Below are 226,041 nucleotides of genomic sequence, written 5' to 3'. Positions count from 1 at the left end.
TCAGGAGCAGGAGGCCTTGGAGGAAGCCCTCGACGAGGGGCGCCGGCCTTGCCGCCTCTGGAGCTAATCGGTCCGCCTTGGTAGCTTCAACGCATGGCCATCAAACTTGAGAACGTCGGTATCGCCGTTCGCGACCTCGAAGCAACGATTTCCTTTTTCACCGACCTCGGGCTCACGGTCGTTGGCCGTGACACGGTCAGTGGCGAGTGGACCGACACTGCTGTCGGCCTTGACGGCAACCACGCCAACATAGCGATGCTCCAAACGCCGGACGGGCACGGTCGGCTTGAACTCTTCGAGTACATCCACCCCGAAGCGATCGAATCGGAACCCACCCGTCCCAACGAGATTGGTATGCACCGCGTGGCTTTCTCGGTCGACGACATAGACAAAGCCCTTGAGATAGCTGCGAAGCACGGCTGCTATCCTCTACGCGGCGTGGCGAACTATAAGGACGTCTACAAGCTCACCTACGTCCGCGGTCCCAGCGGCATCATCGTGATGCTCGCCGAGGAACTGAAGAAGGACTGACACCAGCAGGATAGATGGCCCCGCCGTTTCAAGCAGGGTCGGATGGCTAATCTGCCCTGGCTCACCAGTCTTGAGTTCTACTTTGGTGTACATGGGAACCATCAGGAGGACCAGGGAAGCGATTATCGCGAATGAGGCAGCAAGGGCCTGGCGGGCATTCCTGGAATCCGGACCGCGTTTCATGTGGCTCCCCAGATAAAGCTGTTCAGGTCAAGGAAAGCACTGTCCGCGGGGTTCCGACTTTTCAGGCGAACGACGCCGTCACCAACCGCCGCGCGTCGGCGTATGTCCCTTTCGGGCGTCGTCGGGCATTGTCATCTCGGCCCGCAGGCCCAAAAGCCGGATGGGACGGCCCGCTTCGATTCCGGCTGCGAGGTCCAGGGCCTGCGTGAGGATTTCGTTCCGGTCGAATGTCTCGGGAATCTTCCGCGCGTGGGTTTTCGTGATGAACGGCGCGTACCGGACCTTGAGGGTCAGCCCAAGAACAGGCCGCCCTTCGGCTACAACATCCTCAAGGACACGCGCAGTCAGCTCCCGCACGGCGTCGTCCACCTGGGCGGGCTCGGTCAGGTCCCTCTGGAAGGTGGTCTCCCGGCTGTGTCCGCGGGCAACCCACGGGGTGTCGTCCACGACGCTGGTGCCGTCCCCGCGTCCGAGCTCCGCGTACCACGGACCCATCCTGGGCCCGAACTCCGGGACCAGGTCCTGGGGGTCGGAGGCGGCCAACTCGGCGACTGTGTTGATGCCGAGTTTGGCCAGCCGGCCCGACACTTTGGTTCCGACGCCCCACAGGTCCTTGGTGGGCCGGCCGCCCATAACGTCGAGCCAGTTCCCCGCAGTGAGACGGAATACGCCGGCCGGCTTGCCGAAACCGGTGGCGACCTTGGCCCGAACCAGGGTGTCGCCGATGCCCACGCTGCAATGCAGCTGCGTTTGCTCCAAGACCGCGGCCTGCACCTGCCGGGCGTAGGCTTCCGGATTCTCTGTCTCAATGCCTACAAAGGCTTCATCCCATCCCAGCACCTGCACCGTGGCTCCAGTCTGCGCGCGCAGGGTAGCCATCACCGTTTCCGACGCCGCGAGGTAGGCCTCGTGATCGACGGGCAGGATCACCGCGTCGGGCACCTTCCGGGCCGCAATGCGCAACGGCATGCCGGAACCAACGCCGAACGCCCTGGCTTCGTAGGATGCAGTCGACACCACAGCCCGCTCCGTGGGGTCGCCCCGCCCGCCGACTATGATCGGCTTGCCCGCGAGCTCCGGGCGCCGGAGCACTTCGACCGCCGCGATGAACTGGTCGAGATCGACGTGCAGCACCCACCGGATTCCGCTCACGCCACCAGTGTGCCCTAAAACAACCCCGGCAAGCATCGGCTCACCACCGGAAAAAGCGCTAACAGGAGGGGTTCCCAGCCTGGTTGCGGCTGCTAGACCCTTCCGACGACGGCCAGCGCGGCGACAAAGCCGGCCGGCAGGTCCAGGTCAACGGTGTCGACGTCCACGACGACGGCGCCGTCAGGGAGTTCCGCGAAGGCCTCCACCGTGGCCGGATCGACCCGCAGCCCGGTGCCGCGTGCCTTCAGCAGGGCCTCCTTGCGCGCCCAGGCGGCTGCCCGCCAGGGCATCGCCTCCTCCGGCGCCAGCGCCGCGAGCCGCTGCTGTTCCGCAGGGGTGAGGGCGACGTCGTCGAACCCCGGGAACCCGACGCCGGAGCTGTGCTCCAGATCGACGCCGATCGCACCGGCCGCACTGGCAGGACCCGCGGCCAGCAGCGCCCAGCCACGGCTGCGGGAAAGGCTCAAAAGCAGGCCGGCGGGGGCACCACTAAGCAGGAAGCCAGGCCGGCCGTGGTCAAGCTCCGGTCCCGTCCCGCACTCCGGGCAGGAATACGCGGCAGTCAGTTCCGCGGGGCGCACTCCCAGGATTCCGGCGGCGAATTCCCGCAACGCGATCCGGCCGGCCAAGAAGTCCCGCTGGGTCCCCGGATCCTTGAAGCCTGCGGCGCGTGCGCGTTCGGCGGCACCAAGAAAGACCTCACCGTCCGGTCCGACGTCGGCAAGACGAATGGACCGGACGGTGATTCCGGCGACGGCGAGGGTTCCTCTGAGGCCCGTCTGCTTTAGCGTTGGACTGCTCCGAAGCGCTCGTGGGCCACAGCAACAGCGCCTTCGCGGGCCGCGGATGCCTCGTCCGCGGTCAGCGTGCGGTCCATGGCCCGGAAGCGCAGGCTGAAGGCCAGCGACTTCTTGCCGTCCTCGATGCCCTTGCCTTCGTACACGTCGAAGAGTGCGACGTCTTCGAGCAGTTCGCCGGCGCCTTCGCGCAGGGCCGCGAGTACCTCTTCCGCCGGGACCTCCTGCGGCACCACGAGGGCGACGTCCTGGGTGGCTACCGGGTACGTGGAGATGTGCCGGGCGACGATCACGTCGGCGGCCGCCTCAAAGAGCGCGTCCGCGTTGAATTCGATCGCCACCGACCGCTCGGGCATGTCGTGCGCGGCCAGCAGCTTCGGGTGCAGCTCGCCGGCGAAGCCCAGGACCTCGCCGGTGCGGAGCGCCAGCTGGGCGGTCCGTCCCGGGTGGAAGGCCTGGTGCTGCCCCTGGCTGATCACGATCTCGACGCCGAGCACGTCGCCGGCGGTCCTGGCGATGTCCAGCGCGTCGGCCCAGTCCCACGCCCGGGGCGTGTGCGCTGCGGCGGCCGGCGAGTCGTGTCCGGTGAGCACAGCGGCGACGTACAGCGGCTGGTCCGGGACGCCGTCGTACAGGCCGTCCAGGACCTCATCGCCGGGCTTGACGCCAAGCGGCGGGATCGACGCCGTGCCGAGCGTGTCGCCCGGCAGGAACACGAGGCCGGCCTCAAAAAGCGCCAGGTCGCGGAAGCCGCGCGAGTGGTTGCGCTTGGCGGCGTCGATCAGACCCGGCAGGATAGAGGTGCGCAGGTAGCCCTGCTCCTCGCTGATCGGGTTGGCCAGCTTGAGCGCCTTGCGGGGCGTTCCTTCCGTGGACACGCCGAACGTGTCGTTGGCGGCCTTGGAGACGAAGGGGTACGCCAGGACTTCGGTGAGTCCGGAAGCGGCCAGGGCCTGGACCAGGCGCCGGCGCTGCTGCTGGACGCGGGTCAGGCCGCGGCCGGGAGGCGCCACGGGAAGGCTTGCCGGGATCTGGTCGTAGCCGACCAGCCGGGCGATCTCCTCGGAGAGGTCCTCCTTGGTTTCCAGGTCATTGCGCCAGCTCGGGGCCGTCACGGTGTAGCCGCCGTCGTTCTTCACCACGACGGCGCCCAGGTCCTCAAGCGAGGTGACGATCTGTTCCTCGGTGAAGTCGATGCCGATCCGTTCCGCGGCGAAGGTTGCGGGCAGCTCGACCGTAACGGTGTCCGGGGCGGTCCCGACGTCGGTCCCTGCCTCATCCGCGGTGCCGCCGGCGAGTTCGACCAGGAGGTCAACGACGCGCTGCGCGGCGGTGCCGGCCACGTGCCAGTCAACTCCGCGCTCGAAGCGCTTGGACGCTTCGGACGGCAGCTTGTGGCGGCGGCGCGAGCGTCCGATGGACACCTCGTCGAAGTGCGCTGCCTCAACGAGGACGTTCGACGTCGAATCGCTGACCTCGGTGGCGGCGCCGCCCATCACGCCGGCGATGCCGATCGCGCCGGAGCCGTCGGTAATCAGCAGGTCCTCGACGTCGAGCGCGCGGACTTTCTCGTCCAGGGTGGTGATCTTTTCGCCAGCCACGGCCCTGCGGACCACGATGTCGCCCGAGAGCTTGTCCAGGTCGTAGCAGTGCGTGGGCTGCCCGAGTTCGAGCATGACGTAGTTGGAGATGTCCACCGGCAGGGAGATGGAGCGGATGCCGGCGAGCCGGAGCCGGGAGGACATCCACGGGGGCGTCGGCCTGGTGGCGTCGACGCCGCGGACGGTGCGGGCCACAAAGCGGTCACAGCCGGGCTTGCCGTAGATCGGGGCGTCGTCGTTGAGTTTGACGCCGTAGCCCCCGGCCAGGGCCGCGGGAGCCTGGACCTTCGACGCCGGATCCGTGAAGGAGGTGCCGGTGGCGTGGGCGTACTCGCGGGCCACGCCGCGGATCGAGAACGCGTAGCCGCGGTCCGGGGTGACGTTGATTTCCGCGGCCTGGTCGTAGAGGCCCAGGAGCTCCATGGCGTCGGCGCCGATTTCGGGGTCCAGCCCGATCCGGGAGAGCACCAGGATGCCGTCGTGGTCCTCGCCGATGCCGAGCTCGCGCACGGACGCGATCATGCCGGCGGAAAGGTGCCCGTAGGTCTTCCGCGCGGAGATGTGGAAGTTGCCCGGCAGCACGGCACCGGGGAGGGTGACCACCACCTTGTCGCCTTCCACGAAGTTGTGGGCGCCGCAGATGATGCCCTGGACACCGGAGGGGTCGATGCCCTCGCCGGTGAGGCTCTGCTGCTGGCCCTCGGGGACCACGCGGACCTGGCACCAGTTGATGGTCTTGCCGTTGGTCTGGGGTTCCTTGACGATGCTCAGGACCTGGCCCACCACCACGGGGCCCTGCAGGGCGTCCGTCGGCCGGTGGACGGCTTCTTCTTCAAAGCCGACCTTGACCAGGTCCGCCATCACGTCTTCGGCCGTTGCTCCGGCCGGTACCTGCGCGAATTCACGCAGCCAGGAAAGTGGGATACGCACTGTTAGATCTCCATCCCGAAGTGCTCGCTGAAACGTACGTCGCCTTCGATCATGTCGCGCATGTCGCCGACCTCGTTGCGGAACATAAGGGTCCGCTCGATGCCCATGCCGAAGGCAAAACCTGAATAGATGTCCGGATCGATGCCGGCGGCGCGGAGCACGTTGGGGTTGACCATGCCGCAGCCGCCCCATTCGATCCAGCTGGGACCGCCCTTGGCGCCGGGGTGCCAGATGTCCAGCTCGGCGGACGGCTCCGTGAACGGGAAGTAGTTGGGGCGCAGCCGGATCTGGGCCTCGTCGCCGAACATCTGGCGCGCGAAGTGCTCCAGGGTGCCGCGGAGGTCCGCCATGCTGAGCTTCTTGTCGATGGCGAGGCCCTCGAACTGGTGGAACACCGGGGTGTGCGTGGCGTCGAGTTCATCGGTGCGGAACACCTTGCCGGGGCACAGCACGTAGATGGGCAGTTCGCGTTCCAGCATGGAGCGGACCTGCACCGGAGAGGTGTGGGTGCGCATCAGCAGGTGCGCCTCGGGCGGCTCCACGAAGAAGGTGTCCTGCATTTCGCGGGCCGGGTGGTCCGGCTTGAAGTTCAACGCGTCGAAGTTGAACCACTCCGACTCGACCTCGGGGCCTTCGGCGATCTCCCAGCCCATGCCGACGAAGATGTCCGCGACGCGCTCCTGCAGGGTGGACAGCGGGTGTCGTGCACCGGCACGACGGCGGCGCGGGGCCGCCGTGACGTCGACGGTCTCCTCGACCAGGATGCGGGCGTCGTTCTCGGCTTCGAGCTCGGCCGTGCGGTCCGCGAGCGCCTTGTTGACGCGTCCGCGGGAGGAGCCCATGAGCTTGCCGGCAGCGGCTTTCTGGTCCTTCGGCAGCCCGCCGATTTCACGGTTGGCCAGGCTCAGCGCTGACTTCTCGCCGGTGTGCGCGAGGCGCACGGCCTTGAGTTCGTCGAGCGTCGAGGCGGCGGCGATGGCGGCAACGGCCTGGTCTACGGCGGCGGTGATGGCGGCTTCATCCAGGGGATTCGGGACGCCGGCGCCCGGCAAAGTTTCAGTCATCTACTGTTCTTAGCTACGAGTCGGTTCATGCCAACGGCGCAGGACCCTCGAAATGGTTCAGGGACCCGCGCGTTGACAAAGGACAGGGCACGCCAAAAATCGCTCCGGCGGGCACTCCCTTTCAGTCTAGTTGAACGGGCTCAGGTGCCCGAACGTGACGGTGCCCCGCGCCCCTCTCCCGTTCGCCCCTTTCACTCCCCCGGACGTCGGCGCGGCCCGCACGCACGGCTGCAGTGCTGTCCAGCTATCCAGTTATCCAGCACTGTTTCCATCCCGCAGGGCGGGGGTCCCCGGCTAGCATGGCCTCATGACGCCGGGACAACGGCTGCGGCAGCTGGCCAATGTACTGAACGCAACAACTCCGCTGGGGTTGCTGCTGGCCCGCTGCGCCCGCTCTCCCGTTCGCCGAGGACCACGGGGACTGCTGATTGCCACCGGCTACCGCTGGCGGCTCCCCTTCGCCGCCGCCTTCACAGTGGGCAATGTGGTGCTCTTCCGCACCGGGCCGGAGGAAGTCCTGGCCAACCCTGCGCTGCTGGGGCACGAGGAGCGCCACAGCACCCAGTACGCCTGGTGCCTGGGCCTTCCCTTCCTGCCGTTGTATTTCCTCGCCGCCGGCTGGTCCCTGCTCCGGACGGGCAACCCCGGCTCGCGTAATTTCTTCGAACGCCGGGCCGGACTGCAGGCCGGCGGCTACCCGGAACCCGGCCCGGGATCCCGGCACACGATCCGAACATCCACAACTGAACGAGGCATGACATGACCGACAGCCCCAGGACAATCTCAGTCACCGGATCCGGCAGCGCGGAAGCCGCCCCGGACCTGCTGACCCTCTCGATCGGCGTCGAGTGCCGCCGGGAGGACGTCGGCGCGGCGTACGGCGAGGCGGGCCGGGTCTCGGCGGCAATCACCGCGGCACTGCGCGGGTTCGGCGTCGCCAATCCGGACATCACGACGTCGGGCCTGAATGTCCGCGCCGAGGTGAACTGGCAGGAGGGCCGGGGCCAGGTCGTCTCGGGTTATCTGGCATCCAGCACGCTGAGTGTCCGGCTCCGGGAACTGGGAACATCGTCGGAGGTCATCGCCGCCGCGGTCACGGCCGGCGGCAACGACGTCCGGCTCAACGGGCTGGAGCTCGGCTTCGCCGATCCTGCCGCCGTCGCCGCGCGGGCCCGCGAAGCCGCCTGGCAGGACGCCCTCACCACGGCCGGGCACTTCGCGTCACTCGCCGGCGCTTCCCTGGGCAACGTGGTCTCGCTCGAGCAGCAGTCCGGCCACCCGGCGCCCATCCCGGTCGCGAAGATGCAGCGGGCCGCCGCAGTGGAGTCGCTCACGGTGGAGGCCGGCGAGTCCAGCATCAGCGCCACAGTCGGCGTCGTCTGGGAACTGCTCGGCTGAGACGGCGACGGGGGCCTCAGAGGATCCCCCAGCTGATGCGCAGTCCAGGCAAAGGCGTGTCTTCCTTAGTGGCGGCCACACGGGGAGCCTGAAGCGTCCCGCTGCAACGTGGCACCCTACCCCCCGGACGGACCTGCCCACGCACCAAAGGAACCGGCACCGCCGCCTCCGCTGTCGTCGTCTTTCCCGCAACGTTTGCAGCGCTTATATACGGCGCCATCGTCGGTGTGTTCAATATGCCAGTCGTGCTGAATATTCAGCTTGCACAGCAGGGCCTTGAGCATGAACTTCTCCGATCGAAATCGAGAGCCGGCGGAGGCCGGTAACCTCATCATCGCCTTCATGCCGCCGCCACAGAAGACTAAAACAGGTTTCCTTCGCCCCCTCTCAAAATCAAGCGGACCAGCAGCCGCGCACCGCTCAGCCCTGACCTGGTTGCGGCGCTCAGGAGACACGGCCCAGTGCTTAGGGCCGGTTGGTGCGTGGCCCGCCTAGTGCGTCGCGCCGGCGGCGATCTTGAAGTCCGCCGTCGTCGCCAGGGAACTCCGGACGACGACGGCGAGCGCCTCCGCCAGCTGCTCCAGCGGAAGTGACGGGTTGGTGCTCCCCGGCGGCAGCTGGGCCGGCTCGTATGGAACGTGGACAAAACCTCCCCGGGTTCCGGGCCGAAGCCGCAGGGCGTGCATCAGCCCGTAGAAGAGGTGGTTGCAGACGTAGGTGCCGGCGGTCTGGGATACCTCGGCGGGGATCCCGGCCGCCAGCAGGGCCGACAGCGCCGCCTTGATCGGAAGGGTGCTGAAGTAGGCAGCGGGTCCGCCGTAGACCACGGGCAGGTCTACAGGTGAGTTGCCGGCATTGTCCGGGATCCGCGCGTCGTCGCAGTTGATCGCGATCCGCTCCAGCGAGATCCGGGACCGCCCGCCGGCCTGGCCCGCGCAGACCACCAGCTCCGGGCGGTACCGCTCCAGCGCAGCGTCCAGTACACGGATGGCGTCGCCAAAGACGCAGGGCAGCTCCACAGCCTGCGCGTCGAGCCCCTCGGCCCGGAGCCGGACCGCGGCCTCCCGCGCGGCTGACCACGACGGGTTGGTGCCCTCGCCGCCGAACGGTTCGAACCCTGTCAGGAGAATCATCGCCCCAGCCTAGCAATGCAGCCCGCCTGTGGAACCGACGGGCAATTCGCAGTCCTGAAACGTGCGCTTCCGCTGCGGCGCGGGCTCTTGACTTAAACTCGAACATATATTCGAATAGAGCCATGAGATGGGACGCACAAGCACTCAAACCGGCGCCCGGAGAGAAGGGCTCAGGCACCGGGGAACCCGGAGAAACGAGCGGGCGCGCCCAGTCCCCTGCAACGGATGCCCTGCTGCCCCTGATCGGGCTGGTGCGCTCCGTAACCACCCCCGAGTTCGCCGGGGTCACTTTCCATGAGGTCACTGCCAAATCGGTGCTCAACAAAGTGGTCGCCGGTTCCCGGATGCCGTTCGAGTGGACCATCAACCCTTACCGCGGCTGCAGCCATGCCTGCGTCTATTGTTTCGCCCGGAAGAGCCACACGTACCTCGACTTTGACGCCGGGCTGGACTTTGACAGCCAGGTGGTGGTGAAGATCAATGCGGCAGAGGTCCTGCGCCGGGAACTGGCCAAACCCTCGTGGGGACGGCAGCACGTGGCCCTGGGCACCAACACGGATCCGTACCAGCGGGCCGAGGGCCGCTACCAGCTGATGCCGGGCATCATCGGGGCGCTGGCCGATTCCGGAACTCCCCTGTCGATCCTGACCAAGGGCACGCTGCTGGCCCGGGACATTCCGTTGCTGAAGCATGCCGCAGCCCAGGTGCCTGTCGGCGTGGGCATCTCGCTGGCGATGACGGACGAGCGCCTCGCCGAAGCCGTGGAGCCCGGCACCCCCGGTCCGCGTGCGCGCTTGAAGCTGATCACGCGGCTCCGGGAGGCGGGGCTGCCCTGCGGGGTGATGGCCATGCCCATCCTGCCGTGGCTCTCTGACAGCGACGAGGCCCTCGATTCCCTGTTCGCCTCCCTGGCGGCGGCGGGCGCGACCGGCGTGACCGCGGGAGCCCTTTACCTCAAGCCCGGAACCCGGGAGTGGTTCATGCAGTGGATCGCCAAGGAGCATCCCCAGCTCGCCGGAAAGTACCGCCGGCTGTACGGCACGGGTTCCTACGCCTCCAAGGAGTACCGGGCCTGGCTGTCCGGCCGCATCCGGTACTTCAAGGCCCGCCACGGCTTCACCGGCTCGCAGGGCTTCAGCCACCGCGACCTCAACGGCGATCCAGGCAGCACCGATCCCAACAGCATCGATCCCAGGGACGAGGAAGCGCAGTACCCCGCCGGCAGCATCCCCGAGCCGGCCGCCCTCGCCGGCGCCCGGCACGGGAGCCACACCGCGGAGGCAGCGCAGCCCACCCTGTTCTGAACGCAAGGTTCTGAACGCGAGGACCATGCAGTTGGCCAAGGCACATGCAGTTGCCCGAGCAACAGTGCAGCTAGAGGGCCTTCACGGCGCCCAGGACCCGGGTGAGGGAATCCTTGGCGTCACCAAACAGGAGCGTGGTCTTGGGATCAAACAGCAGCTCGTTCTCGATCCCGGCGAAGCCCGGCCGCATGGAGCGTTTGAGGAACACCACCTGGCCGGCCTGCGCGACCTCCAGGATCGGCATCCCGTAGATCGGCGCCCCTGGCGTGGACTTGGCCGCGGGATTGACCACGTCGTTGGCACCCACAATCAGCGCCACGTCGGTGTTCGGGAACTCCGGGTTGGCTTCCTCGAGCTCCTTCAGCGCCTCATAGGGAACGTTGGCCTCCGCGAGGAGCACGTTCATGTGGCCCGGCATGCGCCCGGCCACCGGGTGGATGGCAAAGACCACCTCGACACCGCGGGCGGCCAGCGCAATGGCGAGCTCGGCGATCGTGTGCTGGCCCTGGGCCACGGCAAGCCCGTAGCCGGGGACGATCACCACCCGCTGTGCATAGCCGAGCTGTACGGCCACGTCCTCGGGCGAGGAGGAGCGCACCGGCCGGTCGCTCTGCACGGTTGATCCCGCCGTCGAGCCGCCCCGGAAGGCGCCGAACATGATGCCGGCGACACCGCGGCCCATGGCGGACGCCATCACCTTGGTCAGGATGGTACCGCTGGCCCCGACCAGCGTGCCGGCGACCAGCAGCAGCACATTGCCCAGCACAATGCCGGACGCCGCGACCGCTAGGCCGGTGAACGCGTTGAGCAGGGAGATCACAATCGGCACGTCGGCCCCGCCGACGGGCAGCACCAGCAGGAGGCCCGCCGCGAGGCCTAGCACCATCAGCGCCACTGCCCAGCCGGTTGACCCCGTCGCCACGACGAAGCCTCCGGCTGCGACCGCCCCCAGCACCACAGCACCCATCACCACTGGCATCCCGGGGAACACAAGGGGCCGGGTGCTGATCAGCTCCTGCAGCTTGCCCACCGTGACAGCCGAGCCGGCGAAGGACACGGCGCCGACCAGCATCGTGAACACCACGGCCAGCCGCACCCAGGGGTCCTCGCTGTGGCCGAGTTCCAGTACCGCCACCAGCGCCGCGGCCCCGCCGCCGACCCCGTTGAAGAGCGCGACCAGTTGCGGCATCTGGGTCATCTGCACGCGCCTGGCCACCGGGACGGCCACCGCGGAACCGACCGCGATCGCGGCAATGATCAGCGGGATGTTCTCCACTTTGGCCGAGAGGAACACGGTGACGACGGCCACGAGCGCGCCGGCCGCTCCGATGGCGTTGCCCCGCCGGGCTGTCCGGGGAGAACTCAGGCCCTTCAGCGCGAGGATGAAGCAGACCGCCGCCACGAGGTAGAACAGGGCAGTCCACCCGGGGCCGAGGATGTTCATTTGCCGTCCTCCCCCGCCCCGGCAGCAGGCCGGGCAGGCTTCCGCCCGCCGAACATCTCCAGCATCCGGTCCGTGACGACGAATCCGCCGACCAGGTTGGCGGTCGCCAGAACCACGGCGATGAGGGCGATGGTCAACAACCATGGGTCGCCGGCCTGGCCGGCCACGATGATGGCGCCCACCAGGATGATGCCGTGGATGGCATTGGCACCGGACATGAGCGGAGTATGCAGCTTGCTTGTCACCTTGGAGACGACTTCGAAGCCCACAAATACCGCGAGCACCACCACCGTCAGCAGCGTGATCGGATCCATCACTTGAGGGCCTCCAATGCTTCGGCAGTGGCGGCATGCAGGACGCAGCCGCCGTGGGTGAGGCAGGCGCCCGCGACAACCTCGTCGTCGAAGTCGGGAACAACCGTGCCGTCGGCCGTCATCAGGGCCAGCAGGTTCGCGACATTCTTGGCGAACAGCCGAGACGCGTCCGAAGGCATCGCCGAGGCGGCGTCCTGCAGGCCCACCAGGGTCACGGACCCGCCCTCCACCGGGACCTGGAGGTCCCGGCCCGCGATAACGCCCTCCACGTTGCCGCCCGACTCTGCCGCAAGGTCGACGACGACCGAACCAGCCCGCATTCCAGCCACCATCTCCGTCGTCACGAGTAAGGGGGCTGCGCGGCCGGGGATAGCCGCCGTCGTGATGAGGACATCCGCCGCCGCGACGTGCGGGGCGAGCAGGGCGCGCTGGCGTTGCGCCCGGTCCTGGCCGAGCTCACGGGCGTAGCCGCCGCTGCCTTCCGCGGCGGCAGCCGCCGTGTCAAGGTCCAGGTTAATGAAGGTTCCCCCCATGGAAGCGACTTCGTCGGCGGAGGCCGCCCGGATGTCATTGGCGGAGACCCGCGCCCCCAGGCGCTTCGCGGTGCCAATCGCCTGCAACCCGGCGACGCCGGCGCCCAGGACAAGCACACGGGCGGGCGGAATGGTTCCGGCGGCCGTCATGTAGAGCGGGAAGAACCTCGGATAGCGCAGGGCCGCTTCCAGAACGGCGCGGTAGCCGGAGACCAGCGATTGGGAGCTCAGCGCGTCCATCGACTGGGCCCTGGAGATGCGCGGGACGAGCTCGAGCGCGAACGACGTCACACCCGCAGCGGCGAGGGCGTCCACGGTTGGCAGTTCCGACGCCGGTGAGCCGAACCCGATGGTGATGGTGCCGGGCCTCAGACCCGCGGCAGTCTCGGGTTCCAGCGGCCGGACGTGCAGCAGGACATCCAGGGATCCGGGGCTTAACTCCGGAACGACCGATGCTCCGGCCGCGGCGAAGGCGGCGTCGCCATAACCGGCCTCGGTGCCCGCATTGGTTTCCACCGCCACGTCCAAACCAAGGTTGGTGAGCTGCTGCACCGTCTCCGGTGTGGCCGCTACCCGCCTTTCGCCTGCACGCTGTTCCCGCCTGACACCGACCTGCACGGGCCGCTCCTCTCGATTCGCTTCAGCGTAGTTCCATGCTTCACGCTTTGGCGAGAGGTGGGGCCGCGGCGGCCCGCAAGCTATCCGTTCAGTGCGCGGACACGGCCGTGGAATCCGCCATGGAAAGCCTGTCCAGCAACGCCTCGACGATCGGCAGGTCAGCCGGAATCCAGGGCAGGCCCAGCACCTCGTTGCGGTTCCGGAGGTTGACCCAGCGCAGCTCATCGTGGTCCTGCAGCGGGTGCGGATCGCCGTCACGGAGTTCGGCGAACCACACGCGCATGGCGGCGCGCTCGTTCAGCGGCCAGCCGCCGGCGGATCCGCTGTCCAGTTCGGCGCCGAGCCGGACGCTCACGCCAAGTTCTTCGAGCAGCTCGCGGTGCAGGGCCTGTTCGGCCGTCTCCCCGGTCTCGACCTTGCCGCCCGGGAACTCCCACATTCCGGCAAAGTGAGGAGGCGCCGTCCGCCGCGCCACGAGCAGCCTGCCGGGTTCGGCCAAAGAGTCCAGTACTGCTCCGCCGACAACGCCAATGAGTCCAGTCACGCCTCCAAGTCTAGGGGCGGCCCAGGGTTAGGGGACAATGGAAGGGGCCGACGCCGTCCTGACTACCCGGAATATCGAGCGCGTCCGCCCCGTTACACGAATCAACCCACACATCAGATTTAATTTGCCGCATCCCCCTGGCTCCCGCCGGGAACGTTCCCGAAAAGCAGACGAATGACAACCACCACACAAGCCCCGGCCACGCCCAAGACCGGCACCCGCCATCTTGCCCTCGCCATCCTCGCCCTCGCCATGGGCGGATTCGGCATCGGCACCACGGAGTTCACCATGATGGGCCTGCTCAAGGAGGTGGAGCAGGGACTCAACATCAGCACCCCGGAAGCGGGACACCTGATCTCCGCCTATGCGCTCGGCGTCGTGATCGGGGCCCCGCTGCTGGCCGCCGTCGGCGCCAAGATGCCGCGCAAGTACCTTGCCCTGGGGCTCATGCTGTTCTTCAGCATCGCGAACCTGACTTCGTTCATCGCCCCGGACTACGGCACCATGCTGGTGTCCCGCTTCGCCGCGGGCCTGCCGCACGGGGCATTCTTCGGCGTTGCGGCCGTGATCGCGGCGTCACTGGTCGCTCCGACCAAACGCGGCTGGGCCATCTCGATGGTCATGGCCGGCCTGACCGTCTCCAACGTCATCGGCGTCCCGTTCGGCACCTGGCTGGGCCAGACGTACGGCTGGCGGCTGCTCTTCCTGCTGGTAGGCGTGATCGGCCTCCTCACCCTGGTGATGCTCTGGAAATTCGTGCCGTTCCAGAAGCCCCACGCCGATGCCAGCTTCCGCCGCGAACTGGGCGCCCTCAAGCGGCTCCAGGTCTGGCTGGCAATCCTGATCGGCATCGTCGGCTTCGGCGGTTTCTTCGCCACGTACACGTACATTGCGCACACGATGACCTCCGTGGCGGGCATTCCCGCGGCCTGGCTCCCGCTCGTCGTCGCGCTGTACGGGCTGGGCATGGTGGCCGGCAACATCGTCGGCGGCCGGATCGCTGACAAGTCCGTGATGGGCACCATCTACTGGGTGCTGCCCGGCATTGCCGTGGCACTCGTGGTCTATGCCGTGGCCGTGCACTGGCCGTGGTCCGCCTATGTCATGGTCTTCGTCGTCGGCGGCGCCGGTTCGCTGCTGGTCCCGGCCCTGCAGACCCGGCTGCTTGATGCTTCACCGGATGCGCCCTCGCTGGCCTCCTCGCTCAACCACGCCGCCCTCAACGTGGCCAACGCCCTGGGCGCCTTCCTCGGCGGCCTCGTCATCGCGTGGGGCTGGGGCTACGTCGCGCCCGCCCTCGTCGGGGCCGTACTGGCCCTCCTGGGCCTCGGCGTCGCCGTCATCAGCGGACTCGTGGAACGCAAGAGGCCGCTGGTCCGATAGCCGCATGGCGGCTGCCGCACCGGCGGCTCCTTCAGAACTGTTGGTCCGCCCTAACTGCGGGCCCAGGCTCCCTTACGGCGTGCTGACGCGCTGAACATCCGGTTCCAGGTAGATGACCCGGGCGATCGGCACAGCCTCGCGGATCCGGGTCTCGGCGTCGTCGATCGCCTTGGCGATTTCCTGGCCCGTCTCCGAGCGGCCGATGCTGATCTTGGCGGCAACCAGCAGTTCTTCCGGGCCCAGGTGAAGGGTCTTGAGGTGGATGATCGCCGTGCCATCGGACTCGATGGCCGCCCGGATCTTGACGACGTCGTCCTTCGTTGCGGATTCGCCGAGCAGCAGGGACTTCGTTTCCACGGCCAGCACGGCGGCGATCGCCACGAGCAGGAAACCGATCATCGCGGTGCCCAGGGCGTCCCAGACGCCGTTCCCGGTGATGAGCGTCAGGCTCACACCCAAGAAGGCGAAGACCAGGCCCACGAGGGCGCCGAAATCTTCGAGGAGAATGACCGGCAGCTCCGGCTGCTTGGCGCTGCGGACGAACTTGACCCAGCCCTGCTTGCCGCGGACGTGGTTGGATTCGGCGATCGCGGTACGGAACGAGAAGGACTCGGCGATGATGGCGCCGACGAGTACGGCGAGCGGGACCCACCAGAACGCCCCCTCGATGGCGTGCGGGTGTTGGAACTTTTCCCACGCTTCAAACAGGGCGAAGAGGCCGCCGACACTGAACAGCACGATCGAGACGATAAAGGCGTAGATGTAACGCTCGCGTCCATAGCCGAAGGGATGCTCCGGGCTCGCCGCCCGCTTCGCCCGCTTGCCGCCCACCAGCAGCAGGAGCTGGTTGCCGGAGTCCGCGAGTGAGTGGATCGCTTCGGCCAGCATCGATGAGGAAAAAGTCAGGAAGTAGGCGACGAATTTCAGGACGGCAATCGTCAGGTTCGCGGCCAGCGCCGCAACAATCGCCTTAGTACCGCCATTTGCAGCCAAGGGAGCTTCTCCTTAAGGGTTCGAGCGGGTGGTGGGCTCCGGCCCGTGCCTGTGCCCACAAGAAACACGGTACCCGTTATCGCCCCGGCACAGCACTGCGCATCTCATCACCGGCCGCACAGCAGAGAGAGCCGCAAAACAGCGCAGCAGCAGCGCAGCACCGACGCCGCACCGACGCCGGCGGCGCCCGGCTTCAACCCTCCGTGAACCCTGGGTGAACCCGGGTTCAACCCGCAACGGCGCAGGTCACCGGGCAAGTAACGATTGGGTGTGATCCTGCTGACAAGCAAACCGGCCTATGTTAGCTTGAAGCCATAATCGGAATCCACTATTTGGATGCCGACGAATATGTAGGAGGAGCAATGGGCTTTCTAGGCTGGATCATTCTCGGACTCATAGTAGGTGCAATAGTAAAGGCAGTCATGCCTGGCAGGGTCGGAGGCGGCTGGGTGACCAGCCTCGTGCTCGGTGTTGTCGGCGCAGTTGTCGGCGGCTGGATCGGCGACCTGCTGTTCGGCGGCGGCAAGATGGAATTCTGGAACCTCGGTTCCTGGCTCCTGGCCATTGTCGGCGGCCTCGTGGTTGCCCTTGTCTACGGCGCCATCACAGGACGCAACAAGACCACGACCTGACCGCCGGGATACGACGGCGGGAGCCCACCTTTCGGTGGACCCCCGCCGTATTTTTTTGCGTGTTTCCGCGTCTGGCCGGTGTCCGCCCGATCTGTCCCGGAACTAATCCCGCACAGATCCGGCCCGCGCGGATTCAGCCTCGCGGCGTTCCGCCATCCTGCTGCGAGCGGGCGCTGGCGTAGAGGCAGACCGTGGCCGCGGTGCCCAGGTTGAGGCTCTCAGCTGCCCCGTAGACGGGAACAGCCACCCGGTGGTCCGCCAGGGCGAGTTCTTCCGCTGAGAGGCCCTGGGCCTCGTTGCCGAAGAGCCACACCGTGGGGCTCTCGAGGGCGTACTCCGAACCCGTCGAGGCTGCTCCGAGCCGGCGCGCAGCGTTCTGGTCCTGCAACGTGTCGAGGTTCAGCTGGCCCTGGCCGTCCGCGGCGAGGACTCCGATTCCGCGTTCCTTGCACCGGGCCACCAGTTCATCGACGTCGACGCCGAGCACCACGGGCAGGTGGAAGAGGGATCCCGCCGTCGAGCGGACGGCCTTGGGGTTGTAGATGTCAACGCTTGATGCGGTCAGGATGACGGCGTCCGCACCGGCCGCGTCGGCTGCCCGGAGTACGGTGCCGGCATTGCCGGGGTCACGGACCTGGCAGAGCACGGCAATCAGCCGCGGACCGGCGTCGAGCACCTGATCGAGGCTCACGTCCAGGAAGCCGCAGACGGCGAGAATGCCCTGCGGCGTGACCGTGTCCGCCATCGCGGCGAGCACCTCGTCGGTGGCGAGGTAGGCGGTGGTGCCGTCTGCGAGGGCCTCCAGATCCGGGTGCCGGTCCAGGCACGACTCGCTCGCGTAGACCTCATAGACGATGCCGGGCTCCCCCGCGGCAACCCTCTTCTGGTGCAGGACCAAGGCTTCCCGGACCGCCTGCGGCCCCTCGGCAAGGAACTCCCTGCGCTTTAAACGGGCCGGGCGCCCGGCAAGCTGTGCCACCTTCCTCACCCGATCAGCTCGAGGATTGGAAAGTGGAAAGTCTTGCGGGCGCCCGGTTTCGTTCATATAAGAACCTTAGTAGCTTTCGCGGCCGGTTCTTGAACGACGTGGTTCGGGGTATTACTCGGCAGCCTTGTCAGCGGCGGCCTTCTTGGCGGCCGGCTTCTTGGCGGGAGCCTTCTTGGCAGCCGGCTTCTTGGCGGCCGGTGCAGCCTCAGCCTGGACGGCCGGAGCGGACGTGTCGGCGGGCAGCGAGTCCTTGGCGATCTTCACCAGCGCGGCGAAGGCGTTGGCGTCGGAAACGGCAAGCTCGGCCAGCATACGGCGGTCAACCTCGACCTCAGCGGCCTTGAGGCCCTGGATCAGACGGTTGTAGGTCAGGCCGTTGGCGCGGGAAGCAGCGTTGATGCGCTGGATCCAGAGGCGACGGAAGTCGCCCTTCTTCTTCTTGCGGTCGCCGTAGCTGTACACAAACGAGTGCAGCAGCTGCTCTTTGGCCTTGCGGTACAGGCGTGAACGCTGTCCACGGTAGCCCTTTGCGCGCTCAAGAATAACCCGGCGCTTCTTGTGGGCGTTGACCGCCCTCTTCACACGTGCCACGTGCGTACTCCTTCGAAAATCTGATCCCAAGCAACTACTGCCGGATGAACCGGCTGGCCTGAGAAGCCTTTTTGGTAGTTGACTGCTGCCAGGTGGCAAACAGTCAGAGAACTTGGAACTTAGATGCCGAGCATCTTCCGGATGACCTTGGCGTCGCCCTTGAAGACGATCTTGTCGCCGGCGAGGCGGCGGGTCAGCCTGGAGGACTTGTGCTCGAGGTAGTGGCGGCGGTTGGCCTGCTGGCGGCGCAGCTTGCCGCTGCCGGTCAGCTTGAAGCGCTTCTTAGCACCACTGTGGGTCTTCATCTTCGGCATGGGAACCGATCTCCTTACGTATCCGCAGACAAGGTCTGCAGTCTTTCGTGCAGCCGCCCCTGCGGGCGGCATGCTGGTTGCTTGCTGCCGGACATTGCTGTCCGGCAGCCCTGAACTAGTTGGTCTTCTTGGTGGCCGGCTTGGCGGCGGCCTTCGGGGCAGCCGGCCGTGCGGCAGGCCTCGGCGCCGCGGGACGCGGTACCGGCTTCGGAGCAGCAACCGGCTTCGGTGCTGCCGCCGGAGCGGCCTTTTCAGCCTCGGAAGCCTTCGCTGCCTCAGGAGCCTTGGCGGCGGCCTTGGGCGCTGCGGGCGCCTTGGCTGCTGCCGGCCTGGCGGCGGCCTTCGGAGCCTCAGCCTTGGGGGCTTCGCGCTTCGGAGCGGCCTTCGGAGCCTTGGCGGCCTCCTGCTTCGGCGCTTCCTCGACGGGAGCCTTCTGTGCCGGGGCTTCCTCGACCTTGGCCTCCGCGGCTTCAGCCTTGTCGGCCTCAACCTTTTCGGCCGGGGCCTCGACGGCGGCTTCCGCGGCGGGAGCTTCCGTTGCGGTTACCTCAGCCTCGGGTGCCTCAGTCCGGACCTGGTAGCCCTCCGGCAGCAAGTCGGCCAGCGACTGCGTCAGGGGCGCCTCGGGGCCGGACGTGTCAACGCGGCCTCCACCGGAAGCCTTGGCTTCGTTCTCGGCCTTGGCTTCCGCACGCTGCGATGCGCGGCGGGCCTCTGCCTTGGCTTCGGCCTTGTTCTTCAGGGGGCCGACCACCATGACCATGTTGCGGCCATCGATGCGCGGGCTGGACTCCACTACGCCGACTTCGGCGACGTCGTCGGCGAAGCGCTGGAGCAGGCGGATGCCCATCTCGGGGCGCTGCTGCTCACGGCCGCGAAACTGGATCATGGCCTTGACCTTGTCACCGGCACCGAGGAAGCGGAGCGCGTGGCCGCGCTTCGTCTCGTAGTCGTGGGTGTCGATCTTCAGGCGGAAGCGGATTTCCTTCAGGACCGTGTTGGTCTGGTTCTTCCGGGCTTCACGTGCCTTGACCGCGGCTTCGTACTTGTACTTGCCGAAGTCCATCAGCTTGCACACCGGAGGCTTGGCCTGCGGTGCAACTTCAACGAGATCAAGATCGGACTCGGCAGCCAAACGCAGGGCATCCTCAATACGGACAACGCCTACTTGCTCGCCTGCAGGGCCGACCAGCCGCACCTCGGGGACGCGGATACGCTCATTGATTCTTGGCTCGCTAATGTTAAAGCTCCTGTGTTCGTGAGGGGTATTCCACCGGCAAAAAGAGAAGGCCCCCAATTGCCGGAGCAATCGAAGGCCTCGAAGATCGGAACTGCCTGCCTCGCGTGAGGCGGCATGCATCCTGCCAGGGCTGGCGCCCGGGAAGAATGCCCGACCAGGTACCCGGCAACCTTGCTTCTTCCGAAGCTTCCCGAAGGAGAGCGGCTGACGCGGGTGGGAGAGAACTCCGCTTGCAAACTGAAAGTCGATTCTACAGAAGAAATCCCGTCCGGCGCACCTGCATGACGGGCATGTTGGTTGCGGACGGGTTCCGGCTGTCATGACGCTCGGGTCAATCTAAATCAAAGGCTAGATCTGAATCCGAAACGAAATAACGACAATCAGTCGGTCTGTGACAAGCTTACCAGCATGAGCACTTCAGACAGTAATTCACACGTTTACGAGCCCGCCAGCGCCCAGGGCGACGTCTCACAGCAGATCCGGGACATCTCCGAGGTGCCCGCGATCGAGGTCATCACCACCGCCGCCGTGCACCTCATGAGCGCCGCCGCCGTGAAGCTTGGCCTCGCCGCCGAGGAGAACGCCGAAGAGCTCAAGGACCTGGACGAGGCCCGCAAGCTGATCACGGCCCTTGCCGGCCTGGTCACTGCCGCGGCTCCCGAGATCGGTTCCCAGCACGCCGGACCGTTGCGCGACGGACTGCGGTCCCTCCAGTTGGCCTTCCGCGAGGAGTCCATCATTCCGGACGCTCCAGGCAAGGGCCCGGGCGAGAAGTACACCGGCCCGGTCAACTAGGCCCCAACACCAGTTACAACGCGGAATAAGCAACATCGCGGCGGCGGACGGACCACTTTGGTCTGCCTGCCGCCGTCGTCGTTAACGCACCTGGCGTTACGGGTGCCGGCGGCCGGGCCCCGGTTGCCTCAGGCTGCGGCGAGGCGCCGCCGGCGCCGGTGCTGCAGGCCGAGCCCCACGAGGCACAGCACGACGCCGCCCAGCCCCACGGCCACGAATCCGGCTGAGGGGCCCACGCCGTCGATGAAGACGCCGGCGAGGGGCGCCCCGAGGGCCACACCGCCGGTGAGGGCCGAGCCGTACCAGCCCATCGCTTCGCCGCGGCGCCGCTCGTCGACGAGTTCGGCGACCTTTTCGGAGGCTGCCGACAGCACGGGCGCGCACAGCAGGCCCGGCAGGAGCGAGAGCAGGCACAGGGTCCAGGTGTCCTGCGCGAACGCCATCGGAATGGTCAGTGCGGACATGCCCAGCAGCAGCAGGATCGGTGAGATGGGCCGGTGCATGGCGCCGTAGATGAGGCCTCCGACCACCGAGGCCGCGCACCAGAAGAGGAACACCAGTCCGATCTCGGCCTGGTGGCCGCCGGATTCGAGGGCGGCCACGATTCCGACGTCCGTGCCGCTGAGGACCATGCCGGCCCCGGCTGCGACGGCGAAGACGGCGGCCACGGCTGACGTGAACCAGGCGAAGTTGTGGACGACCTTCTGCCGCAGCCCGGCCCGTTCCTGGCGCCTTTCCCCGGCGGCGGCCAGCGGGGCGAGCTCGGCGGCGGCTTCCTGCAGGTGGGCCGGGGCAGCGGCGACGACGGCGACTTCGGCGCCCTCCTGCTGGCCGGCCTCAAACGCTGCATCGGACTCGGCATCGGACACGGGATCAGACCCCGGGACAGGCGCGGCGCTACGGGTCGGCGGGTTGAACCACATCAGGAAGAGCCCGGACACCGAGGTGGCGATGCCAACGATGGTCAGTCCCAGGACCGAGAACCCGGCGGTGGCGACGAGGGCGCCGGCCGCGGGGCCGATCATAAAGACCAGTTCGGTGGAGATGGCGTCGAGGGCGAACGCGGTGCGCCGCTGCTCCCCCGTGGCAAGGACGCCGAGGGACTGGCGCACCACGCTGAAGATGGGCAGCGTGAGCAGGCCGCCGACGAAGACCAGCGGCAGCAGGACCTCGTAGGATACGTGCGGCACAACGGACCAGATGACGGCTTCGGAGACGACGGACGGTATGAGCGCCCGCCGCAGGCCGACGGTGTCGACGCGCCGGCCGCGCCAGGGTGCGCCGACGGCGATCCCGATGGTCATCACGGCGGCGGCGGCGCCGGCGGCGGCGTAGCCCTGGCCGAGGGTCAGGACAATGTGCAGGGTCAGCAGGACCCCGGCCGCGGAGTGCGGTATGCGGGCAACCATCCCGACCAGCAGGAGCCGCCTGATGGGCCGGACGGCCAGCAGATCCCGGTAAAGCGCGAAGTTCACGAAACTATTTCCTTCTGGTACTGCCCCCGGCAGCACCCAGGATGTCCCCGGCCGACCGTCAGCTACTGTGCTGCGCGCTGCAATTTGACCTCGATCGAGTCAACCCGCTCAGCAAATATTTCATTCCGTGCCCAGGCGTTGTTGAGGCCGGACACGATGGACTGGACGCCGGCGGCGTCGAGTCCGTCTTCTAGGTAGAGCACCACGCGGAGCTCCGGGCCGGAGCCTCCGCCCGGGAGCTGCCTTCCGTCGGCCGCAACCGCGGCAACTCCCCCGCCCCGATGAATTTCAACACGGCGGACCGCGGGAAAGCCAACTGCGGCCTCGCCGAGGTCCCGGGCGAGCTCGGGATCAGCGTAGGACGGCGTCCAGTCCCGCTGCTGGGCAAGGGCCCACACCGCGGGCCGGCGCACCACAAAGGTGACAGCGGACCCCGGGTCGAGCACGAGCAGTTCCGCCCCCTCAGCGACCGCGGACAGTGCAGCGCGGGCCGCGTAGACGGCCACCGGGCGCGCCTCGGGATGCCAGGCCTCGAGTGAAGCCGCGGAGGTGAAGACCGGCATCGCAGTCCGGCCGTCGGGGGCTTTGAGCGTTACGAGCGCCATGTCCGCCTGCTTGTCGGCGTGCAGGCCGCCGGCACCTTCGCCTTCTTCGGCGAGCGTGGCGAGGATCGGCACAAACACCCGCGCCGTGGCGAGCGAGGCCACCACCGCGGCCTCGTCGCCGTCGCCCGCTTCGAGGGCAGCCAGCGCGGCGAGGTAGCCGGCGTCGGCCGTGCCGTCGTCGTCCTCGAAGTTGTGGATCGTGGCGTCCTCGCCGGACAGGCTGCGGCCCGCCCAGGGCCGGCCCGCCGAGTCGGTCGCACCGCCGGCGCCCGCCAGGGCTGCCGCGATGTGTCCGGGCAACTGGCGTGAAGGGACAGGGTTGTCAGCTGCGTTGCCGCCCGCGGGCCGGTGCTCCATGCTGCGGGACTGCCTAGCGGCGGCCGGCGACGTCGAGGGCCTCGGGCAGCGTGAAGTTGCCGTTGTAGAGGGCCTTGCCGACGATGGCGCCTTCGACGCCGAGCGGCACGAGGGAACGCAGGACCTTGAGGTCTTCGAGGCTGGAGATCCCGCCTGAGGCGACGACGGGCTTGCCGGTCTTTTCCACCATCTGGCGCAGCAGTTCGACGTTGGGGCCCTGGAGGGTGCCGTCCTTGGTGACGTCGGTGACGACATAGCGGGAGCAGCCGGCCTCCTCGAGGCGCCCGAGGACCTCCCAGAGGTCGCCGCCTTCCTTGGTCCAGCCGCGGCCGGCCAGCGTGGTGCCGCGGACGTCCAGCCCGACGGCGATCTTGTCGCCGAAGCGCTCGATCACCCGGGCGGTCCACTCGGGGTTCTCCAGTGCCGCGGTGCCCAGGTTCACGCGGGCCACGCCCAGGTCCAGGGCCTTCTCGAGGGACTCGTCGTCACGCAGGCCGCCGGACAGCTCCACCTTGATGTCCAGCTGGCCGACCACTTCGCGGAGCAGTTCGGCGTTGGAGCCCCGGCCGAAGGCGGCGTCGAGGTCCACGAGGTGGACCCATTCGGCCCCCTGCTGCTGCCAGTTGAGCGCAGCCTCCAGCGGCGTGCCGTAGCTCGTCTCGCTGCCGGCCTCGCCCTGGACGAGGCGCACGGCCTGGCCGTCGACGACGTCGACGGCGGGCAGCAGCTCCAGCACGGGCAGCGGGGTTTCGGTGGTCATCGTAGATCCTCAGCTCTTCAGGGACGGCAGGTGGTCGGGGCGCTGCGGGTAGTCAGGCGGCAGGCAGGGTCAGCAGATAGGCGGCCAGCAGCGCCATCCCGGCCAGGACGTAGAACACGGCCTGGACCCAGCGCGGGCTCTTCTGCTGGCGGAAGGACAGCGCTCCGCCGACCAGCAGGCCGGCTAGGCCCATCAGCACGATGGACCACATCTAGGCGGTCCCGGCTTCCGGCGTGGCGTCGGCAGGGGTGGCGTCGGACGCCGCGGCTTCTACGCGCGCTGAGTCCGGGGCCGCGGATTCGGCGGCCCGGGAGCGGTCCCGCAGACCCCCAACCCAGTTGCGCAGCAGGTGCGCCCCGGCGTCGCCGGACTTTTCGGGGTGGAACTGTGTGGCGCACAGCGGGCCGTTTTCCACGGCCGCGATGAACGGGGCACCGTGCTCTGACCAGGTGACGAGGGGCGCCGTCATCCTCGGCTGGATGACGTCGAAGTCCCACTGCTGGACCCCGTAGGAGTGCACAAAGTAGAAGCGCTCGTCTTCGACACCGGCAAACAGCCTGGAGCCCTCCGGAACGGACACGGTGTTCCAGCCCATGTGCGGCACGACGTCGGCGGGAAGGAGTTCGACCTTCCCGGGCCACTCCCCCATGCCTTCCGCTTCGGTGCCGTGCTCGACGCCGGCCTCGAACAGAACCTGGAGGCCGACGCAGATGGCCAGGACAGGCCGGCCTCCGGCCACACGGCGGCCGATCATTCGGATCCCGTCGACGGCTTTGAGCTCGCGCATCACCGTTTCGAACGCGCCGACGCCGGGGACCACGAGGCCGTCGGCGTTGAGCACGTCCTGCGGCTTGGAACTGAGGATCACCTCGGCACCGGCACGCTCGAGGGCGCGGACGGCGGAGCGGACGTTACCGGAGCCATAGTCGAGGACCGTGACGGTGGGCTTGCCCTCGGGCGACGCAGGCTTCGCGCCGGTGTCGGGGTCGATGATGGCGCCGTCCTTCAGCACTTTGCCGGTCACAGCGCACCCTTGGTGGACGGGATGCCCTCGACGCGGGGATCCGGCTCGACGGCGGCGCGCAGGGCCCTGGCGAAGGCCTTGAACTGGGCCTCAACGATGTGGTGCGGGTCCCGGCCGGCGGTGACGTTCATGTGCAGGCAGATTCCGGCGTGCAGGGTGATCGCCTCGAAGACGTGGCGGGTGAGGGAACCGGTGAAGTGTCCGCCGATCAGGTGGTACTCCTGACCGGCCGGTTCTCCGCCGTGCACGAGGTACGGGCGGCCGGAGACATCGACGACGGCGTGCGCGAGGGCCTCGTCGAGGGGCACCGTGGCTTCGCCGAAGCGGCGGATCCCGGCCTTGTTCCCGAGGGCGGTGCGCAGGACCTCGCCGAAGGTGATGGCAACATCCTCGACCGTGTGGTGGACGTCGATGTGCGTGTCGCCGGTGGCCTTGACCGTCATGTCGATCAGGGAGTGCTTGCTCAGCGCCGTCAGCATGTGGTCGTAGAACGGGACCGAGGTGCTGATGTCCGAGACTCCGGTGCCGTCCAGGTTGATCTCGACCAGCACCGATGACTCGCTGGTGGTCCGTTCCATGCGTGCGGTCCGGCCCTCGGCAGCGGTTGATCCGGTGGTGCTCATGTGGGTGTCCTTTGGATGACGACGGTGCCCGGCGTTCAGGCAGGTGGATGTCCTGGGTTAAGTCTAGGCGGGCTGCACTGCGCGGCCGGCCAGGATCCGCTCGAGGGCTTCGAGGAAGGCTGTGGTTTCCGTCTCAGTCCCGGCGGTGACGCGAAGGTGCCCGGGAATGCCAACGTCCCGGATGAGCACACCGGCATCCAGCAGTTCCTGCCAGACCTCGTGCGGGTTGTCCAGACCGCCGAAGAAGACATAGTTCGAGTCGGAGGCGGCAGGCTTGAGGCCCATCCGCTGCAGTTCGGACACGATCCTGTCGCGCTGCCGCTTGATGTCCTCGACGTCGGCCATCAGCGCGACCCGGTGGTGCAAGGCGGCCAGGGCTGTTGCCTGGGTGATGGCCGAGAGGTGGTACGGGAGCCGGACCAGGCGCAGGGCGTCGGTGACCTCCGGGGCGGCCGCCATGTAGCCGACACGGGCTCCGGCAAGAGCGAAGGCCTTGCTCATGGTGCGCGAAACGATCAGCCGTTCCCGGCCGGGCAGCAGCGTCAGCGCGCTGGGCGTGCCGTCATGGGCGAACTCGTGGTACGCCTCATCGACGATCACGATGGTCTGGCTGGCCTCGCCGGCCTCGTAGACAGCCTCGACGACGTCCAGGCCAAGCCCGGTGCCGGTGGGGTTGTTCGGGGAGCAGAGGAACACGATGTTCGGCTGGAGTTCGCGGACCTGCCGGGCGGCCGACTCGGCACTGAGCCCGTAGTCATCAGCGCGGACGCCGGCGATGTACCCGGTGTCCGTGCCGGAGGCCAGCAGCGGGTACATGGAGTATGTGGGAGGGAAACCAAGGGCGGTGCGGCCCGGACCTCCGAAGGCCTGGAGGATCTGCTGGAGAACCTCGTTGGAGCCGTTGGCGGCCCAGATGTTGTCCGCGGCCAGTCCGTGCCCGAGGTATTCGGCCAGAGCCTCCCGCAGCTCCGTGAATTCGCGGTCCGGATAGCGGTTCAGTCCGGTGGCGGCAATCGCGACGGCCTCGGAGATGGCCGCGCGGACGTCGGCCGGGACGCCGTGGGTGTTCTCGTTGACGTTGAGCAGGATGGGGACGTCCAGCTGCGGTGCCCCGTAGGGGGTCAGGCCCCGCAGGTTGGTCCGGAGGGGAAGTCGGTTCAGGCGCTCTAGCTGGTCAGTCACTTGTTCAGTTTAAGTGAGATCGCTGCGGGCCCAGAAACTGTGACGCTTACCGGGGCTGCCGTGCGCCCGCAGAACGCCTCGAGGCGCGCAAACAACGGGGCCCATGAGCTACCTGGACGGAAAGAACTAGTTGGACGGGACGAAGAGTGCCTGGCCGGGCACGACGCGGGCGGCCTCGAGGTTGTTCAGCTGGATGATGTCGGCGACGACGTCGCGGGGATCGCGTTCAGGCGCCACAGCCTCGGCGATGGCCCACAAGGATTCGCCGGGCTGCACCGTTACCGAGACTGTGGGTGTCAGCGACAGCTCGGCGGCAGAGTCCGCCGCCTTTGCCGGGGCGTTGAGGAATCCGCTGAAAGAGAGAACCAGCGCGGCCAGCAGGATGAGCGGCACCCCAATGAAGACAAAGCGCCCCCGCCGGGTGAGCCTCAGCGGCGCCTGCTTTGCCTGTTCGGCACGACCGCTGGGGCCGGGCTGGCCGGACGTCCCGCTGCCGGGCCGGCCGTAGTCGCCGAATGCGTCGCGGCCGAAAGTGTCGTGAAACGCGCTTGATGCTGACATGAACTGAGCCCTCCTGGACCATACTGTGCCGCCCGGCGTACTCCACGTACCCGCCGCCAACCGGCCTGACCTTCGAACAAAGAGACGAATGACTTGTTCTAACTGAGCTTCGCCAAACTAGAACACATATTCGAATCTTGCTTGTTCTGTTTTAGCACTTATTGACGAACATTGTCGAGACTCGCTAGAACAAATGTTTGAAAAAGCTGTGTGGCTGGCCTACGTTTGAGTCAAAGAACAACCACTTCTGCAGTTGATCAGCAGGGTCTGACATTTCAGGCCGGAAGTTCCCGGCAGCTGCAGCCACAGCGGCCGGGCGGAACGGAAAGGCGTTGGCGAACATGGCAGCACAAGCCACTGGCGGCAGGGCCACCCCGCGGAGCCCGCAGGCAGCCCGGCCACCCAAGAGCCTTACCGTCCGGCAAAAAAAGATTCTGGAGACCATCCAGCGCTCCGTGACGGACAACGGGTACCCGCCGTCCATGCGCGAAATCGGCGACACGGTCGGCCTCGCGAGCCTTTCCAGCGTGACCCACCAGCTTTCGCAGCTCGAGAAGCTCGGCTACTTGCGGCGCGATCCCAAGCGCCCCCGGGCCATGGAAGTGCTGATGCCGTTGACCCTCGATGAGGGAACCGCGAAGATTTCAGGCGCCGAGAAGTCCAGCGGCCTGCGCAGTGTCGGCGGCTTGTCTGTTTCGGAGCTGGCCAGTGCCACGGATACCGCCATGGTGCCGCTGGTGGGCCGGATCGCCGCCGGCGGACCGATCCTGGCCGACCAGGTGGTTGAGGACGTTATGCCCCTGCCCCGCCAGCTGGTGGGCCACGGCGAGCTCTTTATGCTCAAGGTTGCCGGTGACTCGATGATCGATGCGGCCATCTGCGACGGTGACTGGGTGGTGGTGCGCAGGCAGGGCGATGCTGTCAACGGTGACATTGTGGCCGCCCTGCTGGATGACGAGGCAACAGTAAAAACCTTCCGCCAGCGTGACGGCCACACCTGGCTGCTGCCGCAGAATACCCAGTACGAGCCCATTCTCGGCGATCATGCCGTCATCATGGGCAAAGTTGTCTCGGTGCTGCGCTCCCTCTAGGACACAGCCTCCCAGTAGCTCAGAGCTGCCCAGTCCCTGCGAACAGGGCCCCGCCGGCGTTGACCAGTTCACGCCGGACGGGGCCTTTCGCGTTTCCGCCCAGTTACTGGCACCCGGGCGGCAGGAATCCAACCCGGCGGGGCTACGTGGCGGGCTGCCCTGATTCCTTCGCGAGCCGCTCAAGTGCGGCGACGGCGATGGCGGGGTCCGTGGTGGGCCAGAACGGCGGCAGGGCGGCGCGGAGGAATCCCCCGTACCTTTCGGTGGACAGCCGCGAGTCCAGCACAGCCACCACTCCCTTGTCCGTCGTGGTGCGGATCAGCCTGCCGGCGCCTTGGGCGAGACGGATGGCAGCGTGGGTCGCGGAAACACTCATGAAGCCGTTGCCGCCGGCCTGGGCCACCGCCCGGGACCGCGCCGTCATCAGGGGATCGTCGGGCCGAGGGAACGGGATCCGGTCGATCACCACGAGGCGGCAGGAGGTCCCCGGCACGTCGACACCCTGCCACAGGGACATGGTGCCGAAGAGGCAGGTGTCCGGCTCGTCGGCGAACTGCTTCACCAGCGCCGTCATGGTGGAATCCCCCTGGCAGAGGATGCTCATGTCCAGCCGTGGCCGGAGTGCCTCGGCAGCGTCCTCGGCGGCGCGCCGCGACGAGAACAGGCACAGGGCCCCGCCGCCGGAGGCCCGGATCAGCTTCTCGAGCTCGTCGAGTGCCTCCGGGGACGTGCCCCGGCCGGGCTTGGGCAGGTGCTTGGCAACGTAGAGGATGCCCTGCTTGGGGTATTCGAAGGGCGAGCCGACGTCGACGCCGGTCCAGCTCGGGGCGCCAGGACCCACCAGACCGAGGCCGCCGGCAGCCGGTTCAAAAGCGGACCCGATCGCCAGGGTGGCCGAGGTCAGGATGACGGTGTGGTCCGCGAACAGACCCTCCCGGAGCCGTCCGGCAACACTGAGCGGGGCGATATTGACCAAGGCCGGGGCGGACTCGTCCGGCTGGGAGTACCCCTGCTGCGGGTCAAAGGTGCTGTTGCGGGAAAACCAGACCACTTCGCGGTTCTCGCGTGCTGCCAGCAGCCGTTCACAGAGTTCCAGGATCACCATGAGCCGTGAGCGCGCGAGCTGGCGGCCGCCGTCGGCCGTGTTCGCGCTGTCCCCTTTGGAATCCGAAAGCGCGGCGCGGCAGGCGTCCCGCAGCTGGTCCACGCAGTCCAGCTGTTCGCTGTTGAGGCCGTTGGGCATTAGCCCGCTGGGAACGCCCTCAATGGCAAGTTCGAGGTTGGATGCGGCGTTGTTCAATGCGTCCACGGTGATGCCGGCGTGCTTCCGCGCCCCGGACGCGGCGGCGTGCACCATGGCGACAGAAAGCTGGCCGGACACGGCGCCGGTCACGCGGTCCTGGAGCTCGTGGGCTTCATCGACCACCACGACGTCGTATTCGGGCAGGACGGCGAGGCCCTCGAAGGCGCTGACGGCCAGCATCGCGTGGTTGGTGACCACGACGTCGGCGTCCGCGGCGTTCTGCCGGGCCAGTTCGCTGAAGCATTCGGCTGCCAGGGGGCACTTCTGCGCGCCGAGGCACTCCATGGAGGTGACGGAGACCTGCCGCCACGCGCGGTCCGTTACGCCGGGCAGGAGCTCGTCGCGGTCCCCAGTCACGGTGTCCTCGGCCCACTCGCGCAGCCGGACGACCTCCTTGCCGAGCTGGGAGGACGGCCCGCCCATGGCCGCGGCGAAGTGCGGCACGGAGGTGTCCTCGCCGAGCGAGAAGAGCTGGCCCTCCGACGGTTCTTCCGAGGGGAAGCCGCCTTCGAGCTTGTGGCGGCACACATAGTTGGACCGGCCCTTGACGAGGGCGACCTTGACGGGCCGGTCGAGCGCCGGGGTGATGGTCTTCAGCAGCCGGGGCAGGTCGCGGCCCACGATCTGGGTCTGCAGGGCCAGGGTCGCGGTGGAGACCAGGGTGGGCTTGTCGCTGACGAGCGAATGGGCGATCAGCGGAATCAGGTAGGCAAGGGACTTGCCGGTGCCGGTGCCGGCCTGGACGAGCAGGTGGTCGCCGCTGTCAATAGCCTGCGCCACCTGCCGGGCCATTTCGTGCTGGCCGTCGCGGCTCTGGCCGCCCATGCCGGACACGGCCCGGTCGAGGAGTTCGATGACGAACTCCCCGCCGGTCCTGCCGCCCGAACGTGCCGAGGGTTGTCCGGCGGATTCAGTCTCCGCTGTGCCTTCTGTTGCAGTGCCCTCTGTTGCTATGTCTTCTGTTGCGGTGTGCCCCGCTACCGGGTCCCCCGCCGGGTCGCCCGTGCCTGTGTCCGCCCCGGTCACCGCTGCCTCAGTCATTGCTGATGAACGAATCCAGTTCAGCGGCAAATCCCTCGCGCACCATCACGACGGCGCGGGTGCCCGCTTCCTCGTGCTCAAGGCTGAGGATCTCGGCGTCGGTCTCATGCAGCTTGCTGAGCAGGTCCCCGCGGTTGTACGGGATCATCAGCTCCAGCTTCACGCTGGGCCGCGGAATGCCTTCGCTGATGGCCTTGAGCAGCTCCGGGATGCCTGCGCCGGTGCGTGCCGACACCACCACGTGGCGCGGTTCGCGCTGCTTGAGCCGTTCGATCACGAAAGGATCCGCGGCGTCGGCCTTGTTCAGGACGATGATTTCGGGCACCTTGCGGGCGTCGACTTCGCTGAACACCTTGCGGACGGCGGCGATCTGGCCTTCCGGATCCGGGTGCGAGACGTCCACGACGTGCAGGATCAGGTCCGCATCGGCGACTTCCTCCAGGGTGGAGCGGAAAGCCTCCACGAGCTGGGTGGGCAGCGACCGGACGAAGCCCACGGTGTCGGCAAGGGTGTAGCCCAGCCCGTCCGAGGTTTCGGCCTTGCGGACCGTCGGGTCCAGGGTGGCGAACAGGGCGTTCTCCACCAGGACACCGGCGTCGGTCAGCCGGTTCAGGAGCGAGGACTTGCCGGCGTTGGTGTACCCGGCGATCGCCACGGACGGCACGGAATTACGACGGCGGTTGGCGCGCTTAGTCTCCCGGGCCGGCTTCATCGCGGCGATTTCACGCCGCAGCTTGGCCATCCGGGTGCGGATCCGGCGGCGGTCCAGTTCGATCTTGGTTTCACCGGGACCACGCGATCCCATACCCGCACCGGCACCGCCCACCTGGCCACCGGCCTGGCGGGACATCGAGTCACCCCAGCCGCGCAGGCGCGGGAGCAGGTATTCGAGCTGGGCCAGTTCCACCTGGGCCTTGCCCTCGCGGCTCTTGGCGTGCTGGGCAAAGATGTCCAGGATCAGGGCTGTGCGGTCGATGACCTTGACCTTGACGATGTCTTCGAGGCTGCGACGCTGGGACGGCGCCAGTTCGGCGTCGACGACGACGGTGTCCGCGCCGGTGGACATCACGATGTCCTTGAGTTCCTGGGCCTTGCCGGAGCCGAGGAAGGTGCCCGGATCGGGCTTTTGGCGGCGTTGGACAATACCGTCGAGGACTTCCGAGCCGGCGGTCTCGGCGAGGGCGGCGAGTTCGCGGAGGGAGTTCTCGGCGTCGGCAAGGGTGCCTTCAGTCCAGAGGCCGGCCAGCACGACTCGCTCGAGCCGCAGCTGACGGTATTCGACTTCGGTGACGTCTTCGAGCTCGGTAGACAGCCCGGCGGTGCGGCGCAGGGCGTGCCGTTCCTCGAGGTCCTGCTGGTCGCCGTCGTAGGTGCTGTGCTCCTCGTCCAGCCGGGAGATCGCCTGCGCTTTGCCGAGCACCGAGGCGGGCTCACCGGCGGCCGGGGCTGCCTTCCGGGCAGGGGTGTCCTTGGCGAGGATCCGGTCGATGACAGCCTGGATTTCCGCAGGACTCATGTCCTGGGATGCTGAATCGGGTCCGGTGTTGGGCTGGCTGGTCATGGTCTCCTTTAGAGGTTCGGCAGTTTCAGAATAGTGCCGATCGGTGCTGTGCGGGGCGGTATTCGCGCTGGGCTGACGACTATTGGTCATTCATGGCCTCCTGGGATGCCTGCGGCAGCGGTGCCGGGGGCAGGGTGGGCTCCGGGCCGGAGCGGTGGGAACGGGGAGGGAACAGGCATGGGTACTGCCTTGAGGAGGGAGTTGTTCCGCCCGGCCGGGCTCCAGTGAGCGCTGCCAAACTCCAAGTGGTTCGGGCGCCAGCGGCGAAATCCATTTCGGGATCATCACGGGTGGCGCACTGAGCGGAAGGTAACTACCTGCGTCGCTGCGGGGACGGGACTCCGGTGAAGAATGGAAGGCCCGTGCCGGCTACTTGAAGTTCAAGAACATGTTTTTAACACTAGCAGACGGCACGGCTGGCCCCGGCCGGTCGCCGCGGTTTCCTCTAGGGGCCGGCGGCCAACTAATCTAGCCAGTTATGGAGTCTGCACACTATTTCAGCGCCCAGCCCTCTGGGCCGTTCACCCGCAAGCCACTGACCGTGGAGCTTGCCGGTGCCACGCGGCAACTGCAGACGTCCTCGGGTATCTTCAGCCCGGACGGCATCGACAAGGGCACGGCTGTGCTGCTGGCCGAGGCCCCATCCCCGGCGCCGCAGGGGACGCTGCTGGACATTGGTTGCGGCTGGGGTCCGATCGCGCTGACCATGGCCCTGAGGGCACCGCACTCCCGGGTCTACGCCGTGGACGTCAACGAGCGGTGCGTGACCCTGACCAACGAAAACGCCGCGCTGCTGGGCCTGGGCAACGTCACGGCCAGCACGCCCGACGCCGTCGACCCCGAACTTCGCTTCGACACCATCTGGTCCAACCCGCCCATCCGGATCGGCAAGGACGAGCTCCACGCCCTCCTGCTCCTGTGGCTTCCCCGGCTGGCGCCGGGCGGCTCCGCATGGCTGGTGGTGCAGAAAAACCTGGGGTCGGATTCGCTGCAGCGCTGGCTCGCGGGCGAGCTGGACAGCAGCTTCGCGGTGACCCGTGAGAGCACCTCGAAGTCGTTCCGGATCCTTCGGGTCAGGAAAGCGTCCCACTAGCGACGATCACCGCGGGGCCGCTGAGCTCGACGTGCTCGTGGCCCCCGGCGCCGAGGAAGAACTTCACGCCGACGACCCCGCCCGGGACATGGACATTCCACACATCCGGGGCACCCTGGCCGGCCCAGTGGCGGATCGCGACGGCGGCCGCGCAGGCGCCCGTGCCACAGGACTGCGTTTCTCCGACTCCGCGCTCATGAACGCGCATGGTGATGGTTCCTACGCCTTCGTGGACCAGCGGCTCGGACGGCACGACGAACTCAACATTGGTTCCGTGCGGCGGGGTGGGGTCCACGTGGGGTGCGGTGAACAGCTGCGTGGCCTCCAGCTCGGCGAGTTCGGCCAGGGCCACAACGGTATGCGGGTTGCCCATGCTGACGGACAGGGCAGGCCGGGCGACCTCCAGCCCCGCCGCGCTGACCAGTGAATCCATGGCCCGGGCGGTGGCCTCGCCCGGGAAGATGAATTCCCAGGGGCCCATGTCGACGGCGTAGCCGGCGGCGGTGCGGACGATGGTCTTGGCGCCGCCGCGGGTGCCGATGGTCAGTGATTCGCCGGCAGGCAGCTCGACGAGGCCTTCGGCAATCAGGAAGTGCACAAAGACGCGGACGCCGTTGCCGCACATCTCGGAGAGCGAGCCGTCTCCGTTGCGGTAGTCCATGAACCATTCGGCGTCCGGGTGCTGCGTCAGCAGCTCCTGGCCCTCGGCGAGCAGCCGGGACGGGACGGCCCGGATCAGTCCGTCGCCGCCGATTCCGCGGTGGCGGTCACACAGGGCCGCGACCTGCTCCGGCGTCACCGCCAGCGTGCCGTTGGGGTCGGCCAGGAGCACAAAGTCGTTGCCCGTGCCGTGGCCCTTGGAAAACGTGAGTCCGCTCAGGGCTGCAGGGTCAGCGGCGGTGTTGCGATCGGCGGCCGCGGCCAGGGGTTCGTCCATGCTCCAAGGTTACCGTTCCTGTACGGGCCGCCCGTCAACCGGCTCGGCAGTCCACCCTGGCAATCCACGCGCCGACAGGGAACTGCCGATCCGGAACTTCAGCCGGGGACGCACAGCGCGGCGGCTTTGGCCACGAGTTCCGGGTCCTGCCAGTCGAGCCAGCGGATGCGGGGGTCGGCGCGGAACCAGGTGAGCTGGCGGCGCGCGAACTGCCGGGTCGCGACGATGGTTTCCTCCGCGGCCTGCGCCAGGTCGGATTCGCCGTCGAGAACCCTGAGGAACTGGGCGTAGCCCAGGGCCCGGGGGGCGGTCCGTCCGAGCCGGAGTCCGGCGGCGTCGAGCTTCCGGACCTCGTCGAGGAGCCCGCTGTCCACCATGGCATGGACCCGGCGGGCGAGCCGTTCCCGGAGCTGTTCCCGGTCCACCTCGAGCCCGACTTGCACGGCGGGCTGGAAGTACTCGCGGGTGGGCATGAACGAGCTGAAAGGCCGCCCGGTCAGTTCGAAAACCTCCAGTGCGCGGATGATCCGGCGTGCGTCCCCGAGGCGGCCTGCCGAGACCGGGTCCACGGCTTCCAGCCGTGCCCGCAGCGGCGCCGGTCCCGCGGTTTCCAGTTCCGCTTCGAGCCGGCCCCGGATGGCCGGGTCGGTGCCCGGGAATTCCAGCACGTCCAGGGCGGCGCGGACGTAGAGCCCGGAGCCGCCGGCCAGGATGGCGCGTTTGCCGCGGGCGTGGATGCCGGCGATGAGTTCCCGGGCCTGCTGCTGGAAGTCCGAGACGCTGGCTTCCTCGGTCACATCCAGGATGTCCAGGAGATGGTGTGGCACTCCCCTGCGCTCGGCCCCGGTGATCTTGGCGGTACCGATGTCCATGCCGCGGTAGAACTGCATGGAATCCGCGTTGATGACCTCGCCGTCGAGCTCCAGTGCGAGTGAGACCGCCAGATCGGACTTTCCGGAGCCGGTGGGCCCGACGACGGCGATCACCGGCAGAGCCGGTACTGCATTGTCCGGTCCTACACTGTCCGGTACTGCATTGTCGGGTACTGCACTGTCAGGTGCTGTGCCGGCCCGAACTGCGCCGGCAGCGGGGCCCTGCTGAGCTGTCACAGACTAGCGGCCGCGGACGGGAAGGGTGGGCATGCCCAGCGACACCCCGGTGGCACCGGAAGGGGATCCCGGAGCGGGTGCGCCGCAGGAGTCCGCCTGGGACCTGTCCCAGGCGTCGCCCGCTCGCGAGCGTCGGAGGCTGTAGTCGCCCGCCGTCGCCGGGTCGGCGACGAGGTGGAACGACGCGGCCTCGGTGATGGTCACGGTGACCAGGTCGCCGGGGCGGGGCGTCTGCGCGCCGGCCGGCACGGAGAAGTGGACCAGGCGCTGGTCCTGGGACCGACCCGAAAGCCTGTGGGTTTCCTCGGACTTGCGCCCGGACTGGGCCGTGACCATGACCTCAACCCGACGGCCGAGCTGGCGGGCGTTCTCCTCGGCCGCGATCCGGTCCTGCAGGGCGGTGAGGCGTTCGAAGCGTTCCTGCACAACAGCCTTCGGGAGCTGGTCCGGGAGTTCCGCGGCGGGCGTGCCCGGCCGTTTGGAGTACTGGAAGGTGAAGGCGGTGGCGAAGCGGGACTTCTCCACGACGTCGAGCGTGGCCTGGAAGTCCTCCTCGGTCTCGCCGGGGAAGCCGACAATGATGTCCGTGGAGATGGCGGCGTGCGGGATCTTCTCCCGGACCTTGTCCAGGATGCCGAGGAACTTGGTGGAGCGGTAGGACCGCTTCATGTCCTTGAGGACTTTGTCCGAGCCGGACTGCAGGGGCATGTGCAGCTGCGGCATGACATTGGGGGTTTCGGCCATGGCGTCGATGACGTCGTCGGTGAAGGCGGCGGGGTGCGGGCTCGTGAACCGCACGCGTTCGAGGCCGGGGATGTCCCCGCAGGCGCGCAGGAGCTTCGAGAACGCCTGCCGGTCGCCGAATTCGACGCCGTAGGAGTTCACGTTCTGTCCCAGCAGGGTTACTTCGATCGCGCCGTCGTCCACGAGGGCCTGGATCTCGGCCAGGATGTCGCCGGGGCGCCGGTCCTTTTCCTTGCCGCGCAGGGCCGGGACGATGCAGAACGTGCAGGTGTTGTTGCAGCCGACGGAGATCGACACCCAGCCGGAGTAGACCGAGTCCCGCTTGGTGGGCAGCGTGGACGGGAAGACGTCGAGGGATTCGAGGATTTCGAGCTGCGCTTCGTTGTTGTGCCGGGCGCGTTCCAGCAGGGCCGGCAGGGCGCCGACGTTGTGGGTGCCGAAGACGGCGTCCACCCAGGGGGCCTTCTTCAGGATGGTGTCGCGGTCCTTCTGCGCAAGGCAGCCTCCGACGGCGATTTGCATTCCGGGGTTGGCAGCCTTGACCGGCGCCAGGATGCCCAGGTTGCCGTAGAGCTTGTTGTCGGCGTTTTCCCGCACGGCGCAGGTGTTGAAGACCACGACGTCGGCCAGTTCCCCGGCGGCGGGGACGTAGCCGGCGGCCTCAAGCATCCCGGACATACGCTCGGAGTCGTGCACGTTCATCTGGCAGCCGAAAGTCCGCACCTGGTAGGTACGGGGCTGCGCCGTGGCGGGCGTTGATTCGGCGCCAGGTGTTGACGAGGCGTCTGTGGAAGGGGTGGCGCCGGCTGCTGGGGAGGGAATGGTCAAACTCACCTGTTAAGGGTACCGGGTCGGCACGCTGCCGGGCTTCCCTAGAAATCCGGTTCGGACCCTGCGCCGGCACCGGACACGGCGTGATCGAGCACTTCTCCGACTATCCGGAAGGCCTGCGAGGGCTGGTACCCCTTGCGGGCGAGCATGGACGCCAGCCGGCGTGTGGTCTTGTCCCGCTCCGCACGGTCCTCGAAGGCGGTGACGCCGCGGAGCTTGCGCTGGACGAGTTCCCGGGCAGCGGACTCCTCATCCTCGTCGCTGAGCTGTTCCAGGGCACCGGCCGCGGTGTCCTCGTCGATGCCCTTCTCGGCGAGTTCCCGGCGGAGCGCGCCCTTGGCGAGTTTGCGGCTCTGGGACCGGGAGCGAACCCACATGTCGGCAAAGTCCGCGTCGTCCACGAGCTTCACTTCTTCGAAGCGGTCCAACACGGCCTCTGCGACGTCTTCCGGAATGTTGCGCTCGGCCAGCTTGCGTGCGAGCTGCAGCCGGCTTTTGGGCGCGTTCGTCAGCTGCCGCAAGACGATGGCACGCGCGACGGCTGCCGGATCCGCGTCACGGTCCTGTTCGGCAGGACCTTCCGCGCGCGCTGCCCCGTCCCCGGGCCGGTCTCCCCCGGCAAGGCCCGGGGCAGGATTCCGGGATGGAAATCCTGCCCCTTTGCGCCGCCGGCCGTTAGAAGCCGTCAACGGCCTTCAGCTTCGGTGAATCTTCGGTCTCGGCGGGCGCCTTCACGCCGACGCCAAGCTTCTCCTTGATGAGCCGCTCCAACTCGGCAGCCAGCTCCGGGTTGTCGCGCAGGAAGCGGCGGGAGTTCTCCATGCCCTGGCCCAGCTGATCGCCGTCATAGGTGAACCAGGAGCCGGACTTCTTGATCAGGCCGTGCTCGACACCCATGTCGATGATGCCGCCTTCACGCGAGATGCCCTGGCCGTAGATGATGTCGAACTCGGCGATCTTGAAGGGCGGGGCCATCTTGTTCTTGACGATCTTGGCTTTGGTGCGGTTGCCGACCGAGTCCGCGCCCTCCTTGAGGGTCTGGATCCGGCGGACGTCGATGCGGATCGAGGCGTAGAACTTCAGGGCCTTACCACCGGTGGTGGTTTCCGGGGAGCCGAAGAAGACACCGATCTTTTCGCGCAGCTGGTTGATGAAGATGGCGGTGGTTTTGGTCTGGCTCAGGCGGCCGGTGATCTTACGGAGGGCCTGGCTCATCAAGCGAGCCTGCAGGCCCACGTGGCTGTCGCCCATGTCGCCTTCGATTTCCGCGCGGGGAACGAGGGCGGCAACGGAGTCGATGACGATGACGTCGAGGGAGCCTGAGCCGATGAGCATGTCCATGATTTCCAGGGCCTGCTCGCCGGTGTCCGGCTGGGAGACCAGGAGCGCGTCGGTGTCGACGCCCAGCTTGGCGGCGTATTCCGGGTCGAGGGCGTGCTCGGCGTCGATGAAGGCTGCGATGCCGCCGAGGCGCTGGGCGTTGGCGACCGCGTGGAGCGCCACCGTGGTTTTACCGGAGGATTCCGGACCGTAGATTTCCACGACACGGCCGCGCGGCAGGCCGCCAATTCCCAGCGCGACATCCAGTGCGATGGAACCGGTCGGAATAACCTCGATGGGCGCGCGGACTTCGTCGCCAAGGCGCATGACCGAGCCTTTGCCGAACTGCTTGTCAATCTGGGCCAGCGCTGCATCAAGCGCTTTCTGGCGATCCGGGGCTGCGGCCATGGTTCACACCTCTAATACTTTCTCGCTGTGGAGTGGCCGTTCCGGCCCTGTGTCGTGTTTCTGATCAGTGTTGGTGATCGGTGTTTCGGTCATTTCTGAGGCTACTGGCACCCACCGACAGAGTTGCCCGCCTGCCCCGCGTATGTGGAAAAGCTCTAAAAAAAGCATAGCCCTACCCGAACAGATATTCGAACAATCGGTGCGGCGTGTCAGGCGTGGGCTGCCGGCGCGGCATTCGAACGCCGCCCGCCGAAGCCGCCTGTCGAAGCTGGAGGTCAGCGCGGCTTGACGTCGCGGCCAAGCCGCCGCTCGGGGGGGACATCCTGGACCTCGCACAATGCCAGCCACACCTGCCGGGGCGGTACGCCGGCGCCGAGTGCCTGGTCGGCGGTCCGGCCGCCGACCCCTGCCAGGACCAGCGAACTGCTGAGGACGCGTGAGTACCCCGCCCCGAATTCGTCGTCCATAAGCCGCCAAAAGTCACTGATTCGCACCCCTAGAGTCTCTCACGCTGAGGGAGGACTCTAGAATGGTTGCCATGAGCAACCCCGCCGAAGGCCCTGGGATCCCCGGCGGCGCTGACGATTCCACAGAAGCGGCCCTGACCGCCGTCGAGCACCAGTTGAGCATGCTCTGGCGCCGCGCCCGCTCCATCTCCCACCATCTCTCCCGCCAGGTCCACCCGGACATGGAACCCGCGGCCTACGGCCTGCTGGCCGTGATCCGGCGCCAGGGTGCCATCCGGCTGACCGAACTGGCGTCCAGCATCGGCGTCGGGAAGCCCTCGGTGAGCCGGCAGATCGCTTTCCTCGAACGCCTCGGCCTGGTGGCCAAGGAAGCCGACCCGCTGGACGGCCGTGCCCAGATGATCCGCCTGACGCCGATGGGCGAGCAGAAGATGCACGAGGTGCAGGATGCACGGCGGGAAGTGTTCCGCGAACGGCTGGGTGAGTGGCCGACGGAGGAACTGCAGACCCTTGCCCGCTACATCGCCAAGCTCAACGCCACCTATGAGCGTGACGGTTTCCCCCGCGACGAACCGCAGTAGCGTCCAGCCCGCGGTCCGGGCCGGAAACGCAAGAAACCCCGGCACACCGCCGGGGTTTCTTGTCGAGTAGTGGGTGCCGGGGCTAGCGTGCCCCGGAAAGAAGGCCCTTGGCCAACTCTTCGTTGAGGTCCGTGTTGAGCTCACGGTCCAGGTCACGGCCGTAGCGCTGTGCAAACTCCTGCGGGACGGTGTCCGGAACGGCAACACCCTCGGCGACGGCGACGCGGTCGCTGACTTCGCGGAGCATGCTGGAGAGCGGAACATCGAGGGCCGAGCAGATCGAGGAGAGCAGCTCCGAGGAGGCTTCCTTCTGGCCGCGTTCCACTTCACTCAGGTAGCCCAGGGAAACGCGGGCGCTGTGCGAGACTTCGCGGAGGGTACGGCCTTGGCGTTGGCGGACATCGCGCAGAACATCACCGATTTCGTGACGAAGTACAACCATCTTGCGCTCCTTCTGTTCGCTCTTAGCCTGATCGGCGAGGCCCACATCCTTCCAGCGGACAACGCCGTTAACGGATACGGGCTGCTTTACCATCTGTATCGCCTTGCTCCCTCTTTATGTCGAGCCCGCCGGTCAAAGCGGACACTGATGATGCTTTCATCCTAGGCGCCTCCCGTATTCGGAAGCGACACAATGTAACAACTATTAGGAATCGAGTTTTGTTCCCGGCAACTTTACGCCCGGTAGCCTTACGGCGCCAGAGCTTCCAGCAGGCGTTCCAGGGCCGCGGCGCAGGCCTGGCCGCGGACTTCCGGCCGGTTGCCCTCGAAGCTGTACCCGAACGACGTCGCGCCCCCCGCCGTCGCGACACCGATGTAGACGGAGCCCACGTCCTTGCCGCCGTGCGGCTCGGGGCCGGCGACGCCGGTGGTGGAGACGCCGATGTCGGCGCCGCAGATCCTGCGGGCCCCCTCGGCCATGGCTTCGGCGACCTTCCCGTCGACGGCTCCGACGCTGTCCAGCAGGTCCCGGGGCACTCCCAGCACATCGGCCTTGACGGAGTTCTGGTAGGACACGACGCCGCCCTGCAGCATCCCGGACGCTCCGGGCGTGTCGGCCAGCACGGCGGCGACCATGCCGGCGGTCAGGGATTCGGCAGTGGCGACGGTCAGGCCGCGGCCGATCGCGCCGGTGACGGCCTCTTCGGCCAGGTGGTGCAGGTTGATCGGGTGGTGGGGGTTGGTCATGGCTTGCCCTCCTGGATCTTCTGTTGCTGTGCCCTGATGCCGCTGGCGCGCAGCTTGAGGGCCTCAATGACATATTCGCCGCCGGTCCAGACAGTGATGGCCAAGGCCACCATCATGACGGCGAAGGCCACGAACCCGAGCCACGGCGCGATCGAGGCCAGCGGGAGGATGTACAGGAAGATGGCCACCGTCTGGATGACGGTCTTGAGTTTCCCGCCGCGCGACGCCGGGATCACGCCGTAGCGGATGACGAAGAAGCGCAGGGCGGTGACGCCCCATTCGCGGACCAGGATCAGGATGGTGACCCACCACGGCAGCTCGCCCAGCAGCGAGAGCATCACGAGGGCCGAGCCGATCAGCAGCTTGTCGGCGATCGGGTCCGCGATCTTGCCGAAGTCGGTGATGAGGCCGCGGCTGCGGGCGATGTCGCCGTCGAGCTTGTCCGTGTAGATGGCGAGGGCGAAAGTCGCCGCGGCAATCCAGCGCCAGATGCCGTTCTGGGCTACCAGCCCGGGTGCGTCGAGCAGGAGGAACCAGATGAAGAACGGCACCATCGCAATCCGCAGCATCGTGAGGATGTTGGGCAGGTTCCAGATCCGCGGGGCGGATCCGGCACTGTTTGCTTCTGTGCTATTCACCTTCTTAGGCTACCGTCTTCGCATGCTACCGGCCGGTGAGCGACCAGGCGTCCTCGGAGCCATCCTCATCATCCCCGGTGCCGCCGTCTGCGCCGTCGTGGTACTCGATCGCCTGGGTGCGGTTGTCCAGGTCCGCCGCGACGAGGTCCTCCGCGTAGCCGCCCTGGGCGATGTTCGCGTTGGCGTTGTCGCTCAGCGCCGCGGTCTGCGAGTCGGCGGTGGCGGGCACGTCCATGCCCTTCATCGCGGCAAGGACCGCAGCCAGGTCGTCCGGCTTCACCAGGACATCGCGGGCCTTCGAGCCTTCCGAGGGACCCACCACTCCCCTGGACTCGAGCAGGTCCATCAGGCGGCCGGCCTTCGCGAACCCGACGCGCAGCTTGCGCTGCAGCATTGAGGTGGAGCCGAACTGGGTGGTGACCACAAGCTCGGTGGCCTGCAGCAGCACCTCGAGATCGTCCCCGATGTCGTCGTCGATCTGCTTCTTCTGCGCCTCGGGGGCGACGTCGTCGCGGTACACGGCCTTGAGCTGGCCCTTGACGTGTTCGACCACCTTGTGGATTTCGGACTCGGTGACCCAGGCGCCCTGGACACGCATGGCCTTGGAGGCGCCCATCGGCAGGAACAGCGCGTCGCCCTGGCCGATCAGTTTCTCGGCGCCCGGCTGGTCCAAGACCACGCGGGAGTCGGTGACCGAGGAGGTCGCGAACGCCATCCGGGACGGCACGTTGGCCTTGATCAGGCCGGTGACCACGTCGACGGAGGGCCGCTGCGTGGCGAGCACGAGGTGGATGCCGGCCGCACGGGCCAGCTGGGTGATGCGGACGATCGAATCTTCGACGTCGCGAGGGGCGACCATCATGAGGTCGGCGAGTTCGTCCACGATCACCAGCAGGTACGGGTACGGCCGGATGACCCGCTTGGACCCCTCGGGCGGGTGGACCTTGCCGGCACGGACGGCCTTGTTGAAGTCGTCGATGTGCTTGAAGCCGTAGTTGGCGAGGTCGTCGTAGCGGGCGTCCATTTCGCGGACCACCCACTGGAGCGCCTCGGCGGCCTTCTTGGGGTTGGTGATGATCGGGGTGATGAGGTGCGGGACGCCCTCGTAGGCGGTGAGTTCCACCCGCTTGGGGTCCACCATGACCATGCGGACCTCGTCGGGCGTGGCGCGCATCAGGATGGAGGTGATCATCGAGTTCACGAAGGAGGACTTGCCGGCACCGGTGGCGCCTGCGACGAGCAGGTGCGGCATCTTGGCGAGGTTGGCGACGACGTAGCCGCCCTCGACGTCCTTGCCGACGCCCATGACCATGGGGTGGTCGGTGCGGCGGGCGTTCTGGCTGCGGAGCACATCGCCCAGGGACACGGTCTCGCGGTCAGTGTTGGGGATCTCGATGCCGATGGCGGACTTGCCCGGGATGGGGCTCAGGATGCGCACGTCCGAGCTGGCGACGGCGTAGGAGATGTTCTTGGACAGTGCCGTGACGCGTTCCACCTTGGTGCCCGGGGACAGTTCGATCTCGTACCGGGTGACGGTGGGGCCGCGGCTGAAGCCGGTGACCTGGGCTTCCACGTTGAACTGGTTGAGGGTTTCGGTCAGGGACGCGACGATCGCGTCGTTGGCCTCGGTGCGTTCCTTCGGGATGGAGCCCGGGGTCAGGACGTCCGACGCCGGCAACGTGTACGTCACGTCGCCGGCCAGCGAGAGCTGCTCGGTGCGCTGCGGGATCGGCGTAGGCAGCGGCGCCGGGGCCACGGGATTGGAGGGGACCTTCGCGGCAGCTGCGACAGCGGCGGTGCCGGGTGCGGGGGCGTCCGGGTTCAATGACCCGGCGGCGACCATCCCCGGGGTGACCAGTGGAATCGCCTCGGTGGCGTTCTCCCCCGCTGCGGCGCTTCCGAGGCCCTGGGCGGCCTTGATCTTTTCGACGGCAATCTCGGCCTGGGTGGGGCGGCGCACCCCGGGCGCGACGGACTTGGCGCCCGTTTTCGCGCCGCCGGCGGCCCGGGCGGCCTCGGCTTCCTCGTCGGCAATAAGAGCCCGCTCGAACGCCTCGTCGCCGACGTAGCCTTCGAGCCCGGAATCGTCCTCGGGGTCCTTGCCGAAAAGGCGGCGGCGCTTCTTCTTCGCCGGGGCCGGGGTGTCGTTTTCGTAGAGGTAGCTGCGGTCGTGGTCGTCGCCGCCGTCGGCTGTGTTGTCGCCGTTGGCGTGTTCCTGCAGGTCTATCCCCATGAGATGTTCATAGGCGCCGCGCAGCCGGCCGGGGATGGCGCCGAAGGGTGTGGCGGTGACGATCAGCAGGGACGTGAAGGCGAGCAGGCCGTAGACGGCCAGCGGGACGGCGGAGTGAATGGCGGCCAGTGGAGCCGCGGCAAGGTAGCCGAGCATGCCGCCGGCTTGGCGCAGTCCGTCGAAACCGTCGGCGACGGTCGGTTCCCCGCCAATGACGTGGGCAAGGCCGGAACCGGCGAAGGTCATGATCAGGAAGCCGATCCCGATCCGGTTGTTGCCGCGGCCGTCGACGGGCTGGCGGAACAGGCGGAAGGCGCAGACAAAGAGCATCAGCGGCAGGAGCAGCGCCATCCAGCCGAAGGTGCCGTTGACGATCCCGTAGACCATGTCCGGGAACCAGCCCTGGAAACCCCACCAGGCGAAAGTGGCGACGAAGACCCCGAGTGCGAGGTTGAACAGGGCTGCGCCGTCGCGGCGGTCCTCGGGCGCGAGATCGCTGACGTCGTAGCCGATCCGGCGGACACCCGCCCCGACCACGTGGGCAACGCCAAGCCAGGCGCCGGCCACGACCCGGACCAGCCAGGGCTGTCTGGGTTCGACGGCGGCCATCTGGCGGGTACGCGCGGTGCCGGTCGATCTGCCGGTCCTGCTGGATTTGGACGCAGCCGGGCCGGAGCCCCGGGTCGAAGAGCTGCCTGATTTACCGCTGGAGTTTCCTCTTGGCGCGGAGGAAGTACGTGTCGCCATACCCGCAACGGTACCCGACGCGGGCTTGAAAACCGCGGATTTCCGGGGTTCCGCGGGGATCATGTTGCCGGCCGGACACGCAAAAACGGCCCTCCCGGTCCGCCGCAAGCGAGAGCCTGCGGCAGGCCGGGAAGGCCGTCGTGGTGCGGGGCGCTGGGGCCACCGCCGGCGCTTAGGCCTCCAGGACCACCGGGATGATCAGGGGCTTGCGGCGGAGCTTGCGGTTGACCCAGGTGCCGACGACGCGGCGGACAACCTGCTGCAGCTGGTGCGTGGTGTGGTCCGAGCGGTTGAGCACGGCTTCTTCCAGGGCGGCGTTGATCTTGGGGATGATCTCGTCAAAGACGGAATCGTCCTCGGCCACGCCGCGGGCGTGGATCTCGGGGCCGGAGACAACCTTGCCGGTGGCGCGGTGGATCACCGTGATGATGGAGATGAAGCCTTCATCGCCGAGGGTCTGGCGGTCCTTGAGGTCAGCTTCGGTGACTTCGCCGACGCTGGAGCCGTCGACGTAGACGAAGCCGACTTCGACCTGGCCGACGATGTCGGCCTGGTGGTCGCGGAGGTCGACGACGGTGCCGTTGTCCGCGAGGAGGATGCTCTCTTCGGGGACACCGGAATCCAGGGCGATCTTGCCGTTGGCGATCAGGTGGCGGGTTTCGCCGTGCACCGGCATCGCGTTGAGCGGCTCAAGGATGTTGTAGCAGTACAGCAGCTCGCCTGCGGCGGCGTGGCCGGAGACGTGCACCTTGGCGTTGCCCTTATGGATAACGTCGGCGCCGAGCTTGAGCAGTCCGTTGATGATGCGGAAGACGGCGTTCTCGTTGCCCGGGATCAGGCTGGAGGCGAGGATGACAGTGTCGCCCTTGCCGACGACGACACGGTGGTCACCGTTGGCCATGCGGGACAGGGCTGCCATCGGCTCGCCCTGGGAACCGGTGGACATCAGCACCACGCGGTTGTCCGGCAGGTTGTCGATGTTCTTGATGTCGACCAGGATGCCCGGGGGAACGTCGAGGTAGCCGAGCTTCTCCGCGATGGTCATGTTCCGGACCATCGAGCGGCCGACGAAGGCCACCTTGCGGTTGTGGTTGGCGGCGGCGTCGAGCACCTGCTGGACGCGGTGCATGTGCGAGGAGAAGGACGCGACGATCAGGCGCTTGGAGGCCTGGCCGAAGAGCCGGTCCAGGACGGGTCCGATTTCCTTCTCGGCGGTGGTGAAGCCCGGCACGTCCGCGTTCGTGGAGTCGGACATGAACAGGTCCACGCCTTCTTCGCCGAGCTTGGCGAAGTGGCGGAGGTCCGTGATGCGGCCGTCGAGGGGCAGCTGGTCCATCTTGAAGTCACCGGTGTGCAGTACGGTTCCGCCGGCGGTGCGGAGGAACACGGCGAGGGCGTCCGGGATGGAGTGGTTGACGGCCACGAATTCGCATTCGAACGGGCCGAACTTCTGGACCTGGCCCTCGGTGACGGTCTGGATGATCGGCTTGATCCGGTGCTCCTGCAGCTTCGCCTCGATGAGGGCCAGCGTCAGCCGGGAACCCACCAGGGGAATGTCGGCGCGCAGGCGCAGCAGGTACGGGACGGCGCCGATGTGGTCCTCGTGGCCGTGGGTCAGGACGACGGCGACGATGTCATCGAGGCGGTTCTCGATGTAGGAGAAGTCGGGCAGGATCAGGTCGACGCCGGGCTGGGTTTCCTCCGGGAAGAGGACGCCGCAGTCGACGATGAGCAGCTTGCCGTCGATCTCGAAGACGGTCATGTTGCGGCCGATCTCCCCCAGGCCGCCGAGCGGGACGATCCGCAGGGTGTCCTTGAGCAGTTTCGGCGGCGTGACAAGGCCGGGAAGGGCGGTTTGGGTCATAATGCACTACTTTCCAGGCGGGTACCGGCCCGGTCATTCCTGAACAGGATCAAGCACCTGATCAGGAAAAGACCATTCCGGCTTCCGCCAAGTCCTCGCGGATGGTTTCGATCTCAGCTTTGTCCGGCTCCACGAGGGGCAAACGGACAACCGAGTTGGGCAGGACTCCCTGCCACTTAAGAACTTGCTTCGCAGCAACAGCACCCTGGATATGGGTCATCACTGCACGGACCACGGGGTCCAGTTCGAAATGTATGGTGCGGGCGGTGGCGAAGTCGCCCGCAAGTGCGGCATCGATCATGGCGCGGAACTGCCGCGTCGCGACGTGCGCGGAGACGCTTACGAGTCCGGCGGCCCCGGCTGCCATCCACGGCAGGGTCAGCCCGTCATCGCCGGAGTAGACGTCAAGATCGGTGTTTGCGAGGACCCGGGTAACGGCCGCGAAGTCGGCTTTGGCGTCCTTGAGCGCAACAATGTTCCGGTGGTCCGCGAGCCGGATCATGGTTTCGGGCAGGATCGGCACGCAGGCACGGCCGGGGATGTCGTAGACCATCACGGGAAGGTCGGCAGCGTCGGCGACGGCTTCAATGTGGGCCTGGATTCCGGCCTGGCTCGGCTTGTTGTAGTACGGCGTGACAATCAGCTGGCCGTGGGCTCCGGCTTTGGCTGCGCGCTTGGCCATCTCGATCGAGTGCGAGGTGTGGTTGGTGCCGGTTCCGGCGATCACCTTGGCACGGTCCCCCACGGCTTCCACGATGACGCGGAAAAGCTTCTCTTTCTCATCGTCCTCCAGCGTGGAGGTCTCGCCGGTGGTACCGGAGATGACGAGGGCGTCGTGGCCGTCGTCGACGAGCTTGTTGGCCAGCTCCGCGTTCTGCTGGTAATCGACCTCACCGTCGGAAGTGAAAGGCGTGACCATGGCGGTCACGAGGGATCCGAACGTGAAAGAGCGAGTGAGAGAGTCAGCCATATGAAAAACGTTACCCTGTCCCCGGTGTGATCGGACAATGAAGGCGACGTGATGAAGATCAAACCCGGACCGGGAGCCTCACCCGTGGTCCGGCCGGGGGGCCGGCGCTTGGTGCCTCCCGGCCCCGCGTTCGTGGGCGTAGTGGTCCAGGGCCCCGTGCTGCAGGGTCGCAGTCACCACCTCGGTCCCCGTCCCGGCGGCCTGCCGGATCACGAGCCCGTCCGGTCCCCAGAAGCCGCTGCCGCCGGCCGAGGGGCCGAACTCCGTTGTGCCGCCGAGGTTCGCCAGCACGCTGAACATCCGGTGGTCCATGGCGCGGGCGCCGAGGTGCAGGGCAAGCCGGTGGTCTTCGCCGGCGGCGTAGAGGGCCGAGACGGCATAGATGTCGGCGCCCGCCTCCGCGGCGTCGCGCGCATGAACCGGACGGGCGGCATCGAGGCAGACGGCCAGGGCAATCCTCCAGCCGTCGAGGTCCAGGACGGCGGGGCGGGCCCCGGGCTTGAAGAACTGCTGCTCCGGGCCGTGAAGCCAGACCTTGAATGACGCTTCCACCTCACCGCCGGGCTGCAGGGCGAGGGAGGCCAGCCGGGGCGTGCCGTCCGCTTCCCGGAACGGGGCCCCGACAACGGCGGTGATCCCGGTCCGCCGGCAGATTTCGCGCACGCCGTCCAGCCGTGGGTCCGTGGCAGTTACCCACCGCTCCGGGTCCGCCAGTCCTCCCAGGCCGTAGCCGGTCAGGGAGAGTTCGGGGAAGACCACCAGCCGGGCACCGTGGTCGGCCGCGTCTTCGATGAGGCGGATGTGCTCCGGAACATTGGCGGCAACGCCGCCGTCGAGGGCTGTGTACTGGATGGCGGAAAGCGTCAGCGCGGTGGTCACAGTGCCATCCTAGGCGGGGCCTACCCGGCCGGGGCAGTCCCGCCGGAGGGTGTGGTGCAGTAGCGGCTCACGGCGTCCTCCCGCAGCCCCTCGGCCCACGCCGCGAGCCGCTGGGCCGCCCGAACGTAGTCGAAGAGTTCGCTGGGCGTGAGCGCAACGAGCTCGGTTTCGGCGAGCCGGCGGGCCAATTCGGCGCCGGGCGCCTGCGCCGACAGGACGGTCCCCTCCTTGTGCCACTGGACGTCCTCTGCAGGTTCCCCTGCGACGAGCTGCCGGAAGAGGAAGTCCACGACGCCGGGACTCATCGCCTTCAGCACACCGGGGGTTGCATCCGGCGGGAAGGCGGGTTCTGGTCGGTTGTTCATGACGACATCTTATTCGAACATATATTCGAACACAAGGGGCCTGTGCAGCTCCTGTGAACATCCCCCAATCCATCCCCTGGCCGAGGTTCGCCGGCCCTGATCGTGAGACGATCGAAAGATGACGTCGCGCGGAACAGCCTCCACTTCCCGGTCCGCAGCACGCAAGATCGCGGGTCCGCGGCTGTCAGGCATCGACGCCGCCCGCGGGCTGGCCCTCCTGGGCATGATGGCCACGCATGTCTTCCCGACCTTCGAGTCCGACGCCCAGCTCACGCCCACTTGGGTGGGGCTGGTGTTTTCCGGACGCGCCTCGGCCCTGTTCGCCGTCCTCGCAGGAATCGGGCTGGCACTCTCAACCGGCAAGCAACAGCCGCTGCACGGTCCCCAGCTTTGGGCCGCCCGCCGGGGAATCGCGCTCCGGGCCCTGGTGATCGGCGCCGTCGGACTCTCGCTCGGCGGGCTCGAAGTGAACATCGCCATCATCCTGGTCCACTACGCCTTGTTGTTCCTTTGTGTGCTGCCGTTCCTTGGACTCGACGTCAAGCACCTGCTGGTGCTGGCGGCCGGCTGGGTGCTGGTCAGCCCGGCTGTGGCCTTCCTGCTGCGGCCGTGGCTCCTCACCGCCGAACCTCCCCTGCAGCTGGGCCACAACCCCATGTGGGAGGACCTGTCCACGCCGTCCGTGCTGCTCGGGGACCTCTTCCTGACCGGCTACTACCCCGTCCTGCAATGGATTACCTATCTGCTGATCGGACTCGCGATCGGCCGGATGGCCCTCACCTCGGGGGCGGTCCCGGTCCTGCTGCTAGCGGTGGGATCCGCAGTGGCGGTCCTTGCCAAATGGCTCAGCATCGTAATGATGGAGGACTGGGGCGGCCGGGCGGCGCTGCAGGCTTCGCTGCTCAATCCCTCGTATCCGCTGGAGAGCCTCCTGCAGGTCAACCTGGCCGGCGTGGACCAGACCGGCTCCGCCTGGTGGCTCGCCTCCAGCGCCCCGCATTCGGGCACCACGCTGGATCTGCTGCACACCTCGGGCGTGGCGGCCGCCGTCGTGGGCGTCTTCCTGATCCTGGGCCGGCTGGTCCAGGGGGCCCGGCTGGACGCGTTGCTCCCGCTGCGGGGGGCCGGCGCCATGACCCTGAGCTTCTACACGGCACATCTGTGCGTGATGGCCTCGCTGTACGGCCAGCCGCTGCCGTCCGGATGGACGGTCGAGGGCGTCTATTGGGTGCAGGTGGCGGCGATCCTCGCCCTTGGCGGAATCTTCGCGGCCCTGGCGTGGCGGGGGCCGCTGGAGTGGGTGGCGCATGCCGCCAACCAGCTCGGCCGGTACCAGCCGGCCCGCATCCGCTAGGACGCCGCGGCACGCCCCGCTTCGGCAATCCCGCCCGCAGCGGTTCAGGCCTGGCGGGATCCAGTGCGGTACAGCCGGACGGCGTCGCGCATTGATGCACGCGCCCGCTTGCGGTCGCCCGCGGCGTCATAGGCGCAGCTGAGCCGGAACCAGGAGCGCCAGTCGTCCGGCGCGGCTTCTGTCTCGGCACGGTACTTCTCAAATTCACGGTCCGCGGCCTCGCGGATGATCCGCCCCGCGGGGGTGCGCGGCAGGTTGTCTTCCGGCAGCCCGCCCTCGGCTTCGAGGATTTTCGCCAGCCGTTCGGTCCGGGCGCCGAAGAGCAGTTCGCGGACCAGGGCCCAGGCACCGATCACCGGCAGGAGCAGATACGCAACGCCAATGGCCTTGGCCACCGGGTTGGGGTCCGTCATCAGCAACACCGCGCGCTGGAAGGACACCACAAGGTAGAAGACCAGCAGGAGCGTGACGGCCCCGACCCAGATCTTGGTGCGGTTGGCTTTGAAAGCGGTCAGGACGTTGGCCACGGCGTTCAGAGCCCCAGGTCCAGGTAGCCGTCAAGGCCGACAGTGAGGCCCGGGTTGGCCGCGACGTTGCGCACGCCCAGCAGCACGCCGGGCATAAACGAGGCACGGTCGAAGGAGTCGTGCCGGAAGGTCAGCTGCTCCCCCGGCCCGCCCAGCAGGACTTCCTGGTGCGCCACCAAGCCGCGGAGCCGGACGCTGTGGACGCGGACGCCGTCGACGTCGCAGCCGCGCGCGCCGGGGCGCTCGCTGGTGGTGGCGTCGGGGCTGGCGGTGAGGCCGGCGGCCGCACGCTCGGCGGAGATCAGCTGCGCGGTCCGCACGGCCGTGCCGGACGGGGCGTCCACTTTGTCCGGGTGGTGCAGTTCGACGATTTCGACCGATTCGAAGTAGCGCGAAGCCTTGGCCGCGAAAGCGGAGGCAAGGACCGATCCGAGCGCGAAGTTCGGCGCGATCAGGACTCCCACGCCGGGCTGCCCGGCGAGGAGCTCCTCGAGCCGGCCCAGCCTCTCCGCGTCCCAGCCGGTAGTGCCCACAACGGCGTGCATGCCGTGTTCGACGGCGAAGCGGACGTTCGCTTCGGTGCTCTCGGGGACCGTCAGGTCCACCACGATCCGGGCTCCGGCGTCGACGAGGGTGTCCAGGGAATCGTTCCGGCCCAGCGCGGCGACAAGCTTGAGGTCCGCGGCGGCCTCGACGGCAGTCACCGCTTCGGCGCCCATGCGCCCGTTCGCGCCCAGCACGGCGACTGCGAGTTGTTCGGTCATGCCATCAACCCTACCGCCGGGGCGGGTGCCGCCTTGAACCGGGGACCGCGCGTTACAGGCCGGCCGCGCCCCGAACATCCGGCGCACATCCGTTGAGGTGGGGGCGGGTTTACGCCCCGGCGCCGACCCACTCGACCGTGCCGTCGGTGAAGAACTGCTCCTTCCAGATCGGAACCTGGGCCTTGATCCGGTCCACCAGCTCCGAGCAGACGGCGAAGGCCTGGCCCCGGTGCGCGGCGGAGACGGCGCAGACCAGTGCGGGGTCACCGATTTCCAGCATCCCGATCCGGTGCGCCACCCAGATCCGCACCGGCTGGGCCGCGCCGTTGCCGGTCTCCGCGCCGGGTCCGGAGGCTGCCGCGGCAGGCTCTCCCCGCTCTCCCCCTGCCGCCTGTTCGGCGACGAGCTGCGCGACGACGTCGGCCATCACCTGGTGCGCGGTCGGGTGCGCGCTGTAGCTGAGCCGCTGGACCGGTTTGCCGCCGTCGTGGTTCCGGACGACGCCGCTGAAGCTGACGACCGCGCCCGCGGTGTCCGATTCGACGGCGGCGATGGCCTGGTCCACGGAGATGGGCTCGGCGCTCAGCACCGCGTTCACCACTTCGAAGGCCGGTTCGAGGGCTGGTTCAGTGGCCATGGCTGCCCTCCAATTGGTCGCAGAGGTGTCCGAGGACGGGGTCCAGCACGCTGAGGCCGTCCATGACGCCCTTCGGGGAGCCGGGGAGATTGACGATGAACGTCTGGCCGGCCGCACCGGCGTGGCCCCGGCTGAGCATCGCCAGCGGGGTTTTGGCGATGCCGGCGCCGCGGATGCCTTCCATGATGCCGGGGATCTCCCGGTCCAGCAGGGGCAGGGTCTGTTCCGGGGTGGCGTCGGTGGGGCTGAGGCCCGTGCCGCCGCTGGTGATGATAACGGCAGGCGCCTGCGTCAGGAGCGCGCGCAGGGCTGCGCCCACGGCTTCGCCGTCCGGGACCACCATTGCCGGGTAGGTCTCGAAGCCGTGCTCGGTGAGCCAGTCGATGATGACGGGGCCGGTGAGGTCCTCATAGATTCCGGCCGCGGCCCGGGTGGAGGCGATCACGACGCCGGCCTTCCGGCCGGTGGCTTCGCCGTGCCGGTGTGGTTCGGGCATGCTCATATTGTCCAGTCCCCGCTCTTGCCGCCGCTTTTGGCCAGCACTTTGATGTCGGTCAGTACCGCGTGCTTGTCCACGGCCTTGATCATGTCGTAAACGCTGAGGGCGGCCACGGAAGCTGCGGTCAGTGCTTCCATCTCGACGCCGGTGATGCCGCGGGTCTTGACGGTGGCGAAGACGGTGACCGTGTCGGTGTCGAGTTCGAAGTCGACGGTGACTTTGGCGATCGGCAGCGGGTGGCACAGCGGGATCAGGTCCGCGGTCTTCTTGGCGGCCATGATGCCGGCGACTCTGGCCACGGCGAGGGCGTCGCCCTTGGGCAGGTCTCCGGCGCCGAGGAGGGCCAGGACCTCGGCGGTGCTGCGGACCGTGGCAGTGGCCGTGGCCTCGCGGGTGCTCTCCGCCTTGTTGGACACGTCCACCATCTGGGCCGTGCCGTCCTGCCGGAGGTGGGTCAGGCCTGTGGTTCCCGTTGCCGGGTTTTCTTCGTTCACAGCATCCATACTTCCACCTCGGCGCCCTCGGCGAGCGCGGCAATTCCTTCCGGCACCTGGATCAGGGCGTTGGAGTGCGCCAGGGCACTGACGAGGTGCGAGCCGGCGCCGCCTTCGAGCCGGACGGTGCCGTCCGGGAGTGCCGTGCCGCGCCGCACCTGGTGCTTGCCCGGCGGGGACGTCAGCGCCTCGGCGAGCCGTGCCATGACCACCGGACGCGGTGCGGGCGAGCCGAAGAGTTCTCCAAGCGCCGGGCGGAGGAACATCTCGAAGGAGACGAGGCAACTCACGGGGTTCCCCGGGAACCCGAGGACCGGAACGCCGTCGAAGGTTCCGATTCCCTGCGGTCCGCCGGGCTGCATCGCGACGCCGAAGAAGTCGACGTCGTGGCCCTCCATCGCCTGCCGGACCACCTCGTACGCGCCCTTGCTGACGCCGCCGGTGGTGACGATCAGGTCCACGTCCGCAGCATGCCGGCGCAGCAGTGCCGCGAGTTCCTCCGGGCGGTCCGTGGAGATCCCGGTCCGGGTGACGTCCAGGCCCGCTTGGCGCATGGAGGATTCCAGCAGGGTGGCGTTGGAGTCGTAGATCTTGCCGGCACCCAGGGGACTGCCCGGCTCCACGACCTCGTCCCCGGTGGTGACCAGCAGGATCCGCAGCGCGCGGTAGACGGGCACCTCGGTGAATCCCAGGGCGGCCAGGAGCCCCAACTGGCCGGGCCCGAGGAAGGTGCCGGCACCGAGGGCCGGCTCCCCGGTGCGGATGTCGCTGCCCGCGTCGCGGACGAAGTTCCCTGCCGGGACGGCGGGCAGCCGGACCGTGGCCGGGACGCCCGGTGCGGGGAACGACGCGGGATCGGCCTGTTCGATCGGGACGACGGCGTCCGCCCCGGGCGGCATCACGGCGCCGGTCATGATCGGGGCGGCGGTCCCGGCGGCCAGTTCGGGCGGCGCCGCACCGGCCGGAACGGGAGCGACCACGCGCAGTTCGGTGCCGCCGTCGGGCACGTCGGCGCTGCGGATGGCGAAGCCGTCCATCTGTGAATTCGCGAAGGGCGGCAGGTCCAGCGGAGCCACGATGTCCGCCGCGAGTCCCCGGCCCAGCGCCGCGAGGAGCGGGAGCCGTTCAATCCGGTCCGGGGTGCGGAGCGGGGACAGGAGCCGGCGGACCGATTCGCGGTGCGCTTCCACGGTGACGTGCCGTGCCTGGGTGCGGTGCATACGTTGGTGACCCCTCGTCTTGAGCCTGTGGCTGGGTTCGCCGGTCCGGCTCCCTGGCCCGGCTCCCTGGCCCGGCATGGTGGCCCGGCCCGTTAGGACTTCACGTCAACTCTAACCGTGTGGAAGCCGGTGGCCCCGCTGGGGGCAACGGGCGCGCGGTCCTCCACTTGAGCGGCGCCGCTAAGGTCCGTGGCGCGGACCTGGACCTCGTACTGGCCGGGCGTGAGCGGCAGTGCCAGCTTCCACTGGTACCAGGTGTCCCTGGAGATCCCGGGGGCCAGCTCCGCCTGCTGCCACGCGCCGCGGTTGACCCTGAGCTCCACCCGGCCGATCCCGGTGTGCTGGGCCCAGGCAACCCCGCCGAAGGCGACCATGCCGGCGCTCACGGAACGGCCGTCCCGGGGCACGTCGATGCGGGAGGAGGTCTTGATGGGTCCCCGCTCGCTCCACCCGCGGGGCGTCCAGTATCCGACGTCGTCCGCGAAGCGCGTCACCTTGAGCTCAGTGACCCACTTGGTGGCCGAGACGTAGCCGTAGAGGCCGGGGACGATGAGCCGGGCCGGGAAACCGTGCTCCAGCGGCAGCGGTTCGCCGTTCATCCCGACGGCAAGGAGCGCGTCCCGGCTGTCCGTCAGCACCTCCAGCGGAGTGCCGGCGGTCCAGCCGTCCGTGCTGCGGGAAAGGACCATGTCCGCGCCGTCCTTCGGACCGGCGAGTGCCAGCAGTTCCCGGACCGGCCAGCCCAGCCAGCGCGCGTTGCCGATCAGGTCCCCGCCCACCTCATTGGAGACGCAGGCGATGGTGACGTGCCGTTCGACCAGGGGTTTGGCGAGGAGCGTGGCGAAGTCCAGCGAGACCTCCCGCTCCACGAGCCCGGTGACCTTCAGGGTCCACTGGCCCGGGTCCAGCACCGGGACGCGCAGTGCGGTGTCGATCCGGTAGAAATCCTTGTTCGGGGTCACCAGCGGACCCACCCCGTCCAGCCGGACTTCGGCGCCGGCCGGGACGGGCGGAGCCGGTGACGCCGGTGCGGGGAGCGCCAGCTTGCTGCGCAGTTCACTCACGACGGCGGCGGCCCCCCGGAACGTCGCGGCAAGGACCCCGGCAAGGACGGCTACGGCGGCTGTACCGCCCAGCACCTGGAAAAAGCGGCGGCGGGAAGGGGGCTGGCTGGGGGTGGCACTTTCCGGAGCACCGGCTTCGGCGCCGGGACCCCCCGCCACTGCTGCTTCGGTTTGCCACTCCTCCAGCCGCCGGATCAGCCACCTCAGCAGGATCATGCCCACGACGGCGGCGAGCAGCGGGACAGGAACCGCGTTGGGCGTCAGTTCGCTCCGGCCCAAGACAGCAGCCAGCCCCGCCACGCCGAAGACGGCAATGATGGCGACCCCGGCGAAGCGGCGCCGCAGCTCCGTGACTCCGGCCAGGGCCGCCAGCGCCGCAATGACGAGTCCCATGCCGCCCAGCAGGGCGACCTTGTCCGCTGTACCGAAGAGCGCAACCGCCCAGTCCTTCACGCCGGGCGGGACCACATCGATCACTGCGCCCCCGACGGCGGTCACCGGGGAGAGCGACGGGCTCACGAGACCGGCCGCGAGTTCCCCCAGGGCGAGCCCCGTTCCGACGGCCACGACTCCGGCCGCCGCCGCCAGGGCCGTCGCCCGCTGGGAGGTGTTCACCCCTCCAGCATAGGTTCGCGCCGGCGCGGCGGCACCGGCTGCCGGGCAATGCGCTGGATCGGGCGCAATACCTGGCGCAATATGCGGCTCAACAGCAGTGATGCCGGCGCCGAGGTGGCGTAGCCTGACATTATGAGTGTTCAGCTTGGTATGCCCCAGCCCCGCGCGGAGGACGGTTCCGGCGCGGGCACTTCCGGTCTGCAGCTCCCCGGGCGCCCGGCCGGGATGCCCGCCGGCCTCGTAGACCGCTACGGCCGCCGCGCCACCGACATGCGGCTCTCGCTGACGGACAAATGCAATCTGCGCTGCACCTACTGCATGCCCGCCGAGGGCCTGGAGTGGCTGTCCAAGCAGGCCGTGATGTCCGCGGAGGAAATTGTCCGGATCGTGCGGATCGGCGTCGACATGCTGGGCGTGCGGGAACTGCGGCTCACCGGCGGTGAACCGCTGGTCCGGGCCGATCTGATGGACATCATTTCGGCGCTCCGGCACGCCCACCCCGACCTCCCGATCTCCATGACCACAAACGCCGTTGGCCTGGACAAAAAGGCCGCCGGGCTCAAGGCCGCCGGGCTGTCCCGGATCAACGTTTCCCTGGACTCGCTCCATGAGGAAACGTTCACCCAGCTGACCCGCCGCCCCTTCCTGAACAAGGTCCTTGCCGGCGTCGACGCCGCCTGGGCCGCCGGGCTGGGCCCCGTGAAGCTCAACGCCGTGCTGATGCGCGGCATCAACGACGTCGAGTCCCCCGCCCTGCTGGCCTGGGCGCTGGACCGCGGCTATGAGTTGCGATTCATCGAGCAGATGCCGCTCGACGCCGACCACGGCTGGACCCGCCGGAACATGATCACGGCCGCGGAAATCCGTGAGCTGCTCTCGGTCGATTACGTGCTCGGCGCCGATCCGCGGGACCGCGACGGCGCCCCGGCGGAACGCTTCGAGGTCCGGGCCCGCGTGCCCGGCACGGCCGAGGCGACCGGGCCGGTGCTCGGAACCGTGGGGATCATCGCCTCCGTGACCGAGCCGTTCTGCTCCGATTGCCGCCGCACCCGCATCACGGCCGAGGGCAAGATCATGAGCTGCCTGTTCTCCCGCGAGGAAGTCGATCTGCTGGGACTGCTCCGCGAGGGCGCCAGCGACGAACAACTCGCCGAACGCTGGCAGGATGCCATGTGGATCAAGCCCAAGGCCCACGGCATGGACCACGTCGGACTGGACGCCCCGGATTTCGTCCAGCCGGACCGCAGCATGAGCGCCATCGGAGGCTGAATTACCTGTGAATGTACGTTACTTCGCTGCCGCGCGCGCTGCTGCCGGCGTCGACGAGGAGCGCTTTGAACTCCCCGCAGACGCCACATTCAGCTCACTGGTGGAGGCGATCCTCGCCGTCGAGCGCCCGGATCCTCCGGCCGGGACCCCGCCGCTGGCGCGGCTGCTGTCCCGGAGCAGCTTCCTGCTCAACGAGGTGGCGGTGCGGAACCGGGCCGCCACGCTGAAGCCGGACGACGTCGTCGACGTGCTGCCGCCGTTCGCCGGCGGCTAAGGCGCCACTGCCGGATCCCGGCTGCTCCCCGACCGGATTTTTGGGATACCGCACACTCCCTGCCGCGCGTAGCTTGGAAGCATCCCATCAATCCCGGGATCACCAGCCGGAAGGACAGGAAGCGATGTACACCTTGCAGATAGAACACGCAATCACGGACTTTGGCGTGTGGAAGGCCGCGTTCGACCGCGACCCGGTGAACCGTGCCGCGTCCGGGGTCACCGCACACCGGGTCAGCCGCCCGGTGGACGATCCGCACTCCGTGGTGGTCGAACTCGATTTTGAGCAGCGCGCCCAGGCGGAGGCGCTGCTGGCGAACCTGCAGACGAAGGTCTGGAACTCCTCCGAATTGGCCCCCGCGCTCAAGGGTGCCCCGAATGCCCGGATTCTCGAGTCCGCTCTCTAGAAGCGCCAGGGGTCCGGCGTCAGAGCCCGGCCACTACGCGACGGCCAGCGCTTCCCGCACGGTGTCCGCGACGGCGGCGGCACCCGCCGCACCCATGATGATTGTGTAGTGGTTGACGTCCGGTATCTCGCGGACCGTCAGGGCGGGCAGTTTCTCCGCCCAGGCGTCCAGATAGCCGGGTGCGTACAGGCCGCCGGGTTCGTTGAGCAGGCCGCGCGGCGCCCGCAGCACCAGGGTCTCCACAGCAAGCTCGTCCAAGGCCTTCAGGAGTGAGGCGCCGCGGTGCAGCTCGGCGGTATCGTCCGCCATCGCCTGGTAGCGGGTGGCCGGCCGGAGCACCGGTTCCTCACCGGTGAGGTCGTAGTCCACGTACTCCTCCACAAGCGGGCTCCAGTCGGCGCTGAAGGCCGGATGCTGCCTCCAAAAGCTGCGGTAGACCTCACGGCTGGGAAAAGTGGCGTTCAGCCGCTCGGCCGCGGGACCCAGCACGGCGGCGACGATCTGCTCGTCGCTGAGGCCCGCCGGAACCTGCAGCGGCAGACCGCCGTCGACCAGGACGAGGGACCGCACCCGCTCCGGGAACAGGTTCGCCAGCACCACTGCGGCGAAGGCGCCCATCGAATGGCCGACGACGACCACCGGCCCGGTGCTGAGCGCGGCCAGCACGGCCGCGAGATCCTCGGCGTGGGCTGGCATACCGTACGGCGCCGGGAGCGCGTTGCTGCGGCCCCGTCCGCGCAGGTCAGGGGCAATGATCCGGACGTCCGGCAGGGCTTCGGCCAGCTCCGGCCAGGCCTTGTGGGACGCGGTCACCCCGTGCACCGCCAGGATGGTCGGGGCGGCGGGGTCCTCGGGGCCCCAGATTGCGGTGTGCAGGGTGCCGCCGCGGACCTTGACCTCGGTGGTCCGGTAGCCCGAGGTGCTGGCTGCCTGGTTTATGGCTGAAGTGTTTATGACTGGAGTGTTCATTGCTGGATGGCTCACTGGGCTGTCCCTTCCTGGGCCTGAATGGTTCTGGGGGCGGCGCCGGGTGCGGCACTGGAAGTCGCCCCCGGCGCGGGGGCGAGGGCGCGTTCGATGAACTGCATCATTTCCTCGAAGACTTCCTCCGGGACATCCGGTCGGGCGCCCTGGGCGGGTTCGGCGCCTTCTTCGTCCCACAGCACCCAGCGCATGCCGATCAGCTCACCGATGCCCATCAGGGCCCAGGCGGCTACCGTGGGGTCCATCTCCCGGACTTCGCCGCTGAGTTGCGCGGCCTTGAGCCCTTCGATGTAGCCGTTGACGATGCGGGTGTAGTGCAGCCGCAGCGCCCCGGGCGAGACGAACTCGGCCTGCCGGATAATCCGGTACAGCGCGGGGTGGTCCGCGGTGAACTTGAAGAAGGCCCGGAACCCGGCGCGTTCGGCCGCGAGCCTGGTCCCGGCGGAGCGGGCGGCGTCCGTCATGGCGTGCCGGACCCGCCGGTTCAGGTCCTCGACCACCTCGTCGAAGATGGCCTGTTTGCCCTCGAAGTACAGGTAGAAGGTACCGAGGCCCACCCCGGCCTCCTCGGTGATCTTTACGATCGATGCCTCGTGGTAGCCCACCGACGCGAACACCGTCTCGGCGGCCTGCAGCAGCTTGGCCCTGGTGCGGGTGCCCCGCGCCGTACGGGGAACGGCGCTCATCGCCGGCCCCAGTCCGAGGAAACCGCGTCCGCGGCAACAGCGTTTGACAGGGCGGCTGCGGGCAGGGCGGCCGCCCCGCGTCCGTGGGTTCCCGCCGGCCGTTGCTCGTCCAGTTGCTGCCGCAGCCGGGCCCGCAGCACCTTGTTCAGCGCCGTGCGCGGCAGGGCTGCCACGGTCTCGATCCGCGAGGGAACCTTGAAATGCGCCAGCTGCGCTGCGCAGTGGTCCAGGAGTTCCTGCTCGTCCGTGGCGAGGCCTGGACGGATCACCACAAAGGCGACGCCCGTTTCGCCCCAGCGCTGGTCTTCGACCCCGACGACGGCGGCCTGCGCCACCGCCGGATGGGCCAGCAGCGCAGCCTCGACCTCGGCCGGGGCCACGTTCTCGCCGCCGGAAATATAGATGTCCTTGAGCCGGTCCACCACTTTGATGTAGCCCTCGGCGTCGCGCTCCACCAGGTCCCCGGTGCGGAGCCAGCCGCCGGCCAGGACGGCCGCGGTGGCGGCGGGGTCGCGGAAGTAGCCGGCGAAGACCCCCGGCCCGCCCACCAGCAGTTCCCCGGATGCGGCGCCGTCGAGGACCTCCCCGGTGACCGGATCGGCTACCGCGACGGCGACATGCGGATACGGTTTGCCCGAGTAGCCGACCATCCGGGCGGCATCCTCATTGGCCAGGCAGAGCACATTGGGCGACGCCTCGGTCAGCCCGTAGCCCTGGCTCAGCGCCACTCCCCTGCGGTGCCAGATCCGCAACAGCGGCGCAGGCATGGGAGCCCCGCCCACCACGGCGTGCCGGAGGCTGCCGAGCTCCGCGGAGGCGAAGTCGGGGTGTTCGGCGAGCATCAGGTACTGGGTGGGGACGCCCATCAGCATGGTGACCCGGCGTTCCGCGATCAGCTGCAGGACCCGGCCGGGTTCGAAGCCGCGTTCCAGCACCACGGTGGCGCCCGTCCACCAAGCCAGCAGGGGCTGGATGTTCCAGCCGCCGACGTGGAACTGCGGGAGCACGGCCAGCACAACGTCGGTGCTGCCCAGGTCGAGGGTCCGGGACAGCGAGAGGTTGGTCCAGAAGCAGTTGGCGTGGGTCAGCACGGCAGCCTTGCTGGCCCCCTCGGTGCCGGATGTGAAGATCATCAGGAGGGGGTCGTCGTCGCGCACTTCCCTGGCGGCTTCAAGCCCGCGGACGTCCGGCCGGCCGCCGCCCGCAGCGGGCGCCGGCCGGATCCGGGAGGGCGGCGGCACGGACTTTTCGACGCCGCCCGGGCCCAGCGCAGCGGCCCGGGGCCGGTGCGGCAGCAGCGCGCACGCCCCCGCGGCGAGCGAATCGAGTTCGTCCTCGACTAGCAGGAGCTGGGGGTCGGCGAGTTCGAGCTGGGCTGCCAGTTCCCGGGGTGACAGCCGCCAGGACAGCGGCACCAGGACCAGCCCGGCCTTGGCGCAGGCAAAGAACACCACCACGTGGTCCGAGCTGTTCCCGGTCAGGGTCGCGATCCGGTCCCCCGTGACGTAGCCGGCACCTTTCAGTCCGGCGGCGAGGCCGGCCGCCCGGCGTTCCAGTTCGCCGTAGCTCAGTGTGCAGCCGCGGTCGTCGACGGCGATCCGGTGCGGGGTGGCGAGGCTCCGGTCCGTGGTCCAGCGGCCCAGGGTGTGCAGTCCGTCAACCCGGCCGGGACCTGTTGTGCTGCTCATGCCGATTCCTCCAGGATCTCGCGGGACGTCGCTGTCCGGTCCTCGCCGGTCCTGTCATTTCCGGTGAGCCCGCCGCGACGCGTTTTTTGCCGGTCCCGGCGCTGGGCCAGCCGCTGCGCGGTGCCCGTCAGGCCGCCGGGCAGGAAGAGCACCACGAGGATGAACAGGGTGCCCAGGATGAATAAAGGTTCAGACAACGGTACCCGCAGGATGTCCGGCAGCGCATCGATGGCGTCCGAGTTCGCGAGGGTCGTGAGGCGCTGGTCCAGGATGGTGTAGAAAACGCCGCCGATCACGGCGCCCCAGCGGGAGCCGACGCCGCCCAGGACCACCATCACCAGCAGGGTGATGGTGAGGTCGGCGGACATGGCGCGCGGGACGGCGCCGCTCTGCAGGAGCAGGAACACCATGCCGATGATGCTGACCAGGATGGCGGAGACCACGAAGATCAGCAGCTTCACGAGGTACGGCTGCAGGCCCAGGACGCGGACGCGCAGTTCGTTCTCGCGGACCGCCGCGGCAACGTGCCCGGCCCGGGAGGACTGCACCCAGGTGACCACGATGAACACGGCCACGAGCACGGCCAGCGCCAGCCAGTAGAGGTTGCGGGTGTTCACCACGCCGACAAGGAAATCGGGCAGGTTGTCGGTGCGCAGCGTCAGGCCCTCGTCGCCGCCGGTGGTGCCGTCCGGGTTGCGGCCCACGATCACCGAGCCGGCCTGGGCGAAGGCAAGCGTGACCATGGCGAAGGGGATGCCGCTGACCCGCAGGCTGATGCTGCCCACCACATGGGCCAGCACGATCACCACGAGCAGGGTCAGGCCCATCGCTGGCAGCAGCGGAATGTCCAGGTTCTGCAGGATGATCGCCAGCCCATAGACGCCGGCGCCGAAGTACAGGGCATGGCCGAAGGAAAGCAGTCCGGCGACGCCGAGCAGCAGGTGGTAGGTCAGGGCGGCTGCGGCCATCAGCATGCACATGGCCAGCAGTTGCAGGGAACCCGGCGTGTACGTCGGCCCGGGCAGCACGCCGGGCAGCGACAGGTTGAGCAGCGGCAGCAGGACCAGGAGCACCATCCCGGCGAGCCCGGCGGCCGCGCCGGCGATCTTCCGGCGGGTCGGGCGGGGACGGCCGGTCGGGTTGGAACGGCCGGCGGTTTCTGTCCCGCGCGGCACCGCGGGGCTCCCGACGGTGCCCTTGGTAGCCGTGCTGGCGGTGCTGGCATTGCCGGCGGTTCCGGCGGTTCCGGCGGCGTCGGTATCGGTGGTCATGAGGTTCTCCCGAGCAGGCCGGAGGGACGGAACAGCAGCACGAGCGCCAGGGCCAGCACCACGACGAAGTCGCCGGTGCCGCCGAGGTAGAAGTTGGCGAACTGCTGGAGGACGGCTACGGCGACGGCGGCGATGGCCGCGCCGGTCAGCGAGCCCAGCCCGCCGATCACGGTGACGATGAACGCGAAGATCAGCAGTGAGCCGCCCAGCATCGGTGAGACGTAGCCGAAGTAGTGCGAGGCCAGGACCCCGCCCAGGCCAGCGGCGGCACCGCCGATTGTAAAGACGAGGGTGAAGGCTTTCCGGACGTCGATGCCGAGGGCCGTCACCATGGAACGGTTCTCGACGCCGGCCCGGATGATCATGCCGTAGCGGGTGTTCTTCAGGAAGAACACCATGGCCAGCAGCACCAGGACGGCGGCGATGATGCAGACGAACCGGTCATTGGGGACGCGGGCGCCAAGGATCTCCGTGGTGTCCTTGAACCAGGCCGGCCCCTGGATGAACACCGGGTCGGTGCCCCAGATGCCGTCGAAGAGTGCCACGGCGGCGAGCGAGAGGCCCACCGTGATGAGGACCTGTTCGATGTGCCGCTGGTAGAGCCGGCGGATCAGGACGAACTCGGTGAAGGCGGCAAAGGCTGCCCCGGCCGCTGCACCGACCAGCAGGGAGAGCAGGAAGGTCCACCAGTTGTCGGAGCCGGTCCGGCGGGCGATCTCCCAGCCGGTGAAGGCGCCGAGCGTCAGGAAGGCGCCGTGCGCGAAGTTCAGCACACCCATCAGCCCGTAAATCAGGGACAGCCCGGCGGCCACGAGGAAGTACAGGGCACCCAGGCCCAGGCCGGTGAAGAGCAGGAGGACAACGGTACTCACAGGGCGGCGCCTTTCCCGGCTGGTTCCACGGCTAGTTTCACGCCTGTTTTCCCGGCTGTTTCCCCGGACGGGCCATGGTCGGTGGACACACCCAGATGCCGCTGGATCAGCCCGGCGTCGTCGAGGAATTCCAGAGCGCCGCCCGTGTGGACCACCCGGCCGCCGGAGAGAACGATGGCGTCCCGGGCGAGCTGGCGGACGACGTGCAGGTTCTGCTCGACCAAGAGGATCGGGACGGTCTTGGCGGCTTCGGCGAGGGTCTCGGCGACTTCGGCGACGATTTTCGGGGCCAGCCCCTTGGTGGGTTCGTCGACGAGCAGGATCTTGTTGGTGTTCAGGAGTGCGCGGGCCAGGGAGACCATCTGCTGCTGGCCGCCGGACAGCGTGCCGGCCATCTGCGCGGACCGGGCCAGCAGGTCCGGGAATAGCTCCTCGACGAGCTGGCGCCGGGGTGCGGCGTCGCGTTCGGCGAGCCGGAGGTTCTCCGCCACCGTGAGCTTGGAGAACACTTCGCGGTCCTCCGGCACGTAACCCACCCCGCTGCGGATGATCTTGAACGTCGGATCTTTCTCGATCCGCACGCCGTCGAGCTCCACTGCTCCGGTCCGGTCGATGAGGCCGATGATGGCCTTGATGGTGCTGGTCTTTCCGACGCCGTTGCGGCCCAGCAGCGCGGTGATGCCGGTGGCCGGGACGGTGAAGGAGACATCCTCAACGACCTGCTGTCCGGCGATGTGGGCATTGAGTCCCGTCAGCCGGAGGATCGGGCGGGTTTCCGCTGCGGCGCTCATACGGATTCTCCCAGGTAGGCACTTTGTACGGTCGGGTCCGACATCACGGCTTCCGGGCTGTCCAGGGCGAGCAGGCTGCCGTGGTGCATCACGGCCACCCGGTCCACGAGGCCCAGGACCACGTCCATGTGGTGCTCCACCATCATCACGGTGCAGCCGCGGTCACGGTGCATTCCCCGGATGATCGCGGTGAGGGACGGGACGTCCCCCGACGCCACCCCGGCCATCGGCTCATCCAGGAGCACGACGGCGGGGTCCGTCGCCAGCAGGACGGCGATTTCCACCTTGCGCTTCTCGCCGTGGGAGAGGTCCCCCGCCGCCGTCGAGAGCTGGGACGTGAGCCCGACCTCGCCGATGGTGCCGCGGGCAATCCGGGTGGCCTCGTCGGAGACCGCGGGGAAACGCAGGAGGCTGAAGCTGCCCCCGAGTTTTGCCTGCGCGGCCAGCCGGACGTTTTCCAGCACGCTGAGCCGGGGAAACAGGTTGGAGGTCTGGAAGGTCCGGCCCAGCCCTGCCTTGGCCCGGCGGTGGACCGGCGCGGCCGTGATCTCCCTGCCGTTCAGCGTCACGCTGCCCGCGGTGGGGCGCATGACGCCGGAGATGAGGTTGAACAGGGTGGTCTTGCCGGCGCCGTTGGGGCCGATCACGCCGACCATTTCGCCGGTACCGACGGAGAAGCTCACATCCTCGAGGATGCGGGCACCGCCGATCTGCAGACCGAGGCCGTCCACCGCAAGGGCGGGCAGGGCTGGGGAATTCATTCGGATCCTTCGTGTCTCGCTGGGGCCGTAGGGGTGGTGTGCGGCGCTGTGCCGTGTCTCTGCAGTGTCTCTGCAGTGACTTCGCCGTATGGTCGGGCACAGCGCCGCGGGCAGCTTCCGTCGTGCCGGGTTACTTCTTTTCCGGCGGGGCGACGGTATCGCCCGGAACCACCTTGACGAGCTCGGGAGCCCAGCTGCCGCCCGTCTGGACGAGCTTGACCTGGTACATGTCCTGGACCAGGGCGTGGTCCGAGGCGCGGACGGTTTCCTTGCCCTTGGGCCCGTCGAAGCTGAAGCCCTCGAGCGCCTTGACCATCGCGTCGGCGTCGGAGCCGCCCTCCTTGATGGCCTGGACAATCATCTGGCCGGCCACGAAGCCGTCGGGGGTGAAGAGGTCGGCCTTCTTGCCTGCCTTCTCGACGGCGGCGATCATCTTCTTCTCCACCTCGTTGCCTGCGGCACCCGGGAAATAGTGGTTCAGGAAGCTGATCTTGGACGTCGCCTCGCCGTAGGCGCCGAAGGTGGCGGCGTCGCCGAGCCCGGTGACGATCGGGGCGGCGTCGAAGGCGCCCTGCTGGCTGAGCGTCTGCCACATGGTGCCCGACGTTGCCCCGGCCCAGGCCACAAAGACCATGTCCGGCTTCGCGTCGATGAGCTGGCGGGCGAAGGGGGTGAGCTCCTGTCCGTCCGGAACCAGGACGGCCTCCACGGTGGCACCCTTGGCGCCCAGGACGGCCTTGACGGCGGCGACATTGCCCTGGCCGAACGCGTTGTCCTGCGCGAAGACGACGACCTTCTTGCCCTTGGTGTCAATGAAGGAACCGGCCGTGGCCACGTCCTGCAGGCTCTGGCGGCCCGAGCGGAAGGTGTACTTGTTGATGCCCTGGATGGCGTCGGTGGCGGCCGGTCCGGAGATGTAGAGGACCTTGTTCTGCGCGGCCTGTTCCGCCAGCTTGAGCGCGATGCCGGAGACAACCGTGCCGCCGATGATCTTGTAGCCCTTGCCGATCAGGTCCTTGGCGGCCGTGACCGCCTTGTCCGGGTCGCCGCCGTCGTCGGCGTAGGTCAGGTTGATCTTGGCGCCGTTGACGGCGCCGGTCCCGCCGGTGGCGTGGTCGATGCCCGCCTGCAGGCCTTCGTAGTAGGTGGCGCCGTAGGCGGCCAGGGGGCCGGTCTTGGAGTAGATGATGCCGACGTTGACCGGCTCGGCGGCCTTCGTGCTGCCCGACTCGGCCGGCGCTGCGGTGCCGGCTGAGGGCGCACAGGCGCTGAGGGCGAGCCCGGTGGCCATAACGGCGGCCATCAGGAACTTCTTTGTATCCTTCACGGGATGCCTTTCGTTGAAACTCCCGCGGAAGCTGGGCAGGAGATCTGAGCAGGAGATCTGACAGGAAATGCGCTGAACCTGAAAGGTGATTCAGATTACGGCAAATCTATGGTGCGCCTCACAGCGTGTCAACGGATTTCAAGGGCGGCTTTGCAACGTTATGGCAACGGTTTGACGAGGGAGCGTTGGATCAACACCTCCCGACAGGCGTTTCAGTGCCGACCCCCGCCGCAATCCCTTCCGACCTACTGGCATCCGCGAGGAACAGGCCAGCCCTCACAGTCTGCAGTCAGCCATCTACTCGAAACGGGTAACCGTCAATGCTGTTTGGCCCCGGATGAGGCCGAATGTTGCGGTGACCGCTCCGAGTGCCAGGAGCAGGCTGACGCCCAGGGCCATGAAGTAATCAGGCGCGGGCCAGGTGACGCGGTACGTGTCGTCAATGAAGGTCACCATGAGCCAGGCCACGAGGAATCCGAGGCCGACCGAGAGCAGCAGCACGGTCAGGAGCGGGACGGCTGCTTCACGGGTGACGATCCGACGCAGGACAGACACCGGCATTCCCATGAGCCGCATCAGGCCCAGAACCCTTTTCCGGTCCAGGATGGCGGAGGCAGTGGCGACGGCCAGGGACAGGCCGGCGATTGCGATCGCGACAAACATGCCGAGGTACGCGAGCACGGCCAGGCCATGAATCAGCCGGCCGGTGGACTGCAGTTTGAGGTCCAACGGGGAGGTGGCCGGCGTGGCCGTGATTCCGGAACCGTTTAATGCTGTCCGGGCACGGTCCATAGCCGCCGGGGTCCCGTCGGTCCCGAGCACCATCACGACCGGGACCAGACTGTCCAGGCTGGTGTCGGGCGCCGGGGTCAGCGCCAGTGGCTGCGTCGTCCAGAAGTAGAGGAAAGAGGTATCCACAGTGACGACCTCTGTTGCCGGGATGTCCTCGAACCCGAGGCCGGCCGCGTCCGCGGCGCGAAGGTGGATTTCAGGGCCGGCATCCGGTCCCAAGAGAGCTCCCGGGCCGTAGCCGACCGTGGCATTCCGGATCCCGGGCAGGTTGCTGGCCCGGCGGGCGGCCTCTGCGGCTTGGGCCGGGGTATGTCCGGCGCTCAGGGTGGCGTGGAGGCTGGTGGGCTGCAACAGCCCGGGCCCGGCCGGAGGTGCCTCAGTGGACTCGATGATGCTGGATCCTCCTGCGAAGACGGAGACGACGAACACGGCGATGACGAGTCCTGATACGGATCGGAAGGTCGCCACCGGAGTCTTGTGGATCCGGCTGGCGGCAATGACTCCGGCCGCGCTCCGCGCCCGGCGCAGTCCCATCCGGCTCACCAGGCGGGTCAGCCAGGGACCGATGACCACGATGCCGACGAGGATCAGCAGAAAGCCGAGGATAAGGAGCGGTGATTCCAGCCACGGCAGCCGCACCTCCATTACCCGGATCATCATTACAGCCGTGATCATGGCGACCAGGCCCGCGAGCAAGGGCACGGCCCGCCATATGGTGGGTGTCTTTTCGTGCACGGCCCTCGTCACGCCCAGGGGGCCAATGCCTGCGCGGGCGGTCCGGTGCGCGGCGACGAGTGCCGACGCCGCGACCACCACGGCGACGACGGCGGCGGCCGCCTCCCAGCCGGTTGTCAGATCGGCGGCGAACATCCTGGTGCCGTTGACCGGTATCTGCGCGGCAGCCGGCCTCAGCACGATGGCCAGAAGGACGCCCAGCACTGCACCGACCAGGCTGGGGACGGCGGTTTCGACGGCGGCGATCCGGGAGACAGCCTGCGGGGATGCGCCAATGAGGCGCAGTGTCGCGAAGCGTTCCCGGCGTTGGGCAGCGCCCAGGCCGGTGACAATGCTGATCAGGAGCAGCACGGGGAAGAACACCGCTATGGCCCCGATGGACAGCACGGTGTTGTAAGCGGCAGCGCTGCCACCGTATGGGTTGGTGGTGAAGTCTGACACCAGGAAGGCCCGGCCGTTCTGGCGGAGTTCGGCTTCCGTGGCTCCCGTGACGACGATCAGCGAATCCGGTCCGGGCAGCGCAGCATCGTCGATCGTGCCGGAGAATGTCCCGTATCGGTCGCCAAGCTGGTCAGGCGGCGTTGAATCGATCAGGTGCTGCAGCGCCGGGGACGCGTAGTAGTGGCCCGGCTCCGGAGGTTTGCCGATCCCAGGGATCTTGACGGCAGTGGAGCCCAGGGCGGCGACGTCGCGGCGGCTAATCAAGTGGTCGCGGAAGACCTCCACCGGGTTGGCCTCCATGAGCGCCGTGTCGGCGGTCAGCGGCACAGGTGTCACCTTCCCCGGAATGGCCGGATCATCCGCAACCGCCGGACTGGACACTGATGGGCTGCCGGTTTCACGCAGCCAGGCACCGCGGTCATCACGTGCGCTCAGGCCGTTCGCGCCGCCCCACAGCAACAACAAGAGACATACTCCGACGGCGACGCCTCCAGCGATTCCGGCGAGCCTGCTGTAGCCGGACCGACTGCCCACGACTGCCAGTTTGAGCAGTCCGGGATTCACGCGGACACCCGGTATCCGGCACCGATGGCGCCGTCGCGCACGATGACTTCCCGGTCCGCATAGGCGGCGGTGCGGGCATCGTGGGTAATCATCACCACGGTGGTACCCGCCTCGCGGACAAGCTCGAGCATAAGGGTCAGCACATTCTCTGAGGCGAGGGAATCCAGCGAACCCGTGGGCTCATCGGCGAACAATACGGCTGGGGACGTCACCATCGCCCGGGCAACGGCGACGCGCTGGGCCTGGCCTCCGGAAAGTTCGCCGGGCACCTTGGCACCCATCCGGTCCAGACCAAGGCGTTCCAGGAGCTCCCTTGACCGGCGCAGCGCTTCCGGCCGCCGTGTCCCGGCCAGCAGCAGCGGGATGCTGACGTTATCCGCCGCCGTCAGCTCCGGCAGCAGCTGGCCGAACTGAAAGACGAACCCGAAATCAGTCAGCCGCAGCCGGGCCCGGCCCGGCTCCCCGAGGGCACTGGTCTCCATCGGAGACCGCCCGGCGGGACGGTAGGTCACCGATCCGCCGTCGGGCACAAGAACACCGGCCAGGCAGTGCAGCAGCGTCGACTTGCCGGATCCGGAAGGGCCCATGACGGCAAGCACCTCCCCCGCGCGGACGTCGAGGTCGACACCCCGCAATGCCTCGGTCTGCCCGAAGGAATGGTGCAGGCCGCGGGCACTAAGGACAGGTGCAGCGGTGTCACTGGTACTCATGCGCTCTGGAGCTCCTTCTTGAGTTGGGTCAGGCGGGCGCTGGTGAGGTCGATCCAGCGCAGATCGGCTTCGATGTGGAACAGTCCGTGGTCGCACATCAGGACCCGCAGCAGGTCCGCGTCCTTCTTCAGCCGGGTCAGTTCACGCATCCGTGCCATGTGTTCACCGCGCTGCACATCGAGCAGCCGGTCGGCGTCGTCATTGAGCAACAGGGCGATCACCGTCTTGGCAAAGAGCTCACTTTGCAGGGACTCCGAGGGAACGCCGGGGGTGAATAGCCACTCGTGCACCCTGTCCTGGCCGGCGACGGTGATCTCATATTTCTTGCGGTCCGGACCGCCGCCGGACTCTTCCCCCAGGGCCCGGATCAGTTCGTCACGGACCATTCGGGACAGGGTGGAATACACCTGCCCGAAGGCCAAGGCCTTTCCGGCTCCGAAGTAGCGGTCATAGGAGTGCTTGAGGTCGTAGCCATAGCTCGGCTCGCGGCTCAGGAGGCCCAGCAGGGTGAGGGAATTGTTCACAGTTCAATCTATACACTCAGTGAATAGTGTGGCGATGAATTCACCCCGATGGATTTGTCCGTGTCGCGGCCCGCACGCAGAGCGACGGAAGGAACCGCGATTTTCCCCGTGCGGCGTTCAGTAGTTCAGGCCGAGCCTTGTGCCAGGAACCTCAGGCGGGACGGCTGCGTCCGCCGCTGCGCGCCGGCAGGTTGAGGTCATGAAGGGCGTAAATTCGCTCGCGGGCTCCAACCGGAGCCCGGCGCTGTGCGTCAGCACGCCGTCGTCTACCCGGAAGGTATGCCGGGAGGTGCCGCGGTCGCTGCGGCGTTCCATGGTGAGGGTACCCTCCAGCCAGCTCGCGCGCGCGGGAGCCTCCGGGGGCAGGCCCATGCTGTTGACGTGGTACCAGAGGGTGTCGACGTGGACCGGGTCCATCGTGAAGACGCCATGGCCTTCGGAGCGGGTGCCGTCCGCCTCGGTGTGCCGGTAGCTGTGGGTGACGGCCAGGCCGGCGGCTGCACGCGCGAAAGTCACTTCGACGGCGGCAACGCGCGCCGGCCCCCAGGGCGTGGCCTCCCACTGCGTGGTTCCAGTCCAGCGCCCCAGAAACGCCTCGAGCGCCTCGTGTGCACTGCCTGGCAGCGGCCGGTCCATATTTTCCTTCCAGGGATCCCTTCCAGGGGTCCTCCCACGTGGAGCTCCTCCCGAGTGAGCCCGCCCCCATCATCACGCGGCGCCGCCTGCCGTGTCTAGGTGCGGGCCCGGCAGCCCGGCCCGGGCGGTTCCGGCTCAGCGGCGTGGGGGCCTCCCGGGCCGGACGACAGGCCGGGCGTCAGAGGCCGAACGTCTCGGTTTCCTCGAAGGGGCCCACTACGGTGACGGTCCGCGGAGCGGCTGCGAGTTCGCGGGCGAGCTCCTGGACTTCGGCCGCGGTCACGGCCTTGATCTGGCGCAGGGTCTCGTCGATGTCCTGGTATTCGCCGGAGACCAGTTCGGCGCGGCCCAGCCGGGACATCCGGGAGCCGGTGTCCTCCAGCGCCAGCACGATTCCGCCGCACAGCTGCCCGACGGCTTTGCGCAGTTCCTCGTCGGAGATGCCGCCCTCGGCCAGCTTGTCGAGTTCGGCGCCGAGCAGCTCAAGGACCTGGCGGACCTTGGTCGGCGTGCAGCCGGCGTACATGCCGAAGTAGCCGGCATCGGCGTAGGAGGAGGCGAAGGAGTAGGTCGAGTACACCAGGCCGCGCTTCTCGCGGACCTCCTGGAACAGCCGGGAGGACATGCCCCCGCCGAGCACGGCGTTGAGCACGCTCATGACGAAGCGGCGGTCGTCCGTGGCGACGATCGTGGGGCAGCCCATGATGATGTTGGCCTGTTCCACCGGGCGCTTAATCACGTGCAGGCCGGCGGTGCCGGTGATGTCGGCCCGGTCCGTGGAGCGGCGCTGCACCGGGGCGGCGTCGGGCTCAAGGCTCCAGCCCGCGGAGTGCAGGGCGTCCACCACAAGTCCGCAGACGACGTCGTGGTCCAGTCCCCCGGCGGCGGTGATGACGAGCTCGTCCGGGCGGTAGTAGCGGCGGTAGTGGTCCCAGACCGAGTCCCGCGCGACGGCGCGGATGGCGTCCGGGGTGCCCCCGATCGGACGGCCCAGCGGGTGGGTGCCCAACACTGCGGCCACGAAGTGTTCGTGGGCGACGTCGGTGGGGTCGTCGCTGTCCATCGCGATCTCCTCGAGGATGACGTCGCGTTCCTGCTCCATCTCCTGCGGGTCCAGCACGGCGCCGGTGATCATGTCCGCGATGACGTCGATCGCCATGGGAAGGTCGGTGTCCAGCACGCGGGCGAAGTAGCAGGTGCTTTCCTTCGCCGTGGCGGCGTTGGATTCCCCGCCGACCTCGTCAAAGGCCGAGGCGATTTCCAGGGCCGTGCGCCGCTGCGTGCCCTTGAACAAGAGGTGCTCCAGGAAGTGGGTGGAGCCGTGCTGCCCGGGCGCCTCGTCGCGGGAGCCTACGGCCACCCAGAAGCCGATGGTGGCCGAGCGCTGGCCGGGCATCGCCTCGGTCAGCACACGGACACCGCCGGGCAGGACCGAACGGCGTACCTCGGAACCGCCGTCGGCTCCGTGGATCAGGGTGTCAGCGTGCTGGTTCTGCTCAAGCGGCAGGGGGACGACAGTCATCAAGGCCTTTCAATAAAACCGTCACGGGAAACGTGCCAAATCTGCCTGCAATCCTACCTGCCTTTAACGGCAGCGGGGCCGGTGGACTAATCCACCGGCCCCGCTGCTTGAGTTCGAAAAAGACTACTCTGCGGACTCCAGGGAGACCTCAGCGTCGTCAGCGTTTTCCGAGCCCGCCTCGTCAGCCACAACGGGAGACAGGGAGAGCTTGCCGCGGTCATCGATCTTGGTGATTTCCACCTGGATCTTCTGGCCGACGGAGACAACGTCATCGACGTTGTCCACGCGCTTGCCGCCGGCGATCTTGCGCAGCTCGGAGATGTGCAGGAGGCCGTCCTTGCCCGGGGTCAGGGAAACGAAGGCGCCGAAGGTCGTGGTCTTGACGACCGTGCCCAGGTAGCGCTCGCCGATTTCCGGGATCTGCGGGTTGGCGATGGCGTTGATCGCGGACCGTGCTGCGTCGGCAGACGGGCCGTTGGTGGCGCCAATGTAGACAGTTCCGTCGTCCTCGATCGAGATGTCGGCTCCGGTGTCTTCCTGGATCTGGTTGATCATCTTGCCCTTCGGGCCGATGACCTCGCCGATCTTGTCTACCGGGATCTTGACCGCGATGACGCGCGGCGCGAACTCGGAGAGCTCATCCGGGGTGTCGATCGCGGAGTTCAGGACGTCCAGGATGTGCAGGCGGGCTTCGCGGGCCTGCTTCAGGGCGGCAGCCAGGACCGAGGCCGGGATGCCGTCGAGCTTCGTGTCCAGCTGGATGGCCGTGACGAACTCGGAGGTACCGGCAACCTTGAAGTCCATGTCACCGAAGGCATCTTCGGCGCCAAGGATATCGGTCAGGGCGGCGTAGCGGGTCTGGCCGTCAACCTGGTCGGAGACCAGGCCCATGGCGATACCGGCAACAGCGGCCTTCAGCGGCACACCTGCGTTGAGCAGGGACAGCGTGGAGGCGCAGACGGAACCCATCGACGTCGAACCGTTGGAGCTGAGAGCCTCAGACACCTGGCGGATGGCGTAGGGGAATTCCTCGCGGGAGGGCAGCACCGGCATGATGGCGCGCTCTGCGAGGGCACCGTGGCCGATTTCGCGGCGCTTCGGGGAGCCGACGCGGCCGGTCTCGCCGGTGGAGTACGGCGGGAAGTTGTAGTTGTGCATGTAGCGCTTGCGCGTCACGGGAGACAGCGAGTCGATCTGCTGTTCCATCTTGAGCATGTTCAGCGTGGTGACACCCATGATCTGGGTCTCGCCGCGCTCGAAGATGGCCGAGCCGTGGACGCGGGGCAGGACCTCAACCTCGGCGGTGAGCTGGCGGATGTCCGTCAGGCCGCGGCCGTCGATGCGGATCTGGTCCTTGAGGATGCGCTGGCGCACAACCTGCTTGGTGACGGAGCGGAACGCTGCGGACAGTTCCTTCTCGCGGCCTTCGAACTGGCCGGCCAGGGAAGAGGTGACCTCGTCCTTGAGCTCGTCGGAGGCGGTGTCGCGCTCCTGCTTGTCGGCGATCTGGAAGACAGCGGCCAGCTTGTCGGCGGCAGCGGACTCCACAGCGGCGTACACGTCGTCCTGGTAGTCCAGGAAGACCGGGAACTCGACGGTCGGCTTGGCGGCGCGGGCTGCCAGGTCGGACTGTGCTTCGCAGAGTGCCTTGATGAACGGCTTGGCAGCCTCGAGGCCCTCGGAGACAACCTCTTCGGTCGGGGCGGTGGCGCCCTGTTCCTTGATGAGGTTCCAGGAGTTGTCGGTGGCTTCGGCTTCAACCATCATGATGGCGACGTCGTCGCCTGCGATGCGGCCGGCAACGACCATGTTGAAGACGGCGTTCTCGAGCTGGGAGTGCTTCGGGAACGCAACCCACTGCGAGCCGTTCTCGTCGGCGACGAGGGCAACGCGGACGCCGCCGATCGGGCCGGAGAAGGGCAGGCCGGAGAGCTGGGTGGACATCGAGGAAGCGTTGATCGCGACCACGTCGTAGAGCTCGTCCGGGTTGATGGACAGCACGGTGACGACGATCTGGACCTCGTTGCGCAGGCCCTTGACGAACGCGGGGCGCAGCGGGCGGTCCATGAGGCGGCAGGCCAGGATGGCTTCCGTGGACGGGCGGCCTTCGCGGCGGAAGAACGAGCCCGGGATGCGGCCGGCGGCGTACATGCGCTCTTCGACGTCGACGGTCAGCGGGAAGAAGTCGAAGCCTTCACGCGGGTGCTTGCCGGCGGTGGTTGCGGACAGCAGCGCGGTCTCTTCGTCGATGTAGACCATCGCTGCGCCGGCTGCCTGCTTGGCAAGGCGGCCGGTTTCGAAGCGGATTACACGCTTGCCGAAGCGGCCATTGTCAATGACTGCTTCTGAGAACTGGATTTCGGGACCCTCCATAGAGAGTCACCTCCGTTTCATGGTTCACGGAGTCCAGCCGCATCAACCCAGCCCAGCATCTGTCTACTGGCCTGCACTGCACCCGGTCATCGATCGAGACCCACGGGCTAAGGCTTCGTTCCTTGAAGCCGTTCCCGGGGATCACTACCGAGGACCGCGAATGCGTGATGCGGTTGATCCTCCTGTTGAGTTTTATTTGAAGAAGGCGGCCCTTTCCGGTCCGGAAGGGGCCGCCCCTTAAAGCTGACTAGCGGCGCAGGCCGAGACGCTCGATGAGCTTACGGTAGCGGGTGATGTCAGTGTTCTTGAGGTAGGTCAGCATGCGCTTGCGACGACCAACCATGGCCAGCAGACCGCGCTGGGTGTGGTAATCGTGCTTGTGCACCTTCATGTGCTCAGTGAGATCCTTGATCCGCTGAGTCAGGACTGCAACCTGGACCTCCGGCGAACCGGTGTCGCCCTCGGACGTTGCGAAATCCTGAATGATGGACTGCTTTACAGCGGCTTCAAGTGCCACGATAACTCCTAGAGATGTGCCGTGAGGCCCGAATCAGTAACTCACTGCCGGGGGTGCCGCGCCGGGTCAGCCCTCCAAGGAGACGCTTTCCCGTGCACAACAAGAGCCAGCCGCCACGGACTGCAGCCGGATCCAACGTTTAGTTTACCGGCACGCCGCTGAACTTGTCGAAACGGCAGGCCCTACGACTGCCCGGACGCGCCGCCCGCCAGCCGTTCGCGGATGGCGGCCACGCCGCGGTACAGCTCGGTGAAGGACGTGCTCAACGGGGACAGCCCGATCCGGATGCCCTGCGGCGCCCGGAAATCCGGAATGACATCCTGGTCCCACAGCGCCGCGGTCATCTCCCGGAACGCCGGGTGGTCCACCGTGATGTGGCTGCCGCGCAGTTCCGGATCCCGCGGCGTTGAGAGTTCAACACCCGCCGGTGCGAGCCAGGCGTCGTGGAGTTCGACGGCGAACGCGGTCAGCAGCCGTGATTTCTCCCTGACCGCGGCCATGCCCACCTCTTCCAGCAGGTCCAGCGTGCCGCGCATGGCAAGCATCCCGAAGATCGCCGGGGTGCCGCTGAGGAAGCCGCGGATGCCGGCCGCGGCCTCATAGCCGGGCCCCATTTCGAAGGCGTCCTTGCGGCCCATCCAGCCCCAGATCGGCTGCTGCAGGCCCGGCAGGTGCCGGGCGTTGACGTAGGCGAAGGCGGGCGAGCCCGGTCCCCCGTTGAGGTACTTGTAGGTGCAGCCGGCGGCGAAGTCGACGTCGGCAGCGTCCAGGGCGATTTCCACCGAACCGGCGGAATGGCACAGGTCCCACACGACCAGGGCGCCGGCGTCGTGGATTGCGGCGGTGATGGCCGGAAGGTCCGCGAGGAAGCCGGACCGGTAGGCGATCTGGCTCAGGACGACGACGGCGGTGGCCGGTCCGGTGGCGGCCCGGACCTGCTCGACGGTGACGCCGGAGGCGGGGTCGGCGTCGATCCAGCGCAGCGTGAGGCCCTCTTCGCGGGCGATGCCCTCGACGAGGTAGCGGTCGGTGGGGAAATTGTCCGTGTCCAGCACGATTTCGGTGCGGGCCGGGTCCGTCACAGCTGCCAGGGCGGCCCGGATCAGTTTGTAGAGCACCACGGTGGTGGAGTCGGCGATGATGGTCTGCCCGGGTGCGGCGCCGAGGACGGCCCTGCCGAGCTGGTCACCGATGGCCTGCGGGAGTTCCAGCCATTCCTCGTCCCAGCCGCGGATCAGCCTCCCGCCCCAGCTGTCCTGGATGAAGGTGCTGACATCGGTGACGGTGCGCTTGAGCGGCCGGCCCAGGGAGTTTCCGTCCAGGTAGGACAGCTCCGTGTCCGAGCCGATGAAGTGCTCCCGGTAGGCGACCAGCGGATCGGCGGCGTCGAGTTCCCGGGCGCGCTGCAGCAGGGCGTCGGTGTTGCCGGCGGTCTCTGCCGTCTGCGGGGTCAGGGCGCTCACTGGCCGATCTCCGTCCGGACTGCGAAAAGCTCGGGGAAGAAGGTCAGCTCGAGTGCCTTCTGCAGGAAGGCGGCGCCGCTGGAGCCGCCGGTGCCGGACTTCATGCCGATGGTGCGTTGCACCGTGCGCAGGTGCCGGAAGCGCCAGAGCTGGAAGTTGTCCTCGAGGTCCACGAGTTCCTCGCAGGCCTCGTAGGCGCCCCAGTTGTCGGCCGCGTTCTCGTAGATGTACTTGAACACCGGCACCAGTTCAGCGCAGAACTCGTGCGCCTGGGTGACGTCCCGCTCCAGCAGTGACGCGGGAACGTCGAAGCCCTGGCGTTTGAGGTAGGCGAGGAAGTCGTCGTAGATGCTCGGGGATTCGAGGAGCTCCAGCAGCATGGCGTGGGCTTCGGGGTCGGATTCGAACACCGGCAGCATCTTGCGGTTCTTGTTGCCGAGCAGGAACTCGACCGCGCGGTACTGGCTGGACTGGAAGCCCGACGAATTGCCCAGGAAGCCGCGGAACTGTGAGTACTCGGTGGGTGTGAGGGTGGCCAGCACGGACCACTGCTCGGTGAGGGTCTTCTGGATGTGCTTGACCCGGGCGATCGCCTTCAGGGCGGAGCCGAGGTCGTCAGAGCGGAGCCAGGCGGCGGCGCTGCGGAGCTCGTGCAGCACCAGCTTGAGCCACAGTTCCGTGGTCTGGTGCTGGATGATGAACAGCATCTCGTCGTGGTGCTCCGGGGTGCTGACCGGCTGCTGGGCGCTCAGCAGGGTCGGCAGCTGCAGGTAGGACGCGTAGCTCATCCGGGAACTGAAGTCCCGGACAATTTCCTTGTCCAGCTCCCTTGTATTCTTCTCAATGGTCACAGTCTTGCCTTCCTTGCCAAATGGCTGTGAATCTCTGCGCGGACCGGCCTGCGAACCCGCCCGTTGAATCATCTCAGCGGTGTAGCCCCAACAGTTTGGTACAGCGGTCCAGTTATGTGGCCCGGCCCGGCGGTTTAGCGCGCGAACAGGATGTTATGGGCCTGGACCACGTCCAGGCGCATCTGGTCGACCAACGCCTCAGGGCCACGGTACGCCACCATGCCCCGGAGCCGGGCGACGAATTCCACGACTACTGTCTGGCCGTACAGATCGAAGTCCTCGACAGCCTCTTCCGGGCGGTCGATCACATGGGCTTCCACCTGCCGGCTGACGCCGTAGAACGTGGGGTTGGAGCCGACGGAAATAGCGGCGGGCCAGCGTGTGCCGGCCTGGTCCACGAGCCAGCCGGCGTAGATGCCGTCCGCCGGGATGTAGCCGCTCGCGTCGGCGGCGAGGTTGGCGGTCGGGAAGCCGAGGTCGCGGCCGCGCGCTGCGCCGTGGACCACCTCTCCGCGCATCCGGTGGGCCCGGCCCAGGACGGCGGCGGCCGTGGCGACATCGCCCTCACGCAGTGCCTCGCGCACCCAGGTGGAGGAACAGCGGCGGTCCTTGCCGCCGTCGTCGTGCAGTTCACCGTGGATGGGAAAGCCTTCGGAGCCGAACTCGCTGATGACCAGCACTTCGAAGCCGAGCTTCTTGCCGAGTTCCTGCATGGTCTCCAGGTCGCCGGAGTTGCCCCGGCCGAACCGGGCGTCGTGGCCGATCACCACGTGGCTTGCCTTGAGGCTGCCAACCAGGACGTCGGCGACGAATTCTTCGGGAGTGAGGCTGGCCAGTTCAAGGGAGTACTTCATCACGAGCACGGCATCGAGGCCCAGCTCGCCGAGAGCCACCAGCTTGTCTTCCAGGCCCATGATCAGCTCGGGGGCGGATTCGGGGCGGTGGACCTGCGCGGGATGCGGGTCGAAGGTGATGGCGACGGCCCGGGCGTGGTTCAGGCGGGCGACCCGGATGAGCTGCGAGAGCACCTGCTGGTGTCCCCGGTGCACACCGTCGAAGTTGCCGAAGGTAACAACGGAGGGACCAAAGTCCGCCGGGACTTCGGACGGATCGTTCCAGATGTGGACCATCAACCTCGCCTTTTGCTTCCTGCCATGTGCTCTTCCGGCGAACCCAGTCGGCCCCGGAACTCTCCTAGATTACCCGCAAACGCGGCCTGCCCCCGACGGGCGCTGCCCGGCCCCGGCAGCGTCCTTTGGCGTTCGGGACGCCCGGACTACGATGCAAGGGCAAACCGTCCGACGGCGTCTGTGCAGGCGCCGCTTCCAGCGAGGCCGCACTGAGCTGCGGCTGAAGGAGTACCCATGAGCGAGCTCCAAGACATCCTGCGGCAGATTCCGATGGACCAGATTGCCGGCCTGCTCGGCACCGACCGGCAGACCGCCCAGACCGCAGTGGAGGCGGCAGTGCCCACGCTGCTGGCCGGCATGCAGAACAACGTGCAGGCCTCCGACGGCGCCGCCTCGCTGGAGTCAGCGCTCAGCCAGCACCAGGACGGGCTGTTGGAGGGCGGGGTGGATGTCTCTCAGGTGGACACCGCGGACGGCGAGAAGATCGTGAGTCACGTTTTCGGCGGGCAGCAGGACCAGGTGGCCAGCCAGCTGGCCGGGACGTCCCAGTTCGGCGGCGTGGGTGGCGACCTGATCAAGAAGCTGCTGCCGATCCTGGCCCCGATCGTGATGTCCTACCTCGCCAACAAGGTCCTCGGTGGCCGCGGACAGTCGTCCGAGGCTGGCGCTGGAGGCGCCGGCGAGGCTGGGGCTGGCGGCATTGACCTCGGCGGAATTCTGGGCGGGATCCTGGGCGGCGGCGCTGCTGCCGGCGGCGCCGGCGGGATGGGCGGTCTGGGCGATCTGCTGGGCGGCCTGTTCGGCGGGGGCCAGCCGTCCTCGCAGGCGGCCGTTCCGGACACCGGACAGGATTCGCCGCTGGAGCCTCGGACCTACCCGCAGGGCCAGCCCACTGGCGGCGCGCCGCGCCCCGGTGAGTTGATCGACGTCGACCTTCCCGAGAGCCAGCCGGCGGAGCGTAAGAATGAGGACGACGGCCCTGGCGGATTCGGCGGGATCCTGGGCGGCCTGTTCGGAAAGAAGTAGGGCGGGCACGGGCCAAGGATCGACGGCCGATCGCCGGGCGGTCGCCAAGCCGATCCCTGGCCCGCGTCGCGGTCTCCTGCGCACGCTCCGTGAGGTGACGGGGCTGGTAGGGTCATCCCATCCGCGCCGGGGGATCTCCGGCGGCGAACAATGTTGGGGGACATCATCTTGGGGTACAAAGCTGAAGCACGGCGCCTTGCCGCCGTTAGTGTGATTCTCGCGGCCGGGGTGTCGCTGAGCGCATGCGGCGGCGCGGCCAAAGCAGCCGGAACTCCGCCGGCTTCCACGCCGGCGTCGTCGGAACCGGCCGTGGGCGGCTACGAAGGCTGGTGGAACGCAACGCCGGCCAGCGGCAACACTGCGGGCCTCCCCCAGGAAACAGTGGCCATCAACACCCGGACCAACAAGGTAGTGGATGCCTTCAGCCGAAAGATCAACGACGCCGGGCGGGCCACCCTGATTCCGGATGTTCCTTACACCGTCGTTCCCGACCCGTCCTGGCCTGCAGACTCCGTGATCATCATCGATACGGCCACAAACAAGGTGATCGAGGACTTCCGCGTCGATCTCAACGGTAACCCGCTGCTCTAGCTGTACCCGGCCGCTTCGGGCGCACCGCCTGGGCTAACGCGCGCGGCCCTGCGGCCATTCCTCGCAGTGGTGCCCCCGCCCGCCCGGTAGTTGCGCCAGTGCAGCAGCACGGCGGCCAGAATCAGTGGAACGTGGATGCCCGGGAGGTTCTTTGCCAACCACCGCGGCAGATAGATGTCGGTGACAGAGCCCGTTTCGTCGCCCAGGTCCTTGGCCACGGCGGTCAGCGGGCAATGGAAACCGTTGGCGGCAAAGACGAGGGTCTCGGCGGTCACGACGCCGGCTGCCAGGCCCACTCTCCGGTCGGTGCGGCCGCGGGCACCGGCGTACAAGACGTAGACCATGCAGGCCTCAATGGTGAACCATGCAAAGGTGTGGAATGCTTTCACGGCCCTCAGCAGGGTAGCTCGTTCCGCCTCCCGCAGGCCTCGCGGAGCCTTGAGTCCAGCCATGAATCCAGCGTAGCCGCCGTCCGCCGTCGTGCGGTCAGAGGCTTTCGGCCCGCCCGGCGCCCGCAGACTCGGCGGGTGCCTGCGCCGGCAACTGTGCGAGCCACGCGTCGAGCTGCCGGGGATGGCGGAAGAGGACCGCGGGCGGCGTTTCGGGGTCGGCCTGGAGGCCCCGCATGACCTGCCGCTTCCTGGTGAACGACCGGAAATGCCAGCGGATAATCGAGTCTTCGGCGAAGAGCCGGACCAGGGTTTCGGAATTGCCGTTGCAGACGGGTTCGCGGGTCCAAGCCCGCCGGAGCGAGCGGCGGACCAGCCTGGCCAGCGAGAGCCAGCGCGGATAATCCAGGCCGACGACGAGCTCCGCCCGCGGCAGCACAACGTCCCGCCAGACCCCGTAGGCGCTGTCCAGCACCCAGCGGTCCTGGGCTGCAATTGCGGCGGCGATGTCCCTTTGCTCCTCGACGGTGCGCTGCTGCCACCCGGGCAGCCAGCCGATGTCATCGTCCGCCGAGAATTCAGGCAATCCCGTGGCCTGCGCGTAGGCGCGGGCGGCGGACGACTTGCCGCTGCCCGTCACCCCGTAGAAGAGGACCCGGGAAGGTTCGGCCCGGGTTGGTTTGGAGGCAGCCGGAGCGTCAACCGCCGCGGGAGCGTCATCTTCCTCGGAAACGTCCCCGGCCGCGGGGGCTGCCAGGGGCTTGAGATACATTTCAGCCGTTTTCGTGGCGACAGTTCGGTTGCCTGCAGTATCCAGGTATTCGTACGAATAAGTCGAGACGTCGCCGGTGGGCCGGTAGCCAAGGTCCTCGTAGAGATTCCGGGCTGCTGCATTGCCGGGCTCGACTCCGAGGATGATGCCACTGTGTCCTGCCAGCCTCGCCTGATCCTCCAGCCAGAGGCAGAGCGCCCGGCCGATCCCCGCTCTCCTGCTCCCGGAATACACGAAGAGATTCTTGAGCTCAGGGACGGGCCCGGCACGGAAATCCAGCACCGCCCCGCCGTGCGGGGCCTCTCCGGTCCACGCCGTGGCATAGATCAGATCCCCGGCAGTCTGACGATCGAGGAAGCCTGCGGCGATCCTCGCGTTCGGAGGTTCGTGCAGGCCCAGCGCGGCAAGATCGCCCGCCGTGCACTGGCGGATACTCACGGCGGCGTTCACGGATGTGTTCATGATTCGTCCCCCTGGATTTGGCGCCACGCAGGCCCGGCCGCGTCTAGCGCATCGGCGATACGCTAGCACCTTCCGCCCGGGCTGTCGGGAATGCCTGTGTGCGACACTGATCCGATGCCAGAGTTCACCGTCCTTGCCGGCCCACCTGATTCCGATTCCGAGGTGCTGTCGCTGTACGAGTCCGTGGGCTGGACCGCCTACACCCGGGACCCCGACGTGCTCGTCAGCGCCATCCGGGGATCTTCCTTCGTTGTCCTGGCCCGGGCTGCCAACGGCGGCCTGGTCGGGCTGGCCCGTGCGGTCTCGGACGACGCGACGATCTGTTACGTGCAGGACATCCTGGTGGATCCGGCATTCCAGAAATCCGGTGCCGGCCGCGCGCTGCTGGAAGCTGTGCAGGCGCGCTACGGGCACGTCCGGCAAATGGTGCTGCTCACGGACAACGAGCCCGGACAGCGCGCCTTCTATGAGGCCCTCGGCTTCACCGAAGGCTCCGATTTCCGCCCGGAACCGATGAGGGTCTTTGCGCAGTTCCGCTAGTCCAGGTTGAGCCCGCTGCCCGCGAACGTTCGCCCTCCCCGTTCACGAATCAGCTCTCCCGTAGACCGCGGTTGCCACGGCGGATATGTTCTGAGCATGCGAAGACCTTGGCAAGCGGCGAGCGTGGGACTTCTGGCGTGCGGCCTGGTGGGTGGTTGCGCTCTGCTGCCCACAACGTCCGAGACTTGCGTCGATTGGATCCACTTCGAGACGCCCCAGGCGCAGTTCGATCAGGCTGCCCTCGTGCTGATCGGCAAGCCCGTTCGGGTGGACGGCGAGACACTCATCTACGGCTATAGGGCGAACGTCTATGTCCTGGAGGTCGAGACCGTCCTCAAAGGTGATCCCGGTCCAGCACCGCTCCGCATCGCATCCACGCCGGTGACGTGCTCCGCAGGAGTCTCCTATCCGGACGGCGATCCGCTTGGGCGGAGCCAGCGGATGCTGATTTACGCCGGCAAGCAGGAGAACGGCTGGCTGACCCAAACTCCGGCGCAGGGTGCGGTTCCGTTCGACGTCGGCGAGCCGCTCCCCTTCAGAGCCTCCGCACCGACGGGCTGACTCCGCCCGACCGTTTCTTGTCCGCACCGAAGGTCTCACTCAAGCCGGAAGAACCGGTTCCGCCGTGGTACCTGGCTCGGATCAAGGTGCGGTGGCGGTACAAACCATGGAACGCCGCTTCGCAGCTGAATGGTCCACTGCTCTTTGTGTATCAAGTGGTGGTGATGCGAGCAGAGCAGCGCTCCGTTGCCGGTCCCGGTGCTCCCGCCGCGGGACCAATAGTCGATGTGGTGGGCCTCGCACCAAGGCGCCGGGATAGTGCACTGGGGAAAGGCGCAGCCCCCGTCCCTCGCGGTGATGGCCTTGCGGATGTGCGGCGGGAAGACCCGCGACGTGCGGCCGATGTCGAGGATCCGGCCTTTTCCGCCCAGCACAATAGGGATGATGTCGGCGTCGCAGGCGATCTTGCGCACTGTCGCGGCGGTGATAGGGCCGGTGAACATCAGCGTTCCTGCGTTGGAGCCAGGACCGCGGGCTTCCGCGTCGGCTCCTCCGAGCCGTTCCAGCAGGTCGCGGTAGTCAATGGTGACCATTACCTGCGGGCGCAGCCCTCCCGCGGCCGGCAGGTCTCCGGCGGCGAGGGCTGCCTTGCAGGCTCCGACAAGGCCGTCAAGGAGCCTCTGGGGCCGGGTGCGCTGATCCAGACGTTCCGCTAGGGCGGCGTCCGCAGCGCAGTCGACGGCGGCATCAGCGTCGGCGTCACCCCCGGTATCGGACCCGCTTGTGGCGGCGGCGGCCGCCGCGTCCGCGCCCAGGTCGGAACGGGATAAAGCGCTGGTCCGCGGGTTGGTGGCTACGTTCATGACCGTGACCAACTGTTCGAACTGGTCTGTTGTGGCGAAGATTTCCATGTGGTGCAGTCCACGACGGGCCCGTCGGATGAAGGCGCCGTGGCGCTGGCGCAACGCCTGTTCGCTGGGTTCCGCGCCGTCCTGGTCTAAGGCGTCCGTCCAGCGCTTGGCGATCCTGGTCAGGAAATCTTGGTCGTTCTCTACCGCTGTCCGGGCCAAGGCATGCTCCATCCGGGCGGCATCGTGGGGCGGGGACACGTGCCGGACCCGCTCGAGGGACAGGCAGACGATCGACGCCGCACGTGAGGCGATGTCCCCGGCGGCAACACCCGCAGCGAGCTCCTCCCTCGCGGCAGGCAGGGGCTGGAATGACATGCCGGTGCGCGGCAGAACATCCGCGGCGAGGGCGAGGCGGCGCCTGGCTTCCGCGGCGCTGATCCGCAGCCGCGCCCGCAGGAATTCTGCGGTCTTCCGGTATCCGTCGTCCACCCATTCCGGTGAAGGATCCGCGCCCTCCGACCCGGTGTTCCAGGTCAGGCCCGACGGGGCAACCACCGAAGTACTCGGTTTGGGGTTCCAGCCCGTCAACCAGCCGGCGGGCGCGTCGGTACCAACCTTCGCCGCAGCGGTCCTCGCTCCGGCCGCTGCCTGGCTCCGGGTCCGGTCGACCGCCCCCGGCCACAAGCTGCAGGAAGTCAACCACACGACAGCTCCTCCACGCGGCCGGCAAAGTCCGTGGCTTCGGTCACCCCGAACAGCGCCGCATCCGGCACGGCCTTCCCGGTGCAAGAGCGCAGCAGGGCAAGCGCCGTCTCCAGGGCGCAGTCCACATCAACCGCCTCGCGTGTAACGGGCGACGGCCGGGGAATCGCAAAGAGCAACCCGGCACCAGGCCGGGTGGCCTGTGGCAGGATGACATCTTCACTGGCTTTCATGGCCGAGTTCTTCCTTGAGGCTTTAACGTTCTGGGGCCGGAACTTTGTGGAATCTCCCGTAGAAAATTCGAGTGTAGAGAAGCTGTGATCACCAGGCCCGGTGAGTGATCCGCTGCCCCGGCTGCAATGTGGGCCCACTCCCAATGCTTCCCGATTCCAGCTCTGGTGGACCTAATTGATTCCCGTATGTGGATAACTGAAATGTTGGCCGGCAGTTTCCGTTGGCGAACCCCGACCGGAACGGCGGGGCGGGTATCGACGGTGTTGGATTGAATCTCAACGCCAGTCTGCTGCGACAAAGACGGGAAACCGCCCGCAATCGGCGGATGGATCCCGCCGCGCCCACCCTGCGCGCAACCCGTCGGACCGGCCAGTCCCGCGGGGTCACACTTCTCCAAGGACGAGCAGTGCCCGTGGCACACTGAGGGCATGGACAGCTCTGTCGCCCCGACTTCCAGTGCGGCCCTACCCGACGACGCTCACCCCGGGAATGTGCGGCCCGGCGTAGCTCATTCCACCGAGCTGCCTTTCGAGCTGCGCCGTCCCCTCGGTCCCCGTGATCCCGGCGATGCCTGGGTTGAGGGCGACCGCGGACGGTTCTGGGGGCGCTTCGGCTCGGCGGGGCTGCTGGTTCATGACCCCGAAAAGGGCATCCTGCTGCAGCACCGCGCCCTGTGGAGCGATCAGGGCGGCACCTGGGGACTCCCTGGCGGCGCCCTGCACCAAGGCGAAGAAGCAGTCCAAGGCGCCTTGCGCGAGGCGAAGGAAGAAGCTGCCGTCCCGCCGGAAAACGTCCGGGTCCTGTTCACCTCGGTGTTCGACGTCGGCTACTGGACCTACACGACCGTCGCCGTCGAAGTCGTGGAAGCGTTCGACCCGGAAATCAGCGACCCGGAAAGCCTGGAGCTGCAGTGGGTGCCGGTTGAGCACGTCGCAGACAAGGAGCTGCACCCCGGTTTCGGGGCGGCCTGGCCGGGCCTTCGCCGCAGACTCACGGGGCTCGACGACGGGAAGGACTGAGCCCAAACGTCCGCCCGGGCGGCAGCGAGGAAAGCGGGCATTCCGCACAGGAATAATCCGTCCTAGGGTTCCGGTATGACTACCGACAACCACGCCCCGCCTCCCGTCCGGCAGCTGCGCCTCGTCGTCGAAACTGAGGACTTCGACGCCGCCCTGACCTTCTACCGGGATGTTCTCGGACTCGTGGAACGCGAGGTGGTCCCCAGCGAGGGGGACGCGCGCATCACAATCCTGGAAGCGGGTCGGGCCACCCTGGAGCTCTCCAACCCCGCGCAGGTCAAGTACATCGACCAGGTGGAAGCTGACGGTCAGCCGAGCGCCCGGATCCGGGTTGCCTTCGAAGTTGACGACGCGGCATCAGCGACCCGGGACCTCGTGGAAGCGGGCGGCACGCTCATCGCGGAACCACGGGAGACGCCGTGGCGCTCGCTGAACGCACGGCTGAACGGCCCTGCCGGGCTCCAAATCACGCTGTTCCAGGAACTGGACCAGCCCGCGGACCCGCGCCCGGACGAGGAGGCTTAGGCCTGCTTCGGCGCCGGCCGGCGGCGGTACAGCCAGATCAGGCCCAGGATCGGCAGCAGCAGCGGGATGAACGCATAACCGCGGCCGAACAAGGACCAGACGGTCTCATGCGGGAAGTTCACGGAGTCGAACACGCTGAGCGCCCCGACCACCAGCACGCCCACGAGTTCCACGAGCACAGCCGCGACGGACACCTTGAACCAGGTGCGGCCGGACTTCGCGAGGGACACCGTCGCCACGAGATAGACGACGGCGGCGAACGCCGACAGCAGGTAGGCCAGGGGGGCTTCGGAGAATTTGGTGAGGATCTGGTATCCCGCCCGCGCTGTCGCCGAGATCGCGAACACGGCGTAGACGGCGATCAGGAGCCGGCCGGGGCCGGTGTTACGGGTGTCCCGCGCCGCCGAAGCGCTGGCCGGTGCCGCAGCCGGGCCGGAACCGGCGGCGTTGGTGCCGGCAGTGGCGCCGGCAGAGCCGTTGTCCGCCGGGACCGCTCCCGGCGTCGTTCCGATGTCTTCGTGCGAAGGTTTCGCCGTCACGTTCTTTGCCTCTTCCACGTCAGTACCAAATCTGATTCATCCGGGCCGCCATCACCAGGGCGGTGACGCCGACGGCGGCCAGCACGAAGTTGCTCCACCGGGTGCGTTCCAGGATGGCCCAGTACACCGCCCCGACGGGCAGCAGCAGCGCGGTCAACAGGTAGCCCCAGAATTCCCACGGCTCCCCCGCGATCTGTTCCCCGGCCGCGACCCGGACGATTGAACCGACCAGGTACACAAGCAGGGACAGTTCGACGGCGGCCACCGAGAGGATCGTTGTGTCGTTCGGGGCCTTCTTGAGGATGCCAGCGGCCAGGCAGATGACGGTGGAGACCAGCCCGACCACCAAAATGATGTAAAAATACGCGTCCACTACTGCCCGGCCTGCTGTTCCGCCGTCGGGGGTTTCGGAGCACGCTTCTCGTTGTCCGGCGCGAAGACCAGCACCGGTTTGGCGTAGCTGCCCTTGTCAGCGAGCAGCGCAACAAGAGTCCCGTCCGGGGCGAAGCCGGCGGCCGGATTCTCCGGCGTGGCTGCACCCGGAGTCCCCGCGGCCGCACCGGCGGCGATCCTGCGGCCGAAGGAAATCTCCGTGGTCTCTTCATCACTGAGTTCACGGTTGGGCATCAGTGCCCGGGCGGCCTGGGACATTTCCAGCACGTCCAGCTCTTCGGCGAGCTGTTCGAGGGTGTGGGCCTGGTCCAGCGTGTAGGGGCCCACCTGGGTTCGACGCAGCGCCGTCAGGTGGCCGCCGACGCCGAGCGCCTCGCCGAGGTCGCGGGCCAGTGCCCGGATGTACGTGCCAGAGGAGCACTCCACGGTGACATCCACATCGAGGACATCCACGTCCAGTGCCTCGCCGCCGCGCTCCGGACGGAGCCCGTGCACCTCGAAGCGGTGGATGGTGACCGGCCGGGCGGCCAGCTTGACCTCTTCACCGGACCGGACCCGCGCGTAGGCGCGCTCTCCGTTGACCTTGATGGCGCTGACGCTGCTGGGAACCTGTTCGATCTCCCCGGTCAGGGCCGCGACGCCGGCGCGCACTGCTTCCTCGGTGACGGAGGCGGCGCTGCGCGTGGCCGTGACCTCGCCCTCGGCGTCGTCGGTGACAGTTGATTCGCCCAGGCGGATGGTGGCCGTATAGGTCTTGGAGGTGCCCACGATATAGGTGAGCAGCCGGGTGGCCTTGTTGATGCCGACCACCAGGACGCCCGTAGCCATGGGGTCCAGCGTTCCGGCGTGGCCCACCTTTCGGGTACCGGCGAGCCGCCGCATCCGTCCAACCACATCGTGGCTGGTCCAGCCTTGCGGCTTGTCCACTATTACCAGTCCAGAAAGCACGCTCCCCAGTATATCTGCGCCGGAGCCGCCCCCGGAGCCGGGGGCCGCGCACGTCCCCCGCCGCCGCGGGCCGCGGCGGCTAGGATGGCAGACATGCCCGAGCTTGCCGCCCACGTCCGCGACGTCCCCATCAACCAGATCCGCGAGATCACCGAAGCCGCCTGGGGAACTCCCGGCGCCATCGTCCTGAGCATCGGGGAACCGGGGTTCGCCGTCCCCCGCCACATCCTCGAAGCCGGGATGGCCTGCCTGGACCGCGACGAAACGAACTACACCCCCAACGCGGGCATCCCGGCCCTGCGCGAGGCGTTCGCCGCGAGGTTCCGTGAGCACAACGCGACGCCGGTCGGAGCGGACCGCGTCTACGTCGTCGACGGCGCCCAGCAGGGCCTGCACTTCGCGATGAGCCTGCTGCTCTCCCCCGGCGACGAAATACTGATCCCCAATCCGGGCTATCCCACGTTCGCCATGACCAGCAGCCTGCTCCACGCCGTCCCGGTGCAGTACCCGCTCTACCCCGGGCACGACTTCCAGCCCCGGATCGCGGACATCGAGGAGCTCATCACCCCGCGGACCAAGGTGCTGATCCTTAACTCGCCGTCCAACCCGCTGGGCGCCGTCCTGGGCGAAGAGCTCACCCGCAGCCTCGTTGAACTGGCCGTCCGGCACGATCTGTGGATCATCTCCGACGAATGCTACGAGGCGTTCACCTACGACGTTCCGCATGTGAGCCCGGCCCGCTTCGACAGCGACGTCCCGGGCGAAGCCCGCGTGTTCACCTCGCTCACGCTATCCAAGACCTACGGCTTGACCGGCCTGCGCATCGGCGCCCTGATCTGCCCGCCAGGCCTGGAGCAGAAGATGAACAACGTGATGGAGGCGATTGTCTCCTGTGTCGCCTCGCCTTCGCAGTACGCGGCGCTGGCCGCACTCACGGGCCCGCAGGACTATGTCAGCCACGCCCACGCGCACTACCGGGCCAACCGGGACGCCGCCTCGGCAGTATTGGAGTCCAAGGGAATTCCGTTCCTCACGGCGCAGGGCGCCTTTTACCTTTGGGCCGATGTGTCCCACGTCAGCGGCGGGGACGTCCGCTCGTGGGTCCGCCGCTTCCTGGCCGACTCCGGGGTGGCTTTCGCCCCCGGCACCGCCTTCGGCTCGATCGGCGAGGGCTGGATCCGGATTGCGCTGTGCAGCAGCCAGGCTGAGCTCGTGGAAGGCCTCGGCCGGCTCCCGTCCCGGCTGGGCTGAGACCCGGGGACCAGCGGGCCCCAGTCCCCTACCGCCGGGAGCCCGGAGCGCCTACCCTGAGCGCATCGCGTGCGCTTCGCGTGCCGTCCCGGGATGTGCCGGGATCGGAGTTTCCGGGATCGGTCAGGGAGGTTCACATGTGGTGGCAGGACTTGCTATGGGGCATCTGGAACGGGCTCACGGCGTGGATCGTGCTGATCGCCCACGTCTTCGGGCAGTGGAGCGAGTTCCCGTTCTATAACTCTGCCCGCGCGGGAAACTGGTACGACTTCGGCTTCCTGCTGGGGGTGGGCTCGCCCTTCCTGGGCGGCCTGGGTGCCAAGGGAGCGAGGAGCAAGCGCCGCTGAAGGCACCGCTTCCTCCATCTCGCCATCCCCCCGTCTCCGCCTCACCGTTGGGACAGTCACGGGCGGCCCGGCGCCAGCGCACCGTCGAGCCATTGGCGCAGGGCCGCCGCCGGCGGAGCGCCCGCCTGGCGGGCCACTACTTTGCCGTCCCTGATCAGCAGCATGGTCGGAATGGCCTGGATGTCGAAGCGCTGTGAGAGCGCCGGTGACTTGTCGACGTCGACCTTGACAAGTTTGACCCGGCCGGCGCGTTCCTGGGCCAGCTTGTCGAGCACGGGGCTGACCATGCGGCACGGTCCGCACCATGCCGCCCAGAAGTCGATCAGGGCAGGAGTCGAGGACTGCTCGGCGACGACGGCGAAGTCGGCATCGCCGGCGTCGACGATCCAGGGCAGGTCCTGGCGGCAGTTGCCGCAGCGCGGGTGGCCGGCCGCCGCCGCGGGAATCCGGTTGGTCTTCCCGCAATGGGGGCACTTGATCAGGCTGGAGGCCACGGCCCGCCGCCTTCCCGAGTCCCCGCAGTCATGGTTCCATGGGACGCCCCGGCACGGGGCGGGCATAGAGTCCAAAGTCCCCGGCTGCCCTTCGGCGCCGCCTCAGTACTCGATGCGGTCCGGGTTATCGCGCCACGCCTGGAAGGGAACGTCCGACGCCGGGACTGCCCTTTGGCGCACCGGCATAAGGTCCGGCCTGGTCCCGTCGAAATACTCGTAGAACAGCGCGTCGTCGAAGCCGGCGGCAGCGGCCGCGTGGCGGTCGGCGGCGAAGTAGACGGTGCCCACACGGGCCCAGAGGGCCGCGGCGAGGCACAGCGGGCACGGTTCACAGCTGGCATAAAGCACGGCGCCGCTGAGGTCGAAGTTGGCGGACGCAGCCGCTGCCGTGCGGATGGCCACCACTTCGGCGTGCGCCGTGGGGTCGTTGTCCCGCGTGACCCGGTTGACGCCCTCATGGATGCGCCCGTCGGCAGTGACCACCAGCGCCCCGAACGGTCCGCCGCCCGCAGCCACACTCCCGGCGGCGAGCCGGATCGCCTGATCCAGGAAGCGGTTGATGTCCGGAGCTGAGGGAGGCGTGACCATGGTCCGATCATAGCCAGCAACACCGTCGGTTGGGGGCGACCCTGGCCCGCCGCGGGGCCATCGACTTTGCCTCTCCGAGGGCCTAATATCCGCTTTAGGGGGCCGCCATGAATTCTCCGGCCGCCAACATACCGGTCTCATTGGTCTCAACGATGTGGATACTTCATCACTCGCCACGGGAGCCAACCATGAGAAAGAGTTTGTCATTGCTAGCCACGGCCGCCACGGCTGCCGTGTTCCTCTCGACCGGGACAGCCGCCGGCGCGGCCCCCGGCGGGAATACCGCAGGGAACGACGGCGGGAAGGAACCCGTTGTGCTCACCGGCGGGCTGGTGGGTCCGCTCCACCTCAGCGCCGGGCACCACGGCTCCGTGACGGTGAGCGAGTCCTTCGCCGGCCGGCTGACCAGGGTCGACTCCGCGGGGAGCCAGGAAGTCTTGTACGAAAACCCTGACTGGAGCGTGGCGGGCAACGCACAGCGGGACGGTTCGACGTATTTCCTGGAGAGCCAGGGCGCCGGGCCCGATCCTGCCGAGCTGGCCGGCCACATCCGCATTATCGACGAAGAAGGCCACCAGCGGACCCTCGGCGATTTTGCCGCTTTGGAGACGGAGGACAACGCCGACCAGACAAACCGGTACGGCTTCCGTAGTCTGCCGGACGGCTGCGCGGCGCAGCTGCCCGCCAACATGCCAGAGACTTACAAGGGTGAAATTGATTCGCACCCGTACGGCATCGCCCTCGCCGATGAAACCATCTACGTCGCGGATGCCGGGGCCAACAGTGTGGTCTCCGTTGACACCGGGAACGGCAAGACCAAGACCGTCGCGGTACTCCCGCCGCGGCCATACAAGATCACCGCGGAAGCAGCCGCTTCCAACGGCCTGCCGGACTGCGTCGTGGGAACGACGTACGACTTCGAGCCCGTCCCGACCGATGTCGCCGTCGGGCATGACGGCTGGCTGTATGTCACCACGCTCCCGGGCGGACCGGAGGATCCGGCCCTCGGCGCCCGCGGGGCGATCTTCAAGGTGAGCCCGGACGGGGACGAAGTGAAGCTCGTTGCGGAGGACATCATGTCGCCCACGGGACTCGCCCTGGCCGACAACGGCGACATGTACGTTGCCTCGCTCTTCGGCGAAGGGGTCCTGAGGATCGACCCGGATTCGGGCGAACAGACAGTGGTGCTCGCCGCCGGCTTCACGGCCGACGTGGACCTCCGCGGGGAAACCCTCTACGCCACGGCCAACGCACTGCCCGGACCCGACGGCCCGCCCGACGGCCAGGTGATGTATGTGGAACTGCACAGCCACTGATCGACCCTGAGGCCTCACAGAAATGGCCGGTCCCCCCAAAGGGGCCGGCCATTTTCCTTGTGCAAAACGCGTTGTTCGGGACTGCGTCGACGCTGGACTACTTGTTGCTGTCCTCGTCGACGTCGTCTTCGTCGATAAGGTCCAGGTCCTCTTCGTCGAAGTCGTCCTCGTCGAGCTCCACGTCCTGCGGAGTGTCGCTCTTGTAGGGGTCTGCGTCGCCGGCGTGCTTGGCGCTGGCGGCAAGTGCGGCCACCTCGGCGTCGCGCTTCTTCGCTTCGCGCAGCAGTTCCTCAAGGTTCGAGGCCACCACGGGAATCTGGTCGGCGATGAATTCCAGAGTCGGCGTCAGCCGAACGGTGATGTTGCGGCCGACCTCCTGCCGCAGCACACCCTTGGCCTTCTCCAGCCCCTTGGCGGCCTCGGCCTGGACCAGCTGGTCACCGAACACCGTGTAGTAGACCGTGGCGTGCTGAAGATCGTTGGTCACACGCGCATCGGTTACAGTGACGCCCTCAAGCCGCGGATCCTTAACCCTCCGGCCCAGCGCCTCAGCAACAACAACCTTAATCCGCTGCGCCAACTTGGCAGCCCGTGCGGGATCAGCCATTTCCACTCCTAAAAATTTTGGATGTACGACGGCGCGTTAACGGCTTACGTACACACTTCTGGTTTGTTGCCACGCGCCCAAAGCGAGTCTACGACGGACCCGTTGGATTCTTTCCGGCGGCCTGGGTGGCATCCAAGGCGGCCGCCGAGGGACCCGATGCGAGCTTGCGAGCATTGGGAAGGCTGACGCCGCTGTCGGAGCCGGGCGGTTTGCGATCGAAGATCGAAAACCGTCCGGCGAAGGGGCGGGGCCGCCGGAAAGAATCCAGCGGCCCCGCACCTCTAACGCTAGGACACTTTAGACGCGCGGCTTTTCGCGCATCTCGAAGGTCTCGATGATGTCACCCTCGGTGATGTCGTTGAACGAACCAAGACCGATACCACACTCGAAGTCCGTGCGGACCTCGGTGGCGTCGTCCTTGAAGCGCTTGAGCGTCTCAACGGTGAGGTTGTCGCCGATGATCTTGCCGTCGCGGCTGATGCGGGCCTTGGCGTTGCGTCGGATAACACCCGAGCGCACGATCGAGCCTGCAATGTTGCCGAACTTGGAGGAACGGAACACTTCGCGGACCTCGGCGGTGCCAAGCTGGTGCTCTTCGTACTCCGGCTTGAGCATGCCCTTGAGGGCTGCCTCAATGTCATCGATTGCTGCATAGATGACGGAGTAGAAGCGCATGTCCACGCCTTCGCGGTCTGCCAGTTCGGCAACACGCTCGGCGGGCTTGACGTTGAAGCCGATGATGACGGCGCTGTCGACCGTCGCCAGGTTGACGTCGTTCTGGGTGATCGCACCGACACCGCGGTGGATAACGCGGAGCTGGACACCCTCGCCGACGTCGATCTTGAGCAGCGCGTCTTCGAGGGCTTCCACGGCACCGGACACGTCACCCTTGAGGATGAGGTTGAGGGTGTCGATCTTGCCATCGGCGACGGCCTGGTCGAAGTCTTCCAGGCTGATGCGCTTGCGGCGCTTGGCCAGGGCGGCGTTGCGGTCCGCAGCTTCACGCTTCTCGGCGATCTGGCGGGCGGTGCGCTCGTCAGCGGTCACGAAGAAGGTGTCGCCGGCGCGCGGGACGTTGGACAGACCCAGCACCTGCACGGGGCGGGACGGACCCGCCTGGGTGAGGGCGCTGCCGTCGTCGTCGAACATCGCACGGACGCGGCCGTGGGCCGTGCCTGCCACGATGGTGTCGCCGACGTTCAGGGTGCCGGACTGAACCAGGACAGTAGCAACCGCACCGCGGCCCTTGTCCAGGTTGGCTTCAATCGCGATACCGCGGGCGTCCTTGTTCGGGTTGGCGCGCATGTCCAGGGCTGCGTCTGCGGTGAGCAGGACGGCCTCGAGCAGCTCGTCGATGTGCAGGTTCTGGCGGGCAGAGACCTCCACGAACATGGTGTCGCCACCGTACTCTTCCGGAACCAGTCCGTACTCGGTCAGCTGGCCGCGGACCTTCTCCGGGTTGGCGCCTTCCTTGTCGATCTTGTTCACGGCCACGACGATCGGCACGTTGGCCGCCTGCGCGTGGTTAAGGGCTTCAATGGTCTGCGGCATTACGCCGTCGTCCGCTGCAACCACCAGGATGGCGATGTCGGTGACCTTAGCACCACGGGCACGCATGGCGGTGAACGCCTCGTGGCCCGGAGTATCGATGAAGGTGATCTTGCGATCGGTACCCTCGTGAGCGTGTGTGACCTGGTATGCACCGATGTGCTGCGTGATGCCGCCGTGCTCGCCCGCCATAACGTCGGACTTGCGGATGGCATCGAGCAGGCGGGTCTTACCGTGGTCGACGTGACCCATGACGGTGACAACCGGAGGACGTGCCTCAAGTTCCTCGTCGCCTTCGGCTTCGAGTTCGGCTTCGAAGTCGATGTCGAAGCCGGACAGGAGCTCGCGCTCCTCGTCCTCCGGGGACACGACCTGGAGCTTGTAGCCAAGCTCCTCGCCGAGCAGGGCGAACGTCTCTTCATCCAGCGACTGCGTGGCCGTAGCCATTTCGCCGAGGTGGAAGAGCACGGTCACCAGTGCGGCGGGGTTCGCCTCGATCTTGTCGGCAAAGTCCGTGATGGACGAGCCACGGCGAAGCCGGACTACGGTGTTGCCGTCGCCGCGGGGAACGCTTACGCCGCCCAGCGACGGAGCACTCATCTGCTCGAGTTCCTGGCGCTTGGCACGCTTCGACTTGCGCTGCTTGCCACGGCCTGCGCCGCCCTTGCCGAAAGCACCCTGGGTGCCACCGCGACCGCGGCCACCCTTGCCGAAGCCACCGCCGGCCGGAGCGCCGCCACCGGCACCGGGAGCACCGGTACCTGGAGCGCCACCCGGGCGTCCCGGACCGCGGGCTCCGCCGCCGGGACGTCCTGCACCAGCAGGTGCCGGGCGTTCGGTGCGGTTAGGCATCATGCCGGGAGTCGGACGGTTTCCGCCGGCCCCTGCCGGACGGCCGGCGCCAGCTGCGCCGGCCGGACGCGGAGCACCCGGGCGTGCACCCGGAGCGCCACCGGTGCGGGGAGCACCGGGACGGGGACCGCCAGCGCCTGCTGCGGGACGCGGGCCGCCGGGGCGTTCGCCCTCGGTGCGGCTTCCGCCCGGACGCGGCATGCCCTGCGAAGGAGCGAACGGGTTGTTGCCCGGACGCGAGGGACGATCGTTGTCGCCGCCGCGGCCGCGGGGCATGCCCTGGGACGTGGCGAACGGGTTGTTGCCGGGACGGGGACCGCCCGGGCGGGGTGCCGAGCCCTGGCGTGCCGGAGCAGCCGGGGTTTCAGCCTTGGGTGCCGGACGCGCGCCGGGCTTGATGCCCGTCGACGGCGCCGCCGGAGCCTGGGCAGCGGGTGCTGCCGGTGCGGCGGGGGCTGCCGGGGCAGCAGCGGGTGCCGGAGCAGCTGCTGCCGGTGCCGGAGCTTCAGTCTTGGTTTCTGCAGCCGCCGGCGCTGTCGGAGCAGCCGGTGCCGGCGCGGGCGCCGGACGGGATGCCGAGGGGCTGGCGGGTGCCTTGGGGGCGGACGCAGGCGCTTCAGACTTCGAAGCTGCTGCTGCGTCGGGGAACGCGTTGCGGAGTTTACGCACAACGGGGGCCTCAATGGTGGAAGAGGCAGAGCGAACGAATTCGCCCAGTTCCTGCAGTTTGGTTACTGCATCTTTGGAAGTAATACCGAGCTCTTTAGCAAGCTCATGTACGCGGACCTTGGCCACATTTCTCCTGTCTCGGTCCGCACCGAGCCAGGCACGAACCGTCTACTTCTTACTGCGGACCTCCGCCGCGAGTGCAGCTGAAAGGTCCATTGCAGAGCGCAACAAAGTTGTCATCGTTGCGCACTCATCGCTGGGAACTCATCGGGTTTCCATCAGTTTTCTGACCCGCTTTCAGGTTGGACGGTTGTTGCTGCGGCCACCGGGGTGTCCACGGCTTGCGTGCCTGCCAGGATCCGGCGCTCGACGTCGGCCGTTCCGGCAGCGCCGTTGAGGGCGCGACCGAACGCTCGACGTTTGACCGCCAGTGCCAGGCACTTTTCGCTGGGGTGCAGCCATGCACCCCTGCCAGCCATCCGGCGTCGTTCATCCACTACGACGGCGGATGAACCGCTGCCGTCGGCGACGAGCCGGAGTAGCTCCGACCGCGACCCTTTTTTCCGGCATCCGATGCAGGTACGCTGCGGCTGATTCTCGAGGTGTTGCACGTGTGCCACTTACGAGTATCTTCCTGCCAGTACATATCTGCCGGCCCCGGGCTTCCGGCGCTTGCCAGGCGATGATGTTGAGGACAACAGCTTCGCCGGACCAACCCGGACGCGTCGAGGACACGCGGATACCGGCCGTTAGGCGCGGTCATGTCTATTCTAGCCCCTCAGGCGCCCGGCCCCCGAACTTGCGGGAACCCGGACGCCGGCGGGCGGGACCTGAGCCGGGACCCCGATGTGGGGTCCGCGGTGGTCAGGGCCGCTTCGTTGGAGCCTATTTGTCGCGGGCGACCGCGGCGTCGGAGACGATGTCGATCCGCCAGCCCGTGAGCTTGGCGGCGAGGCGGGCATTCTGGCCCTCCTTGCCGATCGCGAGCGAGAGCTGGTAGTCCGGGACCACCACGCGGGCCGAGCGGGTTGCCTCGTCCGTGATGGTGACCGAATTCACCCGCGACGGGGAGAGTGCGCTGGCGATGAACGTCGCCGGATCGTCGCTGTAGTCGACAATGTCGATCTTCTCGTCGTTGAGTTCGTTCATGACTGCCCGGACGCGCGAGCCCATTTCGCCGATGCAGGCACCCTTGGCGTTGATGCCGGGGTTGTTGGCCTTGACGGCCATCTTGGTGCGGTGACCGGCCTCGCGGGCCAGGGCAACGATTTCCACGGAGCGGTCCGCAATTTCCGGAACTTCCATTTCGAAGAGCTTCCGCACGAGGCCCGGATGGGACCGGGACAGCGTGATGGACGGACCCTTGGTGCCGCGGTGCACGTCAATCACGAAGGCGCGGAGACGGTTGCCGTGGGTGTACTTCTCCCCCGGCACCTGCTCGGGCGGCGGCAGCAGTGCCTCCACCGTGCCCAGGTTGACCTGGATCATGTGCGGGTTGTTGCCCTGCTGGATGGTGCCGGCCACAAGCTCGCCCTCGCGGCCCTTGAACTGGCCCAAAACGTTGTCGTCCTCAGCGTCCCGGAGGCGCTGCAGGATAATCTGCCGTGCGGTGCTTGCCGCGATGCGTCCGAAGCCCGCGGGCGTGTCCTCGAATTCGCCGACCGGGGCGCCGTCGTCGTCGATCTCGGTGGCCCAGATGGTGACGTGGCCGCTCTTGCGGTCCAGCTCGGCCCGGGCCTTCTCGAAGGCGCCCGGCGTCTTGTGGTAGGCCACCAGCAGGGCCTGCTCGATGGTCGGAATCAGGAGATCCAGCGGGATTTCACGCTCACGCTCCAGGAGTCTCAGTGCGCTCATGTCAATATCCATTAGGCCTCCTCAGAAGGTCCATTGTTTGCGTTCTCCAGGCCGGCCTCTTCGAGGTGGCTGAACTCTATCTCGACTTTTCCACTGCGGATCCTGTCGAAAGGAAGCTTCACGGGCTCGCCCTGTTTGGGCTTCATGCCCTTCTTCACGGTGATCTCCGGGACCAGCGTCACGCCGCCGTCGTCGACGGACTGGACCCGGCCGGTGACGTTCTCACCCTGCAGGACGTTGACCTTGACCATGCGGCCGCGGGCGCGGTACCAGTGCCGCTCTTCAGTGAGCGGCCGGCCGACGCCGGGCGAGGAAACTTCGAGCTCGTAGGGGCGTGAGTCGGTGCTGGGATCGTTGTCCAGGGTGTCGGAGAGGGTCTTGGAGATCTCCGCGATGACGTCGAGGCCGACGCCCCCGGTCTCCTCCTGCGGCAGGTCCACTACTACGTGGACCACCCGGTTGGCTCCGGCGACGTGAATGGAAACGTCCTCCAGGTACAGCCGGTTTGCCAGTACCTCGGGCTCCAGGAGGGCATGCAGCCGCTCGGCCTCGAAGTTGTGAGCGGGTGCGGCTTCAGCCTTCCCCGTCCCGGTCCGGTCTGTTGAAGTCGTGGCTTCTGCGTTGGTCATGATGCCGGCCGCCTCCCGCTAGATGATGTTGTGTCTACTAGCCTAGCGATTTTCCGGGCGCCGTGGTGCACGGGGTTCCCGGCCGGCATGACAACATGGTCTGTTGTGAAAGACGACACCAGGCAAAAGCGGCGGCGGGGCCTCATTCCCCGCATCGCACTTCTGGCCTGCCTCGCCCTGGTGGTCGTCAGCCTGGGCATGGCGTTCAGTCCCGGCAGCCCCAAAGAGCCCGCCGAACCGCCGTTTTCCGAACAGGCGAGGTCCGCCGCGCTGACGGACACCATGCGGTTGCGGGCCGCCGGTGAGGAACTTGCACGGTCCATCCCGGGCGACGGTCAACCGGCTGTGGCGCGGACTGTGAGTTTGCTGACAAGCCAGGCCAGGGCCCTCCTGCTGCCGGGGCAGGACGGCCCGGATTTCCCTCCGGCCGCGGGTACGCCGTCAAGTGCTGCCCCGTCCGCGTCTCCGTCTTCCGATCCCCTGCCCGCTACCGCCGCCGCCCTCGCGACCGAGCTGGCGGCCAGCGCATCGCAACGGCTTGCCGACGCTGCCGTGGCCGACGGCGGCATGGCCCGGCTGCTGGCCGCCGTCGGGACCGCCCAGCTGCTCCAGGCGTCCTCCCTCGCCGCGGCCGCCGGGGCACCGGCCCCCGCTGCGCCCGACCCCGCAGCGCCCCAGCTGTCCGGCGCGTGCACCAGCGCACCTTCGTCGCCGTCGGCGTCGTCCTCCCAGGCTGCTGCTTCGGCGGGCCAGGACACTGGCGCCGCTACCCTGCCCGGAGCACTGGCGGCCACCGTGCGGACCGAGCTGGAAACCGTGTACGGCTACCAAGTGGCACTGACGCGGCTGGGTGGCGATGCGGCCGCCTCGGCGTCGCAGCAGCTGGCCCGGCATGAAGCCCTCGCCGCCGGCGCCGAAGCGCTCAGCAGGATGCACTGCGCCGCGGTTCCGGCACGCGAAGCCGGATACACGATGGCCCCGGCGTTCCTTGCCTCGCCCGCCGCCGGCCTCGGAGGGCTGGAAGCCTCGGCGCTGACGGTCTACGGCGACCTTGTGGCCCTGAGTGAGGGCCAGACCCGCCAGTGGGCCATCTCCGGACTCGTAGGTGCCGCACGGCGGTCCGCCCTCTGGGGTGCGGAAGCCGGCGCTCTTCCCGGCTTGGCGGCTGACCCGGCGGGATTCCCGGAACTGCCGGCTCCGTCTGTTTCCCCGACCCCCTAGCCGACTGTTCTTCCCGTTTGCCCGCTTCCCGGGGTCGAGCTTGGCCGGGGCGGTGCCTGCCCGAGGCCGTGCGGGGCGGCTTTGAGGTCCAGATGCGCCAAATCCTTCTTTTGGCGCGGCGTGTCCGTGTCAAAGTGCCCCCGTTGCGCCCCAAGCCGGCGCTGCGGGGCACAGGAAACCCCGGCCCGAGGAATCTTCGGCTTACCTTGCTTAGGCTCGTCATGCTGGCCAGCCGCGGGCACCGGTGGTTTGCTGTAGTCATGGACAGTCAAGCCGCCCCCACCCAGCACGAGAACGAGCCACACCACAACGACATTGCGCACCGCCTCAACTGGCTTCGTGCGGGTGTGCTGGGCGCCAACGACGGCATCGTCTCCGTCGCCGCGATTGTGGTCGGCGTCGCCGGCGTCACCACGGATTCCGGCCCCATCCTTGTTGCCGGTGCCGCCGGCGTCGTGGGTGGGTCAATCTCGATGGCCCTGGGCGAATACGTCTCCGTGAGCAGCCAGAAGGACAGCCAGAAGGCCCTGATCGAAAAGGAACGCCGGGAGCTGGCCGAACAGCCCGAGGAGGAGCTCGAGGAACTCGCCGCGATTTACCAGGGCAAGGGCCTGAGTGCCGATACGGCCCGCACCGTTGCCAAGGAGCTCACCGCCCACGATGCCCTCGGCGCCCACCTTTCCGCGGAACTGCACATTGACGAGACGGACATTGTCAGCCCGTGGCACGCCGCGTTCGCCTCCGCCGCGGCGTTCCTCATTGGCGCGATCCTCCCCATGCTGGCCATCCTGCTGCCGCCAGAGGACATCCGCGTTCCGCTGACCTTCGTGGCCGTGCTGGTCGCCTTGGCCCTGACCGGAGCCATCGGCGCTTGGATCGGCGGCGGCTCGAAGACGAAAGCTGCCGTCCGCGTGGTCATCGGCGGCGCGGCAGCGCTCATCGCGACCTTCCTCATCGGCAGCTGGCTCGGCGCCAGCGGCATCGCCGTCTGACCGTCCTGTTGTTGCCCGTCGTTTGCAGGCGGGCCGCCGGACTGAGGCGGCGGCCCCAGCGGCACTTGGGCGCCCGGCAGCAACTAGGCTGGATCCGATGAGCCAGACCGCACACGTCCCGATCCCGCCCGACCTCAGCCGCCGCTACGGCGGCAGCGCCACCGGCCGCAACTGGCTGGCATCGCTCCCCCGGCTGATCGAGCAGTCCCTCGACCGGTGGCAGCTCGGACTTGACCTCGCTCACGGCTCACTGCCCTGGAACGGCCACGGCGCCATCGTGGTCCCGGTGCGCCATCTGGCCGGTTCCGGCGCCGGCTCCGACTCCCGCGCCGACGAACCCGCCGTCCTGAAGATCGCCTATCCGCACGACGAAGCCGTCGTGGAGCCGCATGCACTGGCCCTCTGGAGCGGGCACGGGGCGGTCCGGCTGCTGGCCCAAGATGCCGGGGCCGGCGCACTGCTGCTGGAGCGCCTGGACGCCGACCGCTCGCTTCAGGACGTGCCGATGGACGTGGCAGTCCCGGTGTGGGCCGGGCTGGTCCGCCAGCTGAGCCTGGTCCCGGACGGACAGCCGGACTGGGCGGAGTTCGGCCACGTGGCGGCCAGGGCCGAACAGTGGAGCGATGAGCTGCCGGAGACCTGGGAACGGCTGGGCCGGCCCTTCCCGCGCTGGCTGCTGGAAGCCGCGCTGGAGGTCTGCCAGACCCGAGGCGCCGTCGGCCGCCGCTCCGGCAAGGATGTGCTGGTCCATACCGACCTGCACTATCTGAACATCCTTGCCCGGCTCCCCCGCGACGACCCGAACCCCGGCGGTGAACCGGCCGATGGCTACGCCGCGATCGATCCGCAGCCCATGATCGGCGAGGCGGAGTTCGCGGTGGCGCCGTTGCTGTGGAACCGGATCCAGGAGCTGCCGCGGGCTGATCCCGCACGGGGCCTGCGGGAGCGCTGCCACGACTTCAGCAGTGCCGCCGGCCTGGACGCCGACGTCGCCCGGCAGTGGAGCCTTGCCCGCGAGGTGGAAAACGCCCTCTGGTACGCCGCCAAACCACGCCATGAGGGCGACCTCGCCCGTTCGCTCTGGGTGGCCAGCACGCTGGCCGGCCGGACGCTGCCGGGGCTTCCCGCGCCGCACGAACTGCCGGCACCAGGGGACGCCCCCGGCTAGCCGTGGTGCCGGCGGACCGCAGCCAGGGCGTCCCGGACAGCGTCGACGGCGACTGCAACGTCGGCGTCGTCGGTGCTCCAGTTGCTGACGGAGATCCGCAGGATTTCCCTGTCCTGCCAACGGGAACCGGACATCCAGACCCGCCCGTCGCCGATGATCCGCGCCGTCACCGCGCGGGTGGTGGCGTCGTCGCCGAAGGCCAGCGACACCTGGGTGTAGTCGACGTCGTTGAGCACCTCGACGCCGTCCAGCGCGGACAGCTGCTCCGCCAGTTGCCGGGCGCGCAGCACGAGCCCGCGGACCTGGCCCGTGACGCCGTTCCGGCCCAGCGATTTCAGCGCGGCCCAGACCGGCACCCCGCGGGCCCGGCGGGACAGCTCCGGAACGGTCTCGAAGGGGTCCGCCGCGCCGTCCGCGTCCTGGATCAGGTAGCTGGTGTGGACGCCCATGGCTGCGCGCAGGGCCCGGGCGTCGCGGACCACTGCGATCCCGCAGTCATACGGCACGTTGAGGGTCTTGTGCGCGTCGGTGCCCCACGAATCGGCGCCCTGCAGCCCGGCGGTCAGGGCGGCGAGTTCCGGGACGGCTGCGGCCCAGAGCCCGAACGCGCCATCCACATGGACCCAGGCGCCCCGCGCCTTCGCGACGGCGATTGCTTCCACGAACGGATCAAAGGCGCCTGAATGCAGGTTTCCGGCCTGCAGGCAGACCAGCAGCGGGGCCGGGCGTGATCCCGCAGCGGACGCCTGTTCAACAGCGCGGCCCAGGGCACGGTCCAGTTCCCACGGGTCGATGCGGCCTTGCCGGTCTACGGGGACCACGGTGGGCCGCCCCAGCCCCAGGTACCGGAGGCCCAAGTCGATCGAGTCGTGGCGTTCCTGGCCCACGAAGCAGCGGATCCGGGGCGCGCCGGCGAGGCCGTCGCCGTCGAGGTCCCACCCGGCGTCGGCCATCAGCCGCCACCGCGCCGCCGCCAGGCCGGCGAAGTTCGCCATGGTGGCACCGGTGGCGAACCCGACATCGGACTCCTCGGGGAGACCCAGCAGCTCGAGCAGCCATTTGCCGGCGCCTTCTTCGATGGCCGCCGTCGCGGGCGTGGCGAAGCGCAACACGGCGTTCTGGTCCCAGGCGCTGACCAGCCAGTCCGCGGCCAGCGCGGCAGGCAGGGTCCCGCCGATGACCCAGCCGAAGAACCGTCCGGAAGGCATGGCCATGAGCCCGGGTTCGGCCTTCGTCGCCAGGTAGTCCACCACCTCTGCCGCCGGCATTCCGTCCTGGGGCAGCGGACCGCCAAAGTCGGCCGCCAGGGCCGCCGCGGTCACGCTGGGGCCAACACGCCGGGTCTCCTGGCTCTTCAGCCACTGCCGTGCGTGCCGGGCCGCAGCCTCCAGGGCACCGTCGTAGCGTTCTTCAGGAGCTGACATAGCTGCATGCTACGCCGGGGGCCGCGGAACGGGGAGTCCCTCGGGGATGGCACCCGGGCAGAGCCGGCGGAGCGGCCGCTAGGCGAAGCTCTCCTGCCAGATGTCCGAGCCGAGCTTGACAATGAGCGCCCCGACCACGGCCAGGAACACGATACGGATAAACCTGTTCCCCTGCTTCACGGCCGTCCGGGCACCGAGGTAGCCGCCGGCCATGTTCGAGGCGCCAAGGACCAGCCCGAGTCCCCACAGCACGGCACCGTGCGGGACGAAGAACAGCAGGGCGCCGGCATTGGTGGCCATGTTCACGATCTTGGCCTTGGCGCTGGCCTCGAGGAAGGCGTAGCCCATCGCCGAGACGAGCGCGATGATCAGGAAGGACCCGGTCCCGGGGCCAATCAGCCCGTCATAGAAGCCGATCACGCCGCCGATCAGGCACGCCACGACGTAGTGCCGGTGACCCTCGTGGCGCAGCTTGGTCAGCTGGCCGACGCTGGGCTGGAAGGCCGTGAACAGCGCGACCGCGACGAGCGCGGCCACGATGATGGGCTTGAACACGCTCGCCGGCAGGTTCGCCGCGAGGACAGCCCCGCCGTAGCTCCCGGCCATAGCGATCACCGCCATGGGCAGCGCTGTGCGCAGATCCGGCCGCACCCGGCCGTAGTACGTGACGGCGCTGGTGGTGGTGCCGAAAATCGACCCCATTTTGTTCGTCGCCAGCGCCTGCACCGGGCTGATGCCCGGCACCAGCAGCATCGCCGGAAGTTGGATCAGTCCCCCGCCCCCGACGACGGCATCGACCCAGCCCGCGGCGAAGCCGGCGACCACGATCAGGATGAGGGTGCTGAGCTCGATCGATTCGAGTCCGGAAACCACGCCCGCAGGTTCAGCGGGTTAGTGGTTGCGGACGGCGTCGACACAAAAGTCGACGGCCTTCTCAACGGCGACGTTCTCGGCGTTGCCGCTGCGGCGGTCCTTGATCTCGACCACCCCGTCCACCAGGCCGCGCCCGACGGCGAGGATGGTCGGGACCCCGACGAGCTCCGCGTCGCCGAACTTCACGCCCGGGGATACCTTGGGGCGGTCGTCGTAGATCACGTCGAGGCCGGCGGCTTCGAGTTCGAGGGCCAGCTTCTCCGCGGCGGCGAAGATTTCCTCGCCGCGGCCAACGGCAACGACGTGGACGTCGGCCGGGGCGACGGCGCGCGGCCAGACGAGGCCCTTGTCGTCATGGTTGGATTCGGCCAGGGCCGCGACGGCGCGGGTGACGCCGACGCCGTAGGAGCCCATGGTTACCACGACCTGCTTGCCGTTCTGGTCCAGGACCTTGAGCTCCAGGGCCTCGGCATACTTGCGGCCGAGCTGGAAGATGTGGCCCATTTCGATGCCGCGGGCAGTTTCCAGCGGGCCGGAGCCGTCAGGGGCCTCGTCGCCGGCGCGCACCTCGGTGGCTTCGATGACGCCGTCCCAGCCGAAGTCGCGGCCGGCGACCAGTCCGAAGACGTGCTTGCCGGCCTCGTTGGCGCCGGTGACCCAGGCGGAACCGCTAACGACGCGCGGGTCCACGAGGTAGAGCAGCTTGGCGGCACCCTCGGCGCCCAGCAGGGGCGCGTCCAGGGACATGCCGGGTCCGAGGTAGCCCTTGACGATGAGGGGCTGCTTCTTGAGGTCCTCCTCGTTGGCGGCCTCGAGCGTGATTTCGCCGGCGATGGGCAGGAAAGACCCGATGTTCGCTTCCACGCGCTTGAGGTCCACGCCGCGGTCGCCCGGAACGCCGATGACGACGATCTGGCGTTCGCCGGTGGGCAGGGTGACGGCGAGGACGACGTTCTTGAGCGTGTCGGCGGCCGTCCAGGCGCCGCCGTCGGCCTCGGCACGGGGCACCAGGACGTTGGCGGCGTCCACGAGCGTGTCGATGGTGGGGGTGTCCGGGGTGTCCCGGACCTCGGCGGCAGGGGCGTTGCTGAAGTCGATGTCCGCGGGGACCACCGTGGTGACGGCTTCGACGTTGGCCGCGTAGCCGCCGGCGGACCGCACGAAGGTGTCCTCGCCGATCTCCGTGGGGTGCAGGAATTCCTCGCTCTTGGACCCGCCCATGGCGCCGGCGGTGGCAGACACCGGAACGACCTCGAGGCCCAGGCGCTCGAAGATCTTCAGGTACGCGCCGCGGTGCGCCTCGTAGCTGGCGTCCAGGCCGGCGTCGTCGACGTCGAAGGAGTAGGAGTCCTTCATGATGAACTCGCGGCCGCGCAGCAGGCCTGCCCTGGGACGTGCCTCGTCGCGGTACTTGTTCTGGATCTGGTAGATGCTCAGCGGCAGGTCCTTGTACGAGGAGTACAGGTCCTTGACCAGCAGGGTGAACATTTCCTCGTGCGTGGGGGCCAGCAGGTAGTCGTTTCCCTTGCGGTCCTTGAGCCGGAAGATGCCCTCTCCGTACTCGGTCCAGCGGTTGGTGGCCTCGTAGGGCTCCTTGGGCAGCAGGGCCGGGAAGTGCACCTCCTGGGCTCCGATGGCGGACATTTCCTCGCGGATGACCGTCTCCACCTTGCGCAGCACGCTCAGTCCCAGCGGAAGCCAGGTGTAGATGCCCGGAGCAGCGCGGCGGATGTACCCGGCGCGGACCAGGAGCCGGTGGCTGGCCACCTCGGCGTCGGCGGGATCTTCACGCAGGGTGCGCAGGAACAGCTTGGAGAGTCGAAGGACCACTGGGTATCTATCCGTTTCTGGGAAGGTGCGGGGCAAGCAGCAAAGCTGTGAATCAGGAGAACCGGGGTGACCGGCACAAAAGCCTAGGTACTAATCTACCGTCCGCCCGGACGCAGAAGAGCCACGTCATGACCGGTGGAAGCCCCTGGCCGAATCCGGCTGGTCATCCTGTCATGACGTGGCTCTGCGGCCCCCAATACCGCCAAATCTCTGGCTGTGGGCCCCTGGTGTTGCCCTCAAGGGCGTCTGCAACCCCGGCTGGTACTCCCGGGGAAACACGTGCCCATGCGACACGGCTAGCTCGAACTTATGTGACGCGGGGCACGAAAACAAGAGTCCGCATCCAGATATTTTTCTGGAAGCCATGTGTTACTGCTGGGGCGGGAGGATACTGCTGTTAAACGTCCCTTGACCCGACGGTTAAAAAGCCACTGGCGTCAAAAAAGCACGGTGGCGAACGTGCCCGCCTGGCGGAAGCCCACCCGTTCGTAGGTGGCGCGCGCCCGGGAGTTGAAACTGTTCACGTAAAGGCTGGTCACCGGGGCCTGGGTTTGGGCAAGGACGACGACGGCGGCCATGTACCCGGCGCTGAGGCCCTGCCCACGGAGGGCCGGGTTCATCCAGACACCCTGCACCTGCGTCGCCTCCGGAGTGACCGCGCCGAGTTCGGCCTTGAAGACCACCTCGCCCGCGGCGTCCAGGTGGACCAGGGAATGCCCCTCGCGGATGAGGCCCTTGACCCGGCGGCTGTAGTACTCCCGGCCGCCCAGGTACGGCGAATAGCCCACTTCCTCTTCGAACATCGCAGCGCACGCGGGCAGGATCTTGTCGAAGTCGGCCAGCTGGCCAAAGCCCAGCCGCGGATTCGGCGCCACGGCGGGCGGGCCGGAAATCGTCATCAGCGGCTGGTCGTCGCGGATTTCATGGGCCGCCTGGCCGAATTGTTCCAGCCCGGCATACAGGGCCAGCACCGAGTCGGCCGGACCGAAGATCGAGGCGTAACGGCGGCCCGTGCTGTGTGCAGCCACCGCCACCATGCCGGCAAGCTCCGGGTCCAGCTGCACCGGCACCAGGTTGGCACCGGCCCAGCAGGCCCCCAGGAGGATGCCGCCGTCGAACACGCCAAGGATGCTGGCGCCGCCGGCAGTGGGGGCCGCCGAACCGGCGGTCTTCAGATGGGACAGGATAAAGACGTTGGCGACGGCGTCCTGCCGGGCCAGGTCCACAAGCTGGGAAGTGTCCGGGCCCCCGAGGATCCGGACTGCGACGCCGGGAGCGGCGCCGTCCTTACGAGACGCTAACCACGGGGCTACCCTTGACAGCATCTTCGCCATCGGCCTCCCCCATCTCTTCAGCGATACGCATGGCCTCTTCGATCAGTGTCTCAACAATCTGGCTCTCCGGGACAGTCTTGATGACCTCGCCCTTCACAAAGATCTGGCCCTTGCCGTTGCCCGAAGCGACGCCCAGATCGGCTTCGCGGGCTTCGCCCGGTCCGTTGACGACGCAGCCCATCACGGCAACGCGCAGCGGGATCTCCATGCCTTCCAGACCGGCTGTGACCTGTTCGGCAAGCGTGTACACGTCCACCTGGGCGCGTCCGCAGGACGGGCAGGAGACAATCTCGAGCTTGCGCGGGCGCAGGTTCAGCGACTGCAGGATCTGGTTGCCAACCTTGATTTCCTCCACCGGCGGGGCCGAAAGGGACACGCGGATGGTGTCACCGATGCCGCGGGACAGCAGCGCGCCGAAGGCCGTCGCCGACTTGATGGTGCCCTGGAAGGCGGGGCCGGCCTCGGTGACACCGAGGTGCAGCGGCCAGTCGCCCTGCTCGGCGAGCATCTCGTAAGCGGCGACCATGATGACCGGGTCATTGTGCTTGACCGAGATCTTGAAGTCGTTGAAGCCGTGCTCTTCGAACAGCGAGGCTTCCCAGACGGCGGATTCCACGAGGGCTTCCGGAGTGGCCTTGCCGTACTTCTTCAGGATTCCGGGCTCCAGCGATCCGGCGTTGATGCCGATCCGGATCGAGGTGCCGTGGTCCTTCGCCGCGCGGGCGATTTCCTTGACCTGGTCGTCGAACTTGCGGATGTTTCCGGGGTTCACCCGGACTGCCGCGCAGCCTGCCTCGATGGCGGCGAAGACGTACTTCGGCTGGAAGTGGATGTCAGCGATCACGGGGATTTGGGACTTCTTGGCGATGATCGGCAGCGCCTCGGCATCGTCGGCGGACGGGCAGGCGACGCGCACGATGTCACAGCCGGACGCCGTGAGCTCGGCGATCTGCTGCAGGGTGGCGTTGATGTCCGTGGTGGGCGTGGTGGTCATCGACTGCACGCTGATCGGCGAATCGGAGCCGACGCCGACCGAGCCCACCTTGATCTGGCGGGTCTTGCGGCGTGGCGCAAGGACGGGGGGCGGTGCTGACGGCATTCCCAGGCTGACCGAGGTCACATGGACTCCTTGTATCGAAGTAGGTCTGGCGGGGTTGGTCAGGCGGCGTGGCCGGCGAGGAGGCCGGTCAGGGGGGCCCAGACCATCGTGCGGGTACCGGAGATGGCGCCTGCGGTGGCGAAAGGATCCTGCTTGAGGAGCTCGTTCAGGGCCTGCTCGTCGGCGGCCTTGAAGATGAGGAGGGCACCGGCGCCGTCACCGTACGGGCCGCTGGCGAGCAGCGTTCCCTCCTGGGCCAGTCCTGCGGTCCATTCGCGGTGTGCGGGGCGGGTGGCGTCGCGGACCTCAGAGGATTCGGCGCCGTATACGTACTCAACAGCAAAAACAGTCATACGGATACACTATCGCCCTGCCGGCCAGGTACCCATCCGGCGCCCACCGGGACACAGCGCGGGGCCGCGCTCCGGGGCGCAGTCGGGGACGCGCGGAGCCCAGCTCGCGGCCGCGCGCGTGCGGCAACGGGGCGGCGTCGGAGTGACGGGGCGGCGGGGCGGCGTCGGGTGGCCTCAGCCCAGGAAGAGCACTTTGGCCAGGGCCGCGACGCCGGCCGCCCACAGCAGGGACGTGAGGGTTCCGATGATGAACCGCTCCGCGGCAACCGGAGTCTCCTTCAGCTCGGCAAAGCGGCCCAGGCCCTTGATCGCAACCACGTAGGCGATAGCGACCGGTTCACCGGCAAGGATCGCGAGGCACACCGCCACCCGTTCCAGCACGCCGATGATCGCGCCGCCGCGCAGGATCCGGACGCTGTTCACCGACGCGCCTGCGGAGCCTGCTGCCAGCGCCGCGGTGCCGGCGGCGGGAGTGGCTGCGGTGGGATCAGCGGCGGCGGAGGGGTCAACTGTGACGTCCGCCGAGGGATCATTGGCCGGGTCAGCCGGGCCGGCACCGGCGTCGGCCCGGTCGTCGATGGTCCGGGCGAGCCGGAAGACCAGTGCGGTAACGGGCCAGCCGACGAAGCCGGCGGTGAGCAGGGTCAGGGTGATCCAGAGGGCGTCCACCGATCTCCTTCTGTGCTGTCCCGCGGGCGGGAATCCGATTGCCGGGCCACGCCCGCGTCCCGGGCCCGGTCCGCAGGCTGCCCGCCGGCGTCCCCGTTTCCGTTGCCGGTGATCGCTCCGTGGGCGAAGGACAGCAGCATTTCCGCCGCCGGCCTCGCCGCCCATTCTTCCTGCCAACCGGAGCGCAGCAGCGCACGGCTCACCGATTGTTCGGTGATTCCCAGTTCCTGGGCAGCGATTTTCTGCGTGCCGTGCGTGCCGGAGTGGCCCTGCTGCACTGAGCGCAGCGCATCCACGACCTTCCACTGGGCGGCCGTCCGGTCCTGGACGAGCCGTCCGATTAGCCGCAGCACCGCCTCGGCATTGGCGCAGGCGCGGGCGCCGGCTGATCCCGCAGGCGAGGGGGCAGCCTCTCCCCTGCGCAGCCCGCCGGAGACGACGGAGAGCGGCACATGCGCTGACCCGGACTTTGCGTTCTCGACGGCCACACGCGCCGCCACGAAGGCCGGACCGGAACCTTCCCTCGGGCTGGCGGGCAGCGGCAGGTCCACCGCGCCCACCCCGATTCCCACATACCAGCGGCCGCTCCGCAGGGCGTGCAGGGCGATCTCGACGACTTCGTCCGGACGCTCCACGACGCCTTGGACCTCGTCGCCCACTGAGCGCTCGAAGCGCCCGGCCGTGGACAGGCCGGCCAACTCCGCCAGGAGCCCGGGGACACGGTCTAGGTCGGCGCTGCTGCCGCGCTGGTCGATCGTCATCACGTACATAGCCCCACCTTAAAGGGCTGATCTTAGGGAATCAATCATTTTCAACTGATTACTGAAAATAAGTCGAAATAAGCTGATAGGGGTAAATCACCGCAATCCGGTTCGCCCGGCCGGATTGGGCGGCAGGCCGGACACTGTGCCCCCGACCACGCCGGCATCAACTACAAAAAATCCACCCAGCTGTCACAAACAGCTTGATATATACCGCAGTGTCGGCGAACTGGCAGCTTTCCGGCGATTTCGCGATTTCGACACAACGACGGGGCCCCGCAGGCCGGAAAGCCGCCGCATCAGCCGAAGAGGTTGACCGGCTTGACGATGTCCGCGTAGATCAGCAGGGCGCCCATGCCCATCAGCAGCACTGCCACCACATAGGTGACCGGGAGCAGTTTGGCGATGTCGAACGCGCCGGGGTCCGGGCGGCCGAAGAGCTTGGCAATCCTGCGGCGCGCTCCTTCGTACAGCGCGCCGGCCACATGGCCGCCGTCGAGCGGCAGCAGCGGGATGAGGTTGAAGACGGCCAGGGCAAAATTGAGCCCGGCCAGGAGCCCCACCAGGGTGGCCACCCTGGACTGCATCGGAACCTGCTCCATCGCGGCGACCTCGCCGGCCACCCGCCCCACGCCGACCACGCTGATGGGTCCGTTGGGGTCGCGGGGTTCCTCGCTGAAGGCTGCCTGCGCCACACCGGCCACACGGGCCGGCAGGTTCAGGACGACGCCGGCGATCTGTTTGATGTTCTCGCCCGCCATCGGCAGGACGGTCGACGCCGGCTGCGGCACGAGGGCGGTCTGCGCGCCGATGCCCAGGAAGCCGACGTCCTGATATTGCAGGGTGCCGTCGGCGCTCTTGGCCTGCCGGCCGTCGTCGCCCATCACGGGACGCGCGGAGAGGACCGGGGTGACGGTGGTGGTGACCGGGACGCCGTCGCGCTCCACCGTGATGCTGACCTGCTTGTCCGCGGAGGCGCGGATCCAGCCGGTGAGTTGATCCCAGCTGGTGACGGCTTTGCCGTCGAAGGAGGTGATGACGTCGTTGGGCAGCAGACCCGCGGTGGCGGCGGGCGTGAGCTTGCAGTCGGCCGAGTCCGGGTCCACGGTTTCGCCGGCCTTGACCTGGCATTTGGAGACGTCGGCGATGGTGGTGGTCTGGGTGGCAATGCCGAAGCCCATCAGCAGCACGGCCGTCAGCGCGAGCCCGATCAGCATGTTCATGGCCGGGCCGCCGAGCATGATGATGATCTTCTTCCAGACCGGCAGCTTGTAGAAGACCCGGTCCGTGTCGGCAGGGCCGACCTCCTCGTGCGCCATGGAGCGGGCGTCCGAGGCCAGGGACTGGAACATGCCGGTGCTGGAGGTCCGGACGGTGCCGTCCTCCTTGTTCGGCGGGTACATGCCGATCATGGAGACGAAGCCGCCCAGCGGGATGGCCTTGAAACCGTATTCGGTCTCGCCCTTCTTCCGGGACCAGAGCGTGGGCCCGAAGCCGATCATGTACTTGGTGACGCGGACCTTGAAGAGCTTGGCGGGCAGCAGGTGGCCCACCTCGTGGAGGGCGATGGACACGGCGATGCCGATCGCCACAAAGACGACACCGAGGATAAAGAGGAGGACGGGGCTCATGCTTGAATCTGCTGCTTCCTAGACGCTTCTGAGGGCTAAACGTTCGTGGGTGCGGGCGCGTGCCCACCTTTCAGCATCCAGCACGGACTCCACCGTCAGCCCGGAGGAACCTGTGTGTTCGCTGAGCACCGCTTCGATGGTATCGACGATGTCGGTGAACCGGATCCGCCCTTTGTGGAAAGCCATCACGGCTTCCTCGTTGGCGGCGTTGAAGACCGCCGGGTAGGTACCCCCCTGTCTGGCGGCATCCTTCGCCAGCCCGACGGCGGGAAACGCTTCCGTGTCGAGCGGCTCGAAGGTCCAGCTGGTGGCCTGGGTCCAGTCGCACGGCCGGGCCGAGCCTGGAACGCGGTCCGGCCAGCCGAGACCCAGGGCGATGGGCAGGCGCATGTCCGGCGGGGAGGCCTGGGCGATGGTGGAGCCGTCGATGAACTGGACCATCGAGTGGACCACGGACTGCGGGTGGACCACGACGTCGATCTTCTCCAGCGGGATGTCGAAGAGCAGGTGCGCCTCAATCACTTCCAGTCCCTTGTTGACCAGGCTGGCGGAGTTGGTGGTGACCATGAGGCCCATGTCCCAGGTGGGGTGCGCCAGGGCGTCCTGCGGGGACACATCGTGCAGCTGCTCCCGGGTCTTGCCGCGGAAGGGACCGCCGGACGCCGTGAGGACCAGCCGGTCCACCTCGGCGGCGGTGCCGGAGCGCAGGCACTGGGCGATGGCGGAGTGTTCGGAGTCGACCGGGACGATCTGGCCTTCGCGGGCCGCCGCCTTCACGAGGGCGCCGCCGACAATCAGGGATTCCTTGTTGGCCAGGGCCAGGGTTGCCCCGGATTTGAGCGCCGCCAGGGTGGGGGCGAGGCCGATCGAGCCGGTGATGCCGTTGAGCACCACGTCGGCCTCGATTTCCGCAATCCGGGTGGAGGCGTCGGGTCCGGTGATGATCTCGGGACGGTAGCCGGTCACTCCCGCCGCCCCGGCGGCGTCGTCGATCAGGTGCTGGAGGGCACCTGCATCTCCGGACGCGGTGCCGACGGCCCGGGCCCGGGTGTGGACGGCCTGCCGGGCCAGGAGTTCGAGGTTGCCGCCGCCCGCGCTGAGCGCCACGACCTCGAAAAGGTGCGGGGCGCCGTCGACGACGTCAATCGCCTGCGTGCCGATGGAACCGGTGGACCCGAGGAGGACGATCTTGCGCGGCTGCATGGTTCAAGTATCCCGCACTGGGTTCCGTGCTCGGGTTCGGTGCTCGGGTTCCCCATCGAGTTGGCATGTCACGGCAGTGTTCGCGGGAAACATTGCCGCGAAGTGTCCACTCGACGCCCGCCGTTGACGCCGCGGACCGCAGGCGTAACGTGGGAATCGTGGAGTGGACCGCCTGGTTCGACGCGCCGGAGTATGAGTTCGCCCGGCAGGTGCTGCAGCGCGGCATCGCCACCATCTACTTTGTCGCCTTCCTGTCCTCGCACAACCAGTTTCCGGCCCTCCTCGGCGAGCGCGGCTTGCTGCCGGTCCCGGATTTCCTGGCACGCTCCAGCCGGTTCCGCCGGCCTACCCTGTTCAGTTGGCGCTACTCGGACCGGCTCCTGCGGGCCGTCTGCTGGGGCGGCATGGCGATTGCCGCCACGGTCGTCCTGGGCCTGCCGCAGCTGGGCCCTCCGTGGGTTCCGATGCTCGCGTTCCTGGCGCTGTGGCTCCTGTACATGTCGATCGTCAATGTGGGGCAGACGTTCTACGGCTTTGGCTGGGAGATGCTGCTGCTGGAGGCCGGCTTCATTGTGGCGTTCCTCGGCTCCGACCAGACTCCCCCGCCCAGGCCCATCCTGATCCTGCTGGCCTGGCTGGTGTTCCGTCTGGAGTTCGGCGCCGGCATGATCAAGATCCGCGGCGGCCGGGAGTGGCGCGACCTCACCGCCCTGTACTACCACCACGAGACCCAGCCGATGCCGGGCCCGCTCAGCCGGCAGGCGCATCTGCTGCCCAAGGCGTGGCACCGGATGGAGGTCCTGGGCAACCACTTCGCGCAGCTGGTGGTGCCGTTCTTCCTCTTTGCCCCGCAGCCGCTGGCCAGCGTGGCCGCGGGCATCATCATTTTCACGCAGCTCTGGCTGGTGGCGAGCGGGAACTTCGCCTGGCTCAACTGGATGGCGATCCTGCTCGCCTTCGCCGCTGTCAGCGATCCGGTGGCGCATGCCGTGGTCCCGGTGATTCCGCTCGACTGGCATGCCGCGGCGGCCGGCACGGGCGCGGGTTCCGGCACCCAGGCGCCGGTCGCGTGGCTGGTGGTGGTTTTGGTCGCCACCGTGCTGCTCGTGGTGCTCAGCTACCGCCCGGCCGAGAACCTGTTCTCCCACTACCAGCTGATGAACGCCGCCTTCAACCGCTGGCAGCTGGGGAACACTTATGGCGCCTTTGGCACGGTCACGAAGCAGCGGATCGAAATCGCGGTGGAGGGAACACTCGACGCCGAGCCCGACGAGACTGCGGACTGGCGGGAATACGGCTTCCGCGGCAAGCCCGGCGACGTCCGCCGCATCCCGCGCCAGTGGGCGCCGTACCACCTGCGCCTCGACTGGCTGATGTGGTTCCTTCCGCTGCGCACCGTGCACGAGCAGTGGTTCTACGCTTTTCTGGCCAAATTACTGGAGGCGGACCGCCCCACGCTGCGCCTGTTGCGGCATGACCCGTTCGACGGCGCCCGGCCCCGCTGGGTTCGGGCCCGCAGCTACCTGTACCGCTTCGCCACCCGGAGGGAATTCCGCGCCACCGGCGAGCGCTGGATCCGGATCCCGCTGTACGAGTCCATCCCGCCGCTGTCCCTGCCGCCGGAGGACTGAGCCGCGTTGGCCGGGCCGGGGTCCGGGGGCCCGGAGGTCTGCGGCCCACCACACCACCCATGGGACGCAAATGGCCGGAATGGTGGTCACCATTCCGGCCATTTGCGGCGAATCAGGAGGACATCCTGCCTAGACGGACAGCTCGTCCTTCACCGGCGCGGCCTCCAGCGAGGCCTGCCGGCGGCGGAGCCACCAGGAGCCCACGAAGATCAGTGCCATCGACACGTACACCACCACAGCGAACGGCGAGGAGAACAGGGCCGTGGGGTCGTTCTGGGAGAGCTGCAGCGAGCGCCGCAGCTGCACTTCGAACATCGGCCCGAGGATCATCGCCACCACCATGGGCGCCACGGGATAGCCGTAGCGTCGCATGAAGTAGCCCAGGATGCCCACCACCAGCAGGATGCCGACGTCGGCCGCCGCGAAGTTCACCGAGAAGGCGCCCAAGGCTGCGAAGACGAGGATGCCTGCGTACAGGTAGGGCCGCGGGATCTGCAGGATCTTCACCCAGAGCCCGACCAGCGGCAGGTTCAGCACCAGCAGCATCAGGTTCCCGACGTACAGCGAGGCGATCAGGGTCCACACCAGCGCGCCCTGGTTCTCGAACAGGAGCGGTCCGGGCTGGATCTGGTAGCGCTGGAACGCGGTGAGCATCATGGCCGCGGTCGCCGTCGTCGGAATTCCGAGCGTCAGCAGCGGGACCAGGACGCCGGCGGCAGCGGCGTTGTTGGCCGCCTCCGGCCCGGCGACGCCCTCGATGGCGCCCTTGCCGAACTGTGCCTTGTTCTGGCCCTTGGCAAGTTTCCGCTCCGCGGCGTAGGACAGGAAGGTGGAGACGTCAGCGCCGCCTGCCGGCACCGTGCCGATCGGGAACCCGATGAACGTGCCCCGCAGCCACGGCTTCCAGGAGCGCTTCCAGTCCTCCTTGGACAGCCAGGCGTTCTTGCCCTTGCTGACCGGGATGACCTCGACCGGCCCGTGCCGCAGTTTCGAGGCCACGTAAAGTGCCTCGCCGAGGGCGAAGAGACCCACAGCCACGAGGACCATATCGATGCCGTCCACCAGGGTGGGGTTGTCGAAGGTGAATCGCTGCTGCGCGGTGCTGTCGTCGATGCCGATCATCCCGATGAACAGCCCCAGGGCCAGCGACGCGAGGCCGCGCAGCACGGAGGCTCCCAGCAGGGCACCGACGGTGAGGAACGCCACCACCATAAGGGCCACGTAGTCCACGGGTCCCAGGCCCACGGCCAGTTCCGCGACGACGGGTGCCAGGAAGGACAGCAGCACGGTCGCGATGGTGCCGGCGACGAACGAGCCGATCGCCGCCGTCGCCAGTGCCGCCGCGCCCCGGCCGGCCTTCGCCATCTTGTTGCCCTCGAGCGCCGTGACGATCGAGGACGACTCGCCCGGGGTGTTGAGCAGGATGGATGTGGTGGAGCCGCCGTACATGCCGCCGTAGTAGATGCCGGCGAACACGATGAGCGCGGCCGCGGGATCCAGCGCGTAGGTGATGGGCATCAGCAGCGCGACGGTCATCGCCGGACCGATGCCGGGCAGCACGCCGACGGCGGTGCCGACGAAGACGCCGCCCAGGGCGTACAGCAGGTAGACCGGCTGAAGGGCCGTCGAGAAGCCCTCCAGGAGCATCATGAAGCTATCCATGGAAGAACGGCACCCCCTCAAGCAGAGGGCCCGGCGGCAGGGAGACGCCCAGCAGCCCGCCGAAGACGTACTGCAGCACGAGCGCCAGCACCACGGAAATGATGACCGCCTTCCACAGCGGCTTGGCCTCCAGCGACCACGCCGCCCCGCTGAACAGCACGGCTGCGGCAACGGGCCAGCCGGCCGGCTCGATCAGGAAGATGTGGAGCACGACGAAGCCCACGAGTTTCGCCAGCGCCACCCAGTCGGTCTTGGCGGTGACGTCGAGGTCTTCGCTTTCCTCGGCCTGGCCCACCTTGCCGCGGAACACCTGGGCGACGATGCCCGTGCCCACGAGCACCAGCATGGTGCACACGATGTAGGGGAAAGCCCGCGGGCCGATGCCGGTCTCCGACGGCGGGATCGGAATGGACCCCGCCGCCAGGAGGCCCGCTGCGCCCACGCTCACGAACACCAGGGCGAAGAGGATCTCCCCCGTGGGCCGCTTGGCGGGCGTGCTGACTTGAACGGACATTGTTACTTGACCAGGCCGATCTCAGTGAGCGTGGTCTTGACCTTGGCGATGTCCTCGGTGAGGAAGGTCTTGAAACCGTCGCCGGCGAGGAAGGCGTCGTCCCAGTTGTTCTTGGCCAGGGTGGCCTTCCAGGCCTCCGTGGCGTGCAGCTTGGTGACAACCTCGGTCAGCTTCGCCTTCTGCGCGTCGTCGATGGACCCCGGCGCCACGACACCGCGCCAGTTGGTCAGCACGACGTCGACGCCCTGGTCCTTGAGCGGCTTGACGCCGGGCAGGGCCGGGACCTCGGACGTGCCGGAGACGGCGAGCGCCCGGACCTTGCCAGCCTTGACCTGCTCGGCGTACTCCCCCACGCCGGAGATGCCGGCCTGGACCTTGTTGCCGAGCAGGGCCGCGATCGATTCGCCGCCGCCGGAGTAGCCGATGTAGTTCAGCTTGTCGGATTCGACGCCCTGGGACTTGAGGATCTGGCCGGCCAGGATGTGGTCCGCTCCGCCGGCCGAGCCGCCGGTGATCGCCACGCCCTTGCCGTTGGCCTTGATGTCGTCCACGAGGTCCTTGACGGACTGGTACTTGGACGACGCCGGGACCACGAGGACCAGCGGCTCTTCGGTCAGGCGCGCAATGGGGGTGGTGTCTTCCAGCCGGGTCTTGGCGGCGTTGGTTTCCACGGCGCCCACCATGACGTAGCCCATCACCATCAGGGTGTTGGCGTCCTTTTCGGTGGCGAGCTTGGCCAGGCCGTTCGTGCCGCCGCCGCCGCCGATGTTGCTGACCTGGGCGGAGGTGACGAGCTTGTTGGACTGCAGGTCCTGCTGCATCGCACGGCCCGTCTGGTCCCAGCCGCCGCCCGGGTTGGCCGGAACGATGATGCTCAGCTTCTTGATGGGGTCGGCTGCCGCACCGCTCTGGCCTGCCGCCGCGCCGCTTGCGCCACCGGCACAGGCGGACATGGCGAGGACGACGCCGGCCGCCCCGGCTGCGAGCGCAGCCCGGCGGGTGAAGCTGGACCGCGTGGAATTGGAAGGGGAGGTCATGGTTTCTCCTTGTTGAAATGTGACGCACGTCATCGGAATCACTTCCCAGAGACTAGGAGCGCCCCGGCCCGGGGACCAGAATTTGGCCATAGAGGTAGTAGTGGTCATATTGGTCACGGCCTGGAGGCCTCGTTTGGGCGGTGGGGCGGCGGCCGGATGGGAAACTTGTGACATGGTTCACAGGATCCCCTTACGCTTCCAGCTGGTGGCGCTGCAGCTCGCCATCGTGCTTGCCGTCCTGACGGCGGTGGGGGCCGTGACCATCCGGATGCAGGAACAGCAGCTCCGGGACGCCTACAAGGGCAGGCTGATCGGCGTCGCCGAAAGCGTGGCCCGGCTGCCCTCGGTGGTGCAAGCTTTCGGGACACCGCAGCCGGCCCAGATCATCCAGCCCATCGCCGAAGTCATCCGGCAGGCCTCGAACGTCACCTACGTGGTGGTGACGGACCGCAACGGCGTCCGTCAGTCCCACCCGAACCCGGCGGAAATCGGCAGGCCCGTTTCCACCGATCCATCGGTCCCGCTCTCCGGTGAGATCTACGTCGGTACCCAGACAGGAACCCTGGGTGAATCCTGGCGGGTCAAGGTTCCCATCTTTGACGGAACCGGCACCGTGATCGGCTCGGCCTCGGTCGGCGTGCTCGAAACCACCCTGGCCGAGGACCTCTACGAGGACCTGCCACAGCTGTTCGGCTGGCTCCTTGGGGCGGCCCTGCTCGGGTCGCTGGGGGCGATGTACATCTCCAAGCTCGTGTGGCGGCGGATCTACAAGCTGGAGCCGGAGGAGATCGCCGCGCTCCTTGAGACCCGCGACGCGATGCTGCACGGCCTGGGCGAGGGGCTGGTCGCCGTCGACGCGTTGGGGACCGTGGCGCTGGTCAACGACGAAGCACGCCGGCTGCTGGGCCTGGGCGAGGAGATCACCGGGAAACCCGCCAGCGAATGCCTGGAACCCGGGATCCGGCGGATGCTGACTGCCGGGTCAGTCACGGAGGAGCTGGTGCTCTCCGGGGAGCGGATCCTGCTGGGCAAGGTCAACGCCGCCACCGTGGACGGCCGGGAGGTGGGCAAGGTCCTGATCCTTCGCGACCGCACGGAGCTCCACACGATCCTCCGCGACCGCGACGGCGCCCTGGACGTGACGCAGGCGCTCCGGGCACAGGCCCACGAATTCGCCAACAAACTGCATGTGATCTCGGGTCTCCTGGAGCTGGGAGAGCAGGACAAAGCCGTGCAGTACCTGGGCCGGAGCCACAGCGACGCCGCCTTCGTCAGCCGTCCGCTGGCCGCAGGAATCACCGATCACGATGTCCGGGCGCTGCTGATTGCCAAGTCCACGGTCTGCGCCGAGCGCGGCATCGAAATCGTGGTCAGCCCGGATTCGGTGTGCACCCCGGACGGGACCGGCGACGTCATCACGGTCCTGGGGAACCTGATCGACAACGCGGTGGACGCGGCGGGCTACGACAGCACTGTCGCCGTCCGGTTGGAGGAGTCTCCCGAGGGCGGCCGCACCATCACGGTCGAGGACGACGGCCCGGGCGTCCCCGAGCCGGAGCGGGCGGCCGTCTTCGAGGCCGGAGTCACGACCAAGGCGGCCGAGGGGATCAACAGCCGCGGCTTTGGGCTGGCCTTGGTCCAGCGGGTGGCCCGGCGCCGGGGCGGTGGGGCGTCGGTGTCGCAATCCGCGCTGGGCGGCGCCTGCTTTACCGTGGTACTCAGGACAAAAGAGGCGGAACTACAAAAACAATGAGCCCCATTCGCACCCTCATCATTGACGATGACGTGGCAGTCGCCGGGATCCACCACGGATTCCTGCTGGCCCGCGGCGGCTTCGACGTCGTCAGCATGGCCCACACCGGACAGCAGGGCCTCGACCTGGCGGCGGAGCTGCGGCCGGAACTGGTCCTGCTGGATATCCATCTCCCGGACATGTCCGGCCTGGACGTGCTCCGGCAGCTCCGCGGCCGCCAGCAGGCCCTGGACGTCCTGGTCATAACGGCGTCGCGGGAGCTGGAGACGGTCCGCGGCGCCATGGCCGGCGGGGTGCTGCACTACCTGGTGAAGCCGTTCACCTCTCAGGCCCTCAACGAACGGCTCGACGAGTACCTGTTCCTCCGCCGTGAACTCGCCGCGGGTGGGGCTGCGGGGCCGCTGGACCAGGACAGCATCGACCGCCTCGTGGCGCCGACCCGCCGGGCCACAGCCGCGGACACCCTGGCGGGACCGGCGTCCGAGCCGCCGGCCGAGCCGTTGGCGAGGCTGCCGAAGGGTCTGTCCCGGCCCACGCTGGACGCCGTCATCGAGGCACTCAAGTCGAGCCCGGAGGACGTCTCGGCGGCCGGGATGGCGCTTCAGCTCGGACTATCCAGGGTGAGCGCCCGGCGCTACCTCGAGTATCTGGTCATCCACGGCTTCGCCCGGCTCACCCCCCGCTACGGCGCCGCGGGCCGGCCGGAGAACAGGTACTTGTGGAAGCGCTGAGCATGTCCGGTCTTCGCGGTGTAGGACGCTGAGCAAGTCCATTCGTGCCCATAAACTCCTCGCGGGACCCGGTCTCGGTGCAATTGAGCACGCCATCTGACGCAAGTGGCCGCTAAACAACCCGCCAAAGCGGCCATTCGTGGCGAACCGACGAGGTTCCACGCCGCGGAGCCCGGGCGGCCGCAGCCACTCGCCGCGACGATGAACGAGAGCCGCAGCCCCAAAAGCTAGCGGCCGGCGCGGCGGAGGGTGGATTCGGCGTGCTTGAGGATGGGGCCGTCGATCATCTTGCCGTTGAACTGGAACACACCGGAGCCTGCCTCGGCGGCGGCGGCCAGCAGTTCGGCGGCCGCCGCGACCTCGGCTGCGGACGGCGCGTAGGCCCCGCGGACCACGGCCACCTGGTTCGGGTGGATGCATGCCTTCGAGCCGAAGCCCGAGGCGACGGCGTCGCGGGCCTCGACGCCGAGGCCGTCCAGGTCCGGGATGTTGACGTAGACCGAGTCGACGGCTTCCTTGCCGAACGCGCGGGCGGCCAGGAGCACGGTGGAGCGGGCGTGCAGTGCGACCGCGCGGTAGGCGCCGTCGTCCGTTCTGCTGGAGGTGCCGCCGAGCGAGGCGAGCAGGTCTTCGGCGCCCCACATCAGCCCGACCACATTGGGTTCGGCCGCGATGGCGGCGGCATTAACAACGCCAAGCGCCGTCTCGCAGAGCGCAATCACGCTGTAGCCCTCAAGCTCCTTGAGCTGGGCGGCACTCTCGGCCTTGGCCAGCATGATGTGCCGGTAGGGGGTGTGCTTGAGGCAGTGCAGGTCCTTCTCGAACTCCTCCGTGCCGGCGGGGTTGATCCGGACGATCGTGCGGCTCGGGTCCAGCTCGGGGACGTCCCCGGTGGCGCCGAGCTGGGCGAGGATGGCGCCGCGGGCCCGTTGCTTGTCCGCCGGCGCGACGGCGTCCTCGAGGTCCACGATCACCGCGTCGGAGCGCTCGGCCGCCTTCTGGTAGCGCTCGGGGCGGTCGGCAGGGCAGAACAGCAGGGCGGGGCCCATCAGGAAACTCATGGATCTATTCTGCCCTTTTGTGCGCGTTCTGGGCTTCCGAATGTGCATCCTGTGTCCACATCAGGCAGCTGCGAATGGCGAGGGCGACGACGTCGCCGTTCTGGTTACGGCCGGTGTGCTTCATAGTCACAATTCCCTGCCCGGGGCGGGAAGAGGACAGCCGTTTCCCGGTCACCACCGTCTCCGTGTACAGCGTGTCGCCGTGGTACATCGGGTGCGGGAAGGACACGTCCGTGAGCCCCAGCTGCGCGATGATGGTGCCCTGGGTCAGCTGCGGCACGGACTGCCCCACCACCGTGGCCAGGGTGAACATGGAGTTCATCAGGCGCTGGCCGAATGGCTGCTCCGCGCTCCAGGCGGCATCGAGGTGCAGGGCCTGGGTGTTCATGGTCATGGTGGTGAAGAGGACATTGTCCGCCTCGGTCACGGTCCGGCCGGGCCGGTGCGCGTAGACCACATCCTCCTCGAGCTCGTCGAAGTAGAGTCCGCGCTGCTCAATGACGCGGGGCTCGACGGCGCGGGGTTCAGCCGCGTGCTGGGAATCAGTTGTCATACCGTCAGTTCCTGGTCTTCCTCGAAAAGTTCGGCGCCGGTGGCGGCAGCCACGTCCTCGGCCGTCACGTTGGGGGCGAGTTCGCGCAGTACCAGCCGGGACGTGCCGCCCTCCGTCACGACGTCGATCACCGCCAGGTCCGTGATGATGCGGTCAACGCAGCCTTTGCCGGTCAGGGGCAGCGTGCACTGTTCCACGATCTTCGGCCGGCCGTTCCGGTCCACGTGCTCCATCATCACGATCACCTTCTTGGCGCCGAACACCAGGTCCATGGCGCCGCCCATGCCTTTGACCATCTTGCCCGGGATCATCCAGTTGGCAAGGTCACCGTTCCGGGCCACTTCCATCGCGCCGAGCACTGCGACATCCACGTGGCCGCCGCGGATCATTCCAAAGGAGGCGGCGGAGTCGAAGAACGCGGCGCCCTTGTTGACGGTGACGGTTTCCTTGCCGGCATTGATTAGGTCCGGATCCACGGCGTCCTCGGCCGGGTACGGGCCGACGCCGAGGATGCCGTTCTCGGAATGCAGGACCACCTCGACGCCGGCCGGGATGTAGTTGGGAATCAGTGTGGGCATGCCGATGCCAAGGTTGACGTACTGCCCGTTGTGCAGCTCCCGCGCCACCCGCGCGGCCAGTTCGTTGCGCGTCCAACCTTTGCTCTCAACACCAGCGGGATGCCCGACGGCGGGGGGCCGGTATTCGTGGCGGACCGCTTCGGGACGGGGCGGCGCGCCCGGCAGGCTGTTGGATTCCATGGCCTAGGCTCCTGACTGGACTGTTGCTGGGACGGCGGCGGTGGCGGGGGCCGAAGCTGCACTGGCGGCAGGTGCGCTGCCGGAGGCGGACGCTGCGGCCAGCGCCACCGTCCGCTTCTCGATCCGCTTCTCAGCGTCTGGTGCGAGCACCACGCGCTGGACGAAGATGCCGGGAATGTGGACGTGTTCGGGGTCCAGCTCCCCCGGCTCCACGAGTTCCTCCACCTCGGCGATCGTGATCTTCCCGGCCATGGCGCAGAGCGGGTTGAAGTTCATGGCGGTGGCGTGGAAGACGAGGTTGCCGTGGCGGTCGCCCTTCCAGGCGTGGACGAGGCCGAAGTCGGGGGTCAGCGACTCCTCCAGGACATAGTCGGCGCCGTGGAAAGTGCGCACCTCCTTCGCCGCGGAGGCAACCGCAATGTTGCCGTTGGCGTCGTACTTCTGCGGCAGACCGCCGTCGGACACCTGGGTGCCGACGCCGGCCGGCGTGTAGAACGCCGGGATCCCGGCCCCGCCGGCGCGCAGCTTTTCGGCCAGCGTGCCCTGCGGGGTGAGGACCACCTCAAGCTCGCCGGCGAGGTACTGGCGGGCGAACTCCTTGTTCTCCCCCACGTAGGAGCTGATGGTGCGCCGGATCCGGCCGTCCTTGAGCAGGATTCCGAGCCCCCAGTCGTCGACGCCGCAGTTGTTGCTCACGGTCTCCAGGTTGGTGGCGCCGCTTTGGTGCAGGGCCTCGATCAGGGCCACCGGAATGCCGCAGAGCCCGAACCCGCCGACGGCGAGCGAGGCGCCGTCGTGGATGTCCGCAACTGCCTCGGCAGCGCTGGCCACAACCTTGTTAATCATCGTTGATTCCCTCTCTCGACGGTTGCGGCCAGCGGGCCGGTCAGAGCCCCAGTTCGCGGGCGATCAGCATCAGCTGGACCTCCGTGGTGCCCTCGCCGACCTCAAGGATCTTGGAGTCGCGGTAGTGGCGCGCCACGGTGAATTCGTTGATGAAGCCATAGCCGCCGAACACCTGGGTGGCGTCCCGCGCGTTGTCCATGGCTGCCTCGCCTGCGACCATCTTAGCGATGGCCGCCTGCGTCTTGAACGGCTTGCCGGCGAGCATCCGGGCGGCAGCGTCGTAGTAGGCCAGCCGGGCGGTGTGGGCGCGGGCTTCCATCCGGGCGATCTTGAACGCGATGGCCTGGTACTTGCCGATGTTCTGGCCGAACGCGCTGCGTTCCTTGGCGTACTTCACCGACTGGTCCACGCAGCCCTGGGCCGCGCCGACCGCCAGCGCGGCGATCGCGATGCGGCCCTCGTCCAGGATGGAGAGGAAGTTGGCGTAGCCGCGGCCCCGGGTGCCCAGCAGGTTTTCCTCGGGGACGTGGACGTTGTCCAGGGTCAGCGGGTGGGTGTCCGAGGCGTTCCAGCCGACCTTGTTGTAGGCCTTCTCCGCCTTGAAGCCGGGAGTGTTGGTGGGCACCAGGATGGTGGAGATTTCCTTCTTGATGCTGCCGTCCGGGCGTTCCTCCTGGCCGGTCACCGCGGTGACGGTGACGAGCTTGGTGATGTCCGTGCCGGAGTTGGTGATGAACTCCTTGTTGCCGTTGATGACCCACTCCCCGCCGCCGAGCTTGGCGGTGGTCTTGGTGCCGCCGGCGTCGGAGCCGGCTTCCGGCTCGGTCAGGCCGAAGCCGGCGAGGGCCTTGCCGGAGGCCAGCAGCGGCAGCCACTCCTGCTTCTGCGCCTCGTTGCCGAAGCGGTGGATCGGCATGGCGCCGAGGGAGACGCCGGCCTCCAGCGTGATGGCCACAGACTGGTCGACGCGGCCCAGCTGTTCCAGCGCCAGGGCCAGAGCGAAGTAGTCGCCGCCCATGCCGCCGAATTCCTCGGGGAAAGGCAGCCCGAACAGGCCCATGTCCGCCATCTGGGAGACAACCTCGTAGGGGAAGCTGTGCTCCTCGTCGTGCTTGGCGGAGACGGGGGCCACTACTTCGTCGGCGAATGCGCGGACGGTGTTGCTGAGGTCCTGGTAGTCCTCGCTGAGTTCAAAATCTGGCATGGTGACTCCTTTGTCTGGAAATTCTGTTTGTGGTGCTGTCTGAGAACTGCGGTCTGGTGTTGAAGCTGGGGAATCTAGTCCGCCGCGCCCATCGCGATGACGGCTTCCTCGATGGTGTCCTCGGCTCTGGAGGGTTCCGGAGGGTGGATGGTGGCCAGGACCTGGTCTGCCTTCACGAGGTCGCCGGAGGCCGCGCTGATGTGCACGGTCCCGTCGAGGGGCGCCACGAGCTGGTGCTCCATCTTCATGGCCTCCACCGCGAGCAGTACCTGCCCTGCGGTGACAGCTTCCCCGTTCTTCACTGAGACGGACACCACCGTGCCCGGCATCGGCGAGCGCACCGCGGGGTCCGCGGCGCCTTCCACGCGTTCGACGGCGGCCAGCACCCGGGCCAGCCTGGTCTCACGGGTGAGGGGTTCGAGGCGGCAGGACCACCCGTCGTTGCCGAGATAAACGAATTCCGGCGGGTTCTCCCGCGGGTGGTCCTGCCCGGACCCCGCATGGGCGAACCTGAGTTCCCCGCCGTCGAGCTGCAGGAAGACATCGTCACTGGACATCCCGATGACTTTCACGTCGTGCGCCGGGCCGTTGTTGACCCGGACGGTGGAGTGGCCGAGGTCCAAATTGTTCAGCCAGGTCACGGCCACGGTGGCCAGTTCTCCGCCGGGAACACCGAAGCTCATGGTCCAGGCGGCCGGTGCCCCTAAGCGCCATCCCGTGGTGGTGTCCCACGGCGAGCTGAGCGTTTCCGGTACATCGACCAGAACCCAGAAGGGCATGGCCGCAGCAATGAGTTCAGCGTCGCCGGCACGGCGGAATGTGAAGCCGTCCATCTTCCGCTCGATCAGGCCCGTGTCGAGCCGGCCCGCGCGGACATCGGCGTCGTTGATGAGCAGGCGGAGGTATTCGACGTTGGTGTCGATCCCCAGCGCCGTGTACCGGGAGAGCGCCGTGTCGAGCTTGTCCAGCGCCGCAGTGCGGTCCTGGCCCCAGGCGATGACCTTGGCGACCATGGGGTCGTAGTCGCTGGAGATTTCCAGGCCTTCCAGCAGCGAGGAATCGATCCGGATGTCCGGATCGGCAGAAGCCGGGCTAACGGCGTCCAGGTCGTCCATCGCGGTGAAGATCTCGCCTCGCTCATCCAGGAGCAGCACCTCACCGCCCGAGGGCAGGAAGTTCCGTTCCGGGATTTCCGCGTAGACACGCGCTTCCACCGAGTGACCGGAGAGGACGACGTCGTCCTGGCGGACGGTGAGTTCCTCGCCGGCGGCGATCCGCACCTGCCATTCGACGAGGTCGACGCCGGTGACCATTTCGGTGACGGGGTGCTCGACCTGCAGGCGGGTGTTCATCTCCATAAAGAAGAACTCGTCCGGGGCGTTGTCGGAGACCAGGAATTCCACGGTGCCGGCGCCGCTGTAGTTGACGCTGCGCGCTGCGTTGCACGCGGCCTCACCGAGGCGGGCCCGGATATCGGCGCCGTCGGGCAGCGCTTCCAGCAGCGGCGACGGGGCTTCCTCGATGACCTTCTGGTGCCGTCGCTGCAGCGAGCACTCGCGCTCCCCGAGGTGGATGACGTTGCCGTGGTTGTCCGCGAGGACCTGGACCTCGATGTGGCGCGGGGTCAGGACGAGGCGTTCCAGGAACAGGGTGTCGTCGCCGAAGGCGCTGGCCGCGACGCGGCGGGCGGTGGCGAGTGTTACCTCCAGTTCCTCGGCGCGTTCCACGATGTGCATGCCCTTGCCGCCGCCGCCGGCGGAGGGCTTGATCAGCAGCGGGAAGCCGACGCCGGCCGCGGCGTCGATCAGCTGCGCGTCCGTCATGCCGGGTTCGGCGATGCCGGGCACCACCGGAACGCCGTAGCCGGTGACGTGGTTCTTGGAGCGGATCTTGTCGCCCATGACGTTGAGGGATTCGACGCCGGGACCGATGAACGTGATCCCGGCCTTCTCCAGCGCGCGGGCGAAGTCCACGTTCTCGCTGAGGAACCCGTAGCCGGGGTGCACGGCTTCAGCGCCGGTGTCGCGGCAGGCCTGGAGGATGGCCTCGATCTTGAGGTAGCTCTCGGCCGCGGCCGCAGGGCCGATCCGGACGGCGAGGTCGGCTTCCCGCACGTGCCGGGCGTCGTCGTCGGCGTCGGAATAGACGGCCACCGAACGGATGCCCAGCGCCCGCAGGGTGCGGATCACGCGGCACGCGATCTCGCCGCGGTTGGCGACGAGCACGGTGCCAAAGAGGGGCTTGGCGTCCACCGGGCTCGGGGAGGTTGTAGAGAGAGTCGACGAAGAATTAGTCACTGCTGGCTCACATCCGGAAAAGGCCGAAGGAGGTCTCCGGCAGCGGGGTGCGGGAGACGACGTCGAGCGCCAGTCCCAGGACGGTGCGGGTGTCCGCGGGGTCGATTACGCCGTCGTCCCAGAGGCGGGCAGTGGAGTAGTAGGGGCTGCCCTGGTCCTCGTACTGCTGTTTGATCGGGGCCTTGAAGGCTTCCTCGTCCGCGGAGGACCATTCCTCGCCGCGGGCCTCGTACTGGTCCCGTTTGACGGTGGCGAGCACGCTGGAGGCCTGGTTGCCGCCCATCACCGATATCCGGGACGCCGGCCACATCCACAGGAACCGCGGCGAGTAGGCCCGGCCGCACATGGAGTAGTTGCCGGCGCCGAAGGACCCGCCGATCACGACGGTCAGCTTGGGAACCCGGGCGGTGGCAACGGCGGTGACCATCTTGGCGCCATTCTTGGCGATGCCGCCCTGCTCGTAGTCCTTGCCGACCATAAAGCCGGAGAGGTTCTGCAGGAAGATCAGCGGGATGCCGCGCTGGTCGCAGAGCTCGATGAAGTGGGCTCCCTTGAGCGAGGATTCGCTGAAGAGCACGCCGTTGTTGGCCACGATCCCGACGGGGTGGCCATGCAGCTTCGCGAAGCCGGTGACCAGGGTGGTGCCGTAGTTCTTCTTGAACTCGTGGAAGCGGCTGCCGTCCACCAGCCGGGCAATGACCTCCCGGACGTCGTACTGCGCGTTGACGTCCGTGGGGACAGCACCGTAGAGCTCCGCCGGATCCGCCACTGGTTCGACGGCGGTGTCGATGTCCCAGGCGGGGGCCGCCGGCTTCGGCAGCGTCGACACGATGTCGCGGACGATCTGGAGCGCGTGCTCGTCGTTCTCGGCCAGGTGGTCGGTGACCCCGGAGACCTTGGAGTGCACGTCGCCGCCGCCGAGTTCCTCGGCGGTGACGATCTCGCCGATGGCGGCCTTCACCAGCGGCGGTCCGCCCAGGAAGATGGTGCCCTGGTTGCGGACAATCACGGTTTCATCGCTCATCGCGGGAACGTAGGCGCCGCCGGCGGTGCAGGAGCCCATCACCGACGCGATCTGCGGGATCCGGGCCGCGGACATCTTGGCCTGGTTGAAGAAGATCCGGCCGAAGTGTTCCTTGTCCGGGAAGACCTCGTCCTGCTTGGGCAGGAAGGCCCCGCCCGAGTCCACGAGGTAGATGCACGGCAGCCGGTTCTCCAGCGCGATTTCCTGGGCCCGGAGGTGCTTCTTCACCGTCATCGGGTAGTAGGTGCCGCCCTTGACCGTGGCGTCGTTGGAGATGACCAGCACTTGGCGGCCGTGGACCAGCCCGATCCCGGCAATCACGCCGGCGCCGGGGGAATCGTCGTTGTACATGCCGGTGGCGGCCAGCGGCGCGATCTCCAGGAAGGGGCTGCCGTCATCGAGCAGGTGGTCGATGCGTTCGCGCGGCAGGAGTTTGCCGCGGGCCACATGGCGTTCCCGCGACTTCTCCGGCCCGCCGAGGGCTGCTGTGGCGAGGCGCTCCTTCAGCTCGCGGGCCAGCCCCAGCTGGGCCTCGCGGTTCGCGGCGAAGGCGGCGCTCGTGGCGTCCACCTGGCTGGCGATTGTCTCCATTGACTGCTTCCGTTCTGGGCCTTCATGCCGGGGGCCTCAATTGCACCCGCTCCAGCCACTTCGGTTAGTACCGCATAACTGAGATTTAGGTTAGTCTCTATTAACTGTGATGTCCAACACAGGACAGAACTGCAGCACAGTCAAGCAAAATTCGAAACGAGGGACATGCCGGTGACCGAGTCCAGCCAGACAACCGCGGCCCCTCCGGCCCCTTCCGCCCTTCCCGCTTCGACACCTCCTGCATCTACACAGCGCAGCCAGGCGAAGGAGAACAGGCGGCAGGCCCTGCTGTCCGCGGCTGCCGAACTGTTCGCCGTCGACGGCTTCAACCGTGTCTCGCTGGAGGACCTGGGCGCCGCGGCGGGCGTCAGCGGCCCGGCAGTGTACCGGCACTTCTCCGGCAAGCAGGCAGTCCTCGGGGCGCTGCTGCTCAGCGTCAGCCAGGATCTGCTCGACGGCGGCCGGCGCGTGATTGCCGCTTCCGACGGCGCCGCCGTTGCGCTGCGCCGGCTGGTGGAGTTCCACGTGGACTTCGCGCTCAGCAACCCCGACGTCATCCGCGTGCAGGACCAGGACTTCAGCAACCTCGCCGACGACGACCAGTCCGAGGTCCGCACGCTGCAGAGAAACTACGTGGAGCTCTGGGTCGAGGTACTGGCCGGGCTGCACCCCGATACCGAGGCCGCCGAACTCCGGATGCGCGCCCACGCCACGTTCGGCCTCATCAACTCCACGCCGCACTCGGTCCGCAGCCACGGGCGCCGGATTACGGTCAAGCGGGCACGGCCGTTGTTGGAGAGCATGGCGCTGGCGGCCCTGATGGCCCCGGCCATTCCCGACCCGCTCGACTGACCGGCACCCCCGGCACTTGGTCCGGGAAATATGACGGGCCGCGCTCCGGGACCAATCCCCCTGCCCACGCCGCGGAGCCGAGTACTCTCCAGGGGCCTTTGGCGCGGACACGCCGACTACCAAGGCGCCGCCGTCGAACATTGCCCCGAATGTGCCCCGCACGGACAACCCGCCGCAAAACGAAGCTGCCGGCCACCCCCGGGAGGGGGCAGCCGGCAGCCGTGACTTCGGAGTCCTAGACCATGGCGAGGGCCATGCCCGGGTCAGACAGCATGGCACCGAGGTCCTGCAGGAAGCGCGATCCCTGCTCGCCGTCGACCAGGCGGTGGTCGAACGACAGGCTGAGCGTCATGACCTGGCGCAGCGCGACCTCGTCCTGGTACTCCCACGGCATCTTCCGCACGGCACCGAGGGCCAGGATGGCGGCCTCACCCGGGTTCAGGATGGGCGTGCCCGCATCGATGCCGAAGACGCCGATGTTGGTGATGGAGATGGTGCCACCCGAAAGCTCGGCCGGCGCCGTCTTGCCGGCGCGCGCCGTGTCCGTCAGTTCGGTCAGCGCCGTGGAGAGCTCCAGCAGGGACATCCGGTCGGCGTCCTTGATGTTCGGAACGGTCAGGCCGCGCGGCGTGGCGGCCGCGATGCCCAGGTTCACGTAGTTGTACTGGACGATCTCCTGCTTGGCCTCATCCCAGCGGGTGTTGAGCGTGGGGTGGTTGCGCAGGGCGATGAGCACGGCCTTGGACACGATGGTCAGCGGCGTCAGCTTGTAGCCGGCAAACGCGCGGCTGGCCTTAAGTTTCGCCAGCAGTTCCATGGTCGGGGTGACGTCGATGGTCAGGAACTCCGTGACGTGCGGCGCGGTGAAGGCGCTGGAGACCATGGCGGCGGCGGTGAACTTCCGTACACCCTTAATGGGCGTACGGGTTTCCCGCTCGCCCTGTGCCGGAGCGTAAGTGGACACGCCGGCCAGGTCCCGGGGTGCCACCGGCAGGTCTCCCCCGCCGACGAAGTTGCGGACGTCGTCGCGGGTGATGAGCCCAAACTCCCCCGTGCCGGTCACGGCCGCGAGGTCGACGCCGAGATCCTTGGCCAGCTTGCGTACCGGCGGCGTGGACCGCGGGCGCTCCCCGGAGTGCGGGGCGGCAGCGGGCTCGGCCACCGGGGCAGGCGCGGCCGGTTCGGCCACCGGGGCAGGCGCGGCCGGGGCGGGCGCGGCGACCGAAGCCGCGGGAGCGGCGAAGCTGCGGGCGCGGCGGGCCGGACGGCCGGAGTTCTCCAGGACGGCGCCGTAGCCCACGAGGTTCGGTTCGCGTTTGGCGGGCGCGTCCGCGCCGGCACCTCCGGCAGTTCCGGTTCCGCCGGCGGGAGCGCCGTCGTCGCCCTCTACCTCGAAGGAAACGATCGGCTTGCCGACCTCCACGACAGTGCCGGGCTGTTCGTGCAGGGCAGCGACTACCCCGGCGAACGGCGAGGGAAGCTCGACGACGGCCTTGGCCGTTTCTACTTCCGCGATGATCTGGTTGAGCGCGACGGTATCCCCCACCGCGACCTTCCATGCGACGATTTCCGATTCAGTGAGACCCTCACCGAGGTCCGGCAGCCTGAATTCCTTGATCATAGTGGCGCTCATCCTTCCAGCCCGCTCAGGGAGTTGGGGCGGCCCAGGGCACGGTCGACGCCGTCCAGGATCCGGTCCAGACCCGGGAGGTGGTGCATTTCAAGCTTCGAGTACGGGTAAGGGACGTCGAAGCCGGTGACCCGGACCGGGGCGGCTTCAAGGTGGTAGAAGCAGCGTTCGGTGATGCTGGCGGCTACTTCGGCGCCGATGCCGCCGGTCTGCGAGGCCTCGTGCGTGATGACCAGCCGGCCGGTCTTCCGGACCGAGGCTTCCAGCGTCGCGAAGTCCAGCGGGGCGAGCGAGCGCAGATCGATGACCTCGACCGACACACCCTCGTCGGCGGCGGCGAGCGCGGCGTCCTTGGCGGTCTTGACGAGCGGGCCGTAGGCCACGAGCGTCACGTCCTTGCCCTCGGTGACGACGCGGGCCTTCTCCAGGGACAGGGCGGCGCCGAGGTCAAGAGTCTCGTCCACCTCGCCCTTGTCGTGGTAGCGGCGCTTGGGTTCGAAGTAGAGCACGGGATCATCCGAGGCGATGGCCTGCTGGATCATCGTGTAGGCGTCCTGGGGGTCGGAAACGCTGACGACGCGCAGCCCCGACGTGTGGGTGAAGTAGGCCTCGGGCGATTCCGAGTGGTGCTCCGGGGAGCCGATGCCGCCGCCGAACGGGACGCGGATGGTGATGGGCATCTTGACCGCGCCCTGGGTGCGGTAGTGCATCTTGGCGACCTGGCTGACGATCTGGTCGAACGCAGGGTAGATGAAGCCGTCGAACTGGATCTCCACCACCGGGCGGTAGCCGCGGTACGCGAGTCCGACGGCGGTGCCCATGATGCCGGACTCGGCCAGCGGGGTGTCCACGACGCGGTGCTTGCCGAAGTCCTTCTGCAGGCCGTCGGTGACGCGGAAGACACCACCGAGGGCGCCGATGTCCTCGCCCATCAGGACCACTTTGGGATCGTTCTCGAGGGACTTGCGCAGGCCCGAATTGATGGCTCGGGCGAAGGTCATCTTCGTCATCAGCGTGCACCTTCTTCAGAAGCGGCTTCTGCGGGATCGCCGAAGGAAGCCAGGTAACGGGAATAGTGGTCCTGCTGGCGGTCCAGCGAGGAATTGGGCGTGCTGTAGACGTGCTTGAAGATGTCCATCGGCTGCGGTTCGGGCATGTTGATGGTGCCCGCCCGCAGTGCCTTCGCGACGGCGTCTGCCTTGGCTGCGACGGCGGTTTCGAGGTCCTCGGTGAGGAGCCCCTTGCGTTCCAGCAGCGACTTGAGCCGGGCGATCGGGTCCTTGGCGGCCCAGTCCTCGAGCTCGTTGGCGTCGCGGTAGCGGGTGGGATCGTCCGCCGTCGTGTGCGGGCCCATGCGGTAGGTGACAGCCTCGATGAAGGTGGGGCCGCCACCGCGGCGTGCACGGTCGATGGCGATGCGGGTTGCGGCCATCACGGCCAGGACGTCATTGCCGTCCACGCGCATGCTGGGGATGCCGAAGCCTGCGGCGCGGTCAGCGATCTGGATGTGGGACTGCAGCCGGACGGGCTCGGAGATGGCCCAGTGGTTGTTCTGGCAGAAGAAGACGACCGGGGACTGGAAGCTGGCGGCGAACACCAGGGCCTCGTTGACATCGCCCTCGCTCGTGGCGCCGTCGCCGAAGTAGGCCACGGCGACCGAATCGGCGCCGTCGTTCTGGATTCCCATCGCGTAGCCGGTGGCGTGCAGGGTCTGGGCGCCGATGATGATCTGCTGCGTGGCGACGTTGACCGTGTAGGGGTCCCAGCCGGCCAGGGCGTTGCCCCGCCAGGCTTTGACGATGTCCTCGGGGTTGACGCCGCGGCAGTAGGCGACGCCGTTGTCACGGTAGCTGGGGAAGACGAAATCGTCGTCACGAAGGGCCCGGGCCGAGCCGATCTGGGAGGCTTCCTGACCCAGCAGCGGCGGCCAGAGGGCGAGTTCACCCTGGCGCTGCAGGGCGGTGGCCTCGGCGTCGATCCGGCGGATGACCACCATGTCCTCGTAGAGGGCGCCGAGCTGTTCGTCGCTGACGTCCTGGACCCAGGGATCGAACTCGGGATGGCTTACGCGTTCACCCCCGGGGGTGATGAGTTGGACGAGGTCCCCGCCCGTCCGCCTGTTTGATTCTGCACTGTTCCCGGGGCCCCCGGCGGAAATACCGCCCTTGCCCGCGTCGTCGGTAAACACAGTTGTCCGCACCTTCTGACGTCGTCTGACCGTTACTCGCAGGACTCGTGATCCCGGCGCGCACCGGCCGCCCGGGCGCCGTTGCCCCGGATAGTTGTGACCCTACTCACAATGCCCATTGGGTACAACCACCTGCAGAAAAGTTGAGCATTCTGCACCGCCCGGCACCCTGACACCGTGCTAATCTTGCGCATTATGCAACCCTTGGATGGCACCGACACCCGCCTGCTTTCGGCCATGGCCCGCGACCCTCGGCGGACCGTCGTGGCGCTGGCCCAGAAGCTGGGTCTATCGCGGAATACCGTGCAGGCCCGGATGGCCCAGCTGGAGAAGAAACACGTCTTCCTGTCCTTCGAGCGCCGCATCAATCCCGCCTCGCTGGGCTACCCGCTGATGGCCTTCATCTCGGTGCACGTCCAGCAGCAGAAACTCGGCCAGCTGGCAGTGGAACTGGCCGACATCCCGGAGATTCTGGAGGGCTACGGCCTCACCGGTTCGGCGGACCTGCTGCTTCGCGTGGTGGCGCTCGACGCCGAGGACCTGTTCCGGATCAACGGCAAGATCCTGTCCTGCGACGGAGTGGACCGGACGGACACCGCGCTGGCGATGAGCGAGATGATCCCGTTCCGGATCCAGCCGCTGCTGGAACGCGGTTCCGCCGAGGGCTGACGGTTCCGCCGGTGCGCCCGCTGGGCGCCGGCGGATTCTGAACCCCGGCCCCTGGCCACACAGCAGGAACCCCCGCGCGGCTGCACGGGGGTTCCTGGGTTCTGGACGGGCCGGACGCCCGGACCTTTTAGTGGTCGGTGGCCTTTTCGGCACCCACACCCGTGAGGGAGCGGACTTCCATTTCGGCCTGCTTGGTGGTGTCTTCCAGCCTCTTGTCCAGCACCGAACCGAGCCAGCCCAGGAAGAACGCGAGCGGAATGGAGACGATGCCGGGGTTGCTGAGCGGGAAGATCGCGAAGTTGGCGCCCGGAATCATGGACGTCTTGGCACCCGAGACCACCGGAGACAGTGCAATCAGGATGATCGCCGAGCCCAGCCCGCCGTACATGCTCCAGATGGCGCCCTGGGTGGTGAACTTTTTCCAGAACAGCGAGTACAGGATGGTGGGCAGGTTAGCCGAAGCCGCCACCGCGAAGGCGAGCGCCACAAGGAACGCCACGTTCTGTCCATTGGCAAAGATGCCGCCGGCGATGGCCAGGATTCCGATCACGATGACGGTCTTGCGGGCCACCTTCACCTCGGTGTCAGGATCCGCCTTGCCCTTGGCGATAACGCTGGCGTAGATGTCGTGGGCAAACGATGCCGCCGCGGTGATGGTGAGGCCGGCGACGACGGCCAGGATGGTCGCGAAGGCCACCGCCGAGATGAAGCCGAGCAGCAACGGCCCACCGAGGTGGAACGCCAGCAGCGGTGCGGCCGAATTGACGCCGCCCGGGGCAGCCTTGATCGTTTCAGCGCCCACCAGCGCCGCAGCACCGTAGCCCAGGACCAGGGTGAACAGGTAAAACAGGCCGATCAGCCAGATGGACCAGACGACGGACTTGCGGGCTTCTTTGGCGGTCGGAACCGTGTAGAAGCGCATCAGCACGTGGGGCAGGGCCGCGGTGCCGAGCACAAGGGCCAGGCCCAGGGACATGAAGTCGAGCTTGGAGGTCTCCGTCTTGCCGTACTGCATGCCCGGGTTGAGAATGTTCGGGTTGCCCGAGGTTTCCACCGCGCCGCCCAGCAGGTCGGAGAGGTTGAAGCCATAGATGGCGAGGACCCAGAAGGTCATCACGGCAGCGCCGGCAATCAACAGCATGGCCTTGATGATCTGGACCCAGGTGGTCCCCTTCATGCCGCCGATCAGCACGTACATGATCATCAGGGCGCCGACGACGATGATGACCAGCGCCTGTCCGCCCCAGTCGCTGATGCCCAGCAGGAGGGAGATCAGGCTGCCGGCTCCGGCCATCTGCGCCAGCAGGTAGAAGAAGCAGACCGCGAGGGTGGAGATGGCTGCCGCGATGCGCACGGGGCGCTGCTTGAGCCGGAAGGAGAGCACATCGGCCATGGTGAACTTGCCGGTATTGCGGAGCAGTTCGGCGACGAGCAGCAGGGCGACGAGCCAGGCGACCAGGAAGCCGATGGAGTACATAAAGCCGTCATAGCCGTTGATGGCGATGGCGCCGGTGATCCCCAGGAACGAGGCCGCCGAGAGGTAGTCGCCGGCGATGGCGGTGCCGTTCTGCGGACCGGTGAAGGAACGTCCGGCGGCATAGTAGTCTGCCGCCGTTTTGTTGTTGCGGCTGGCCTTGATCACGATGATCATGGTGACCGCCACGAACACGGCGAAGATGCCCATGTTCAGCAGCGTGGTTTCCTTGAGATCCGCAACGTTTACTGCGGGAACCATAAGCGTCATTTCTTTACCCCGCTGATCTGGTTGCCATGCTTGTCGAATTCGTGGCCTTCGATTTCGTGGCGGATTTCCGCTGCGATCGGGTCCAGCTTCCGGTTCGAGTAGCTGACGTACCAGCCGGTGATGGCGAACGTGGTCACGAACTGAAGCAGGCCCATGATCAGCCCGACGTTGATGTTGCCCCAGACTTTGGTGGACATGAACTCCACCGCGTAGTCGGCCAGCAGGACGTATGCGAAGTACCAGAGCAGGAATGCAATGGCCATCGGAAAGACAAAGCTGCGGTGACGTGTGCGCAGTTCCTGGAACCGCGGCGTCGACTGGACTTCCTTGAAGTCCACGGCCGCCGCAGCGTCCGTTTCTTGGGCTTCGTGACCCATCGTTCCTCCTCATTGAGACTGGCGAGTCCACACCGGCTGCCCTGGTCTCCTCCGAAGAGCCCTCGGGCCAATGTGACTGCAATCACTGTCTCCCGTGAGGTGGCTTACATTCCAGAGCTGCCGTACCTTGCGTCGCTCAGCGGTCCCGACGCTGCGCTCAGCGGTGCCTGAAGGAGCGCCTGAAGGGCAGACGGGCGGCACATGCGGCCCCGTCCGGCAGGTGCCGCGATACGCTGGGCGCATGCCCGACTCTCCCCTGTTCACCGCCGCCGCCATCGCAGTGATCGCGGCGGCAATCGCTGTCGTCGTCGCCGTGGGGCTCAAGGTGCTCCGCTCTTTCCGGGAGCTTGGCACCGACGCGGAGCGGGCCACCTACAAGACGCTGCACGCGGCCTCGCGCGCCGGCCAGCATCTGCGGACCGGGCTCAACCCGGCAGGTGCGGCCAAGGCGAGCCGGCAGCTGCGCAGCCTGCTGGGCTGCGACGCGCTGGCGATCACGGACGCTTCCGGCGTGCTCGCCTGGGACGGTGCCGGGGAGGAACTCAAACCGCTACTGATGGAACTGTCGGCAGGAGTGCTCGACGGCGGCCACACGGCCGTGATCCCGGCCGGCGAGGTGCAGGAACTCGCCCAGGGCAAGGGCGCAGTGGCCACCCGCACGGACGTGGAACGCGCCGCGGTGATCGCCCCGATCAAGACCGGGACCCGGGTGGTGGGTGTGGTGGCGGCCTTCGCTCCGGCGGCCGGCGCAGGGCTGGTACGCGCCACCAGCGAGGTGGCCGACTGGGTTGCGACGCAGGTGGAACTGGCCGAACTGGATGCTTCGCGGACGTTGCTGATGGAGGCCGAGGTGCGGGCTCTCCGGGCGCAGATCAGCCCGCACTTCATCTACAATTCCCTGAACGCGATCGCCTCCTTCATCAACACGGATCCGGTCCGGGCCCGCGAGCTGGTAGTGGAGTTCGCCGACTTCACCCGCTATTCCTTCCGCCGGCACGGCGACTTCACCACCCTGGCCGAGGAACTGCGCTGCATTGACCGCTACCTGCTCCTGGAACGGGCCCGGTTTGGCGACCGCGTGCAGGTGAGCCTGCGGATCGCCCCCGAGGTGCTCAGCACCGTGATCCCGTTCCTGAGCCTGCAGCCGCTCGTGGAGAACGCGGTCAGGCACGGACTGGAGGCGAAGGAGGGCCCGGGCCACATCTCCATCACGGCCAACGACTCCGGCGCCTTCGCCGAGGTAACCATCGAGGACGACGGCGTGGGCATGGACCCGGAGAAGCTGCGGGCAGTCCTCGCCGGGCACGGGGACGGCGACCATGTCGGGCTACGCAACGTAGACGCCCGGCTGCGGCAGGTCTACGGCGACGACAACGGACTTGTGATCGAGACGGCGCCCGGCGAAGGCACCCTGATCACGATGCGCGTCCCCAAGTCGCAGCCCCGGCACGACGCCTAGCCTGCGGCCGGCTGAAGCGCCTGCGGCAGTAGTCTTGATCCATGATTAACGTCCTCGTCGCCGATGACGAGCTGCCCGCTGTCGAGGAACTGGCCTTCCTGCTCGGCAAGGATGACCGGATCGGCATCATCCACCGCGCGTCCTCAGGGGCCGAGGCGCTGCGGGCCCTCGAAGCCGGGAACGTCGACGCCGTCTTCCTCGACATCCACATGCCGGCGCTCTCCGGCCTGGACATCGCACGCGTGATCTCGCGCAGCAGCAAGCCGCCCGCCGTCGTGTTCGTCACCGCCGATGAGGACTGTGCCCTGGAAGCCTTTGAACTGGCCGCCGTGGACTACCTGCTGAAACCCGTGCGTGCCGAACGGCTGGCGAAGTCCGTCGGGCGGATCTGCGAGCTGCTCAAGGACGGCGCGCCGCCACCGGAGATGATCACCGTGGACCTCGGCGGCACCACGAAAATGATCCGCCGTGAGGACGTCACCTATGTTCAGGCCCAGGGCGACTACGCCAGGCTGCACACCGCGGACGCGAGCTACCTCATCCGGGTCCCGCTGGCCGATCTGGAGCAGCAGTGGGCCGACGCCGGGTTCATCCGCATCCACCGTTCCTACCTCATCGCGCTGAACCACGTCAGCCACATGAAGCTTGCCGCCGCCCGGCCCAGCGTCACCGTGGCCGGGGCCGAACTGCCCATCAGCCGCCGGCACCTGCCGTCCGTCCGGGAGAAGCTTGAGGCGACCCGGATCCGGCCGCAGGCATGACCCGCGTCCGCGTCACCGCGCCCCGCAGCGTAAAGACAGGCAGCGTGAATCCGGGCAGCAGCGCGCTTCCGGCCGTGCGGTCGGCCGCCGACTCGCGCGAGGCCGCCGAGGAGTCCGACGCCGGCCAGGTGTTTATCCGCTCGCTGATCCGCTCGCAGCTGCGGCTCGGGGTGGTGGTGGCTGCGGGGTTCCTGCTGATCCTTGCCGCATTCCCGCTCATGCTGGGACTTGTCCCCGGGCTCGCGGAGTCAACCATTGCCGGGCTGCCCTTCGACTGGGTGCTGCTGGGCGCCGGGATTTATCCGGTGGTCGGGCTCAGCGCCTGGCTGTACATCCGGACGGCGGCCCGGAACGAGTCCCGCTACCGAGATCTCGTCGGGGACAAGTGAGGCGCCCGTGAACCCGGCCGTCGGCATCGCGGCGTTCGCCGCCGTCTCGCTGGCCACGGCCGGCATCGGTTTCTACGGCCTGCGGATATCCCGCACCACCGGGGATTTCTACGTGGCTTCCCGGACGGTCCGGCCCTGGTGGAACGCCTCGGCCATCGGCGGCGAGTACCTTTCGGCGGCGAGCTTCCTCGGCGTCGCCGGGCTCATCCTGCTCTCCGGCACGGACGCCCTGTGGTTTCCGGTCGGGTACACCGCCGGCTACCTGATGCTGCTGCTCTTCGTCGCCGCTCCGCTCCGCCGCTCCGGCGCGTACACCATCCCGGACTTCACCGAGGCGCGGCTCGATTCGCGGGTGGTCCGCAGCGTCACGAGCGTCGTCGTCGTGATGGTCGGCTGGCTCTACATTGTCCCGCAGCTCCACGGCGCGGCGCTGGCCATCCGGATCACCACCGGGCTGCCGGCGTGGGTGGGCATGGTGGCGGTGGTCGCCGTCGTCTGCGTCACCGTGGTGGCGGGCGGCATGCGGTCCATCACGTTTGTCCAGGCGTTCCAGTACTGGCTGAAACTGACGGCACTGGCCGTGCCGATCCTGTTCATTCTTTTCGTGCTGGCCGACTCCGGGACTCCCCTCGCGGCCGAGGCGTCCGTGAACCCGACGGGAGCGGCACCGGCGGGGATGTACCAGAACATCTCCCTGCTGGTGGCACTGCTGTTCGGGACGCTGGGGCTGCCGCATGTGCTGGTGCGCTTCTACACGAACCCGGACGGGCAGTCGGCCCGCCGGACCACCCTGATTGTCCTGGGCCTGCTGTCGGTGTTCTACCTGTTCCCGACGGCGTACGGGCTGATCGGCCGGGTGTTCGCCCCGCAGCTGGCGCAGAGCGGGCAGTCCGATGCGCTGGTGCTGCTGCTCCCCGGGGAGCTGGTGGGCGGGATGGCCGGTGACCTGCTGTCCGCACTGGTGGTGGCCGGGGCGTTTGCCGCGTTCCTGTCGACCACGTCCGGGCTGGTGGTCTCGCTCGCCGGTGTGATCAGCCAGGACCTCTTCGGCGGCAGCGTTCAGGGCTTCCGCCGGGCGGCCGTGATCTCGGCGGTGGTCCCGCTGGGCATCGCGTCTATGACGGGTTCCCTTGCACTGGCCGGCAGCGTGGGGATGGTGTTCGCGTTCACCGCGTCGACGATCTGCCCGGTGCTCCTGCTGGGCATCTGGTGGCGCGGGCTGACCGACGCCGGGGCAATCGCCGGCATGGTGACTGGAGCCGTGCTGTGCGGCGGGGCGATGGTGGCCGGAGCCGTCCTGAGTGCCGCCGGAACCCCGTCCTGGCTGGCACAGCCCGCGGCCTGGACCGTGCCGGCGGCGTTTGCCGTGATGGTGCTGGTCTCCCGGGCCACCCGGGACCGCGTGCCACGGACCATCACCCGGCTCATGACCCGGCTGCACACTCCGGAACGGCCGCTGGCCACCGAGCGCTGACCGCTGGCCCTTGAACGCTGACCGTGCTCAGTCGATGGCGGCCATGAGTTCGACGACGCGGTCCAGGAAGGCGTCCACCTGGTTTTCTTCGTAGCCGTCCTTGCCGACGGCGGGACGGAAGACAGCCCGGCGGACATTGTCCACACTCAGCGGCTTGTCTTCTTCGAGGTAGCCGATCAGGTCGTGGCAGAGGTCGTCCACGTCCGTGGTGTTGTAGCTGCGCGCTTTCGCCTTGGCCGGGCGGCGGAACCGCTGGCCGTCGGGGCGGTGCAACCGCCCGCGGAGCAGGCCGGCGAGCCGGCCGATCTCGCGGAGCCAGGCGTCCTCGCCGCGTTCGGCGACGAGTTCGTCGCGTTCCCGCAGGGCAAGGGCGTCCTCCAGGCGGTCCAGGGCGGCATCCACGTCCGCTGCGACATACCCGCCCTTGACCGGGTCGAAGGAGACGGACCTGACGTCCGCGCTCTTGACCGGCCGGGCGGCAGACCGTGGCGATTCGAACGACACCCGTGCGCGCTGCATGAACTGGTCGACCTGCTTGGCGTTGTAGCCGTACTGGCTCCGCTGCACGCGGTCAAAGGAAGCAGGAATCTGCCGTTGAATGTCCACTGTAACTTTTTGTTCCTTCAATGCTGTTCGGCCGGACTGTCCGGTGTGTCCGGTCTGCCCGGCACCATTCTAGGGGCCGGAGAGTGAATGCCGTGATGCCTTACGCGCCGGCAAAGATCGAGTAGAGGATGAAGGCCACCGGGGACGCGAAGACGATCGAGTCCAGCCGGTCCATGACCCCGCCGTGGCCGGGCAGGATGCTGCTCATGTCCTTGATCCCGAGTTCACGCTTCACCATGGATTCGGAGAGGTCTCCGGCGGTGGCCGCGGCGACCATGCCCACGGCCAGGGCCACGCCGACCCACCAGGGTTTGTCCAGCAGGAAGACGGAGGCGAGCACACCCACCGCGGTGGCACCGGCGATGGAGCCGGCGAAGCCCTCCCAGCTCTTCTTCGGGCTGATCTTCGGCGCCATCGGGTGCTTGCCGAGCGAGGCCCCGACGAGGTACCCGAACGTGTCGTTGGCGACCACCAGCAGCAGGAGGGTGGCGATCTGCCACGCTCCGGCGGGAACAACGCCGCCGGGCCACAGCCCCACCGGCGTCTCCCCTGCGAACGTGTGCAGCGGCAACACGGCGAAGCTGATCAGGAACGGGATCCAGGCCAGGGTGAAGACACCGGCGAAGATGCTGCGCGCGGAACCCGCAGCGCCCTCCAGTGACCGCCAGATCAGGACCGCGACGCTGCTGAGCATCATCGCGAACAGGAGGCTTTCGGGGCCGCCGAAGTAGGCGGCCGCCGGCATCGCAACGGTGCCGGTCATCACCGGCATGATCGGCAGCCTGGTGCCCGAGGCTTCCAGGGCCCGGAAGACTTCCCAGACGCCGAAGACCGCGAAGGTGGTGACGATGAGCACGAACCCCAGCGGAAGGAACAACAGCCCGCCCAGGACAACGATGAGCATACCGAGGCCCACAGCGGTCGCGGCGGGAAGATTCCTGCCGGCCTTAGGCGTGGGGTTCCTCCGCTGCTTCCCCCGCACCCGGATGCGTGCTCCGGGGTCCCCCTGTTCCTGCGTCATTAGACCTCGAGCAGCTCGGCTTCCTTGCGCTTGAGCATCTCGTCGATCCCGTCGACGTGGGCCTTGGTCAGGGCGTCCAGTTCCTTTTCGCCCCGGCTGCCCTCGTCCTCGCCGGCTTCGCCGTCCTTGACCAGCTTGTCCAGGGTTTCCTTGGCCTTGCGGCGGATGTTGCGGATGGACACCTTGGCATCCTCGCCCTTGGACTTGACGATCTTGACGTATTCCTTGCGGCGCTCGGCCGTCAGGTCCGGAATGGTAATCCGGATGACGTTGCCGTCGTTGGAGGGATTTGCGCCCACCTCCGAGTCGCTGAGGGCACGTTCGATGTCCCGCAGGGCGGTCTTGTCGAACGGCGTGATGAGGATGGTGCGGGCGTCCGGGATGGCAAAGGAGGCCAGCTGCTGGAGCGGTGTGGGTGAGCCGTAGTAGTCCACCAGGACCTTGTTGTAGAGGCCCGGGTTGGCGCGGCCGGTGCGGATCGAGGCGAAGTCTTCCTTGGCTACTTCAACCGCCTTGTCCATCTTGTCCCCGGCTTCGAGCAAGGTTTCTTCGATCACGATCTCTCCTCAGAAATTTGGTGCAGCCGCCGTAGGCGGGTACTGCACGGTCTTGGTGGTGTTCCGACTGCTGGCCCCAGGCTTCGAGGTGCGGAAATGTCCTGAAAACATCCTAGCCGTTGCTAGGGCGTGACGACGGTGCCCAGGTCCTCGCCGCGGATGGCCCGGGTGACGTTGCCCTCGCCTTCCATGCCGAACACCACCATGGTGAGGTTGTTGTCCTTGCACATGGTCATGGCGGTCTGGTCCATCACGCGGATGTCGCGGCGCAGGGCGTCGTCGTAGCTGAGGCGGTGCAGCTTCTCGGCGGTGGGGTCCTTCTTCGGGTCGGCGGTGTAGACGCCGTCGACCCCGCTCTTGGCCATCAGGACGACGTCGGCGTGGACCTCCATGGCGCGCTGGGCGGCCACGGTGTCGGTGGAGAAGTACGGCAGTCCGGCGCCGGCGCCGAAGATGACGACGCGGCCCTTTTCCATGTGGCGGATGGCGCGGCGCGGAATGTACGCCTCTGCGACCTGGCCCATGGTGATGGCGCTCTGCACACGGGTTTCGACGCCGGCCTGCTCCAGGAAGTCCTGGAGCGCCAGGCAGTTCATGACCGTGCCGAGCATGCCCATGTAGTCGGCGCGGGAACGGTCCATGCCGCTCTGCGACAGCTCGGCGCCGCGGAAGAAGTTTCCGCCGCCGACGACAATCGCGACTTCGACGTCGGGGACCGCCGCGGCGATCTGCTTGGCCACGCCGCGGACGGTGTCAGGGTCGACGCCCAGCTTCCCGCCGCCGAAGACCTCGCCGGAAAGCTTCAACAGGACTCGGCGCCGGCTCTTCTTTGGCTGGGCTGAATTGGTGACGGTTTCCATGGTGCCTTCCCGTTGGTGAACTCTGAGCTAGGTTATCGTGCCGGGGACCAAAGGCGTGATTCCGCCCGGACCCCGGTCTGCCCCGATCTTCCCGGGACTTCCCGGGACGGCGTCCCGGGTGCATGCAAAAGGGGTGGCCACCGCAGTGACCACCCCCTCAGCGTGTCTGACTAATGTCTGACTGGTGTCTGACTAGGAACCGACGCGGAAACGCGTGAATGCGGTGCCCTTGACGCCGGCCTCTTCGAGGACCTGCGCGACAGACTTCTTGGCATCCTTGGCGAATGCCTGGTCGAGGAGAACCTCGCCCTTGTAGAAGCCCGTGACGCGGCCTTCCACTATCTTGGTCATTGCTGCTTCAGGCTTGCCTTCAGCCTTGGCAGTCTCCTCGGCGATGCGACGCTCGGACTCGACGAGCTCGGCCGGAACATCCTCACGGGAGAGGTAGTTCGGGGACATCGCGGCGACGTGGACGGCGACGTCGTGGGCTGCGGTGGCAGCGGCTTCGCCTTCGCCGTCAACGGCGAACAGGACGCCGACCTGGGCCGGGAGATCCTTGGAGGTCTTGTGCAGGTAAGCGTCGACCGTTGCGCCCTCGATGCGGGAGATGCGGCGGACAACAACCTTCTCGCCCAGAACCGCGCCCTCTTCGACGACGACCTCGGACAGCGGTTTGCCGTCGACCTCGGTGGCCAGCAGGGTTTCGAGGTCGGCAGCGCCGGACTCGACTGCAATTGCCAGGACCTTGTCGGCGAGCTGGATGAACTTGTCAGCCTTCGCGACGAAGTCGGTCTCGCAGTTGACTTCGATCATCACGCCAACGCCGCCGTCGACCTTGGCAGCAACCAGGCCTTCAGCGGTGGAGCGGCCTTCGCGCTTGGTAGCGCCCTTGAGGCCCTTGATGCGGATGATTTCGATGGCCTTCTCGGCGTCACCGTTGGCTTCGTCAAGAGCCTTCTTGACATCCATCATGCCGGCGCCCGTGCGCTCGCGCAGAGCCTTGATATCAGCGGCAGTGTAGTTCGCCATGTGAACCCCTCTGTCTAGAAATTTTATGTGGTGTACGGACTGACAGGACGGCAGCTCACCTTGTGAGCGGCCATCCTGTCAGTTCCCCTTACGCGCAGAGCGCGCGGGGAGATCCGGATTTATTTGTCAGCTGAGCTGGCAGTCAGTCTGACTGACTACTTGGCTTCGCCGGCGGCGTCGTCGGCAGCCGGAGCTTCCTCGGCAGCGGCGGGTGCTTCTTCGGCAGCCGGAGCAGCTTCTGCGGCCGGAGCGGCAGGGGCTTCTTCGGTCTTGCTGCCTTCGAGGAGCTCGCGCTCCCACTCGGCCAGCGGCTCTTCCGGAGCTTCCGTGGTGCCGGTGGCGCGCTGGTTGCGGGCGATGAGGCCCTCAGCAACGGCGTCAGCAACAACGCGGGTCAGCAGGTTGACGGAGCGGATGGCGTCGTCGTTACCCGGGATCGGGAAGTCGACTTCGTCCGGATCGCAGTTGGTGTCCAGGATGGCAACAACCGGGATGTTCAGCTTCTTGGCTTCGTCGACCGCAAGGTGTTCCTTCTTGGTGTCAACGATCCAGAGGGCAGAAGGCGCCTTGGTCAGGTTGCGGATACCACCGAGGTTGGTTTCCAGCTTGGTGAGTTCGCGGCGAAGGAGCAGCAGTTCCTTCTTGGTGTAAGCGGAACCGGCGACGTCGTCGAAGTCGATCTCTTCGAGTTCCTTCATGCGCTGGATGCGCTTGGAGACCGTCTGGAAGTTGGTCAGCATACCGCCGAGCCAACGCTGGTTGACGTACGGCTGGCCGACGCGGGTGGCCTGCTCGGCGATGGATTCCTGCGCCTGCTTCTTGGTGCCGACGAAGAGCACGGTGCCGCCGTGTGCAACGGTGGCCTTCACGAACTCGTAGGCACGGTCGATGTAGGACAGCGACTGCTGCAGGTCAATGATGTAGATGCCGTTGCGCTCCGTGAAGATGAAACGCTTCATCTTCGGGTTCCAACGACGGGTCTGGTGTCCAAAGTGGACGCCGCTGTCAAGCAGCTGGCGCATAGTTACGACGGGCATGCCGACGCTCCTTCCGGCAGGTCATTCATGAGACAGCCCATGGACTGTCTTACCCTGCCAATAGTTGACGGTTGATTAGCAACACCCAGGCGGGCGGTGCTCCTGGCATCCACTGCGCTTCTTATCCGGACCACAAGGCCCGGACCGCAAGAGGCGCAGTCCTCCGCACGCTGAAGAGTTGAGGCTTCCAATGTGGAGGGCTGGATACGCGTAGTCAGCTGCTGCTTCCCCGCACCCCTGAATGAGGCGTGCCGGCTTAGACAAATATTTTGCTCACTAAAAAATTGCTCACAAAGAAAGTGCTCAAGCGTGAGGGCACAGCAAACTGCTCCACCAAGTGTACTACAGGGCAGGTGCCGGATTGGACGGTTTCCGGGGGCTGCCGGATGGGCCGGCAGGGGTTTTGCCGGGGGCTGCGCAGGTGACTTTTTGGGCCGCATTTTCGGGGCGCCTTCGAAGGGCGCGCCTCTCATTCCGTGGTCTATCCACATAGCGCGGAGTGGCGGTTACCAAGCTCCGGCGGCGGCCGCAGGCTGGGTGGATGAAAACTCAGGCGATCAGGACATCCGTGGCTGCCGCCCTGCTCCTGGCCTTCTCCCCCGTTGCGGCGTCCGGGGGCCCCGGCGCGGCAGCTGCGTCCAGCGTCTATTCCGGCCCGGCGGTGGCGGCCGGCGGGTGGAGCTGGCCGCTGGCCCCCAGGCCCGCCGTACTGCGCGCCTTTGATCCGCCGGCCGAGCCGTGGCTCAGCGGCCACCGCGGTGTGGATCTTCGGGCAGCGCACGACGGCGCCCCGGTCACCTCACCGGCGGCCGGGACCGTCACCTTTGCCGGCGTCGTGGTGGACCGTCCTGTCATCACCGTTGACCACGGGAACGGATTGAGGAGCAGCTTCGAGGCGGTGCACAGCGATCACAAGCCGGGCACCGCCGTCGCCGAGGGAGAAGTCCTGGGCTGGATCCAGCCGGGCCATTGCGGACCGAGCCCCTGCCTGCACTGGGGAGTCCGCCGCGGCGAGGAGTACCTCAATCCGCTGGGCTTCGTGACGGACCTGCGGCCCTCAGTCCTGCTCCCTCCCCTGGCTCCCGCACCCGGATAGGGGCGAGGGAGGAGGATGGAACGGGAAGCTGAAGGGCCGCGCGACCCTGGCCGGGCGCCGCCGGCTAGACGATCGCGGAGATGCCTGTGATTGCCCGGCCGGTGACGAGCGTGTTGATCTCGTGGGTTCCTTCGTAGGAGTAGATGGCCTCGGCGTCCGAGAAGATCTTGGCCATTTCAAAGTCGGTCACAATGCCGTTGCCGCCGAGGATGCTGCGGCCCAGGGCAACGCTTTCGCGCATCCGGGCGGTGGTGAAGGCCTTGGCCAGGGCGGACTGCTCGTCCTTGGCCTGGCCGAGGTCTTCCAGTTGGGAGAGCCGGACCATCATGCCCATCGAGCTGACGGCGTTGCCGAGGATCTGTACGAGCTGGTCCTGCACCAGTTGGAAGGAGGCGATCGGGCGTCCAAACTGGCTGCGTTCGACAGCGTAGCGGCGGGCGACGTCAAAGGCTGCGAGCTGCTGGCCGACAGCCTGCCAGGCGACAGCCAGCCTGGTGACCTTGAGGACCTTGTTCGTGTCGCGGAAGCTGTTGGCGTTTGCGAGCTTGAAGAAGTCCGGCACCACGACGTTGTCTAGGGTGATGTCGGCGTTCTGCACGGTCCGAAGCGAGATCTTGTTCTCGATCTTGGTGGCGCGGTAGCCCTCGGTCTTGGTATCGACAAGGAAGCCCTTGACCTGGTTGTCGGCGAGATCCCGGGCGTAGATGACTACCCAGTCGGAGAACGTGGCGTTGCCGATCCAGCGCTTGGCTCCGTTAAGGATCCAGCTGTCTCCCTCACGGCGCGCCGTCGTGCGGGTGCCGCCGGCGACGTCGGAACCGCCCAGGGGTTCGGTGAGGCCGAAGGCGCCGATCTTCTTGAGCGAGTAGATGTCCGGCAGCCACGCTTCCTGCTGCTCCTGCGACGCGAGAGCCTCTATGGAGCCGGTGAAGAGGCCGTCGTGGACACCCATGAAGGTGGCAATGGACGTGTCGGCCCGGGTCACCTCGGCGTGCATGATGCCCGCGAAGACATTGGAGTAGCCCTGCCTCCGGACGGGGCTGACTAGATCGACCTCGGCGAGCTTGGGAATCAGGTCCATCGGAAACTCGCCGCGGTTCCAGCAGTCGACGGCGATCGGCTTGACCTCACGGGCCAGGAAGTCGCGGACCTCCGCGAGCCTGTCCTGTTCCTTGCCGCTGAGCAGCTGTTCGAAGGCGTAGAAGTCGCCATCGGCGTACGGGAGGTTGTTGATGTCGACGGCAGCTTTGGACATGGTGTTCCTTCACGTGTGATCAGCAGCGACCAGGATGACGCGCGCTTCGCGTCAACGGGATGTTACTCACCAGTAACTTACCGCAATCCGGAAGGACACTGCAAGTGTCGGAAGCCCTACGGAGGACACAATCCCGGCGTGATTCCCTGGCGGTACGTTCCCCGGCGCCGGCAGCGCAGCCGGGAACAACAAAGGAGCCGGGCCGACGTCGAAACATCGGCCACGGCTCCCGTGGAAGCGGATCCCAGGCACGGTTCCGCGAAAATGTAGGGCTACTCGGACTTGAACCGAGGACCTTAGGATTATGAGTCCCGCGCTCTAACCAGCTGAGCTATAGCCCCGTGCACCCGGAAACCGGCCCGGCCAGGGCCGGATGGTTTCCGGGCGAAAATCACTCTAACAATAGTAGTGGCCCGGTTCAGACCACGAGATCGTCGTAGCTCGCGCCGCGGTAGAGATCCTCGAAGGACTGCAGGGTGCGCTCGATGCTGTGGTTCTCCACGATCCCCCGGCTCGCCTTGCCCATCGCTGCCAGCTCAGCCGCGGGAAGCGACAGGACACGGACCATCTTGGCCGCGAGGTCGTCGCTGTCGTTGGGAGTGAACAGGTAGCCGTTTTCGCCGTCGCGCACCAGGTGCGGCAGCGCCATGGCGTCCGCCAGCAGCACCGGTGTGGAGGCGGACATCGCTTCCAGCGTCACGAGTGACTGCAGCTCGGCCGTGCCGGGCATGCAGAACAGGTCCGCCGCGATGTAGGCGCGGCGGAGTTCGGCGTCGGTCGCCAGTCCCAGGAACTTGACCCGGTCCTGCAGGCCGAGCCGCTCGACCTGGGCCTCGAGGGCAGGCCGCACCTCGCCGCCACCGACGATTTCGAGATGGACGTCCAGTTCCTTCGGCGTCTTGGCAACGGCGTCGATCAGCACGTCGACATGCTTCTCCTCGGCGAGCCGGCCGGCGAACACGACGGTGGGGCTGCTGTGGCGCGCCACTTCCTCACCGGGCTTGAGTTCGTAGGCGGCGGAGTCAATGCCGTTGGAGAGCGGCAGCACCTGGCGGAGGAAGGCGTGCTGGTGCATCGCTTTGGCCGCCAGCGGCGTCGGCGTCGTGACGACGTCGGCCTGGCCCATGACTTTGCCCATATCCTTCCAGGAAATGCGACCCACGATGTCTTTGAACCACTGCGGGAACGGAAGGAAGGGGTTCAGGTTCTCGGGCATGAAGTGGTTGGTCGCAACGATCCGGATGCCGCGTTTGACGGCTTCGTAGAGCACGTGCTCGCCGATCATGTAGTGGCTCTGGATATGCACGACGTCCGGCTGGATCCGGTCGAACAGCAGGCTGATTTCCTTCTTGATCTCCCACGGGAAAGTGATCCGGAAGTACTCGTGCGTGGGAACTGAGTGCGAGCGGATCCGGTGGACGGTGCCTTCCTCGCAGAACTCGGTGTAGCTCTTGCCCTTGTCCGGGCGGCAGGCCAGAACGTGGACATCGTGTCCGCGCGCCGTCATTCCCTTGGCCAGGCGGTAGCCGAACATGGCAGCGCCGTTGACGTGGGGCGGGTAGGTGTCCGCGGCGATCAGGATGGTCAGCGGGTGCTGGTGGTCAGGCATGGTCACGGGGAGAACTCCTGGTGGTCACGGTGCGGTCAGCTGGAACTGGAGTGGCCGGCTGGCCGTCGGCGCAGGCGTACCGGGCCTACTGCTGAAGTCTGGTTTTGTCCGGGGACACCCGACCCGCGGCCTTGCGCGCGTCCTTCTTGCGCTTGGTGACTTCGGGGTGGTGCCTGGACAAGGCGATCACTCCCACGATAGCAAGCAAACCGGCCGCCCCCATCGCTATTGCGGTGACGGCGTGGACATCCGGGCGCAGTTCGCCGAGGATCGTGATGCCGATTCCTATGCCCACGATCGGGTCGATCACGGTCAGCCCGGCAATTACAAGGTCCGGCGGGCCACCGGAATAGGCGTTCTGGACGAACCACGAGCCAAGGACGCCGGCGGCCACAATCGCGACCACCGAATACCACGGCACATTCAGCACACCCAGACCGTTGGGATCCAGCAGGTGCTTGCCGATGATGCGGGTCAGGACGGCGACGAAACCGAACAGGATCCCCGCGCCAAGGATGTAGATGAAGGCGCTCATCCGGTGCCGGAACACCAAGGCGAGCGTCCCGAACAGCCCGACGGCCAGGGCCAGCAGAAGCACAACCGTCAGCTCGTCGGAGGCACTGACCTGGTGGTTCTCCTGGGTCACATTGACCGCCAGAATCACAAACAGGGCCGAACCCGTGACGCAGGCGGAGATGGCAACCACGGTGGCCCGGTTGATGCTCAGTCCCTGGTCCTTGGCGTTGACGATTGTGGTGATGACGAGGGCGATCGCGCCGATCGGCTGCACCACCGTGAGCGGCGCCATCACGAGGGCGACGGAGTTCAACGCCATGCCCACACACAGCAGCAGCAGACCGAACACCCAACGCGGATTGCGGATTAGGCGCAGCATGCCATGGTTGCTGAGCGCCAGTCCCCCGGTGTCCGCCTTGACCGCACTGCCCTGGCGCTGGGCGCCGAACGCGAGGCAAAACGCGCCAAGCACAGCCAGCAAAACGGCGAACCACATCATCAGCGGGTGCCGCCGTCGACGTCGAACTTGTTGCCCTTAAGCAATTTGCCCTTGCGGACGATGGCCCAAAAATAGTTGTACGCGGCAATCCAATGCCCCACGAGCCCGAGCCCCAGGAAAATCCACGCGGCCACGAAGTACGCATCGGCGCCCGGAACCGGGAGTGCCGAAAGGACGAGCAGCGGCGTGCCGACCAACAGCAGCGCGGTCCGGATCTTGCCGATTCTGCTGACAGGCAGGTCGGGGTGTCCGCGGAAGTAGTAGAGCGACAGCGCGAGCAGGATGGCGTCCGGGATGAGCAGCGCCGCGAGGTACCACCACTCGACCACGCCGGCGATTACGAGCGTGACGGCAACCGCGATCAGCGACAGCCGGTCGGCGATGGGATCCATGACCCGGCCCAGGTTGGACATCTGGTTGAACCGGCGGGCGACGTAGCCGTCCACCCAGTCGGTGCTGCCCATGATCGCCAGAACAAGGGCGGCGTAACCGTATTCCTGCACGCCAAGGACGAGCCAGACGAACAGCGGTACGCCGAGGAACCTCACTACGGTCAGGACGTTGGGGATGGTGAAGATCCTGTCGTGGTGAATCTGAGCCTGACCAGGCCGGGCACCAGCGCCAATAAACTTCATCCAGTCCCCCTTTCCGTGGCCGGCAACGAGTAGGCGTTGCAGTTCAGCGGGCTGCCTAGCCCTTGAGGAGTCTGCGCAGCAGGAACACGAGGGCGGCGGCTGAGGCGGTGAGTGCGACGAGGGGCTTCCACCGCTGGCTCAGCTGGTCGGTCACGCCGGCGCTGTCCCTATCGGCGCCGGCCGACGTCGCCGGACGCTTCGTGGCGCGCGCGGCCGAGGAGCGGAACCCGGCGACCTTGCCGCTGAGCTGTTCCTTGCCGTCCTGCAGCTTCACCTGGGCCGCCGCCAGCAGCGCCTGGGCCTGGGTCTTGACGTCGAGTTCCTCGTTGAGTTCATCGCGGACGCCGGTGAGGTGCGTGCGGCGCTGGTCCAGCCGGCGTCGCAGTTCAGCTTCGGTGGGCGGCGGACCGAGGTCCGGTTCGGCGGCCTTCTTGGCTTCCTTCTCAGCCTTGGCCTTGGCCTCGGCCTCCGCCTTGGCGGCCTTGGCGGCCTTGGCTGCCTTGTACTGCTCGGAATCCGGGTCCAGCACCGCGGGATCGAAGGCGGAGCCCTCCTTGGCGATGCCGAGGTCGTACTTTAGGCCCCGGATGGTGTCCTCGGGAACCAGCGGCATGGCCTTCTTGAACTTGCCGACCCCTACCAGACCCGCGATCGCGGCGATCAGCAGGAAGACACCACTGACCAGCAGGGCGGCGAGCCAGGCCGGCATGATCGTGGCGAGCCCCATGATGGCGGCGACGATGAGGCCGACGACGAGGAAGGTGACAAAGACCAGCGCGACGGCGAGAAACGCGGCGGCAACGCCGACCTCGATGCCCTTGCGTTTGAGCTCAACCTTGGCAAGGGCAATCTCGTCGTTGAGCTGCCGCGGGGCCAGTTTGAAGATCAGTTTGAGGGTTCTGGGCAGCGTGGAAATGCGCAGCACCCCACTTGTCCCGCCACTGTGACGTCCGCTCATCGGTCCCGCCTAACTGGTTCCATCCGTGATTCCGCATCCGCGGGTTTGCCGGTCTGCGCAGCTTCACGCACACCCCGGTGTCAAAACTACCATTCAGACTCCGGGCAGGGGCACGGCGGCGGGCTGTGGCGCGCCCCCTGCAGCACACCTGATCAGGTGAATGCGGGCCCTAGGATTGACCTCTGTGACTACACCCACCAATCCCGGCGATTCGCTGAGCCGCCGCCGCAGGCTCCTCTACATTTTGATGCTCGGCGCGCTCACTGCCCTGGGACCGTTCACGGTGGACCTGTACCTTCCGGCCTTCCCCGCGCTGGAGGAGAGCCTGGGCGTCTCCGAGGCGGCTGTGCAGCTGACGCTGACCGGCACCACAATCGGCTTTGCCCTGGGCCAACTGGTGGTGGGCCCGCTGAGCGATAAGTTCGGCCGGCGGATGCCGCTGATCCTGGCCACCGCGGTGCACATCATGGCCTCCCTTGGGGCGGCCCTGTCGACCGACATCACAACGCTGGGCTTCTTCCGCGTGTTGATGGGCATTGGCGCCGCGGGAGGCGGCGTGGTGGCCATGGCGATGGTTCGGGACCTGTTCAGCGGATTCGCGATGGTGCGGATGTTCTCGCGGATGGCCTTGGTGAACGGCCTGGCTCCGATCCTGGCGCCGGTGATCGGTTCGCAGCTGCTGCTGTTTATGCCGTGGCCGGGGATCTTCTTCTTCCTTGCCGCCTACGGGATGTGCGTCCTCATTGCCGCGGTGTTCGTGGTGCGCGAGACGCTTCCCCGGGAACTCCGGGGAAAGACCGGCATGACTGCCCGCCAGCGGTATGGCGTCCTGTTCGCGGACAGGATCTTCGTCGGGCTGCTGCTGGTGGGCGGAATGAACTTCGCCGGCCTGTTCACCTACCTGTCCGCGTCGCCGTTCCTTTTCCAGGATGTCTACGGTTTCAGCCCGCAGCAGTATGGCCTGCTCTTTGGCGTGAATTCCCTGGGCATCGTTGCGGGCGTGCAGACCAGCTCGAGGCTCGTGCGGAAGGTCCCGCCGCAGTGGATCCTGGCAGGCTCCACGGCGTGGATGTTCCTGATGGCCGTGTTGATCGTGGTCTTCGACCAGCTGGGCTTCGGGCTGTGGGGCGTCATGGTGCCGCTGTGGTTCTACATCCTCGGCGCCGGTTTTACGTTCCCCTGCGTCCAGGTGCTGGCGCTGGCCAAGCACGGCGCGCAGGCCGGCACAGCTGCCTCCCTGCTCGGTGCCGCCACCTTCCTGATGGCAGGTCTCATCTCACCCGTGGTGGGCTGGTTCGGCGTCACTTCCGCCACACCGATGGGCGCTGTCCAGGCCGCGTGCATCTTTCTGGCCGCGGCTGCACTCTGGCTGGTCGTGAGGCCCCGCACCGTCCCGCCGATCCAGTAGCCCGGCTTCCGCAGACCGCAATAATAGCCCCACGGTCCGCACCACCCCCACCATCCGCACCAGCCGGTCCGTGGACATGCCCAGTCTCAGCCCGCAGGAGTGGACATGTGGGCACTATGTCCACGCTTAGACCCCAGCACGGGGCATGTCCGCTGGCGGACCGAGGAGGGCTGGCGCTGGAATATCGAGCCGCAGGCCGGGTCCAGGCGCTCCTGCCCAGTTTCACGTCCTAAGAACGCTCCCGGACCCTGGCTACCCCCGGAATGTAGCCGGCGGCTACAGCTGCACCCCGAAGTAACTGGGAAGGAGCGTCAGGCCCCGGAACGCGGGGGCATGTCCCCTCCAGCAGATCCATGCCGGGCGCGGCGGCAACTCCCCCGGGAGGACATGTCCAGTCCTCCCGGCCAGGGGCGGGCATATGGGGCCCATGTCCACGCGCCGGCCTCAGCGCGGGGCATGTCCCTGGGGTGTGCTCTGCCGCTGGTGCCTACCGGCCCTGTTCCAGCCCCACCCCGGGCGATAAAGTTGTAGATGTGCCCCACTGGCAGGATCCTCCGCCCCTACCCGCCACGTGGCAGCGGTGCGACGCCGGCATTCTGCCACTGTGGTGGGATCGCTTGTGCAGTCAGACCAGCCAGCAGTCGGCGGCGCTCTTTGCGGCCGGACTGTTTACCGAGGACCGGCGGCGCCCGATCGCCCAGTGGTACAACCCGGCCTTCGATTCGGCCCTCCTGGTCGCCCCCGAGACGTCCCCCGAGTGGCCTGTGCAGCGCTTCGGCATCTTCTACGCCCCGCCCGGCGGCGGCTTCACCCAGATCCATTCCGCGCCGCACGAGTGGCACCCGCGGGAGCCCCGTAAGTCCCCCACCGAGTTCGAAGCCTTCCAAGGTGCTGTGGCGGAGGCCGAGCGGTTTCTGCAGGTGGAGATGTACTTCGTCTGAGAACGAAACCGAGACGCCGTAAGAGGGCACAAAAAAGGTCCCGCAACCGGTTTTCACCGGCTGCGGGACCTGTCCGCTCCTCCTGCTGGACTTGAACCAGCAACCCTTCGATTAACAGTCGAATGCTCTGCCAATTGAGCTAAGGAGGAATGAAGCAGGTATGACATTAGCAAAGGATCTGCCGCTTAGGAAATCGGCCCTGCTTCCTCCCAGCCGAATCCCAGCGATACCCCCTCCGGGTATAAAAAAGTCCCCGTCCCGGTAACCCGGAACGGGGACTGCGCGCTCCTCCTGCTGGACTTGAACCAGCAACCCTTCGATTAACAGTCGAATGCTCTGCCAATTGAGCTAAGGAGGAATGAAGCGGATATAAGCCTAGCAAACACCCGGCCGGGAAGTGAAATTGCCTCCCGGACGGGACAGCGCGGGACAACAGCGCGGGACAACTCGGGACACCGCGGGACGCCACTGCCGGACCGTCAGGCCTCCGAGCGCAGGGACCGCCGCTGCATCTCCAGCTGCATCAGCTCGCGGTTCAGCCGCTGGAACTCCTCCGGGTCGGAAGTAGCATCCAGGCGCTGCAGCTGTCCCATTTTTTCAGCCTTGACCCTGGTGATCTGCAGCTCGAACAGGCGGGCCAGGATATCCCGGCAGTAGCGCAGGACACCGTCGGCGGTGCTGGCCGGCAGCGGCACCACGGACAGCTCGGACACGAGCGGGCGAAGCGGCTCGGGAACCTCCTGCAGCAGTTGTTCCACCCAGCGCACCGGGTCGCCCGTGAGCGCCAGGCCGTTGGCCCGGATGGCCTCATGGATGGCCAGGTACGCCGGCGTCGAGAACCTCGCCTCGGAGAACCGCTGCCACGTCTCACCTTCCAGCATCCCGGGCTGCTGAAGGGCAACCTCCAGGGCCTGCCGTTCCATCGCAGCCACAGGGTCCCTCGGATCGGGCCGGTTGAAGGACGGCAGGACGGGCGACGGCGGCAAGGGCGCAACTCCCGGCGCGGATCCCCCGCCATACCCTGAACCTTGGCTGCGGCCCTGGCCGTTGCCCGGCCCCTGGTACTGGCCGGAACCGCCGCTGCCCGACTGCGGCTGGGCCGCACGCTTCGCGGCCGCACCCACGGCGCGGCTGACTTCCTCGACCGGCATGCCCAGCCAGCCGGACAGTTCCCGGGCGTAGGCAGGACGGATCCCGGCGTCGCGGATCTGGGCCACCACGGGGGCGGACTCCCGCAGGGCGGCGACGCGGCCCTCGACCGTGTCCAGGTTGTGCCGTTTCAGGGAGGCCCGGATGGCGAATTCGAACAAGGGACGCCGGGAGCCGATCAGGTCCCGGACGGCGGCGTCACCCTTGGACTGACGCAGCTCGCAGGGGTCTGCGCCGGTGGGCTCCACGGCCACGTAGGTCTGCGCGACGAAGCGCTGGTCCTCCTCGAAGGCCCGCAGGGCCGCCTTCTGGCCGGCGGCGTCGCCGTCGAAGGTGAAGATGACCTCGCCGCCGCTGCCGTCGTCCGAGAGCAGGCGGCGGGCAATCTTGATGTGCTCGGTACCGAACGCCGTGCCGCAGGTGGCGACCGCCGTCGGGATCCCGGCGAGGTGGCAGGCCATCACGTCGGTGTACCCCTCGACAACCACGAGCTGGCGGTCCTTGGCGATGTTGCGCTTGGCGAGGTCGATCCCGTAGAGGACCTGGGACTTCTTGTAGAGCGCGGTCTCCGGGGTGTTCAGGTACTTCGGGCCCTGGTCGTCCTCGAAGAGCTTGCGGGCACCGAAGCCGATCGTGTCCCCTGCGATGTCCCGGATCGGCCAGATCAGCCGGCCACGGAACCGGTCATAGATGCCCCGGCCGCCTTCTGAGAACATGCCTGTCAGCTTGAGCTCGGGATCGGTGTAGCCCTTCCCGCGGAGGTGCTTGAGCAGGGAGTCCCAGCCTTGCGGGGCGTAACCGACGCCGAACTGGTCGGCTGCGGCGCGGTCGAAGCCGCGTTCGTGCAGGAAGTTGCGGCCCTCGGTGGCTCCCGGGGTCGGCAGCTGGGCGCGGAAGAACTCATCCGCGAGCTTGTGGGCATCGAGCAGGCGCTGCCGCCGGCCGACGTCCTCGCGGTTCGGGCCGGAGCCACCGTCCTCGTAACGGAGCTCGAAGCCGATCCGGGCGGCCAGTTTTTCGACGGCCTCGTGGAACGACGTGTGGTCCAGTTTCTGCACGAAGGAGATGACATCGCCGTCCTCGCCGCAGCCGAAGCAGTGGTACCTGCCCACTTGGGGTCGGACGGTGAACGAGGGCGAGCGCTCGTCGTGGAACGGGCACAGGCCCTTGTAGGAGCCCAGCCCGGCGCCCTTGAGCGTCACGTAGCCGTCGACGACTTCCTTGATGTCCGTCCGCTGGCGTACTTCGTCGATGTCTTCACGTTTGATCAGGCCGGCCACAGTGCCATCTTAGTACCCGGGTACGACGCCGCAGGGCCGGTTATGGCGCCTGTCACCACAGCGACGGCAGGCTGCCCACGAGCCGCTCGTACATGGCCAGCGCGGAGCCGTCTGTCAGCGACGCGACCTGGTCGATCACGACGCGCAGCCGCGCGCCGTCGTCCGCCGCGTCGCGCCAGTCGGCCGCGAACATCGGCTCCAGGTGGCGGTCGCCGGTGGCGCTCAGGGCCGTCACGAGGGCGTGCAGGACCTCGCGCTGGCGTTCGTAGATGGGCTGCCGGTGTTCGGTGGTCATCACGAAAGTGGTGGCCAGGCCCTTCATCACGGCGATTTCCATCACGGTCTCGTCCGGCACGATCAGCTCCGCGTGGTAGCGGGTCAGGTTCTCCGGGCCGTAGACCGCGCGGGTGGACGCAAGCGCACTCTGGCAGAACCTGCCGATGAGCTGGCTGGTCATGTCCTTGAGCGCCGCCATCGACTTGCGGCTGCCATCGGCCTCGCGCACCCAGACGCTCGTGGCTTCGAGCCGGGCGAGGGCAGCATCGATCGCGGCGGGGTCGTTGTGCGGCAGGTACCACTGCTTGGCGTAGCCGACCACCCGGGCACGGTGGTCCGGGTTGTCCATCCAGCGGAGCTGGAAGTGCCCGGCGACGATCGCGTCCTCGACGTCGTGCACGGAATAGGAGATGTCGTCGGCGAGGTCCATGACCTGCGCTTCCAGGCAGGAGCGCCGCTCCGGGGCGTCCTCGCGGATCCAATCGAAGATCGGCAGGTCGTCCTCGTAGGCGCCGAACTTGCTGGTCCGCTCGCCGTGGATGACGGGGGCGTTCGCGGCCGACCACGGGTACTTCGCTGCAGCGTCCAGGCTCGCCCGGGTCAGGTTCAGGCCGGCCGGCCGGCCGTCGGCAGTCACTACCTTGGGCTCCAGCCGGGTCAGCAGCCGCAGCGTCTGGGCGTTGCCTTCGAAGCCGCCGATCGCGTGCGCGACCTCGTTCAGGGCCGATTCGCCGTTGTGGCCGAACGGCGGGTGGCCGAGGTCGTGGCTGAGGCAGGCGGTGTCCACAACATCGGGGTCGCAGCCCAGGGCGCGGCCCAGTTCGCGGCCCACCTGGGCCACCTCGAGGCTGTGGGTAAGGCGGGTCCGGACGAAGTCGTCGGTGTCCGGGGCCACGACCTGGGTTTTGGCGCCGAGCCGGCGCAGGGCCGAGGAATGCAGCACGCGGGCGCGGTCGCGTTCGAAGTCGGAGCGGTACGTGGACTTGGCCGGTTCCTCCACCCAGCGGGCGGAGTCGCGGGCCACGTAGCCGTCAAGCACAGGTGCGGTGGTCCTGGTTTCAGCCACCGGACACGTCCAGTTCCGCGTGGCAGATCTCGCGCGACTGCTCGGCGTCCATGCTTCGGTCCAGCAGCCAGTCCTTGGGCAGTGCGGGTTTCTTGGGTGAGCCCGCCCGGCCGCGGGGGCCCTCGGCGTCGACGCCGGGGTACGGCGAGTCAAGGTCCAGCTGGTCCAGCGTCCCGCGGAGCACTTCGAGGCTGGTCACCATCGCCAGTTTGGTCCGCAGTTCGCTGCCGACCACGTAGCCCTTGAAGTACCAGGCCATGTGCTTGCGGATCTCCCGGAGCGCCTTGCCTTCATCGTTGCCAAAGGTTTCCACCATCAGCTCAGCGTGGCGGTACACCCCTTCGGCCACCTGTCCCAGGCTCGGTTTGTGGCGCTCGTCGCTGCCTTCGAAGGCGGCCATGAGGTCGCCGAAGAGCCACGGGCGGCCCTGGCAGCCGCGGCCCACCACAACGCCGTCGACGCCGGTCTCGCGGACCATGCGGATGGCGTCCTCGGCGGACCAGATGTCGCCGTTGCCAAGGACCGGAATGTCCGGCAGCGCCTCACGCAGCCGGGCGATGGCGGACCAGTCGGCCTGGCCGGAGTAGAACTGCGCGGCGGTGCGGCCGTGGAGGGCGACGGCGGCGACGCCGGAGTCGCGGGCGATCCGGCCGGCGTCGAGGTAGGTGAGGTGGTCCTCGTCAATGCCCTTGCGCATCTTGATGGTCAGCGGGACGTTGCCCTTGGAGGCTTCCCTGACCGCGGTCTGCACGATCGAGGTGAACAGGTCGATCTTCCAGGGCAGGGCGGAACCGCCGCCGCGCCGGGTCACCTTGGGCACGGGGCACCCGAAGTTGAGGTCGATGTGGTCCGCGCGGTCTTCCTCGACGAGCATGCGGACGGCCTGGCCGACGGTGACGGGGTCGACGCCGTAGAGCTGGACGGACCGGACTTTCTCGTCGTCGTCGTGGGAAATGATCCGCAAGGATTCCGGGGTGCGCTCCACGAGGGCACGGGAGGTGACCATCTCCGCGACGTACAGGCCGCCGCCGTATTCACGGCAGAGCCTGCGGAACGCGGAGTTGGTGATGCCAGCCATGGGAGCCAGGATCACGGGGGTGTCCACCGTGAGGGGGCCCAGCTTCAGGGGCGGGAGTTCCAGCTTGGGGGCGGGAGGGGTAGCTACAACAGTCACCCGTTCATTGTCTCAAATCCGGGCAAATCGGCCGGATCCGCGCCAGCTATGTGGAAATCCGGCGTCAGTCCCGCGGGGCGGCGCGGCGTCCGCGGCGTCCCGCCGGCGCGGTTTCGAAGGCGTCGGCGGGCGCGACGTCGTCGTCCTCCAGCCGGTGGTCGGCGTCGTCATCGAGCCAGCGGCCGCCGTCGTCCGCGGCAGCACGGGCCGCCCCGGCGCGGGCGGCCTGGCGGCCGGCGTTGCCGACTTCGTCGTCCCTGCTTCCGGCGTTCCGGCGGCCGCCGGCCGCGCCGCCCAGTGCTTTGATCCCGGTCGCCTTCACGACGAGTACTGCGATCAGCGTGGTGACCGGGATCGACAGGACCAACCCGACGGAGCCGACGAGGGTGCGGATCACTTCCTCCGAGAGTTCGGCGCTGGTCAGGGCATCACCGAGCGGCCGCTCGTAGAGCATCACCAGGATCAGCACGGGAAGGGCCGCACCGGCGTAGGCGAACGCGATGGTGTAGACGGTGGAGGCGATGTGGTCCCGACCGATCCTCATGGCGGAGGTGAAGAGCTGGCGGGCGGTCGTTTCCGGGGCCAGTTCCCAGAGTTCCCAGAGTTCCCACACTGCGGAGGACTGGGTGATGGTGACGTCGTTGAGGACGCCCAGGCCGGAGATGATGAGGCCGCACAGGATGATGCCGGAGATGGAGATGTTGTCCGAGACGTTCGCGAGGGCGGCGGAGTCGTGGCTGCCGACGCCGGCGAGGTTGGCCGCATCGGTGGCCCAGGCAGCCAGCAGTGCGGTAATGGCAAGGCCGAACATGGTGCCAAGCAGCGCCGTCGAGGTCCGGGCGGAGAATCCGTGGGCGAAGTAGAGCACCCCGATCATGATCACCGTGGATCCCACCAGGGCCAGCAGCAGCGGCGGCTTGCCCTCCACCAGTCCCGGCAGCATGAAGGACACGAGCACGCCGTAGGCCCCAACGAGCCCGATCAGGGCCCGCAGTCCGCGCCAGCGCGCCACGGCGATCACAACGACGGCGTAGAGCACGGCCAGGAAGATGATCGGCAGGGTCCTGACGAAGTCCACGAAGACATAGGCGGGGGTGCCCTGGGCTTCGGCGCCCTGGACCTTGGAGAGGTTCAGGTAGCGGATGTCGTCGCCGGCCTTCACGCCGTGGGATTTGGCGACGTCGGGGTTGATGACCACTTTGACGGGATTGCCGCCCTTGTCCGGGTCCGTGAACGCAAAAGTGCACTGCGACCCCTGCTGGGCTGCAGCGTCCGCCCCGGCCTGTCCCGGCTGGACGGCGTCCATGCAGCTTCCGGTGACAACGCGCTGGATCTTTCCGGTATCGAACGTGACCCCCGGCGCGGCCGCATAGGGGCTGGCCAGTGTGATGCCTTCTTTGCTGCCCGAGGGCCACAGCAGTGCCATCGCCACGAGCGTGAGCAGCGTCAGCGGGATCAGGACGGCGGCCAGGATGAGGTTGGCTTTCTTCCGTGCGGCGAGCGCCCGGGGCGTCGGGTCCGTGTGCCCAAGCGGTGCGTGTGAATGTCCGGCGCCCATCAGCAGTTCAACCTCATGCCGAAGACTTTACGTGGTCCCGCGGCTCCGTCCGGACGCATGACGGGCCGGGACCCCGCAAGGCTATGCGGGCGGGATGTTCTGGTTCACGTGGAAGAGGTTCTGCGGATCGTACTTCGCCTTGACCTCCCTCAACCGCTTGTAGTTCGGCCCGTAGTTTTCCGCGACCCGGGGCAGGTCGTCGCCGTCCATGAAATTGATGTAGCCGCCGGGAGCCGAATAGGGCCGCAGCGCGGCCGCGTAGTCCCGCACCCAGGCGATGTTGGCCTCGTTCTCAGCGGGGTCCATCCACTGCGCCGCGATGACGGGCGAAAACTTCACGTTCCGGTTGGCGAACGCCGTATCCGTGGCGCCCACCCGCTGGACAGCGCCATCGATGGGGTAGATATGCACTGCGGTTTGCACACTGGGGACCTTAGCGCCGTGTTCGATGTGCGCGGCGATGGCACCGTCATTGAGCTCCGCCAGGAAATCCGCTTTCCAGTACGCCTGCATGCCGGGGGGCTGCAGCGGGTCGAAAGCTGTGTTCAAGGCGGGGTACGGCATGGGCCCCACCATGGATCCCGCCGGCTGCGCGACGTCCAGGAAAGGCTGCCAGCGCGCCGGTCCTTCCGCCGGATCGCCGGTCCACATGCCGACGACGACGCACACCGGCTTGCCATGCCACTCCTCGGGCAGGAACGGGACCGGCGGGCCCTGATGGAAGGCGAGGAAGGCGCCGAACTCCTCCGGGGCGGAGGCCATGTGGTCCCGGTAAAACTTTGCCACCGTCTCCGCGTGCTCGATGGGGTAAATAATGATGCCGGCGTGGACCATGTCTACGGGGTGCATCCGGTATTCGAATGACGTCACGACGCCGAAGTTCCCGCCGCCGCCGCGCAGTGCCCAGAACAGGTCCTCGTTTTCGCTTTCGCTGGCGGTAAGGAACTTTCCCTCGGCCGTGACGACGTCGGCCGAGAGGAGGTTGTCGCAGCTGAGCCCATATTTGCGGCTGAGGTAGCCGATGCCGCCGCCGAGGGTCAGCCCGGAGATGCCGGTCGAGCCGACAATGCCGCCAGGCGTTGCCAGCCCGAAGGCATGCGTCGCGTGGTTGAAGTCGGCCCACGTCGCACCGGCCTCCGCGCGCGCCGTCGCGGCTGCGGGATCGATCCGGACGCCGGTGGTCTTTGAGAAGTCGATGACGAGGGCGTCATCCCACGTCCCAAAGCCGGGCGCGCTGTGTCCTCCCCCGCGGACCGCCAAATCAAGGGAGTTGTCCCTGGCGAAGTTGACGCAGGAGATGACATCGGCCACCTGGGCCACCTGGGCCACCGCTGCCGGCCTCTTGTCGATCATGCCGTTGAAGACCGCACGTGCCGCGTCGTAGCCGGCGTCGCCGGACGTGATGACTTGTCCGCGGACCTGCTCGCGCAGGCTATCGAAGTTGGTTCCATTCATTTTCTGTACCGTCGATTTCGTCGTGATTTCCGACCCGGACGGTGGTTTGTGCTCCCAGCCGGCATGGCGCCCGGAGGTTTACGAGCACAAGGCTTACTCCTCCGCCGGAGACCCGTCAAGAGGTCCGGGCCGGCGCCTGGTCAGTCCGCGCCGCGGAACACAGGACCGGGACGAACGCCCGCCCCATCTTTCTCGGGCACAGCTCCGAATGTCCTGTGGACATGTCCCCCGCGAAACAGGGGGAAGTGCCCGCCCTTAAGGGAAAGCTTGAACCGCGGGCACTGCGCCCTATGGTTGGAATTGTCGGATGAGATGTGGAGGACACAGCGTGGCCAGACGCAAGATGGACGACCGTGAACCTGCGGCGGCGGGAGCCGGGGCGGATGCCAGGGCCGAGTTGAGCATTGCCGGAGCCACCGGGGAAACCCGAGGCGTCGCCCTGGTCCTGCACGGCGGCCGCGCGGACAGCTACGAATCCGTCCGCGGAACGCACCTCAGCCCCGCCCGGATGCTTCCGTTCGCCCGGGCCCTCCGGCGTGCCGGCGGACGCGACGGGTTGGCCGTGTGGACTCTCCGGAACCGGTACCGGGGCTGGAACGGAAAGGACATGTCCCCTGTGCAGGATGCCCGCTGGGCCCTCTCCCGCATCAGCCGCGAACATCCCGGGGTCCCCGTCTATCTCCTCGGCCACTCGATGGGCGGCCTGACCGCCCTCTGCGTCGCCGACCACCCGCAGGTGGAAGCCGTCGTCGCCCTCGCGCCCTGGCTCAACGGCGAAACCCCGGTGAGCCGCGTGGCCGGGCGCAGGATCCTGATCGTCCACGGCACCGACGACCGCTGGACCAGCCCCGCGAACTCGCTCGCCTACGCACGCCGGGCCGACGGCGTCGCGGAGTCCGTGGACTACGTCGCCCTCAAAGGGGCGGGTCACTTCATGTTCCGCCGGGTCAGCCTGTGGAACTCGCTCGCGACCGGCTTCATCCTTGACGCCTTCGCCGGCAGTTCAGGCCGCAACGTGCAAGGCCGCGCCGACACGTTCCGCAGCCTTCTTCCCGCGGCCGGCGCCAGCCTCCCGGTGGTGCTGTGATGCCCGACTTTCCGCTGGATGCCTTCCTGGCCAGCCTCCCGTGGGTGGCCGCGGGCCTCGTGGTGCTGCTGGCCGTCACCTACGCCGTTGCCGTCCGCCAGAGCCGCCACTCGGTCATCGACACCGTCTGGGGCCTCGGCTTTGTCGTTGCGGCCGTCATCTCCTGGTTCCTCTCGGCCGGACACGGCGACGGCGGCCGCCGCCTGCTGCTGCTGGCGCTCGTGGCGGTCTGGGGCATCCGCCTTGCCCTCCACATCGGCCTCCGGGCCCGCGGCGGCCACGAGGATCCACGGTACGTGGACATGCTCTCCTCCGCCCCCGGGTCCCGCAACATCTACGCGCTGCGCAAGGTCTACCTGCCCCAGGGCGTGATCCTGTTCTTCGTCTCGCTCACCGTCCAGGTGGGGATGTTCAGCACCGGGAGCCTCGGCTGGCTGGCCTGGCTGGGCGTCATGATCTGGGCGGTCGGCTTCGTCTTCGAGACGGTCGGCGACTGGCAGCTGGCGCAGTTCAAGAACGACCCCTCGCGGCGCGGCACCGTGCTCGACACCGGGCTCTGGCGCTACACCCGCCACCCGAACTACTTCGGCGACGCCGCCGTCTGGACCGGAATATTCCTCGTCGCCGCCGATTCCTGGCCGGGCGTGCTGACCGTCCTCTCCCCCGTGCTGATGATCTGGCTGCTCGCCGGCAAGTCCGGCAAGCCGCTGACCGAAAAGGCCATGTCCGCCCGCCCCGGCTACAAGGAGTACGTGGAATCCACCTCGGGGTTCCTGCCGCTGCCCCCGCGCCGGCCCCGCAGCGCCGGGCACCAGCAAGGCAAGCACCAGCCGGGCGGTCAATGAGATGGCCTGGCGCCCCCGGCCCAGCGACCGCTTCTACCGCGTCATTGTCCGCACCGGGCTTGCACTGCGCCGGCTGTTCCGGATCCGCGTCATCGTCACCGGGCAGGAGCACCTCCCGGAGACGGGCAGCGAGACCCGCGGCCAACCAAGCAGCAAAGCAACCAGCGATGCCCCGCACCGCTCATCCCGCCACGCTGTCCCGGGCACAGGCGCCGTCGTCGCGATCACGCATTTCGGCTACCTCGACTTCGCGTTCGCCGAACTGCTGCTGTGGCGGCACGCCAGGGTCCAGATGCGCTTCCTGGTCACCCAGGGCGCTGCCGACCACTGGTTCGCCGGCCCCGCCATCAGCGCCGCCGGGCACGTCGTCGTCGGCTATGACACGGGAGCGCACGCCTACGACGCCGCCGTGCAGAAGCTCCGCGCGGGCGAATACATCGCGATCCTGCCGGAAGCCGGGGTCAGCCGCAGTTTCCGGGTGCGCGAATGCAAGACCGGCGCCGCGCGGATGGCCGCCGAAGCCGGGGTGCCGGTCATCCCGGTCTCCGTCTGGGGCGCCCACCGGCTGATGACCCGCCGCCACGGCTTCTCCTTAGGACGCGCCTGGCGCGCCCCGGTGCGGATCCACGTGGGCGAACCGGTGACCGTTGACCCGTCCCGGGACGCCGCGGCGGCGACCGACGCGCTGCGCGCAGTCCTCCAGTCCGGGATCGACGCCTGCATCGCGGACTTCCCACTGAAACCGGCTCCGGGCGCCTGGTGGATGCCGGCGGAACTGGGCGGCGGAGCCCCCAGCGAAGCGGAACGCCGGCGGCTGGAGGAGGCCGAGGGCCCGCGGCGCGCAGGCGGCCGGCGCCGATAAGCCCGGTTACCGCGATCGTCTTGACTAAACTCCATCGGGTACAAAATCGCACTCAATGGAGAGGTACTCCTCTGTGGCAAACACAGTCCTGACGAAAAGCGGCATCGGCGAAGAACGCGGTCTCGCCCGAATAGCCCAACGGATGGCGGCGTGGACCGAGAAGTGGTTCCCGGACGCCTACATCTTCGCCCTCGCCGGCGTCATCATCATCGCCCTGGCTGCCCTGGCCATCGGCGCCTCGCCCCAGTCGATCGCCGATTCCTTCGGCAACGGATTCTGGGACCTGACCGCCTTCACCCTGCAGATGGCCATGGTGGTGCTGACCGGCTACGTCGTGGCGACCTCCCCGCCCGTGGCGAAGCTGATCAACCGGCTGGCCGTCATTCCCGCCACCGCCCGCACCGCCGTGAGCTTCGTGGCGCTGATGTCGATGTCGGTGTCCTTCCTCAACTGGGGCCTCAGCCTGATTTTCGGCGGCCTCCTGGCCCGGGCCATCGCCCGCCGCAAGGACCTGACCGTGGACTACCGGGCCCTTGGCGCTGCAGCCTTCATGGGACTCGGTGCCGTCTGGGCGCTCGGCCTGTCCTCCTCCGCGGCGCAGCTGCAGGCCACGGCTGCCTCGCTGCCGCCGGCCCTGCTGAAGATCACCGGCATCCTGGACTTCGGCACCACCATCTTCACCTGGCAGTCGCTGCTCACCCTGGCCATCCTGATGGCGCTCACCACGGTGATCGCGCACTTCTCGGCACCCCAGGGCGGCGCCATCCGCACCGCGGCGGATCTCGGCGTCGACCTTGACGACGAACCCAGCGAACCGGAGCCGCGCTCCCGCCCGGGCGAATGGCTCGAATACAGCATGATCCTGCCGATCCTGGCCGGCCTCCTGACGCTCGGCTGGCTGGTTTCGCAGTTCCTGACCAAGCCCTTCCTGACCGTGGTGAGCAGCCTCAACGGCTACCTGCTGGTCTTCCTGATCCTCGGCCTGGTGCTGCACGGCACCCCGCGGAACTTCCTGCAGGCCGTCACCAAGGCCGTGCCGGCCACCGCCGGCATCCTGGTCCAGTTCCCGCTGTACGCCGCGATGGCCGCGATCCTGACCAAGGCCACCGGCCACGGCGGCATGACCGTCTCCGCGCACCTGGCCGAGTTCTTTACGGAGATCGGCAGCGGCGGCGGCTTCGCCGTCGTCATTGCGCTGTACACGGCCCTGCTGGGTCTGCTGGTCCCCTCCGGCGGCGGCAAGTGGCTGGTGGAGGCTCCGTATGTGATGCAGTCCGCCACCGATGTGCAGATGAACCTCGGCTGGACCGTGCAGATCTACAACATCGCCGAGGCTCTGCCGAACCTGATCAACCCGTTCTTTATGCTGCCCCTGCTGGCGGTGCTGCGGCTGCGGGCCCGCGACCTGGTGGGCTTTACGTTCCTGCAGTTCGTGTTCCACCTGCCGGTGGTGCTGCTGCTCGTCTGGCTGCTGGGGATGACGTTCGACTTCGTTCCGCCGGTGATGCCGCCGGCCAAGTAGCCTTCAACGCAGCTGACCCGCAGCTGTGGCCGTTTTATCACGGCCGCAACTGCGGGTCAGTTGGGTTTAAGTCCTAGGCGGGATCCGAGACGACGAGCGTGTCGGCGCCCTGGACACGGGCCTTGCCGGTCTCCAGCAGGGGTTCGACGACGGCGCGCAGGGCCTCCATCGAATCGTCCAGCTCCAGCACCACGGGGTGCTGGAACGCAATCAGCGCGAGCAGGTCCCGGACAGCGGCCTGGGCCTCCTCCGCGGAGAGCTCCGGTTCGTGGCCCAAGAACACGTCGGTGGGCTGGCCGGACGCGGCCGCGCCCTCGCCTGCCGCGCGGTCCCCTGCGGAGGAAACCTCGGCGTAGCTGATGACGAAGGCCTCGAGCCGGCCCTTCCTGCTGGCCGGCACGCCCTGGCCGAAGGCGCTGGCCTTCGGCGCCCGGAGCACGATCGCGCCGTGGGCCCCGCTGAGTTCGTCCAGGAACAACCGCTGGACGGTGGCAATGCTGAGCTCGCCCGGGCTGTCCCAGCCGTGCACGGCCGTGTAGTACCGGCCCACGACGCCGCTGAGCTCCACCGAGCCGGTGGCCAGGTCCTCGACCTGCTCGGAGGCGGCAGCCTCGGAGCCGTCGCCGAAGACGGGCAGCTTGAGCGCCCCCGGCTCCACGACGACCAGCCGGGAGCGCTGGATCGGGGCCAGTCCCGCCGCCTCGGCGAAGGCAGCGCCGGGGCTGCCGGGCTCCACCTTCGTGCGGAGCCGGGAAACGCCCGACGGCGACTGGGCGGCTTCGTGCCGCAGCATGGTCAGCAGGGTGGAGCCGACGCCGGTGCGCCGGTGGTGCCGGTCAACCTCGATGTAGGCCCAGAGCCGTTCCGGGTGCAGCGAGGCCTCGTGGACCACGGCCGCCGCGACCGGGATGGCCACGCCGTCGACGACGTCCTCGGCGACGATGCAGCGCCGCCACGGCGCGTTGCCCGAGGGCGCCAGGGTGCCGCGGAACTGCCGGGCCTGTTCGGTTTCGGGTCCGCCCCAGATTTCGAGCAGGGCGAGATCGTCGCCGTCGCGCCATTCACGGTATTCGATCGCCATGGTCAGGCGCCGATCAGCCGTGCGGCCAGGTAGCCCTCCACCTTGTCCAGGGAGACGCGTTCCTGGCTCATGGTGTCGCGTTCGCGGATGGTGACGGCCTGGTCGTCCAGGGTCTCGAAGTCCACGGTGATGCAGAACGGGGTGCCGATTTCGTCCTGGCGGCGGTAGCGGCGGCCGATCGCGCCGGCGTCGTCGAACTCGATGTTCCAGCTCTTGCGCAGCTGCGCGGCGAGGTCCTTGGCCTTCGGGGACAGGTCCTCGTTGCGGCTCAGCGGCAGTACGGCTGCCTTGACCGGGGCCAGGCGCGGATCGAGCTTGAGCACGGTGCGGATGTCGACGCCGCCCTTGGCGTTGGGTGCCTCGTCCTCGGTGTACGCGTCGATCATGAAGGCCATGAAGGAGCGGGTGAGGCCGGCGGCGGGCTCGATCACGTACGGCGTGTAGCGCTCGTTGGTGGCCTGGTTGAAGTAGCTCAGGTCCTGGCCGGAGGCCTTGGCGTGCGTGGACAGGTCAAAGTCCGTGCGGTTGGCGATGCCCTCGAGCTCGCCCCACTCGGAGCCGTGGAACCCGAAGCGGTATTCGATGTCCGTGGTGCCCTTGGAGTAGTGGCTGAGCTTTTCCAGCGGGTGCTCGAAGAAGCGCAGGTTGTCTTCCCGGATGCCGAGGCCGGTGTACCAGGACATCCGCTCCTTCATCCAGTACTGGTGCCACTGCTCGTCGGTGCCGGGCTCGACGAAGAATTCCATCTCCATCTGCTCGAACTCGCGGGTGCGGAAAATGAAGTTGCCCGGGGTGATCTCGTTGCGGAAGGACTTGCCGATCTGGCCAATGCCGAACGGAGGCTTCTTGCGGGAGGTGGTCAGGACGTTGCTGAAGTTGACGAAGATGCCCTGCGCCGTTTCGGGGCGCAGGTAGTGCAGGCCCTCTTCGCTGGCCACCGGCCCGAGGTAGGTCTTGAGCAGGCCGGAGAATTCCTGGGGTTCGGTCCATTCGCCGCGGGTGCCGCAGTTGGCGCAGGCGATGTCCTTGAGGCCGTTCTCGGCCGGACGGCCCTTCTTTTCCTCGTATTCTTCTTCGAGGTGGTCGGCGCGGTAGCGCTTGTGGCAGGAGAGGCATTCCACCAGCGGGTCGGAGAACACGTCGACGTGGCCGGACGCTTCCCAGACCTGGCGGGGCAGGATGACGGAGGAGTCAAGGCCGACGACGTCTTCGCGGCCGCGGACCACGGACTGCCACCACTGGCGCTTGATGTTCTCCTTGAGCTCGGCACCCAGGGGCCCGTAGTCCCAGGCAGAACGCGAGCCTCCATAGATCTCACCGGCCTGGAATACGAAACCCCGGCGCTTGGCGAGGGAAATGATCTGGTCGAGGACGGATTTTGCTGCCATGGGAACTCCACTTTCTACAGGGCCGCTGGGTGCGGTCCGCGGTCTTAGCCCCGGAACCCCGGCTGGGTGCCGGACGGGGCACTACAAAAACGCAAAAACTGGCCACAAGACTGTGAACGCAACAACCACGCGCCCGTGTTGACGGGCTGGCTGATGGCGGTGCAGGAAGCGGCGCCTCCTAGCCTACCGGCCTGCCGCCTCCCGGCGCCGCTTCAGGGTCACCGCTTCAGGGTCACCGCTTCAGGGCGCCCTTCGGCCACGGCAGGCTGGCCAGCACGATCGCGGCGAGGGTCAGCAGCGTCCCGAGCACCGTGGGAAGCGCCACCACGGTGCCGGGCGCCGGGAAGACGAGGTCCAGCCCCAGGGAGCCCAGCAGCTGGCCCGCGATCATGCCGAGTCCCGTCACCAGGACGCCCAGGCTGCGGACCAGCAGGGCTCCGACGCCGATAAAGACGCAGCCCAAGGGGCCGCCAAGGTAGTACCACCACTCCCCCGGCAGCGCGTTGCCCGGTCCCGTGACGGCGGTCTTGACCAGCCAGGCGGCCCACAGCATGACCGACCCGGCGATGAAATTCATCAGGGTCGCGGCAATGGGCGTGCCGTAGTGCATGGCGGCGGTGCCGTTCATGGCCTGCTGGAAGCTCATCAGGAACCCGGCCAGCACGGGCAGGAGCACCGGGACCAGCAGCTCCCCCGGCCCGGGACCCGTGCCGGAGAATCTCGGCGAGACGGCCCAGGCGACGGCGGCGACGGTCAGGATGCTGCCGATCACCCGGATCCCGGTGATGGACCTCTTGCCGGCCGGGCCGATCCCCATCCGGTCCACAAGCAGCCCGCTCAGGGTCTGCCCGGTCACGGTGGCAACAGTGAACAGGGCGACGCCCAGCAGGCCCACGGTGAACGACTGCGCGAAGACGAAGAACCCGCCGATGCAGCCGGCCAGGACATAGTAGGGCGGGAATTTGCGTTCCCTTACGGCCGGCAGGATCCGGGCCAGCCCGGCCCGCCCTTTCGGCAGCGCGAGCGATATCACAGTCATCAGTGCCAGCCCCGTGGTGAAACTCACGACGGCGGCGGCGATCCCGTCCGCGAGCGCCGCCCCGAGGGCGCCGTTGATCCGGCCCTGGACAGGCATAAGCAGTCCCGCCGCCACCGCGAGGGGAAGCCCTGCCAGGAAGGGAAGCCGGGGAGCGTGGGTCATTGCTGTCACCTTACGTCAGGCATCATTGCTTGTATGAGCAACCCGGAAATCGAAGAGATCCCCATCCGCGACGACATGATCCGGCTTGGCCAGCTGCTGAAGCTCGCCAGCCTGGTCGAGGACGGGGTGGAGGCGGCCGAGCTGATCAAGGCCGGGCTCGTCAAGGTCAACGGTGAGATCGACGAACGCCGCGGCCGTCAGCTCCGTCACGGCGACACCGTGACCGTCAACGGCCAGACCGTGCGGATCAGCACCCCCGCCGGAGCCTAGCCCCGGCATTCGACGCGGGCGTAAGCCGCCGAGCGTCGTGGGGCAATTGCGTCGTGGGGCTACTTGGCCAGCACGCCGTGCGTGAGGAACTCGGACACGTGCCCGATTTCCTGCTGGTTGATGCCGTGCCACATGCCGGTGTAGAGCACCTTGGTGAGCTTCACGTGCTTGCGCACCCAGCCCATGGTGAACTCGATCTTGTCCGGCGTGATGACCGGATCCTGCTGGTCGCGGCCCCAGAACACCGGCACCGTCCCGTCCAGTTCGGCGTCGCGGAAGCTGGGGTCGCCGTCGGCGTCGACCGCAAACCCGGACAGCCCTACGACGGCGGCGTAGTCCGCGGGCCGCCGCCGGAGCAAGGTGGTGGCCAGCGCCATCCCCATCGAAAAGCCCAGCAGCGTCACGGACGGGTGGTCGGGACGGACCGAGTCCAGCCAGTCCTCCACGTACGAGGCGGCTTCCTTGACCGCTTCCAGGGAGTAGTCGATCGAGGCGGTCAGCGGGAACCAGGTAAAGCCCGCACCGGACACCATCGGGGCGCGCACCGAGGCCACCACGAATTCCTGCGGCAGCAGGTCCGCCAGGCTCAGGAGGTCCTCTTCGTTGGCCCCGTAGCCGTGGAGCAGGACCAGGAGCGGCTTTCCGGCCCGCTCCTCCGCGGGCTTGGACCAGAGGACAACGGGGGCGGGGAAGGCAACGGCGGAAGTCATGGGTCCATTCTTACAGTTACCCGAAGGTAACAACCTACGGTGGCGTAGCTTTGCAGGAACAGTGCACGATATGAAGGTGAGCGAAACCGAAGCGATGGAGAACTCTCCAGACAACGCCGTTACCCACCCCTGGACCCGGTATGTGGCCATGGGGGATTCCTTCACGGAAGGCATCGGTGATCCCGAACCGGCGAGTCCGGGCGGCCATCGGGGCTGGGCGGACCGCGTGGCCGAGGAGCTAAGCCGCGGCCACGAGGGTTTTGCCTACGCCAACCTGGCCGTCCGGGGCCGGCTCCTGCAGCAGATCGTGGACCAGCAGCTGGCACACTGCCTGTCCCTCCGGCCCGATCTTGTGACGTTGTCCGCCGGCGGGAACGACCTGATCCGCCCCGGCGGGGATCCGGATGCCCTGGCCGAGAAGCTGGACTCGGTGGTGCAGATCCTCAGCCTGGCCGGCGCGACGGTGGTCCTCTTCAACGGCCCCGACACCGGCTCGACCGTGCTGGGCCGGGTGCGCAGCAAAGTGGCCATCTACAACGAGAACCTCCGCACCATCGCGGCCCGCCACGACGCCATCATCGCGGACATGTGGTCCCTGCGGCAGCTGAACGATCCGCAAATGTGGGATGCGGACCGTCTGCACTTCTCGCCGCTGGGCCACCACACCATCGCGGCCATGGTCCTGGATTCCCTGAACGTCGAGCACACCCTGGAACCGCTCTCCCCCAAGCCCCTGCCGCCCCGCAGCTGGCGGCAGGCACGCTCCGGGGATCTGGTGTGGGCGCGCGAACACTTTGTGCCGTGGGTGGTCCGCCGGCTCCGGCACCGGTCCTCCGGCGACGGCATTACGGCCAAGCGCCCCCTCCCCGGCCCGGTCTTCGGCCCCGGAATGCCCCTCGGCTCGGGCGAGGGCCCGCCCGGCGCCGAAGAGCCCGTGCGCTCCTGACCGCCGCAGCGCAGCGGCCGGAATGATGTGATGGACCCCGACGACGTCGTGCGGCTGCGGCTGCGCCATCAGCGGTTGCGCGAACCCTTCGCGCCCACGGCGGAGGACGCGCTGAAGAACCTGCTGGCGGTGCAGTCCCAGGAGTTCGCCTACGCCCGCTGGACGCTGGCCCAGCGCAGCGCGGGAAGCACAGCCGCCGCGGTGGAGCAGGCAGTGTCCGACGGGACCATCCTGCGCACCCACATTTTGAGGCCCACATGGCATTTTGTGCACCGGGACGACCTGCGCTGGCTGCTGGCGCTCTCCGCGCCCCGGATTCACCAGGGGAACGCGGGGATGTACCGCCGGACCGGGCTCGATGCCGCTGAGGCCGCGAAGAGCAACCGGGTGCTGGCCGGAGCCGTGGCCGGCGGCGCGCACAAGACCAGGGAGCAGCTCGCCGAAGTACTCCGGACAGCGGGCCTGGCCGCCGAGGGCCTTGGGCTGGCGTACCGGATCATGCACGCCGAGGCCAGCGGGGTGCTGGCCAGCGGGATCCCGGTGCGGAGTGCGGGAGGAGCGCTGAAGCAGAGCTATGCGCTCTTTGAGGAGCGCGTTCCCGCCGCCCCGGCCGCGCTGCTGGAAAGGCCGGCAGCCCTTGCCGAACTGGTCCGGCGGTATTTCGCAAGCCGCGGCCCGGCGACGGACAGGGACTGCGCGGACTGGTCCGGGCTGACCCTGGCGGATGTCCGGGCAGGGCTGCGGCTCGTGCAGGGCAGCTCGCCCGGGGTGCTGGAGACAGTGCGGATCGACGGCGTCGACTTCCATGTCGGGCCGGAGACTGCCGTCACGGCGGCCGCCAGTGTCCAGCCCCGGATCGATCTGGTCCAGTGCTACGACGAATACGTCATGGGGTACTCGGCGTCGCGGCATTATCTGGGCGGCGCGGCGCCATTTGCGCCGGCAGCGGGCGAACCGGCACATCTGGTGCTGCGGGACGGCCGGCTGGCCGGGGTGTGGCGGCACCGCTTGGTCAGCGGCCGCTGCGAGCTGGATATCCGGCTGCGGACCCGGACGGATCCCGAAACGGAATCCGCCATCAACCAGGCTGTGGCGTCGTACGGCAAGTTCCTGGGGCTGCCGGCCGTCCGCGCCGTATGACGAAGCCGCGGTCCCGGGCGGCCGGGCACCACGGGGCACTTCAGACAGAGGGCGGGCGTTAAGCTGGAAGTACACTTCCTGAGAGGCCCGGTACCGTGAACAGTCTGTTCTTTTGGATCATCATTTTGTCATTCCTGATCCCGATGGCGATGCGCTACTACAAGAGGTCCATGCGGGGCAGGAACCAGAACACGGGCATGCCCGGCGGCCCGGACCAGTTCGGGCAGTTCCCCGGCGGCCAATCCGGATACGGTCCCGGCCCCTATCCGGGGCCCCAGAACAAGCAGCCGCGCGACGGCATGACGCAACGGGACTATTTCGGGGCCTTCGGCGAGCTCGGCGCGCCGCGCCAGCCCATGCCGCCGGCAAACCAGCAGTACCCCGGCCAGCCGTACCCCGGCCAGCCGTACCCAGGCCAATACCCCGTCCCCTATGAGGACAGCCCGGACTACCCCGGGAACCAGCCGCGGCCCCTCCCGCAGCAGGACGCCCAGCAGTTCGGTGCCCCGCAGGTCGGTACCCAGCGGTCCAGCACTCCCCCGCCTTCCGGGCCCGCCGTGCCCCCGCCGCCGTCCGCGGCAGCGCCGCAGGGATTCCGGGCGCGCAAGCTCGCGGAACTGGACCAGCGCTACAGCGACGGCGATCTCACCATGGAGGACTACATGGCCCAGCGTGCGGAGATCATGAAGGGCTAGCGAAGTCGACGTCGGCCGCGTTGACCGTTCCTGCCGTCCTCCCGGGGGCCCTGTGGTACTGCCAGTACAAATTGGTGTGCGCCACCACCAGCTCCGGCGGCGGCGCGCCAAATTCGCTCAGGTCCTCGGTGGTGTGGGCGTCCGCGACCAGCGTGACATCGTAGCCGCGGGTGATACCGCCGTGGAGGGTCGAACGGATGCACTCGTCGGTCTGCGCTCCGGCGAGGAAGAAGCGGCCGATGCCGCGATCGGCAAGCACGGACTCCAGGTCAGTCGCGTCGAACGCGTCGCTGTACTCCTTCAGCACGAGCGGCTCCGACTCGCGCCGAGCGAGCTCCGGCACGTACTGCCAGCCGTCGCTGCCCCGCGGGAGCTCCTCGCCGCTGTGCTGGACCCAGACGACGTCGACGCCGGCGCCGCGAGCCTTCTCCACGAGGTCGGCGATGGTCACGATGACGTCGTCACGGCGATAAGCATCCGCAACGACGCCGAGCTGCATGTCGACAACGAGCAAAGCCGTGTTGGGGCGGTTGGCGAGCGTGGTCACGATGCCTCCTGGGTCCTGGGTGTTCCTGCCTGCCACTCTAATCCCCAAAACCCAAGCAACGCGGAGTCACTTACGGCCCATCATCCAGTCGTGGATGGGCTCGGAGTGACCCCGCGTTGCTGCGGCGTGTGGGGCTAGTCGACCTGCGGGAAGCCGAGGTCGATCACCGAGGTGGACGGGTCCGGCCAGCGGGTGGTCACTACCTTGCCGCGGGTGTAGAAGCGGATGCTCTCCGGGCCGTACATGTGGGTGTCGCCGAAGAGCGAGTTCTTCCAGCCACCGAAGGAGAAGGTGCCCACCGGAACCGGGATCGGCACGTTGACGCCCACCATGCCGGCCTCGACGTCGAACTCGAACTGCCGCGCGGCGCCGCCGTCGCGGGTGAAGATCGCCGTGCCGTTGCCGAACTCGTTGTCGTTGACGAGCTGGACGGCGTCGGCGTAGCTCTCGACGCGGACCACGGACAGGACCGGGCCGAAGATCTCGTCGTCGTAGACCTTCATGCCGGGCTTGACGTGGTCAACCAGGCTGACGCCGATGAAGAAGCCCTTGGAGTCGAACTGCTGGTCCCGGCCGTCCACCACCACGGTGGCGCCTTCCTCGGCCGCGCCGGCGACGTAGGAGGCGACCTTGTCGCGGTGCTCCGCGGTGATCAGCGGGCCCATCTGCGATGCCGGGTCCGTGCCGGGGCCGATCTTGAGCGTGGCCATCCGGGTGGTGATCGCCTCGACGAGCTCATCGGCGATGTTCCCGACGGCGACCAGCACGCTGACCGCCATGCAGCGTTCGCCGGCGGAACCGTAGGCCGCCGAGACGGCGGCGTCGGCCGCCATGTTCAGGTCCGCGTCGGGCAGGACCACCATGTGGTTCTTGGCGCCGCCCAGGGCCTGCACGCGCTTGCCGTGGTCGGCGGCGCGCTTGTAGATGGACTGGGCGATCGGCGTCGAGCCGACGAAGCTGACGGCCTTGACGTCGGGGTGTTCGAGCAGGACGTCGACGGCTTCCTTGTCGCCGTGCACGACATTGAGCACACCGGCGGGCAGGCCGGCCTCGGCAAAGGCCTGCGCGATGAAGTTGGCGGAGGACGGGTCCTTCTCGCTGGGCTTGAGGAGCACGGTGTTGCCGCAGGCCAGGGCGCTGCCGATCATCCACAGCGGCACCATAGCCGGGAAGTTGAACGGGGTGATGCAGGCGACGACGCCGACCGGCTGGCGCACGGAGTGGACGTCGACGCCGCTGGCCACCTGCTCGGAGCGCTCGCCCTTGAGCGCGTGGGACAGCCCGGTGGCGAACTCGATGTTCTCCAGGCCGCGGGTGATCTCGCCCTCGGCGTCGGAGAGGACCTTGCCGTGTTCGCTGGTCAGCAGGGCGGCCAGTTCGGGCCGGCGCTGCATGAGCAGTTCGCGGACCTTGAAGAAGATGGTGGTGCGCTTGGCGAGGCTGGTGGCGCGCCAGCCGGGCAGGGCGGCGCGGGCGGCCTGGATGGCCTCCTCGACGCGGGCGGCGGAGGCCAGGGCGACCTCTTTCTCCTGCTCGCCGGTGGCCGGGTTGAAGACCGGGCCGTAGCGCTCGGCGTCGGAAATCAGGGCGCCGTTGATGAAGTGCGGAATGCGTTCCATGGTGGTTCTCTTTCTAAAGAATGTGGAGGCTAGTTGGCGGCGTCGAGGGAGCCGTCGACCAGCTTGACGATCGCGGAGCAGTCGGTGCCGGACTGGCCGGCGTCGATCAGGCGCTGGAAGAGCTGCTGGACGTGCTCGCCGATTTCCAGCGGGGTGCCGGTGTCCCGGGCCGCGCTGATGGCGAGTCCGATGTCCTTGTTGGCCAGTTCGGTGGTGAAGGTCGGGGCGAAGTCGTTGTTGGAGGCCGCGGTGGGGACCACGCCGGCCACCGGGTACCACGTGCGCAGCGCCCAGCTGTCGCCGGAGGAGACGGACGCGATGTCCCAGAAGACCTGCTTGTCCAGCCCGAGCCGGTCGGCCAGGACGGCGCCTTCGGCCGTGGAGGCCAGGTTGATGAAAAGCATGAGGTTGTTGCAGATCTTGGCGGCCTGGCCGGTGGTCGCCCCGCCGGTCGGGATGATGTTGGCGGCCATCGGCTTGATGTACTCGGTCGCCTCAGCCACGGCGCCGGCTTCGCCGCCGATCATGAAGGTCAGGGTGGCGGCCTTCGCGCCACTCATGCCGCCGGACACCGGTGCGTCGACGAAGCGGAAGCCGGCGGCAGCGGCGGCGTCGTGCAGGGCCTGGGCGGAGGCGATGTCGATCGTGGAGGAATCCACCAGCAGCGTGCGGGTGTCCGCGTGGGCCAGGACCCCGTCTTCGCCGAGGTACACGGCGCGGGCGTGCTCGCCCTTGGGAAGCATGGTGAAGACGACGTCGGCGCCGTCGACGGCGTCCGCGATGCTCCCGGCGGGCTTGACGCCGCCCGCCTCTGCGGCGGCCACGGCCTCGGCGTTAAGGTCGAAGCCGCGGACGTCGTGGCCGGCCTTGGCGAGATTTACCGACATGGACCCGCCCATGTTCCCCAGTCCGATCCAAGCGATTACTGCCATGGCATAAGCTCCTTTGCTTTTGCTTCGCGCTGTGCGTCTTTGCTGTATTGCTGATTGGCGCAGTGTGCGCGATCCGGCCGTTCGCCGGATGTCCGTGTCAAGCATCACATCCTGTTACAGTGCAATCAAGGGGAAAAACTACAGACGGTATGTGCATGGATGCACATACCTTGATCCGGAGGAGTTCTGGTGGACTTAAGGCGGCTTCCGAGTCCGGACGATCTGCTGATCCTGCTGACCGTCGCCCGGCTGGGCAGGTTCAATGCGGTGGCTGAAACGCTCGGCACCACCCACACCACCATCTCCCGGCGGATCCTGGCCCTGGACAGGCAGCTCGGCGGGCGCACCCTCGAGCGGAGCCCGCACGGCTGGGAACTGACCGATCTGGGCAACGAGGCGGTAGCCGCCGCCGAGGCGATCGAGGGAACGCTCGGGGCGCTCACCAACCGGATCGCGCGGTCCGAGGACGTCCTCTCGGGCCTGGTCCGGATCAGCACCCCGGACGGCTTCGGCGCCGGCTTCGTGGCGCCTGCCCTGGTGCGGCTGCAGCGGGCGCACCCGCTGCTCAACGTTGAAATGCTCAGCGCTACCCGCAAGGTCAGCCAGAACCGGTCCGGAGTGGACCTCGAGGTGGTGGTGGGCAACCTGGACGTCAGCAATGCGCAGACCATCTTCCTGTCCAACTATTTCCTTCGGCTCTACGCGAGCCCGCAGTACGCCGGGGAACACGGCCTGCCGGTGACGCTCGACGACGTCCGGCAGCACGGCTTTGTCTCGTACGTGGAGTCGGCGCTGCAGGTCGCGGAACTGGGCCACCGCTCCACCCAGTTGCCCGTCCCCCGGTCCAGTTTCCAGGCCACCAGCATCTTTGCCCAGCTGGAAGCCGTCCGGCGGGGAGCCGGCATCGGCCTGCTGCCCAACTTCCTGGTGGTGGGCGACCCCACGTTCCTGCCGGTGCTGCCGGACGACTTCCAGCGGCAGCTCCCCATCTGGGCGGTGGCACGGGCGGAGTCCCTGCGTTCGGCGCCCGTGCAGGCCGTGCTGGAGGCGATCCGGACTGAGATTGCCGCCCGCCAAGACGTGTTGGCAGGCTGAGTAGTCTTGGCCGGCTGAGCCGGTCTGGCAGGCTCAGCCGGACGGCGCAAACGGCAACAGCCCGGGCCCCGCAGTGCGGGGCCCGGGCTGTTGCCGTTGCTTCGTTGTTGCTGTCGGTTCTGCTTGCCTACTTCTTGGCAGCGGCGAGCAGATCCGCGGTGCCCTGGGCATCCGCGGCGTCGACGTCGTGCAGGGAGATGCCGCGGGTTTCCTTGAGGAAGAACACGGCCACCATCGTGACCACACAGGCACCGAGGAGGTAGATGGCCACCGGCGTCGAGGACTTGAACTGGCTCAGCAAGGCGACGGCGATGATCGGCGCCATCGAACCGGCCACGATCGAGGTGACCTGGTATCCCAGCGAGACGCCGGAGTAGCGCATCCGGGTCGGGAACATTTCGGCCATGATGGCCGGCTGGCCGGCGTACATGAGCGAGTGGAACAGCAGGCCGATGGTGATCGCCGCGAGGATGATGAGGTCGTTTTTGGTGTCCATCATCGGGAAGGCGAAGAAGCCCCAGGTGCCACCCAGGATGGCGCCCGCCATGTAGACCTTTTTGCGGCCGAGGTTGTCGGAGAGCCTGCCGACCATGGGGATCACGGCGAAGTGGATTGCGTGCGCCACGAGCAGCAGGAGCAGGATCCGGGAGGTGTCCGTCTGGACGATGACCTTCAGGTAGGTGATGGAGAACGTGACTACGAGGTAGTAGAGGATGTTCTCCGCGAAGCGCAGGCCCATGGCGGTGAAAACGCCGCGGGGGTAGCGGCGGAACACTTCGCCGACGCCGTAGCCCTTCTTCTCTTCGGTGACTTCCTTCTGGGCCTCCAGGAAGATGGGGGCGTCAGTGACCTTGGTCCGGATGTAGTAGCCGACCAGCACGATTACGGCGGAGAGCCAGAAGGCCACGCGCCAGCCCCAGCTGAGGAAGTCAGCGGAGGACAGGGTGGCGGACAGCGTGAACAGCACACCGGTGGCGAGCAGGTTGCCCAGCGGAACGGCGGACTGCGGCCAGGAGGACCAGAAGCCGCGGGACTTGCTGGGGCTGTGCTCGGCAACGAGCAGAACTGCACCGCCCCATTCACCGCCAACAGCGAAGCCCTGGGCGAAGCGCAGGAAGACGAGGAGTGCCGGAGCCCAGTAGCCGATCTGCTGGAAGGTGGGCAGGCAGCCCATCAGGAAGGTGGAGACGCCCACCAGGATGATGCTGAGCTGGAGCAGCTGCTTGCGGCCGAACTTGTCGCCGAAGTGGCCGAAGACGATGCCGCCGATGGGGCGGGCAATGAAGCCGACAGCGTAGGTCAGGAACGCGGCGATAATGCCGTCAAGTTCCGTGCCGGAGTTCGGGAAGAAGATCTTGCCGAAGACGAGGGTCGCCGCGGAGGCGTAGAGGAAGAACTCATACCACTCGACAACGGTGCCGGCCATGGAGGCCGTTACTACTTTTTTGAGGCCGGACGATTTGACGTCTTCCTCTTCCGGCCGCCTGGCGGCAGCGTTTTGCGTACTCATTTCGACTCCTTTGGCGTCTCCGTCGACACCCTATGGACCTCTGGGCAATCGATACCTGTGATTTGTGACACGGGCATCATTCTCAACGAGTATGGACGCTCAAGCCCCGCTCCTCAACGGCCATTAGTGCAGAGCGCATCTGCAAAAATGCACAATTGGCCTCATTCTCCGGTGCTTCCGTCCACGGATTCGCGCAGCAAATCGGCGTGGCCGTTGTGCCGGGCGTACTCCTCGATCATGTGGCACAGGATCCACCGCAGGCTGGGCGCCCCGCCGTCGGGCCATGGACGCCGGGCCAGTGAGTCCATCCCGCCGTCGGCAAGGGCCTCGCCCACGAGGGTGCGCGAGCGCACGACGGTGTCCTGCCAGCGGGTGCGGAGCTCGCCGGCGGAGTCTCCGGCGGCCGAGGAAAATTCCCAGTCGGGGTCCGCTTTCCAGTCCACCGTGTTCCAGGGCGGTTGCCGGTCCTGCCCGTGCAGCGTGTAGGAGAACCAGCTGTCCTCGACATAGGCCATGTGCTTCAGGAGCCCGCCGAGGGTCAGGGCCGAGGAAGCGGTCTTCGCGCTCAGGCCCGCGGCATCCAGGCCGGCGCACTTCCACTCGAGGGTGGCCCGCTGGTAGTCGAGGAAGCCCAGAAGCGTGGCGGCCTCGCCGGCCGCGACGGGAGGTTCCGCACGGCCCTGTTCATCAATGGTGGTCATGCGCCGTGAGCCTACCGGCGGTCGTGCCGCTAGCGGTAGTCCAGGCCCGACGTCGTTCTGCCGGACCGGCGCGGCCCGGCAGGCAAAGTGCCGAAGAACGCCTAGCCGAAGAAGTTCTGCCGGAGCTGGCTGCTGAGCTGGCCGATCTCGGTCAGGAAACCGTCGTGTCCGATCGGCGCCTCGATGGTGTGCACGGCCACGTCCCCCGGCAGGGCGGCGGCCAGCGCCCGGGACTGGGCCGGGAAGTACAGCCGGTCCGAGTCGACGGCCGCCACCAGGAATTCCGCCGTGGCCGGGGCCAGGGCCTCCGTGAGGGCGCCGCGGCCGCGGCTGATGTCATGGCTCATCAGCGCCTCGGTGATGGCGATGTAACTGTTCGCATCGAAGCGGCGGACCAGCTTGTTGCCCTGGTGGTCAAGGTAGCTCTCCACCTGGTAGCGGCCGCGGCCGGCCAGCGAGCCTGCTTCCAGCGGGGCCTCTTGCTCCTGGGCATTCCGGCCGAACCGTCCATCCAGCTCCGCGGCCGAGCGGTAGGTGATGTGGGCGATCCGCCGGGCCAGTGCCAGGCCTGCTTCCGGCTGCTGACCGCCGTAGTAGTCCCCGCCGTTGAAGTTGGGGTCCTGCCGGATAGCCAGAGTCTGGGCCTGGGCGAAGGCAATCTGTTCGGCGGTGCTGCTGGCGCCCACCGAAAACACGCCGCAGCGCCGGACCCGGTCCGGGTAGCTGACGGCCCACTCGAGGGCCCGCGCCCCGCCCAGTGAACCGCCCAGCACGGCGTACCAGCTGCGGATTCCCAGGGCGTCCGCCAGCCTGGCTTCGGCCGCCGTCGTATCCCGCAGGGTGACCAGCGGGAAGCGGGAGCCCCAGGGCCGGCCGTCCGGCGCCGGCGTCGAGGGTCCCGTCGAGCCGTAGCAGCCGCCGAGGATGTTGATTGAGACGACAAAGTACTTGTCCGTGTCCACGGGGGCGCCGGGTCCGGCGAGCTGCTCCCACCACCCCGGTTCCTCGCCGGCGCCCCGCGTGACGTGGGTGTCCCCCGTCAGGGCGTGTTCGATCAGCACCGCATTGGAGCCGTCCGGATTGAGGGTTCCCCAGGTCTCATAGCCGAGGGTGACATCCGGCAACCGGGCGCCGGATTCGAGTTCCAGGTCGCCAATCCGGAGGTACCGGACGGTTCCATCCAGGGCTGCATCACCCGGAACCGGGGTCTGGACGTGGGAGGTCGTGTTTACGGGTGCACCCTGGCGGGTGACGGCAATCGTCATGTGAGGACCTAACTTCGCGCTTGCCCACCGTCAGCTGACCGGCAGGCCAGGTCTTCACCCGGGGCACCCCGCCGCAAAAGGAGGGTTGCCGGCCAGCAAGCCGGGGCTGTCACTGGCACTCATGACCTGCACTGAGTTTACGAAACGCGGCGGCGTTGTGGCGAAGATTGTGACGCCCGTGTGACAGCCGTATCCGTCAGCACCGCAGTTTCCCCACTTTTGCAGGCCGTGTGCGGCGGGTCGCCCCGAGTTGTCGGCGATTCCCGGCGTCATGCCCGCAAAGGTGGGGAAATTGGGCGTTGACCTGGCTCAGGCGTCTTTGGCCGCCCGGAAGCCGGCTTCGAGGTCCGCGAGGATGTCGTCGATGTGCTCCAGGCCCACGGACAGGCGCACCAGACCGGGATTGACGCCGGCAACGGCCTGCTGCTCCGGGGAGAGCTGGCTGTGGGTGGTCGACGCCGGGTGGATGACCAGCGAGCGCACGTCACCGATGTTCGCCACGTGGGAGTGCAGCTCCAGGGCATCGACAAACCGCTTGCCGGCCTCCGCTCCCCCGGCGATGTTGAAGGCCACGACGGCGCCCGTCCCCCTGGGACCGTACTTGCGGCCGCGCTCGTACCAGGGGCTCGACGGCAGCCCGGCATAGGCAACCGATTCGACGTCGGCCCTGGCCTCGAGCCATTCGGCGACAGCGGTGGCATTGGCCACGTGCCGCTCCACCCGCAGGCTCAGGGTCTCGATGCCCTGGGCGATCAGGAAGGCGTTGAACGGGGATACCGCCGAGCCGAGGTCGCGCAGCAGCTGGACCCGCGCCTTGAGGATGTAGGAGAGGTTGGCGCCGAGGGCGCCGTCCTTGCCGAGGTCCCGGGCGTAGACCAGGCCGTTGTAAGTGGGGTCAGGGGTGTTGAATCCCGGGAACCGCTCCGGATCCGCACCGAAGTCGAAGTTGCCGGAGTCCACGATCACGCCTGCGATCGCGGCGCCATGGCCGCCGAGGTACTTGGTGGCGGAGTGCACCACGATGTCCGCACCCCACTCGATCGGCCGGATCAGGTACGGGGTGGAGAGCGTGTTGTCGACGATCAGCGGCACCCCGGCCGCGTGCGCCACCTGCGAGATGCCCTCGATGTCCAGGACGTCCTGGCGCGGGTTGGAGACCACTTCGCCAAAGAACAGCTTGGTGTTGGGCTGCACGGCGTCGCGCCACTGCGCCAGGTTGTCCGGGTCCTCCACAAACGTCACGGAGATACCGAACTTCTTCAGGGTGTGCGCCAGGAGGTTGTAGGTGCCGCCGTAGAGGCTGGGGCTGGCCACCAGATGGTCGCCGGCCTCGGCGATGTTCAGGATCGCGAAGGTCTCCGCGGCCTGCCCGGAGCTCAGCAAGAGCGCCGCGAGCCCGCCTTCCAGGCTGGCCACGCGCTGTTCCACGGCGTCCTGGGTGGGGTTGCCGATCCGGGTGTAGATGGGAGCCAGTTCGGCGAGGGCGAAGCGGTTGGCGGCGCTTTCGGCGCTGGGGAAGACGAACGACGTCGTCTGGTAGATCGGGAGCGACCGGGCACCGGTGGCGCTGTCCGGCTCCTGACCGGCGTGGATCTGGCGGGTTTCGAAGGACCAGGCGTTGGACATCGGAGACTCCTTTGAGGACTGGGCACAGACTGCCCGGAGCACCGTGGCCCGGGTCAACTCTGGCGCCGCGCTTGCCTTCCGGCGGGCGCCGGACGGCCAGGTCTTCACCCGGGGCACCCCACCGCGATACGAGGGTTGCCGGCCAGCAAGCCGGGGCTGTGCGCTGGCACTCATGACCTGACCCCAGTCTAGGAACCGGTTCCGGGCTCTGGATAGCTTTGTGACGAAGATGAAGCCGGGCGGCCGGCTGGCCCGGCGGGACCCCCTGGTTCCTTGCAATGACGCGGAAAAGAGCACTTCGGGGACTCCCCGAAAATGACATCCCATTTCGGTTAGGCCAGCCTAAGCTGAGAGCCGCATCACAAAGTGCCAAGATGAGGTCATGCGCATGGATCACGTCTCTTACGCCTGTGAACAAGATGGCCTCGCTGCCACCACCGAACGAATTGCGTCTGCCCTCGGCGTCGAAGCCGTGAAGGGCGGAGTACACCCCCGATTCGGGACCCGCAACATGATCATCCCGCTCGCGGGACACAAGTACCTGGAGGTCGTGGAGGTCCTGAACCACCCGGCTTCCGACAAGGCCCCCTTCGGCCAGGCCGTCCGTGCCCGCTCCGAAGCAGGCGGCGGCTGGATGGGCTGGTGCGTCGAGGTTGACGACCTGGCCCCGTTCGAGGAGCGGCTCGGCCGCGCCGCCGTCAACGGCAACCGCAAGTTCCCGGACGGCCGCGAACTGGTCTGGAAGCAGATCGGCATCCTCGGGCTCATCGCCGATCCCCAGGTCCCGTACATGCTCAAGTGGGAAGGCGACCCGGAACTCCACCCGTCGAAGGCCTACGAGAGCCAGGTCAAGATGTCCGCCCTCACGATTGCCGGCTCCGCCGAGCGCGTCACCGAATGGCTGGGTGTTCCGGTGGAAAAGCCGCTGGAAGACGTGGCCGTGAACTGGATCGCTCCCCGCGGGACACCCGGCATCCTGTCCGTCACGTTCGAGACGGCCTCCGGAGCCGTCACGATCTGACGTTTCACCGTCCCACACTTCGGCCGCCATCAGCGGGTGCCAATGACGTCACCCACCGATGGCGGCCGAAATACTTTAACGGCGCACCGGCGGCTCGGCCGGTAAAGCGTTGCTTGGTCCCTGCTCAGCCCAGGCCGATGGCCTTGCCGAAGAGGCTGAAGCCCACGAATGCCACGATGTCCAGCACCGCGTGGGCGATCACAAGCGGCATCAGCCGGCGGGTTTTGGTATAGACCACGGCGAAGATGACACCCATGATGGCATTGCCGATGAACGGGCCAAACCCCTGGTACAGGTGGTAGCTGCCCCGCAGCATGGCGCTGGCGAAGATGGCCGCAGGCATGGACCAGCCGAGCTTCCCGAGCCGGTCCAGAAGGTAGCCCACCACGATGACCTCCTCCACGATTCCGTGCCGGATCGCGGAGAGGACCAGCACCGGCACCGTCCACCAGTAGGCGTCCAGAGCGCTGGGGATGATCGCCGTCGTGATGCCGAGTGCCCGGCCGGCGGCGTAGAGGCCCAGGGACGGGATGCCGATCAGCGCCGCCAGTCCGAAGCCCTGCAGCAGGTCCTTGCCGGGCCGGTCGAAGTTGAGGCCCAGTCTCTGGAAGGCCGTGACGCCGTGGCCGGACGGCCGGTGTTCCGTCAGGAAATAGATCACCAGGACCACGGGGACCAAGGCGAAGATGATGTCCAGCAGCTGGTAGGTGAGGTCAAAGTACTCGCGGCTGCTTTGCGAGCGGTTCAGCGTGGAGGTCCCCTCGGCGAGCGGCGCCCTGGTCATCTTGTCCAGCAGTTGCACCACCGAATACACGGCCGACTGTCCCAGGGACAAGCCCAGGACAATCCACATTTCAATCCGCAGCCGGCGGCGGGAGGGAACCAACATGGTTCCATCTTGCCTGCAGTTGCCGGTAGTTGCCTGAATCCGGGCCGCGACGCTGCCGGGCCCTATGCTTGGGGTTTATGAGTGCGCCCGCGAAAATCATTCTGATCCGGCATGGCCAGTCCGCCGCCAACGCCGACACTTCCATCTACAACCGGGTGCCCGATTACCGGATTCCGCTGACCGAACTCGGTCTGGAACAGGCCCGGGCAGCCGGCGAACAGGTCCGGCGGCTGCTGGACGGCCGGCAGGCCTGCGTGTATGTCTCCCCCTACCTTCGGGCCTACCAGACCCTGGAGGCGCTCAACCTCGGTCCGCTGATCGAGCGGGTGATCGAGGAGCCGCGGCTGCGGGAGCAGGACTGGGCCAACTTCCAGATCGCCGGTGAGATCGAGGACCAGAAGGAACTCCGGAACGCCTACGGCCACTTCTTCTACCGCTTCCGGGAGGGCGAGTCCGGCTCCGACGTCTACGACCGGATCTCCTCCTTCATGGAAACCCTGTACCGGCACTGGTCGAAACCGAGCTACGCCCCCAACGCGCTGTTCGTCACCCACGGACTCACCATGCGGCTGTTCTGCATGCGCTGGTTCCACTGGTCGGTGGAGTACTTCGAGTCCCTCAACAACCCGGACAACGCCGAGGTGCGGAGCCTCCTGCGGACCGAGCTGGGCAAGTATGAGCTGGACAAGCCCTTCAGCCAGTGGGTGGAGCGCCGCGTCGACGAGACGGTCCTCGACGCCCCGCCGATGTTTTTCTAACGGGCCCCGCAAGAGTTGGGGCCACGAGCCCAGTCAGCGGGCGCGGACCCCCGCGCGCCAGACGGCGTGGGTCAGCGGAATGCCGGGCCGGTAGGCCAGATGCGTGGCCGAGGGCGCGTTGAGCACGTGCAGGTCCGCGCGGTGTCCGACGGCGATCGAGCCGACGGCGCGTTCGCCGTCGGCGTCGTTCCCGGACTCCCGACCGAGCGCCAGCGCGCCGCCGTAGGTCGCGGCGCGCACCGCCTCGTGGACGCTTAGGCGCATCTGGAGCACGGCGGTGGTGACGCAGAAGGCCATCGAGCTGGTGTAGGAGGTCCCCGGGTTGCAGTTGGAGGCCAGCGCGAGCTGCACGCCGGCGTCGAGCAGTTCCCGGCCCGGCGCCAGCGGCTGGCGGGTGGACAGGTCACAGGCCGGCAGGCACGTCGCCACGGTGCCGCGCCCGTCACCGGACTCGGCGTCCCAGCCGGACCAGCTGGCGGCGAGGGCGTCGACGTCGGCGGCGGACAGGTAGTTCACGTGGTCCACGCTCGCGGCCCCGAATTCGACGGCGAGCCGCACGCCGGGGCCTTCCCCGAGCTGGTTGCCGTGCACGCGCAGGCCGAGCCCGGCGTCCTTGCAGGCCTGGAGCACGCGCCGGGACTGGTCCTCGGTGAACGCTCCCCGCTCGCAGAAGACGTCGGCCCAGCGGACGAACGGCCGGACGGCCGCGAGCATGGGGCCGCAGACCAGGTCCGTGTATTCCTCGGCGTCCATCCCGGCGGGCACGAGGTGCGCGCCGAGGTAGGTGACCTCGTCCGCCACGGTGGAGGCGATCCGGGCGCTGCGGGCCTCGTTCTCCACGTCCAGGCCGTACCCGGTCTTGGTTTCGAGGTAAGTGGTGCCCTGCGAGACGGCTTCTGCCACCCGGCCCATCGCGAGCCGGGTGAGGTCGAAGTCGCTGGTACTCCGGGTGGCGCCGGTGGTCACGGCGATCCCGCCGGCGCTGTAGCTCTCCCCTGCCATCCGGGCCTGGAACTCGGCGGTCCGGTCGCCGGCGAAGATCAGATGGGTGTGCGAGTCGACCCAGCCCGGCAGCAGGGCCCGGCCCCCGGCGTCGACGGCGTCGTCGGCGGCCGGCGCGTCCGCCGCGGGGCCGAGCCACGAGATCCGTTCGCCCTCGATGACCACCGCCGCGTCCTTCAGGACCCGGTGGTCCGCGTCCTGGGTCATCAGCTCGGCAATGTTGGTAATGAGGGTGCTCATGAGTCCATTCTTCAGCGCCGGATGGACCAGCGCGTCGCCGCCAGGGCTTCCACTGTCCGGGATGCCGGACCGGCTGCTTGGGCCCCGCCCGGAGCCACAGAGGCGCTCTGGCCTGCGAGGATGAGTTCCGCGGCCAGTTCGGCGATGGCGGAGGACGTCTGGAATCCGTAGCCGCCCTGCCCGGCGAGCCAGAAGAATCCGGGGGCTTCGGCGTCGAACCCCACCACCGGGATACCGTCGGCCGCTTCCGTCCGCAGCCCGGTCCAGGCCTGGCGGACGCCGCGGATGCCGAGGGTGGTCAGGGTGTCGAGGCGGGCGATCAGCGCCTCGACGTCGCCCGGGTGCGGCTGTGCGTCCTCAGGCCCGCTCGGTTCGTGCTCCGAGGGCGAGATGAGGACCTGTTCGCCGTCGCGCCGGAAGTAGAAGCTTTCATCCGCGGCGGCCACCATGGGGCAGCCCTGCGGGAGCGGGTGGTCGACGTCGACAATCGCTGCGGTGCGGCGGTACGGCTGCAGCTGGACCTTCTCGACACCGCTCAGGACGGCAAGTTCATCGGCCCAGGCGCCGGCGGCGTTGACCACGACGGCGGCCTGGAAGCCTTCCTGCCCGGCGCCGAGCTCCCAGCCGGAGCCGAGCCGCTGGGCCGAATGCACCCGGGCGCCGGTGATGATGTCCACGCCGCCCTCAACCGCCCACTCCCGGTGGTCTTCCAGCAGCAAGGACGCGTTGCAGGCGAAGGATCCGGAGTCCAGGCCGGCGGCGGAGAAGGAATCCGGAACCAGGGCCGGGCAGAGTTTCAGGGCTTCGGCATGGCTGATCCGGTGCATGAAGCCGCTGGCCTGCTGCTGGACGGCTTCCTCGTCGCCGATCAGCATAAAACGGCGCGGCGAAAGCACAGGTTCAGGCCGCGTACCCTCGCGGATGCCGATGAGTTCCAGCGTGCGCATGGTCAGTTCCTGGACCACGGGAGGCCCGTAGCTGGGGATCAGCTGCCGGGCCGAGCGCGCCGAGGTGTGGTACCCCAGCGTCTGCTCGGCTTCCACCAGCGCGACGCTGCATCTTCCGGCAAGGGCGGAGGCAAGGGACAGGCCGGCGATACCGCCGCCGACAATCACGACATCGTAATGGGCTGACATGGTTCCATCCTTGCAGACGGAAACGGTTGCGGCGCCGTTTGTGGCGCCGCAACCTCTGTTCTTCTCGGCCGCCGGACCGCCGCTTAGCCGGCGACGGCGGCGCGGCTGCGCACGAAGGCCTGCACGCAGGCCTCGACGTCTTCGGCGCTGTGCGCGGCGGAGAGCTGGACGCGGATCCGCGCCGCGCCCTTGGGTACCACCGGGTAGCTGAACGCGGTCACGAAAACACCGTTGTGCAGCATGGCGTCCGCCACCTTGGCGGCCATCACGGCGTCACCGAACATCACCGGGACGATCGCGTGCTCGCCCGGAAGCAGGTCGAAGCCCTCCTCGGACATGCGGCTGCGGAAGAGCCCGGCGTTGGCGAAGAGCTTGCTGCGCAGCTCGCCGGAGTTCTCCACGAGGTCCAGGGCCTTGAGCGTGGCCGCGACGATGGCAGGGGCCAGCGAGTTGGAGAACAGGTACGGGCGGGCCTTCTGCCGGAGCATGGCCACGACTTCTCGGCGGCCGGAGACGTAGCCGCCGGAGGCGCCGCCGAGGGCCTTGCCGAAGGTGCCGGTGTAGATGTCCACACGGTCCGAGACGCCCGCGTGCTCCGGGGTGCCCGCACCGGTGCCGCCCATGAAGCCGACGGCGTGGGAATCGTCCACCATGACCATGGCGTCGTACTTTTCCGCGAGGTCGCAGATCGCCTCGAGCGGGGCCAGGAAGCCGTCCATCGAGAAGACGCCGTCGGTGACGATGATCTTCCGGCGGGCCGGGTTCTCCTGCGTGGTGGCCTCGATCAGCTTGGCTTCGAGATCCGCCATGTCCTGGTTGGCGTAGCGGAAGCGCTGGGCCTTGCAGAGCCGGATCCCGTCAATGATCGAGGCATGGTTCAGCGCGTCGGAAATGACGGCGTCTTCCGGGCCGAAGAGCGATTCGAACACGCCGCCGTTGGCGTCGAAGCAGCTGGAGAACAGGATGGTGTCCTCGGTGCCGAGGAACTTGGAGACCCGCTCCTCGAGGGCCAGGTGCAGGTCCTGGGTGCCGCAGATGAAACGGACACTGGCCATGCCGAAGCCACGCTCGTCCATCGCGGCCTTGGCGGCGGCGATGATCTCCGGGTGGTCCGCGAGTCCCAGGTAGTTGTTGGCGCAGAAGTTCAGCACGTCCGCGCTGGACCCACCGATCTGGCCGGCCTTGATGCGGTTGGCCTGGGGCGAGTCAATGTGCCGCTCGGTCTTGAACAGGCCGGCGCTGCGGATCCCGTCCAGTTCGTTCTGCAACTGGTCCTTGATGGCTGAATACATGGGTTGTGCTCCTCAGCTGGTGGGTCGGTGGGCCGAAACGGTGGCGGTTAGAAGCAGGTCCAGTCGAGGACCACCTTGCCGCCGACACCGGCGCGGGCAATCTCGAAGCCCTTCTCCCAGTCGGTGGCAGGAAGGGTGTCCGTCACGACGGCGGAGATGTTGGCGTGCAAGACCGGGTTGGAGGACAGCATGGCGCTCATGGCGTACCAGGTCTCGAACATTTCGCGGCCGTAGATGCCCTTCATAGTGAGCATGTGCGTGACCACCTTGCCCCAGTCGATGTCGATGGACTGGCTGGGCAGTCCCAGCATCGCGATCCGGCCGCCGTGGTTCATGTTGTCGATCATCTCAGGCAGTGCCGTGGGGTGTCCCGACATTTCCATGCCGATATCAAAGCCCTCACGCATGCCCAGTTCGCGCTGGGCGTCCTTGACGCGCATCTTCGAGACGTCGATGGCGAGGTCGACGCCGAGCTTGCGGGCCAGTTCCAGCCGCGGGGCGGAGACGTCGGTGATGGCGATCTTGCGGGCGCCGGCGTGGCGGGCGACGGCGATCGCCATCAGTCCGATGGGCCCGGCGCCGGTGATCAGCACGTCCTCGCCGACGAGCGGGAAGCTGAGCGTGGTGTGGACGGCGTTGCCGAAGGGGTCGAAGATGGCACCGAGTTCCGGGGTGACCGAGGCGTCGGTGTGGACCCAGACGTTGGTCTCGGGGATCACCACGAACTCGGCGAAGGCGCCGTCGCGCTGGACCCCGACGCTGACGGTGTTGATGCACATCTGCTTGCGGCCGGCGCGGCAGTTGCGGCAGATGCCGCAGACGATGTGGCCCTCGCCGGAGACGCGGTCCCCGATCTTGACGTCGAGGACGTCCTCGCCGACCTCGACCACCTCGCCGTAGAACTCGTGGCCGGCGATCAGCGGGGCGTTGATGATGCCCTGGGCCCAGGCGTCCCAGGACTGGATGTGCAGGTCGGTGCCGCAGATGCCGGTGGTCATGACGCGGATCTTGACGTCGCCGGCGCCGGTTTCAGGCTCCGGGCGGTCGACGAGTTCGAATCCTGCGTGGGCACCGGCCTTGTAGAGAGCCTTCATGGGCCTTCCTAACTTCTGGGACACTCTGCCGTGGAGGCAGATGGTGTGGGACAACTCACCCATTAGAGCCGCTGGAAAGCGTTAGCACAACCGGATTTTTCTCAATCGACGATTTAGCGTTTCCTTGCGCATAGACTGGGCAGCATGGAAATCCACCAGCTTGAGATGCTCCGCGAATTGGGGGCCCTCGGCAGCGTCAAGGCCGTCGCCGAAACCCTCCTGGTCACGCCGTCGGCGGTGTCGCAGCAGCTGGCCGCGCTGCAGAAGTCGGTGGAGGTCCCGCTGACCCGCAAGGAGGGCCGCAACCTGGTCCTGACGGAAGCCGGCCAGGTGCTCGCGGATGCCGGGGCCGCCGTCGTCAGCGCCATGGCGGACGCCCGGACGGCGATCGGCGCTTACCACGGTTCCCCGGTGGCGCCGGTGACGCTGAGCGGCTTCCACAGCGCGGGGCAGGCCTTGTTCGCGCCGCTCGCGCGGCTCCTGGCCGGTCCCGGGCAGCCGCGGATCCTGCTCTCCGACGAGGACGTGGCGCAGCAGGACTTTCCGGCGCTGACGGCCCGGTATGACCTGGTGCTGGCGCACCGGATGGATCACAGCCCGCGCTGGCCGGAGGAACGCGTCGCGGTGATCCCGCTCGCGCACGAGCCGCTGGACGTCGCGTTGCCGGCAGGGCACCGGCTGGCGGGCCAGCGGGCGGTGACGGCGAACGACGTCGTCGGCGAACCCTGGGTGACCAGCCGCACCGGGTACTCCCCCGCGGACGTGCTCTCCGCCGTCGCGGCCGTCTCCAGCCGGGAACTGAACATCGTGCACCGGATCAACGACTACTCCACGGTGGCGGCGCTGGTGGCGACTGGGAGCGTGATCGGCCTGCTGCCCCGGTACACCGCACGGCCGGTGCTGAACCCGGACATTGTGCTGCGGCCGCTCGAAGGCATCAGCACCCGGCGCCGGATCGACGTCCTGGCCCGGCCGGAAAACCTCAAACGCACCTCGGTCATGATGGTCTGCGACGCGCTGCAGACCATTATGACGGAGCTGGTCACCTGATTCGCCCCTTAACCCAAACTGGCCCGCAGCGGGGACCAGTTTGAGGATTCAAAACGGTCCTGCTGCGAGCCAGTTTGGGCTGGGTGTCAGCCTTCGACCCTAGCCTTCGACGCCGAGGCGCTGCAGGATCAGCTCCTTGACGCGGCCGGCGTCGGCCTGGCCGCGGGTGGCCTTCATGACGCCGCCCACGATCGCGCCGATGGCCTGGAGCTTGCCGGCACGGATCTTGTCCGCGACTCCGGGCTGCGCGGCGAGGGCCGCGTCGATGGCTTCGAGCAGGGGGCCGTCGTCGGAGACCACGGCGAGGCCGCGCTTCGCCACGATTTCCGCCGGGGTGCCTTCGCCGGCGAGGACGCCGTCGAGGACCTCGGTGGCCATCTTGTTATTAATCTTGCCGTCTTCCACCATCTTGTTCAGTTCCACGATGGTGGCCGGGGCGACGCCGAGCTGGCCGGGGTCGACGTCGGCGTTCTTCGCGCGTCCGACGATCTCGCCCATCCACCATTTGCGGGCGACCGTGGGGGTGGCGCCGGCGGCGATGGTTTCCTCGATCTCGTCCATGACGCCGGCGTTGACGACGTCGCGGAACTCCAGGTCGGAGTAGCCCCAGTCGGCCTGCAGGCGCTTGCGGCGGGCGGCCGGAGGCTCGGGCAGTGTGGCCCGGAGTTCCTCGACCCACTCGCGGGAGGCGACGATCGGGACCAGGTCCGGTTCCGGGAAGTAGCGGTAGTCATCGGCGTCGGACTTGGGCCGGCCCGAGGTCGTGGAGCGGGTGTCCTCGTGCCAGTGGCGGGTTTCCTGGATGACCGGCTCGCCGGATTCCAGGACGGCGGCGTGCCGCCGAATCTCGTAGTGGACGGCGTGCTCGACGGCGCGCAGCGAGTTGACGTTTTTCGTCTCGGAGCGGATGCCGAAGCGTTCGCGGCCGTGCGGGCGGAGCGAGACGTTGGCGTCGCAGCGGACGTTGCCGCGTTCCATCTTGGCGTCCGAGACGCCGAGGTTCTTGACGATCTCGCGGACTGCGGCCACGTAGGCCTTGGCGAGCTCGGGCGCGCGGCTGCCGGCGCCCTCGATCGGCTTGGTGACGATCTCGACAAGCGGTACACCGGAGCGGTTGTAGTCCACGAGGGAGTAGTCCGCGCCCTGGATGCGGCCGGCGGCGCCGCCCATGTGGGTCAGCTTGCCGGCGTCCTCCTCCATGTGGGCGCGTTCGATTTCGACCCGGAACACGGTGCCGTCGGAGAGCTCGATGTCGAGGTAGCCGTCGTACGCGATGGGCTCGTCGTACTGGGAGGTCTGGAAGTTCTTCGGGGTGTCCGGGTAGAAGTAGTTCTTCCGGGCGAAGCGGCAGGTCTCGGCGATCTTGCAGTTGAGCGCCAGGCCGATCTTGATCGAGGACTCGATGGCGGTCTTGTTCACCACGGGCAGCACGCCGGGCATGCCGAGGTCCACCTCGTTGACGTTGGTGTTGGGCTCGTCGCCGAACACGTTCGGTGCGGAGGAGAACATCTTGGTCTTGGTGTTGAGCTCCACGTGGACCTCGAAGCCCAGGACGGGATCGTACTTCTCCATCGCCTCTTCGAAGCTGAGGGTTGCGTCAGTCATTAGTGGGAACCTCCGTGGCTCGAAGCGGCAGCATCAGTAAGGGCGGAGCCCGTAAGGGAAGGGGCCGTCAACGAGGGGGCCTTGTCGAGCAGGGGGCCGCCCCACTGCGCCTCGAGCAGGGATTCGAGCACCGCACCGACCCGGTACAGCCGGGCGTCCTGGCGGGCCGGGGCCAGCAGCTGGACGCCGACCGGCAGCCCGTCCTCGTCGGCCAGGCCGCCGGGCAGGGACAGCCCCGGGACGCCGGCCATGTTGGCGGGGATGGTGGCGACGTCGTTGAGGTACATCGCCAGGGGGTCGTTGAGCTTCTCGCCGAGCTTGAACGCCGTGGTGGGCGCCGTCGGGGAGATCAGCACATCGGCCTTGGCGAACGCTGCGTCGAAGTCGCGCTGGATCAGTGTGCGCACCTTCTGGGCCGAACCGTAGTAGGCGTCGTAGTAGCCGGCGCTCAGCGCGTAGGTGCCCAGGATGATGCGGCGCTTGACCTCGTCGCCGAAGCCGGCGGCGCGGGTGGCGCCCATGACGCGTTCAATCGTCATCGGGCCGTCTTCGGGCAGGACCCGCAGGCCGAACCGGACGCCGTCGAACTTTGCCAGGTTGGAGGAGGCCTCGGAGGGCATGATCAGGTAGTAGGCGCCCAGGGCGTACTTGAAGTTGGGGCAGGAGACCTCGACGATTTCGGCGCCGGCGTCCTTGAGCAGCTCGAGGGATTCGTTGAAGCGGTTCTCGACGCCGGCCTGGTAGCCCTCGCCGTGGAGTTCCTTGATGATGCCGATCTTCATGCCGTGCACGTTGCCGACCGACGCCGCGGCCACGAGGTCCTCCAGCGGGTCCGGCAGCGACGTGGAGTCGTGCGGATCGTGCCCGCCGATGACCTGGTGCAGCAGGGCCGAGTCCAGCACGGTGCGCGAGACCGGGCCGATCTGGTCCAGCGAGGAAGCCATGGCGATCGCACCGTAACGGGACACGCCGCCGTAGGTGGGCTTGACGCCGACGGTGCCGGTGACGGCGCCGGGCTGGCGGATCGAGCCGCCGGTGTCGGTGCCGAGGGCCAGCGGGGCTTCGAAGGCCGCGACGGCAGCAGCGGAACCGCCGCCGGAGCCACCGGGGATGCGGTCCAGGTCCCAGGGGTTGTGGGTGGGGCCGAAGGCGGAGTGCTCGGTGGAGGAGCCCATCGCGAATTCGTCGAGGTTGGTCTTGCCCAGGATCGGCATCTTCGCGGCGCGGAGGCGCTTGACTACGGTTGCGTCGTAGGGGCTGTGCCAGCCTTCGAGGATCTTCGAGCCGGCCGTGGTGGGCTGGCCGACGGTGACGATCAGGTCCTTGACGGCGATCGGCACACCGGCGAGGGCATGCAGCTCCTCGGCAGCGGCGCCGCCGGCGGCGCGGATCGCGTCCACCTCGGCGGCGACGGCGAGCGCCTCTTCCGTGTTGACGTGCAGGAAAGCGTTGACCTTGCCGTCGACGGCGGCGATGCGGTCCAGGTGCGCCTGGGTGACCTCGACGGCGGTGACCTCGCGGGCGGCGAGCTTGCCGGCGAGCGCTGCGGCGGAGGAGCGGATCAGTTCGTTGTTTTCAGTCATGTTCTTAGCCCTCATCCAGGATTGCCGGGACCTTGAAGCGGCCTTCGTACGCATCGGGAGCGCCGGAGAGTGCCTGCTCGGCCGTGAAAGTGTGGCCCACAACGTCTTCGCGGAACACATTCGTCAGCGGAATCGGGTGGGACGTGGCCGGGACGTCATCACCGGCGGCTTCACTGACGGACTTCACTGAATCGACGATGACGGCCAGTTCGCCGGCCATCCGGTCCAGCTCTTCAGCACTCATCTCGATGTGCGCGAGACGCGCGAGATGCGCGACGTCGTCGCGGTTGATCGCAGCCATGGATCTCCCCTGCAAGTTCGGATTATTTTCCGTCCCAGTCTACGTGTCTGAACGCCCTGCCGCCGTCCGGCTGGTCGCCGGCTGTGGTCACCTTCCGGCGGCGGGCCGGACGATCCTCCGCGTGCTCGCTCGTCCTCCCCACCGTCCCCCTCCCCTCGCAAGCTCGGGCAGGGAACCTTGACGGCGTGGGCCCACGCTTAGACGCACGCTTCCGGATGTCCGTCCCGTCGCCGGTGTGCCTCCGTCACCTCGTGCTGTTCCGGCCTTCACGGCAAATCGACAAGAAAGCAGAGTACGGAAAATCTTCCGCACTCTGCTTTCTCGTTGTTTGTTCTTGTGGTGCTCGTTGGTTTGTTAGCCGATGCCGATGGCTCCGGTGAGGACTCCGACGGCGAGCATGATCAGGGAGATGACGGCGGTGCGCCAGAGGACCTTTTTGTGGTGGTCGCCCAGGTCCACCTTGGCGAGGGAAACCAGGAGCAGGATCGCCGGGACGAGGGGGCTCTGCAGGTGGAAGGGCTGGCCGGTGATCGAGGCACGGGCCATGTCCACTGCGCTGACGCCGTAGTGGCCGGCGGTCTCGCTGAGCACCGGGAGGACGCCGAAGTAGAAGGCGTCGTTGCTCATGAAGAACGTCATCGGGATGCTGAGGACGCCGGTGATGACGGCCATGAACGGGCCCATGTCGGAGGGGATGATCGCGACGAGCCATTCGGACATGGCCTTGACCATGCCCGTGCCGTTCAGGACGCCGGTGAGGACGGCGGCGGCCATGACCATGCTGACGACGGCGACGATCGACGGTGCGTGGGCGATCAGCTGGGCGCCCTGGTCCTTGACCTTGGGGAAGTTCACCAGCAGCGCGATGGCGGAGCCCACCATAAAGACGAACGGCAGGGGAATGATGTTGGCGACGAGGGTCACCATGACCGCAACCGTCAGGCCGAGGTTGAACCAGAACAGCTTGGGACGCAGGGTGGCGCGGTTGGGGTCCAGCGCGGTGTCCGCCATGGCGGAATCGCGGTCATCGACGAGCACTTCGGTGCGTTCCAGGACAGCCACCGAGCCACTGCCGGCGGGGGTTCCACCGGAGGGACGGGTGCTCTTGCTCCGGCCACCTGTGCCGCCGTCGAACTCAGCGCCTTCGGCCCAGATTTCGGGGGCCACGGCGCGGAGCCGGTTGCGTTCCTGCAGGCCCAGGAGCCAGGAGAAGACGAACACTACGACAAGTCCCGCAATGAGGGACGGGATCATGGGAACGAAGACATCGTTGACGTCGAGCTTCAGAGCGGTTGCGGCACGGGCGGTGGGGCCGCCCCAGGGCAGGATGTTCATGGTGCCGTTGGCCAGGCCGGCGACGCAGGTCAGGACCACGGGGCTCATCTTGAGGCGCAGGTAGACCGGCAGCATGGCCGCGGTGGTGAGGATGAAGGTGGTGGAGCCGTCGCCGTCGAGCGAGACGGCGGCCGCGAGGATGGCCGTGCCGAGGACCACCTTGGCGGGGTCGTTGCCGAGCTTGCGCAGGATGAACCGGACCAGGGGGTCAAAGAGCCCGACGTCGATCATCAGGCCAAAGTAGATGATGGCGAACATGAGCAGGGCCGCCGTGGACGTCATCGATTTCATGGAGTCCATGACCATGGGGCCGATGCCCAGTCCGGCGCCGGCGAAAAGTCCGAAGACGGTGGGGACGATGATGAGCGCCAGCACGGGCGTCAGCTTCTTGGTCATGATCAGCACCATGAATACCGCGATCATGGCGAATCCTAGTAATACCAGCACGGCCGGCTCCTTCTTCATTGAATCGCACCACCCCGGTGTGATGCGTACTACAGACGTTAGAGTGGCGCGCGTCACGGCTGGGCCTTTGCCTCATTTGATTGGCATACTGCTTATTGGACGCATTTTGCGCATTCTGCTCACACCCGAAGGAGGACCGCCGTGGCACGGTTGACCGGGCAGCGCTTAGCCCGCCGGGCCCCTCTGCGTTTCTCCACCCAGACCCTGCTGCTCCAGCTGGGGGTCGTGGCGCTGGTGGTGCTCCTGACGAGCGCTGTCCACGTCTGGCTCACCTACGACGGGCTGGGCCGCGAGGCGGAGAACCAGGCTCTGACGCTGGCCCGGACCGTGGCCTCGGACCCCGATGTGCGGGCAGAAGTCCAGCAGATCAGCGCCCTGCCCGGCACTCCCCCGGCCGCCGAACTGCTGGCCGGGCCGCTGATGGCAGCCGCCGAGGGCGCCCGCAGCCGCACCGGCGCCCTCTTTGTGGTCATCACCGACGAGACCGGCCTGCGCCTGGCCCACCCCGACGCCGAACGGCTGGGCGAGCGGGTCAGCACGGACCCGTCCGAGGCCCTGGCCGGCAAGGAAGTCACCACCCGGAACACCGGAACCCTCGGCCCCTCCGCCGGCGCCAAGGTCCCGGTGTTCGCCCCGGGCGCGGACACCGTGGTGGGCGAGGTCAGCGTGGGCTACTCCACCGAAACCATCGGCCAGAGCCTGGCCCGGGACGTCGTTCCGATCGTCCTGACTGCTGCCGGTGCCCTGCTGGTGGGCGTGTTCGCCTCCTTCCTGCTCCGGCGGCGGCTCCAGCGCCTGACGCTGGGCCTGGAGCCGGAGGAAATCAGCACCCTGGTCCACGACCAGGTGGCGGTCCTGCAGGGCGTCGACGACGGCGTGATCGGCGTCGCCGCCGACGGCAGGATCAGCGTGTTCAACGCCGCCGCGCAACGGCTGCTGGACCAGCCCGACCTCACCGGAACACCATGGGCCGACGCGCCGGTGCCGGCGCACCTGCTCGCCCTCACCCGGGCCGACGCCGCGGAAGGCGACGCGGTGGAACTCGTCGCCGGCGGCCGCGTGCTGGTGGCGAGCGCCCGCAAGGCCCTGCACGGCCGCGAGGACCTGGGCTGGGTGATGATGCTGCGGGACCGGACCGAACTCCAGCAGCTGACCCGCCAGCTCGACGCCGTGGGGACCATGTCCACCGCGCTCCGGGCCCAGCGGCACGAGTTCGCCAACCAGCTCCACACCATCGCCGGCTTCATGAGCATCGGCCAGCACCAGCAGGCCCGCGACTACCTGGCACGGCTCGCAGCCACCGGGCCGCTGAAGTTCCCGGTGGACCAGGCCGAGCTGCTCCAGGACCCGTACCTGCAGGCCTTCCTCGGCGCCAAGGGCGTGGAAGCGGACGAACGCGGCGTGACGCTGCGGCTGGGCCCGGAAACCCTGGTCCGCGGCCAGGTCACCGAACCGCAGGAAGCCACCACGGTCCTCGGCAACCTGATCGACAACGCCGTGAACGCCGCCGTCGCGGGTTCCGCGACGGACCGCTGGGTCGAGGTGGAAGTGCTCGACGGGCCCGGCACCGGAGCCGACGGCGGCACTCTCCATATCGTCGTCGGGGATTCCGGCGACGGACTGCCGGCCGCTGACGCGGGCGGAGGTGCCGACGCGGTGTTCGAAGAAGGCTTCACCACCTCGGAACGCCCGGCCCGCGCGGGAGCCGGCCACGGCCTGGGACTGGCACTGGCACGCCAGCTGGCGCGCCGCCGCGGCGGGGACGTGCGGGTGCTGGACCCGGGCTCCCCCGGAGGCCCGGGCGCGGTGTTCATGGCGACCCTGCCGGGGACCACGGCTCCCCCTGAGTCGGCGTCCAGAGAAACGAAGCCCACTGAAAGGGACAACGATGTCTGAGAACTTCCGGGTGTTGATTGTCGATGATGATTTCCACGTGGCCAAGCTGCACGCGGCCTATGTGGACTCGGTGGCGGGCTTCCTGGCGCTGCCCCCGGCCGGATCCGCGTCGCAGGCTCTCCAGGCGATCCACAGCCTGCGTCCGGACCTGGTGTTGCTGGATGTCTACCTGCCGGACGCGTCGGGCCTGGACCTGCTGCACCAGCTGGATGTGGACACGATGATCCTCAGCGCCGCCGCGGACACGGCCTCGCTCCGGCTCGCGTTCCGGCGCGGCGCGCTGGGCTACCTGCTCAAGCCGTTCACGGCCGAGTCGCTGTCCCAGCTGCTGCGCTCCTATGCGCGCTACCGGCGGATCCTGGCCCAACCGGGGAATGTCACCCAGGAGACGGTGGAGCGGGCCAAGCGCGCGCTCATCCCGGGGGATGTCATTGCCTCGGCCAAGCCCCGGTCCGCCACCGAGGCCGCCGTGCTCGAATCGCTGGAACCGGGCGAGCAGTATTCCGCTGCCGAGGTGGCCACCCGCGTGGGCGTTTCCCGGGCCACCGCCCAGCGGTACCTCTCAGCGCTGGCCGACGACGGCGCCGTCGACATTCAGCTGCGCTACGGCACCACCGGGCGGCCCGAGCACCGCTACGGGCTGCCGTCGACCGCGGGCGCCTGAGCCCGCTTACAAGCAACGCGGGTCACTTACGGCCCGTCCCGGGGCCCCGGGACGGGCCGTAAGTGACCCCGCGTTGGTGTTAGCTGGCGGTCTTCTGCGCGACGAGTTCGATCTCGACCAGCATCTTGGGATCCAGGAACGGGAGCACGTGGACCAGGGCCAGGGTGGGGCGGATCTCGCCGAAGACTTCACCGTGGGCGCGCCCGGCTTCCTCCCACTGGCTGATGTCCGTCAGGTACAGCTTGGACTGCACCACGTCCGCGTAGCCGAAGCCGGCGTCGGCGAGGACGCTGCCGAGCTTGTCCAGGATGAAGCGGGTCTGGGTGTAGAAGTCCTCGCCTACGATCCCGTCCTCTCCGCTGGCGGCGGTGGCCGATATGTAGAGGGTGTTGTCCACCTGGACTGCCCGGGAGTAGCCGACCTTCTGTTCCCAGACGGAACCGGTGCCGAATGTCTTGCGCATGGATGTGCCTTTCGCAGTGTGGCGTGGGAGTCGGCACCACTTTAGGGCGGCAGGAGCTGCGGCCGGTAAACCGGCGGAAATGTGTCGTGCGGGTCTCCCGGGGTCAGCTGCCGATGTCCCGGTTCTTGCGGAAGGCGTTGCTGCGGGCGTGCTCGTGGACGCGGGTGAGGGCCTCGATCTGGGACCGGGCGTCGTCGCCGAGGGCAGCGAAAGTGGCCGGTTCGAGTCCCAGTTCAGGGGCCAGCTCCTCCAGGGTCTGCCAGCCGCCGAGCTTTCCCAGGATCGCGGCGCGCATCAGTTCGGCCTCCAGCACCATTGTCATCGGGGACCGGCGGACGATGCGGCCGTTGAGCTTGAGCCGCCCGGCGTGCTCGGCCAGCCAGGCCGCGGCCTGCCGGTGCGGGCGCTGCCGGACCCCCAGCTCGTGGATTAGGCCGAGGAGCATGTCCCGTTCCCGGGTGATTTCCGCGCTGACCCTGGAGAGTTCGGCGGACACCGGGGTGTCGGCGAAAGCCTCGGCCATCCGCTGGATCCGGGAGACGCCGGCGGTGGCACCGGTCAGGTGGTCGGAGAGGTACAAGCCGAGGAGTTTACTGTCAATTGAGGCGGGGATATGCGGTGCCATGGATCCTCCAGAATGCCTTCGCCAAAAGCGCTTCGATTGACCAAAACCCTACACGGTCACGGGTACGTTCCGGCGGGTGCTGCAGGCGGCTGGAGCCTGGTGTTACAGCTCCTGGCGGTACACCAGCAGTTTGATGTCCGTATCCGGCACGACCCAGTCGCGCTCGGGCGCCCGCTGGAAGCCGGTCTTCTGGTAGAGCCCGTGGGCGCTTTCCCAGGTCAGGCCCGTGGTCAATGCCACGGCGTTGATCCCGGGCAACGACCGGCCATGGTCCAGGATGGCGTGCACCATGGCCTTCCCGGCACCGCTGCGCTGCACGTCCGGGTCCACTACGAGCATCCGGAATTCCAGCTCATCGCCCTGCGCGATGTCCGCGTAGGGTTCGCCGGCCACGGCCAGGGTCACGGAGCCGACGATCCGGCCCTCGCGTTCGGCCACCCAGATGGTGGCGTTGGCTGCCCGGCGGGCCACGTCCTGGATTTGGAGCATGTACGGGTGGTCGGCGCTCTCAAAGTAGCCCGCGGCCAGGTAGGCGTCCCGGGTGATGCGCGCGATGGCGTCGTAGTCGGCCGGAACTGCGGGGCGGATGAGGATCTGAGGATGCACCTGTCCATGCTACGGGCGGGCGCGGCGGTCCGGTCCCGGATCGGGCGTTTCCGTGACTGAACTATCAGAACGGCACCCGCCGGCGGCGGACCTAGAGCGGGAACTTGCCGGAGAGCTCCAGGGTTCCGGCGCAGGTCCAGGCCGCGAGGCGCTCGTCGTCGGAGGGGCCGCCGGCCAGCGGGCTCGTCAGCCGCGGACGGCGGACCCAGCAGCCGGCTTCCTCGGCGATCAGGGCGCCAGCGGCGAAGTCGTGTTCGTTGAGGCCCCGTTCACCGTAGGCGTCATGGGTTCCGTCCGCCACGAGGCAGAGGTCCAGGGCCGCGGAGCCGAGGCGGCGGACGTCGGCGAAACCGTCCATGAGGCTGCGCAGCCCCGCGGCCTGTTCCGCCCGGACGTCCGGATCGTAGCTGAAGCCGGTGGCCAGGATCTGCCCGGTGCGCCCGGCGACGGGTCCGAAGAGCTGCGTCCGCCGGCCGCCCTCCTCGAGCCACGCCCCTTGCCCGCGCAGGGCGTAGTACCTCCGGCCCAGGGCCGGGGCGTCGACGACGCCGGCCAGCCAGACGCCGTCGGGGTCTGCCACGGCCACGGAGGTGCCGTAATAGACGATGTTGCGGATGAAGTTGGTGGTGCCGTCCAGCGGGTCGATGGACCAGCGGTAGCCGCTGGGCGATGCCGGGAGCACGGTGCCGCCTTCCTCGCCCGTGATGGTGTCGTCCGGCCGTGCCCCGGTGATGACGTCCCGGACGGCGGTTTCCGCGGCGAGGTCGAAAGCGGTGACCCAGTCCCCGGAGTCACCCTTGTTGCTGACGTCCAGCTTGGCCGTGGTCCGGCCGGCCAGGACCGCCGCACCGGCCGCCGCGGCCGCCCGGGCGAGTTCCAGCAGCGCGGCCGGCAGGGAGCTTGCGGACCCGACCGGTGCATCGGCGCTCATTCGGCCACAACTTCCTGATGGTCCTCTTCGGCATCCTCGCGCGCGCCGTCGCCGGTGTCCGCGTCGGCGGCCGGCGACTCCCCCGAATCCGCGCCGCTGCCGGCGTCCGCCGGGCCGTTGGCCAGTAGCGCACGGAAGCCGTCCTCGTCCAGGACCGGCACGCCGAGCTGTTCGGCCTTGTCCAGCTTGGTGCCCGCATTCTCGCCGGCCACCACGTAGCTGGTGTTCTTCGAGACCGAGCCGGCCGCCTTGCCGCCGCGGATCAGGATGGCTTCCTTGGCCTCGTCCCGGCTGAAGCCCTCCAGGCTGCCGGTCACCACGATGGTCAGTCCTTCCAGGGTCCGCGGCATGGATTCGTCGCGTTCGTCCTCCATCCGGACGCCGTCGGCCGCCCAGGTGTCCACGATTTCGCGGTGCCAGTCCTCGGTGAACCATTCGGTCAGGGCCGCAGCGATCACCGGGCCGACGCCGTCGACGTGGGCGAGTTCCTCTTCGGACGCCTGCCGGATGGCGTCCATGCTGCCGAACGCCGTCGCGAGGGCCCGGGAGGCCCGCGGGCCCACATGCCGGATGGACAGCGCCACGAGCACGCGCCAGAGCGGCTGGGTCTTGGCCTTCTCCAGTTCGCGGAACAGCTTGTCGGTGGTGGCCGTGGGCTTGGACGGCGTCTTGGCGGTGCCCTTGCTGAAGAAGTACGGGACCAGCTCGAACTCGCCGGTGGCCACGCCCTTGGACCGCTTTTCGCGCCGGATCCGGACGTCCGCGAGGTCGGCGGGGGTCAGCCGGAACAGGTTCGCCTCGGTGGTCAGCGGCGCGGTTTCCGGTTCGGCCGGCTGGGTCAGGGCGATCGCGGCTTCCCAGCCGAGGGCCTCAATGTCGAAGGCGCCGCGGCCGGCCAGATGGAACACACGTTCGCGCAGCTGCGCGGGGCAGGAGCGGGAGTTGGGGCAGCGGATGTCCACGTCCCCTTCCTTGGCCGGCGCGAGGGGCGTGCCGCAGAAGGGGCACTCTGTGGGCATCACGAAATCCCGGACCGGCGGATCCTGCTGGTCCCGGAGCGCCAGGACCGGGCCCACGATTTCCGGGATGACGTCCCCCGCCTTGCGGAGCACCACAATGTCGCCGATCTTGACACCCTTGGCAATGACCACTTCCTGGTTGTGCAGGGTGGCCATCTCCACGGTGGAGCCGGCCACCTTGACGGGTTCCATCACGCCGTACGGGGTGACTCGGCCGGTACGGCCCACGTTGACCGCGATGTCCAGCAGTTTGGTGTGGACTTCCTCGGGCGGGTACTTGTAGGCGACAGCCCAGCGCGGGACGCGGGTGGTGTAGCCGAGGGCCCGCTGGGTGGCGAAGTCGTCGACCTTGACCACAATTCCGTCGATTTCGTGGGTGAGGCTGTGCCGCTTGTCTCCGTAGTTCCGGATGAAGTCCAGCACGTCCTTGAGCCCGGGCAGGACCTCGAAGTACGGGCTGGTGGGCAGGCCCCAGGAGGCGAGCTGCCGGTAGGTGTCCGACTGGCTGACGGTGCTGAGCCCCTCGCGGGCGCCGATGCCGTGCACATACATCTTCAGCGGGCGCTTGGCGGTTTCCGCCGGGTCCTTCTGGCGCAGCGAGCCGGCGGCGGCGTTGCGGGGGTTGGCCAGGGGCGCCTTCCCGGCCTCGATCAGCGCCTCGTTGAATTCCGCGAAGGCCTTGGACGGGATGAACACCTCGCCCCGGACCTCCATCTCGGCCGGGAAGCCTTCGCCGCTGAGCTGCTGCGGGATTTCCTTGATGGTGAGGACATTGTGGGTGATGTCCTCACCCGTGGTGCCATCACCGCGGGTGGCGGCCCGGACCAGGACGCCGTCGCGGTACAGCAGGTTCACGGCCAGGCCGTCGATCTTGAGTTCGGTGAGCCAGGCCGGCGTCCCGTTGCCGAGTTTGGTGATGTTGGCTTCGGCCTTGGCGACCCACGCCTCCAGTTCCTCGAGGGAAAAGACGTCCTCCAGGCTGTACATGCGCTGCAGATGTTCGACGGCGGCAAAGGCGGCCGACACTTCGCCGCCCACCTCCTGGGTCGGGGAGTCGTTGGCCACGAGCTCGGGATGCATGGCCTCGATCGTCTCCAGGCGCCGGTAGAGTTCGTCGAACTCGGCGTCGGAGATGATCGGCGCGTCCTCCTGGTAGTACGCGAAGCGGTGCTTGCGGACGTCCTCGACGAGGACCTCGTATTCTTCGCGCACGGCCTCGGACGGCGTTTGAGTGTCGGCTTCTGCTGCAGTGTTCCCTGTGCTCACAGACCTATCCTGCCTTACATCGCCGACATTGTCCGGTCCGGATTACCGGGCGCAGGGCTGTCCAAAAGTGGGGCTTAAGCCCGCAGGGCCCGGACGCTGCTGCGTCCGGGCCCTGCGGGAAAAGAACCTTGGCCTAGCGCGAAGCGCTTTCCTGCTCGGTGGCGTTGCGGCTGGCCTGCTTGCCGGCCTCCTGCAGCGCCTGGGAAACCTTTGCCAGGGCGGCAACGTGCTGGCCGTTCCATTCGCTGCGGAACTTGTCGGCGTCCGGGCCCTTCCAGTCGGTGCCCTCGAGCACCTTGGTCAGCAGCGACTTCTGCTTGTCGATCTCGGACGAACCGGCCTGCAGCTTGGTCCCAAGAGTCTTGAGCTGAGCAATGTCTGCGCCCCAAATAGCCATGCGTTATCTCTCCTAAAATTCAATGAAACGGACCCGAATTCTGTCGGCGTCCCCCAAAGGCCCCCGGCTGTTCCGGAAGTCCATTGCCTAAAAGCTACCCTGCCCGCCGAAAAAGTGTCGATGGGCAGCCCTCCCCATCCACCGATGCCCTGTCAGTTGTTGTCCCTATCCGGCCCGGATAAGGACCACAACTGACAGGGCAACGGGTCTAGTTCCGGTTCTCGGGCGGCAGCGCGACCTGGAGCTTGCGGACCTTGCCGCGGCCCACGATGTAGCCGCGGCCCGGGATGAAGTCCGTGCTGATCCGGCCCAGCGAGGTGCTGAGCAGGCTGTCGCCGTCGATGTCGCCGGGGTTGAGCAGCAGGCCGCGGCGGCCGGACTTGAACGGCTGAGCCAGCGACCACGCCGAGGACCAGGTGGAGGTCTCGGATTCGCCCACCACCCATTGTTCGGCCTTGACCGACGCCGTCACGAGCCGTTCGATCCCGGATTCCGCGCCCGTGTCGGTGAAGTCGGTCAGCCCCTCGATGAAGATCGCCAGCTTGCCCGGCGTGCCGGTGGAGTAGTCCACCAGCTCATCGAGGGCCTCCTCGACGTCGTCGACGCCCACCACGGAGCGGTCCCAGAGCTTCAGGGACGCCGCGGCGGAGCGCCGGGAGCCGACATAGATCAGTTCGACGCCGGGGTTGGAGCGGCGCAGCGCGTAGGCCAGGGTCACCAGCGCCACGGTGCGGCCGGAGCCGGGAGGGCCGGCCAGCAGCAGCGGTCCCTTGGCCAGGATCTCGGCCGGCTGGAGCGTCTCGTCGTCGACGCCGATCACCGGCAGGTCCGGGCTGCCGGCGGGCAGGATCTCGAGGTCCACCTGGTCCGGCAGGCGCTCGATCTGCGGGGCGCGTTCCACGCCCTGGCGCAGCATCGCCTCGCTGAGCCTGTGCACCTCGCGGGCCTGCACCGCCAGGTTGGAGTTGCCGCCGAGCACCGCAAGCTGCACTTCGAGGTTGCCCAGGAGTCCGCGGCCCGGAGGCGAGGCCTGGCCCAGGACATCCTTGGGCACGTCCATGGACAGGTAGTCGTCCTCCGAAGAGAGGCGCAGCACCAGCCGGCGCTGGATCGAAGCCAGCAGCGACGCCGGCACCGAGTTGGGCCGGTCCCCGCTGACCACGAGGTGGATGCCCAGCGGGCGGCCGTCGGTGGCGAGCTGCAGGAAGATGTCCCACAGCGCCGAGAGCTTGCTGTATTCGTAGGCCTCGCGGAAGGAGGACATGCCGTCCACGAGCACGAAGATCCGCTTCTCGTCCGGCATGTTCGCCAGCTTCCGGTATTCCACAATGGTCGACGCGCGGACTTCCGAATAGCGGGCCGCGCGGTCGTCCGCGAGGTCCCGGAGCCAGCGCAGCAGCCGGCCGACGCGTTCGACGTCGTCGCCGTTGATGATCTCGCCGACGTGGGGCAGCTCATCGAGCATCTTGAGCCCCGAGGAGCCGCAGTCGATGCCGTAGACGTTGACCGGCCCGCCGCGCGGGGTGACCGCGGCAGCGATGGCGATGCTGCGCAGGGCCGCTGACTTGCCGGAGCCGCCGGTGCCGTAGATGGCCATGTTGCCGTCCTGGTCCGGCTCGTAGAAGACCGTGGGCTGATCCTGGTGCGCGGGGTCGTCCGCCACGCCCAGGAGCAGCCGCTCGTCAGTGCGGGGGTTCGGCAGCTTGGAGAAGTCGTAGGTGGTGGCGAGTTCATCCAGCCAGGGTTTGCGCGGCGGCTCGATGGAGAGCACATCGGCGGCCTTGATGATGTTGGCGGTCATCCGGGCGATGTCATTCGGGCCCGCAGCGTCTTCCTTGACCGGGCTCTCGGGTGCCGGGGCGGCCCAGGCCGGTCCGGAGCCGAAGGCCATCTCGACGATCTCGATCTGCGGCCGCTGCGGCTTCTCCGTGGTCCAGCCGCCGGCATAGCCGGTCTGGAAGCCCTGGATCCGGCCGGGACCGGTCTTGGCGGCGCCGCGGCCGGGGATGGACGGGTCGAAGTACGCCGCGGTGGGCACGCCGAGGATATCGACGGCGTCGTCCTCGTCGGCCATCCGCAGCGCCACCCGCAGGTTGGTGTTGGCGCGCAGGCTTTCCTTGATGACGCCGGCCGGGCGCTGGGTAGCCAGGATCAGGTGCAGGCCCAGGGACCGGCCGCGGGCGGCGACGTCCACCACGCCGTCGACGAATTCCGGCACCTCGGTGGCGAGGGCCGCGAACTCGTCCACGATGATGATCAGGTACGGCGGCGCGTCCGGGTCCGCTTCGCGCTGGAGTTCCAGCAGGTCTTTGGCCTTCTTCCGGTTCAGCAGCCGTTCCCGGTGGTGCAGCTCGGCCCGCAGCGAGGTCAGCGCCCGGCGGACGAGGTGCGGGGAGAGATCGGTGACCAGGCCCACGGTGTGCGGCAGGTGCAGGCAGTCCGCGAACGCGGCGCCGCCCTTGTAGTCCACGAACAGGAAACTCACCCGGTCCGGGCTGTAGGCCGCGGCCATGCCCATCACCCAGGACTGCAGGAACTCGGACTTGCCCGCGCCGGTGGTGCCGCCGACGAGGGCGTGCGGGCCCTCGTTCTTGAGGTCGAGGTAGAGCGGTTCGATGCCCTTGGAGCCCACCAGTGCCCGGAGCGTGCCGTTGTCCTTGCGGTTGGGCACGGCGGAGGCCCGGACCGAGTTGTTTTCGGTCCAGCGTTCGGCCACGGCCGCCGGGTTGTCGAGGAAATCCTTGCCGATCAGGGTCGCGTAGGAGACGGCGCGCGGCAGGTCGGAATCGTCCTCCAGCGGCTTTCCGACGTCGACTACCGGCGTGAGCATCCGGGCCAGCTGGGCGGCGAGTCCGGCGTCGAGGCTTTCGCAGCTGACCGGGAAGGTGTGCCGGCCGAGCCGGACCTGGCCGGTGGTGGTGCCGTGGTCGCCGTCGACCGCCATGAAGTCCCGGCACGCGGCCGGAAGCTGCTGCACCGACGACGCCACCCACATCACGTGCACCCCGGAGTCGGGGCCCCGCTCGAGGACCCGGGTGAGCCGGCCGCGGTCCACCGGCGCGTCATCCTCGACGACCAGCAGCACTGTGGGCAGGAGCGGTTCCGCCAGGTCCGTGCCGAGCGGGTCGACGCCGGGACGCAGGGCCGGGCGCGGAGTCTGCGACGCGGCCTCGCGCTGGTCGATCAGGTCTTCCAGCCGGGAGAGCAGGGCTGAGCCGCCCGCGGGGCCGGCGGCGAGGTGATCGCCGCTGAGCGGGCTGTGGCCGGACCCTACGTGCGGGAGCCACTGCAGCCATTCCCAGCGTTCCTTCGACTGGGCCGAGGTGATGGCTGCCAGGACCACCTCGGCCGGCGAGTGCAGGCCGACGAGCTGCAGGACCATGCCGCGGGCCACGTCGTCGACGAGGCCGCGGGATCCTGCCAGGCCGAAGGAGCCGGCGGAGCGCAGCTGCGAGACGACCGGCACGCCCTCGATGTCCCGGAACTGCGCCATGCATTCCTGGATTTCGGCCATGTATTCGGCTTCGGTGTCGTTGCTGTTGGGCTCCTCGAACTGGATCCGCGAGGGTGCGGTGCCCAGGCCGAAGCGCAGGCCCAGGAATCCGGTGTGCTCGGGCCGGTGGGTCCAGAGCAGCGGGCCGAGTTTGTAGATCGAGTCCACCGTGTCGCTGACGGAGGGTGCTTCCTGCAGCCGGACCGAGCGTTCCACGTTCTGCAGCCGGGTGATGTCCGCGCGGAAAACGGCCATGGATTCGCGGAACTGCTTGAGCTGTTCCTTGCGCTCCCGCTTGGCCTGCAGCTTCTGGTCCACGTAATGGCCCACGATGAACAGCGGCATCATCAGCATAAAGACGACCGAAAGCACGTTCTGGGTGACGGCGAACAGGATGCCGCCCATCATCAGCGGCGCGAGCAGCATGATGTACGGGAAGGCGTGGTGCTCCTGGCGCTTGGGCCCGGCGGGGAGCATCCGTTTCTGTTGCTCGAAGCGCGGCACCACACGCGGCGAGCGGTTGAAGTCGATCAGCGGGGACGTCGGGGCGGAACTGTGCCCGGTGCCCAGCGACACCACCGAAACGGTCGTGTCGCCCAGGGCCACGGTGTCCGAGGAGTTCAGCGTGGCGCGGGTGACGGGCAGCCCGTCCATCAGCAGCCCGTTGGCCGAGTTCGTGTCCACGATCTCCACCGTCTCGCCGACCGTGATGCGGGCGTGCCGCTTGGACGTGAGCGGGTCCGTGAGCCGGATGTCGGCATCGCGGCCCCGGCCGATGTAGCTGGTGCCCGACGGCAGCGAGAATTCGCGGCCGACGTCGGGCCCGGACAGCACCCGCAGCGTCGCCGCCGCCGGCCCCCGGTTCGCACCGGGCGTCCCGAACTGCTCACTGAGCTGGGTCAGCGAGACGATGGAGCCCGGCCGGAGCCCGGATTCGAGCAGGTTGTCCTTGCGGTCCAGGACGCTGCCTTTCATGCCGCCGGCGGCGAAGGCCTCCTCGATGCTGAGGGAGAGGTTCGACGGCGGCGGGGTCCCCCGCCGTGCCGGGTCGGCGGCCCAGAGCTGGGTGGCGATGTCCGCCACCGTGGCGAGCCCATCCACGGTGACGGCAAGGTCTTTGGCCTCGGCCGGGTCGCGGCGCAGTGTCAGTCGGATTCTCATGCTTCGTGGGTCTTTCCCGTGCCGGGTTCTTGGGGCGGTTGCTTGGCTCTGTTGTGCTCTTCGAGCAGGTACAGGTCAGCCGGCGTCACCAGGTGTGAGGTGACGGCGTGCTCCACGAGCCGGGCGCGGCGGTTGGTGGCGAGTTTTCCGCCGCCGCCGCGCAGGCCGGCGACCCCCACTCTGTCCAGTTTGTCGCACACGTTGTCGAGCTTTCGGTTGAACCGGGTCAGTGCCCAGCCCAGGGTCTTGGCGGCGTCGGCGGAGGACGGAATGGCGCTGAAGCCGGTCCCCTCGCGGCGCAGCACGGGCTCGGCGAGGGCCACGATCAGGGCCTTCTGCGAGTCGGTGAAGAGCACCGGGCCGATCGTAGTGTCACCGCCGCTGTCCTCCTCGCGCGATTCCTGCCGGAACGCTGGGGTGCGGAGGTGCACGGCGAACTCGTAGGTGGTGGGTCCGGCGGTGAAGATGACGTTCGTGTGGCTGAAGACCAGCGGAATCCGTGCCCCGGGCGAGAGCCAGGCCTGCATCCCGCCGGAGGCATCGGCGATGGTCGCCGAGAGCATGCTGCCGACGTTGCTGAGCCACCAGATGCCGTCGTAGCGGGCGATCTGCAGGAACTGCCGGTGCAGGTACGGGTTGTCGTCCACCTCGAGGTCGCCTTCGCGTCCGATGCTGAAGATGTCCTCGTCCGAGGGCTCATGCCACTCGCCGCAGAAATCTATTGCCAGATCCCCCATGTGCCGTGCCTTTCTGGAAACTCGTTGGTGGTGCTACTTCGGAACGCAGGCGATGGAATCCGGGCCAAGCGGCGAGGAGGCGCCGTCACTGCGGACGATCATCACCTGGATGCAGCTGGGTTCGGCCGGGTTCGCCGCCATTTCGGCGGCCGGCCCGGCACTGGCCTGGTACTGCCCGTCACCCTTGAGCGTGTGGACCCGCCACTTATAGCTGTCCCCCGGTTTCGGCTGCGGGTTGGTCCAGCTGAAACTGACTTTCCCGGCCGGCCCTGCCACACCGGCCAGCCCGGTGACGTCCGGCACGGTGCCGTTGTCCAGCGCGTCCGCAGGCGGTTTGCTGACCTGGTCCGTCGATTTCGGCGCCGGTTCCGGCCGGTTGGTGCCCGCCACGATCCCCAGGACGACGGCGGCCACCAGGACGGTGCCGCCGACGATCGAGAGCAGCAGGTTCCTGCGGCCGTGGCCGGCCGGGAGCTCCCCCGCGCCGTCGGGCCCGCCGATGTCGCCCGTGTCCGAGGACGCGACAGCGGTGCTGGAGCGGTTGACCGTGGCGGCGACGTCGTCGTCGTCGGCGGCAGCACCGGCAGCAGTCCCTGGTCCGGTTCCGGGCCTGTCAAAGCCAGGCATCGCCGGCGGCCGCTGGACCGTCGCATTGTTGAAGGCGGAGTTGTTGAAGCCGGCGTTGTTGAACGTCGTGGCGTTGTCGGCCGTAGGGCCGGTGTCCCCGGCGGGGAACCTCGCCGGGAAGGTGGGCGAGCTGCCGGTGGCGTCGGGATCGATCGAGGCGACGCTGCGGACGCGGGTCTCCTCGAAGCCGTCGTCGGGGTGGTCTTCCTCGGCGCGCGGCTCCTCCAGGACCTCAAAGGGGGTCACGGAGAGGTTCAGTTCGGCCTGGATCCGCTGCAGGGCCAGGGCGAAGGCATGGGCCGAGGAGTAGCGGGAGGACGCGGACTTGGCCATCGCCGTCGAGAGCGCCAATTCCAGGGATGCCGGCACGTCGGCGCGGCCCAGCTTCGGCACGGGCAGGTTGGTGATGCGGGAGATCAGCTCGCGCTGGGAGTTGTCCGCCCCCGGCAGCACAAACGGGGACCGGCCGGCCAGCAGGGTGTAGAGCGTGGCGCCAAGCGCCCACACGTCCACCAGAACGCCGTCCACCTGGTGGCCGGTGAACTGTTCCGGCGGGGACCACGGGATGGACATGCCCGCGTCCTCGGCGGCGTCCCCGGCGAGGGTGCCGGAGATGCCGAAGTCGGTCAGGGCGGGCCGGTTGTAGTCAGTGACCAGGATGTTGGCGGGCTTGATGTCCCGGTGCGCGATCCCGGCCCGGTGGGCGGTCTCGACGGCGGATGCCACCTGGATGCCGACGGCGAGGACCTCGTCCACGCTGAAGCGCTGCCGCCGGTACCGGACGTCGAGGCTGGGCCGGGAGCAGTACTCCATGGCCAGGTAGGAATGCCCGGAGTCGGTGATCTCGGCTTCGAAGATGGTCACGATGTACGGGTGCGAGGACAGCTGCGCCATCAAGTTCGCTTCGGATTCGAAGCGGCGTCGGGCACCCTCGGTCTTCAAGTCCGAAAGCAGCACCTTGACCGCCACCTTGCGGCGCGGCCTGTCCTGCTCGTAGAGGTACACGTCGGAGAACCCGCCGGAGCCGAGCAGGCTGATGTAGGTGAAGCCCGGAATGATCGGCGGCGGGGCTACGGGCCGTTTTGAACTCATGGGATCTCCTCAAAGCGCAGCGAAATGCCGTCGCCGACTTCGGCGATGTCGCCGTCGAGCAGGATGGCCATCTCACCCTGGGCCAGCCGCCGGGGAGGCTGTCCCTCGCGGACCAGGACGGTGCCGTTGGTCGCCTTGAGATCGCACAACATGACGTGCCAGCCTTCGAGCCGGACCTCCACATGCGAGCGGGAGATGTCGCCGCTGGGGCTCGCCACCTGGATCAGCTTGGGCATTACGGCGCCCTGGACACGCGACACCGAGGGCTGGCGTCCCACGACGAGTGACTGGTCGAGGTCGATCAGCTCGCCGGTGGACAGGCGCATCCGGCCCAGCCGCGGGCGCCGGACCTGGACACCGTCGCCGGGGAGCGGGTCTCCGCAGCGGCCGCAGTGGGAATAGGTGGAGGGGTTCGCGTGTCCCTGCGGGCAGACCCGTGCCAGCACCAGGGGCCCGGTGGACGGTTCCGGAACCGGGCGCTGGGCTGCGGGCCGTTGCCCGGCCCCGGCCAGATCGCCCTTCATGATCGTCTGGCCGTCGTGGTCCGCATCGGCGCCGGGCTGAGCGGCTGGCCGCTGCTGGCTCGGGGCTTGGGGGGCGGGTGCGTGGGGGACCGATGCCTGCGGGGCCGTGGGCGGCAGCGGTGCGGCCGGCACAGGTGACGGCGGCTGGGACCCCGACGACGCCGACGACGGCCGGTCGCCGCCCGTGTTCCAGGGCACCGAATCGATCAGCCCGGCGGGAACCGCCGGCCGCGGTGCCGCGGCCGGTTCCGGCGCGGCAGCCGGAGCGGCTTCGGCTACTGCTTCGTCGTGCGCTCCCCCGTTCACCGCAGCGGGCTCGGGCGCTGGCCCGGCACTGGCGGACTCGGCGACGGCAGTGTCGTCTTTGGCGGACACGCCTCGGGCGGACTCGACGGCGGGTTCGGAATCGGCGTCGGGGTCCTCGCGGACGGCGGCGTCTTCGATGTTTCGCATCACCGTCTGTTCCCAGAGGTGGTCGTAGCTGCTGGTCAGCTCTTGCTCGGCCGGTTCGGGTACGGGCTCCGGTTCCTCTTCAAGTGCCGGTTCCGGTTCTCCGCGCAGGGTTCCGGCGCGCTCGGAGTCCTCGCCCGGGAACTCCAGCACGGTCTCCGCGGAGGCGCCGTGCTCGCTCAGCCCGGCAGCAATGTCGGCCTCGGCCGCTGCCAGGACTTCGTCCTCCACCGCTGCCTCGGCGGCCGGGGTCAGATTCACGGCAGAGACATCCACGGCTGCGAGATCGGCCGCAACGGCTGCAGTTGTGGCCGCGGCAGGGACCGCCGGGGCGTCCTCCGGTCCGGCGGCGCCGTTGAAGTTCACACGCAGGCCCTGCAGCAGGACCACACCGTCCGCCACAGGCAGGTCAGGACCACGGTTGGATGCCCCGGCGGCCGCGGCACCGGGAACCGTCAGACTGAATCCGGCGGCTTTTGCGAAGCGCCGTTCTGTCCAAGTCGTGACATCGCGGCCGCTGAGTTCCACCGGCCCGGCCGGCAGGTCCACGGTAAGGTCGATCTCGCCGCGCAGGAACACCTGGATGGACCCGTTGCCGGCCACGATCGCGAACCAGGGCAGCCGGGCGAGCGAACCGCCCGAGGCCGACGTCACGGCGTCGAGCACCTCGTGCACTTCGGGGCCGGCGGCGAGGAGGTCCCACAGTGATTCAACCAGGGCGGGCGCGCTGTCCGGGCGCAGCAGGACCACGGTTCCGGAGCGCACCACACCGAGCCAGCTGCCAGGCGTGTAACGCGCTGCAGCGGCGGGGTTACTGCTTGCCATCATTCGGGTCCTTGCCGTGTTCTTCAGCAGAGTGTTCTTCGGCCGCCGGTGCTTCGGCAGCCGGCGCTTCAGCCGCTGAGCCGTCTCCGGACACGGGGACCACTTCCCCGTTGGGGGCGATGTCCAGGGCGTCGGTCCGGGGCAGGGTGTCCTCGTCCTCTGCCGCGGCGGCGCTGCGCGGCGCGGTCTGGGCGGCGCCGTCGTAGTCGCTGGTGACGTTGGTGGCGTCCAGCACGATGCAGGTGACGTTGTCCCGGCCGCCGCTGCGCAGGGCCGCCTGGATGAGTTCATCCACGGCCGCCTGCGGGTCCGCGTGGGAGCGCAGGATGTCGGAGATGTGCTGGTCGTCGAGTTCGCCGTTGAGGCCGTCGGAACAGACCAGGATCCTGTCGCCTTCCTCGATGGGCAGCAACCAGTAGTCGGCCTCCGTCTCGTCCCCTGTACCGAGGGCGCGGGTGACGACGTGCCGGCGCGGGTGCACAGCGGCCTGGGCCTGGGTGATCTGCCCGGCATCCACCAGTTCCTGGACCTCGGAGTGGTCCACGCTGACCTGGCTGAGCTTGCCCTGGCTGAGCCGGTAGGTCCGGGAGTCGCCGATGTTGAGGACCAGCCAGTACGGCGCGCCCATCTGCTCCACCACCACGACGCCGGAGAGCGTGGTCCCGGCGCGGGAGCCCGTAGCCTCGCGGATGCCCTCGTCCGCCATCAGCAGATACTCCTGCACGACGCCGGCCGTGGCGTTCCGCTCTCCGCTCGCCAACTGCGGTATCCGTGAGAGTGTGCGCACGCAGATGCCGCTGGCGATCTCGCCGGCCTCATGCCCGCCCATGCCGTCGGCGACGGCAAAAACGGGATCGGAGGCAATGAAGGAGTCCTCGTTCATTTCGCGGCGAAGGCCACGGTCGGTGCCGTAGCCGCAGTTGAGGCGCAAGCTGGAGGAACTGCTGGAACTGCCTGAAGGACTGCCCAGGGACGGCACGGGGGCCGTGTCGGAGTTGGCTGGGGAGGGCTCGGCGGCCGGCTGGGAGTTCATGCCTGTCCTAGGTAGAAGGAGCGGTCACCGAAGTGCACGGTGGAACCTGGGCGGACGTGGGTGGGCTCCCCCGCCGCGAGGGCGGTACGGATACCGTCCGGGGTGGTCACGGCGCTGCCGTTGGTGGAGTTGCGGTCCGTCGCCCAGACTCCCCCGCTTCCGGCAAGCAGATGGAGGTGGGTCTTGGAAATCGAGCGGCCCGGATCGGTAACCGGGATCAGCTGCACGGAGTCCTCGCCCTGGTGTCCGGCAGGGTTCCGGCCGATCAGCACGGTGCGGTCCAGCTCGATGTCGCGTCCGTCGTCGAGCCGGATCCGGAGCATCGCCACGGTGACCGGGGCATCTGTGTCGCCACGGACCTGCGTGCGGTCGTGGTCGTCATCGGGATGCGCGCCCGGCTGGGGCATCGCGGACCCTGCGGGAGGCGCGAACGACGCCGCGAACGGAACCGGCTGCTCGACTACCGACTCCTGGGCTAGCGGCTGCTGCGCAACACCGGACCGCCGCACGGAGTCAGTCTGCTGAAGAACGGCAGACTGCCGCCCGGAGGCAGGGGCGGACTGGACGGCGGCGGGAGGCTGCCAGGGGTTGGGGTTGAGCGCTGCCGGGACTCCCGCTGCGGCAACGGCCAGCGGCGAGGCGACCTGCTGGACCGGCGGGAGGTCCAGCGGCGCAAAGCTGTAGGGGCCCGCGATGCCGCCGGTGGTGATGGGATTGCGTCCGGACTTCACGTCGAACATGAGGGTCTTGGCGGCCGTATCGTGCCAGCCGCGGAGCTGTCCGTTGCGGTCCCAGGAACTGGACAGCACCACGAGGACAGCCCAGGCCGCCCCCAGGAACTGCAGCGGTCCCAGCACCAGCAGGGCCACGCCGAACCATTGGAATATCACCACGGCCGCGGCGGCCAGCACGGCCAGCAGCACTCCGGCGCCGGTGATGAGGCCGCGGAGGAACACCGCACCCCCGCCCGGTGCGAAGCCGTCGGCATCCGTGCTGCGGATGCCCATCAGGCGGTTGCCGAGGGTCACGCCGGTTCGGCTTTCGAGCATGGCCAGAACCATCAGGTAGATCAGCGTGAGGCCGGCACCAATCCCGCCGAACAGCACCAGGGATGAGGTGTCATACACGATGAAGCCGCCGCTTTGGCTCCGGGTGATGCCGGCGAATCCGATCGCCAACAGGATGGTCAGGGCGGTGACTGGCGGGAGCCAGTCGAGGACGGCAGCTCCCAACCGCTTCCCGGCAGTTGCCGGAACCACCTCGAGCTTGCTCGGCATGGATGGACCTCCCCCTTGTCCGCGGCCCGGAGCCGGGCCCAGCGTTACGGGGATACTACCGGGGATCGGCTGGGGCTGGAGAACGTCCCGCACATTGCGGGCGTTCCGCGCGGAGCGGTTGCTCAGCGGCGTGCCGCAGGAGGTGCAGAAGGCAGCCCCCGGGCGGAGCGGCTGCTGGCAGCGCGGGCAGCGCTCGGCGTCGTCGGTCATGGCTCGTTGCGGTTCTTCCTGGCGGTCTGGCTGGACTCGGTGGCGGTAACGGCAGCACCGTCACGGTGGGCTGCGGCGGCCGGATCGGATTCCACTGTACCCGCGGGCAATTCTGATCCCGCACGTGCGCCGGGCCTGCCGCCGGGCAGACGTGGCTTCAGGCCCCGAAGTGTGAGCGCGGCCCGGCCGTCGGCCAGCAGGGAGCGCGGCGAGAACCGGGCCCTCTGCCGTCCCCAGAACCCGAGGGTCCCGGTCAGCTCCTTCAGCGAGCCGTCCACGATGTCCCAGTACTCGCGGACCTGGTCCTCGCTCGGCTGTCCGGCACCGAAGATCGCGGCGTCGGCCCGGTTCGCGAGCAGCGTGGTGGTCCCGCCGGCGGCCGGGAAGGCGTCGGCGAGGACGACGGCGGACTCGCGCCGGGTGGCGCGGGCGTCCACGCCGGCGCCCAGGTCTGTCGCGAGGCTGACAATTTCGTTCCAGCCGCCGCCGACGCGTTGCGCTGGCGGTCCGTCGCTGAAACGGAACTTCCGGCGTCGGGACTTCAGCAGGGCAATCAGCAGCAGCGGCAGCGCCAGGATCCCGATTGGGATGAGCGCGATGCCGATCGCCGTGAGCAGCGGGCCCCAGAACAGCCAGGGGTTGTTCTTCTTCTCGTCGGCGTCCAGCGCATCCGGCGAGGAGTCCGGCGGAAGGTCCGCAGGCTCCTGCGGCGGGGGCGGCGGCTGCAGCACCTGCGGCTTGGGCTTGGACTTGTTCTCCGGATCCGGCGGGATGGGCACGTTGTCCTTCGGCGGCGTGGGATCGAAGGACACCCAGCCCACCCGGTCGAAGGCGACTTCCACCCAGGCGTGGACGTCCTTGCCAGTGATCTTCACTTCGCCCGCGCCGTTTTCCGGGCTCTTGGGATCCGGGTAGAACCCCATCACCACGCGGGAGGGGATGCCGAGGTGGCGCAGCATGAGCGACATCGCGACGGCGTACTGTTCGTCGTCGCCGAGCATCTGTTTGGCGGTGAGCAGGCTCCGGACGCGGTTGGCCCCGTGCCCGGAGACGCTGGGCAGCTGGCCGTCGGCGATCAGGCCGTTGCTGAAGGCGCCCTTCTTCTGGAAGTGCGCCTCGATCTGGCGCACCCGGTCGATGGCGGTGGGCGCATCGGCGGCGAGGTCGTTCGCCTGGGAGCCGACCACCGGAGGCACCTCGGCGGGGGCCGGCAGGGACAGCTTGGCGAAGTCGTACTGGGTCAGCTGCCCGTGCTCCAGGGTGGCGGGATCGGCAACCTGGACCTGGTAGGCATCGCCTTTGGCGAGGCCCCTGGTGGTCACGGCCGTGTCCGTCCCGGCGTTAAAGTACAGTCCCGAGGCGGCACCCGAGCCGTCCCGGGCAAAGCTGATTCCCGTGGTTTTCCTGCCGCCGGGCAGGAAGTAGCCCTGGTAGTCCTCGATGGTGATGTCCAGCGTGTAGTTGTTGCTGGGCACAATCCCGGTGGAGTCGGCCAGGGTGTTGAGGGACTTGGCGTCGCCCACCTTGCTGAAGCTGCCGGAGCCGTTCGGGTCCATGTTGTAGTTGGTGCCGTTGAAGGAATCCAGCGCGGCGAGCCGCACCCGGGCGTCCTTGGGTAGGCCCTTGACGACGAAGAGGTTGTCGTCCTTTTTATCCTTGACGAAGTTCCGGAAGCTCGCCAGCGGCGTCACGTAGTCCTTGGGGTCGAACGGCGGGACGATCGTGTTGCGCAGCACGCGGCGGTCGTCACTGGCGGTGACCAACGGGGATGCGATGGCGGTGATCCCGACGGCGACGGCGATCACCGCGGCGGCGGTTCCCAGCCGGCGCAGCTTGGCCGCGCGGGCGGTGGCCTCGTCAGTCTCCAGCCGGTTGACGGAGACCTTCCGGGTGTTGCTGCGGCGGAGCGCATCGCGGCGGAAGGTGGCCCACGCGATAGCGACCACGGTGAGGGAGATGCCGCGTTCCACCGTGAGGAAACCTGCGTTCGTGCTGAAGGCGATGCCGGTGACGAACAGCACCAGCACCGGCAGCAGCGGCCAGTACGGGCTCTTGAGCCGCCAGATCAGCAGCCCGGCAGCCAGTGCGGTGAGGAGCGAGCTCAGGAAGGGCACAATCAGGGTGCCGCCGGCGGTGCCCACCGGCACACCGACAGTGAGCATGTCCTTCCAGGCGAACACGACGCCGAGCAGCAGGGTGCGCAGCGAATCGAGGGTGGGCAGCACCCCGGCGAAGGAGGCCTCCGGAACCGCCAGGGCCGTGCCGAAGACGAGGTACGCGCCGAGCGTCAGGGCCGCGGTGATCAGGAGCCCCAGCCGGAAGTGCACCGTGGCCGCCGCGAGGGCCAGGCCCAGCACGATGCCGCCAAAGCCCGCGATGAGGTAGTACGGGTCGCCGCCGAAACTGAGGCTGAAGCCGAGGACGCCGAGGCCGAGCAGGACGGTGAGGGCGCCGGCGTCGAGCGCGAAGTGCCAGGCTGGCGGACTGTCGGCAAAGCCGGAACGCCTGGCCGCGTTGTTGCGGGGGCGGAGCGGGGGTGCGGTGCTCATGCTGCCGCCTTCCTCAGCACGATGGCCAGGTCAGAGAGGTCGCCGAGGGTCAGGACGGTCAGGTCGCCGATGTTGGCCCGGGCCGGCGCGGCGCCGAGCTGGAGCCGGACGGCGAGGCTGCGGACGCCCATCGGCACCGAAGCCGAGGCGGAGCGCAGCTGGGTGGGGGTGACGTTGCTGCCCACAACCAGGAACACCACGGAGGCGTTGGGGACGGTGTCCGCCAGGCTCCGGGCAAGGTCGACGGCGGTCTTGCGCTGGGGTGCGCCGACAATCCGCGTCATGTCATCGAGCATGTTGCGTCCGGTTTCGCAGCGCAGCGGACCTTTTTGGGTGAGCACATCGAGGTCGCGCTGTTCGCGGATGGCCTGCCGTCCAATCGAGGCGGCGGCGGAGATGGCCAGCTCGAACTCCTCGTCGGAGGCGTACTCGTCCGTGTTGATGGACAGCGAGATGGCGAGGTGCGCGCGGCGGGTTTCCTCGAACTGGCGGACCATGAGCTTGTTGGTGCGGGCCGTGGTCTTCCAGTGGATGTGCCTGCGGTCATCGCCCGGCACATAGTCGCGCAGCGCGTGGAAGGAGACGTCGGCGCTGGACAGGTCCGTGGTGGGCATGCCCTCGAGGTCGCGGATGAAGCCGGCGGCCGAGCCGGCCAGCGCCGTGGTCTTCGGGTGCACGAAGAGGTCTTCGGGTTCGGTCCAGAGCACCTGGCGGCGCAGCAGGTGCAGCGGGTCGGCCCGGACTGAGCGCACCGGGCCCACCACGATCACGGCGCGGCGCGCCGTGGGGATCGTGAAGAGGTCCTCGTGGACCTGCCCGGGCTTCATCCGGGGCAGGTGGAACACGGCGGTGGCGGCTCCGACCGGGAGTTCCAGGTCAGCGGGCAGCAGCGGCCGGGCTGCGGTGTTGGAGACCGCTATGCTGCCGACGGCGCTGTCCCCCACCGCGACCCGGGTGCGGGCCAGGTCCAGGACGACGCCGTAGGAGGAGCGGCCCAGGATAAAGCCGACGGCGAGCACGAACAGGACAAAGGCTGCGATTGCCGCCGCTTTGGCTTCCTGCCAGCCGAACGCCTGGCCGACGGTCCACAGCAGGATCGAGGCCGCCAGTACGGACCAGCCCAGGACGCTCACCACGGACAGGACCGGCCACACGAACCGAAGCCAGAGCGCCCGGACTGCGCGCCAGGCCGGGGCGAGGGCCAGGCCCGCGGTGCTTCCGGCCTCGGTCCAGAGGGAGGCCGGATGCAGGCGCGTGGGCCTGCCGTCCCGGTGGAAGGGCCGTTGCAGGCGTTCAGCAAGCCGGGTCAGCGGAGTGCTGGAGGACATATGGGTGCCTTTGTTCGTGCTGGGTGGGTGCCGGTGGTGGCGGCGATGCCGCCGGGCGGTGCAGCCTGCCGGTGCTCTTGGGCTGTGCTCCTAGGAGACAGAGGCGCGCTGCTGCGGTGCGGCCACCTCGGCCAGCACCCGCTTCAGCACGGCCTCTGCGGTGGCACCGGAGAATTCGGCTTCCGGGTCCATCACCAGGCGGTGGGTCCAGACGACGGCGGCCAGGTCCTTGACGTCGTCCGGGAGCACGAAGTTGCGGCCCTGGCTGGCGGCCCAGACCTTTGCGGCCCGGACCATGGCGAGGGCGCCGCGGACGGAGACGCCAAGGCGGGTCTCCGGCGCGGTGCGGGTCTCCTCGCAGAGCCGGGAGATGTATTCCAGCACGGCGGTGTCCACGTGGGTGGTGGCGGCCAGGTCGGCCATATCGGCGACCGCCTGGGTGGTGATGACGGCGGTGATTTCCTTGGAGCGGTCCTTGAGGTTGGCGCCGCCGAGCAACTGGACCGTGGAGGCGTGGTCCGGGTAGCCGATGGAGGTCTTGATCAGGAAGCGGTCCAGCTGGGCCTCGGGCAGCCGGTAGGTGCCGGCCTGCTCGATCGGGTTCTGGGTGGCCATCACCATGAACGGGCGGCCGGCCTCGTAGGTGGTGCCGTCCACCGTGACGCGGGATTCTTCCATGACTTCGAGCAGTGCCGACTGGGTCTTGGGCGAGGCGCGGTTGATTTCATCGGCGAGGACGATGTTGTTGAAGATGGGGCCCTTGTGGAACTCGAACTTCTGCGTCTTCTGGTCATAGATGGTCACGCCGGTGACGTCCGAGGGCAGCAGGTCCGGGGTGAACTGGATGCGGTTGTTGGAGCCCTGGACGGTGGCCGCGAGGGCACGGGCCAGCGAGGTCTTTCCGGTGCCCGGCGCGTCCTCGAAGAGGACATGTCCCTCGGCCAGCATCGCGGTGAAGGTCAGGCGGATGACGTGGGACTTGCCCAGCACGGCCTGGCCGACGTTGGCGACGAGCTTCTCGAAAGTGCCGGCAAACCATTCGGCCTGTTCGGTGGTCATGGTCATGGGTTGGTCCTCTTCTGTTCTTGGTGAAAATGCTTGGTATCCCGCCGGCGGGGAGCCCCGCTGAGTCCGGCGGCCAGTCTAGTCGCCGGCATCAGCAGCCGCCGGGACGGGGTCCGAAGAGATCCACGGTGGTTGACTTCACGAACCAGCCGGGGTGGCTGCCTTCGGTCACGCGGTACCACGGCGTCCCATTGCCGTAGATGTCCTTGGTGCAGTTGACGTTGAGCTTGCCCTCGGAATTCGAGACCCAGCCGGCGCCGCACGTAGGCCCGCTCGGATTGTACGTGTCCGGCGTGTTGGGCTTGCCGGGGCACGTGTTGTTGTGCGCCTGGATCTGGGACAGCGGCGGCGTCGGGTCCGCACCGGACGTGGACGTGGCTGCGTCGTCAAAACCGCAGTCGTTATTCCCGTCCGTGCCGTTGCAGGCCCGGACCTTCAGATTGCGGCTAGTGCTCCAGCCCCCGGCGTTGTGGTCGTAGCTGCGGGCCAGGCCGACGCTCTTCCAGCCCGTGCCCTCGTAGTTCACTTCGTACCGGTTGATCGCCCGGCCGTTGTCGTTCGGTGCCGTCCACGTCCAGTGCACCTGCCCGTCGCCCTTGGGCGACGATCCGCCGCTGAGGCTGGGCCTGCCCGGCTGGCCATAGGGAACAGCCGAACCGATGGCCTCGGCGTCCCCGGAGACGTTGTTCTTCGTGGAGACGGCGATGATGTTGACTGTGACGTTCTTGCCGTTGGGCTGGCCGCCGATGGTGCCTCCCGGGGCGCTGATCGGGCCGGAGCCGTACGCCGTGGACCAGCGGTAGCTGATTTCGGAGGCTTGCGAGCCGTTGCGCTGGGCCTGATTCAGTGGCGTAAACGTCACCTTCAGCTCTCCGGAGTTGCCCGGTGAGGCGACAGTGCCGCCCGATACCCTGCCGGGCTTGCCGGCTGCCCGGACGGGCGCCGACCCCGGGCTTGTTGCGGACGTTCCGGCCTTGTTGGTGGCGGCCACCGTAAAGGTGTAGTCCGCCTCCGAATTGTCCACCGTGACGTTTTGCGAGGTTCCGGAGACCTGCTGGCTCCCCACGGCGGCTCCCCCGCGCAGCGTGGTCAGCGTGTAGGACGAGACGGCGTCGCCGTTGTTGTTCGGCGCCGCCCAGGTCACCTTGAGCTGGCTCTGCGTGCCCACGGAACCCGCTTGGCTGGCGCTCGGCGCCGCCGGCGTGACGGGCACACCGGCGGGCGTCTCGGCAGCGGAGTAGGCGCTCCACTCGGAGGGCTCCTTGGCGTCGTTCCGGGCCAGGACCCGGACCTTGTACGCCACGCCGTTCTTGAGCCCCTTCCAGACGTAGCTCGTGGACGTGAGGTTCTGGAGCTGGGCGTTCTGCCCGGCGGGAGCCGGGGAAATCTCCAGGTCGTAGCTCTTCACCGGCGAGCCCTTGGACGCCGGTGCTGCCCACGTCACGGCCAGCTGCTTGTCGCCGAACTTCAGGGCCGGCGCGACCGGCGTGTCCGGCTTAACGTCCGGGCGCACTTCGGCCGACGCCGGGGACCGCTCGGATTCGTCGATGGCGTTGGTGGCCGTGACCTGGAAGTGGTACTTCGAGTTGTTGGTCAGGCCGGTGAGCGTGCAGCTGTTCGCCGGGCAGTCCTGCCGGTACCCGCCCTCGCCGTAGACCGTGTACTTGGTGATCGGGGATCCGCGGTCCGCCGGGGCCGTCCAGTTCAGCAGCGCGGTCCCGTCGCCGACGCTGGCGGCCTGCGGTGTGGTGGGTGCCAGCGGCCGGTCCTTGACGGTCAGCCGGATCCGGGCCGTCGCGTAGCGCGAGGACTCTCCGGTCTTGTCGGCCACCGTGTAGGACACGATCATGGTTCCCGAGAACCCCTGGGCCGGGGTCACCGTCACGGCGTCTCCGGTGACTTCAGCGGAGCCCTGGCCGGTCTCGGTCACGGCGGACACGATCTTCAGCGCCGTTTCCGGGAACGGATTGGCGTCGTTGTCCAGCACCCGCACGGTCACGGGCTTGCCGGCCGCGGCGTTGGGCTCCAGGTCGTCGTTGGCCACCGGTTTGGGCCGGTTGGAGGCCGTAACGGTCAGCTGGTACGTGGCGGTGGCCTCCAGCCCGCGGGGATCCTTGGCCTTGACCTGGACCGCCCCGCCCGCTCCGGCGTCGGTGCCGTCCTTGGCCGAGGCTTTCAGGGTCTTCCCGTCGATGCTGGCGTCAAAACCTGCCGGGACGGCGCCCACCAGTTCGTACTTCATCTGGTCCACGTCGCCGTCGTCCGGGTCCGTGGTCAGCCTGGACAGGTCGGTGCTGGCGGAGTCCGCCTTGGGTACCTCAACCTGGCTGCCCAGCAGCACGGGCGGGTTGTTCCGGTTGGGGTCCGGAAGCACCTTAGTGCGGATACTCAGGGTCGCTTTCAGTCCGGCGGGGTCGTCCGGGCCGGAGCCGTCGGTGACCTCGAAGCTGAGCGAGCCGGGGCCCACGTAGTCCTGGCCGGCCGTGTACTTCAGGGCGGTGCCGTTGCTGGCCACGGGGTCGGAGCCGTCGGCGCCGATCAGCTTGATCCGGTCCGTCTGGGTCAGCCGCGGCGAACGTCCCTCGCGGACCTTGACCCATTCCTTGAGGTCGACGGTGACGGACTGCCCGGCGACGAGTTCGATCACCTCGTCCTTGGCCAGGGTGGGGACCTGCTGGCCTACTCCGGGCACCCAGATGATGGCGGTGGATTTCTGGCCGTCCACGTCTTCCACGGTGTAAGGGATGAGCTGCGGCTGCTCGGTCAGTTCCACCACCATGTTGCCGTCGGCGCCGGGACGGGCAGTGGTGGCGTCGGTGGCGATCTTAAGGTTCTCGCCGACACCGTCGGGGTCCTCGTCGTTCTTGAGCACGGGGACGTCGACGGCGGTCTTGCCGAGCGTCTGGGCTGAGGTCACCCTGTCGTCCCGGGCGATTGGGGCCTGCAGCGGCACGTCTTTTTGCACCTTGACGGCGATGGTGGCCTGCGCCGTGGCGCCGCGGTCGTCCGCGACGGCATAGCGCACGTTGGCTGTGCCCTCCTCGCCGGGGGCGAGCAGGAGAATGCGGGAGCTCTGCTTGCTGACGGTGGCGTGCAGTTCCGGGGCGGCTTCGATGCCGTCGCTGACAATCCGGATCGGGTCGCCGTCGGGATCGGTGTCGTTGCCGGTGGCGTCGACGGCGATCTGGCGGCCCGGGCGGACCTTGACTTCGTCGTCCACCGGGGTGGGCTTCTGGTTCGTGTCGCCGCGCGGTGCGATGCCAACGGTGACGGTTCCGGTGTTGACGGCGCCCTGCCGGTCCACCACTTTGTAGCGGAACGTGTCCGTGCCGGCCCCGTCGCCGGCGGCCGTGAAGTCGATGAAGTTGCTGCCCACGGTGGCGGTGCCCATCGCCGGGGTGCTGTCGATCCCGGTCAGCTGGACGGAGTCGCCGTCGGGGTCGATCCCGTCAAGCTCCACCGGAATCCGTACCGACCCGGCTGCCACCACGCGGGCGGTGAGGTTCTTGGGCTGCGGGCGGGAGTTTTCCGCGCCTTCCAGCGGCAGGATGTGGATGGTGACGGCCGCGGCGCTCTTCTGTCCCTGCGGGTCCACGGCGTTGTAGATGGCGCGGACTGTTTTGGGCTCCGCGCCGGCGATGAAGCGGAGGGTGTTTTCGGAGACGAAGCTTTTCCCGTCGGTGTCGGGGACGGGCTGCGGCAGGACGGGGTCAAGGGTGAGCTTCTCGCCTTGCGGGTGGGTGTCGTTGGCCAGCACCGGGATAGTGACGACGTCGTTGACCCGCACGTTTACTTCGTCCGGTTTGGGTTGCGGGGCCTCGACGACGGCGGGTGCCGGCACGGGGACCACGGAGACGCTGCCGGTGGCCGACTGGGTGCCGTTGGACATGGTGTAGCGGAACGTGAACGGGTCCTTGGTGCCGACGACGTCGGTGATCCGCAGGACGCTGTGGTCGATCACGCTGACCGAGGCGGTCGCGTTCTCCGGCAGTTGGACGGATTGCAGCACCAGCACGCCTCCGGACGGGTCCGAGTCGTTGGCCAGCGGATCCAGGAGCACGCTTCCGCCGACGGGCATCAAGGCGACGTCGTGCACGGCGACCGGGTTGCCGGCGTCCTTGCCGGATTCGACGTCCACACGGATCAGGCCCTGGCTGCTTTGCGGGCCGTTGCTGGCGATGTACGTCAGGTAGATGGGGCCGGGAGTGCTGCTGCGGAAGGTGAACGTTCCGCCGTCGGTCACGGGACCAAGTTCTGCGGTGCCGGCCGCTTCCACCTGGGCGAGGCGCAGCGCGCCGCCGTTGGGGTCGACGTCGTTCTTGAGCGGCGCGATCACGAGGTCCTGGCCAACGACGGCGGTGACGTGGTCGGCGTTGACCACCGGCTGCAGTGCGCCCGGCGGCTGGACGTTGACCACGACCTTGCCGGTGGTGGTGGCGCGGCCGTCCCAGACGGTCACGGTGACGGATTTCTTGCCGGGGGCGGCGCCGGAGTCCTGGTACGTGAGCAGGCCGTCGCGGCGGACCTTGACCTGGTCCTGCTCGTTGTCGGCCTTGGCGTCCATAAGGACGAGGTCGTCGCCGTCGGGGTCGGTCCAGTCGGTGAGGATGTTCTGGCTGACGGTTTTTCCCTGCTCCACGAGCATGGTCGTGGGGTCCCCGCGCTTGAACAGCGGCGGTTTGTTCTCGTCCGGGCCGACGACGTTCAGCGTGATGCTGCCCGCGGCGGACAGGCCCCGGCCGTCGGCGGCGTTGTAGGCAAAAGTTTCGGTCCCGGGCTTCGCGTCCGCGGGGACGGTGATCTGGAAGGCGGTGCCGCCGTAGATGTTCTCGAGGCTGCCGGAGGCGGGTCCGTTTTCGCCGACGGAGGCCGTGAGGACGTCGCCGTCGGGGTCCGAGTCGTTGTCGAGCACGGACAGGATGGTGGTGCGGCCGGGGCGGACTCCGACGGCGTCGGGCTTGGTTTCCGGGGGCCGGTTGGGTTTGGTGCGGTCCGGCAGGATGTTCACGGTGTTGTTGTCCGCCGATTCCTGGTCCTGGTCATTGGACTGGTTCTTGGGCGGGACCACGTCGTCCCAGTTGTTGACCAGCTGCATGTTCTGGTTCACCAGCCACACGTTCCCGGAATTCACATCGTTCAGGACCACCAGGTCCCGGTTCACCCGGAACACATAACTTGGCGAGGCGCTGGCCTTGGGCACATCCACGGTCTTGTCACTGGCATCATCGGCGCAGTCCCGGACATATTTGTTCGCCCCCGACCACGCCGCATGCACACACCCGCCCAGCTGCACCGGAGCCGCCGGCACCCCCTGCCCGCCAAACGTCACCGTCCTCGCCGTCGAACCATCCAACGGCTGCACCAGCAACGCCTTCGGCGTCGCGACCGCCACCGC

207 protein-coding genes, 3 tRNA genes and 2 riboswitches are annotated in these 226,041 nt (G+C 68.0%); of the genes, 52 read left to right on the top strand and 158 right to left on the bottom strand.

The annotated features are described in order from the left end of the window. The first annotated feature begins 93 nt into the window (after positions 1-93). Positions 94-531, top strand: a complete 438-nt coding sequence (locus tag AC1DF4_RS11845; protein WP_476913070.1) for a VOC family protein — start codon at positions 94-96, stop codon at positions 529-531. Positions 532-792: 261 nt separating this feature from the next. Here AC1DF4_RS11845 and AC1DF4_RS11840 read toward each other — a convergent pair whose 3' ends face one another. The 4 genes from AC1DF4_RS11840 to pheS all read right to left on the bottom strand — a co-directional run bounded on the left by AC1DF4_RS11840 (position 793) and on the right by pheS (position 6,258). After that, complete coding sequence (locus AC1DF4_RS11840; RefSeq protein ID WP_476913069.1) at positions 793-1,902, bottom strand: DNA polymerase IV; 1,110 nt, start codon at positions 1,900-1,902, stop codon at positions 793-795. 56 nt (positions 1,903-1,958) lie between these two features. Continuing rightward, on the bottom strand, positions 1,959-2,495 hold the full coding sequence (locus tag AC1DF4_RS11835) for a 4'-phosphopantetheinyl transferase family protein (RefSeq protein ID WP_476913068.1): 537 nt from the start codon (positions 2,493-2,495) through the stop codon (positions 1,959-1,961). Positions 2,496-2,650: 155 nt separating this feature from the next. Next, positions 2,651-5,194, bottom strand: coding sequence for a phenylalanine--tRNA ligase subunit beta (pheT, locus tag AC1DF4_RS11830; RefSeq protein WP_476913067.1), 2,544 nt, complete (start codon positions 5,192-5,194; stop codon positions 2,651-2,653). A 2-nt stretch (positions 5,195-5,196) separates the two neighbouring features. Continuing rightward, a complete protein-coding gene (gene pheS, locus AC1DF4_RS11825) occupies positions 5,197-6,258 on the bottom strand; it encodes a phenylalanine--tRNA ligase subunit alpha (RefSeq protein ID WP_354351708.1) in 1,062 nt (353 codons plus the stop codon). Between the two features lie 307 nt (positions 6,259-6,565). On the opposite strand from pheS, the gene AC1DF4_RS11820 reads away from it, so the two are divergent. Both AC1DF4_RS11820 and AC1DF4_RS11815 read left to right on the top strand, forming a co-directional pair. Then, positions 6,566-7,021: a hypothetical protein gene (locus AC1DF4_RS11820; protein WP_476913066.1), complete on the top strand. Its 456-nt coding sequence runs from the start codon at positions 6,566-6,568 to the stop codon at positions 7,019-7,021. After that, a complete protein-coding gene (locus tag AC1DF4_RS11815; protein WP_476913065.1) occupies positions 7,018-7,656 on the top strand; it encodes an SIMPL domain-containing protein in 639 nt (212 codons plus the stop codon). Before AC1DF4_RS11820 ends, AC1DF4_RS11815 begins: the two co-directional genes overlap by 4 nt. A gap of 116 nt (positions 7,657-7,772) precedes the next feature. On the opposite strand, the gene AC1DF4_RS11810 is transcribed toward AC1DF4_RS11815, so the two are convergent. Both AC1DF4_RS11810 and pcp read right to left on the bottom strand, forming a co-directional pair. Continuing rightward, complete coding sequence (locus AC1DF4_RS11810) at positions 7,773-8,000, bottom strand: hypothetical protein (protein ID WP_476913064.1); 228 nt, start codon at positions 7,998-8,000, stop codon at positions 7,773-7,775. A 147-nt stretch (positions 8,001-8,147) separates the two neighbouring features. Next, on the bottom strand, positions 8,148-8,789 hold the full coding sequence (gene pcp / locus AC1DF4_RS11805) for a pyroglutamyl-peptidase I (protein ID WP_476913063.1): 642 nt from the start codon (positions 8,787-8,789) through the stop codon (positions 8,148-8,150). Between the two features lie 122 nt (positions 8,790-8,911). Between pcp and AC1DF4_RS11800 the strand changes: the two genes are divergently transcribed. Beyond that, a complete protein-coding gene (locus AC1DF4_RS11800) occupies positions 8,912-10,093 on the top strand; it encodes an Rv2578c family radical SAM protein (RefSeq protein ID WP_476913062.1) in 1,182 nt (393 codons plus the stop codon). A 70-nt stretch (positions 10,094-10,163) separates the two neighbouring features. Here the strand turns inward: AC1DF4_RS11800 and AC1DF4_RS11795 are convergent, their stop codons facing one another. The 4 genes from AC1DF4_RS11795 to AC1DF4_RS11780 all read right to left on the bottom strand — a co-directional run bounded on the left by AC1DF4_RS11795 (position 10,164) and on the right by AC1DF4_RS11780 (position 13,546). Further along, positions 10,164-11,537, bottom strand: coding sequence for an NAD(P)(+) transhydrogenase (Re/Si-specific) subunit beta (locus AC1DF4_RS11795; RefSeq protein ID WP_476913061.1), 1,374 nt, complete (start codon positions 11,535-11,537; stop codon positions 10,164-10,166). Continuing rightward, positions 11,534-11,851: an NAD(P) transhydrogenase subunit alpha part 2 gene (locus AC1DF4_RS11790; RefSeq protein WP_476913096.1), complete on the bottom strand. Its 318-nt coding sequence runs from the start codon at positions 11,849-11,851 to the stop codon at positions 11,534-11,536. The genes AC1DF4_RS11795 and AC1DF4_RS11790 overlap by 4 nt, the downstream gene beginning before the upstream one ends. After that, positions 11,851-13,002 (bottom strand): Re/Si-specific NAD(P)(+) transhydrogenase subunit alpha, encoded by a 1,152-nt coding sequence (locus AC1DF4_RS11785; protein WP_476913060.1) that lies wholly within the window; start codon positions 13,000-13,002, stop codon positions 11,851-11,853. The genes AC1DF4_RS11790 and AC1DF4_RS11785 overlap by 1 nt, the downstream gene beginning before the upstream one ends. A gap of 88 nt (positions 13,003-13,090) precedes the next feature. Continuing rightward, complete coding sequence (locus tag AC1DF4_RS11780; protein WP_476913059.1) at positions 13,091-13,546, bottom strand: (deoxy)nucleoside triphosphate pyrophosphohydrolase; 456 nt, start codon at positions 13,544-13,546, stop codon at positions 13,091-13,093. Positions 13,547-13,720: 174 nt separating this feature from the next. On the opposite strand from AC1DF4_RS11780, the gene AC1DF4_RS11775 reads away from it, so the two are divergent. After that, the gene (locus AC1DF4_RS11775; RefSeq protein WP_476865095.1) at positions 13,721-14,929 is read left to right on the top strand and encodes an MFS transporter; all 1,209 of its coding nucleotides are present in this window, start codon (positions 13,721-13,723) and stop codon (positions 14,927-14,929) included. A 72-nt stretch (positions 14,930-15,001) separates the two neighbouring features. Here the strand turns inward: AC1DF4_RS11775 and AC1DF4_RS11770 are convergent, their stop codons facing one another. Continuing rightward, positions 15,002-15,922 carry a cation diffusion facilitator family transporter gene (locus AC1DF4_RS11770; protein WP_476913058.1) on the bottom strand — a complete coding sequence of 307 codons (921 nt, stop codon included), beginning with the start codon at positions 15,920-15,922 and terminating at the stop codon, positions 15,002-15,004. A gap of 362 nt (positions 15,923-16,284) precedes the next feature. Between AC1DF4_RS11770 and AC1DF4_RS11765 the strand changes: the two genes are divergently transcribed. Then, entirely contained in the window at positions 16,285-16,554 is a 270-nt protein-coding gene (locus AC1DF4_RS11765) for a GlsB/YeaQ/YmgE family stress response membrane protein (protein ID WP_223985465.1), read from the top strand. 133 nt (positions 16,555-16,687) lie between these two features. Here AC1DF4_RS11765 and AC1DF4_RS11760 read toward each other — a convergent pair whose 3' ends face one another. From AC1DF4_RS11760 to infC, 4 genes are all read right to left on the bottom strand, one after another. Beyond that, complete coding sequence (locus AC1DF4_RS11760) at positions 16,688-17,599, bottom strand: TrmH family RNA methyltransferase (RefSeq protein ID WP_476913057.1); 912 nt, start codon at positions 17,597-17,599, stop codon at positions 16,688-16,690. 54 nt (positions 17,600-17,653) lie between these two features. Further along, positions 17,654-18,133: a 50S ribosomal protein L20 gene (gene rplT, locus AC1DF4_RS11755; protein WP_476913056.1), complete on the bottom strand. Its 480-nt coding sequence runs from the start codon at positions 18,131-18,133 to the stop codon at positions 17,654-17,656. A 119-nt stretch (positions 18,134-18,252) separates the two neighbouring features. Next, positions 18,253-18,447 (bottom strand): 50S ribosomal protein L35, encoded by a 195-nt coding sequence (gene rpmI / locus AC1DF4_RS11750; protein ID WP_009358635.1) that lies wholly within the window; start codon positions 18,445-18,447, stop codon positions 18,253-18,255. A gap of 115 nt (positions 18,448-18,562) precedes the next feature. Further along, positions 18,563-19,645: a translation initiation factor IF-3 gene (gene infC / locus AC1DF4_RS11745; protein WP_476913055.1), complete on the bottom strand. Its 1,083-nt coding sequence runs from the start codon at positions 19,643-19,645 to the stop codon at positions 18,563-18,565. Positions 19,646-20,095: 450 nt separating this feature from the next. Between infC and AC1DF4_RS11740 the strand changes: the two genes are divergently transcribed. Then, a complete protein-coding gene (locus AC1DF4_RS11740; protein ID WP_226761144.1) occupies positions 20,096-20,482 on the top strand; it encodes a DUF1844 domain-containing protein in 387 nt (128 codons plus the stop codon). A 128-nt stretch (positions 20,483-20,610) separates the two neighbouring features. Here the strand turns inward: AC1DF4_RS11740 and AC1DF4_RS11735 are convergent, their stop codons facing one another. The 8 genes from AC1DF4_RS11735 to AC1DF4_RS11700 form a co-directional block, all read right to left on the bottom strand. Further along, a complete protein-coding gene (locus AC1DF4_RS11735; RefSeq protein WP_476913054.1) occupies positions 20,611-21,957 on the bottom strand; it encodes an MFS transporter in 1,347 nt (448 codons plus the stop codon). A 62-nt stretch (positions 21,958-22,019) separates the two neighbouring features. Continuing rightward, on the bottom strand, positions 22,020-22,919 hold the full coding sequence (locus tag AC1DF4_RS11730) for an SseB family protein (protein ID WP_476913053.1): 900 nt from the start codon (positions 22,917-22,919) through the stop codon (positions 22,020-22,022). 13 nt (positions 22,920-22,932) lie between these two features. Beyond that, entirely contained in the window at positions 22,933-23,679 is a 747-nt protein-coding gene (gene priA, locus AC1DF4_RS11725; protein WP_476913052.1) for a bifunctional 1-(5-phosphoribosyl)-5-((5-phosphoribosylamino)methylideneamino)imidazole-4-carboxamide isomerase/phosphoribosylanthranilate isomerase PriA, read from the bottom strand. Between the two features lie 52 nt (positions 23,680-23,731). After that, the gene (locus AC1DF4_RS11720; RefSeq protein WP_200913073.1) at positions 23,732-23,890 is read right to left on the bottom strand and encodes a hypothetical protein; all 159 of its coding nucleotides are present in this window, start codon (positions 23,888-23,890) and stop codon (positions 23,732-23,734) included. Further along, positions 23,891-24,703: an imidazole glycerol phosphate synthase subunit HisH gene (gene hisH, locus AC1DF4_RS11715; protein ID WP_476913051.1), complete on the bottom strand. Its 813-nt coding sequence runs from the start codon at positions 24,701-24,703 to the stop codon at positions 23,891-23,893. It lies immediately after the preceding gene. Continuing rightward, the gene (hisB, locus tag AC1DF4_RS11710) at positions 24,700-25,326 is read right to left on the bottom strand and encodes an imidazoleglycerol-phosphate dehydratase HisB (RefSeq protein ID WP_476913050.1); all 627 of its coding nucleotides are present in this window, start codon (positions 25,324-25,326) and stop codon (positions 24,700-24,702) included. Before hisB ends, hisH begins: the two co-directional genes overlap by 4 nt. Positions 25,327-25,389: 63 nt before the next feature. Continuing rightward, positions 25,390-26,508 carry a histidinol-phosphate transaminase gene (locus AC1DF4_RS11705; RefSeq protein WP_476913049.1) on the bottom strand — a complete coding sequence of 373 codons (1,119 nt, stop codon included), beginning with the start codon at positions 26,506-26,508 and terminating at the stop codon, positions 25,390-25,392. 126 nt (positions 26,509-26,634) lie between these two features. Beyond that, positions 26,635-27,069 (bottom strand): LysM peptidoglycan-binding domain-containing protein, encoded by a 435-nt coding sequence (locus AC1DF4_RS11700; protein ID WP_476913048.1) that lies wholly within the window; start codon positions 27,067-27,069, stop codon positions 26,635-26,637. A 341-nt stretch (positions 27,070-27,410) separates the two neighbouring features. Here AC1DF4_RS11700 and lexA point away from each other — a divergent pair, with 341 nt between their 5' ends. Then, positions 27,411-28,160 carry a transcriptional repressor LexA gene (gene lexA / locus AC1DF4_RS11695; protein ID WP_476913047.1) on the top strand — a complete coding sequence of 250 codons (750 nt, stop codon included), beginning with the start codon at positions 27,411-27,413 and terminating at the stop codon, positions 28,158-28,160. A gap of 142 nt (positions 28,161-28,302) precedes the next feature. Here the strand turns inward: lexA and AC1DF4_RS11690 are convergent, their stop codons facing one another. Both AC1DF4_RS11690 and hflX read right to left on the bottom strand, forming a co-directional pair. Next, complete coding sequence (locus tag AC1DF4_RS11690) at positions 28,303-30,504, bottom strand: ATP-dependent DNA helicase (protein ID WP_476913046.1); 2,202 nt, start codon at positions 30,502-30,504, stop codon at positions 28,303-28,305. After that, positions 30,497-32,065 carry a GTPase HflX gene (gene hflX / locus AC1DF4_RS11685; protein WP_476913045.1) on the bottom strand — a complete coding sequence of 523 codons (1,569 nt, stop codon included), beginning with the start codon at positions 32,063-32,065 and terminating at the stop codon, positions 30,497-30,499. Before hflX ends, AC1DF4_RS11690 begins: the two co-directional genes overlap by 8 nt. A 478-nt stretch (positions 32,066-32,543) precedes the next feature. On the opposite strand from hflX, the gene AC1DF4_RS11680 reads away from it, so the two are divergent. Next, entirely contained in the window at positions 32,544-33,158 is a 615-nt protein-coding gene (locus tag AC1DF4_RS11680; protein WP_476913044.1) for a class I SAM-dependent methyltransferase, read from the top strand. Here the strand turns inward: AC1DF4_RS11680 and dapF are convergent. The 6 genes from dapF to AC1DF4_RS11650 form a co-directional block, all read right to left on the bottom strand. Beyond that, complete coding sequence (dapF, locus tag AC1DF4_RS11675) at positions 33,139-34,095, bottom strand: diaminopimelate epimerase (protein WP_476913043.1); 957 nt, start codon at positions 34,093-34,095, stop codon at positions 33,139-33,141. The genes AC1DF4_RS11680 and dapF overlap by 20 nt on opposite strands. 98 nt (positions 34,096-34,193) lie before the next feature. Then, complete coding sequence (miaA, locus tag AC1DF4_RS11670) at positions 34,194-35,087, bottom strand: tRNA (adenosine(37)-N6)-dimethylallyltransferase MiaA (RefSeq protein WP_476913095.1); 894 nt, start codon at positions 35,085-35,087, stop codon at positions 34,194-34,196. A 120-nt stretch (positions 35,088-35,207) separates the two neighbouring features. Next, positions 35,208-36,782 (bottom strand): tRNA (N6-isopentenyl adenosine(37)-C2)-methylthiotransferase MiaB, encoded by a 1,575-nt coding sequence (miaB, locus tag AC1DF4_RS11665; protein ID WP_476913042.1) that lies wholly within the window; start codon positions 36,780-36,782, stop codon positions 35,208-35,210. A gap of 38 nt (positions 36,783-36,820) precedes the next feature. Next, on the bottom strand, positions 36,821-37,306 hold the full coding sequence (locus AC1DF4_RS11660) for a regulatory protein RecX (protein WP_476913094.1): 486 nt from the start codon (positions 37,304-37,306) through the stop codon (positions 36,821-36,823). Between the two features lie 148 nt (positions 37,307-37,454). Continuing rightward, positions 37,455-38,507: a recombinase RecA gene (gene recA / locus AC1DF4_RS11655; protein WP_441405446.1), complete on the bottom strand. Its 1,053-nt coding sequence runs from the start codon at positions 38,505-38,507 to the stop codon at positions 37,455-37,457. Between the two features lie 275 nt (positions 38,508-38,782). Beyond that, positions 38,783-39,001, bottom strand: coding sequence for a DUF3046 domain-containing protein (locus AC1DF4_RS11650; protein WP_160666697.1), 219 nt, complete (start codon positions 38,999-39,001; stop codon positions 38,783-38,785). 44 nt (positions 39,002-39,045) lie between these two features. Between AC1DF4_RS11650 and AC1DF4_RS11645 the strand changes: the two genes are divergently transcribed. After that, on the top strand, positions 39,046-39,555 hold the full coding sequence (locus tag AC1DF4_RS11645; RefSeq protein WP_476913041.1) for a MarR family winged helix-turn-helix transcriptional regulator: 510 nt from the start codon (positions 39,046-39,048) through the stop codon (positions 39,553-39,555). An 82-nt stretch (positions 39,556-39,637) separates the two neighbouring features. Here the strand turns inward: AC1DF4_RS11645 and AC1DF4_RS11640 are convergent, their stop codons facing one another. The 8 genes from AC1DF4_RS11640 to AC1DF4_RS11605 form a co-directional block, all read right to left on the bottom strand. Continuing rightward, a complete protein-coding gene (locus tag AC1DF4_RS11640) occupies positions 39,638-40,090 on the bottom strand; it encodes a helix-turn-helix domain-containing protein (RefSeq protein WP_056432397.1) in 453 nt (150 codons plus the stop codon). 155 nt (positions 40,091-40,245) lie between these two features. Then, positions 40,246-40,743, bottom strand: coding sequence for a CinA family protein (locus AC1DF4_RS11635; protein ID WP_476913040.1), 498 nt, complete (start codon positions 40,741-40,743; stop codon positions 40,246-40,248). Next, positions 40,740-41,381 (bottom strand): CDP-diacylglycerol--glycerol-3-phosphate 3-phosphatidyltransferase, encoded by a 642-nt coding sequence (gene pgsA, locus AC1DF4_RS11630; protein ID WP_476913039.1) that lies wholly within the window; start codon positions 41,379-41,381, stop codon positions 40,740-40,742. Before pgsA ends, AC1DF4_RS11635 begins: the two co-directional genes overlap by 4 nt. 25 nt (positions 41,382-41,406) lie before the next feature. Then, positions 41,407-44,361, bottom strand: coding sequence for an FtsK/SpoIIIE family DNA translocase (locus AC1DF4_RS11625; RefSeq protein ID WP_476913038.1), 2,955 nt, complete (start codon positions 44,359-44,361; stop codon positions 41,407-41,409). A gap of 172 nt (positions 44,362-44,533) precedes the next feature. Beyond that, positions 44,534-46,225: a ribonuclease J gene (locus AC1DF4_RS11620; RefSeq protein ID WP_441405451.1), complete on the bottom strand. Its 1,692-nt coding sequence runs from the start codon at positions 46,223-46,225 to the stop codon at positions 44,534-44,536. A gap of 61 nt (positions 46,226-46,286) precedes the next feature. Next, entirely contained in the window at positions 46,287-47,195 is a 909-nt protein-coding gene (gene dapA, locus AC1DF4_RS11615) for a 4-hydroxy-tetrahydrodipicolinate synthase (protein WP_476913037.1), read from the bottom strand. A gap of 78 nt (positions 47,196-47,273) precedes the next feature. Next, positions 47,274-48,074, bottom strand: coding sequence for a carbon-nitrogen hydrolase family protein (locus AC1DF4_RS11610; protein ID WP_476913036.1), 801 nt, complete (start codon positions 48,072-48,074; stop codon positions 47,274-47,276). Between the two features lie 20 nt (positions 48,075-48,094). Further along, a complete protein-coding gene (locus AC1DF4_RS11605) occupies positions 48,095-48,439 on the bottom strand; it encodes a hypothetical protein (RefSeq protein ID WP_476913035.1) in 345 nt (114 codons plus the stop codon). 118 nt (positions 48,440-48,557) lie between these two features. Between AC1DF4_RS11605 and AC1DF4_RS11600 the strand changes: the two genes are divergently transcribed. Then, positions 48,558-49,793: a heparan-alpha-glucosaminide N-acetyltransferase domain-containing protein gene (locus tag AC1DF4_RS11600; RefSeq protein WP_476913034.1), complete on the top strand. Its 1,236-nt coding sequence runs from the start codon at positions 48,558-48,560 to the stop codon at positions 49,791-49,793. A 44-nt stretch (positions 49,794-49,837) separates the two neighbouring features. Here the strand turns inward: AC1DF4_RS11600 and AC1DF4_RS11595 are convergent, their stop codons facing one another. The 7 genes from AC1DF4_RS11595 to AC1DF4_RS11565 all read right to left on the bottom strand — a co-directional run bounded on the left by AC1DF4_RS11595 (position 49,838) and on the right by AC1DF4_RS11565 (position 55,613). Beyond that, positions 49,838-50,320, bottom strand: coding sequence for a hypothetical protein (locus tag AC1DF4_RS11595; RefSeq protein WP_476913033.1), 483 nt, complete (start codon positions 50,318-50,320; stop codon positions 49,838-49,840). Positions 50,321-50,325: 5 nt separating this feature from the next. After that, positions 50,326-51,084 carry a 4-hydroxy-tetrahydrodipicolinate reductase gene (dapB, locus tag AC1DF4_RS11590; protein WP_476913032.1) on the bottom strand — a complete coding sequence of 253 codons (759 nt, stop codon included), beginning with the start codon at positions 51,082-51,084 and terminating at the stop codon, positions 50,326-50,328. Between the two features lie 109 nt (positions 51,085-51,193). Then, on the bottom strand, positions 51,194-51,721 hold the full coding sequence (locus AC1DF4_RS11585; RefSeq protein WP_476913031.1) for a molybdenum cofactor biosynthesis protein MoaE: 528 nt from the start codon (positions 51,719-51,721) through the stop codon (positions 51,194-51,196). Then, the gene (locus AC1DF4_RS11580) at positions 51,711-52,223 is read right to left on the bottom strand and encodes a MogA/MoaB family molybdenum cofactor biosynthesis protein (protein WP_441405459.1); all 513 of its coding nucleotides are present in this window, start codon (positions 52,221-52,223) and stop codon (positions 51,711-51,713) included. Before AC1DF4_RS11580 ends, AC1DF4_RS11585 begins: the two co-directional genes overlap by 11 nt. Continuing rightward, positions 52,220-52,723 (bottom strand): cyclic pyranopterin monophosphate synthase MoaC, encoded by a 504-nt coding sequence (gene moaC, locus AC1DF4_RS11575; protein ID WP_476913030.1) that lies wholly within the window; start codon positions 52,721-52,723, stop codon positions 52,220-52,222. Before moaC ends, AC1DF4_RS11580 begins: the two co-directional genes overlap by 4 nt. Beyond that, positions 52,711-53,934, bottom strand: a complete 1,224-nt coding sequence (locus tag AC1DF4_RS11570; RefSeq protein WP_476913029.1) for a molybdopterin molybdotransferase MoeA — start codon at positions 53,932-53,934, stop codon at positions 52,711-52,713. The genes moaC and AC1DF4_RS11570 overlap by 13 nt, the downstream gene beginning before the upstream one ends. 92 nt (positions 53,935-54,026) lie before the next feature. Beyond that, complete coding sequence (locus AC1DF4_RS11565; RefSeq protein WP_476913028.1) at positions 54,027-55,613, bottom strand: molybdopterin-dependent oxidoreductase; 1,587 nt, start codon at positions 55,611-55,613, stop codon at positions 54,027-54,029. A gap of 132 nt (positions 55,614-55,745) precedes the next feature. Here AC1DF4_RS11565 and moaA point away from each other — a divergent pair, with 132 nt between their 5' ends. From moaA to AC1DF4_RS11550, 3 genes are all read left to right on the top strand, one after another. Further along, on the top strand, positions 55,746-56,882 hold the full coding sequence (moaA, locus tag AC1DF4_RS11560; RefSeq protein WP_476913027.1) for a GTP 3',8-cyclase MoaA: 1,137 nt from the start codon (positions 55,746-55,748) through the stop codon (positions 56,880-56,882). A gap of 7 nt (positions 56,883-56,889) precedes the next feature. Continuing rightward, entirely contained in the window at positions 56,890-57,156 is a 267-nt protein-coding gene (locus AC1DF4_RS11555; RefSeq protein ID WP_476913026.1) for a MoaD/ThiS family protein, read from the top strand. 124 nt (positions 57,157-57,280) lie between these two features. Next, the gene (locus tag AC1DF4_RS11550; RefSeq protein WP_476913025.1) at positions 57,281-57,562 is read left to right on the top strand and encodes a hypothetical protein; all 282 of its coding nucleotides are present in this window, start codon (positions 57,281-57,283) and stop codon (positions 57,560-57,562) included. A 33-nt stretch (positions 57,563-57,595) separates the two neighbouring features. On the opposite strand, the gene AC1DF4_RS11545 is transcribed toward AC1DF4_RS11550, so the two are convergent. The 18 genes from AC1DF4_RS11545 to AC1DF4_RS11460 all read right to left on the bottom strand — a co-directional run bounded on the left by AC1DF4_RS11545 (position 57,596) and on the right by AC1DF4_RS11460 (position 78,200). After that, entirely contained in the window at positions 57,596-58,531 is a 936-nt protein-coding gene (locus tag AC1DF4_RS11545) for an alpha/beta hydrolase (RefSeq protein WP_476913024.1), read from the bottom strand. A gap of 11 nt (positions 58,532-58,542) precedes the next feature. Then, entirely contained in the window at positions 58,543-59,232 is a 690-nt protein-coding gene (locus AC1DF4_RS11540) for a TetR/AcrR family transcriptional regulator (RefSeq protein WP_476913023.1), read from the bottom strand. Beyond that, a complete protein-coding gene (locus tag AC1DF4_RS11535) occupies positions 59,229-60,920 on the bottom strand; it encodes a class I adenylate-forming enzyme family protein (protein WP_476913022.1) in 1,692 nt (563 codons plus the stop codon). The genes AC1DF4_RS11540 and AC1DF4_RS11535 overlap by 4 nt, the downstream gene beginning before the upstream one ends. Then, on the bottom strand, positions 60,917-61,996 hold the full coding sequence (locus AC1DF4_RS11530) for a branched-chain amino acid ABC transporter permease (RefSeq protein ID WP_476913093.1): 1,080 nt from the start codon (positions 61,994-61,996) through the stop codon (positions 60,917-60,919). Before AC1DF4_RS11530 ends, AC1DF4_RS11535 begins: the two co-directional genes overlap by 4 nt. Positions 61,997-62,187: 191 nt before the next feature. Beyond that, the gene (locus AC1DF4_RS11525) at positions 62,188-63,063 is read right to left on the bottom strand and encodes a branched-chain amino acid ABC transporter permease (protein WP_441405469.1); all 876 of its coding nucleotides are present in this window, start codon (positions 63,061-63,063) and stop codon (positions 62,188-62,190) included. Continuing rightward, entirely contained in the window at positions 63,060-63,854 is a 795-nt protein-coding gene (locus AC1DF4_RS11520) for an ABC transporter ATP-binding protein (RefSeq protein ID WP_476913021.1), read from the bottom strand. The genes AC1DF4_RS11525 and AC1DF4_RS11520 overlap by 4 nt, the downstream gene beginning before the upstream one ends. Then, complete coding sequence (locus AC1DF4_RS11515) at positions 63,851-64,615, bottom strand: ABC transporter ATP-binding protein (protein WP_476913020.1); 765 nt, start codon at positions 64,613-64,615, stop codon at positions 63,851-63,853. Before AC1DF4_RS11515 ends, AC1DF4_RS11520 begins: the two co-directional genes overlap by 4 nt. Before the next feature lie 130 nt (positions 64,616-64,745). After that, the gene (locus tag AC1DF4_RS11510) at positions 64,746-65,942 is read right to left on the bottom strand and encodes a substrate-binding domain-containing protein (RefSeq protein ID WP_476913019.1); all 1,197 of its coding nucleotides are present in this window, start codon (positions 65,940-65,942) and stop codon (positions 64,746-64,748) included. Positions 65,943-66,239: 297 nt separating this feature from the next. Continuing rightward, positions 66,240-68,237 carry an FtsX-like permease family protein gene (locus AC1DF4_RS11505; protein WP_476913018.1) on the bottom strand — a complete coding sequence of 666 codons (1,998 nt, stop codon included), beginning with the start codon at positions 68,235-68,237 and terminating at the stop codon, positions 66,240-66,242. Positions 68,238-68,470: 233 nt separating this feature from the next. Next, the gene (locus AC1DF4_RS11500; protein WP_476913017.1) at positions 68,471-69,184 is read right to left on the bottom strand and encodes an ABC transporter ATP-binding protein; all 714 of its coding nucleotides are present in this window, start codon (positions 69,182-69,184) and stop codon (positions 68,471-68,473) included. After that, a complete protein-coding gene (locus tag AC1DF4_RS11495; protein WP_476913016.1) occupies positions 69,181-69,708 on the bottom strand; it encodes a PadR family transcriptional regulator in 528 nt (175 codons plus the stop codon). The genes AC1DF4_RS11500 and AC1DF4_RS11495 overlap by 4 nt, the downstream gene beginning before the upstream one ends. A 117-nt stretch (positions 69,709-69,825) precedes the next feature. Continuing rightward, on the bottom strand, positions 69,826-70,344 hold the full coding sequence (locus AC1DF4_RS11490; protein ID WP_476913015.1) for a DUF1579 domain-containing protein: 519 nt from the start codon (positions 70,342-70,344) through the stop codon (positions 69,826-69,828). A 178-nt stretch (positions 70,345-70,522) separates the two neighbouring features. Then, positions 70,523-71,866 carry a M16 family metallopeptidase gene (locus AC1DF4_RS11485; RefSeq protein WP_476913014.1) on the bottom strand — a complete coding sequence of 448 codons (1,344 nt, stop codon included), beginning with the start codon at positions 71,864-71,866 and terminating at the stop codon, positions 70,523-70,525. Positions 71,867-71,989: 123 nt separating this feature from the next. Further along, complete coding sequence (locus tag AC1DF4_RS11480; RefSeq protein ID WP_224049120.1) at positions 71,990-74,239, bottom strand: polyribonucleotide nucleotidyltransferase; 2,250 nt, start codon at positions 74,237-74,239, stop codon at positions 71,990-71,992. A 247-nt stretch (positions 74,240-74,486) separates the two neighbouring features. Further along, positions 74,487-74,756, bottom strand: a complete 270-nt coding sequence (gene rpsO, locus AC1DF4_RS11475) for a 30S ribosomal protein S15 (RefSeq protein WP_224049119.1) — start codon at positions 74,754-74,756, stop codon at positions 74,487-74,489. Between the two features lie 182 nt (positions 74,757-74,938). Further along, positions 74,939-76,210 (bottom strand): kynureninase, encoded by a 1,272-nt coding sequence (gene kynU, locus AC1DF4_RS11470; RefSeq protein ID WP_476913092.1) that lies wholly within the window; start codon positions 76,208-76,210, stop codon positions 74,939-74,941. Between the two features lie 5 nt (positions 76,211-76,215). Beyond that, on the bottom strand, positions 76,216-77,070 hold the full coding sequence (kynA, locus tag AC1DF4_RS11465) for a tryptophan 2,3-dioxygenase (protein WP_144673964.1): 855 nt from the start codon (positions 77,068-77,070) through the stop codon (positions 76,216-76,218). A gap of 134 nt (positions 77,071-77,204) precedes the next feature. Continuing rightward, positions 77,205-78,200, bottom strand: coding sequence for a bifunctional riboflavin kinase/FAD synthetase (locus AC1DF4_RS11460; RefSeq protein ID WP_476913013.1), 996 nt, complete (start codon positions 78,198-78,200; stop codon positions 77,205-77,207). A gap of 234 nt (positions 78,201-78,434) precedes the next feature. On the opposite strand from AC1DF4_RS11460, the gene AC1DF4_RS11455 reads away from it, so the two are divergent. Both AC1DF4_RS11455 and AC1DF4_RS11450 read left to right on the top strand, forming a co-directional pair. Further along, a complete protein-coding gene (locus AC1DF4_RS11455) occupies positions 78,435-79,226 on the top strand; it encodes a DUF937 domain-containing protein (protein WP_476913012.1) in 792 nt (263 codons plus the stop codon). 168 nt (positions 79,227-79,394) lie between these two features. Next, on the top strand, positions 79,395-79,817 hold the full coding sequence (locus AC1DF4_RS11450) for a hypothetical protein (RefSeq protein WP_476913011.1): 423 nt from the start codon (positions 79,395-79,397) through the stop codon (positions 79,815-79,817). Here the strand turns inward: AC1DF4_RS11450 and AC1DF4_RS11445 are convergent. Together AC1DF4_RS11445 and AC1DF4_RS11440 are read right to left on the bottom strand one after the other, a co-directional pair. Next, positions 79,814-80,269 carry a hypothetical protein gene (locus AC1DF4_RS11445; protein WP_476913010.1) on the bottom strand — a complete coding sequence of 152 codons (456 nt, stop codon included), beginning with the start codon at positions 80,267-80,269 and terminating at the stop codon, positions 79,814-79,816. The genes AC1DF4_RS11450 and AC1DF4_RS11445 overlap by 4 nt on opposite strands. A 34-nt stretch (positions 80,270-80,303) precedes the next feature. Continuing rightward, positions 80,304-81,440, bottom strand: coding sequence for a GNAT family N-acetyltransferase (locus tag AC1DF4_RS11440; protein WP_476913009.1), 1,137 nt, complete (start codon positions 81,438-81,440; stop codon positions 80,304-80,306). 114 nt (positions 81,441-81,554) lie between these two features. Here AC1DF4_RS11440 and AC1DF4_RS11435 point away from each other — a divergent pair, with 114 nt between their 5' ends. Next, positions 81,555-81,980 carry a GNAT family N-acetyltransferase gene (locus tag AC1DF4_RS11435; protein ID WP_476913008.1) on the top strand — a complete coding sequence of 142 codons (426 nt, stop codon included), beginning with the start codon at positions 81,555-81,557 and terminating at the stop codon, positions 81,978-81,980. A gap of 123 nt (positions 81,981-82,103) precedes the next feature. Continuing rightward, the gene (locus tag AC1DF4_RS11430) at positions 82,104-82,541 is read left to right on the top strand and encodes a hypothetical protein (RefSeq protein ID WP_476913007.1); all 438 of its coding nucleotides are present in this window, start codon (positions 82,104-82,106) and stop codon (positions 82,539-82,541) included. Between the two features lie 35 nt (positions 82,542-82,576). Here AC1DF4_RS11430 and AC1DF4_RS11425 read toward each other — a convergent pair whose 3' ends face one another. Further along, positions 82,577-84,031 carry an HNH endonuclease signature motif containing protein gene (locus AC1DF4_RS11425; RefSeq protein WP_476913006.1) on the bottom strand — a complete coding sequence of 485 codons (1,455 nt, stop codon included), beginning with the start codon at positions 84,029-84,031 and terminating at the stop codon, positions 82,577-82,579. Beyond that, positions 84,028-84,267 carry a hypothetical protein gene (locus AC1DF4_RS11420; RefSeq protein WP_476913005.1) on the bottom strand — a complete coding sequence of 80 codons (240 nt, stop codon included), beginning with the start codon at positions 84,265-84,267 and terminating at the stop codon, positions 84,028-84,030. Before AC1DF4_RS11420 ends, AC1DF4_RS11425 begins: the two co-directional genes overlap by 4 nt. Positions 84,268-84,696: 429 nt before the next feature. Here AC1DF4_RS11420 and AC1DF4_RS11415 point away from each other — a divergent pair, with 429 nt between their 5' ends. Further along, entirely contained in the window at positions 84,697-85,287 is a 591-nt protein-coding gene (locus AC1DF4_RS11415) for an NUDIX domain-containing protein (RefSeq protein WP_476913004.1), read from the top strand. A 75-nt stretch (positions 85,288-85,362) separates the two neighbouring features. Next, positions 85,363-85,812: a VOC family protein gene (locus AC1DF4_RS11410; RefSeq protein WP_476913003.1), complete on the top strand. Its 450-nt coding sequence runs from the start codon at positions 85,363-85,365 to the stop codon at positions 85,810-85,812. Here the strand turns inward: AC1DF4_RS11410 and AC1DF4_RS11405 are convergent. Genes AC1DF4_RS11405 through truB form a run of 3 tightly spaced genes read right to left on the bottom strand, consistent with a single transcriptional unit; the run spans position 85,809 to position 87,692 of the window. Beyond that, the gene (locus AC1DF4_RS11405) at positions 85,809-86,351 is read right to left on the bottom strand and encodes a hypothetical protein (protein WP_476913002.1); all 543 of its coding nucleotides are present in this window, start codon (positions 86,349-86,351) and stop codon (positions 85,809-85,811) included. The two genes, AC1DF4_RS11410 and AC1DF4_RS11405, sit on opposite strands and share 4 nt — an antisense overlap. Positions 86,352-86,370: 19 nt before the next feature. Continuing rightward, positions 86,371-86,724 (bottom strand): hypothetical protein, encoded by a 354-nt coding sequence (locus AC1DF4_RS11400; RefSeq protein ID WP_441405491.1) that lies wholly within the window; start codon positions 86,722-86,724, stop codon positions 86,371-86,373. After that, entirely contained in the window at positions 86,724-87,692 is a 969-nt protein-coding gene (gene truB / locus AC1DF4_RS11395) for a tRNA pseudouridine(55) synthase TruB (RefSeq protein WP_476913001.1), read from the bottom strand. Before truB ends, AC1DF4_RS11400 begins: the two co-directional genes overlap by 1 nt. A gap of 93 nt (positions 87,693-87,785) precedes the next feature. On the opposite strand from truB, the gene AC1DF4_RS11390 reads away from it, so the two are divergent. Beyond that, positions 87,786-88,943, top strand: coding sequence for a pyridoxal phosphate-dependent aminotransferase (locus AC1DF4_RS11390; protein ID WP_476913000.1), 1,158 nt, complete (start codon positions 87,786-87,788; stop codon positions 88,941-88,943). A gap of 137 nt (positions 88,944-89,080) precedes the next feature. Then, entirely contained in the window at positions 89,081-89,290 is a 210-nt protein-coding gene (locus AC1DF4_RS11385; RefSeq protein ID WP_476912999.1) for a hypothetical protein, read from the top strand. Between the two features lie 56 nt (positions 89,291-89,346). Here AC1DF4_RS11385 and trxA read toward each other — a convergent pair whose 3' ends face one another. Next, positions 89,347-89,784: a thioredoxin gene (gene trxA, locus AC1DF4_RS11380; protein WP_476912998.1), complete on the bottom strand. Its 438-nt coding sequence runs from the start codon at positions 89,782-89,784 to the stop codon at positions 89,347-89,349. Positions 89,785-89,886: 102 nt separating this feature from the next. Then, a complete protein-coding gene (locus tag AC1DF4_RS11375) occupies positions 89,887-90,372 on the bottom strand; it encodes a nucleoside deaminase (protein WP_476912997.1) in 486 nt (161 codons plus the stop codon). A 188-nt stretch (positions 90,373-90,560) separates the two neighbouring features. On the opposite strand from AC1DF4_RS11375, the gene AC1DF4_RS11370 reads away from it, so the two are divergent. Beyond that, on the top strand, positions 90,561-91,688 hold the full coding sequence (locus AC1DF4_RS11370; RefSeq protein WP_476912996.1) for a ScyD/ScyE family protein: 1,128 nt from the start codon (positions 90,561-90,563) through the stop codon (positions 91,686-91,688). Positions 91,689-91,785: 97 nt separating this feature from the next. On the opposite strand, the gene rbfA is transcribed toward AC1DF4_RS11370, so the two are convergent. The 5 genes from rbfA to AC1DF4_RS11345 all read right to left on the bottom strand — a co-directional run bounded on the left by rbfA (position 91,786) and on the right by AC1DF4_RS11345 (position 97,847). Then, positions 91,786-92,295, bottom strand: a complete 510-nt coding sequence (gene rbfA, locus AC1DF4_RS11365) for a 30S ribosome-binding factor RbfA (RefSeq protein WP_476912995.1) — start codon at positions 92,293-92,295, stop codon at positions 91,786-91,788. 297 nt (positions 92,296-92,592) lie between these two features. Further along, positions 92,593-95,490, bottom strand: coding sequence for a translation initiation factor IF-2 (gene infB / locus AC1DF4_RS11360; RefSeq protein WP_476912994.1), 2,898 nt, complete (start codon positions 95,488-95,490; stop codon positions 92,593-92,595). A 152-nt stretch (positions 95,491-95,642) separates the two neighbouring features. After that, the gene (locus AC1DF4_RS11355; RefSeq protein WP_348994562.1) at positions 95,643-95,984 is read right to left on the bottom strand and encodes a YlxR family protein; all 342 of its coding nucleotides are present in this window, start codon (positions 95,982-95,984) and stop codon (positions 95,643-95,645) included. A gap of 265 nt (positions 95,985-96,249) precedes the next feature. Next, the gene (gene nusA, locus AC1DF4_RS11350; protein WP_476912993.1) at positions 96,250-97,230 is read right to left on the bottom strand and encodes a transcription termination factor NusA; all 981 of its coding nucleotides are present in this window, start codon (positions 97,228-97,230) and stop codon (positions 96,250-96,252) included. Beyond that, on the bottom strand, positions 97,230-97,847 hold the full coding sequence (locus AC1DF4_RS11345) for a ribosome maturation factor RimP (protein WP_441405500.1): 618 nt from the start codon (positions 97,845-97,847) through the stop codon (positions 97,230-97,232). The genes nusA and AC1DF4_RS11345 overlap by 1 nt, the downstream gene beginning before the upstream one ends. Before the next feature lie 87 nt (positions 97,848-97,934). Here AC1DF4_RS11345 and AC1DF4_RS11340 point away from each other — a divergent pair, with 87 nt between their 5' ends. The 3 genes from AC1DF4_RS11340 (at position 97,935) to AC1DF4_RS11330 (ending at position 101,228) form a co-directional block, all read left to right on the top strand. Further along, complete coding sequence (locus AC1DF4_RS11340) at positions 97,935-99,068, top strand: DUF4439 domain-containing protein (RefSeq protein WP_476912992.1); 1,134 nt, start codon at positions 97,935-97,937, stop codon at positions 99,066-99,068. Positions 99,069-99,328: 260 nt separating this feature from the next. After that, positions 99,329-100,060 (top strand): VIT1/CCC1 transporter family protein, encoded by a 732-nt coding sequence (locus tag AC1DF4_RS11335; protein ID WP_476912991.1) that lies wholly within the window; start codon positions 99,329-99,331, stop codon positions 100,058-100,060. Positions 100,061-100,157: 97 nt separating this feature from the next. Further along, positions 100,158-101,228, top strand: coding sequence for an aminoglycoside phosphotransferase family protein (locus AC1DF4_RS11330; RefSeq protein ID WP_476912990.1), 1,071 nt, complete (start codon positions 100,158-100,160; stop codon positions 101,226-101,228). On the opposite strand, the gene AC1DF4_RS11325 is transcribed toward AC1DF4_RS11330, so the two are convergent. The 10 genes from AC1DF4_RS11325 to dxr all read right to left on the bottom strand — a co-directional run bounded on the left by AC1DF4_RS11325 (position 101,225) and on the right by dxr (position 112,405). Beyond that, complete coding sequence (locus tag AC1DF4_RS11325) at positions 101,225-102,652, bottom strand: pyridoxal phosphate-dependent decarboxylase family protein (RefSeq protein WP_476912989.1); 1,428 nt, start codon at positions 102,650-102,652, stop codon at positions 101,225-101,227. The genes AC1DF4_RS11330 and AC1DF4_RS11325 overlap by 4 nt on opposite strands. A 78-nt stretch (positions 102,653-102,730) precedes the next feature. Then, positions 102,731-103,525, bottom strand: a complete 795-nt coding sequence (locus AC1DF4_RS11320; protein WP_476912988.1) for a sulfite exporter TauE/SafE family protein — start codon at positions 103,523-103,525, stop codon at positions 102,731-102,733. A gap of 18 nt (positions 103,526-103,543) precedes the next feature. Next, a complete protein-coding gene (locus AC1DF4_RS11315) occupies positions 103,544-105,355 on the bottom strand; it encodes a proline--tRNA ligase (RefSeq protein ID WP_476912987.1) in 1,812 nt (603 codons plus the stop codon). 437 nt (positions 105,356-105,792) lie between these two features. Next, positions 105,793-106,680, bottom strand: coding sequence for a GNAT family N-acetyltransferase (locus AC1DF4_RS11310; RefSeq protein WP_476913091.1), 888 nt, complete (start codon positions 106,678-106,680; stop codon positions 105,793-105,795). Further along, complete coding sequence (ispG, locus tag AC1DF4_RS11305) at positions 106,643-107,809, bottom strand: flavodoxin-dependent (E)-4-hydroxy-3-methylbut-2-enyl-diphosphate synthase (protein ID WP_441405511.1); 1,167 nt, start codon at positions 107,807-107,809, stop codon at positions 106,643-106,645. The genes AC1DF4_RS11310 and ispG overlap by 38 nt, the downstream gene beginning before the upstream one ends. 38 nt (positions 107,810-107,847) lie before the next feature. Further along, positions 107,848-108,141: a YciI family protein gene (locus tag AC1DF4_RS11300; RefSeq protein WP_476912986.1), complete on the bottom strand. Its 294-nt coding sequence runs from the start codon at positions 108,139-108,141 to the stop codon at positions 107,848-107,850. Between the two features lie 174 nt (positions 108,142-108,315). Beyond that, entirely contained in the window at positions 108,316-108,810 is a 495-nt protein-coding gene (locus AC1DF4_RS11295; RefSeq protein ID WP_476912985.1) for a hypothetical protein, read from the bottom strand. Continuing rightward, positions 108,786-109,580, bottom strand: coding sequence for a MarR family transcriptional regulator (locus AC1DF4_RS11290; RefSeq protein WP_476912984.1), 795 nt, complete (start codon positions 109,578-109,580; stop codon positions 108,786-108,788). The genes AC1DF4_RS11295 and AC1DF4_RS11290 overlap by 25 nt, the downstream gene beginning before the upstream one ends. 290 nt (positions 109,581-109,870) lie before the next feature. Then, entirely contained in the window at positions 109,871-111,202 is a 1,332-nt protein-coding gene (locus AC1DF4_RS11285; protein WP_476912983.1) for a M50 family metallopeptidase, read from the bottom strand. 18 nt (positions 111,203-111,220) lie between these two features. Next, the gene (dxr, locus tag AC1DF4_RS11280; protein WP_476912982.1) at positions 111,221-112,405 is read right to left on the bottom strand and encodes a 1-deoxy-D-xylulose-5-phosphate reductoisomerase; all 1,185 of its coding nucleotides are present in this window, start codon (positions 112,403-112,405) and stop codon (positions 111,221-111,223) included. Positions 112,406-112,563: 158 nt separating this feature from the next. Between dxr and AC1DF4_RS11275 the strand changes: the two genes are divergently transcribed. After that, positions 112,564-114,036 carry a lipase maturation factor family protein gene (locus AC1DF4_RS11275; protein ID WP_476912981.1) on the top strand — a complete coding sequence of 491 codons (1,473 nt, stop codon included), beginning with the start codon at positions 112,564-112,566 and terminating at the stop codon, positions 114,034-114,036. Positions 114,037-114,165: 129 nt separating this feature from the next. Here the strand turns inward: AC1DF4_RS11275 and AC1DF4_RS11270 are convergent, their stop codons facing one another. From AC1DF4_RS11270 to AC1DF4_RS11260, 3 genes are read right to left on the bottom strand one after another with little or no spacing between them, the layout of a single operon-like run. Beyond that, positions 114,166-115,698 carry a tripartite tricarboxylate transporter permease gene (locus AC1DF4_RS11270; protein WP_476912980.1) on the bottom strand — a complete coding sequence of 511 codons (1,533 nt, stop codon included), beginning with the start codon at positions 115,696-115,698 and terminating at the stop codon, positions 114,166-114,168. Beyond that, on the bottom strand, positions 115,691-116,212 hold the full coding sequence (locus AC1DF4_RS11265; RefSeq protein ID WP_476912979.1) for a tripartite tricarboxylate transporter TctB family protein: 522 nt from the start codon (positions 116,210-116,212) through the stop codon (positions 115,691-115,693). Before AC1DF4_RS11265 ends, AC1DF4_RS11270 begins: the two co-directional genes overlap by 8 nt. 2 nt (positions 116,213-116,214) lie before the next feature. Further along, on the bottom strand, positions 116,215-117,249 hold the full coding sequence (locus tag AC1DF4_RS11260; protein ID WP_476912978.1) for a Bug family tripartite tricarboxylate transporter substrate binding protein: 1,035 nt from the start codon (positions 117,247-117,249) through the stop codon (positions 116,215-116,217). A gap of 172 nt (positions 117,250-117,421) precedes the next feature. On the opposite strand from AC1DF4_RS11260, the gene AC1DF4_RS11255 reads away from it, so the two are divergent. Together AC1DF4_RS11255 and AC1DF4_RS11250 are read left to right on the top strand one after the other, a co-directional pair. Continuing rightward, positions 117,422-119,002, top strand: a complete 1,581-nt coding sequence (locus tag AC1DF4_RS11255; RefSeq protein ID WP_476912977.1) for an ATP-binding protein — start codon at positions 117,422-117,424, stop codon at positions 119,000-119,002. Further along, the gene (locus tag AC1DF4_RS11250) at positions 118,999-119,733 is read left to right on the top strand and encodes a response regulator (protein ID WP_476912976.1); all 735 of its coding nucleotides are present in this window, start codon (positions 118,999-119,001) and stop codon (positions 119,731-119,733) included. Before AC1DF4_RS11255 ends, AC1DF4_RS11250 begins: the two co-directional genes overlap by 4 nt. Positions 119,734-119,960: 227 nt before the next feature. On the opposite strand, the gene AC1DF4_RS11245 is transcribed toward AC1DF4_RS11250, so the two are convergent. The 7 genes from AC1DF4_RS11245 to AC1DF4_RS11215 form a co-directional block, all read right to left on the bottom strand. Continuing rightward, the gene (locus AC1DF4_RS11245) at positions 119,961-120,794 is read right to left on the bottom strand and encodes an HpcH/HpaI aldolase/citrate lyase family protein (protein WP_476912975.1); all 834 of its coding nucleotides are present in this window, start codon (positions 120,792-120,794) and stop codon (positions 119,961-119,963) included. Between the two features lie 4 nt (positions 120,795-120,798). Continuing rightward, the gene (locus AC1DF4_RS11240) at positions 120,799-121,347 is read right to left on the bottom strand and encodes a MaoC family dehydratase (protein WP_476912974.1); all 549 of its coding nucleotides are present in this window, start codon (positions 121,345-121,347) and stop codon (positions 120,799-120,801) included. Beyond that, the gene (locus AC1DF4_RS11235) at positions 121,344-122,105 is read right to left on the bottom strand and encodes a CoA transferase subunit B (RefSeq protein ID WP_476912973.1); all 762 of its coding nucleotides are present in this window, start codon (positions 122,103-122,105) and stop codon (positions 121,344-121,346) included. Before AC1DF4_RS11235 ends, AC1DF4_RS11240 begins: the two co-directional genes overlap by 4 nt. A gap of 3 nt (positions 122,106-122,108) precedes the next feature. After that, the gene (locus AC1DF4_RS11230) at positions 122,109-122,951 is read right to left on the bottom strand and encodes a CoA transferase subunit A (RefSeq protein WP_476912972.1); all 843 of its coding nucleotides are present in this window, start codon (positions 122,949-122,951) and stop codon (positions 122,109-122,111) included. Positions 122,952-122,991: 40 nt separating this feature from the next. Beyond that, positions 122,992-124,155, bottom strand: coding sequence for an acyl-CoA dehydrogenase family protein (locus tag AC1DF4_RS11225; protein WP_476912971.1), 1,164 nt, complete (start codon positions 124,153-124,155; stop codon positions 122,992-122,994). Positions 124,156-124,229: 74 nt separating this feature from the next. Then, the gene (locus AC1DF4_RS11220; protein WP_476912970.1) at positions 124,230-126,452 is read right to left on the bottom strand and encodes an acetyl/propionyl/methylcrotonyl-CoA carboxylase subunit alpha; all 2,223 of its coding nucleotides are present in this window, start codon (positions 126,450-126,452) and stop codon (positions 124,230-124,232) included. Between the two features lie 7 nt (positions 126,453-126,459). Then, complete coding sequence (locus AC1DF4_RS11215) at positions 126,460-128,067, bottom strand: carboxyl transferase domain-containing protein (RefSeq protein ID WP_476912969.1); 1,608 nt, start codon at positions 128,065-128,067, stop codon at positions 126,460-126,462. A gap of 165 nt (positions 128,068-128,232) precedes the next feature. Between AC1DF4_RS11215 and AC1DF4_RS11210 the strand changes: the two genes are divergently transcribed. After that, complete coding sequence (locus tag AC1DF4_RS11210; protein WP_476912968.1) at positions 128,233-128,919, top strand: SACE_7040 family transcriptional regulator; 687 nt, start codon at positions 128,233-128,235, stop codon at positions 128,917-128,919. 235 nt (positions 128,920-129,154) lie between these two features. Here the strand turns inward: AC1DF4_RS11210 and AC1DF4_RS11205 are convergent, their stop codons facing one another. Genes AC1DF4_RS11205 through pdhA form a run of 3 tightly spaced genes read right to left on the bottom strand, consistent with a single transcriptional unit; the run spans position 129,155 to position 132,737 of the window. Continuing rightward, positions 129,155-130,552 carry a dihydrolipoamide acetyltransferase family protein gene (locus tag AC1DF4_RS11205; protein WP_476912967.1) on the bottom strand — a complete coding sequence of 466 codons (1,398 nt, stop codon included), beginning with the start codon at positions 130,550-130,552 and terminating at the stop codon, positions 129,155-129,157. Beyond that, complete coding sequence (locus tag AC1DF4_RS11200) at positions 130,549-131,559, bottom strand: alpha-ketoacid dehydrogenase subunit beta (RefSeq protein ID WP_476912966.1); 1,011 nt, start codon at positions 131,557-131,559, stop codon at positions 130,549-130,551. Before AC1DF4_RS11200 ends, AC1DF4_RS11205 begins: the two co-directional genes overlap by 4 nt. After that, the gene (gene pdhA, locus AC1DF4_RS11195) at positions 131,559-132,737 is read right to left on the bottom strand and encodes a pyruvate dehydrogenase (acetyl-transferring) E1 component subunit alpha (RefSeq protein ID WP_476912965.1); all 1,179 of its coding nucleotides are present in this window, start codon (positions 132,735-132,737) and stop codon (positions 131,559-131,561) included. Before pdhA ends, AC1DF4_RS11200 begins: the two co-directional genes overlap by 1 nt. A 195-nt stretch (positions 132,738-132,932) precedes the next feature. Here pdhA and AC1DF4_RS11190 point away from each other — a divergent pair, with 195 nt between their 5' ends. Then, positions 132,933-133,406, top strand: a complete 474-nt coding sequence (locus tag AC1DF4_RS11190) for an Lrp/AsnC family transcriptional regulator (RefSeq protein WP_441405534.1) — start codon at positions 132,933-132,935, stop codon at positions 133,404-133,406. Between the two features lie 127 nt (positions 133,407-133,533). Here AC1DF4_RS11190 and AC1DF4_RS11185 read toward each other — a convergent pair whose 3' ends face one another. Together AC1DF4_RS11185 and AC1DF4_RS11180 are read right to left on the bottom strand one after the other, a co-directional pair. Continuing rightward, positions 133,534-135,150, bottom strand: coding sequence for a solute symporter family protein (locus tag AC1DF4_RS11185; RefSeq protein ID WP_476912964.1), 1,617 nt, complete (start codon positions 135,148-135,150; stop codon positions 133,534-133,536). Next, complete coding sequence (locus AC1DF4_RS11180; protein ID WP_476912963.1) at positions 135,147-135,527, bottom strand: DUF485 domain-containing protein; 381 nt, start codon at positions 135,525-135,527, stop codon at positions 135,147-135,149. The genes AC1DF4_RS11185 and AC1DF4_RS11180 overlap by 4 nt, the downstream gene beginning before the upstream one ends. Before the next feature lie 241 nt (positions 135,528-135,768). On the opposite strand from AC1DF4_RS11180, the gene AC1DF4_RS11175 reads away from it, so the two are divergent. From AC1DF4_RS11175 to AC1DF4_RS11160, 4 genes are read left to right on the top strand one after another with little or no spacing between them, the layout of a single operon-like run. Continuing rightward, complete coding sequence (locus AC1DF4_RS11175; RefSeq protein ID WP_476912962.1) at positions 135,769-136,986, top strand: sensor histidine kinase; 1,218 nt, start codon at positions 135,769-135,771, stop codon at positions 136,984-136,986. Between the two features lie 41 nt (positions 136,987-137,027). Further along, on the top strand, positions 137,028-137,747 hold the full coding sequence (locus tag AC1DF4_RS11170; protein WP_476912961.1) for a LytR/AlgR family response regulator transcription factor: 720 nt from the start codon (positions 137,028-137,030) through the stop codon (positions 137,745-137,747). Continuing rightward, positions 137,744-138,136 carry a DUF485 domain-containing protein gene (locus tag AC1DF4_RS11165; protein WP_476912960.1) on the top strand — a complete coding sequence of 131 codons (393 nt, stop codon included), beginning with the start codon at positions 137,744-137,746 and terminating at the stop codon, positions 138,134-138,136. The genes AC1DF4_RS11170 and AC1DF4_RS11165 overlap by 4 nt, the downstream gene beginning before the upstream one ends. Before the next feature lie 7 nt (positions 138,137-138,143). Continuing rightward, positions 138,144-139,610 carry a sodium/solute symporter gene (locus AC1DF4_RS11160; protein ID WP_476912959.1) on the top strand — a complete coding sequence of 489 codons (1,467 nt, stop codon included), beginning with the start codon at positions 138,144-138,146 and terminating at the stop codon, positions 139,608-139,610. A 27-nt stretch (positions 139,611-139,637) separates the two neighbouring features. On the opposite strand, the gene AC1DF4_RS11155 is transcribed toward AC1DF4_RS11160, so the two are convergent. The 6 genes from AC1DF4_RS11155 to rpsB form a co-directional block, all read right to left on the bottom strand. Beyond that, positions 139,638-140,216 (bottom strand): DivIVA domain-containing protein, encoded by a 579-nt coding sequence (locus AC1DF4_RS11155; protein WP_476912958.1) that lies wholly within the window; start codon positions 140,214-140,216, stop codon positions 139,638-139,640. Positions 140,217-140,316: 100 nt separating this feature from the next. After that, complete coding sequence (locus tag AC1DF4_RS11150; protein ID WP_476912957.1) at positions 140,317-141,237, bottom strand: phosphatidate cytidylyltransferase; 921 nt, start codon at positions 141,235-141,237, stop codon at positions 140,317-140,319. Continuing rightward, complete coding sequence (frr, locus tag AC1DF4_RS11145) at positions 141,237-141,794, bottom strand: ribosome recycling factor (RefSeq protein WP_476912956.1); 558 nt, start codon at positions 141,792-141,794, stop codon at positions 141,237-141,239. The genes AC1DF4_RS11150 and frr overlap by 1 nt, the downstream gene beginning before the upstream one ends. Before the next feature lie 122 nt (positions 141,795-141,916). Further along, on the bottom strand, positions 141,917-142,654 hold the full coding sequence (gene pyrH, locus AC1DF4_RS11140) for a UMP kinase (protein WP_476912955.1): 738 nt from the start codon (positions 142,652-142,654) through the stop codon (positions 141,917-141,919). A gap of 192 nt (positions 142,655-142,846) precedes the next feature. Continuing rightward, positions 142,847-143,683: a translation elongation factor Ts gene (gene tsf / locus AC1DF4_RS11135; protein ID WP_476912954.1), complete on the bottom strand. Its 837-nt coding sequence runs from the start codon at positions 143,681-143,683 to the stop codon at positions 142,847-142,849. 155 nt (positions 143,684-143,838) lie between these two features. Then, complete coding sequence (rpsB, locus tag AC1DF4_RS11130; RefSeq protein ID WP_476912953.1) at positions 143,839-144,720, bottom strand: 30S ribosomal protein S2; 882 nt, start codon at positions 144,718-144,720, stop codon at positions 143,839-143,841. 541 nt (positions 144,721-145,261) lie between these two features. On the opposite strand from rpsB, the gene AC1DF4_RS11125 reads away from it, so the two are divergent. After that, entirely contained in the window at positions 145,262-145,816 is a 555-nt protein-coding gene (locus tag AC1DF4_RS11125; RefSeq protein WP_476912952.1) for a M23 family metallopeptidase, read from the top strand. A 64-nt stretch (positions 145,817-145,880) separates the two neighbouring features. Here the strand turns inward: AC1DF4_RS11125 and AC1DF4_RS11120 are convergent, their stop codons facing one another. From AC1DF4_RS11120 to AC1DF4_RS11095, 6 genes are all read right to left on the bottom strand, one after another. Beyond that, on the bottom strand, positions 145,881-147,071 hold the full coding sequence (locus tag AC1DF4_RS11120; protein ID WP_476912951.1) for an acyl-CoA dehydrogenase family protein: 1,191 nt from the start codon (positions 147,069-147,071) through the stop codon (positions 145,881-145,883). Between the two features lie 267 nt (positions 147,072-147,338). Then, positions 147,339-147,412, bottom strand: a tRNA-Ile gene (locus tag AC1DF4_RS11115). A gap of 77 nt (positions 147,413-147,489) precedes the next feature. Continuing rightward, the gene (locus AC1DF4_RS11110) at positions 147,490-148,686 is read right to left on the bottom strand and encodes a glycosyltransferase (RefSeq protein WP_476912950.1); all 1,197 of its coding nucleotides are present in this window, start codon (positions 148,684-148,686) and stop codon (positions 147,490-147,492) included. A 79-nt stretch (positions 148,687-148,765) separates the two neighbouring features. Beyond that, positions 148,766-149,695, bottom strand: coding sequence for a DMT family transporter (locus AC1DF4_RS11105; RefSeq protein ID WP_441405550.1), 930 nt, complete (start codon positions 149,693-149,695; stop codon positions 148,766-148,768). Then, on the bottom strand, positions 149,695-150,330 hold the full coding sequence (locus tag AC1DF4_RS11100; RefSeq protein WP_476912949.1) for a CDP-alcohol phosphatidyltransferase family protein: 636 nt from the start codon (positions 150,328-150,330) through the stop codon (positions 149,695-149,697). Before AC1DF4_RS11100 ends, AC1DF4_RS11105 begins: the two co-directional genes overlap by 1 nt. Before the next feature lie 55 nt (positions 150,331-150,385). After that, positions 150,386-151,288, bottom strand: coding sequence for a phage holin family protein (locus AC1DF4_RS11095; RefSeq protein ID WP_476912948.1), 903 nt, complete (start codon positions 151,286-151,288; stop codon positions 150,386-150,388). 184 nt (positions 151,289-151,472) lie between these two features. On the opposite strand from AC1DF4_RS11095, the gene AC1DF4_RS11090 reads away from it, so the two are divergent. Together AC1DF4_RS11090 and AC1DF4_RS11085 are read left to right on the top strand one after the other, a co-directional pair. After that, positions 151,473-152,696, top strand: coding sequence for a multidrug effflux MFS transporter (locus AC1DF4_RS11090; protein WP_476912947.1), 1,224 nt, complete (start codon positions 151,473-151,475; stop codon positions 152,694-152,696). Between the two features lie 533 nt (positions 152,697-153,229). Continuing rightward, entirely contained in the window at positions 153,230-153,637 is a 408-nt protein-coding gene (locus AC1DF4_RS11085; RefSeq protein WP_476912946.1) for a hypothetical protein, read from the top strand. Positions 153,638-153,713: 76 nt separating this feature from the next. On the opposite strand, the gene AC1DF4_RS11080 is transcribed toward AC1DF4_RS11085, so the two are convergent. The 7 genes from AC1DF4_RS11080 to AC1DF4_RS11050 all read right to left on the bottom strand — a co-directional run bounded on the left by AC1DF4_RS11080 (position 153,714) and on the right by AC1DF4_RS11050 (position 161,595). Further along, positions 153,714-153,786: transfer RNA gene (locus tag AC1DF4_RS11080), tRNA-Asn, on the bottom strand. 136 nt (positions 153,787-153,922) lie between these two features. After that, positions 153,923-153,995: transfer RNA gene (locus AC1DF4_RS11075), tRNA-Asn, on the bottom strand. Positions 153,996-154,116: 121 nt separating this feature from the next. Next, the gene (gene dnaG, locus AC1DF4_RS11070; RefSeq protein WP_476912945.1) at positions 154,117-156,066 is read right to left on the bottom strand and encodes a DNA primase; all 1,950 of its coding nucleotides are present in this window, start codon (positions 156,064-156,066) and stop codon (positions 154,117-154,119) included. Between the two features lie 52 nt (positions 156,067-156,118). Then, positions 156,119-157,408 carry a deoxyguanosinetriphosphate triphosphohydrolase gene (locus tag AC1DF4_RS11065; RefSeq protein WP_476912944.1) on the bottom strand — a complete coding sequence of 430 codons (1,290 nt, stop codon included), beginning with the start codon at positions 157,406-157,408 and terminating at the stop codon, positions 156,119-156,121. Then, the gene (gene dusB / locus AC1DF4_RS11060; protein WP_476912943.1) at positions 157,401-158,582 is read right to left on the bottom strand and encodes a tRNA dihydrouridine synthase DusB; all 1,182 of its coding nucleotides are present in this window, start codon (positions 158,580-158,582) and stop codon (positions 157,401-157,403) included. The genes AC1DF4_RS11065 and dusB overlap by 8 nt, the downstream gene beginning before the upstream one ends. A 64-nt stretch (positions 158,583-158,646) precedes the next feature. Next, positions 158,647-160,140, bottom strand: coding sequence for a YibE/F family protein (locus tag AC1DF4_RS11055; protein ID WP_476912942.1), 1,494 nt, complete (start codon positions 160,138-160,140; stop codon positions 158,647-158,649). Between the two features lie 81 nt (positions 160,141-160,221). Continuing rightward, the gene (locus AC1DF4_RS11050) at positions 160,222-161,595 is read right to left on the bottom strand and encodes an FAD-binding oxidoreductase (RefSeq protein WP_476912941.1); all 1,374 of its coding nucleotides are present in this window, start codon (positions 161,593-161,595) and stop codon (positions 160,222-160,224) included. A 328-nt stretch (positions 161,596-161,923) separates the two neighbouring features. On the opposite strand from AC1DF4_RS11050, the gene AC1DF4_RS11045 reads away from it, so the two are divergent. From AC1DF4_RS11045 to AC1DF4_RS11030, 4 genes are all read left to right on the top strand, one after another. Beyond that, entirely contained in the window at positions 161,924-162,682 is a 759-nt protein-coding gene (locus AC1DF4_RS11045; RefSeq protein WP_476912940.1) for an alpha/beta hydrolase, read from the top strand. Then, positions 162,682-163,527 (top strand): DUF1295 domain-containing protein, encoded by an 846-nt coding sequence (locus AC1DF4_RS11040; RefSeq protein WP_476912939.1) that lies wholly within the window; start codon positions 162,682-162,684, stop codon positions 163,525-163,527. The genes AC1DF4_RS11045 and AC1DF4_RS11040 overlap by 1 nt, the downstream gene beginning before the upstream one ends. Before the next feature lies 1 nt (position 163,528). After that, the gene (locus AC1DF4_RS11035; protein WP_476912938.1) at positions 163,529-164,389 is read left to right on the top strand and encodes a lysophospholipid acyltransferase family protein; all 861 of its coding nucleotides are present in this window, start codon (positions 163,529-163,531) and stop codon (positions 164,387-164,389) included. 73 nt (positions 164,390-164,462) lie between these two features. After that, positions 164,463-165,911 carry a short-chain fatty acid transporter gene (locus AC1DF4_RS11030; RefSeq protein WP_476912937.1) on the top strand — a complete coding sequence of 483 codons (1,449 nt, stop codon included), beginning with the start codon at positions 164,463-164,465 and terminating at the stop codon, positions 165,909-165,911. A 73-nt stretch (positions 165,912-165,984) separates the two neighbouring features. Here the strand turns inward: AC1DF4_RS11030 and AC1DF4_RS11025 are convergent, their stop codons facing one another. The 3 genes from AC1DF4_RS11025 to AC1DF4_RS11015 form a co-directional block, all read right to left on the bottom strand. Continuing rightward, positions 165,985-166,992: a GNAT family N-acetyltransferase gene (locus AC1DF4_RS11025; protein ID WP_476912936.1), complete on the bottom strand. Its 1,008-nt coding sequence runs from the start codon at positions 166,990-166,992 to the stop codon at positions 165,985-165,987. Positions 166,993-166,994: 2 nt separating this feature from the next. Beyond that, positions 166,995-168,380, bottom strand: coding sequence for a glycine--tRNA ligase (locus AC1DF4_RS11020; RefSeq protein ID WP_056432683.1), 1,386 nt, complete (start codon positions 168,378-168,380; stop codon positions 166,995-166,997). Positions 168,381-168,612: 232 nt separating this feature from the next. Continuing rightward, positions 168,613-169,581: a DMT family transporter gene (locus AC1DF4_RS11015; protein WP_476912935.1), complete on the bottom strand. Its 969-nt coding sequence runs from the start codon at positions 169,579-169,581 to the stop codon at positions 168,613-168,615. A gap of 33 nt (positions 169,582-169,614) precedes the next feature. Between AC1DF4_RS11015 and AC1DF4_RS11010 the strand changes: the two genes are divergently transcribed. Then, a complete protein-coding gene (locus AC1DF4_RS11010; protein WP_441405566.1) occupies positions 169,615-169,851 on the top strand; it encodes an RNA-binding S4 domain-containing protein in 237 nt (78 codons plus the stop codon). Positions 169,852-169,910: 59 nt separating this feature from the next. On the opposite strand, the gene AC1DF4_RS11005 is transcribed toward AC1DF4_RS11010, so the two are convergent. Then, on the bottom strand, positions 169,911-170,561 hold the full coding sequence (locus tag AC1DF4_RS11005; RefSeq protein ID WP_476912934.1) for an alpha/beta hydrolase: 651 nt from the start codon (positions 170,559-170,561) through the stop codon (positions 169,911-169,913). A 70-nt stretch (positions 170,562-170,631) separates the two neighbouring features. Between AC1DF4_RS11005 and AC1DF4_RS11000 the strand changes: the two genes are divergently transcribed. The 3 genes from AC1DF4_RS11000 to AC1DF4_RS10990 all read left to right on the top strand — a co-directional run bounded on the left by AC1DF4_RS11000 (position 170,632) and on the right by AC1DF4_RS10990 (position 173,342). Next, positions 170,632-171,507: an SGNH/GDSL hydrolase family protein gene (locus AC1DF4_RS11000; protein WP_441405568.1), complete on the top strand. Its 876-nt coding sequence runs from the start codon at positions 170,632-170,634 to the stop codon at positions 171,505-171,507. A gap of 30 nt (positions 171,508-171,537) precedes the next feature. Continuing rightward, positions 171,538-172,647, top strand: coding sequence for a winged helix DNA-binding domain-containing protein (locus tag AC1DF4_RS10995; protein WP_476912933.1), 1,110 nt, complete (start codon positions 171,538-171,540; stop codon positions 172,645-172,647). Between the two features lie 95 nt (positions 172,648-172,742). Next, the gene (locus AC1DF4_RS10990; protein ID WP_476912932.1) at positions 172,743-173,342 is read left to right on the top strand and encodes a hypothetical protein; all 600 of its coding nucleotides are present in this window, start codon (positions 172,743-172,745) and stop codon (positions 173,340-173,342) included. On the opposite strand, the gene AC1DF4_RS10985 is transcribed toward AC1DF4_RS10990, so the two are convergent. The 3 genes from AC1DF4_RS10985 to mmsB form a co-directional block, all read right to left on the bottom strand. Further along, positions 173,329-173,889 carry an isochorismatase family protein gene (locus AC1DF4_RS10985; RefSeq protein WP_476912931.1) on the bottom strand — a complete coding sequence of 187 codons (561 nt, stop codon included), beginning with the start codon at positions 173,887-173,889 and terminating at the stop codon, positions 173,329-173,331. The genes AC1DF4_RS10990 and AC1DF4_RS10985 overlap by 14 nt on opposite strands. 134 nt (positions 173,890-174,023) lie before the next feature. Next, entirely contained in the window at positions 174,024-175,508 is a 1,485-nt protein-coding gene (locus AC1DF4_RS10980) for a CoA-acylating methylmalonate-semialdehyde dehydrogenase (protein ID WP_476912930.1), read from the bottom strand. Between the two features lie 29 nt (positions 175,509-175,537). Further along, entirely contained in the window at positions 175,538-176,440 is a 903-nt protein-coding gene (gene mmsB, locus AC1DF4_RS10975; RefSeq protein ID WP_476912929.1) for a 3-hydroxyisobutyrate dehydrogenase, read from the bottom strand. 189 nt (positions 176,441-176,629) lie between these two features. Between mmsB and AC1DF4_RS10970 the strand changes: the two genes are divergently transcribed. Continuing rightward, the gene (locus AC1DF4_RS10970; protein ID WP_476912928.1) at positions 176,630-177,535 is read left to right on the top strand and encodes a LysR family transcriptional regulator; all 906 of its coding nucleotides are present in this window, start codon (positions 176,630-176,632) and stop codon (positions 177,533-177,535) included. A 127-nt stretch (positions 177,536-177,662) separates the two neighbouring features. On the opposite strand, the gene AC1DF4_RS10965 is transcribed toward AC1DF4_RS10970, so the two are convergent. The 4 genes from AC1DF4_RS10965 to AC1DF4_RS10950 all read right to left on the bottom strand — a co-directional run bounded on the left by AC1DF4_RS10965 (position 177,663) and on the right by AC1DF4_RS10950 (position 182,679). Then, a complete protein-coding gene (locus AC1DF4_RS10965) occupies positions 177,663-179,045 on the bottom strand; it encodes an MFS transporter (protein WP_476912927.1) in 1,383 nt (460 codons plus the stop codon). Between the two features lie 161 nt (positions 179,046-179,206). Then, entirely contained in the window at positions 179,207-179,746 is a 540-nt protein-coding gene (locus AC1DF4_RS10960; RefSeq protein WP_476912926.1) for a DinB family protein, read from the bottom strand. A gap of 101 nt (positions 179,747-179,847) precedes the next feature. Continuing rightward, on the bottom strand, positions 179,848-181,011 hold the full coding sequence (metX, locus tag AC1DF4_RS10955) for a homoserine O-acetyltransferase MetX (RefSeq protein ID WP_476912925.1): 1,164 nt from the start codon (positions 181,009-181,011) through the stop codon (positions 179,848-179,850). Between the two features lie 11 nt (positions 181,012-181,022). Then, a riboswitch (SAM riboswitch) is annotated at positions 181,023-181,138 on the bottom strand. Between the two features lie 182 nt (positions 181,139-181,320). Then, the gene (locus AC1DF4_RS10950; RefSeq protein ID WP_476913090.1) at positions 181,321-182,679 is read right to left on the bottom strand and encodes a bifunctional o-acetylhomoserine/o-acetylserine sulfhydrylase; all 1,359 of its coding nucleotides are present in this window, start codon (positions 182,677-182,679) and stop codon (positions 181,321-181,323) included. A 20-nt stretch (positions 182,680-182,699) separates the two neighbouring features. Next, a riboswitch (SAM riboswitch) is annotated at positions 182,700-182,815 on the bottom strand. A gap of 204 nt (positions 182,816-183,019) precedes the next feature. Here AC1DF4_RS10950 and AC1DF4_RS10945 point away from each other — a divergent pair. Further along, positions 183,020-183,658 (top strand): VOC family protein, encoded by a 639-nt coding sequence (locus AC1DF4_RS10945; protein WP_224049028.1) that lies wholly within the window; start codon positions 183,020-183,022, stop codon positions 183,656-183,658. 124 nt (positions 183,659-183,782) lie between these two features. Here the strand turns inward: AC1DF4_RS10945 and AC1DF4_RS10940 are convergent, their stop codons facing one another. Then, positions 183,783-184,547 (bottom strand): CPBP family intramembrane glutamic endopeptidase, encoded by a 765-nt coding sequence (locus AC1DF4_RS10940; RefSeq protein WP_476912924.1) that lies wholly within the window; start codon positions 184,545-184,547, stop codon positions 183,783-183,785. Positions 184,548-184,624: 77 nt separating this feature from the next. On the opposite strand from AC1DF4_RS10940, the gene AC1DF4_RS10935 reads away from it, so the two are divergent. After that, positions 184,625-185,305: a histidine phosphatase family protein gene (locus tag AC1DF4_RS10935; protein ID WP_476912923.1), complete on the top strand. Its 681-nt coding sequence runs from the start codon at positions 184,625-184,627 to the stop codon at positions 185,303-185,305. A 33-nt stretch (positions 185,306-185,338) separates the two neighbouring features. Here the strand turns inward: AC1DF4_RS10935 and hutI are convergent, their stop codons facing one another. From hutI to tdh, 4 genes are all read right to left on the bottom strand, one after another. Continuing rightward, complete coding sequence (gene hutI, locus AC1DF4_RS10930) at positions 185,339-186,547, bottom strand: imidazolonepropionase (protein ID WP_476912922.1); 1,209 nt, start codon at positions 186,545-186,547, stop codon at positions 185,339-185,341. A gap of 11 nt (positions 186,548-186,558) precedes the next feature. Next, positions 186,559-187,683 carry an NAD(P)/FAD-dependent oxidoreductase gene (locus tag AC1DF4_RS10925; protein WP_476912921.1) on the bottom strand — a complete coding sequence of 375 codons (1,125 nt, stop codon included), beginning with the start codon at positions 187,681-187,683 and terminating at the stop codon, positions 186,559-186,561. Between the two features lie 83 nt (positions 187,684-187,766). After that, positions 187,767-188,975, bottom strand: a complete 1,209-nt coding sequence (locus AC1DF4_RS10920) for a glycine C-acetyltransferase (RefSeq protein WP_476912920.1) — start codon at positions 188,973-188,975, stop codon at positions 187,767-187,769. A 47-nt stretch (positions 188,976-189,022) separates the two neighbouring features. Next, a complete protein-coding gene (gene tdh, locus AC1DF4_RS10915) occupies positions 189,023-190,069 on the bottom strand; it encodes an L-threonine 3-dehydrogenase (protein WP_476912919.1) in 1,047 nt (348 codons plus the stop codon). 144 nt (positions 190,070-190,213) lie between these two features. On the opposite strand from tdh, the gene AC1DF4_RS10910 reads away from it, so the two are divergent. Next, a complete protein-coding gene (locus tag AC1DF4_RS10910; RefSeq protein WP_476912918.1) occupies positions 190,214-191,119 on the top strand; it encodes a LysR family transcriptional regulator in 906 nt (301 codons plus the stop codon). A 99-nt stretch (positions 191,120-191,218) separates the two neighbouring features. Here AC1DF4_RS10910 and gatB read toward each other — a convergent pair whose 3' ends face one another. From gatB to AC1DF4_RS10890, 4 genes are all read right to left on the bottom strand, one after another. Continuing rightward, a complete protein-coding gene (gatB, locus tag AC1DF4_RS10905; protein ID WP_476912917.1) occupies positions 191,219-192,724 on the bottom strand; it encodes an Asp-tRNA(Asn)/Glu-tRNA(Gln) amidotransferase subunit GatB in 1,506 nt (501 codons plus the stop codon). Continuing rightward, positions 192,724-194,307, bottom strand: coding sequence for an Asp-tRNA(Asn)/Glu-tRNA(Gln) amidotransferase subunit GatA (gene gatA, locus AC1DF4_RS10900; RefSeq protein ID WP_476912916.1), 1,584 nt, complete (start codon positions 194,305-194,307; stop codon positions 192,724-192,726). The genes gatB and gatA overlap by 1 nt, the downstream gene beginning before the upstream one ends. Positions 194,308-194,311: 4 nt before the next feature. Beyond that, on the bottom strand, positions 194,312-194,608 hold the full coding sequence (gene gatC, locus AC1DF4_RS10895) for an Asp-tRNA(Asn)/Glu-tRNA(Gln) amidotransferase subunit GatC (RefSeq protein WP_056432749.1): 297 nt from the start codon (positions 194,606-194,608) through the stop codon (positions 194,312-194,314). Between the two features lie 354 nt (positions 194,609-194,962). Beyond that, complete coding sequence (locus tag AC1DF4_RS10890; RefSeq protein WP_476913089.1) at positions 194,963-196,390, bottom strand: CitMHS family transporter; 1,428 nt, start codon at positions 196,388-196,390, stop codon at positions 194,963-194,965. Between the two features lie 159 nt (positions 196,391-196,549). Between AC1DF4_RS10890 and AC1DF4_RS10885 the strand changes: the two genes are divergently transcribed. Then, complete coding sequence (locus AC1DF4_RS10885; RefSeq protein WP_476912915.1) at positions 196,550-198,304, top strand: sensor histidine kinase; 1,755 nt, start codon at positions 196,550-196,552, stop codon at positions 198,302-198,304. Further along, a complete protein-coding gene (locus tag AC1DF4_RS10880) occupies positions 198,297-198,968 on the top strand; it encodes a response regulator (RefSeq protein WP_476912914.1) in 672 nt (223 codons plus the stop codon). Before AC1DF4_RS10885 ends, AC1DF4_RS10880 begins: the two co-directional genes overlap by 8 nt. 79 nt (positions 198,969-199,047) lie before the next feature. Here AC1DF4_RS10880 and AC1DF4_RS10875 read toward each other — a convergent pair whose 3' ends face one another. The 16 genes from AC1DF4_RS10875 to AC1DF4_RS10800 form a co-directional block, all read right to left on the bottom strand. Beyond that, positions 199,048-199,431, bottom strand: coding sequence for a RidA family protein (locus AC1DF4_RS10875; protein WP_476912913.1), 384 nt, complete (start codon positions 199,429-199,431; stop codon positions 199,048-199,050). Between the two features lie 103 nt (positions 199,432-199,534). Continuing rightward, positions 199,535-200,056 (bottom strand): hypothetical protein, encoded by a 522-nt coding sequence (locus AC1DF4_RS10870; protein ID WP_476912912.1) that lies wholly within the window; start codon positions 200,054-200,056, stop codon positions 199,535-199,537. A 102-nt stretch (positions 200,057-200,158) separates the two neighbouring features. After that, positions 200,159-200,662, bottom strand: a complete 504-nt coding sequence (locus AC1DF4_RS10865; RefSeq protein WP_476912911.1) for a GNAT family N-acetyltransferase — start codon at positions 200,660-200,662, stop codon at positions 200,159-200,161. Between the two features lie 91 nt (positions 200,663-200,753). Further along, positions 200,754-201,593 (bottom strand): inositol monophosphatase family protein, encoded by an 840-nt coding sequence (locus AC1DF4_RS10860; protein ID WP_476912910.1) that lies wholly within the window; start codon positions 201,591-201,593, stop codon positions 200,754-200,756. Continuing rightward, positions 201,590-203,878 (bottom strand): NAD-dependent DNA ligase LigA, encoded by a 2,289-nt coding sequence (ligA, locus tag AC1DF4_RS10855; RefSeq protein ID WP_476912909.1) that lies wholly within the window; start codon positions 203,876-203,878, stop codon positions 201,590-201,592. Before ligA ends, AC1DF4_RS10860 begins: the two co-directional genes overlap by 4 nt. Before the next feature lie 133 nt (positions 203,879-204,011). Beyond that, a complete protein-coding gene (locus AC1DF4_RS10850) occupies positions 204,012-204,275 on the bottom strand; it encodes a hypothetical protein (RefSeq protein WP_056432770.1) in 264 nt (87 codons plus the stop codon). A gap of 208 nt (positions 204,276-204,483) precedes the next feature. After that, positions 204,484-208,929: an FtsK/SpoIIIE domain-containing protein gene (locus AC1DF4_RS10845; RefSeq protein ID WP_476912908.1), complete on the bottom strand. Its 4,446-nt coding sequence runs from the start codon at positions 208,927-208,929 to the stop codon at positions 204,484-204,486. Then, positions 208,926-209,666: a hypothetical protein gene (locus AC1DF4_RS10840; RefSeq protein WP_476912907.1), complete on the bottom strand. Its 741-nt coding sequence runs from the start codon at positions 209,664-209,666 to the stop codon at positions 208,926-208,928. Before AC1DF4_RS10840 ends, AC1DF4_RS10845 begins: the two co-directional genes overlap by 4 nt. Before the next feature lie 33 nt (positions 209,667-209,699). Further along, entirely contained in the window at positions 209,700-211,385 is a 1,686-nt protein-coding gene (locus tag AC1DF4_RS10835; protein ID WP_476912906.1) for a serine/threonine-protein kinase, read from the bottom strand. Beyond that, on the bottom strand, positions 211,382-213,187 hold the full coding sequence (locus AC1DF4_RS10830; RefSeq protein ID WP_476912905.1) for an FHA domain-containing protein: 1,806 nt from the start codon (positions 213,185-213,187) through the stop codon (positions 211,382-211,384). The genes AC1DF4_RS10835 and AC1DF4_RS10830 overlap by 4 nt, the downstream gene beginning before the upstream one ends. After that, positions 213,171-214,217 carry a PP2C family protein-serine/threonine phosphatase gene (locus AC1DF4_RS10825; RefSeq protein ID WP_476912904.1) on the bottom strand — a complete coding sequence of 349 codons (1,047 nt, stop codon included), beginning with the start codon at positions 214,215-214,217 and terminating at the stop codon, positions 213,171-213,173. Before AC1DF4_RS10825 ends, AC1DF4_RS10830 begins: the two co-directional genes overlap by 17 nt. Then, positions 214,214-215,704, bottom strand: coding sequence for an RDD family protein (locus AC1DF4_RS10820; protein WP_476912903.1), 1,491 nt, complete (start codon positions 215,702-215,704; stop codon positions 214,214-214,216). The genes AC1DF4_RS10825 and AC1DF4_RS10820 overlap by 4 nt, the downstream gene beginning before the upstream one ends. Further along, positions 215,701-218,253 carry a transglutaminase-like domain-containing protein gene (locus AC1DF4_RS10815; protein WP_476912902.1) on the bottom strand — a complete coding sequence of 851 codons (2,553 nt, stop codon included), beginning with the start codon at positions 218,251-218,253 and terminating at the stop codon, positions 215,701-215,703. The genes AC1DF4_RS10820 and AC1DF4_RS10815 overlap by 4 nt, the downstream gene beginning before the upstream one ends. Next, positions 218,250-219,581 (bottom strand): DUF58 domain-containing protein, encoded by a 1,332-nt coding sequence (locus tag AC1DF4_RS10810; protein ID WP_476912901.1) that lies wholly within the window; start codon positions 219,579-219,581, stop codon positions 218,250-218,252. Before AC1DF4_RS10810 ends, AC1DF4_RS10815 begins: the two co-directional genes overlap by 4 nt. 90 nt (positions 219,582-219,671) lie before the next feature. Further along, entirely contained in the window at positions 219,672-220,646 is a 975-nt protein-coding gene (locus AC1DF4_RS10805; RefSeq protein ID WP_476912900.1) for an AAA family ATPase, read from the bottom strand. 91 nt (positions 220,647-220,737) lie between these two features. Continuing rightward, positions 220,738-226,041 (bottom strand): Ig-like domain-containing protein (locus tag AC1DF4_RS10800; RefSeq protein ID WP_476912899.1); only part of this gene is annotated, 5,304 nt, incomplete at its 5' end.

The sequence above is a fragment of the Arthrobacter sp. 05N429 genome (assembly GCF_056397045.1).
The sequence above is the reverse complement of the archived record's forward strand: the minus strand, read 5'-3'. Positions and strand labels throughout refer to the sequence as shown.

What these genes read in the sequence shown, in the direction of transcription:
- AC1DF4_RS11845 (WP_476913070.1), top strand. Translation starts at nt 94, where the DNA reads ATGGCCATCAAACTTGAGAACGTCGGTATCGCCGTTCGCGACCTCGAA.
- AC1DF4_RS11840 (WP_476913069.1), bottom strand. Translation starts at nt 1,902, where the DNA reads ATGCTTGCCGGGGTTGTTTTAGGGCACACTGGTGGCGTGAGCGGAATC.
- pheS (WP_354351708.1), bottom strand. Translation starts at nt 6,258, where the DNA reads ATGACTGAAACTTTGCCGGGCGCCGGCGTCCCGAATCCCCTGGATGAA.
- AC1DF4_RS11820 (WP_476913066.1), top strand. Translation starts at nt 6,566, where the DNA reads ATGACGCCGGGACAACGGCTGCGGCAGCTGGCCAATGTACTGAACGCA.
- AC1DF4_RS11815 (WP_476913065.1), top strand. Translation starts at nt 7,018, where the DNA reads ATGACCGACAGCCCCAGGACAATCTCAGTCACCGGATCCGGCAGCGCG.
- AC1DF4_RS11810 (WP_476913064.1), bottom strand. Translation starts at nt 8,000, where the DNA reads ATGAAGGCGATGATGAGGTTACCGGCCTCCGCCGGCTCTCGATTTCGA.
- pcp (WP_476913063.1), bottom strand. Translation starts at nt 8,789, where the DNA reads ATGATTCTCCTGACAGGGTTCGAACCGTTCGGCGGCGAGGGCACCAAC.
- AC1DF4_RS11800 (WP_476913062.1), top strand. Translation starts at nt 8,912, where the DNA reads ATGAGATGGGACGCACAAGCACTCAAACCGGCGCCCGGAGAGAAGGGC.
- AC1DF4_RS11795 (WP_476913061.1), bottom strand. Translation starts at nt 11,537, where the DNA reads ATGAACATCCTCGGCCCCGGGTGGACTGCCCTGTTCTACCTCGTGGCG.
- AC1DF4_RS11790 (WP_476913096.1), bottom strand. Translation starts at nt 11,851, where the DNA reads ATGGATCCGATCACGCTGCTGACGGTGGTGGTGCTCGCGGTATTTGTG.
- AC1DF4_RS11775 (WP_476865095.1), top strand. Translation starts at nt 13,721, where the DNA reads ATGACAACCACCACACAAGCCCCGGCCACGCCCAAGACCGGCACCCGC.
- AC1DF4_RS11765 (WP_223985465.1), top strand. Translation starts at nt 16,285, where the DNA reads ATGGGCTTTCTAGGCTGGATCATTCTCGGACTCATAGTAGGTGCAATA.
- AC1DF4_RS11760 (WP_476913057.1), bottom strand. Translation starts at nt 17,599, where the DNA reads ATGAACGAAACCGGGCGCCCGCAAGACTTTCCACTTTCCAATCCTCGA.
- rpmI (WP_009358635.1), bottom strand. Translation starts at nt 18,447, where the DNA reads ATGCCGAAGATGAAGACCCACAGTGGTGCTAAGAAGCGCTTCAAGCTG.
- AC1DF4_RS11740 (WP_226761144.1), top strand. Translation starts at nt 20,096, where the DNA reads ATGAGCACTTCAGACAGTAATTCACACGTTTACGAGCCCGCCAGCGCC.
- AC1DF4_RS11730 (WP_476913053.1), bottom strand. Translation starts at nt 22,919, where the DNA reads ATGGAGCACCGGCCCGCGGGCGGCAACGCAGCTGACAACCCTGTCCCT.
- priA (WP_476913052.1), bottom strand. Translation starts at nt 23,679, where the DNA reads ATGACCACCGAAACCCCGCTGCCCGTGCTGGAGCTGCTGCCCGCCGTC.
- AC1DF4_RS11720 (WP_200913073.1), bottom strand. Translation starts at nt 23,890, where the DNA reads ATGTGGTCCATCGTGCTGATGGGCCTAGCCGGCCTGCTGGTCGGCGGA.
- hisB (WP_476913050.1), bottom strand. Translation starts at nt 25,326, where the DNA reads ATGAGCACCACCGGATCAACCGCTGCCGAGGGCCGGACCGCACGCATG.
- AC1DF4_RS11700 (WP_476913048.1), bottom strand. Translation starts at nt 27,069, where the DNA reads ATGTCAGCATCAAGCGCGTTTCACGACACTTTCGGCCGCGACGCATTC.
- lexA (WP_476913047.1), top strand. Translation starts at nt 27,411, where the DNA reads ATGGCAGCACAAGCCACTGGCGGCAGGGCCACCCCGCGGAGCCCGCAG.
- AC1DF4_RS11690 (WP_476913046.1), bottom strand. Translation starts at nt 30,504, where the DNA reads ATGACTGAGGCAGCGGTGACCGGGGCGGACACAGGCACGGGCGACCCG.
- hflX (WP_476913045.1), bottom strand. Translation starts at nt 32,065, where the DNA reads ATGACCAGCCAGCCCAACACCGGACCCGATTCAGCATCCCAGGACATG.
- AC1DF4_RS11680 (WP_476913044.1), top strand. Translation starts at nt 32,544, where the DNA reads ATGGAGTCTGCACACTATTTCAGCGCCCAGCCCTCTGGGCCGTTCACC.
- dapF (WP_476913043.1), bottom strand. Translation starts at nt 34,095, where the DNA reads ATGGACGAACCCCTGGCCGCGGCCGCCGATCGCAACACCGCCGCTGAC.
- recA (WP_441405446.1), bottom strand. Translation starts at nt 38,507, where the DNA reads ATGGCCGCAGCCCCGGATCGCCAGAAAGCGCTTGATGCAGCGCTGGCC.
- AC1DF4_RS11645 (WP_476913041.1), top strand. Translation starts at nt 39,046, where the DNA reads ATGAGCAACCCCGCCGAAGGCCCTGGGATCCCCGGCGGCGCTGACGAT.
- AC1DF4_RS11640 (WP_056432397.1), bottom strand. Translation starts at nt 40,090, where the DNA reads ATGGTAAAGCAGCCCGTATCCGTTAACGGCGTTGTCCGCTGGAAGGAT.
- AC1DF4_RS11635 (WP_476913040.1), bottom strand. Translation starts at nt 40,743, where the DNA reads ATGACCAACCCCCACCACCCGATCAACCTGCACCACCTGGCCGAAGAG.
- AC1DF4_RS11625 (WP_476913038.1), bottom strand. Translation starts at nt 44,361, where the DNA reads ATGGCGACACGTACTTCCTCCGCGCCAAGAGGAAACTCCAGCGGTAAA.
- AC1DF4_RS11620 (WP_441405451.1), bottom strand. Translation starts at nt 46,225, where the DNA reads ATGACCCAAACCGCCCTTCCCGGCCTTGTCACGCCGCCGAAACTGCTC.
- dapA (WP_476913037.1), bottom strand. Translation starts at nt 47,195, where the DNA reads ATGGCTGACTCTCTCACTCGCTCTTTCACGTTCGGATCCCTCGTGACC.
- AC1DF4_RS11605 (WP_476913035.1), bottom strand. Translation starts at nt 48,439, where the DNA reads ATGAACAACCGACCAGAACCCGCCTTCCCGCCGGATGCAACCCCCGGT.
- AC1DF4_RS11600 (WP_476913034.1), top strand. Translation starts at nt 48,558, where the DNA reads ATGACGTCGCGCGGAACAGCCTCCACTTCCCGGTCCGCAGCACGCAAG.
- dapB (WP_476913032.1), bottom strand. Translation starts at nt 51,084, where the DNA reads ATGACCGAACAACTCGCAGTCGCCGTGCTGGGCGCGAACGGGCGCATG.
- AC1DF4_RS11585 (WP_476913031.1), bottom strand. Translation starts at nt 51,721, where the DNA reads ATGGCCACTGAACCAGCCCTCGAACCGGCCTTCGAAGTGGTGAACGCG.
- AC1DF4_RS11580 (WP_441405459.1), bottom strand. Translation starts at nt 52,223, where the DNA reads ATGAGCATGCCCGAACCACACCGGCACGGCGAAGCCACCGGCCGGAAG.
- moaC (WP_476913030.1), bottom strand. Translation starts at nt 52,723, where the DNA reads ATGGATGCTGTGAACGAAGAAAACCCGGCAACGGGAACCACAGGCCTG.
- AC1DF4_RS11570 (WP_476913029.1), bottom strand. Translation starts at nt 53,934, where the DNA reads ATGCACCGCACCCAGGCACGGCACGTCACCGTGGAAGCGCACCGCGAA.
- moaA (WP_476913027.1), top strand. Translation starts at nt 55,746, where the DNA reads ATGAGTGTTCAGCTTGGTATGCCCCAGCCCCGCGCGGAGGACGGTTCC.
- AC1DF4_RS11550 (WP_476913025.1), top strand. Translation starts at nt 57,281, where the DNA reads ATGTACACCTTGCAGATAGAACACGCAATCACGGACTTTGGCGTGTGG.
- AC1DF4_RS11545 (WP_476913024.1), bottom strand. Translation starts at nt 58,531, where the DNA reads ATGAACACTCCAGTCATAAACACTTCAGCCATAAACCAGGCAGCCAGC.
- AC1DF4_RS11540 (WP_476913023.1), bottom strand. Translation starts at nt 59,232, where the DNA reads ATGAGCGCCGTTCCCCGTACGGCGCGGGGCACCCGCACCAGGGCCAAG.
- AC1DF4_RS11535 (WP_476913022.1), bottom strand. Translation starts at nt 60,920, where the DNA reads ATGAGCAGCACAACAGGTCCCGGCCGGGTTGACGGACTGCACACCCTG.
- AC1DF4_RS11530 (WP_476913093.1), bottom strand. Translation starts at nt 61,996, where the DNA reads ATGGTGCTCCTGGTCCTGCTGCCGCTGCTCAACCTGTCGCTGCCCGGC.
- AC1DF4_RS11520 (WP_476913021.1), bottom strand. Translation starts at nt 63,854, where the DNA reads ATGAGCGCCGCAGCGGAAACCCGCCCGATCCTCCGGCTGACGGGACTC.
- AC1DF4_RS11515 (WP_476913020.1), bottom strand. Translation starts at nt 64,615, where the DNA reads ATGAATTCCCCAGCCCTGCCCGCCCTTGCGGTGGACGGCCTCGGTCTG.
- AC1DF4_RS11500 (WP_476913017.1), bottom strand. Translation starts at nt 69,184, where the DNA reads ATGAGTACCAGTGACACCGCTGCACCTGTCCTTAGTGCCCGCGGCCTG.
- AC1DF4_RS11490 (WP_476913015.1), bottom strand. Translation starts at nt 70,344, where the DNA reads ATGGACCGGCCGCTGCCAGGCAGTGCACACGAGGCGCTCGAGGCGTTT.
- AC1DF4_RS11485 (WP_476913014.1), bottom strand. Translation starts at nt 71,866, where the DNA reads ATGACTGTCGTCCCCCTGCCGCTTGAGCAGAACCAGCACGCTGACACC.
- AC1DF4_RS11480 (WP_224049120.1), bottom strand. Translation starts at nt 74,239, where the DNA reads ATGGAGGGTCCCGAAATCCAGTTCTCAGAAGCAGTCATTGACAATGGC.
- AC1DF4_RS11460 (WP_476913013.1), bottom strand. Translation starts at nt 78,200, where the DNA reads ATGGTCCACATCTGGAACGATCCGTCCGAAGTCCCGGCGGACTTTGGT.
- AC1DF4_RS11455 (WP_476913012.1), top strand. Translation starts at nt 78,435, where the DNA reads ATGAGCGAGCTCCAAGACATCCTGCGGCAGATTCCGATGGACCAGATT.
- AC1DF4_RS11445 (WP_476913010.1), bottom strand. Translation starts at nt 80,269, where the DNA reads ATGGCTGGACTCAAGGCTCCGCGAGGCCTGCGGGAGGCGGAACGAGCT.
- AC1DF4_RS11440 (WP_476913009.1), bottom strand. Translation starts at nt 81,440, where the DNA reads ATGAACACATCCGTGAACGCCGCCGTGAGTATCCGCCAGTGCACGGCG.
- AC1DF4_RS11435 (WP_476913008.1), top strand. Translation starts at nt 81,555, where the DNA reads ATGCCAGAGTTCACCGTCCTTGCCGGCCCACCTGATTCCGATTCCGAG.
- AC1DF4_RS11420 (WP_476913005.1), bottom strand. Translation starts at nt 84,267, where the DNA reads ATGAAAGCCAGTGAAGATGTCATCCTGCCACAGGCCACCCGGCCTGGT.
- AC1DF4_RS11415 (WP_476913004.1), top strand. Translation starts at nt 84,697, where the DNA reads ATGGACAGCTCTGTCGCCCCGACTTCCAGTGCGGCCCTACCCGACGAC.
- AC1DF4_RS11410 (WP_476913003.1), top strand. Translation starts at nt 85,363, where the DNA reads ATGACTACCGACAACCACGCCCCGCCTCCCGTCCGGCAGCTGCGCCTC.
- AC1DF4_RS11390 (WP_476913000.1), top strand. Translation starts at nt 87,786, where the DNA reads ATGCCCGAGCTTGCCGCCCACGTCCGCGACGTCCCCATCAACCAGATC.
- AC1DF4_RS11385 (WP_476912999.1), top strand. Translation starts at nt 89,081, where the DNA reads ATGTGGTGGCAGGACTTGCTATGGGGCATCTGGAACGGGCTCACGGCG.
- AC1DF4_RS11375 (WP_476912997.1), bottom strand. Translation starts at nt 90,372, where the DNA reads ATGGTCACGCCTCCCTCAGCTCCGGACATCAACCGCTTCCTGGATCAG.
- AC1DF4_RS11370 (WP_476912996.1), top strand. Translation starts at nt 90,561, where the DNA reads ATGAGAAAGAGTTTGTCATTGCTAGCCACGGCCGCCACGGCTGCCGTG.
- rbfA (WP_476912995.1), bottom strand. Translation starts at nt 92,295, where the DNA reads ATGGCTGATCCCGCACGGGCTGCCAAGTTGGCGCAGCGGATTAAGGTT.
- nusA (WP_476912993.1), bottom strand. Translation starts at nt 97,230, where the DNA reads ATGGATATTGACATGAGCGCACTGAGACTCCTGGAGCGTGAGCGTGAA.
- AC1DF4_RS11345 (WP_441405500.1), bottom strand. Translation starts at nt 97,847, where the DNA reads ATGACCAACGCAGAAGCCACGACTTCAACAGACCGGACCGGGACGGGG.
- AC1DF4_RS11340 (WP_476912992.1), top strand. Translation starts at nt 97,935, where the DNA reads ATGACAACATGGTCTGTTGTGAAAGACGACACCAGGCAAAAGCGGCGG.
- AC1DF4_RS11335 (WP_476912991.1), top strand. Translation starts at nt 99,329, where the DNA reads ATGGACAGTCAAGCCGCCCCCACCCAGCACGAGAACGAGCCACACCAC.
- AC1DF4_RS11330 (WP_476912990.1), top strand. Translation starts at nt 100,158, where the DNA reads ATGAGCCAGACCGCACACGTCCCGATCCCGCCCGACCTCAGCCGCCGC.
- AC1DF4_RS11325 (WP_476912989.1), bottom strand. Translation starts at nt 102,652, where the DNA reads ATGTCAGCTCCTGAAGAACGCTACGACGGTGCCCTGGAGGCTGCGGCC.
- AC1DF4_RS11310 (WP_476913091.1), bottom strand. Translation starts at nt 106,680, where the DNA reads ATGCTGTCAAGGGTAGCCCCGTGGTTAGCGTCTCGTAAGGACGGCGCC.
- AC1DF4_RS11300 (WP_476912986.1), bottom strand. Translation starts at nt 108,141, where the DNA reads ATGACTGTTTTTGCTGTTGAGTACGTATACGGCGCCGAATCCTCTGAG.
- AC1DF4_RS11290 (WP_476912984.1), bottom strand. Translation starts at nt 109,580, where the DNA reads ATGTACGTGATGACGATCGACCAGCGCGGCAGCAGCGCCGACCTAGAC.
- AC1DF4_RS11285 (WP_476912983.1), bottom strand. Translation starts at nt 111,202, where the DNA reads ATGAGCCCCGTCCTCCTCTTTATCCTCGGTGTCGTCTTTGTGGCGATC.
- dxr (WP_476912982.1), bottom strand. Translation starts at nt 112,405, where the DNA reads ATGCAGCCGCGCAAGATCGTCCTCCTCGGGTCCACCGGTTCCATCGGC.
- AC1DF4_RS11270 (WP_476912980.1), bottom strand. Translation starts at nt 115,698, where the DNA reads ATGGATAGCTTCATGATGCTCCTGGAGGGCTTCTCGACGGCCCTTCAG.
- AC1DF4_RS11265 (WP_476912979.1), bottom strand. Translation starts at nt 116,212, where the DNA reads ATGTCCGTTCAAGTCAGCACGCCCGCCAAGCGGCCCACGGGGGAGATC.
- AC1DF4_RS11260 (WP_476912978.1), bottom strand. Translation starts at nt 117,249, where the DNA reads ATGACCTCCCCTTCCAATTCCACGCGGTCCAGCTTCACCCGCCGGGCT.
- AC1DF4_RS11255 (WP_476912977.1), top strand. Translation starts at nt 117,422, where the DNA reads ATGGTTCACAGGATCCCCTTACGCTTCCAGCTGGTGGCGCTGCAGCTC.
- AC1DF4_RS11250 (WP_476912976.1), top strand. Translation starts at nt 118,999, where the DNA reads ATGAGCCCCATTCGCACCCTCATCATTGACGATGACGTGGCAGTCGCC.
- AC1DF4_RS11245 (WP_476912975.1), bottom strand. Translation starts at nt 120,794, where the DNA reads ATGAGTTTCCTGATGGGCCCCGCCCTGCTGTTCTGCCCTGCCGACCGC.
- AC1DF4_RS11240 (WP_476912974.1), bottom strand. Translation starts at nt 121,347, where the DNA reads ATGACAACTGATTCCCAGCACGCGGCTGAACCCCGCGCCGTCGAGCCC.
- AC1DF4_RS11235 (WP_476912973.1), bottom strand. Translation starts at nt 122,105, where the DNA reads ATGGAATCCAACAGCCTGCCGGGCGCGCCGCCCCGTCCCGAAGCGGTC.
- AC1DF4_RS11230 (WP_476912972.1), bottom strand. Translation starts at nt 122,951, where the DNA reads ATGATTAACAAGGTTGTGGCCAGCGCTGCCGAGGCAGTTGCGGACATC.
- AC1DF4_RS11225 (WP_476912971.1), bottom strand. Translation starts at nt 124,155, where the DNA reads ATGCCAGATTTTGAACTCAGCGAGGACTACCAGGACCTCAGCAACACC.
- AC1DF4_RS11215 (WP_476912969.1), bottom strand. Translation starts at nt 128,067, where the DNA reads ATGGAGACAATCGCCAGCCAGGTGGACGCCACGAGCGCCGCCTTCGCC.
- AC1DF4_RS11210 (WP_476912968.1), top strand. Translation starts at nt 128,233, where the DNA reads ATGCCGGTGACCGAGTCCAGCCAGACAACCGCGGCCCCTCCGGCCCCT.
- AC1DF4_RS11205 (WP_476912967.1), bottom strand. Translation starts at nt 130,552, where the DNA reads ATGAGCGCCACTATGATCAAGGAATTCAGGCTGCCGGACCTCGGTGAG.
- AC1DF4_RS11200 (WP_476912966.1), bottom strand. Translation starts at nt 131,559, where the DNA reads ATGACGAAGATGACCTTCGCCCGAGCCATCAATTCGGGCCTGCGCAAG.
- AC1DF4_RS11190 (WP_441405534.1), top strand. Translation starts at nt 132,933, where the DNA reads ATGCAACCCTTGGATGGCACCGACACCCGCCTGCTTTCGGCCATGGCC.
- AC1DF4_RS11185 (WP_476912964.1), bottom strand. Translation starts at nt 135,150, where the DNA reads ATGACGCTTATGGTTCCCGCAGTAAACGTTGCGGATCTCAAGGAAACC.
- AC1DF4_RS11180 (WP_476912963.1), bottom strand. Translation starts at nt 135,527, where the DNA reads ATGGGTCACGAAGCCCAAGAAACGGACGCTGCGGCGGCCGTGGACTTC.
- AC1DF4_RS11175 (WP_476912962.1), top strand. Translation starts at nt 135,769, where the DNA reads ATGCCCGACTCTCCCCTGTTCACCGCCGCCGCCATCGCAGTGATCGCG.
- AC1DF4_RS11170 (WP_476912961.1), top strand. Translation starts at nt 137,028, where the DNA reads ATGATTAACGTCCTCGTCGCCGATGACGAGCTGCCCGCTGTCGAGGAA.
- AC1DF4_RS11165 (WP_476912960.1), top strand. Translation starts at nt 137,744, where the DNA reads ATGACCCGCGTCCGCGTCACCGCGCCCCGCAGCGTAAAGACAGGCAGC.
- AC1DF4_RS11150 (WP_476912957.1), bottom strand. Translation starts at nt 141,237, where the DNA reads ATGACGCAGGAACAGGGGGACCCCGGAGCACGCATCCGGGTGCGGGGG.
- pyrH (WP_476912955.1), bottom strand. Translation starts at nt 142,654, where the DNA reads ATGGAAACCGTCACCAATTCAGCCCAGCCAAAGAAGAGCCGGCGCCGA.
- tsf (WP_476912954.1), bottom strand. Translation starts at nt 143,683, where the DNA reads ATGGCGAACTACACTGCCGCTGATATCAAGGCTCTGCGCGAGCGCACG.
- rpsB (WP_476912953.1), bottom strand. Translation starts at nt 144,720, where the DNA reads ATGCCCGTCGTAACTATGCGCCAGCTGCTTGACAGCGGCGTCCACTTT.
- AC1DF4_RS11125 (WP_476912952.1), top strand. Translation starts at nt 145,262, where the DNA reads ATGAAAACTCAGGCGATCAGGACATCCGTGGCTGCCGCCCTGCTCCTG.
- AC1DF4_RS11120 (WP_476912951.1), bottom strand. Translation starts at nt 147,071, where the DNA reads ATGTCCAAAGCTGCCGTCGACATCAACAACCTCCCGTACGCCGATGGC.
- AC1DF4_RS11105 (WP_441405550.1), bottom strand. Translation starts at nt 149,695, where the DNA reads ATGATGTGGTTCGCCGTTTTGCTGGCTGTGCTTGGCGCGTTTTGCCTC.
- AC1DF4_RS11100 (WP_476912949.1), bottom strand. Translation starts at nt 150,330, where the DNA reads ATGAAGTTTATTGGCGCTGGTGCCCGGCCTGGTCAGGCTCAGATTCAC.
- AC1DF4_RS11095 (WP_476912948.1), bottom strand. Translation starts at nt 151,288, where the DNA reads ATGAGCGGACGTCACAGTGGCGGGACAAGTGGGGTGCTGCGCATTTCC.
- AC1DF4_RS11055 (WP_476912942.1), bottom strand. Translation starts at nt 160,140, where the DNA reads ATGGGCGCCGGACATTCACACGCACCGCTTGGGCACACGGACCCGACG.
- AC1DF4_RS11050 (WP_476912941.1), bottom strand. Translation starts at nt 161,595, where the DNA reads ATGAATGGAACCAACTTCGATAGCCTGCGCGAGCAGGTCCGCGGACAA.
- AC1DF4_RS11040 (WP_476912939.1), top strand. Translation starts at nt 162,682, where the DNA reads ATGCCCGACTTTCCGCTGGATGCCTTCCTGGCCAGCCTCCCGTGGGTG.
- AC1DF4_RS11035 (WP_476912938.1), top strand. Translation starts at nt 163,529, where the DNA reads ATGGCCTGGCGCCCCCGGCCCAGCGACCGCTTCTACCGCGTCATTGTC.
- AC1DF4_RS11025 (WP_476912936.1), bottom strand. Translation starts at nt 166,992, where the DNA reads ATGGCGATCGAATACCGTGAATGGCGCGACGGCGACGATCTCGCCCTG.
- AC1DF4_RS11020 (WP_056432683.1), bottom strand. Translation starts at nt 168,380, where the DNA reads ATGGCAGCAAAATCCGTCCTCGACCAGATCATTTCCCTCGCCAAGCGC.
- AC1DF4_RS11015 (WP_476912935.1), bottom strand. Translation starts at nt 169,581, where the DNA reads ATGACCCACGCTCCCCGGCTTCCCTTCCTGGCAGGGCTTCCCCTCGCG.
- AC1DF4_RS11010 (WP_441405566.1), top strand. Translation starts at nt 169,615, where the DNA reads ATGAGCAACCCGGAAATCGAAGAGATCCCCATCCGCGACGACATGATC.
- AC1DF4_RS11005 (WP_476912934.1), bottom strand. Translation starts at nt 170,561, where the DNA reads ATGACTTCCGCCGTTGCCTTCCCCGCCCCCGTTGTCCTCTGGTCCAAG.
- AC1DF4_RS11000 (WP_441405568.1), top strand. Translation starts at nt 170,632, where the DNA reads ATGAAGGTGAGCGAAACCGAAGCGATGGAGAACTCTCCAGACAACGCC.
- AC1DF4_RS10995 (WP_476912933.1), top strand. Translation starts at nt 171,538, where the DNA reads ATGGACCCCGACGACGTCGTGCGGCTGCGGCTGCGCCATCAGCGGTTG.
- AC1DF4_RS10980 (WP_476912930.1), bottom strand. Translation starts at nt 175,508, where the DNA reads ATGGAACGCATTCCGCACTTCATCAACGGCGCCCTGATTTCCGACGCC.
- mmsB (WP_476912929.1), bottom strand. Translation starts at nt 176,440, where the DNA reads ATGGCAGTAATCGCTTGGATCGGACTGGGGAACATGGGCGGGTCCATG.
- AC1DF4_RS10965 (WP_476912927.1), bottom strand. Translation starts at nt 179,045, where the DNA reads ATGAGTACGCAAAACGCTGCCGCCAGGCGGCCGGAAGAGGAAGACGTC.
- AC1DF4_RS10960 (WP_476912926.1), bottom strand. Translation starts at nt 179,746, where the DNA reads ATGACCACCATTGATGAACAGGGCCGTGCGGAACCTCCCGTCGCGGCC.
- metX (WP_476912925.1), bottom strand. Translation starts at nt 181,011, where the DNA reads ATGACGATTGCCGTCACCCGCCAGGGTGCACCCGTAAACACGACCTCC.
- AC1DF4_RS10945 (WP_224049028.1), top strand. Translation starts at nt 183,020, where the DNA reads ATGCGCATGGATCACGTCTCTTACGCCTGTGAACAAGATGGCCTCGCT.
- AC1DF4_RS10940 (WP_476912924.1), bottom strand. Translation starts at nt 184,547, where the DNA reads ATGTTGGTTCCCTCCCGCCGCCGGCTGCGGATTGAAATGTGGATTGTC.
- AC1DF4_RS10935 (WP_476912923.1), top strand. Translation starts at nt 184,625, where the DNA reads ATGAGTGCGCCCGCGAAAATCATTCTGATCCGGCATGGCCAGTCCGCC.
- hutI (WP_476912922.1), bottom strand. Translation starts at nt 186,547, where the DNA reads ATGAGCACCCTCATTACCAACATTGCCGAGCTGATGACCCAGGACGCG.
- AC1DF4_RS10925 (WP_476912921.1), bottom strand. Translation starts at nt 187,683, where the DNA reads ATGTCAGCCCATTACGATGTCGTGATTGTCGGCGGCGGTATCGCCGGC.
- AC1DF4_RS10920 (WP_476912920.1), bottom strand. Translation starts at nt 188,975, where the DNA reads ATGTATTCAGCCATCAAGGACCAGTTGCAGAACGAACTGGACGGGATC.
- tdh (WP_476912919.1), bottom strand. Translation starts at nt 190,069, where the DNA reads ATGAAGGCTCTCTACAAGGCCGGTGCCCACGCAGGATTCGAACTCGTC.
- AC1DF4_RS10910 (WP_476912918.1), top strand. Translation starts at nt 190,214, where the DNA reads ATGGAAATCCACCAGCTTGAGATGCTCCGCGAATTGGGGGCCCTCGGC.
- gatB (WP_476912917.1), bottom strand. Translation starts at nt 192,724, where the DNA reads ATGACTGACGCAACCCTCAGCTTCGAAGAGGCGATGGAGAAGTACGAT.
- gatA (WP_476912916.1), bottom strand. Translation starts at nt 194,307, where the DNA reads ATGACTGAAAACAACGAACTGATCCGCTCCTCCGCCGCAGCGCTCGCC.
- gatC (WP_056432749.1), bottom strand. Translation starts at nt 194,608, where the DNA reads ATGGCTGCGATCAACCGCGACGACGTCGCGCATCTCGCGCGTCTCGCG.
- AC1DF4_RS10880 (WP_476912914.1), top strand. Translation starts at nt 198,297, where the DNA reads ATGTCTGAGAACTTCCGGGTGTTGATTGTCGATGATGATTTCCACGTG.
- AC1DF4_RS10875 (WP_476912913.1), bottom strand. Translation starts at nt 199,431, where the DNA reads ATGCGCAAGACATTCGGCACCGGTTCCGTCTGGGAACAGAAGGTCGGC.
- AC1DF4_RS10870 (WP_476912912.1), bottom strand. Translation starts at nt 200,056, where the DNA reads ATGGCACCGCATATCCCCGCCTCAATTGACAGTAAACTCCTCGGCTTG.
- AC1DF4_RS10860 (WP_476912910.1), bottom strand. Translation starts at nt 201,593, where the DNA reads ATGAGCGCCGATGCACCGGTCGGGTCCGCAAGCTCCCTGCCGGCCGCG.
- AC1DF4_RS10850 (WP_056432770.1), bottom strand. Translation starts at nt 204,275, where the DNA reads ATGGCTATTTGGGGCGCAGACATTGCTCAGCTCAAGACTCTTGGGACC.
- AC1DF4_RS10845 (WP_476912908.1), bottom strand. Translation starts at nt 208,929, where the DNA reads ATGAGAATCCGACTGACACTGCGCCGCGACCCGGCCGAGGCCAAAGAC.
- AC1DF4_RS10840 (WP_476912907.1), bottom strand. Translation starts at nt 209,666, where the DNA reads ATGGGGGATCTGGCAATAGATTTCTGCGGCGAGTGGCATGAGCCCTCG.
- AC1DF4_RS10835 (WP_476912906.1), bottom strand. Translation starts at nt 211,385, where the DNA reads ATGAGTTCAAAACGGCCCGTAGCCCCGCCGCCGATCATTCCGGGCTTC.
- AC1DF4_RS10830 (WP_476912905.1), bottom strand. Translation starts at nt 213,187, where the DNA reads ATGATGGCAAGCAGTAACCCCGCCGCTGCAGCGCGTTACACGCCTGGC.
- AC1DF4_RS10825 (WP_476912904.1), bottom strand. Translation starts at nt 214,217, where the DNA reads ATGAACTCCCAGCCGGCCGCCGAGCCCTCCCCAGCCAACTCCGACACG.
- AC1DF4_RS10820 (WP_476912903.1), bottom strand. Translation starts at nt 215,704, where the DNA reads ATGACCGACGACGCCGAGCGCTGCCCGCGCTGCCAGCAGCCGCTCCGC.
- AC1DF4_RS10815 (WP_476912902.1), bottom strand. Translation starts at nt 218,253, where the DNA reads ATGAGCACCGCACCCCCGCTCCGCCCCCGCAACAACGCGGCCAGGCGT.
- AC1DF4_RS10810 (WP_476912901.1), bottom strand. Translation starts at nt 219,581, where the DNA reads ATGTCCTCCAGCACTCCGCTGACCCGGCTTGCTGAACGCCTGCAACGG.
- AC1DF4_RS10805 (WP_476912900.1), bottom strand. Translation starts at nt 220,646, where the DNA reads ATGACCATGACCACCGAACAGGCCGAATGGTTTGCCGGCACTTTCGAG.